The 230686-nt window shown below is 58.1% G+C and carries 184 protein-coding genes, 1 tRNA gene and 1 pseudogene (1 of these 186 cut by a window edge); 74 read left to right on the top strand and 112 right to left on the bottom strand.

All coding sequences use genetic code 11. From position 1 onward, the window contains the following. The 6 genes in view from JK213_RS08525 to JK213_RS08500 are tightly spaced (at most 14 nt apart) and all read right to left on the bottom strand, a layout consistent with a single transcriptional unit that may run on beyond the window. Positions 1 to 470: the 5' portion of a hypothetical protein gene (locus tag JK213_RS08525; protein WP_194262432.1), read on the bottom strand. Its footprint begins 76 nt before the window's first position; the window shows 470 of its 546 coding nt (coding positions 1–470); its start codon is at positions 468 to 470; its stop codon lies beyond the left edge, outside the window. Continuing rightward, a complete protein-coding gene (locus JK213_RS08520; protein WP_228125498.1) occupies positions 446 to 2164 on the bottom strand; it encodes a FliI/YscN family ATPase in 1719 nt (572 codons plus the stop codon). Before JK213_RS08520 ends, JK213_RS08525 begins: the two co-directional genes overlap by 25 nt. Continuing rightward, positions 2157 to 2756 (bottom strand): hypothetical protein, encoded by a 600-nt coding sequence (locus JK213_RS08515; protein WP_194262433.1) that lies wholly within the window; start codon positions 2754 to 2756, stop codon positions 2157 to 2159. Before JK213_RS08515 ends, JK213_RS08520 begins: the two co-directional genes overlap by 8 nt. After that, positions 2749 to 3366, bottom strand: coding sequence for a hypothetical protein (locus JK213_RS08510; RefSeq protein ID WP_194262434.1), 618 nt, complete (start codon positions 3364 to 3366; stop codon positions 2749 to 2751). Before JK213_RS08510 ends, JK213_RS08515 begins: the two co-directional genes overlap by 8 nt. A 14-nt stretch (positions 3367 to 3380) precedes the next feature. Beyond that, positions 3381 to 4139: a type III secretion system inner membrane ring lipoprotein SctJ gene (gene sctJ / locus JK213_RS08505; protein WP_194262435.1), complete on the bottom strand. Its 759-nt coding sequence runs from the start codon at positions 4137 to 4139 to the stop codon at positions 3381 to 3383. Positions 4140 to 4143: 4 nt separating this feature from the next. Beyond that, complete coding sequence (locus JK213_RS08500) at positions 4144 to 4680, bottom strand: hypothetical protein (protein WP_194262436.1); 537 nt, start codon at positions 4678 to 4680, stop codon at positions 4144 to 4146. A 164-nt stretch (positions 4681 to 4844) separates the two neighbouring features. On the opposite strand from JK213_RS08500, the gene JK213_RS08495 reads away from it, so the two are divergent. Further along, positions 4845 to 5468 carry a hypothetical protein gene (locus tag JK213_RS08495; protein WP_194262437.1) on the top strand — a complete coding sequence of 208 codons (624 nt, stop codon included), beginning with the start codon at positions 4845 to 4847 and terminating at the stop codon, positions 5466 to 5468. An 81-nt stretch (positions 5469 to 5549) separates the two neighbouring features. On the opposite strand, the gene JK213_RS08490 is transcribed toward JK213_RS08495, so the two are convergent. Further along, positions 5550 to 6074: a hypothetical protein gene (locus tag JK213_RS08490; RefSeq protein ID WP_194262438.1), complete on the bottom strand. Its 525-nt coding sequence runs from the start codon at positions 6072 to 6074 to the stop codon at positions 5550 to 5552. A 307-nt stretch (positions 6075 to 6381) separates the two neighbouring features. Here JK213_RS08490 and JK213_RS08485 point away from each other — a divergent pair, with 307 nt between their 5' ends. Then, positions 6382 to 7227, top strand: a complete 846-nt coding sequence (locus tag JK213_RS08485) for a lipopolysaccharide assembly protein LapB (RefSeq protein WP_194262439.1) — start codon at positions 6382 to 6384, stop codon at positions 7225 to 7227. Here JK213_RS08485 and JK213_RS08480 read toward each other — a convergent pair. The 10 genes from JK213_RS08480 to JK213_RS08435 form a co-directional block, all read right to left on the bottom strand. Then, the gene (locus JK213_RS08480) at positions 7188 to 7907 is read right to left on the bottom strand and encodes a hypothetical protein (protein WP_194262440.1); all 720 of its coding nucleotides are present in this window, start codon (positions 7905 to 7907) and stop codon (positions 7188 to 7190) included. The genes JK213_RS08485 and JK213_RS08480 overlap by 40 nt on opposite strands. Next, a complete protein-coding gene (locus JK213_RS08475) occupies positions 7904 to 9187 on the bottom strand; it encodes a type II and III secretion system protein family protein (protein ID WP_194262441.1) in 1284 nt (427 codons plus the stop codon). Before JK213_RS08475 ends, JK213_RS08480 begins: the two co-directional genes overlap by 4 nt. 178 nt (positions 9188 to 9365) lie before the next feature. Then, positions 9366 to 10067 carry a response regulator transcription factor gene (locus tag JK213_RS08470; protein ID WP_194262442.1) on the bottom strand — a complete coding sequence of 234 codons (702 nt, stop codon included), beginning with the start codon at positions 10065 to 10067 and terminating at the stop codon, positions 9366 to 9368. Positions 10068 to 10098: 31 nt separating this feature from the next. Further along, positions 10099 to 12240, bottom strand: coding sequence for a type III secretion system export apparatus subunit SctV (gene sctV / locus JK213_RS08465; RefSeq protein ID WP_194262443.1), 2142 nt, complete (start codon positions 12238 to 12240; stop codon positions 10099 to 10101). Then, the gene (locus JK213_RS08460; protein WP_099285615.1) at positions 12237 to 12560 is read right to left on the bottom strand and encodes a type III secretion protein; all 324 of its coding nucleotides are present in this window, start codon (positions 12558 to 12560) and stop codon (positions 12237 to 12239) included. The genes sctV and JK213_RS08460 overlap by 4 nt, the downstream gene beginning before the upstream one ends. A 2-nt stretch (positions 12561 to 12562) precedes the next feature. Further along, positions 12563 to 12943: a hypothetical protein gene (locus JK213_RS08455; protein WP_194262444.1), complete on the bottom strand. Its 381-nt coding sequence runs from the start codon at positions 12941 to 12943 to the stop codon at positions 12563 to 12565. 36 nt (positions 12944 to 12979) lie between these two features. Further along, positions 12980 to 13882 carry an EscD/YscD/HrpQ family type III secretion system periplasmic domain-containing protein gene (locus JK213_RS08450; protein ID WP_194262445.1) on the bottom strand — a complete coding sequence of 301 codons (903 nt, stop codon included), beginning with the start codon at positions 13880 to 13882 and terminating at the stop codon, positions 12980 to 12982. A 108-nt stretch (positions 13883 to 13990) separates the two neighbouring features. Then, positions 13991 to 14179 (bottom strand): hypothetical protein, encoded by a 189-nt coding sequence (locus JK213_RS08445; protein WP_141306867.1) that lies wholly within the window; start codon positions 14177 to 14179, stop codon positions 13991 to 13993. A 166-nt stretch (positions 14180 to 14345) separates the two neighbouring features. Then, positions 14346 to 15026 carry a hypothetical protein gene (locus JK213_RS08440; RefSeq protein WP_194262446.1) on the bottom strand — a complete coding sequence of 227 codons (681 nt, stop codon included), beginning with the start codon at positions 15024 to 15026 and terminating at the stop codon, positions 14346 to 14348. A 261-nt stretch (positions 15027 to 15287) separates the two neighbouring features. Continuing rightward, positions 15288 to 15707, bottom strand: a complete 420-nt coding sequence (locus tag JK213_RS08435; protein ID WP_194262447.1) for a lytic transglycosylase domain-containing protein — start codon at positions 15705 to 15707, stop codon at positions 15288 to 15290. 137 nt (positions 15708 to 15844) lie between these two features. Here JK213_RS08435 and gspG point away from each other — a divergent pair, with 137 nt between their 5' ends. Beyond that, complete coding sequence (gene gspG, locus JK213_RS08430) at positions 15845 to 16288, top strand: type II secretion system major pseudopilin GspG (RefSeq protein ID WP_194262448.1); 444 nt, start codon at positions 15845 to 15847, stop codon at positions 16286 to 16288. Here the strand turns inward: gspG and JK213_RS08425 are convergent. From JK213_RS08425 to JK213_RS08405, 5 genes are all read right to left on the bottom strand, one after another. Next, positions 16265 to 17122 carry a type II secretion system protein GspK gene (locus tag JK213_RS08425; RefSeq protein WP_228125499.1) on the bottom strand — a complete coding sequence of 286 codons (858 nt, stop codon included), beginning with the start codon at positions 17120 to 17122 and terminating at the stop codon, positions 16265 to 16267. The two genes, gspG and JK213_RS08425, sit on opposite strands and share 24 nt — an antisense overlap. 1 nt (position 17123) lies before the next feature. After that, positions 17124 to 19433, bottom strand: a complete 2310-nt coding sequence (gene gspD / locus JK213_RS08420; RefSeq protein ID WP_194262449.1) for a type II secretion system secretin GspD — start codon at positions 19431 to 19433, stop codon at positions 17124 to 17126. A 35-nt stretch (positions 19434 to 19468) separates the two neighbouring features. Next, positions 19469 to 20092: a type II secretion system protein GspM gene (gene gspM, locus JK213_RS08415; RefSeq protein ID WP_194262450.1), complete on the bottom strand. Its 624-nt coding sequence runs from the start codon at positions 20090 to 20092 to the stop codon at positions 19469 to 19471. A gap of 5 nt (positions 20093 to 20097) precedes the next feature. Further along, positions 20098 to 21078: a PilN domain-containing protein gene (locus JK213_RS08410; protein WP_194262451.1), complete on the bottom strand. Its 981-nt coding sequence runs from the start codon at positions 21076 to 21078 to the stop codon at positions 20098 to 20100. A 204-nt stretch (positions 21079 to 21282) separates the two neighbouring features. Further along, on the bottom strand, positions 21283 to 22164 hold the full coding sequence (locus JK213_RS08405) for an A24 family peptidase (RefSeq protein WP_228125500.1): 882 nt from the start codon (positions 22162 to 22164) through the stop codon (positions 21283 to 21285). On the opposite strand from JK213_RS08405, the gene JK213_RS08400 reads away from it, so the two are divergent. The 8 genes from JK213_RS08400 (at position 22163) to JK213_RS08365 (ending at position 30476) form a co-directional block, all read left to right on the top strand. Then, positions 22163 to 23854: a GspE/PulE family protein gene (locus JK213_RS08400; RefSeq protein WP_194262452.1), complete on the top strand. Its 1692-nt coding sequence runs from the start codon at positions 22163 to 22165 to the stop codon at positions 23852 to 23854. The genes JK213_RS08405 and JK213_RS08400 overlap by 2 nt on opposite strands. Next, entirely contained in the window at positions 23851 to 25101 is a 1251-nt protein-coding gene (locus JK213_RS08395; protein WP_194262453.1) for a type II secretion system F family protein, read from the top strand. Before JK213_RS08400 ends, JK213_RS08395 begins: the two co-directional genes overlap by 4 nt. Then, positions 25085 to 25552, top strand: a complete 468-nt coding sequence (locus tag JK213_RS08390) for a Tfp pilus assembly protein FimT/FimU (RefSeq protein ID WP_194262454.1) — start codon at positions 25085 to 25087, stop codon at positions 25550 to 25552. Before JK213_RS08395 ends, JK213_RS08390 begins: the two co-directional genes overlap by 17 nt. Beyond that, positions 25542 to 25955 (top strand): prepilin-type N-terminal cleavage/methylation domain-containing protein, encoded by a 414-nt coding sequence (locus JK213_RS08385; protein WP_194262455.1) that lies wholly within the window; start codon positions 25542 to 25544, stop codon positions 25953 to 25955. Before JK213_RS08390 ends, JK213_RS08385 begins: the two co-directional genes overlap by 11 nt. Further along, positions 25952 to 26551, top strand: a complete 600-nt coding sequence (locus JK213_RS08380; protein ID WP_194262456.1) for a prepilin-type N-terminal cleavage/methylation domain-containing protein — start codon at positions 25952 to 25954, stop codon at positions 26549 to 26551. Before JK213_RS08385 ends, JK213_RS08380 begins: the two co-directional genes overlap by 4 nt. A gap of 46 nt (positions 26552 to 26597) precedes the next feature. Beyond that, positions 26598 to 27110: a hypothetical protein gene (locus JK213_RS08375; protein ID WP_194262457.1), complete on the top strand. Its 513-nt coding sequence runs from the start codon at positions 26598 to 26600 to the stop codon at positions 27108 to 27110. 349 nt (positions 27111 to 27459) lie between these two features. Then, a complete protein-coding gene (locus JK213_RS08370; protein WP_408869897.1) occupies positions 27460 to 29136 on the top strand; it encodes a phospholipase C in 1677 nt (558 codons plus the stop codon). Positions 29137 to 29141: 5 nt separating this feature from the next. Beyond that, a complete protein-coding gene (locus JK213_RS08365; protein WP_228125501.1) occupies positions 29142 to 30476 on the top strand; it encodes a cytochrome-c peroxidase in 1335 nt (444 codons plus the stop codon). A gap of 34 nt (positions 30477 to 30510) precedes the next feature. Here JK213_RS08365 and JK213_RS08360 read toward each other — a convergent pair whose 3' ends face one another. The 6 genes from JK213_RS08360 to JK213_RS08335 form a co-directional block, all read right to left on the bottom strand. After that, a complete protein-coding gene (locus JK213_RS08360; RefSeq protein ID WP_194262458.1) occupies positions 30511 to 31968 on the bottom strand; it encodes a carbohydrate porin in 1458 nt (485 codons plus the stop codon). Next, positions 31965 to 32375, bottom strand: coding sequence for a heme-binding protein (locus JK213_RS08355; protein ID WP_194262459.1), 411 nt, complete (start codon positions 32373 to 32375; stop codon positions 31965 to 31967). Before JK213_RS08355 ends, JK213_RS08360 begins: the two co-directional genes overlap by 4 nt. Before the next feature lie 104 nt (positions 32376 to 32479). Beyond that, the gene (locus JK213_RS08350) at positions 32480 to 34114 is read right to left on the bottom strand and encodes a GMC family oxidoreductase (protein ID WP_194262460.1); all 1635 of its coding nucleotides are present in this window, start codon (positions 34112 to 34114) and stop codon (positions 32480 to 32482) included. 17 nt (positions 34115 to 34131) lie between these two features. Next, the gene (locus tag JK213_RS08345) at positions 34132 to 35595 is read right to left on the bottom strand and encodes a cytochrome c (protein ID WP_194262461.1); all 1464 of its coding nucleotides are present in this window, start codon (positions 35593 to 35595) and stop codon (positions 34132 to 34134) included. A 19-nt stretch (positions 35596 to 35614) separates the two neighbouring features. Continuing rightward, complete coding sequence (locus JK213_RS08340) at positions 35615 to 36166, bottom strand: sorbitol dehydrogenase family protein (protein WP_194262462.1); 552 nt, start codon at positions 36164 to 36166, stop codon at positions 35615 to 35617. A 137-nt stretch (positions 36167 to 36303) separates the two neighbouring features. Beyond that, on the bottom strand, positions 36304 to 37248 hold the full coding sequence (locus JK213_RS08335) for a LysR family transcriptional regulator (protein ID WP_211571351.1): 945 nt from the start codon (positions 37246 to 37248) through the stop codon (positions 36304 to 36306). Positions 37249 to 37398: 150 nt separating this feature from the next. Here JK213_RS08335 and JK213_RS08330 point away from each other — a divergent pair, with 150 nt between their 5' ends. The 7 genes from JK213_RS08330 to JK213_RS08300 all read left to right on the top strand — a co-directional run bounded on the left by JK213_RS08330 (position 37399) and on the right by JK213_RS08300 (position 50719). After that, positions 37399 to 39732: a TonB-dependent receptor gene (locus JK213_RS08330; protein ID WP_211571350.1), complete on the top strand. Its 2334-nt coding sequence runs from the start codon at positions 37399 to 37401 to the stop codon at positions 39730 to 39732. 40 nt (positions 39733 to 39772) lie between these two features. Beyond that, entirely contained in the window at positions 39773 to 41059 is a 1287-nt protein-coding gene (locus tag JK213_RS08325) for an MFS transporter (RefSeq protein ID WP_194262464.1), read from the top strand. Between the two features lie 27 nt (positions 41060 to 41086). Then, on the top strand, positions 41087 to 42223 hold the full coding sequence (locus JK213_RS08320) for a M20 family metallopeptidase (RefSeq protein ID WP_211571349.1): 1137 nt from the start codon (positions 41087 to 41089) through the stop codon (positions 42221 to 42223). A 383-nt stretch (positions 42224 to 42606) separates the two neighbouring features. Further along, on the top strand, positions 42607 to 45384 hold the full coding sequence (locus JK213_RS08315; protein WP_211571348.1) for a TonB-dependent siderophore receptor: 2778 nt from the start codon (positions 42607 to 42609) through the stop codon (positions 45382 to 45384). 36 nt (positions 45385 to 45420) lie between these two features. Further along, positions 45421 to 47925, top strand: coding sequence for a zinc-dependent metalloprotease (locus JK213_RS08310; RefSeq protein ID WP_194262465.1), 2505 nt, complete (start codon positions 45421 to 45423; stop codon positions 47923 to 47925). Between the two features lie 49 nt (positions 47926 to 47974). Further along, entirely contained in the window at positions 47975 to 49741 is a 1767-nt protein-coding gene (locus tag JK213_RS08305) for an amidohydrolase family protein (protein WP_211571347.1), read from the top strand. A 66-nt stretch (positions 49742 to 49807) separates the two neighbouring features. Continuing rightward, a complete protein-coding gene (locus JK213_RS08300) occupies positions 49808 to 50719 on the top strand; it encodes a LysR family transcriptional regulator (protein WP_194262466.1) in 912 nt (303 codons plus the stop codon). Between the two features lie 52 nt (positions 50720 to 50771). On the opposite strand, the gene JK213_RS08295 is transcribed toward JK213_RS08300, so the two are convergent. From JK213_RS08295 to JK213_RS08250, 10 genes are all read right to left on the bottom strand, one after another. Beyond that, positions 50772 to 51800: a methionine synthase gene (locus tag JK213_RS08295; protein ID WP_194262467.1), complete on the bottom strand. Its 1029-nt coding sequence runs from the start codon at positions 51798 to 51800 to the stop codon at positions 50772 to 50774. 30 nt (positions 51801 to 51830) lie between these two features. After that, entirely contained in the window at positions 51831 to 52814 is a 984-nt protein-coding gene (locus tag JK213_RS08290; RefSeq protein WP_194262468.1) for a DUF1852 domain-containing protein, read from the bottom strand. A 226-nt stretch (positions 52815 to 53040) separates the two neighbouring features. Further along, entirely contained in the window at positions 53041 to 55470 is a 2430-nt protein-coding gene (locus JK213_RS08285) for an ABC transporter permease (protein WP_194262469.1), read from the bottom strand. Between the two features lie 11 nt (positions 55471 to 55481). Then, on the bottom strand, positions 55482 to 56894 hold the full coding sequence (locus tag JK213_RS08280) for a TolC family outer membrane protein (RefSeq protein ID WP_194262470.1): 1413 nt from the start codon (positions 56892 to 56894) through the stop codon (positions 55482 to 55484). Between the two features lie 31 nt (positions 56895 to 56925). Continuing rightward, positions 56926 to 59361 carry an ABC transporter permease gene (locus JK213_RS08275; protein WP_194262471.1) on the bottom strand — a complete coding sequence of 812 codons (2436 nt, stop codon included), beginning with the start codon at positions 59359 to 59361 and terminating at the stop codon, positions 56926 to 56928. Positions 59362 to 59366: 5 nt separating this feature from the next. Continuing rightward, positions 59367 to 61823 carry an ABC transporter permease gene (locus tag JK213_RS08270; protein WP_194262472.1) on the bottom strand — a complete coding sequence of 819 codons (2457 nt, stop codon included), beginning with the start codon at positions 61821 to 61823 and terminating at the stop codon, positions 59367 to 59369. A gap of 5 nt (positions 61824 to 61828) precedes the next feature. Next, a complete protein-coding gene (locus tag JK213_RS08265) occupies positions 61829 to 64258 on the bottom strand; it encodes an ABC transporter permease (protein WP_194262473.1) in 2430 nt (809 codons plus the stop codon). Between the two features lie 5 nt (positions 64259 to 64263). Continuing rightward, entirely contained in the window at positions 64264 to 66708 is a 2445-nt protein-coding gene (locus JK213_RS08260; RefSeq protein WP_211571346.1) for an ABC transporter permease, read from the bottom strand. Positions 66709 to 66735: 27 nt separating this feature from the next. Then, complete coding sequence (locus JK213_RS08255) at positions 66736 to 67419, bottom strand: ABC transporter ATP-binding protein (RefSeq protein WP_146859045.1); 684 nt, start codon at positions 67417 to 67419, stop codon at positions 66736 to 66738. A 26-nt stretch (positions 67420 to 67445) separates the two neighbouring features. Further along, on the bottom strand, positions 67446 to 68765 hold the full coding sequence (locus JK213_RS08250; RefSeq protein WP_228125504.1) for an efflux RND transporter periplasmic adaptor subunit: 1320 nt from the start codon (positions 68763 to 68765) through the stop codon (positions 67446 to 67448). A 157-nt stretch (positions 68766 to 68922) separates the two neighbouring features. Between JK213_RS08250 and JK213_RS08245 the strand changes: the two genes are divergently transcribed. Beyond that, complete coding sequence (locus JK213_RS08245; RefSeq protein WP_194262475.1) at positions 68923 to 70131, top strand: sigma-54 dependent transcriptional regulator; 1209 nt, start codon at positions 68923 to 68925, stop codon at positions 70129 to 70131. Further along, complete coding sequence (locus JK213_RS08240) at positions 70132 to 71352, top strand: PAS domain-containing sensor histidine kinase (RefSeq protein ID WP_194262476.1); 1221 nt, start codon at positions 70132 to 70134, stop codon at positions 71350 to 71352. 9 nt (positions 71353 to 71361) lie between these two features. Here JK213_RS08240 and JK213_RS08235 read toward each other — a convergent pair whose 3' ends face one another. Genes JK213_RS08235 through JK213_RS08220 form a run of 4 tightly spaced genes read right to left on the bottom strand, consistent with a single transcriptional unit; the run spans position 71362 to position 75144 of the window. Further along, the gene (locus JK213_RS08235) at positions 71362 to 72426 is read right to left on the bottom strand and encodes a sulfate/molybdate ABC transporter ATP-binding protein (protein WP_194262477.1); all 1065 of its coding nucleotides are present in this window, start codon (positions 72424 to 72426) and stop codon (positions 71362 to 71364) included. After that, positions 72423 to 73241 carry a sulfate ABC transporter permease gene (locus JK213_RS08230; RefSeq protein ID WP_194262478.1) on the bottom strand — a complete coding sequence of 273 codons (819 nt, stop codon included), beginning with the start codon at positions 73239 to 73241 and terminating at the stop codon, positions 72423 to 72425. The genes JK213_RS08235 and JK213_RS08230 overlap by 4 nt, the downstream gene beginning before the upstream one ends. Then, complete coding sequence (gene cysT / locus JK213_RS08225; RefSeq protein ID WP_322783043.1) at positions 73238 to 74092, bottom strand: sulfate ABC transporter permease subunit CysT; 855 nt, start codon at positions 74090 to 74092, stop codon at positions 73238 to 73240. Before cysT ends, JK213_RS08230 begins: the two co-directional genes overlap by 4 nt. Before the next feature lie 17 nt (positions 74093 to 74109). Continuing rightward, a complete protein-coding gene (locus JK213_RS08220) occupies positions 74110 to 75144 on the bottom strand; it encodes a sulfate ABC transporter substrate-binding protein (RefSeq protein WP_211571345.1) in 1035 nt (344 codons plus the stop codon). A gap of 268 nt (positions 75145 to 75412) precedes the next feature. On the opposite strand from JK213_RS08220, the gene JK213_RS08215 reads away from it, so the two are divergent. From JK213_RS08215 to JK213_RS08205, 3 genes are all read left to right on the top strand, one after another. Then, complete coding sequence (locus JK213_RS08215) at positions 75413 to 76417, top strand: formylglycine-generating enzyme family protein (protein WP_194262480.1); 1005 nt, start codon at positions 75413 to 75415, stop codon at positions 76415 to 76417. Between the two features lie 2 nt (positions 76418 to 76419). After that, entirely contained in the window at positions 76420 to 78450 is a 2031-nt protein-coding gene (locus tag JK213_RS08210; protein ID WP_194262481.1) for a sulfatase, read from the top strand. An 86-nt stretch (positions 78451 to 78536) separates the two neighbouring features. Next, positions 78537 to 79934, top strand: coding sequence for a sulfatase (locus tag JK213_RS08205; protein ID WP_194262482.1), 1398 nt, complete (start codon positions 78537 to 78539; stop codon positions 79932 to 79934). 48 nt (positions 79935 to 79982) lie between these two features. On the opposite strand, the gene JK213_RS08200 is transcribed toward JK213_RS08205, so the two are convergent. Then, a complete protein-coding gene (locus JK213_RS08200; RefSeq protein ID WP_194262483.1) occupies positions 79983 to 81347 on the bottom strand; it encodes an aryl-sulfate sulfotransferase in 1365 nt (454 codons plus the stop codon). A 177-nt stretch (positions 81348 to 81524) separates the two neighbouring features. On the opposite strand from JK213_RS08200, the gene JK213_RS08195 reads away from it, so the two are divergent. The 4 genes from JK213_RS08195 to JK213_RS08180 all read left to right on the top strand — a co-directional run bounded on the left by JK213_RS08195 (position 81525) and on the right by JK213_RS08180 (position 89479). Then, positions 81525 to 82967, top strand: a complete 1443-nt coding sequence (locus JK213_RS08195; RefSeq protein ID WP_194262484.1) for a sulfatase — start codon at positions 81525 to 81527, stop codon at positions 82965 to 82967. Between the two features lie 175 nt (positions 82968 to 83142). Continuing rightward, entirely contained in the window at positions 83143 to 85662 is a 2520-nt protein-coding gene (locus tag JK213_RS08190) for a TonB-dependent receptor (protein ID WP_194262485.1), read from the top strand. Between the two features lie 17 nt (positions 85663 to 85679). Beyond that, on the top strand, positions 85680 to 88028 hold the full coding sequence (locus JK213_RS08185; RefSeq protein ID WP_211571344.1) for an arylsulfatase: 2349 nt from the start codon (positions 85680 to 85682) through the stop codon (positions 88026 to 88028). Between the two features lie 29 nt (positions 88029 to 88057). Beyond that, positions 88058 to 89479, top strand: coding sequence for an arylsulfatase (locus tag JK213_RS08180; protein WP_249200473.1), 1422 nt, complete (start codon positions 88058 to 88060; stop codon positions 89477 to 89479). A gap of 66 nt (positions 89480 to 89545) precedes the next feature. On the opposite strand, the gene JK213_RS08175 is transcribed toward JK213_RS08180, so the two are convergent. From JK213_RS08175 to JK213_RS08135, 9 genes are all read right to left on the bottom strand, one after another. Then, positions 89546 to 91303 (bottom strand): dihydroxyacetone kinase family protein, encoded by a 1758-nt coding sequence (locus JK213_RS08175; protein ID WP_194262487.1) that lies wholly within the window; start codon positions 91301 to 91303, stop codon positions 89546 to 89548. Between the two features lie 36 nt (positions 91304 to 91339). Then, entirely contained in the window at positions 91340 to 92359 is a 1020-nt protein-coding gene (locus tag JK213_RS08170) for an ABC transporter permease (protein WP_194262488.1), read from the bottom strand. Then, positions 92349 to 93854 (bottom strand): sugar ABC transporter ATP-binding protein, encoded by a 1506-nt coding sequence (locus tag JK213_RS08165; RefSeq protein WP_194262489.1) that lies wholly within the window; start codon positions 93852 to 93854, stop codon positions 92349 to 92351. Before JK213_RS08165 ends, JK213_RS08170 begins: the two co-directional genes overlap by 11 nt. Before the next feature lie 37 nt (positions 93855 to 93891). Then, on the bottom strand, positions 93892 to 94824 hold the full coding sequence (locus JK213_RS08160) for a substrate-binding domain-containing protein (RefSeq protein ID WP_194262490.1): 933 nt from the start codon (positions 94822 to 94824) through the stop codon (positions 93892 to 93894). 54 nt (positions 94825 to 94878) lie between these two features. Then, positions 94879 to 95367: an RpiB/LacA/LacB family sugar-phosphate isomerase gene (locus JK213_RS08155; RefSeq protein WP_408869896.1), complete on the bottom strand. Its 489-nt coding sequence runs from the start codon at positions 95365 to 95367 to the stop codon at positions 94879 to 94881. Positions 95368 to 95396: 29 nt separating this feature from the next. Then, complete coding sequence (locus tag JK213_RS08150; RefSeq protein WP_211571343.1) at positions 95397 to 96206, bottom strand: triose-phosphate isomerase; 810 nt, start codon at positions 96204 to 96206, stop codon at positions 95397 to 95399. Between the two features lie 184 nt (positions 96207 to 96390). Continuing rightward, on the bottom strand, positions 96391 to 97374 hold the full coding sequence (locus JK213_RS08145) for a hypothetical protein (protein ID WP_194262491.1): 984 nt from the start codon (positions 97372 to 97374) through the stop codon (positions 96391 to 96393). A gap of 3 nt (positions 97375 to 97377) precedes the next feature. Beyond that, the gene (locus JK213_RS08140) at positions 97378 to 99087 is read right to left on the bottom strand and encodes a glycerol-3-phosphate dehydrogenase/oxidase (protein ID WP_194262492.1); all 1710 of its coding nucleotides are present in this window, start codon (positions 99085 to 99087) and stop codon (positions 97378 to 97380) included. Beyond that, positions 99084 to 100703, bottom strand: coding sequence for an FGGY-family carbohydrate kinase (locus JK213_RS08135; RefSeq protein WP_194262493.1), 1620 nt, complete (start codon positions 100701 to 100703; stop codon positions 99084 to 99086). The genes JK213_RS08140 and JK213_RS08135 overlap by 4 nt, the downstream gene beginning before the upstream one ends. Positions 100704 to 101045: 342 nt before the next feature. Here JK213_RS08135 and JK213_RS08130 point away from each other — a divergent pair, with 342 nt between their 5' ends. After that, complete coding sequence (locus JK213_RS08130) at positions 101046 to 102497, top strand: phosphomannomutase (protein ID WP_194262581.1); 1452 nt, start codon at positions 101046 to 101048, stop codon at positions 102495 to 102497. A gap of 49 nt (positions 102498 to 102546) precedes the next feature. Here JK213_RS08130 and JK213_RS08125 read toward each other — a convergent pair whose 3' ends face one another. From JK213_RS08125 to wbaP, 6 genes are all read right to left on the bottom strand, one after another. Continuing rightward, positions 102547 to 103512, bottom strand: a complete 966-nt coding sequence (locus tag JK213_RS08125) for a hypothetical protein (protein WP_194262494.1) — start codon at positions 103510 to 103512, stop codon at positions 102547 to 102549. Positions 103513 to 103548: 36 nt separating this feature from the next. Further along, the gene (locus tag JK213_RS08120) at positions 103549 to 104424 is read right to left on the bottom strand and encodes a glycosyltransferase family 2 protein (RefSeq protein WP_194262495.1); all 876 of its coding nucleotides are present in this window, start codon (positions 104422 to 104424) and stop codon (positions 103549 to 103551) included. Position 104425: 1 nt separating this feature from the next. After that, complete coding sequence (locus tag JK213_RS08115) at positions 104426 to 105376, bottom strand: glycosyltransferase family 2 protein (RefSeq protein WP_194262496.1); 951 nt, start codon at positions 105374 to 105376, stop codon at positions 104426 to 104428. A gap of 443 nt (positions 105377 to 105819) precedes the next feature. Further along, positions 105820 to 106908, bottom strand: coding sequence for a glycosyltransferase family 1 protein (locus tag JK213_RS08110; RefSeq protein WP_228125506.1), 1089 nt, complete (start codon positions 106906 to 106908; stop codon positions 105820 to 105822). Positions 106909 to 106922: 14 nt separating this feature from the next. Next, on the bottom strand, positions 106923 to 109100 hold the full coding sequence (locus JK213_RS08105) for a polysaccharide biosynthesis tyrosine autokinase (RefSeq protein ID WP_194262498.1): 2178 nt from the start codon (positions 109098 to 109100) through the stop codon (positions 106923 to 106925). Between the two features lie 16 nt (positions 109101 to 109116). Then, positions 109117 to 110604, bottom strand: coding sequence for an undecaprenyl-phosphate galactose phosphotransferase WbaP (wbaP, locus tag JK213_RS08100; protein ID WP_228125507.1), 1488 nt, complete (start codon positions 110602 to 110604; stop codon positions 109117 to 109119). Positions 110605 to 110877: 273 nt separating this feature from the next. On the opposite strand from wbaP, the gene JK213_RS08095 reads away from it, so the two are divergent. Beyond that, positions 110878 to 112191, top strand: a complete 1314-nt coding sequence (locus JK213_RS08095) for an outer membrane beta-barrel protein (protein ID WP_194262500.1) — start codon at positions 110878 to 110880, stop codon at positions 112189 to 112191. A gap of 13 nt (positions 112192 to 112204) precedes the next feature. After that, positions 112205 to 112795, top strand: a complete 591-nt coding sequence (locus JK213_RS08090; protein WP_228125508.1) for a polysaccharide biosynthesis/export family protein — start codon at positions 112205 to 112207, stop codon at positions 112793 to 112795. Positions 112796 to 112845: 50 nt separating this feature from the next. Here JK213_RS08090 and JK213_RS08085 read toward each other — a convergent pair whose 3' ends face one another. Beyond that, a complete protein-coding gene (locus JK213_RS08085) occupies positions 112846 to 113025 on the bottom strand; it encodes a hypothetical protein (protein ID WP_194262501.1) in 180 nt (59 codons plus the stop codon). Here JK213_RS08085 and JK213_RS08080 point away from each other — a divergent pair. The 4 genes from JK213_RS08080 (at position 113024) to JK213_RS08065 (ending at position 117295) form a co-directional block, all read left to right on the top strand. After that, positions 113024 to 114172: a glycosyltransferase gene (locus tag JK213_RS08080; RefSeq protein ID WP_194262502.1), complete on the top strand. Its 1149-nt coding sequence runs from the start codon at positions 113024 to 113026 to the stop codon at positions 114170 to 114172. The genes JK213_RS08085 and JK213_RS08080 overlap by 2 nt on opposite strands. An 85-nt stretch (positions 114173 to 114257) precedes the next feature. Beyond that, complete coding sequence (locus JK213_RS08075) at positions 114258 to 115577, top strand: O-antigen ligase family protein (protein ID WP_194262503.1); 1320 nt, start codon at positions 114258 to 114260, stop codon at positions 115575 to 115577. After that, positions 115570 to 116196 (top strand): phosphatase PAP2 family protein, encoded by a 627-nt coding sequence (locus JK213_RS08070; RefSeq protein WP_194262504.1) that lies wholly within the window; start codon positions 115570 to 115572, stop codon positions 116194 to 116196. The genes JK213_RS08075 and JK213_RS08070 overlap by 8 nt, the downstream gene beginning before the upstream one ends. A 31-nt stretch (positions 116197 to 116227) precedes the next feature. Further along, complete coding sequence (locus JK213_RS08065; protein ID WP_194262505.1) at positions 116228 to 117295, top strand: tetratricopeptide repeat protein; 1068 nt, start codon at positions 116228 to 116230, stop codon at positions 117293 to 117295. 46 nt (positions 117296 to 117341) lie between these two features. On the opposite strand, the gene JK213_RS16120 is transcribed toward JK213_RS08065, so the two are convergent. Further along, positions 117342 to 118877 (bottom strand): oligosaccharide flippase family protein, encoded by a 1536-nt coding sequence (locus tag JK213_RS16120; RefSeq protein WP_194262506.1) that lies wholly within the window; start codon positions 118875 to 118877, stop codon positions 117342 to 117344. An 847-nt stretch (positions 118878 to 119724) separates the two neighbouring features. On the opposite strand from JK213_RS16120, the gene JK213_RS08055 reads away from it, so the two are divergent. Then, positions 119725 to 121008 (top strand): hypothetical protein, encoded by a 1284-nt coding sequence (locus tag JK213_RS08055; protein WP_194262507.1) that lies wholly within the window; start codon positions 119725 to 119727, stop codon positions 121006 to 121008. Between the two features lie 118 nt (positions 121009 to 121126). Further along, a complete protein-coding gene (locus tag JK213_RS08050) occupies positions 121127 to 122272 on the top strand; it encodes an acyltransferase (RefSeq protein WP_194262508.1) in 1146 nt (381 codons plus the stop codon). Positions 122273 to 122327: 55 nt separating this feature from the next. Here the strand turns inward: JK213_RS08050 and ppk2 are convergent, their stop codons facing one another. After that, complete coding sequence (ppk2, locus tag JK213_RS08045; RefSeq protein ID WP_099287011.1) at positions 122328 to 123245, bottom strand: polyphosphate kinase 2; 918 nt, start codon at positions 123243 to 123245, stop codon at positions 122328 to 122330. A gap of 101 nt (positions 123246 to 123346) precedes the next feature. Further along, positions 123347 to 124804: a carbohydrate porin gene (locus JK213_RS08040; RefSeq protein ID WP_249200472.1), complete on the bottom strand. Its 1458-nt coding sequence runs from the start codon at positions 124802 to 124804 to the stop codon at positions 123347 to 123349. Between the two features lie 38 nt (positions 124805 to 124842). Here JK213_RS08040 and JK213_RS08035 point away from each other — a divergent pair, with 38 nt between their 5' ends. Further along, complete coding sequence (locus JK213_RS08035) at positions 124843 to 124992, top strand: hypothetical protein (RefSeq protein ID WP_211571341.1); 150 nt, start codon at positions 124843 to 124845, stop codon at positions 124990 to 124992. Positions 124993 to 125014: 22 nt separating this feature from the next. Here JK213_RS08035 and pstS read toward each other — a convergent pair whose 3' ends face one another. Both pstS and JK213_RS08025 read right to left on the bottom strand, forming a co-directional pair. Further along, positions 125015 to 126004, bottom strand: a complete 990-nt coding sequence (gene pstS, locus JK213_RS08030; protein WP_249200485.1) for a phosphate ABC transporter substrate-binding protein PstS — start codon at positions 126002 to 126004, stop codon at positions 125015 to 125017. Between the two features lie 75 nt (positions 126005 to 126079). Beyond that, a complete protein-coding gene (locus JK213_RS08025) occupies positions 126080 to 127009 on the bottom strand; it encodes a Dyp-type peroxidase (RefSeq protein ID WP_211571340.1) in 930 nt (309 codons plus the stop codon). Positions 127010 to 127160: 151 nt separating this feature from the next. Between JK213_RS08025 and JK213_RS08020 the strand changes: the two genes are divergently transcribed. Further along, entirely contained in the window at positions 127161 to 127511 is a 351-nt protein-coding gene (locus tag JK213_RS08020; protein WP_194268180.1) for a zinc ribbon domain-containing protein YjdM, read from the top strand. On the opposite strand, the gene JK213_RS08015 is transcribed toward JK213_RS08020, so the two are convergent. Then, entirely contained in the window at positions 127498 to 129177 is a 1680-nt protein-coding gene (locus JK213_RS08015) for a SulP family inorganic anion transporter (RefSeq protein ID WP_211571339.1), read from the bottom strand. The genes JK213_RS08020 and JK213_RS08015 overlap by 14 nt on opposite strands. Positions 129178 to 129313: 136 nt before the next feature. Between JK213_RS08015 and JK213_RS08010 the strand changes: the two genes are divergently transcribed. Together JK213_RS08010 and JK213_RS08005 are read left to right on the top strand one after the other, a co-directional pair. After that, positions 129314 to 130045, top strand: a complete 732-nt coding sequence (locus JK213_RS08010) for an SDR family NAD(P)-dependent oxidoreductase (RefSeq protein ID WP_211571338.1) — start codon at positions 129314 to 129316, stop codon at positions 130043 to 130045. A gap of 17 nt (positions 130046 to 130062) precedes the next feature. Next, complete coding sequence (locus JK213_RS08005; RefSeq protein ID WP_211571337.1) at positions 130063 to 130437, top strand: ArsC family reductase; 375 nt, start codon at positions 130063 to 130065, stop codon at positions 130435 to 130437. Here the strand turns inward: JK213_RS08005 and JK213_RS08000 are convergent. Further along, positions 130412 to 131317: a helix-turn-helix domain-containing protein gene (locus JK213_RS08000; protein ID WP_194262514.1), complete on the bottom strand. Its 906-nt coding sequence runs from the start codon at positions 131315 to 131317 to the stop codon at positions 130412 to 130414. The two genes, JK213_RS08005 and JK213_RS08000, sit on opposite strands and share 26 nt — an antisense overlap. Positions 131318 to 131746: 429 nt before the next feature. Here JK213_RS08000 and JK213_RS07995 point away from each other — a divergent pair, with 429 nt between their 5' ends. Further along, positions 131747 to 134218 carry a membrane-bound PQQ-dependent dehydrogenase, glucose/quinate/shikimate family gene (locus JK213_RS07995; protein ID WP_194262515.1) on the top strand — a complete coding sequence of 824 codons (2472 nt, stop codon included), beginning with the start codon at positions 131747 to 131749 and terminating at the stop codon, positions 134216 to 134218. 78 nt (positions 134219 to 134296) lie between these two features. After that, positions 134297 to 135187: a transporter gene (locus JK213_RS07990; RefSeq protein ID WP_194262516.1), complete on the top strand. Its 891-nt coding sequence runs from the start codon at positions 134297 to 134299 to the stop codon at positions 135185 to 135187. A gap of 3 nt (positions 135188 to 135190) precedes the next feature. Here the strand turns inward: JK213_RS07990 and JK213_RS07985 are convergent, their stop codons facing one another. Further along, positions 135191 to 136666: an aminotransferase class V-fold PLP-dependent enzyme gene (locus JK213_RS07985; RefSeq protein ID WP_194262517.1), complete on the bottom strand. Its 1476-nt coding sequence runs from the start codon at positions 136664 to 136666 to the stop codon at positions 135191 to 135193. 109 nt (positions 136667 to 136775) lie between these two features. Between JK213_RS07985 and JK213_RS07980 the strand changes: the two genes are divergently transcribed. Next, positions 136776 to 137237 (top strand): Lrp/AsnC family transcriptional regulator, encoded by a 462-nt coding sequence (locus JK213_RS07980; protein WP_062031049.1) that lies wholly within the window; start codon positions 136776 to 136778, stop codon positions 137235 to 137237. Between the two features lie 37 nt (positions 137238 to 137274). Next, on the top strand, positions 137275 to 138573 hold the full coding sequence (locus tag JK213_RS07975; protein WP_194262518.1) for an amino acid permease: 1299 nt from the start codon (positions 137275 to 137277) through the stop codon (positions 138571 to 138573). 4 nt (positions 138574 to 138577) lie between these two features. Here the strand turns inward: JK213_RS07975 and JK213_RS07970 are convergent, their stop codons facing one another. After that, on the bottom strand, positions 138578 to 139681 hold the full coding sequence (locus tag JK213_RS07970; protein WP_228125510.1) for a linear amide C-N hydrolase: 1104 nt from the start codon (positions 139679 to 139681) through the stop codon (positions 138578 to 138580). Positions 139682 to 139819: 138 nt separating this feature from the next. Next, positions 139820 to 140218: a DUF4186 domain-containing protein gene (locus tag JK213_RS07965; RefSeq protein WP_194262519.1), complete on the bottom strand. Its 399-nt coding sequence runs from the start codon at positions 140216 to 140218 to the stop codon at positions 139820 to 139822. 150 nt (positions 140219 to 140368) lie between these two features. On the opposite strand from JK213_RS07965, the gene JK213_RS07960 reads away from it, so the two are divergent. Next, positions 140369 to 141346 (top strand): exodeoxyribonuclease VII large subunit, encoded by a 978-nt coding sequence (locus JK213_RS07960; protein ID WP_228125511.1) that lies wholly within the window; start codon positions 140369 to 140371, stop codon positions 141344 to 141346. 150 nt (positions 141347 to 141496) lie between these two features. Here the strand turns inward: JK213_RS07960 and JK213_RS07955 are convergent, their stop codons facing one another. Beyond that, the gene (locus tag JK213_RS07955; protein WP_228125512.1) at positions 141497 to 142030 is read right to left on the bottom strand and encodes a hypothetical protein; all 534 of its coding nucleotides are present in this window, start codon (positions 142028 to 142030) and stop codon (positions 141497 to 141499) included. Positions 142031 to 142136: 106 nt separating this feature from the next. Here JK213_RS07955 and gap point away from each other — a divergent pair, with 106 nt between their 5' ends. Then, positions 142137 to 143159, top strand: a complete 1023-nt coding sequence (gene gap, locus JK213_RS07950) for a type I glyceraldehyde-3-phosphate dehydrogenase (protein ID WP_194262521.1) — start codon at positions 142137 to 142139, stop codon at positions 143157 to 143159. Between the two features lie 3 nt (positions 143160 to 143162). After that, positions 143163 to 144377, top strand: coding sequence for a phosphoglycerate kinase (locus tag JK213_RS07945; protein ID WP_194262522.1), 1215 nt, complete (start codon positions 143163 to 143165; stop codon positions 144375 to 144377). Positions 144378 to 144701: 324 nt separating this feature from the next. On the opposite strand, the gene rpoH is transcribed toward JK213_RS07945, so the two are convergent. Beyond that, positions 144702 to 145595, bottom strand: a complete 894-nt coding sequence (gene rpoH / locus JK213_RS07940; protein WP_194262523.1) for an RNA polymerase sigma factor RpoH — start codon at positions 145593 to 145595, stop codon at positions 144702 to 144704. A 244-nt stretch (positions 145596 to 145839) separates the two neighbouring features. Beyond that, positions 145840 to 146808 (bottom strand): RluA family pseudouridine synthase, encoded by a 969-nt coding sequence (locus JK213_RS07935; protein ID WP_194262524.1) that lies wholly within the window; start codon positions 146806 to 146808, stop codon positions 145840 to 145842. On the opposite strand from JK213_RS07935, the gene JK213_RS07930 reads away from it, so the two are divergent. Together JK213_RS07930 and JK213_RS07925 are read left to right on the top strand one after the other, a co-directional pair. Next, a complete protein-coding gene (locus JK213_RS07930; protein ID WP_194262525.1) occupies positions 146807 to 147181 on the top strand; it encodes a hypothetical protein in 375 nt (124 codons plus the stop codon). The genes JK213_RS07935 and JK213_RS07930 overlap by 2 nt on opposite strands. 63 nt (positions 147182 to 147244) lie before the next feature. Continuing rightward, entirely contained in the window at positions 147245 to 147721 is a 477-nt protein-coding gene (locus tag JK213_RS07925; RefSeq protein WP_194262526.1) for a TspO/MBR family protein, read from the top strand. A gap of 7 nt (positions 147722 to 147728) precedes the next feature. Here JK213_RS07925 and JK213_RS07920 read toward each other — a convergent pair whose 3' ends face one another. Continuing rightward, positions 147729 to 148028 (bottom strand): helix-turn-helix transcriptional regulator, encoded by a 300-nt coding sequence (locus JK213_RS07920; protein ID WP_194262527.1) that lies wholly within the window; start codon positions 148026 to 148028, stop codon positions 147729 to 147731. Between the two features lie 97 nt (positions 148029 to 148125). On the opposite strand from JK213_RS07920, the gene JK213_RS07915 reads away from it, so the two are divergent. Next, positions 148126 to 149211, top strand: coding sequence for an alkene reductase (locus tag JK213_RS07915; RefSeq protein ID WP_194262528.1), 1086 nt, complete (start codon positions 148126 to 148128; stop codon positions 149209 to 149211). A gap of 45 nt (positions 149212 to 149256) precedes the next feature. Here JK213_RS07915 and rlmB read toward each other — a convergent pair whose 3' ends face one another. Continuing rightward, positions 149257 to 150105 carry a 23S rRNA (guanosine(2251)-2'-O)-methyltransferase RlmB gene (gene rlmB / locus JK213_RS07910; protein ID WP_194262529.1) on the bottom strand — a complete coding sequence of 283 codons (849 nt, stop codon included), beginning with the start codon at positions 150103 to 150105 and terminating at the stop codon, positions 149257 to 149259. A 68-nt stretch (positions 150106 to 150173) separates the two neighbouring features. Here rlmB and JK213_RS07905 point away from each other — a divergent pair. Then, positions 150174 to 150259, top strand: a tRNA-Tyr gene (locus JK213_RS07905). Positions 150260 to 151023: 764 nt separating this feature from the next. Next, complete coding sequence (locus tag JK213_RS07900; protein WP_194262530.1) at positions 151024 to 152226, top strand: hypothetical protein; 1203 nt, start codon at positions 151024 to 151026, stop codon at positions 152224 to 152226. Between the two features lie 206 nt (positions 152227 to 152432). Here the strand turns inward: JK213_RS07900 and JK213_RS07895 are convergent, their stop codons facing one another. The 3 genes from JK213_RS07895 to JK213_RS07885 all read right to left on the bottom strand — a co-directional run bounded on the left by JK213_RS07895 (position 152433) and on the right by JK213_RS07885 (position 155318). Further along, positions 152433 to 153557: an SMP-30/gluconolactonase/LRE family protein gene (locus JK213_RS07895; protein WP_194262531.1), complete on the bottom strand. Its 1125-nt coding sequence runs from the start codon at positions 153555 to 153557 to the stop codon at positions 152433 to 152435. 76 nt (positions 153558 to 153633) lie between these two features. Then, positions 153634 to 154833 carry a DUF2075 domain-containing protein gene (locus JK213_RS07890; protein ID WP_322783044.1) on the bottom strand — a complete coding sequence of 400 codons (1200 nt, stop codon included), beginning with the start codon at positions 154831 to 154833 and terminating at the stop codon, positions 153634 to 153636. Between the two features lie 5 nt (positions 154834 to 154838). Further along, positions 154839 to 155318: a YbaK/EbsC family protein gene (locus JK213_RS07885; protein ID WP_194262532.1), complete on the bottom strand. Its 480-nt coding sequence runs from the start codon at positions 155316 to 155318 to the stop codon at positions 154839 to 154841. A gap of 323 nt (positions 155319 to 155641) precedes the next feature. Between JK213_RS07885 and JK213_RS07880 the strand changes: the two genes are divergently transcribed. Further along, positions 155642 to 156433: a triose-phosphate isomerase gene (locus JK213_RS07880; protein WP_194262588.1), complete on the top strand. Its 792-nt coding sequence runs from the start codon at positions 155642 to 155644 to the stop codon at positions 156431 to 156433. After that, a complete protein-coding gene (locus tag JK213_RS07875) occupies positions 156430 to 157251 on the top strand; it encodes a DeoR/GlpR family DNA-binding transcription regulator (protein ID WP_228125513.1) in 822 nt (273 codons plus the stop codon). Before JK213_RS07880 ends, JK213_RS07875 begins: the two co-directional genes overlap by 4 nt. Here the strand turns inward: JK213_RS07875 and JK213_RS07870 are convergent. After that, positions 157238 to 158272 carry an alpha-E domain-containing protein gene (locus JK213_RS07870; protein WP_228125514.1) on the bottom strand — a complete coding sequence of 345 codons (1035 nt, stop codon included), beginning with the start codon at positions 158270 to 158272 and terminating at the stop codon, positions 157238 to 157240. The two genes, JK213_RS07875 and JK213_RS07870, sit on opposite strands and share 14 nt — an antisense overlap. Next, the gene (locus JK213_RS07865; protein WP_228125527.1) at positions 158269 to 159726 is read right to left on the bottom strand and encodes a circularly permuted type 2 ATP-grasp protein; all 1458 of its coding nucleotides are present in this window, start codon (positions 159724 to 159726) and stop codon (positions 158269 to 158271) included. The genes JK213_RS07870 and JK213_RS07865 overlap by 4 nt, the downstream gene beginning before the upstream one ends. A gap of 354 nt (positions 159727 to 160080) precedes the next feature. Here JK213_RS07865 and JK213_RS07860 point away from each other — a divergent pair, with 354 nt between their 5' ends. Further along, entirely contained in the window at positions 160081 to 160959 is an 879-nt protein-coding gene (locus JK213_RS07860; protein ID WP_194262534.1) for a transglutaminase family protein, read from the top strand. After that, positions 160946 to 162022: a putative zinc-binding metallopeptidase gene (locus tag JK213_RS07855; RefSeq protein ID WP_194262535.1), complete on the top strand. Its 1077-nt coding sequence runs from the start codon at positions 160946 to 160948 to the stop codon at positions 162020 to 162022. The genes JK213_RS07860 and JK213_RS07855 overlap by 14 nt, the downstream gene beginning before the upstream one ends. 64 nt (positions 162023 to 162086) lie before the next feature. On the opposite strand, the gene JK213_RS07850 is transcribed toward JK213_RS07855, so the two are convergent. Then, complete coding sequence (locus JK213_RS07850) at positions 162087 to 163379, bottom strand: NAD(P)/FAD-dependent oxidoreductase (RefSeq protein ID WP_194262536.1); 1293 nt, start codon at positions 163377 to 163379, stop codon at positions 162087 to 162089. A gap of 443 nt (positions 163380 to 163822) precedes the next feature. On the opposite strand from JK213_RS07850, the gene JK213_RS07845 reads away from it, so the two are divergent. After that, a complete protein-coding gene (locus tag JK213_RS07845; RefSeq protein ID WP_194262537.1) occupies positions 163823 to 166702 on the top strand; it encodes an outer membrane beta-barrel protein in 2880 nt (959 codons plus the stop codon). A 50-nt stretch (positions 166703 to 166752) separates the two neighbouring features. On the opposite strand, the gene pgm is transcribed toward JK213_RS07845, so the two are convergent. Continuing rightward, entirely contained in the window at positions 166753 to 168399 is a 1647-nt protein-coding gene (gene pgm / locus JK213_RS07840; protein ID WP_194262538.1) for a phosphoglucomutase (alpha-D-glucose-1,6-bisphosphate-dependent), read from the bottom strand. Between the two features lie 428 nt (positions 168400 to 168827). Between pgm and JK213_RS07835 the strand changes: the two genes are divergently transcribed. From JK213_RS07835 to JK213_RS07825, 3 genes are all read left to right on the top strand, one after another. Beyond that, on the top strand, positions 168828 to 171452 hold the full coding sequence (locus JK213_RS07835) for a plasma-membrane proton-efflux P-type ATPase (protein WP_194262539.1): 2625 nt from the start codon (positions 168828 to 168830) through the stop codon (positions 171450 to 171452). Between the two features lie 28 nt (positions 171453 to 171480). Continuing rightward, entirely contained in the window at positions 171481 to 172317 is an 837-nt protein-coding gene (locus JK213_RS07830) for a polyphosphate kinase 2 family protein (protein ID WP_211571336.1), read from the top strand. Between the two features lie 67 nt (positions 172318 to 172384). Beyond that, positions 172385 to 173638 (top strand): SLC13 family permease, encoded by a 1254-nt coding sequence (locus JK213_RS07825; protein ID WP_211571335.1) that lies wholly within the window; start codon positions 172385 to 172387, stop codon positions 173636 to 173638. 111 nt (positions 173639 to 173749) lie between these two features. Here the strand turns inward: JK213_RS07825 and JK213_RS07820 are convergent, their stop codons facing one another. From JK213_RS07820 to JK213_RS07780, 9 genes are all read right to left on the bottom strand, one after another. Continuing rightward, positions 173750 to 175048 (bottom strand): exo-beta-N-acetylmuramidase NamZ domain-containing protein, encoded by a 1299-nt coding sequence (locus tag JK213_RS07820; RefSeq protein WP_194262542.1) that lies wholly within the window; start codon positions 175046 to 175048, stop codon positions 173750 to 173752. Between the two features lie 24 nt (positions 175049 to 175072). Further along, on the bottom strand, positions 175073 to 176587 hold the full coding sequence (gene dacB, locus JK213_RS07815) for a D-alanyl-D-alanine carboxypeptidase/D-alanyl-D-alanine-endopeptidase (RefSeq protein ID WP_211571334.1): 1515 nt from the start codon (positions 176585 to 176587) through the stop codon (positions 175073 to 175075). Positions 176588 to 176689: 102 nt separating this feature from the next. Then, positions 176690 to 179578 (bottom strand): TonB-dependent siderophore receptor, encoded by a 2889-nt coding sequence (locus tag JK213_RS07810; RefSeq protein WP_194262544.1) that lies wholly within the window; start codon positions 179576 to 179578, stop codon positions 176690 to 176692. A gap of 244 nt (positions 179579 to 179822) precedes the next feature. Next, positions 179823 to 181895: a prolyl oligopeptidase family serine peptidase gene (locus JK213_RS07805; RefSeq protein WP_194262545.1), complete on the bottom strand. Its 2073-nt coding sequence runs from the start codon at positions 181893 to 181895 to the stop codon at positions 179823 to 179825. Next, positions 181892 to 183196, bottom strand: coding sequence for a serine hydrolase (locus JK213_RS07800; RefSeq protein ID WP_194262546.1), 1305 nt, complete (start codon positions 183194 to 183196; stop codon positions 181892 to 181894). The genes JK213_RS07805 and JK213_RS07800 overlap by 4 nt, the downstream gene beginning before the upstream one ends. Continuing rightward, positions 183193 to 185580, bottom strand: a complete 2388-nt coding sequence (locus JK213_RS07795) for a penicillin acylase family protein (protein WP_194262547.1) — start codon at positions 185578 to 185580, stop codon at positions 183193 to 183195. Before JK213_RS07795 ends, JK213_RS07800 begins: the two co-directional genes overlap by 4 nt. 17 nt (positions 185581 to 185597) lie before the next feature. Next, positions 185598 to 186818: an FAD-dependent oxidoreductase gene (locus tag JK213_RS07790; protein WP_194262548.1), complete on the bottom strand. Its 1221-nt coding sequence runs from the start codon at positions 186816 to 186818 to the stop codon at positions 185598 to 185600. 163 nt (positions 186819 to 186981) lie between these two features. Further along, the gene (locus JK213_RS07785; RefSeq protein ID WP_228125515.1) at positions 186982 to 188601 is read right to left on the bottom strand and encodes a serine hydrolase; all 1620 of its coding nucleotides are present in this window, start codon (positions 188599 to 188601) and stop codon (positions 186982 to 186984) included. Between the two features lie 147 nt (positions 188602 to 188748). Beyond that, entirely contained in the window at positions 188749 to 189642 is an 894-nt protein-coding gene (locus tag JK213_RS07780) for a LysR family transcriptional regulator (protein WP_194262549.1), read from the bottom strand. A 259-nt stretch (positions 189643 to 189901) separates the two neighbouring features. On the opposite strand from JK213_RS07780, the gene JK213_RS07775 reads away from it, so the two are divergent. After that, the gene (locus tag JK213_RS07775) at positions 189902 to 191074 is read left to right on the top strand and encodes an FAD-dependent oxidoreductase (protein ID WP_228125516.1); all 1173 of its coding nucleotides are present in this window, start codon (positions 189902 to 189904) and stop codon (positions 191072 to 191074) included. Positions 191075 to 191167: 93 nt separating this feature from the next. On the opposite strand, the gene JK213_RS07770 is transcribed toward JK213_RS07775, so the two are convergent. From JK213_RS07770 to JK213_RS07755, 4 genes are all read right to left on the bottom strand, one after another. Next, a complete protein-coding gene (locus JK213_RS07770; RefSeq protein ID WP_194262550.1) occupies positions 191168 to 192415 on the bottom strand; it encodes a hypothetical protein in 1248 nt (415 codons plus the stop codon). 179 nt (positions 192416 to 192594) lie between these two features. After that, on the bottom strand, positions 192595 to 193413 hold the full coding sequence (phnE, locus tag JK213_RS07765; protein WP_194262551.1) for a phosphonate ABC transporter, permease protein PhnE: 819 nt from the start codon (positions 193411 to 193413) through the stop codon (positions 192595 to 192597). Next, positions 193410 to 194186, bottom strand: a complete 777-nt coding sequence (locus tag JK213_RS07760; RefSeq protein ID WP_194262552.1) for a phosphonate ABC transporter ATP-binding protein — start codon at positions 194184 to 194186, stop codon at positions 193410 to 193412. The genes phnE and JK213_RS07760 overlap by 4 nt, the downstream gene beginning before the upstream one ends. Further along, entirely contained in the window at positions 194186 to 195103 is a 918-nt protein-coding gene (locus JK213_RS07755) for a phosphate/phosphite/phosphonate ABC transporter substrate-binding protein (RefSeq protein ID WP_211571333.1), read from the bottom strand. Before JK213_RS07755 ends, JK213_RS07760 begins: the two co-directional genes overlap by 1 nt. Positions 195104 to 195170: 67 nt before the next feature. Between JK213_RS07755 and phnF the strand changes: the two genes are divergently transcribed. After that, positions 195171 to 195953, top strand: coding sequence for a phosphonate metabolism transcriptional regulator PhnF (gene phnF / locus JK213_RS07750; protein ID WP_194262554.1), 783 nt, complete (start codon positions 195171 to 195173; stop codon positions 195951 to 195953). Here the strand turns inward: phnF and phnN are convergent. Genes phnN through phnG form a run of 9 tightly spaced genes read right to left on the bottom strand, consistent with a single transcriptional unit; the run spans position 195919 to position 202742 of the window. Then, positions 195919 to 196461 (bottom strand): phosphonate metabolism protein/1,5-bisphosphokinase (PRPP-forming) PhnN, encoded by a 543-nt coding sequence (gene phnN / locus JK213_RS07745; protein ID WP_194262555.1) that lies wholly within the window; start codon positions 196459 to 196461, stop codon positions 195919 to 195921. The two genes, phnF and phnN, sit on opposite strands and share 35 nt — an antisense overlap. Further along, positions 196458 to 197144, bottom strand: coding sequence for a DUF1045 domain-containing protein (locus JK213_RS07740; protein ID WP_194262556.1), 687 nt, complete (start codon positions 197142 to 197144; stop codon positions 196458 to 196460). The genes phnN and JK213_RS07740 overlap by 4 nt, the downstream gene beginning before the upstream one ends. Further along, positions 197134 to 198276, bottom strand: coding sequence for an alpha-D-ribose 1-methylphosphonate 5-triphosphate diphosphatase (locus JK213_RS07735; RefSeq protein ID WP_194262557.1), 1143 nt, complete (start codon positions 198274 to 198276; stop codon positions 197134 to 197136). Before JK213_RS07735 ends, JK213_RS07740 begins: the two co-directional genes overlap by 11 nt. Next, complete coding sequence (gene phnL / locus JK213_RS07730; RefSeq protein WP_194262558.1) at positions 198273 to 199001, bottom strand: phosphonate C-P lyase system protein PhnL; 729 nt, start codon at positions 198999 to 199001, stop codon at positions 198273 to 198275. Before phnL ends, JK213_RS07735 begins: the two co-directional genes overlap by 4 nt. After that, positions 198998 to 199765 (bottom strand): phosphonate C-P lyase system protein PhnK, encoded by a 768-nt coding sequence (phnK, locus tag JK213_RS07725; RefSeq protein WP_194262559.1) that lies wholly within the window; start codon positions 199763 to 199765, stop codon positions 198998 to 199000. The genes phnL and phnK overlap by 4 nt, the downstream gene beginning before the upstream one ends. Beyond that, positions 199762 to 200604: an alpha-D-ribose 1-methylphosphonate 5-phosphate C-P-lyase PhnJ gene (locus JK213_RS07720; protein WP_194262560.1), complete on the bottom strand. Its 843-nt coding sequence runs from the start codon at positions 200602 to 200604 to the stop codon at positions 199762 to 199764. The genes phnK and JK213_RS07720 overlap by 4 nt, the downstream gene beginning before the upstream one ends. Beyond that, the gene (locus JK213_RS07715; RefSeq protein ID WP_194262561.1) at positions 200591 to 201712 is read right to left on the bottom strand and encodes a carbon-phosphorus lyase complex subunit PhnI; all 1122 of its coding nucleotides are present in this window, start codon (positions 201710 to 201712) and stop codon (positions 200591 to 200593) included. Before JK213_RS07715 ends, JK213_RS07720 begins: the two co-directional genes overlap by 14 nt. A gap of 2 nt (positions 201713 to 201714) precedes the next feature. Continuing rightward, positions 201715 to 202287, bottom strand: a complete 573-nt coding sequence (phnH, locus tag JK213_RS07710; protein WP_194262562.1) for a phosphonate C-P lyase system protein PhnH — start codon at positions 202285 to 202287, stop codon at positions 201715 to 201717. After that, entirely contained in the window at positions 202284 to 202742 is a 459-nt protein-coding gene (gene phnG / locus JK213_RS07705) for a phosphonate C-P lyase system protein PhnG (protein ID WP_228125518.1), read from the bottom strand. Before phnG ends, phnH begins: the two co-directional genes overlap by 4 nt. Before the next feature lie 284 nt (positions 202743 to 203026). Here phnG and JK213_RS07700 point away from each other — a divergent pair, with 284 nt between their 5' ends. Then, positions 203027 to 205723 (top strand): TonB-dependent siderophore receptor, encoded by a 2697-nt coding sequence (locus JK213_RS07700; RefSeq protein ID WP_228125519.1) that lies wholly within the window; start codon positions 203027 to 203029, stop codon positions 205721 to 205723. A gap of 24 nt (positions 205724 to 205747) precedes the next feature. Then, positions 205748 to 206395, top strand: a complete 648-nt coding sequence (locus JK213_RS07695; protein ID WP_194262563.1) for an acetyltransferase — start codon at positions 205748 to 205750, stop codon at positions 206393 to 206395. A 22-nt stretch (positions 206396 to 206417) separates the two neighbouring features. Here JK213_RS07695 and JK213_RS07690 read toward each other — a convergent pair whose 3' ends face one another. Continuing rightward, positions 206418 to 207899: a PLP-dependent aminotransferase family protein gene (locus tag JK213_RS07690; protein ID WP_194262564.1), complete on the bottom strand. Its 1482-nt coding sequence runs from the start codon at positions 207897 to 207899 to the stop codon at positions 206418 to 206420. Between the two features lie 230 nt (positions 207900 to 208129). Between JK213_RS07690 and JK213_RS07685 the strand changes: the two genes are divergently transcribed. From JK213_RS07685 to JK213_RS07660, 6 genes and pseudogenes are all read left to right on the top strand, one after another. Next, positions 208130 to 210454, top strand: coding sequence for a TonB-dependent receptor (locus JK213_RS07685; protein ID WP_194262565.1), 2325 nt, complete (start codon positions 208130 to 208132; stop codon positions 210452 to 210454). A 14-nt stretch (positions 210455 to 210468) separates the two neighbouring features. After that, positions 210469 to 211545, top strand: a complete 1077-nt coding sequence (locus JK213_RS07680) for an amidohydrolase family protein (protein WP_211571332.1) — start codon at positions 210469 to 210471, stop codon at positions 211543 to 211545. Continuing rightward, positions 211542 to 212561 (top strand): ABC transporter substrate-binding protein, encoded by a 1020-nt coding sequence (locus JK213_RS07675; RefSeq protein WP_194263440.1) that lies wholly within the window; start codon positions 211542 to 211544, stop codon positions 212559 to 212561. The genes JK213_RS07680 and JK213_RS07675 overlap by 4 nt, the downstream gene beginning before the upstream one ends. Positions 212562 to 212566: 5 nt before the next feature. Continuing rightward, positions 212567 to 213847 (top strand): MFS transporter, encoded by a 1281-nt coding sequence (locus JK213_RS07670; RefSeq protein WP_194263441.1) that lies wholly within the window; start codon positions 212567 to 212569, stop codon positions 213845 to 213847. A 28-nt stretch (positions 213848 to 213875) separates the two neighbouring features. After that, complete coding sequence (locus JK213_RS07665; RefSeq protein WP_194263442.1) at positions 213876 to 215144, top strand: acyl-CoA dehydrogenase family protein; 1269 nt, start codon at positions 213876 to 213878, stop codon at positions 215142 to 215144. A gap of 77 nt (positions 215145 to 215221) precedes the next feature. Continuing rightward, positions 215222 to 215859: pseudogene (locus JK213_RS07660) on the top strand (IS5 family transposase). A 23-nt stretch (positions 215860 to 215882) separates the two neighbouring features. On the opposite strand, the gene zigA reads toward JK213_RS07660, so the two are convergent. Next, positions 215883 to 217085, bottom strand: a complete 1203-nt coding sequence (gene zigA / locus JK213_RS07655) for a zinc metallochaperone GTPase ZigA (RefSeq protein ID WP_194263443.1) — start codon at positions 217083 to 217085, stop codon at positions 215883 to 215885. A 93-nt stretch (positions 217086 to 217178) separates the two neighbouring features. On the opposite strand from zigA, the gene JK213_RS07650 reads away from it, so the two are divergent. From JK213_RS07650 to JK213_RS07635, 4 genes are all read left to right on the top strand, one after another. After that, positions 217179 to 217784 carry a DUF1826 domain-containing protein gene (locus JK213_RS07650; RefSeq protein ID WP_194263444.1) on the top strand — a complete coding sequence of 202 codons (606 nt, stop codon included), beginning with the start codon at positions 217179 to 217181 and terminating at the stop codon, positions 217782 to 217784. A 668-nt stretch (positions 217785 to 218452) separates the two neighbouring features. Further along, a complete protein-coding gene (locus JK213_RS07645) occupies positions 218453 to 220843 on the top strand; it encodes a TonB-dependent receptor (RefSeq protein ID WP_194263445.1) in 2391 nt (796 codons plus the stop codon). Positions 220844 to 220872: 29 nt separating this feature from the next. Beyond that, positions 220873 to 222882, top strand: coding sequence for a phosphocholine-specific phospholipase C (locus JK213_RS07640; protein ID WP_194263446.1), 2010 nt, complete (start codon positions 220873 to 220875; stop codon positions 222880 to 222882). Between the two features lie 337 nt (positions 222883 to 223219). Further along, entirely contained in the window at positions 223220 to 223390 is a 171-nt protein-coding gene (locus JK213_RS07635; protein ID WP_194263447.1) for a hypothetical protein, read from the top strand. A gap of 89 nt (positions 223391 to 223479) precedes the next feature. Here the strand turns inward: JK213_RS07635 and JK213_RS07630 are convergent, their stop codons facing one another. The 7 genes from JK213_RS07630 to JK213_RS07600 all read right to left on the bottom strand — a co-directional run bounded on the left by JK213_RS07630 (position 223480) and on the right by JK213_RS07600 (position 230576). Further along, positions 223480 to 224910, bottom strand: coding sequence for an efflux transporter outer membrane subunit (locus JK213_RS07630; RefSeq protein ID WP_194263448.1), 1431 nt, complete (start codon positions 224908 to 224910; stop codon positions 223480 to 223482). Next, the gene (locus JK213_RS07625) at positions 224907 to 226085 is read right to left on the bottom strand and encodes an HlyD family secretion protein (protein WP_194263449.1); all 1179 of its coding nucleotides are present in this window, start codon (positions 226083 to 226085) and stop codon (positions 224907 to 224909) included. The genes JK213_RS07630 and JK213_RS07625 overlap by 4 nt, the downstream gene beginning before the upstream one ends. 51 nt (positions 226086 to 226136) lie before the next feature. Beyond that, positions 226137 to 227690: an MFS transporter gene (locus JK213_RS07620; RefSeq protein WP_194263450.1), complete on the bottom strand. Its 1554-nt coding sequence runs from the start codon at positions 227688 to 227690 to the stop codon at positions 226137 to 226139. Positions 227691 to 227792: 102 nt separating this feature from the next. After that, positions 227793 to 228329, bottom strand: coding sequence for a 2'-5' RNA ligase family protein (locus JK213_RS07615; RefSeq protein WP_194263451.1), 537 nt, complete (start codon positions 228327 to 228329; stop codon positions 227793 to 227795). After that, complete coding sequence (locus JK213_RS07610; RefSeq protein ID WP_194263452.1) at positions 228326 to 229882, bottom strand: cryptochrome/photolyase family protein; 1557 nt, start codon at positions 229880 to 229882, stop codon at positions 228326 to 228328. Before JK213_RS07610 ends, JK213_RS07615 begins: the two co-directional genes overlap by 4 nt. Beyond that, positions 229879 to 230370, bottom strand: a complete 492-nt coding sequence (locus JK213_RS07605; protein ID WP_194263453.1) for a hypothetical protein — start codon at positions 230368 to 230370, stop codon at positions 229879 to 229881. Before JK213_RS07605 ends, JK213_RS07610 begins: the two co-directional genes overlap by 4 nt. Next, complete coding sequence (locus JK213_RS07600; protein ID WP_211571331.1) at positions 230367 to 230576, bottom strand: hypothetical protein; 210 nt, start codon at positions 230574 to 230576, stop codon at positions 230367 to 230369. Before JK213_RS07600 ends, JK213_RS07605 begins: the two co-directional genes overlap by 4 nt. Between the last annotated feature and the right edge of the window lie 110 nt (positions 230577 to 230686).

Below are 230686 nucleotides of genomic sequence, written 5' to 3'. Positions count from 1 at the left end.
TCCGCGATGTCCTGTTCCTCGCGCTGTTCCTGCGCCGTGCGGCGTTCTGTCAGAACGCGCTCCAACAGATCGCGCGCCTGTTTTTCGCGCTGTTCGTACTGCATCAGGAGGCGACGTGTTGCGGCAACGAGCTGCCGGGCTTTTTCGACGTCCCGTTCCGCTTGGGTGATCCCGTCTTTCAGGCGTTTTTCGTGACGGGCGAGCTCTTCAATATGCTCATGATCCCGACGTAGGAGCACGGCGCTGACCGGCGCATTCTGTGCGCGTGCGGCGATCTCCGCCTGAACCCCAAGCTGGTGTGCTTGATGGTCGGACAGGATCTGGCTGGCGTGGTTGAGACGAGCCAGACGCTGATCGGCCTGCGACGTTGCCGCCGATAGAAGCTGACGCGCCTCCGCGGCACGGCGCTGGCGCAGCGTCACAAGCTGTTGCGCTGCCTGCGGACTCAGGCGCAAAGACGGTTCAGCCATTCCAGCATCTCCGCAAAGGATGTCCTCTCGTCGTTGCCCTGACGCAGGAAACCCCGCAGCGCGCCAATTTTGGCAATCGCCTCGTCCGCCAGCGCGTCACCGCCGGGCTTGTATTCGCCGACCTGCAACAGAAACTCGATCTCCTGATATTTCGCCCACAGGCTCCGGATTTTCGTGGCCGCCGCCTGATGACGGGGATCGGTCACGAGAGACATCACGCGCGACCGGCTGGTCAGGACGTCAATCGCCGGATAATGCCCCGCCGCCGCCAGTGCGCGCGACAGAATGACGTGGCCGTCCAGAATGCCGCGTGTTTCTTCAGCAATCGGATCATCCATCCCGTCCTCGACCAGCACGGTATAAAACGCTGTGATCGACCCCCTCACCCCCATGCCCGCGCGTTCCATGAGCTGGGGCAGAGCTGCGAAAACCGAAGGGGGAAAACCGCGCCGCGTGGGCGGCTCCCCGGCAGCCAGTCCGATCTCGCGCAGGGCGCGGGCGTAACGGGTGATATTGTCCACGAACAGCAGGACCTTCAGCCCCTGATCGCGGAAATATTCCGCAACTGTCGTGGCGGCCTGTGCACAGACGACGCGCTCGGCGGCGGGCCGGTCAGAGGTGGCGACAATCAGGACAGCATTTTTCAGTCCGTCCGCCCCCAGATTATGCTCGACGAACTCGCGCACTTCGCGGCCCCGTTCGCCCACCAGCGCCACGACCGCGACATCGGCGGAACTGCCCTTGACGATGGCGGACATCAGCGTGGATTTGCCTGCCCCGGCCTCGCCATACACCCCGAGCCGCTGCCCTTCGCCACAGGTCAGCACCCCGTCCAGAGCACGCAGCCCGACGGGTAGCGGCCGGTCGATTGATTGACGCTCCATGGCGGGAGGGGGTGCAGCATAGACGGAACGTGATGGTCCGGCTGGCAGTGGCCCCAGACCATCAATCGGCGTACCAAGCGCATCGAGCACCCGGCCCAGGAGCCGTTCGCCGACCGGGAAGCTGCGTCGCCCTCCGGTCGTGACGACTTCCGTGTCCACTGAGACGCCTTCGAGGCCGCCCATTGGCGTCATGAGGACTTCGTTTCCGTCCAGCCCCACCACCTCGGCATCCAGAGACCAGTCGCGGTCGCGGTTCTGCAACCGGCACAGATCGCCCACGGCCACATTCGGCAGAATGGCGCGGATAATGGTTCCAGTGGCGCTCACGACGCGCCCCTGCATCGGATGTGTGTCGATCCCCGCCGCCCGTGAGCGCAGCATGGGGAGGAGGGTTTTCATCCGCGCGATGACATGATCGGCCGTCTGCGACGGATCGCGGCTCACCTGCATCCGGGGCAGAGGATCAGCCTGCCGGTCCTGCGTCACGGGCGCGCCGGAAAGACGGGGCATGCCTTCCGGTTCCGGGTTTTCAAAAGCCGGATCGCGTTTGATGAGAGACGCTCCGGACTGATCGGCCCGTGCGTCCTGTGTTTCGGGATCGGGACGGGAAACGGCCTGTTCCGCGTCTTCGAGGGGCAGGTCCTGCTCGGATTGCGTTTTGTCTGTCTGCTGAAACATGTGCAGGCGGACGAAATCCGCTTCCAGCGCACTGGCGAGAGACACAGCCGGATGCGCGGCCTCCATGATCCCGTCCGCGGAAACCGTATCGTCCGGAGCCTGAGAAGACGGCGTGAGCGGGATGTCAGTCATGCTGCATCCATTGTGCGCTGAGATGTTCCCGCAGCACGGCAAGCTGGGCGTCGACGCCCAGTTCCGCCACACCGAGTTCGCTCTCCAGCACACACCGTCCGGGCGACAGCATCGGGTCGATCTCAAGACGCAGGCCGGGATTATGGACCGTCAGGTCTTCCACGACCGGGCGCAGGATGTCAGCACAGTCGGACGCCACCCGTAGCGTGGCGAGCGTACCATGCCTGATTTTCCCTAGTGTATGCCTGATGGCGGCCGGAAGAGCGCTCCCGATATCAAGCCGCCCGAACAGATCCGTCACGACGTCCGTCACAATGGCCGGAAGGCTCGTTTCCAGATCCCGAAGCACTTTTGCGACCGCTTCGTCCGTCACGAGAAGACGACGCGCCATTTCTGCTGAGGCTTTGTCATGGCCGGTCTGATAGCCACGTCGACATTCCGCATTATAGGCGTTCCGTGTGGCGGACAGCAGCATCGTGGCGTTGCGGATGGCGGTGTCATAGGCCAGGGACGCGTCGCACCAGGCGCTCATGTCTTCAGGGCGCAAGACCGTCGTGGAAGGCCGCATCCGCGAAAACATCCGTTCAGACATGCGTGACAATCCCTTCCGCGACTTTCAGGATGATCGGGTCGTACGCGCTGGAGGCTGCGGGCAGACGGGTCCTTGCGGGCAGTTTCAGTGTGGCGAGACGCCCGTAATCTCCGACCAGACTGTCGCGCCAACGGATCAGACAGGACCAGCCGCAGTCGGTGACGGCTCTTGCGAGGCCGGGAAGATCCCTGTCGGGTTCAGTTGGTGTGCCTGCGGACGGGATTGACAGACCGGCCTGCGCCCAGTGAGCCCCGTTACGGATACCAAACAGCCTGACGCCTTCGCCCAATGCGGCATCAAGGGCCGTAATCGCCTGACGGTCCACCTGTTTGGCCAGACTGCGCCAGTGAACGACGGCGCCCATACGACGTCCTGCGCTCTGAAGACGATCCTCTGACTGAAGCGCCAATGCTTCCAGCGGGCCTTGTGGAGCGTGGGCTGGTGGCAGTCCCTCACAATCCAGCAATTCAATCAGACGTTCTGACAGTCTCGAACAGGTCTGGAGTTTCTGGACCGTATCGCGGTGCAGCATCGGCAGGCGCAGTTGCAGATGAGACGGATGAATACTCGCCAGCATCTGACTATAGTCTGACCCGGAAGATGCGCTCATGCTGTGGGCTACGGTCACGCAGCCTCACGCGGCACGATGGCCAGTTCCGTCGTGGTCGGCACCGGTTTCCTGCGAAAGCGTCGCCACAGGAGGCTGGCGCCATATCCGGCAGGGAAGGCGAAAGCGAAAAACCATCCGGTCCAGCCGAGCGGACTCATCCATTCCGTCTGAACCGACGGAAGATGGGGAACCGCGACCGGCAGAAGAATGACGGACACCCGGTCATAGGCCAGATCCTGAACGGCATTTGCGACCATCAGCTTGATCTTGGGCAGCAGCCCCGACACAGCCGTTCCGGAATCGTACCGGATGACGACCGATGCCGTGGCCGGTTTGTCCACACCCGTCACTGGATCGCTTGCGGCAGGTGCGATATGAACACGCGCATCGATCACGCCATCAATATCATTGAGCGTGTGCCCAAGCTCCTGACTGATGCCGTAATACAGCTTGGCGCGCTCGGCCGTGGGGGTGCTGATCATGCCCTGCTGCTGGAAGATCTTGTCCATGCTGTCATATCCGTTGCGGGGATAATGACTGCTGCGCAGGATGGAGACGGCATCCGCCACATGCCGTTCCGACACTTCCACAGTGGAACTGCCGTCCTTGGCGATCAGACGGGTGGCTGAAATCCCGTGCTGCAGAAGGATGGCGATCATCTCCATCGCATCACGTTCCGAAAGCTCAGTGTAGAGCACCGTCTGACACGCAGTGAGGGAGAGGAGAAGGAGCAGGGCGGGAAAGGTGAGAAACAGACGCCGGATACGGAACATGGTCTCAGCCTCCCTGTGTGAGGAGGCTCTTCAGCGTGGAGGTCATGTTCTGTGACGACACGGTGATGATATGGGTTTCGAATTCGGAGTTGGTGAATGCCATCTGTCGCGTCAGGGCCTCGTTATACATCGCAATCCCCTCCTGCTCGACTTTCTCGAACAGACTGTTCAGAGGGGCGGTCTTTCCATCCGCTTTGCCTGCGGAAGCGACATTGGACGCGCCTGAAAGTCCCGCTGTTCCGACGCTGCCCTGTGGGAGAGCCAGATGTTCCGTTCCCGTCGTCGGAATAACAGTCGGCGCCAGCGTATTGAGCGTCGAAAAAGCGCTGCTGATCCGCCCCAGTCCGGACAGGATCTGGTCTCCCAGTGTGTCTGTGGTGGAGAGGGATTGCGTCTCGTATGTCTGGCGGGCAGGTGTGCTCTGCAGGAAGGCAATCTGATCGTCGCCGGGCGCAGGCGCTCCTGCGGTCATGCCGCTCGTCTGGTCGGTGAGGGAGCGCTGGACCAGCGCTGTCGCATCCAATCCCGTAATGCCTGTCATACCTGCGACCCCGAACAATTTCCTGCAACAGGCCCGGACCTATCGGGATCAAGCCTAGGGGCGAAAGCTGATCTGAACCTGACCTTCATACAGGCTGCCCGAAAGTGCCTTCAGACGTTCGGCAAGAATTGTCGGGCCTCTGCGCGCGGTCTATAGAAGAACAGATGAAGCAGAACTCCAATTGCAGTTCAGAAAAGACGGCGATGCTGCACCGGCGATTTCTTTCCGGCGTTCTGCTGGCTTCTGCGGTGCTGGGCTCTGGGGTGCTGGCACTGCCGCACAGCGTCCGGGCCGAGCCGCTCCCGCTGCCCGATCAGGGACGCTATACGGTCATCCATCAGACTTTGCCCGACGTCCTGACCCAGTTCTGTGAAGACGTGAATTTGCGTGTCGTCGTGGACCCATCCATTCAGGGGAATGTGCGCTCCGGTTTTACCGCCGAGACGCCGCTGGCATTCCTGAATGCGCTGTCCGCCGAATATAGGCTGGACTGGTATTATGACGGCAATACGCTGCACGTCACACCATCCTCCGCGACGACGACACAGTCTTTTCCGCTGGGTGGTGTGTCTTATGCGGCATTGATGCGCGCTGTGGACGCGAAGAAAATGCTCGAGCCCCATTATTCGGTCCACACCGATGATCGCGGGCGTTCCGTCAGTGTCTTCGGGCCGCCTGATCTGCGAGATCGCATCAGCCAGACGATCCAGTCCCTCAGCGGACCAAGTGCAGGCCATCGGACTGTCAGAATTTTCCGGGGAAGTGCCGTTCAGGACGTCTCGAAATAGATCGGGACGTTTTTTGACGAACGGATATAAAAACTCTTCCCGGTCAGAAATTATGACCGGGAAGAGAAGTGCGCGCAGGTTTCAGGACGTCTGCTGCGAGGGAATGGGGGCCAGATCCGGCAGTTGTCCGGTCGTGCCGGAGGCATCGGTGCCCGAAGCGTCGCCGCTCGTTCCCGTGTCCTTTGCGCTGGAACTGCTGGAAGAGTCCTTGTTCTTGGCTTCCTGAGCCTGACCGAAAGAAATCAGGCTGGCAATCTGTGCGGTTGAGCCCAGCGTGACGGTGAGAGGCTTCAGGATCTTGTCGAATTTATCACCGAAATCTTTTGCCTGGTCGCTTTTGGACTTGGCAGGCTTTGCTTTCGGTTCTGCGGTGACAGTCTCGGTTTCAGTATGAGGGGTGTGCGTAGTCGGCGCATGTTCAGACGCTATCGACGCAGGATGCATTCCCGAATCCTGCGAATAAACGGAGCTGGTGGGTCTCGGCGCCGTGTTGTGAAGGGTCTCGTTGAAACCCGTAATTTCGCTCTGCGGGGTGGAGGTGCTGCCGCCCGCGTGGGTTACAGGCGTATGCGGCTCAATTTCGCTGGATCCGATTCTACCGGGCATCTCTGGCTCTCTCCATAACTTAATGTTGCGCTCATCACCGAAATGCTGAAAGACCGGGAAAGCGGGGCAAATCGGCGTGCTTTCATTCTGTAAGAGAGCAGTCTGTCTTTATCCTGATCTGGTTTTGACATTTACAAAGCGCTGTTCCGGTTTCACGGAACCATAATAATCTGATGGAAATCAGGCTTTTGGGCCCTGTCAAAAAAATTCCATATTTCAGAAGGCCGCCTGAAATCGTCAGCATCGGATAAGATTGATAGGTTGCGCCCCTCAGATCTGTTCTGCGCTTCGTTACGAAAGTTTTTTCATGCGGATTTCTTTTCCGTCACGTGCTGTGTTCCTTGCTTTCACGCTGGCGGTGCCTCTTGCCGGCTGTGTCTCAAACGCTTCACATAACGCACAGGATGTCGCGCGGGAGCGGCAGGCGGCTCGCAACCCCGGAACCATGATGAAAGTCGGCGACAGCGCACGCGCACGCGGAGACTGGACCACCGCCGCCGCTTTTTATGGCCGAGCCGTTGCACTGCGCCCCGGACAGCCGGATTATGTCGGGCCTTATGCCGAAGCGCTCATGCATCAGGGGCGGACGAACGAGGCGATCGAAGCCATTCATGGTGCAGAGGCCAACGCAACGTCTGCCGAGCGTGTACGTCTTGCACTGCTGCTTGCCCAGTTGCTCAATACCGCACAGCGGTCACAGGAAGCGATCGGGGTTCTCCTCCCCGTGATCCAGCAGAACCCCAATTCCGCTCCTTTGCGTGTGGCGCTGGGAATTTCCTATGAAATTTCCGGAGATGCACAGGGCGCACGCCAGAGTTATCGCGATGCGCTGCGGATCGACCCGAACAATATCGCCGCCGCCAATGATCTTGCCCTTTCGGAAGCCCTTGGAGGGCAGCCTCACCAGGCGCTGACCGAGCTTCTGGCCCTGCGGACGCAGGCCGTGGAGCGCGGGGCTTCAGCAGCGTCGCTCTCCACGATCGATGGAAATCTGGCGATTGTTTACGCTCTTGAGGGCAAATTATCGGACGCGCGGCAATCCGCACGCTCAGCGGCCCTCAGCAGCGAACAGATCCAGCAGAATATGCGGTTCTATACGCTCCTGCACGCCGCTCAGGGCGTGGATGCCGCCTCGTCCGCTGCGGGAGACTGAGACGCATCAGTCTGCGTCGTGGTGTTTGTGGATGTTGCCGGGGTGTCGCTTCCAGTCGTCGCAGACGAACTGGCTCCCCCCGTGCTTCCACCACCGACGGCGGACGGGAAATTCGACGTCGCGGGCGTTCTGTTCTGCGAAGTGCGATCCATCCCCGCTTCCCACAATTCCACAACGCGCCCAAACCGCGCGCCATTGGCCGGTTGCAGATGGGCAGGCTCCAGCAGATCCCCCGGATTGGCAATTTCCGCGGCGAGCGCTGCGGCCTGAAGACACTGTCCAAGGGGATAAAGGCTGTCGGACGTGTCTCCGGTCCAGGATGGGCGGACGGCCTGACGACAATCGGGTTGGGCTACGACATACGCCCTGAGCACGAGCGTGTCCCACGTGTCATGGATCACGCGGATCCGTGCCGGTTCCACACCGGCACGGACGAGTGCGTGCGTCACAAGAGCCGTGATCTGCGGGTCCGCACCGTTGATCGTGGCGTGGACGGCGCGCGGGTCGCCCAGTTTGGTGAGCGCGGCGTCGAGCGCGTTGTCTGCGTTGGCAGCGTCAAGAGGAATGCGATGCTGGTTGACGCCCAGAAGAAGCGGCGGCGGAGGGCCAGACGAACGGGTGCCGCTGAATGTGCATCCGTCCAGCGACAATGCAAGAAGGGCGAGGAGCGCGTGTCTCATTCGTAAAGAAACCCGGCCGCACCCTGAAGATGGGGCATGCGTGTGGGATCGGGCGCATCCGTTGCGGTCGCCGCCGAGCGTCGGAGCAGCAGCGCCTCGATGGCGGATGTCGGGCGGATATAATCGGTCGGTAGCGCCGGAACACGATCGGACGGGTGAACGATATAGGCCGTGACGACGATCAGAAGTTCGCTCTCGTTGCGCTGGAACGACGTGGAGCGAAACAGCGATCCAAGCACCGGAATATCCGCCAGCCCCGGCACCTTGGAGATGGTATTGCTGGCGTCGTTTGAAATCAGGCCGCCGATGGCAAAGCTCTGACCCGATGCAAGTTGAATGGTCGTATCGGCCCGGTTGGTGCGGATTGCGGGAACGACGCTGCTGCCGGAAATGGAATACGCGCCTTCCGACGCTTCGGTAGAAACGGAGCTGACTTCCGGTGCGACATGCATGCTGATGGTCCCATCAGACAGGACCGTTGGCGTGAAATCGACGCTGACACCATAATTTTTGTAGGTAATCCCGACAGTGCCCAGACCCTGCGGGATCGGAACCGGGAACTGCCCGCCGGACAGGAACTTGGCTGTCTCGCCGGACATGGTGGTGAGGTTGGGCTCCGCCAGCATGGTCGCAAGCCCCTCCGTCGCCATGGCGTCCAGTGTGCCCGTCACGGAAGACCCTCCGCTCGTATAGCTTCCCGAAAGCGCATTGGTTGCGCTCGACAGGGCCTTGATCGCGCTGGGGACACCACTCAGTCCGCCCGTTGCAGCACCGATGGCAAAAGAGCCCACACCGTTGAAAACCGTCGTCCAGTTAAAGCCCAGATCCTGCGAGAGCTGACGTTGCACTTCCGCGACGCGCACCACAAGATTGACCTGAACCGGCTCGCCGATAGTCAGACGGTTGATCAGTTTCGCGCCGTTTCCGCCGTATTGCCGGGCAAGAGCCTCCAGATGTGCGGCGGCTTTGGCATCTGGAACCGAGCCGGACAGGACGACGCCTTCAGGCGACATCTGGACCTGAACATTCCGGCCGCCTTCCTTGGCGATCATGGTACGCATCGCGTCCATGTTAAACGTCACCGTCACATCGCCGGAAATCATTTTCTGACCACTCTGGTCCAACACGATGAGTGTCGTATGGCCGGGTTTTTTGCCGAAGATGAACAGGCCGTCATTATCGGTGTATTGCACGTCCATAACCGTCGGATCGGCAATCATGACATTACCAGCCGCGCGGGGAAGCTGGATCAGTTGCGCTCCTCCGACAGATAGCGTCATGGACCCACCGTGGCGGGCGGGCTGCATCTGTGCGGCTGCGTTTTGCGGAATGACTCCGACGCATACGGCACCCATAAGCAGAAAAGATCCCTGCAATGCGCCTGTGCGGGCGGTCTGCCAGAAGCGTATGCGGTGTGTTGAACGGCCTGAAATCATACTGAAAAACTGTCCCCGTCCATCATGCCGTAAGTCCCATGTCCTTATCGAGCCGTGCCGCAAGGCGATAACCCACGCCACGCACGGATTCGATCGTCACGAGAGAGCGTGCCTTTGCAAGTTGCCGTCTGATCCGACTGACACGGACTTCAAGGGAGTTCGGGCAATACTCGGCCTGCGCGCCATAGACGTCGTGCTCAAGCCCGGCGCGGGGCACGACGTGACCACGGCGGCGCATCAGAGATTCCAGAATGAGAGTCTCGCGGCGCTGGAGCGTGAGTTCGAGATTACCGACCCGCACTTCACGTGTAGCGGTGCAGAGGGTGAGGTCACTGAACTGATGCTGCTCTGCCGACCGGATGCGCGGGCGACGCATGATAGTGCGAACACGTGCGACCAGTTCGCGGGGGCTCACATCGCGCGTCACGCTGTCATCCGCGCCCGCTTCAAGGGCCGCGATCCGCTCGTCCTGACAATTGGCGATGAGCACGAGGAATTCGTCGCCGTCATGTCGCCGGCAGCGACAGCGCGCCTGCCACCAGACGCTGTAGACGCCATCGCCACTTGTGGAATCCAGCAGGACAAGACTGTAATTCGAAGCCGTCAGGGCCTCGTTTGCATCGTCGAGCGTCGTGAAAACATCTGCACCGAAACCGGCGCTCTGAAGGGTTTTGGCAAGGCCGTCGGCATACCCGCTATCGGGGGACATGATCATCAGTCTCATGTGCGTTTCTCCTGCAAAATCCGTTGATCCGTCATTGCTGTCTGGCAATGACTGCATCGGCCCCGAACACGTCCGTTCCAATGGACGCGATGGGATGGACCGGGAATTCGTCGGCAAGGTCCTGATACGAAAGAACGGGGTTGTCGAAGCCGTTCCGGATCAGGAATCCCCTGACGAACCGTCGCGTGTCGACCGAACACACGATGATGGGTTTGGTGGTTTCCGCTTCCGCGCCGGATTTTCCGGGCGCGTTGGCCAGACGCTCGCGGACGGCCTCCAGAAGTTTTTGGGACGCATCCACTTCCAGCGCCAGAAACGAGCCGGCAGGCGTCTCGCGGAGGGACTGCCGCAGAAGCTGGTCCGTTGCCTGCGACAGAACGATCGCGGGGATCGCCCTGTGGTTCGTCGCATAACGGTGGCAGATCTGACGGGACAGGGCGTTGCGGACGTGTTCGGCCAGCATCGGCACCTTGTTTTCGGTCTCGCCCCATTCCACGAGCGTTTCCAGAATGAGGCGCATGTTGCGTAGCGACACATCCTCTTCCACGAGACGCCTGAGAACTTCGGCGAGACGCTGGACGGGCACCAGTTTCGTGGCCTCGCGCGTCAGATCGGCATATTGTGCTTCCACGCGCTGGACGATCTGCCGCGTTTCCTGAAGCCCGAGGAAACGCCCGGCATGGCGACGCAACGCAGCACGGAAGCGGAAAGCAATGATCCCGGCATGATCGTGAAACCCGATCCCAGCCGCCCGGAGCCGTCCCTCGCTGACGGAGGGAACCCAGAGGGACGGATCATTGGTCAGCAGAGCAACGCCTTCCTCGCCATCTATTCCGGCAAGGTCCAGATGAACCGGATCGTCATGCAGCAGAAGGAAGTCCTTGCGGAGTTCATGCTCCTCGATGGGAACGTCTTCCAGATCGATCGAAAATCGCAAATCCCCGCTGTCGTCGCGCTGTCGGAGCGTGGGGGGCGGGAACTGGAAGCCTAGATCGTTGCCGATTTCCATGCTGACGCGCGCCAGAAGACGGGTCAGACGTCCCTGATCCAGAGTGGCGTTCAGCTTCTGGCTGAGGGTGATCGCCATCAGGGGGGTGAAATTTTCCTGAAGTGTCGTGCTGGTCTGCCCCGCCGGTGAGGCGGCGGAGAAGACATCGTCCTGCGTGCCGGGATGCGTTTCGGCGGAGCGTCGGAACACGCGGTTCGTCAGGCCCTTCCAATCCGGGTGACTGCCGCAGAAGAAAATTGCCGCCAGAATGAGGAAGACGGGTTTGGGAAAGCCGGGAATAAGTCCCATCGCCAAAAGAACGACCGACGCCACGCGCAGGGCGCTGCTGTTGGCCGTAAGCTGGGTCGCCATATCGCGGCCCAGATCCATGCCATGACCGCCCACGCGCGTGACCACGACGGCCGCCGTGATGGACAGCAGAAGGGCCGGAATCTGTGAGATCAGAGCATCGCCAACCGTCAGCAGCGTGTAGGTCTGCATGGCCTGACCGATCGCCATGCCATGCTGCGCCACACCAATGCCGATCCCGCCCACCAGGTTGACCACAATGATGATCAGCCCGGCAATCGCATCGCCCTTCACGAATTTCAGGGCGCCATCCATGGCACCGTGCAGGGCGCTTTCGCTGGCCAGTTCCGTGCGACGACGTCTGGCCTCGATCGCGTCGATATCGCCCGAGCGCAGATCGCTGTCGATGCTCATCTGCTTGCCGGGCATGGCATCGAGCGTAAAGCGCGCCCCCACTTCAGCAACGCGTTCAGTTCCTTTCGTGACGACAATGAACTGGACCGTGGTGACGATGGCAAAAACGACGAGACCGACGACGATATTTCCGCCAATAACGAATTCGCCGAACGTTTCAACAATCGCCCCGGCATCCGCCGTCGTGAGGATCAGCCGTGTGACCGTGACTTCAAGCGCCAGCCGGAACACGGTCGAGACGAGGATCATGCCGGGAAGCGCTGTCAGATCCAGCGGCGACCGCAGATAGACGGCCACCATCAGAAGCAGAACCGACAGGCTGAGATTGCATCCGATCAGCACATCCGCAAAGGCTGCGGGCAGCGGCATAATGAGCATGCCGATCGTCAGGACCAGCACCAGAACGAGGGCCAGATCCTGTCGCTGGCTCATGACCCGGAAAAAGGGCGTGAGATGCTTCATGCCGCAGCGTGCCGCGTATAGTGCGCAAAACAGGTCCGCGCTTCGTCGAGCCGACCAAGCTGATGCAGCGCTCGCGCTCTCAGAAGCGCGTTGCCCGCATCGGGAGTGGTCTCAAGCCTGTCGAGACAGTCAAGCACGACGAGGGCGAGTTCACTGCGGCGGATGACGGTATAGACATGCGCCAGCATTCGCAGACATTCTCGGTCTCCCGTGCGCTGGGCGAGCACCAGCAGCAGCATGGGCAGAGCCCGCCAGGGCCGTCCGCAGCAGATATAGAGATAGGCCAGAGACAGCAAAAGATCGCGTTGATCGCTCTCCATGCCTAGCCGCCGATCAGACTGTTGGACGCCTTGAGCAACTGCTCCAGAGCCGCAAGCTCATGCCTGAGCGTTTCCAGGCCCCCGGGAACGACAGGAGCCGAGCTTGAGCGTGAGGAGGCCTGTTCTTCCAGACGTCGTAGTAGTTCCTGTCTGCGGGATGGCAGAAGAACCGCCGGGTTGCGGAGATGCGGCATGATATGGGCATACACCGCGCCGATAACGGTGGGTGGGTCGATGGTTTCGGACAGTGCGTTTTCAGGCGCAAGCGTCTGGCGAAGGGCAGCAACTTCAGCGTTCAACAGACTGTCGTCATGCTGAAGCGACAGATCCTGCAGAGCGCGGTCGAGACGAACAGTGCCTTCAGACCAGACTCTCTGAACCATCTGTACTGTCTCCGGCTGATCTACCGGTGAGGCAAATCAGTACTGAAAGTTAACAGGCCGTAAACCCTTATGCATTATTACGGTATGTTTCCGTATTTCTGAAAGAGACAATCCTGTGACAATTTCAGTGCCGACCCGGTAGCGCTGCGAATGCACGACAATATTGGGATTTTTTCCTGTCCAGACGGCCTGAATGGGCACATCAACCGGGGGTGCCACTGGCGCAAGTGAGACATTCGAAACCCAGACAGCCTGCGTTCCGAAGGACGCATCGAACCATTTTTCCACGTCCCGGAATGTTTTCATCTCCTGAGCCGAGAGGCTTCCATCGATGATGATGACGCCGGAAGATGCACTGACCTTCAGTTCGGGAAGATTGTTTTTCGTTAGTTGCTGCACGACGAGGCGGCCAAGTTCGGCATCGCTGACCGGCTGCTGAAGTGAAGCTGTTTCCACATCGGGCGCGCGGGAAGGGGAGGCGCCGGCTGTTTTGTGCGCGGGTGTCGCGGAGTGTGACAATGCCTGTATTACGACGAGCATTAGAACTGTTGCCATTCCCCCGACGATCATGAGCGTGGGATTGGTTTTTCGTTTTGTATCGACAATATTTTTGGGTGGAGAGGTCAACTGTTCCGGCGAAGCCGCAATGGTGCCATCAGAACCCAGATGAAGGGAGACGGGACCAAGCCGGAGTGTTGCAGGACCTGTGACGGTCGTGCTCTCACCAGGCGGAAGCGCCACCGTATTCACCACGACATCCGGTGCGAGGGCATGCAGCAGATAGATACTGTCAGACTGTTGCCTGATCGAAAGATGTTGTACCGCAATGCCGTCATCGAGCAGCGCCATGCTCGCATCCGGGCCTGAGCCGATAATGACAGGCTCTGTGCCGAACGTCATGACGGCATCGCTGTGCAATCCGTTCTGAACAACCAGCATGATGCGTCCCGGCTTGGGAGGACAGGTCCTCCAGATGATAAAAACGGAAAATGGCCCGCACGACGGGGTCTGTCCCCGGCATGCAGGCCATGTCCGACGATGCGGAAATCAGTCCTTCGTGAAGGCAGACTTCGCGTTGCTTTCCATCGTCTGGGCAAAGTCGTTTGCAAATGTCTGGGCGTTGGAGATTTCAGACATCTGTTCCTGCTTCTGCAGGTTCTGGTCTTCCATGGCTTCGGACTCCTGCATGATCTGCTGCATGGTTGAGTCGCTGCTGGCAGAGATGGAACCGCTCATTTTGTTCTCCATGACATTGTTAGTGACTAAAAACAGCGCCGTTTTCTCTCAGCGCCATTCGGAAGTTCACATGAACTCCCGAAAACCGTGACGTTCGTAGCGAACGCCTGTACACGCTCTGCATTCTCCCGCCGCCCCGAAGAAGCGTCGGGCAGAATGCCGGGCGTCAACCCAGTGCAGACTTCAGTTCGGATGCAGCAGCGTTGCTGTTGAACGTGCCGGACTGAATTTCGCTGGCGAGCATCTTCGCAACATCGGCAAGGTTGTTGTTGCCAGCGTTCGAGGCTTCGCGAGCCAGAGCATTAAGGTTGTTAAACTCATCCGAGCCGGACTTGCCGGACTGCAGGGCATCCGCAATCGTGTCGACGTTGTTGCTCAGCGCATCGACGCTGTTGCCCTGAAGGGCCTGCTTGATGGCATTGCTGCTGCCGCCCTGATCGTAGGTACCATCCGACAGGCTGCGACCGATATTGCCCGCAACGGAAGAGTCGAGGCCGTTACCCTGCTGGCTGGCTTCCGACGAAACAGCCTGGGCGTACTGCTGCAGGGTGTTGCCGTTCGTGCCATTCATGTCGACGAGCGTCTTCAGCGTTTTCATGTCGTCGCTGAGATTGCCGGTCAGGGACAGGCCCGTGTTTCCGACGGGTGTGGGCGTCGAAGACCCTGTGTCGGACGAACCCGTGCCCGAGGCGTTGCCGCTGGCTTCCATTTCCTGCAGGAGCTGGATCAGGGCCTGCTCCATTTCTTGTGCCGTTTCCGTGCTCAGGGTCTGGCCGGTCGCTGAAGTGTTGAGGTCGCCCGTGCTCGTCGGGCTATATGTTTTGTCGTAACTGTCAATCGTGGACATACTGCTCTCCACATCAGGAAATCTGCGATCAGAGAGCAAGGTATGACTTACCCTCTTGCCCGAACTTCCCACCGGCTGCGGTTGCAGTTCTCATGGTCGTTTCGGTCTGAAGAAAGAGATATTTGAGCAGTCTGACCGGAACCTGACGTAAAATCTGCCAACACTCATTTCCGGTTAAAACGCGTCAATATTCACTGAATTGCAATCAAAGAGACAGGAACGGGGCGTCGCGGTTCCCACGCCTGAATGTTCACGGAGAGATCATTCCTGAAGGCTGTTTCCAGCCGCAAACAGGCGTCTGGCCTGCTGGAGAACCCGCTTCTGATACGCCGAATTCAGCTCGGGTGTATGAGAATGATAGTCTCCCACGGCCTGAAGAAGGTCTCCGTGCGTCTCGTTGAGGTAGCTCCGCAGGATAAGAGCCGAAGCGGCGATATTGAAACATCCGTCCGACACAAGGCGTGCAGCCGTCTGTGTGGCTGGCATGCGAGTGATCTGGGAGAGAAGGCCGACCCACTGTGTGTTGATCTGCATCAGCCCCAGATCGTCGGAGCCGTTCGTATTGTGATGCACGAGGCCAATGGCACCGCGTTCGACTTCCCAGATGGCAGGCAGGACCCGTGGAGGGAGATCGTACCGGATGGCGGCTGCGAGCATGCAGGCCAGAAGGGGAGCGGGCATGGCAGACCTGTCGGGATGCTTTGTCCCGAATGAAGAAATTATGAAGACAGCATTGTGAGCCTCGTCATGCGCTGGGCAGAGAAGGTTCGAAGCTTTAGTACCGTTTGACGAACGGTTAAAAAAGGTACGTCATCAAAATGTCATGTCCCAGACAGGTTTCCCGCGCCGAGCATCGCGATGATGCCGGTTTTACCCTTCTGGAAATTCTTGTGGTTCTGGCCATTCTGGGCCTGCTGGTCGGGCTTGTGGCACCGGCTGCCCTGCGCCAGTTGGGGGGCGCCCGCCAGTCCGTCGTCAAGCAGTCGATCGCACGGATCGGTACAGTTCTGGACATGTATAAGCTTGATACGGGTGATTATCCCTCCACGGAGGAAGGTCTGGATGCGCTTGTCCATCGCCCGTCATCGGTGGAGAACTGGAACGGCCCTTATCTGAAGGGCGGCGCTGTTCCTGCCGATCCGTGGAACCATGCCTATGTCTACCACGCCCCTTCGGAGCGGGAGGGGCATGACTATGACCTCTGTTCTCATGGACCGAACGGCCGGGGCGAGGCGGGATCAGGAATGATCTGCAATCCCTGAAGGACTGCTGTCTGGCGTCATGGTTTCCAGACGGATCAGACGCCAGGGAATGGGGCGTTCATCAGGAAGCATGATGGCCTCGGCATGACGCCACATCCTGAAAGCACCGTGAAAGACGATGGCGTCCACGGAAACAAGAACGACGCCGTTTCCTTCGCTGTTCGGATCCGTCTGATCCGCCCCACTTGAAATTCCGGATTTCAGCAGAGCCTGCCGGACGGATGGATCGCCGGTGTGGAGATCGGGCAGTTCCTGCTGGGCAAAAGACAGATGCGGCTCCAGCCCCTCAAGCAGCAAAGGCGTCATGCCGGGAACGGCCGAAAGATCATCCAGATCATGAAACGGCAGGCCCTGTGACACACAGGCCGACGCCTTGTCCGCCACATGAAATCCCTCACTGCGCCACGCCAGAAGCGTGGCTGCCAGAGAGGCGGCCTGATCGGACGGAAAACCCTGCGTCATTAGGAGCGCCGCCATCAGCGGCTGACTGGCAATGTTGGGATTGATCCTGTCACGTCGGATCTGACTGCGCGTCCTGACCTGAAACTCCGTGGCTTCAGGGCTGGAAGACCATTGACCCGTCGGGCGTGTGCGTCCCGTGGCGATGGCGTAGAGTTCCGTCGTGATGGCGGCGTCTGCCGTTGTCTGGAGGCGCGCTTTCCAGAGCGCCGTGCTTTCGAGGTTCAGAGACGCCCGGCCCAGCATCAGGGCCTGTGTGCCGATCAGGGCCAGAAAAGCGAGCGTCCAGAGCACCAGCAGCAGCGCAAACCCTGCCTCCCGGCCGCGCAGCGGACCATTTGGACGGGAAGGGAGCGATGGGGTGCCGCTTGGCATGTCAGTCGTGCAGTCCGACTGCTTTGAGAATGCGGTGCTGCGGATCTGCCGAGCCGGTCGGGGACATTCCGTTCATTTCGCTGGGCAGGAGCGCTGCGTGAAGAAGCTGTTCGCGCAGATCCTCCGTCAGGGCGTAGGCTTCGCTCTGGCTGTGGATGATATGGGGCGTGATGAGGATTAGGAGTTCCGTGCGGTTTCTTGTGTTGGTCTGGTTTGCCCCCAGCATCCCAAGGAGCGGAATGTCTTTCAGCCAAGGCATTCCGCTGTTGTTGCGGTTGGACGTGTCCGAGATCAGCCCGGCCAGTCCGACCGTCTGACCGTCCGCGATGACGACGCGCGACGTAACCTGACGCTGAGAGAAGGTCGGGCTGTTGATGGACCCGCTGCCGGTTGTCGTCGTGCTGGAAGCCACGGAACTGACCTGCTGGGAAATGTCGAGCGTGACCGTTCCGCCATTGCTGACATGGGGGGTGACCTGAAGGATCACGCCCGTGGGCTGATAGTTGATCGAATTCGTAATGGTGGAATTCGACGTCAGAACCCCGGTGGTCGAGCCGGTCAGATACGGCACCATGTCGCCCACCATGAGGGAAGCGGGCTGGTTGTCCACGACCATCAGTTCAGGCGAGGACAGGACGCGTACTTTCGTGACGGCCTGGAGCGCGTTGATGACGAAGGGCGCACCGCCCTGTCCGGAACCACCCAGAACGAAACCGGGGAACGAACTGGAGAGCTGCGACGACACCAGATTGGCGCTTCCGAGAGACTGGGACGCATTGCTGAGAATGCCGTTTATTCCGCCTGACTTGAAAAAGAACTGTGTGCCGTAATTGAGCGAGTCATTCAGCGTCACTTCGGCGACCGTGGCATCCACCCGGACCTGAAGAGGCATGATGTCCACCTTGCGGAGCATGGAGGCCACGGTCTCCATCTCATTGGCCGTGCCATAGACCAGAACGGCATTGTTCTGGGTGTCGGGAATGATGCGGATTTCCGACGTTTCGGAACTGTTGCCCGAACTGCCCAGACCCAGCCCCCCGAGCAGCGGATTATTCGAAATTCCGTCCTGTGCGGTCTGCGTCTGGCCGGACTGGCCGTCCGAAGAGGAACCGTTCTGACCGGAGCCCGAGAGCTGGTTGCCCTGCTGGGACGTTCCGCTGCTGGAAGACCCGAAGCCCATCCCGCTGCCGAAGCTTCCCGAACTCCCCGAACCGGACGAGGAACTCTGGAAGCCTGAAGAGGAGGTCTGGGCTTTTGCCGTGGGAACGGCCGTGACATGGCCGGGGGTGAAGGCCTGTTGCAGAACATAGGCCACGTCGTTCGCCCGGCTGTTCTGGATGTAGAACACATTCCATTTCCGCACGGTTCTGCGACGCTGCGCCTCGATGACGGAAAAGGCACGACGGGCCTGATCCAGAAGGGCGGGGGTTGCGGCAATGACCATCACCGCTTCGATATGCGGCATGGGAACGACCTGCATCCGGCCAGCGAGCGCCTGTTCTTTTTTGCTTCCTAAAGCAGCCTGAAGAGCCTGCGAGACTTCGCTGGCATTGCCGCTGGTTGCGGGGAACAGGGCATAGGACTGCCCGGCCAGCACATCGGAATCGAACGTCCGGACCAGTTCTTCCAGAGAGGCCCGCGTGGCGGGATCGCCCGAAATCACGACGGCATTTCCCGCCGGGGCCGCAACGATATGGTCCCCGCCCTTGAGGATGGGTTGCAGCGCCTTCACCAGACTTTCAGCCGAGGTGTAGCGCAGCGGAACGACCGTGTTGCCTGCCGTTCCGCCGCCGGTTCCCGCCGTGCCCGCAAGGGTGGTCACGCGATAAATGCCGTTCTCCTCGACCAGCGCCGCACCGGCGCCCGCGAGTGCGGTCCGGAAAACGGGCAGAAGCTGGTCCTGACGAAGCGGATGCGGCGTACGCAGGGTGATGGTGCCGTGGACGTTTGAATCAACGAGATAGTTGGCCTGAAGCAGCCGCCCGAGAATTTCGTCCGTGACCGACTGGATATCGGCATCCACGAAGTTGAGGGTCAGGGTTCCATTTTCGGAGGCGCCACCGCCCGTCTGGCGAGTGCCGGAGGCCCGGCCATAACTCAGCATGCCACCCCGGGCGGATTCCATGCTCCCGACCGGACCGTCAATGCGGGGCGTGGCCGTCTGGCCGTACAGATGTTTCGAGATCGGCAGGGGTGTCAGGTGCGGTGGCGTGGAAGAACAGCCTGCCAGCAGGGCCAGCGGCGGAAGTGCTGCCATGAGGAGGAAACGGCGGGACATCCCGGAGATGGCAAAGGACAGGGAAGCAGGCACGTTGTCTCTCAGTCTGTTCTGTCGGCGGAAAGGAATCATGGCCGGGGAGCGGTGGAGGCTGCGATGGAACGGGGGTCGCGCAACGCGAGGATGGTGAAGGACGCATCCAGGGCGCGCCCTTCAGCCGTTTCGTCAATCGCCTGCGGGTTGCCGGACACGTCGATCCGGAGATCATCGACCAGCAGGCGCGGAGCGGTGCTGTGGTCCAGAGCGTCCAGAAGACGGACCAGCACGCCATAAGATGTAGTGAGGGAAACCCTCACGCCGAGCCGCTCGAACGCTCCGGCGCGGGAGACGGGGAGCGGTTCCATGCTTGTTGGCAGGGCCTGACCCTCAAGGGCTGTGTCGTGCACGATCTGCTGGAGGCGGGCAAGGGCTGTTTCCTGTGAGGTTTCACTGATCAGGAGCGTGCTGCCACGGGCCTGAAGCGATGCCGTTTGGGCCCGTTTTTCAAGATCGGGCAGGGTGTCCACGAGGATCTGCGTATGGGCAAGGATGTCCTGCTGTTCGGCCAGATCGGCCTGTCCCTCGGTATATTGGTTCAGTAGGAGGGAGGCGGCAGAGGCGACCAGCACAAGCAGGGTAACCGTCATGCCAAGTGCGAGGAGACGTCCTTTTCGTCCGTCGGGAAGGCCGGAAATGGTGGGTGAAGCGGACATCAGGATCAGCCCGGAGCGTCAGCATGAAGGGTGAAAAGATCCTGCCGACGGTCTTCGGAGCGTGTGATCGGCCCCGAGAAAGCCGCGTTCGAAAATGCGGCGCGATGCTCCAGAATGCCGATCAGTTGCGTGGCCTGTGCGGACTGCCCTTCCAGCGAAACATGGCGCTCATGGAGATGCAGTTCCGTCAGGAACGTCTCTTCCGGCAAGGCCTGCGTGAGCGTCTGCAACACGAGGAGGGACGATCCCAACCTGTGTTCTTCCCGGCGGATGGCGGCTGGCCCCTGTGTGAAACCGGCGATGTCTCGTCGCAGCGCCTCAGCTTGCTGCTTTTCTGCGGACAGCGCGGAGAGGGCGTGATCGAGCCGCAGTCGCGAGATTTCCTGACGGATGAAGGGGGCTGCGATCAGGGCAAGACCCAGCAGGACGAGCAGGGACGGCCGGATCTTTCTGGTTTTCGAGGGCGCGCCGAGTGGCAGGGCGCCCTCCAGACCTTCGCACCGCAGATGCGTCGGGATGACGGCATGCTGCACCAGTTCCTGCATCGCCGCTTCAAAGGCACGACGCGGTGCCACGAGAAGGCGGAAGCCCACCTGACCGTTGCGCAGGGGAAAGGATTTCCCCGTTGGCGTGACAGTCCAGACGACGTCTTCGGGGCGGAACGGGGTCAGTCTGTCCAGATCGTAGCCGATGGTCTGCACTGCATGGGGGGCGGCTGCGCGGGGTAAAGTGAGTTCACGCGAAAGGATGGCACCGGCAGGCAGGACAAGGCAGACCGGCGCGGGACGGGCTGAAAGAAGGCTCTTCTTGCGGTAGGCCGGGCGCGGAAGGCGGGACAGGCTGCCGGCTTCGAGGGTTCCGTCCCGCCGGACCGGGAGGCGCAGATCCTGCCGCTGGTCCCGCCTTAGGGCGGCAGGCAGAAGCTCCGCCATACGGCTCACCCACCAGCGGAAAACAGCCTCAGGCCCCGGTATCGACAGGATCATGCGTTAAGACAGAACATGGGAAAAGCGGGGAGGGGCCACCTGATGAAACGGTCCACATGAAAGGCAATGAAAAGCTTCGCGAGGCAATATCATTGCACCCCTGCCCGATGACAGGGCTGGAATATTATAAATTCATGACAGTTCGAAAACCTCTCTGCCCCTGCATCAGGGCATCGGGTAAGTCATCGCAGGATCATGTCAGGATCACGAACGGCATAGCATGAGACGCGCCAGCCAGATCGCTGCGGCAAGGCACGGGCCAAAGGGAACAAGGATCGTCATGTTGAAGCGCCCCGAGCGCATGGCCGTTGCCAGAGCCAGCACGATACCCAAGGCCGAACCCGCACCGATGACGACAGGCAGAGCGCCCAGCCCGACCCAGGCTCCGCCCATGGCCAGAAGCTTGACGTCCCCACCTCCGAGACCCTGCCTGTGACGGATCATCCGGTATCCGGCGGCAATGAGCGCGAAGATCAGCCACCCGGCCGCACTCCCGAGCGCACGGTCGAGCACGCCTTCCGTTCCGGCTGTGGCATATCCTTCCACAAGCCCCACCAGAAGCAGCGGCAGCGTCAGCATGTCGGGAAGCCGCAGGCAGGTGAGGTCGATCACGGAGAGGGCCAGCAACCCCCAGCCGAGGATGCAGTCTCCCATAAGGGACAACGCGTCCCAGTTGGCCAGCCGGAAGGGGAGGTCCTGAAAATGAGCGGCTATCACGCGGGCCAGAAGGGCCATGGCGGGCACGGTGAGCGCTGCAAGTTCGATCCAGAGATGGTCCGGGGTAATCCGGCTCTTGCAGTGACGGCATCGCCCCTTCTGCGCCGCATAGGACAGGATCGGGATCAGGTCGCGGGCAGACAGCGGAACATGGCAGCTTTCACAATGCGAGCGGCCGGAGACCACGGTTTCCCCCCTCGGGATCCGGCGTATGAGCACGCCCAGGAAACTCCCCGCAACCGGGGCCAGAAGGAAAACGGCAACAAGCAGGGAAACGGTCATGGCGATGGGACACTGGCGGATTTGCAATCGCACGACAAGCGCGTGAGAAGTGTGCGTCTGCCCGGCCCGGCAAGCGGAATTCGCCATGTTCCCGGCTGACACGCGCCTTGAGGCCGCGCTGAGCGAGCGTGGCGTCTGCGAAGGTCGCGCGCTGGAACGGGCCCGCAATGTCGCGACCGAGACCGGACAGTCTCTGGCGCTTGTTCTGCTCCAGCTCGGTCTGGTCAGCGAGGGCGATCTGGCCGCAACCTATGCGGCCATGCTGGACGTAACGGTTCTGACGCCGGAGGATCTGGCCGCCGTTCAGGAACCGGTCCTGCCTGACGATCTGGGGTCACGGTTCCTACATCAGGCACGGGCCGTTCCGCTGGACCATGCGCAGGGTACGCTGCGTCTGGCCATGGCGGATCCGCTGGATGATTATACTTCGGCCGCTGTTCAGCTTGCTACGGGCTGTGAGGTCCGGCGTGAGGTGGGGCGGCCGTCGGATATTTCAGCGATTTTGAACCGGCTTTATCCTGAGGACGGCGCGGACGGCTCCGGAGGGCAGGGTGCTTTCGACGCGGAAGGGTCTGCCGCGGAGGACGATACGGACCGGCTGAAGGATCTCGCCAGCGAAGCACCGATTATCCGGCTGGTGAACCAGTTGATTTTCCAGGCTGTGGAAACGCGGGCGTCGGATATTCATATCGAACCCTTCGAGGACCGGCTTGTGGTCCGGTATCGTTATGACGGCGTGCTGCATGAAGTGGACAGCCAGAGCCCGCGTCTGGCGGCTGCGATCGTGTCGCGCATCAAGATCATGGCCAAGCTGGATATTGCGGAGCGCCGGTTGCCGCAGGACGGGCGCATCAAGCTGGCCGTGCGCGGGCATGAGGTGGATTTCCGGGTTTCGACCGTTCCGTCGCTGCATGGGGAGACGGTTGTCCTGCGTGTTCTGGACCGGACGACCGTCAGTTTCGACTACAGCCGTCTGGGCCTTGCGCCCTCCGTCATCGCGGCGTTCCGCTCTGCGCTGGAGATGCCCAACGGGATCGTTCTGGTAACGGGGCCGACGGGTTCGGGGAAGACAACAACGCTTTACACCGGGCTGGCTGGGCTCAATGCGACCGAGCGCAATGTCATGACGGTCGAGGACCCGGTGGAGTACCAGCTTTCGGGGATCAACCAGCTTCAGATCAGACCGGCCATCGGGCTGACATTTGCCAGTCTGCTCCGCGCCATTCTGCGTCAGGATCCGGATGTCATCATGGTTGGTGAGATCCGCGATATCGAGACCGTCCAGATCGCCGTTCAGGCGGCTTTGACCGGGCATCTCGTGCTGTCCACGCTGCATACGAATTCGGCTGCGGCGGCGGTGACGCGACTGCGGGACATGGGGCTGGAAGACTATCTCATGACGGCCGTTCTGCGCGGTATTCTGGCGCAGAGGCTTGTGCGGCGGCTGTGTGGACACTGTCGCCGTCCCGAAGCTGTCGATCCGGCACTGGCGCAGCGTCTGGGTCTTGATCCGGGGGCGTCGCACACGCTGTGGCATCCGGTGGGCTGTGCGGAGTGTCGTCAGACCGGCTATAGCGGCCGCAGTGCCGTGGCGGAATTCCTGCCGACATCGCGGGAGATTTCCCGTCTCATCATGGCAGGGGCGGACCATTCCGAGATCGAACAGGCAGCCGTTGCGGCAGGAATGGAAACGCTGTTTCAGGCGGGTCTGAGGCTGGCGCTTCAGGGAGAGACGTCCCTTGAAGAGGTTTCGCGCATCATCGGGCATGACGGATGAGTGCGGCGTCGGGGCCTTCCGAGACGTGGCACTACAGTGCGGTTGGTCCGGACGGGCGGCTGGTGCATGGCGACATGCTTGCCAGCACTGAACAGCAGGTGATGCAGCGGCTGCAACGGCAGAAACTGATGGTCGTGCAGGTTGCGCCCGCAACGCGCCGTGGCGTAGTGCAGGGCGGCGTACGGATGCTGCTTGGACGGCGTCATGCACTTCGGCTGCGGCCTGCGGAGGTTGCGGATTTTACCCGCAAACTGGCAACCATGCTGACCGCCGGGCTCGATCTGGACCGTGCCCTCAGGTTTCTGGGGGAAACGGCCGTGGGGCCGCGCAATGGTCGGGTCATCGGGGCGTTGCGGGACCGCGTGCGGGATGGTGAGGCCTTTGCCGAGGCCCTTGAGACCATGCCCTCCGTCTTTCCAAAACTCTATGTGGGTATGGTCCGGGCCGGGGAAGCGGGGGGCGCGCTGGGAGAGGCTTTGCTGCATCTTTCGGAACTGCTCGAACGGGAGAGAAAGCTGCGGGCGACCATCCAGTCCGCGATGATCTATCCGGCGGTTCTGGTCGTGGCGTCCGTGTTCTCGATCGTGCTTCTGCTGACGCAGGTGCTGCCGCAGTTCGTGCCTCTGTTTGAGGAAAATGGCGCCACCCTGCCGCTTGCAACGCGGATCGTGATTGCGACGGGCAGTTTCCTGACGCATTGGGGGCTGGTGCTGCTGGCCGCTTTCGGAATTGCGGGCGTTAGTATTAACGCCATACTTCGGAAGCCTGAGCGGCGGCTTGTCTTTGACCGTTTTCTGCTGCGGGTTCCGATCCTTGGATCGCTGCTGCTGGAAATCATGGCCGCCCAGTTTACCCGCACGCTCGGCACGCTGATGCAGAACGGTGTGCCTATCGTGGGGGCTCTGAGAATCACGGAAGGGGTGATTGGCAATACGGCGGGCGCGGCGTGTGTGAGCGAGGCCACGCGGGACATGCGCGAGGGGCGGGGCCTGGCCTATTCTCTGGAGCGGACGAAGGTTTTTCCCGAAGCCATGATCCATTTTCTGCGTGTGGGTGAAGAAACGGCACAGCTTTCGGCCATCGCCCTGCGGTCTGCGGATATTCACGAGGATGCAAGCCGCGTCATCATCCAGCGTCTTCTGGCCATTCTCGTCCCGGCGATTACCATCATCATGGGCGTTCTGGTCGCCGGGATCGTCTCCGCGCTGCTTCTGGCGATGCTGAGCCTCAATGATCTTGCACATTGACGCGCAGGGCCGGGGGGAGGCCGGTTTTACCCTTCTGGAAATCATGGTGGTGCTGGCCATTGCCGGAATCCTGCTGGGTGTTGCGCTGGAGCGGGGACCGCTGCGGAGTGAGGCCCTGTCCTTTTCCGTGGCGCGGCGACAGGTTGTGGATCTTCTGCATCAGGCTCAGGATCTGTCTGAAACCCGTGGTGAAACCGTGACGGTTCTGCTGGACAGCGCGGAGGGGACGTTCCTGACGGTTGAGGGGCGCACGCTCCGGACGACGCGCATTCACAAGCCTGCGCGGGTGTTTGTTCCGACGGTCTCGGGCGGGATGATGGCGCGGGCGTCTTACCGGTTCATGGCGGATGGGCGTGTGACGGGCGCGCCGCTGATGGTTGTTCTGGGCCATCATGCCGCTCTTGTCAGCTTCAGTGACGTGACGGGACGGATCCAGATCGATGAGCGCTGAACAACCGGTCCGCACTTTGCGCCCGGATCAGGGCTTCACGCTGCTGGAAGTCATCGTGGCCCTGATGATTGCGGGTTTTGCTCTGGCGGCCATGCTGGGCTCGATCGAAGCCGGACTGGCGGGTGGGGGACGGGCCGATCATGGTCTGCGCCTGCTCTCTGTGGCCCGGTCGCAGCTGGATGGTGCGCTGGCCATGCCGTCTTTCCGACCGGGGTCGCAGACCTATGACGTCCCGCCGCATTATCATTCCAGCGTGGATATCCGACAGGTTGCGGCGGCTCCGGCACAGGGGGAGCGGGCGTCACTGGGGCTGTTTTCGGTCGAGGTGCGGGTGTGGGAAGACGGCTCGGCGCAGTCTGTGTCTCTGTCGGGGAGGGCAGTCGGGGCTGCGGCGCAGGAATGAATCCAGATTCGGGAGAAGACGGCTTCACGCTGCTGGAAATTCTGGTCGTGACGGTCGTGTTCGGGCTGCTGTCCGTCGCCCTTTGGCAGGGTGTGGGCGTGGGAACGCGGGGCTGGTCGCAGGCGGAGCGACGTTATGGAGACGAAGCGACGTTTCAGGGGGCGGAAGACTCTTTGCGTCGTCTGATCGAGCGCGCAGAGACGCCCGATATCCGGGGAGGCTCCGTTTTTTCCGGTGATGCGGAGCGGCTCGGTTTCGTGTCGTGGCTTCCGGAGCAGGGCGGTTACGGCAAGCAGGTTCAGGTGGCGTTTGGCGTGGATGCGGGCAAACGGCTGGTTCTGCGCTGGCGGCGGTTCCGCCGGGCGGACTGCGCCCTGCAACCTGAAGTTCCGCATGAAGAAACGCTGGTCCGCGACGTGGGGCGCGTTGAATTTTCTTATTACGGCGTCGTTGAGGGACATTATGTCTGGCAGAAAACATGGGAAAGCCGGGTGCTTCCCCTGCTTGTCCGCATCCGGATGGAGCGCGTCGACGGGCGGGAACTCTGGCCCGCCATTCTGGTGCGTCCGTTGCTCGCCGCTCCGGCTGGGGAGTGAGGGCATGAGGGCAGAAAATGCGCTCAGTTCAGGGAAGAGACGTTCCATGATGATGTTGGTACGACGGTTTCAGGTTGGTCTGTTCGGGAGTTTCCTGCTGATGGGGCAGGCCTGTGCCCAACCGTCAAAGGAGCCGCAGAAGGTTGATGTCGATTCCATTCTGGCGCGCCCCCTGTTCGAGCCTGACCGCCAGCCAAAGGGACGAGGCACTGTGCAGGCGGGTGAGCCGCAGGTTGTGGGGATTGCCGGTCGACCGGGAGGATGGCGGGCGATCGTCCGGACCGGCGCTTCTGGCAGTCGCGGCAAAGTCGTGGCTGTCGGAGACAAAGTGGGCGACTGGAGCATCGCAGAGATCAGTGGGACCGGGGTGATTCTCAGGCGCGGGCAAAGTGTGCGGCGTCTTGCCCCGCTTTTTACGAAACATCCTGTTCAGACTGTGCCCCAGCCGCAGGGGACAACGGCGCCGGTTACGCCACCGGCCGCTCCGCCGACTCCCCCCATTCCGGGGCAGCCAAAACCGACGTTTCATTTCGATCCGGCGTCGGGAGAGGCTCCGTGACAGTGATGTGTCAAACGATATCGCTTTTCACGAAACCATAACACTTCTTTCAAAGGCTTTCATTTAGTTAACGCACTGTCTCATCCACTGTGTTGGCGTGGGCCGGTAAAGATGGTGTTCGCCCGAACCTCTGGCACCTTGTTCCGGTCATGCCGTGCATCATGAAAGATTCCGCGACGTGTCTGCGAAGCGCACCAAAATTGCACTGTCCGTACTTCTCTCCCTGTCCGTTGCCGCTCCTGCCCTCAGCCAGGCCCGTGGCTGGAATCCCTGGAACGATCAGGGACAGAACCAGAATCAGGGTTCATTCCAGCATGGGTCCGAAACAAAGACGCCCATTCGTCATCTCGTGGTGATCTATCAGGAGAACGTCTCCTTCGATCATTACTTCGCCACCTATCCGAAGGCTGCGAACCCCACGGGAGAGCCGGGCTTCAGAGCGCGCCCCGGTACGCCGACAGTCAACAACCTGCTTTCGCAGGGACTGCTGGAGCAGAACCCCAACACCAATACGGCCAACGGATCTGACGCAGCGCTTCCGTTCCGTCTGGATCGTACGCAGGCCAGCACGGCTGACCAGAACCACGCCTATACGGCCGAACAGATGGCCTATGACAACGGCAAGGCGGACCTGTTCCCGCTCTACACGGGTAAGGGCACATCCGGCGGCGTTGGTGCTTTCGGCACCAAGGGGCAGGTTCTCGGCTATTACGATGGCAACACGGTCACGGCGTACTGGCGTTATGCACAGCGCTTTGCCATGAGCGACAATTCCTACACCGACACCTATGGCCCTTCGACGCCGGGTGCGCTTGAAGTCGTTTCCGGTCAGACGAATGGTCTGAAGCTGCTGGCGACCACGCAGAAGCCGTCCACCGTTGCCAAGTCGTCCGCGTATGTGGCTGACGGACAGGGTGGCTGGACGATGGTCAACGACATCGACCCCGGCTACGACGCCTGCTCCTCCACGACCAATCAGGGCATGATGACAGGTCGTAATATCGGCGATCTGCTGAACGAGCGTGGCATTACCTGGGGCGGCTTCATGGGAGGCTTTGACCTCACCGCTTCCAATACGGACGGGTCAAAGGGTTGCTCGCGCACGACATATTCCAGCATCGTGTCCGAAAATGTTGCGGACTACATCCCTCATCACAACTGGTTCCAGTATTACCTCAGCACGTCCAATCCGACCCATGCACGCCCGGCATCGGTCAGCTCCATCGGATACAGCTACGTTCCGGGGACCGCGAAAAAGGAACCGGCAAATCATGAATATGATCTGAAGGATTTCTACGCCGCCGTGAAAGCCGGCAACCTGCCTGCCGTGTCTTTCGTGAAGCTCCCGGCCTATCAGGACGGTCATGCCGGCTATTCCGACCCGCTGGACGAGCAGGTTGGTGTGGTTGATGTGGTCAATGCCGTTCAGAAGCTGCCGGAATGGCAGGATACGGCGATCCTGATCGCTTATGATGACTCCGACGGCTGGTATGACCATGCTTATGTCGCGCCGACACATGGCTCTTTCGATGCTGCTGCGGACCAGCTGGGTGGCGCGGGCATCTGCGGTACCGGTACGGCTCCGACAGGTGTTGGCGGAAAGCCGGTCAATGGTCGTTGCGGACCCGGCACGCGTATCCCGCTGATCGTGATTTCGCCCTGGGCCAAGCAGAACTTCGTCAGCCATACCCTGACGACCCAGGCGTCCATCGCGCGCTTCATTGAAGACAACTGGCTCGGCGGCAAGCGTCTGGGACAGGGGTCCTTTGACGCCACGGCTGGCAAGATCGACGATCTGTTCGACTTCCGTCACGACCCCAACACGGAAACGCTTGAACTCGACGATAACACGGGCGATATCGTTGCCACCCGTCACCCGCATCATGGCGGTGGCCATCATTCTTTCGGGCATGATGACTCACCGTTCGGCCATCACTCGGGTGACACGGCGTCCAACGATAACGCGCAGGGTTATTTCTCCTCCCTGCTGTCCTCGATCTTCTCCATGTTCTCACGCTACCTCTGATCTTTATGCCCGATTTTCACCATCGGATGCGGCCCGTTCTGGGTCGCATCACCCTTCTGGCGCTTCTCTGGACGGGAAGTGCTCTGGCGCAGCAGACTGGCTCCTGCCTTCCCGCAGAGGATGGCAGCAATCCCTGTCCTGTGTCGTTGCGGAGACCGGATGTTCATCCGCTCTCCCAGATGGCGGAAATCGGGAAACAGATCTTTCACGATCCTCTGATTTCCGGGTCTGGCCGACTGTCCTGCGCGTCGTGTCATGAACCCGGAAATCATTACGCATCCTCGGCTGCAACACCTGTTTTTCTGGGTGGTGCGCATCTGGATCTTCAGGGACGGCGCTCCATTCCGACCCTGACCTATGCCGAGCGGAACCCCAATTTCAGCATCGGCCCTGACAATCCGACCAGCGAAGCCGCGCCCGCCATCGTGGCCAATGCGGCGGCTACGCAGCGCGGTGGAAAAAATGCAGCCAATCCGGGCGCTGCATCAGCAAATATGGTGCCGCAGGGTGGCCTGTTCTGGGATGGCCGTGCCGACACCTTGCAGGAGCAGGCCCTCGGCCCGCTTTACGATCCCGCCGAAATGGCATCGACGCCTGAAAAGGTGACGGAGCGCGTCATTCATGCGCCCTATTCGGACACACTGAAACAGCTTGCGGGTGCCAGTGCCAACGCCTCCTCTTCGCTCCTGCTGGCCGAGGCGATTTTTGCCATGGCCCGGTATCAGATCGAAGACCCGACCTTTCATCGCTACAACAGTAAATTCGATGGATGGCTCGAAGGGCATGAAAAATTCTCCCCTCTGGAACGGGAGGGATATCTGGCGTTCAATGATCCCGCAAAAGGCAATTGCGCGGCATGTCATGTCGATACGGTTGCCAGCACGCGCCTGCCGCCACTGTTCACGGATCACCAGTACGAAGCTTTGGGAGCGCCGCGTAACATGGCGCTCAAGGCCAACCACAATCCGTCTTCCTATGATCTCGGGGTCTGTGATCGTCAGCCTGACGGACGAACGGCTCTGAGCCTTTATTGCGGTATGTTCACCACGCCGACGCTGCGCAACGTGGCTACCCGCAAGGTCTTTTTCCATAACGGGGTTTTTCGTTCGCTGGAGGACGTACTTGATTTCTACGCCCTGCGCGACCTTGAACCCAAACGCTTCTATCCGGTTTCAAAGACCGGGCATGTCGAGGCGTACAACGATCTCCCGGTCCAGTATCGCGCCAATCTGGACACGACTGACGCTCCATTCGATCGCAGACCCGGCGAGCAGCCCGCCATGACCCCGCATGATCGCGAGGCCATTATTGCGTTTCTCAAAACTCTGACGGACCGCTGAGGGAATTCTGTAGATCCTCTTTTGCAGGAGGATCTCAGAAATTCGACGTTAACTGCCCGCCGATGACGGCGGCGTCTTTGAACGTCGTTGTTGCTCCCGGGCGCTGAAGGTACTGGAAATCAGCCTGCAGGGTTGTGCCGCGCATGATGTGGGTGCTGTAAAACGCCTCATAGACATTTTCCCAGTGCTGCACTCCGTAAACAGGCCCCCACTGATTGGCCAGATAGGGCAGTCCGAGCGCCAGTGACGATTCCTGCTGAAGGGTCACGGTATGGCTCATGTCCATGTGCTGGAACATGATACCGGCCTGATCGCCGCTTCGATGCCATGGAGTTCCGCTCTCAACGAAACCAATCCATTCGTGGTCGCGCATGGCAACAAGATTGCCCTGCGCATATCCGACGCCCCCAATCACGATCAGTCCGTCTGTCACGCCTGGTCCGTTGCGGACCAGCATCTGGTCGAACATGAACCAGGCTGATGTCATCCCGGCTTCATAGCGGCGTTCCAGACCTGTGGCCTGAAAGGAGTTGCCGTGGATGTCTTCGTAGAGGTTCGGATAGCGCGAGTTGTCGTACCAGGCTCCCAGCTTGTAATTGCCCCGCAATTTGTCTTTGCCAAAAGAGGGCATCCAGCCGATTTCGATCTGTGACGAAACTTTCCCCAGGCCGCTCTGGGCCAGGGCCCAGCCTGAAATACCGCCGTTATAACTGTGTGGAGACACCGCGAAAACGCCTGCCATGATATAGGTCTGCTCTGTCGGTCGCAGGCGCAACACGCCACCCAGATTTCCTGACGGCCAGTCACGTCCGCCGGGAACATATTTACCGGGAGCAAAGTTACTGCACACCGAAACGTTCATGAAGGAACAGGCAACGTAATCAAAAGCGAAGAAACTTCCCGTCGGAATGTCGCCAAGAGACAGGATGATACGGTCGTTCAGGAAGGATTTATCCGCATACATGGAGACAAGATGCGCGATGACGTTACCGCGTGCGCCATAAATCTGTTCTGGATTTGTAACAGAATCGCCGAGAGTGTGGCTGAAGCTGCGTCCATGTCCGTTAATCACGAGAAGATGCGTCCAGAGCCCTTTGACGCCTGCAAGTTGCTGCCAGTCCACATCCAGTTCGGCCGCTACCTGACCGGCCAGCACGTTATCTCGCGTCCGGCCGCCGGTAACATTGCCCATGTATTCTTCATTGAGCGCGACATTGAGATACATGCCGTGCTTTGTCAGCCATGTCTGGGCTCCGCCCCAGTCTCCGAACAGATGAGGGTTGCCGTACAGCGATGGCACGAGTGGGCCAACCGTGAATGTGCCCACGCCTTCCATGGCAAAAGCGCGGGACTTGTAAGAGTCAGGTGTTGCAAGGTTCTGGGAGGTCTCGCTCTGTGCGAGTGCCTGACGGCCGGGGCCAATGATCCCCAGAACCGCGCACAGGAAAAACCCGGCCAGCTTTTTCCTGTGCAGGAGACGTCGGGTTTTCATTCAGTGCTCTTTGCCTTTGAAGCCTGCAGGAACGTGGTGACTGTGGACTGGGCGAGATGGGCGTCGGTTTCGCCCTCGCCACCGCTCAGACCAAGGGCGCCTACGAGTTCGTTGTTCACCACGATCGGATAACCGCCGCCTGCGGGAAGCGCGTTGGGCAGCGTGCTGATCATGTAGTTGCCGCTATTGAGGGCATGTTCCATGTCGGCGGTCGGTCGGGCGAAAGACAGGGCTGTCTTGGCTTTACGGATAGCCAGTTCGATGCTGCCGAGCTGCGTACCATCCATTTTCTGGAAGGCCACCAGATTTCCGCCTGCATCGACAATCGCTATGGCCACGCGGTTATGACTGGCCGTAGCCAGCTTTTGGGCCTGATCGATCAGAGTATTGGAAGTTGTCAGATTCACTGTCAGATCCTTCGCTGATGCAAACCCTGCAAGGCCTGTTGTTGCGATGAGAAGACTGAGGACGAGGCCCGTGGTCCTGCGTTGGAACATTGTTTTCAAAAGACCTATCCCTGTTTCAGATCATTGAGAATGGCGTCTGCGGCGCGCAGTGAAAGAGCGGCCATTGTCAGAGTGGAATTCACCGTTCCCGAGGCCGCCATCGTTGCGCCTGTTGCTAGAAACAGATTGGCGTGGTCGTGGGTTCTGAGCCACTTGTCCACGACGGAATCGCGCGGGTCGTGGCCCATGATGGTGCCACCGGTAATATGGTTGTTGGGCGTGAAATACGGGCTCATCTCAATTTCCGTTCCGCCAAGGGCCTTGGCAATGTCCATGAGACGCTGCCGGGAAATAACAGCCGATTTACGCACATATTCGCCCACATCATAAGTCACTTCGGGGTGTGGAATGCCCAGAGCGTCCTTATGGTCCTTCGAAAGAACGAGGCGGTTGTTCGGGTCGGGCAGGACTTCATGGTTGGCATAGATGTCCACACCATGCGCCGTACGACGGCGGATTTCCTCATCCAGCTTCTTGCCGACCAGCCCCATGGACAGGGCTTTCATGCCTGCGCGCGAGTTCTGGGCCGTATTGTTGTAACCAATCTGTGTTGCCGCATACTCCGAACGGAAGTCGCCGTCCCGGAAGTTGGTGATGGAACTCATCTGGACCGATCCGCCACCCGCCCAGATAGGCTCTGCGGACTGGAAGCTCATGCCGATGCCTGGATGGTCCATCATGTTCCGCCCGACGAGATCGGACGAGTTGGCAATGCCGTTGGGATTGCGGTCGTTTGCGGCGAGAAGCAGCAATTTCGGGGTTTCGATTCCATTGGCCGCTATGACGAATGTTTTGGCAACGACCCGATGGGACTGTTTTTCGGGATCGTAGAAGCGGATGGCAGTAATCTTGTTTTTCGCGTCCGTTTCCATCGCATAAACGACGGCGTTTGGGATAATTTTTGCGCCGAGCTTTTCGGCCTTCAGCGCGGCATAGACGCCATTATACATCGCGCCAATCGGGCAGATCGGCATGCAGTTGTTGTTGCCGCAGCACTGGGGGCGCCCGTCATAGGGGCGGCTGTTACGGGCCTGTGGAACGGGCGTGTTTGAAAAGCCGAGCTTGTTGACCACCTCGGTAAAAGTGCGGTCTCCATAGCCATAAGGCATGGAGGTCATGGGCCAGGGATTTTTGCGGGGCGCTGAGGGGATGATTTCTTCATCATTCGGCCCCATGACGCCCATTTCGCACTCGGCCTCATAATAATAGGGTTCGAGTTCGTCATAGCTCATGGCGTAGTCGCGTCCGACGCCATAGGTGGAATGCAGTTTGAAATCATTGGGCAGGTAGCGCCAGCTTGACGCGGCCCAGTGCCATGTCGTGCCGCCAACGCCCTTAATGATGCCCTGCTTGTAGGCCGTCTGGTCCGGTCCTTTGACGATCAGGTAATTGTTGTCCGGAAAATAGTTGGTATGCGGAGCCCACGGAACGCTGGGATAAGGCGTTGCGTAATCGTACTGGGATTTATTGTCGGGCGGCATGTTCCGCCAGTTCTCTACAATCTGCGAGCGGTCGCGGCGCGGACCGGCATCCAGCAGCAGAACGGAAAGCCCGTTACGGACGAGTTTATGGGCAAGCAGGGAGCCGCAGATTCCTGCTCCAATGATGACGACATCAGCCGAAAGCGTTTCACCAGACATGATATGATCCTTGAATTCTATTGAGCGACACGCTGTTTGCGACGGCTGACCAGCCACCAGATGCCACCCACCACGACGATGACCCCAAGGACACCACCGGCCCCGAGCAGGAGCATCACGCCCGGATTTGCGAGTTGGGCGAGCGGAACCTGCTTGCCGCCCATGCGGACCTGTTTGACAGCCTCTGCGGAAACGGTGGCCTGTGCGTTACCAAAATGGCTCAGAACGTAATCTGCGATCGTTGCGATCTGTTCATCCGTCAGCGGCTGAACCAGAGAGTCTGGGCCGAAAGCAGGCATCAGGATTTCGTGCTTTTCTGTCGTACGGTCCACGCCATACAGAATGCTGGCAATCAGGTCGTTCGGATTGCGCTGACCCGTCGTCGTGTTTCCCACGAGGGAGGGATAATATCCGTCAGGCGATCCTTTGCCGTTGGATTGATGGCAACTCGCACAAACGGCTTCATAAAGTGCAGCGCCGTCTGTGGTCTGGGCCAGAGTGCTGTTGTTTCGGCGCGCATTGGCGTCTGCCACGCTGTAGCTGGATGGACGGCCGGAATGTGCGAAATTGGCGACGGTCTCTCCGGCTTCGGTCTTGGGCGGAACGGAACGGAGATAGGTCACGATTGCCGAAATGTCCGAATCCGGCAGATATTGAAGGCTGTGCTCGACCGCCTCAGCCATTGGACCAGCCGCACGGGCATGCGCTGTCTGGCCGGTTTTCAGATACTGAGAGAGATCCTGATCCGACCAGCCGCCAATGCCGCTTTGGGGATCGTTGGTGATATTGGGTGCGCGCCAGGAGCCTATGTCTGCACCGGCGAGATAGGCGGACTGGTCCGGGGCGAGGAGGAAGTTGCGAGGTGTATGGCATTCGCCGCAATGGGCCAGTTCATCGACCAGATAACGGCCGCGGTTCCAATCGTCGTTATGGGTATGGTCGAAAACATAAGGCTTGCCTTCGATCCGTGCAGCAATTTTCCAGATGCCCAGAGAGGCGCGGATGGAAAACGGGAAGGGAAGCTGCGTTTTAGGCGAAGGAGCGTCTACAGGCTTCACCTCATTCATGATGTAGGCGTAGAGCGATTTGACGTCTTCATCCGTCAGACGGTTATAGGCGTCATATGGCATGGCCGGATAAAGCTGTGCTCCATCGGCGCGAATACCGTGCCGCAACGCCTGCGAGAACTGCTCGAGCGTGTAATTTCCGATGCCATATTTTTTCGATGGCGTAATGTTTGTGGAATAAATATTCCCCATCGGAGAGGAAATGGCATACCCGCCAGCCAGAAACTGGCCATCGCGTCCGTTGGTATGACAGGCCGCGCAGTCCGCTGCGATCGCGAGATAGTGACCGCGACTGATGGAGGGACGATGGGCTGAGGCGGGTGTCGGCTCCGTCGGTTGCGCCAAAGCGGACGTTCCGGCGAGGAGCAGGACAGTCGTCAGGGCCGTGCCGGACAGGGGACGAAAATATCGCATGATCACTGAGATAATTCCCTTAGAATTCCGGCATGACAGCAACGGAAGCGGGCTCTGCAACCCAGTAATTCGGCCCGTTATGAGCATAGGTCGGGATGACGACGACATCGCGGGATGTCTGATACATCAGCGCTTTTTCGAAAGCGTAAACCTTGGCATTCGTTCCGCTTTCAATGACGCCCGAGTACCAGCCGCGAATAATCTGGAGGAGCGTGGCGTGCAGAGGATCACCGGTGAGGGCCGCCTCCAGCGCTTCGACATCCGGATATCCGTTTTTCGCAATACGCTCACGAAGGGCTGCGACCTGCGTGGGAAAATTCGGTTTCTGAGCCTCAAAAGCCAGGAAAAGTGCCGATCCAACACCGAGATCCAGGTTTTTATGGCCGGTTGCAAAGGTGGAAAGCTGCATGAAGTCGGAAATGCCATCACGATTTGAGGACACTATTTCTTGAGCGGAACTTTTTTTGGCCGATCCTACGGCTACCGCTGTCAGACAGGCACCGGAAAGGGCCAGAAGCCGCCTGCGAGAGAGCGTGGCCGAAACCGGATTGGGATCAGAGAATGTGTCCAATGGCGCTCTCCTCAAGGAATAGCGTGATGTGTGATGCGCTTTCTTCCTGAGTTTTCGTCAATAATGGAAATGACTATTTCTTGTTCGCTCTGACAAAATGGTGATGCCAAATGTTTTTAAGAGGCAACGATTGCGAGTCAGGCAGGAGTCTGGAACACTCCTGAATTGGCAGTCAGAATATCCCGCCACAGGTCGAATGCCGCTGGCATCAGACGTCGGCCGGCGCGCACGGCGGCATAACGTTCAAAGGATTTCGCAATAGGATGGTCCAGAGGAACGGCGCAGACGCGATTGAGATCAATATAATCCTGCGCGGCACCTTTTGTCATGAAGGCAATACCCAGATTATGCGCGACAAGGGACAAAGCTGTTCCGAACAGGTCGCACCGGTAAGCCGGGAAACAGTTAAGCTGCCGGTCTTCCAGAATGGCATCCACATAGGTCTGAGCGGCAAAATGGGACTGAAAGAAGATCAGCGGACTATCCACGATATCTTCCATGGTCACGGTGTCTCTTGTAGCCAGTGGGTGTGCGGCTGGCAGGATCGCGCATAACGGCTCGGTCTGGAACGGGCGGGCGTTCAGGATGGGGTCGCGCGCTGTGCCAGCGTAAATACAAACATCGACTTCGTCATCGCGTACCATCTGGACAAGCTGGGGGAGGGGGGCGGTGCGGATTTCAATGGTGATGCCGGGATGACTGGCGACGAACCGGTGCAGAACGGCCTTGATCAGAACGCTGACAATGCCTTCGCCACTTCCGATCGTGACATGCCCACGTTCCAGCGTGCGGTATTCCTGAAGGCTGTTCTGGAAACGCCGCGTCAGACGTGCGCGCTCGCGTCCATAATTACAGACGACTTCCCCCATTTCCGTCAGGGCCGTAACGCGACCGCGTTTCATCAGAAGGCTGAGAGCCAGCTGCTCTTCGAGAGCCGCAATCTGACGGCTGATCGTGGACGCATTGACACCGATGGCCGTGGCTGCGGAGCGGATGCTGCCAAAACGGGCGACTGCGTCCAGATATTGCAGGGTTCGTTCGCTTAATTCATGCCCCCCAAACATTTCGTTACTCCGTTGCATTGAACGCAACATTCTTGTCGATGTTACGGCATGGATTCAATCGCTTTTTTAATATTTCATTTAAGAAACGAGAAGGGCTTTCCGGCTGTCGTCCGGGGTGTCCTGCAATCTGCCCTTGCGTATAGACAGGCCTCTATAAGGAAGCTTTTCATGGTGCTGCGCGTTCTTTCCCGAAGCTGTAAACTCACAACAGCGCTGGCATTCGGTACGGTTGGGGCAACTCTTTATTCCGCCGAAGCTGCGCCAACGCACCCAGCGCATTCCATTAAACATGCGGCACCTTTGGGGAGCGCTTCGGTGCGTCACAGGAATGCAGGCCATGCAACATCCCGAACGGCTACGGATGCCGAAACCATCAAAGTGACGACGCGTAAGCTGCCGACGCGCTTTAATACAGAGCAGCATGTGGGGTCCTCGACCACAATGATCAGTTCGGAAACGCTTCAGCAACGCGCGGTTATCACCACGACGGATATTCAGAAACTGGCGCCAAACCTGCAGATTGAAACTCAGTATGGTTCGAGTGCGCTAAATTTCCATCTTCGCGGTGTCGGTTTCAATGATTTGACCATGAACAATACGCCTTCGGTCATGCCCTATATTGATGGTGTGGCGTATCCGATTTCGTCCATGACATCAGGGCCTCTGTTCGATATCGAAAGTATTGGGGTTGATCCCGGACCGTCCGGCTTTACGCATGGCCAGACCACGACGGGCGGTGAAGTCCGGATTACGACCAAGGCGCCGGAAAAACAGTTCCATGCCGGGATCGCTGAAGACTTCGCGTCTTACAACAGGAGCAAGACCGATGCATTCGTCACCGGCTCCATCACGCATAATCTTCAGTATCGTCTGGCGGCCGAACTTCTTGAGGGGGGCGGGTACTACACCAACCGTGATACAGGGCAGTCTCTCGGGGACCAGCATACCGGAGCGATCCGCGGTAAGCTGGCCTGGCAGCCGGATGAACAGACGGATGTCAATCTAACCGGATACTGGTCTCTGAACCGCTCGGAAGCTCCGGGTTTCAGGATCAATAACAACCTCTCGGCTTTTGCGGGACAGTATGGGCGCGATCTTGGCTATTACCAGACGGGCTGGGACATCAAGCCGGCGTTTGCGAAGCTGATCGGCTATCATGACACCAAACCCCAGTTCAATGATCTGAACTGGGGCTTTCATCTGGCCATGGCGCATCGCTTCCGATTTGGAGAGCTTGATGTTTCAAGCGCTTATGACGCCGTTCAGCTTCATGAATACCAAGACCAGGATGGTATGCCGTATGCCACGGCAGATGATTATCGCACTCAGGTTGCGAATTCTTTCACGCAGGAAGTTAGTTTTCACAACCTGAAAGACAGTGCGAGCCGATTCAGCTGGGATGCCGGTCTTTATTACAACCGGATCATGCAGAAGCAGAATAACTATTATGATTTCTCGGATTATGCCCTGCGTGGGTACATGTCTGAAACGAGGTTCAGTTCGCCGCAGGAGACGTTCAACCAGTATGTCACGCTGGGGTACAAGGTTCTGAAAAACCTGCGTTTTGTTGGCAGTATCTCGCATGAATCGGACTCCAGGCAGTTTGTCGATCTCACGACAATTCACTTTGGGCATAACGACCTCAATTTCGGAACGCATGGTGCGCTCGCCAACCAGTTTACCGGGAAGGTCGGGATTGAATATCAGGCAACGCCGACTAGTCTGTTTTACGCGGATATTCGCAAAGGCATGAAGCCCGGAGGGTTTATGGCCAATAATACGGTCGTGGCGCAGCAGGCACAGCCCATCAAGCCGGAAACAATTCTGGCCTATGAGATCGGGACGAAGAACGATTTCTTCTCTCACCGTCTGCGCCTGAATGCCGCGGCTTTCTATTATGATTATCGTGACCAGCAGGTGCTCGGAAACATTGTTGTCCCCAGCTATGGGTCCGTGGGGTCTTATGTCAGCGTGCCGCGCTCGACCATCTGGGGCGTTGAAGGCTCCATGGAGGCGCATCCCACGCGGGATCTGATCCTCACGCAGGTTGTGGGATATCAACGGGGCGTCTATGACCAGTTCCATTCGATCAATGCGGCACAGGTGAATGCCTATTACGCCAAGACGGGTATCTGGCAGGCGTTTTACAGCAACTATCATGGTGTTGACAGCGGCATTCCCAAGATTTCAATGAACGGATCTGCTGTTTATACCATTCATGTGCTTCCGCATTATCATGTTCTCTTCGATGTTGATTATTCCTATCGTGGGGCAGAAGGTCTGATTCCCGGCAACCCGCCTTACCGAACTGTCCCTGCCTATTTCCTTCTGAACTCGTTCCTGACGTTTGAGCCCAATTCGAGAAAATGGTCCGCTACGGTTTATGCGACCAATCTGGCCGACCGGAAATATGATCTGACGCGCTCTCAGGCCACGAATGTGCAGACAGCGATTTCAGGGCCGCCCCGTTTTGTCGGTGGCCGTTTGAATTATAATTTCTGATGATGCCGAACGTCGTTACAGCCCAGAAGGGACAGCATGTATGACAGGCAGAAAAACCGCCCGAACGATCGCCGCCGCGACTGTCGGCAATGCGCTGGAGTTCTTCGACTTTACGGTCTTTACGGCTTATGCGGCCTATATCGGGGATTATTTCTTCGGCAGTACGGATGATTACGTCCGCGTTTTGCAGGCGGTTTCCGTGTTCGGTCTTGGTTTCGTCGCGCGGCCTCTGGGGGCTCTGATGATCGGCTATTATGCCGATACGCGCGGGCGGAAAGCCGCCATGACCCTGACGCTGCTTTCGATGTGCGTCGGGTCTCTGCTGATTGCCATTCTGCCGGGCTACAAAGCGATCGGGATTGCCGCGCCGGCTCTGCTTCTTGTGGCGCGACTGCTTCAAGGGTTTTCGGTTGGAGGGGAGATGGGGCCTGCCACGGCGTTTCTGGTGGAGTCCGCACCCGATACGAAAACCTCGCGGCGGGCGGCGTCCTGGCAGCTTGCGAGTCAGTCCTTTGCCACCATCGCTTCCGGACTTCTGGGAGCCTTGCTGAGCCTTGTGCTGACCCATCATGAGCTTGCCAGTTGGGGGTGGCGCATTCCGTTTGCCATCGGGGCCATGATCGGGCCGATCGGGCTCTGGCTGCGGGGTGCGCTGGAGGAAACCCTTGTTCCCGAACTGGGGCAGCAGAAGCCGCCTCATATTCTGTCCGTTTTCACCAGAATGCCTGTTGAGGTTCTGTCGGGCATGCTGATCACGGCGGGCGGAACCGTGCTTCAGTATTTCTTTCTCTACTGTGCGTTGTTTGCCGGGAAAAACCTGCATTTCCATGCGCTTCCGGCCCTATCAGTGAATATTGCGATCGGTGCCGGTACGGCATTCGGAGCGATTGCCAGTGGGTATCTGGTTTCAGCTTTCGGGCAGACGGCGATCGTCGTGACCTGCCGTGTCATTCTGGCCTGTACGATTGTTCCGGTTTTCATGCTGTTTTCTCATGGCGCAGGGTTTCCGGTCGTTTTTTCGCTTCTGGGATTTCTGGCCATTTTCCATGGCGCGGCCTCGGGAACGGGTACCGGTATTCTCACGCGGCTGTTTCCGATGCCTGTCAGAACAGTGGGTGTGGGCTGCGCCTATTCTCTGGCCGTGACTGTGTTTGGCGGTTCGGCCCAGCCCATTTTCACCGTGATTATCAACCGGACAGGCAGTTCTGTCTCATGGTGTTTTTATGTGGTGGTCATGGCCCTGCTGTCCACGGTTCCGTTCCTGTGGATGAGAAAGCGCCTGCGCGATACGCCTGCCTCTTTGGCTACCGGCTTTCATACGCCTTGATTTTCCAGTTCTCTGAAAGTTTTCTTTATGAAGATGTCATCTGAAGACCTGTCGTCGTTTCTTGCGGAACTTAAAGAATGGGTCAGTATCGAGACGCCGACCACTAGTCCTGACAAGGTGAACGAACTGGGGCGACTGATCATGTCCAGCGCCAAAGATGCCGGGTTGGCGGTTGAAATTCACAGCGGCAATATGGACACACGTGGTGTTCCGCTAGGGGATCATTTCGTTCTTTTCGATCCCGAACGGATGTCGAATGAAAAAGGTATTCTGCTGCTCAGTCATATCGATACCGTCCATCCCATCGGTACTCTTGCCCATAATCTGCCTTGGAAACAGGAAAGGGACAGGCTGTACGGGCCGGGTATTGCTGACATGAAAGCGGGCGTTCTTCTGGCGTTCCGGGCGCTGGCCAGACTGTCACGGCAGTCGCCTTTGCCCATACGAATGTTGGTTGTGTCGGATGAGGAAATTGGCAGCCCGTCATCGCGTCAATTGATCGAAGAGGAAGCCTCCAAAGCCAGATATGTGCTCGTAACGGAACCTGGACGTCCTGGAAATGGCATCGTGAGCGGCCGAAAAGGCGTTGGGCGGTACTTCCTGTCATGTCATGGCCGCCCCGCTCATTCCGGTCGGGCGCATGCTGAAGGCCGCAGTGCAATCCGTGAACTGGCTCATCAGATTCTGGCGCTTGAAGCCATGACGGATGAAAGCCGGGGCATCACTGTCAATGTTGGTCTCATTTCCGGAGGCACAGGCGCCAATGTTGTGGCGGAACATGCGTCTGCGGTCGTTGATCTGCGTGTTCCGGATGCCGCGACCGGCATAGAAATGAATGAGCGTATTCTGGGCCTCAAAGCGGTCGATCCGGATGTTAGTTTCGTTGTCGAAGGCGAGATCAACCGCCCTGGATATGTGAAAAGCGCTGGAATCGCCGCGCTGGTTGAAAAAGCGCAAGCCATTTCCATTGCGGACGGTCAGACACTCTTTGACCTGTCTACGGGTGGCGGCTCAGACGGAAATTTTTCGGCCGCAATGGGAATTCCGACCCTTGATGCGCTCGGCATCGTAGGAGACGGGGCACACACCCTTCAGGAATATATAGAAATCTCCAGTATCCCTGTGAGATGGAACCTGCTGACCGAGTTGCTCCTACAGCTTTAAGGTTTTTAGGCATCTGCCAGAATGTCTGGGAAACCTGCAGTCTGTGGGGAAAGACGTTCTGGTAGTGTTCTAAATAATACAAAGCGCGAATATCTGATAAATTTCTTGTTTCAATCAGGCAACTTTCGTAAAAGTTTTTTTCATAATACCACACAGGATGTCTTAGAATGGCACAAACAGAGTTTCCGCTGGGTCGCTTTTCCCGCTCTCTTCTGTCGACGTCGATCCTGTGTGTTTTTCCGATGACGGCTGTGTGTGCGGCTGATGTGAAAGATGCTGCAACGCCTTCAGCAGAAGTCAAAAAAAATTCCTCAGAACGTTCCGGTGTCGAACATAGATTATCTTCTGGAACCAGCGTAAAGGCTTCTGTAAAAAAGAAGGAATTGCAGAAAGTCACGTCTGTCAAAGGCAGCGCGGCGGAACAGGTGACGGTTACGGGGAGCCATATTGTCCGTAACGGCTTCAGTTCTCCCACGCCGGTGACAGTATTGGGACATGAGGATATCGCTGCCCAGGTTCCGGCAAATATCTCCGATCTGGTGAACCAGCTTCCTGCGGTGACGCAGGGGAGCACATCTGCGACCAGTTCGGGCTTTCTGTCTTCGGGACTGGCCGGAATCAACTCCGTCAATCTTCGCGGTCTGGGGGCCAACCGGACGCTGATCCTGATTGATGGTCAGCGGTCTGTACCATCGTCCATCACGGGGCTGGTGGACGTCAACACCATTCCGCAGAACCTTGTTGAGCGTGTGGAAGTTGTGACGGGGGGCGCTTCCGCGCAGTATGGTTCCGATGCGGTGGGCGGTGTCGTCAATTTTGTTCTGAACAAGAAGTTTTCGGGCGTGAAGCTCTCGGCCAATACCGGTTTTACGACTTATGCGGACGATCCGAATTACACGCTCAACGCAACAATGGGAAAGACTTTCCTGAACGGGAAGCTCCATGTGCTGCTGGATGCGCAGTATTACCAGCAGTTCGGCGTGGATACGATTGATCGGTCCTGGAACGACAGCGGATATTTCCAGATCAACAACCCGGCCTATACGGCAACCAATGGTCAGCCACAGCGGCTTGTGGGGTCAGGATTTGGTCCCTCGACCTATACGTCGGGTGGTCTGATCAGTTCGGGGCCGCTTGCAGGAACATATTTTGGAGCACCGGGGCAGACCGGGCAGCTCAAATATGGTGTGAGAAGTGCGGCTTCGAGCCCTTACATGATTGGTGGGGATACGGAGGAGACGCTGAAAGGGCATGTGGGGACCAACTCGCTGACCCCGAGCGAGGAGCGTATCAGTGTCTTTAACCGCACGTCCTACGACATCAGCGAGCATACCGAGATCTTCGGCCAGTTTTCCTGGAACAAGTATATCGGGAGCAGCTATTACCAGCAGACGCCCAGTACCGGGGTTACGATCAACCGCGACAATGCCTATCTGAACCGCGATTACTCACAGGTTGCCAGCCAGATGGCTGCGGCCGGTCTGAATTCGTTCAATATGGGAACGAGCAATGCGGGCTTTCCGGTGCCGGGAAGCGATGTGAGCCGTCAGGTGTTTCGTTATGTCGGCGGGATGAACGGGCAGTTCAAGTTCGCGGGAAATAACTGGCACTGGGACTGGTATTACCAGTATGGCCGGACTCTTGATGATATTCGCCTGAAGAATACCTGGAATGTGTCGCGGATGGCTCTGGCTCAGGATGCCGTTATGCATAACGGCCAGATCATGTGCCGTTCGACGATCAGTAATCCCGGCAATGGTTGTGTGCCGATTGACCGTCTTGGCACGAGCGGGCCGTCTGCCGCCGCGCTGAATTACATTTATGGTGGTCAGACGGGACAGCCAGCGCGTGAGCAGGTGCTTCAGCAGCATGTCGCCTCCTTCGATATCGGGGGGGACATGTTCCATCTGCCGGGCGGAAATGCAGCCATTGCCATGGGGGGCGACTGGCGGCGTGAGTCGGTGTCGGGTTATGTGAACTCCGCCTATCAGTCAGGCTGGCAGTACGGGAACTTCCTGGCCAACAAAGGCTCCTATAACGTCAAGGAAGGCTATGTTGAACTTGATCTGCCGGTTCTGAAGGGCGTCGATATCAATGGTGCCGGGCGTTATACGGATTATTCCACATCCGGAAGTGTCGAGACCTGGAAGACGGGTGCGACTTATGCGCCTATTCAGGACATCAAGTTTCGTGGGACGTACAGCCATGATATCCGCGCGCCCAATCTGAACGAGCTTTATGCTGCGGGAACATCGCTGAACAATACCGTGGTTCTGCCGGCCAATTCCCCTGTTCCGGGTTCACAGCCGTTCACGCAGATCCGGACTGGCAATACCAGCCTTTCACCGGAAACCTCGAACACCTGGACCGTGGGAACAGTTCTCAGTCCGCGTTTCCTGCCCGGGTTCATGGCGTCGGTTGATTATTACAGCATCAATATCAGCAATGCGATCGGGACCGTCACCGGACAGAACGCTGTTGATTTCTGCTATTCCGGCGGAACGGCTTGGTGCAACAACATCCATTATTCGAATGGCGTGTTGCAGAGCATCCTGTTGCAGCCGTTCAACTTCGCCAGCCAGAAGGAGCGGGGGCTGGATATCGAGGCGAGCTACCGGTTCCGCCTTGCGAAAATCTGGAAGAAGCTGCCGGGGACGTTCTCGGTCCATGGCGAAATCACGCACTACATCTCCAATACGGTTGATAACAACGTCTATCCGATCAACTATGCCGGGGTGAATGGCGGTAGTCTGTCGGGCGATTACAGCGCGCCGAAATGGAATTACCGGATCAGCTCTTTCTACAAGGTGGATAACTACACGTTCAATCTTGTGGCGCGTGGTTTCAGCTCAGGTGTCTATGGCAACGACTATGTTCAGTGCACCACGAACTGCCCGGTTTCGACGCCGCAGCACCGGACAATCAACAACAACCACATCAAGGGTGCCGTCTATTTCGATACGTCCATCGCCTATGATTTCACGGCGTATAACCACCCTGTCAGAGCGACGTTCGTCATGAACAATATGCTCAATTCGAAACCGGTTCTGATCGGAAGCGGTCCTGACGGAAACAACGTGCCTGCTTTTGCCCAGACCAATGAGTCCCTCTACAATTATCTGGGAAGGGTTTTCCGCGTCGCCGTTACTGCGAATTTCTGAAAATAATCCCCTCTCTGGAGAATGCAGGAAGCCTTCATGTTTTCTTTGAAATGTCTTCGACAGTCACGAAATCTCCGTTTCCTGCTTCTCGTTAGTACCATTGCAACTGCAAGTTCTGGCGTTGGATCTCGGGCATATGCTCAGGATGCGAAAGAGGCGCCACTGCTGGCGGTCCGTGTCGATGCCCATAACGGAAAAACGCTGGTTTCGCTTCCCGCGCCGGACAGTGATGGGCTGTATGGACGCTATCTTTATGCCAGTGCGCTGCGGACAGGGATCGGGTCGGCCAATATCCGGCTGGATCACGGGATGCTCGGGCCGACGCATATTCTGGCTTTTCGCCGGATCGGCTCGCGGGTTGCGGTGATTTTTGAAAATCCGAAATTCATGTCCCAAGGGGATGCGGAGGTTCGGGAAGGGGTCAAGCGGAGCTTTCCGTTCAGCGTGATTGCGATGCTGGATATCGTTTCGGTCGATCAGGCCGGGCATACGGTGGTCGATCTCACGCCTTTTTATACCCATGACACGATGGCCATTGCCGAAACGCTGAATGGCGGCGGGATGAAGCTGCCGGATACGGTCGAGGCCGGGGGGAAGGGATTTCACCAGCTTGCCGCCCTCAGTCAGGTGGACTCAGCGAGCGTCAAGACTTTTCCCGACAATATCGAGGCGGAAGCCGTTCTGACGTTCGCGTCCGACAGTCCGGGAAAGGAAGTCAGCCAGCTTTCCCCTGATCCGCATCAGATCAGCTTCATTGTCCATCATTCGCTCGTGCGTCTTCCGGGGGCGGGATATGTGCCGCGCAAGCTGGATATCCGCTCGGGCAGTCATGGGACGGCGGTTTATGATTTCGGGGCACCGTTGGGGCAGAATGTTCTGATCGAGTATGCCAACCGTTTCCGGCTGGTCAAAACCGATCCGTCCGCAGCGCGCTCGCGGGTTGTAAAACCGATCGTTTATTATATCGACAATGCCGCGCCCGAGCCTGTGCGGACTGCTCTGGCCGAGGGGGTCGCCTGGTGGAACAAGGCATTTGATGCGGCCGGGTATATTGACGCGTTCCAGGTGAAGATCCTGCCGCCGGGCGTCGATCCGCAGGATATCCGCTATAACATCGTCAACTGGAATGAACGTCAGACCCGCAGTTATTCTTACGGGATCAGTGTGATTGATCCGCGGACGGGCGAAGTGCTGCGCGGAAACGTGGTGCTGGAAGGGCTTCGGCTCCGGCAGGATCTCATCATTTTCGAGGCGCTGGCGGGGACTGAGGACGAGAATACCGGCCGTGCCAATGACCCTGTCCGGATTTCGCTGGACCGGCTGCGGCAGCTTGGCGTTCACGAGGTGGGTCATACGCTTGGCCTTGTGCATAATTTTTATGCCAGCACGCAGGACCGTGCCTCCGTCATGGATTATCCCGGCCCCCGGATCGGGATAACGGGCGATAAGCTCGATTTTTCCGATGCCTATGCGAAGGGTGTCGGCTCCTGGGACCGCTATGCCATCGACTGGTTGTACGGTCAGCCGAAGCCTGGCGAGGATCCGGAGAAGGCCGCGGCCCTCAAGGCCAAAGCGATCGAGGCGCAGGGCATACGTTTCGGCACCGATATCGACGGCCGGGACAGCGATTCCGCACTCGCGGGCAACAATATGTGGACGGATGGCGGGGACACGACGGACGATCTGCGGCAGATGCTGAAGGTGCGTGAGATCGCGCTGTCGCATTTTGGGCCTCATGTCCTGCATCCGGGAGAGCGGCTGTCTGACCTGCGTCGTAAATTCGTTCCGCTCTGGCTCGTGCATCGTTATGACGTCGAGGCTGTCGGCAAGCTGATCGGCGGGCTGGATTACCGCTATGCCGTTGTTGACGGGCAGAGTCCGCTGCCGGTCTCGGTTGATGCGAAGCGGCAGCATGCGGCGATGGATGCCCTGCTGGAGACACTGTCTCCGAAAGTGTTGAGCGTCTCGCCAGCGCTGACGCTCATGTTGTCGTCTGGCGTGAATGGCAATTCTGATCCGCAATACGATACCGAAGTCTTCCGGATGGCCGGATCTTCGACGTTTGATCCGCTCAATGCGGCGGAGACGGCGGCCGAGATCACGCTGCATTCCCTGCTCGGGCCGGGCCGTCTGGAGCGGATGGTTCTGCAACATGCCCGCGATCCTGCGCTGCCCGGTCTTGGAGATCTGCTGAACAGGCTGACGGCTGATGTCGCGTCCCGGCATCAGACGGCTCTGGAGCGGCGGATTGCCTATCGGACCATTCTCAGCATGGCCCAGACGCGCGACGATCCGCATACCTCGCCGGATGTTGCGCTGGCTCTTTCCGGGGCTATCCGGCAGGCGGCCGGGAATTTCGCGGCGTTTAAAGGGCAGGGGGATGAAGCGGTCTGGTGTCAGGAAATGAGTGTCCTGCTGCATGATCAGGCGCGTCTGGGGCGCGAGGCGTTAAAAACAACGCGGCCAGCCGCCAATATTCCGCCCGGAACACCCATCGGCGGGGGCGAAGGGGGGTGGCTTTCGGAAGATGCCCCAATCTGAAACCGGTCATTTCCGAGCCAGACTGAACGCCAAGGACTGAGAAACGCAGATGATGAAACGAACCCTGATGACCGCGAGCCTTGGAGCGGCGTTTCTGTGCGCTACTGTTCCGGCGGCGATGGCGGAGACGACTGCAATCGTAGGAGGCGTCGTTTTTGACGGCACGGGCGCTCCGGCGGCGCGGAAGACCATTGTGATCCGTGATGGCAGGATTGCGGATGTCGGAAAGGATATCGCCGTTCCTTCCAATGCGCATGTCATTGATGTGCACGGCATGGCTGTCACACCGGGACTTTTCGATCTTCACACGCACTGGACCGTGGCGGGAGACCCCACTGATTTTCCGTCCATCGCCGCCGCCTATCTGCGTTCGGGTGTGACGACGGTCAGCGATTTTAACGAAGCGCCGGAAGCCTATGCGCCCTTGCGGGCTTGGCTGACGAAGCTCTATGCGCCGCATGTCAATTTTGCGGCCCGGATCAGCACGCCGGGCGGCCATGGTGCGGACTGGGCGGACCAGAACACGACACGCTGGATCAGTTCTCCGGACAGCGCGAAAGCCGCGATTGACGCAGTGGTGGCGTATCATCCGGATCTGATCAAGATTTTCTCGGATGGCTGGCGCTATAACCGCATGCCTGACAATACCAGCATGAACGAGGCGACGCTGGCGGCGGCCGTGGCGGAGGCTCACGTCAAGGGTCTCAAAGTCATGACCCATACCCTGACCGTCGAACGGGGGCTGATTGCGGCGCGGGCAAAGGTTGATTCGCTGGCGCATGGTCTTCAGGACCGGGTGCTGACCGAGGACGAAGTCGGCGTTATCCGGGAGAGCGGGATGGGTGAGATCCCGACACTTTCGGTTTTCGATCCGGACAAATGGGTTCATTCTTCCGACCATAAGGTCGTTGCGAACAGCGTCCTGTTCGACAATGCACTGCGCAATGTCCGCAAGCTCTTCCGCGCGGGCGTCATCATCGGTGTGGGCACGGATGCCGGAATGCCCGCAACGCCGCATGGTCTTTCAACGCTTCATGAACTTGAACTTCTGGTCCGTGCCGGTCTGACGCCGGCGCAGGCCTTGATGGCTGCGACGCATTCCAGTGCGGTCCTGATCGGACAGGACAAGGACCGCGGTGTTATCGCACCGGGTCTGCGGGCGGATATTACGGTTTTTGATGGACGGCCCTGGGAGACGATTTCCGACATTCATCATGTGGCAATGACCATGGTGGATGGAAAGCCGCTCTACGGGCTTGAAGCTCCGCCTGCCGACGGGCGGCCCGGATGGCCTGCGCCGATGCCTGCTGCGAAACTTGTGGATGATTTTGAGCGGACGGATGGGCGGTCCTCGCTCGATACGCTGCGGACCGACACGATGGATCGCGGACCGGACCGCACGGTCGAGGTCTCCGGAGTCATGCCGCGCGAGGCGGGCAAAGGGCATGTGTTGTTCATGACGGCGACCATGGCACAGCAGAAGACGCCTTACGCGGGTGTTTCCGTGCCGCTTTCGACCGGCGCGATCCTGCCCGTGGATGTCTCGGCCTATCATGGAATTTCCGTTGAAGTGCGGGGATCGTCCTGCGATGCGCGCATGACGGCCAATGGGACGGTCGGGGCATCCTGGAGCGCATCTCTGCCGCTGTCTGCGCACTGGCAGACGATCCGGGTTCCCTTCACCAGTCTGGCCAGCGTGGATAATCCACATCACAGGGTCTGGACGGGCCGGGACATCACCGATCTGGAGATCGGTCTTTCCTGTGCTCCGGGAACGACCGCGTGGCTTCAGGCCGACACGCTCAAATTCTACTAGGCGCAGGGCTTCATGAAGAACATTTCCCTGTCGGCATATGAGTTTTGTGCATATGACTGACAGGGTATGGCCATTCTCGAACGTAATCATCTGACCATCATTCAGGAAGTCGCCCGGGAGGGGTCGCTGACGGCGGCTGCGGCGCGACTGAACCTGACGCAGCCTGCCCTGAGCCATGCGGTCCGCAAGATCGAAATCCAGCTTGGCGTGAAGATCTGGCGTCGGGAGGGGCGGTCGCTGGTTCTGACGCAGGCGGGGCAGTGGCTGCTTTCGCTTGCGAACCGGCTCCTGCCACAGTTTTCTTTGGCTGAAGAGCGGCTGGAGCAGTTTGCCAATGGAGAGCGCGGTACGCTGAGGATCGGGATGGAATGCCATCCGTGTTATCAATGGCTACTCAACGTCGTCTCGCCCTATCTCGAACGCTGGCCGCAAGTGGATGTGGACGTCAGGCAGAAATTCCAGTTCGGGGGGATTGGGGCGCTGTTGGGTAACGAGATTGATATCCTCGTAACGCCGGATCCGCTCTACAAGCCGGAGCTGAAGTTTACCCCCGTCTTTGACTATGAACTCGTGCTTGTTGTCGGAAGCGGCCACAGGCTGCGCGATGTTCAATGTGTCACACCTGAGCAACTGGCGGATGAGATCCTCATCACTTACCCGGTGCCGACGGAACGACTGGATATTTACACGCAGTTTCTACAGCCCGCCGGGATTGCGCCGCGTCAGCAGAAGCAGATCGAAACGACGGATATCATGCTGGTCATGGTAGCGCATGGCCGGGGCGTGGCCGTTCTTCCCCGATGGCTGGTGGAGGAATACGCCGCGCGCTTTGATCTCCATGCCATCAGGATTGGCAAACATGGCATTGCAAAGCAGATTTTTCTGGGACGGCGCGAAACGGATGAGGACGTCCAGTATCTCACCAATTTCATAAAATTTGCGGCCAGTCCCGGGGATCAGGACGTTCTGATCCCGTAAAACAGGACGTGGAGTGGAGGCCGCTATGCCGACCTCCACTCCGTCAGACAGGTCAGCCCAGAAGTTCTTTCCGGACGATTGCGGCACCTGCGCTCAGGGCGTTCAGCTTGCCCGTTGCGACCTGGCGGGACAGCGGGGTCATTCCGCAGTTGGTCGACGGATACAGCTTGTCCGCATCGACGAACTGAAGGGCCTTTCGCAGCGTGTTGGCGACGTCTTCTGGTGTTTCAACGGTGCTGGTGGCTACGTCGATGGCGCCGACCATCACCTTCTTGCCGCGGATGAGTTCGATGAGATCCATCGGAACGCGCGAATTCTGGCATTCCAGCGAGATCAGATCGATGTTCGACCGCTGCAGCTTGGGGAAAATCTCCTCGTACTGTCTCCACTCCGAGCCCAGAGTGTTCTTCCAGTCGATATTCGCCTTGATGCCGTAGCCGTAGCAGATATGGACGGCGGTTTCGCATTTCAGGCCTTCAATGGCCTTTTCCAGCGTTGCAATGCCCCAGTCATTCACTTCGTCGAAGAAAACGTTGAAGGCAGGTTCATCGAACTGGATGATGTCCACGCCAGCGGCTTCAAGTTCACGAGCTTCCTGATTCAGGATGCGGGCGAACTCCCAAGCCAGCTTTTCACGGCTCTTGTAATGCGCGTCATGCAGCGTATCGATCATGGTCATGGGGCCGGGGAGGGCCCATTTGATCGGCTTGTCCGTGAGCTTGCGCAGGAACTTGGCGTCTTCGACGAAGACGGGCTTTTCGCGCGACACGGCGCCCACGACGGACGGCACGCTTGCGTCGTAACGGTTGCGGATCTTGACCGTCTGGCGGTTTTCGAAATCGACGCCGCTCAGATGCTCGATGAATGTCGTAACGAAATGCTGGCGCGTCTGTTCGCCGTCGCTGACAATATCGATGCCGGCACGGTTCTGGTTATCCAGCGTCAGGCGCAGGGCGTCCTGCTTACCTTCGACCAGCTCTTCACCCTGAAGTTTCCAGGGGGACCAGAGGGTTTCCGGCTTCGCGAGCCATGACGGTTTCGGCAGGCTGCCAGCGGTCGAGGTCGGGAGAAGTGTTTTCATGATGATTGCGGCCTTGCTGTTTTTGATGGATCAGGCAGGAAAGCTGGCAGACCACTGTCCCAGAATGTCCTGATACGGTTTGATGAAGCGTTCTTCCGTGAACACGCCCTGTTCAACGGCCAGCCTGCTGCGCTCCTCACGATCGTAAACGATGCGGGTCAGCGAATAGTCCTGATGCTTCAGGGTGGGCTGATAGCAGTCGGATGCCGGGGAATTGGCATTGTAGATTTCCGGCCGGTAGATTTTCTGGAAGGATTCCATCGTGCTGATCGTGCTGATCAGTTCCAGATCGGAATAGTCTGACAGAAGATCGCCGATGAAATAGAACGCCAGCGGCGCGGTGGCAAAAGCGGGCATGAAATACCGGACTTTCATGCCCATTTTCCCGAAATACTGATCGGTCAGGGAAAATTCGCGCTGTTCGTATTCGGTCCCCAGAACCGGGTGATGGTTTTCGGTTCGGTGATAGGTTCTGTTGCTGGAAACGCTCAGGCAGATGACGGGTGCCTTGCCAAACAGGGCCTTATAGTCAGCCGAATGGATCGCTGCCTTGAACAGATTGCCATGCAGATCGCCGTACTGATCGGGAACCTGAAACTCTGAACGGCCCTGATTGTGGTTCAAAAGCAGGACGCTGAAATCATAATCGCGAACATAGGACGAAAAACTGTTTCCCGAGAGGCCCGGGATCCGCTCGTTTTTAACCTTGTCGACAATGGTCGTGTTGAGAATTTCAATGAGCTGAAAGACGTCACGCTTTGCAGCGACGTTGATGTTCATTTCGATGGAAATGATTTCAAGCTCGATGGAATAGCGATCTGCCTTGGGGTTGTCCCAGTGCGCGAGGGAATTGAAGCGGTTATCGATCATCTGCAGAACTCTCTGCAGGTTTTCCCGCCGGTGTTCACCTCTGGCCAGATTGGCGAAATTGGTTGTCAGGCGTGTGTCGTCCGAAGGCGTGTAGTCTTCATCAAACCGGGTTTTTTTGATAGAGAATGTAAATTCGGCAGACATTCCTGTTTCACCTTGCTCGGGCAGAAATTCTCCAGACCATGATGGGGATCTGTAGAGAATTTTACGTGTGTGCAGCTTCCAATCGGCAGTTTTCAGGCCGGTTATGTTGAGACGCGTTGGATGCTGTTATGCCCGAGAGGTTCAGTGAGCAAAAATGATTTTATTTCATTGTTCTATGAATTTAATTCATGGTTGGGTTTCGTGAGGGAGCTGTCTGTGCGGCCTGTTATCCGTTTTGGCGCAGGGCAGTGGCGGGGGGCAGGGTTGCGATGCGCCGGGTCTGGGTGATGATCGTCAGGACGGCGATGAAGATGGCGGCGGCCGTAACGGCGAGGAAGGGCAGGGGAGTCAGACTGATCCGGTCATCGAATGTGGACAGCCAGATCCGCATGAGGCCCCAGGCAGCGGGCCATGCGATCAGGCTGGCGAAAGCGACCGGACGGAGAAACTGTGTGAGGAGAAGCCACAGCACATCCCGCGTTCCCGCACCGAGGACCTTGCGGATGCCGATTTCCTGACGTCGTCTTGAGACATTGAACGCCGAGAGGCCGTAAAGGCCCAGACAGGCAATTGCGATAGCGATCGTCGAGCCGATACCGAAGAGTGCGCCGTGGCTTCCATCTGCACGATAGTCCTCGGCGAAAATGTCTGACGCTGTCCGGGCAGAGAAAGCAACGTCCGGTGCGACTTCGGCCCAGGCTTTTGCCAAGCGCTCCATTTCGATCTGCGCGGACGCGCCGTTATAGCGGATCAGGCCGCCGATATAAGGGAACGAGCCAGAGGCCCCTGTGAACAGCAGCGGTTTCATGGGGGCATTTGCCGAATGGATCCGGATATCGTCGATGACGCCGATGACATGATAGGTCTGAGGCGCGCCTGATTCCTGAATATCTTTTCCGATGGCAGTCTGCGGAGACGCAAACCCGAAGCGTTCGGCGGCGAGGCGCGTCAGGATGACGCTCGTGCCGTTGCCTGCGGTGAACGGGTTGGCGGGATAATCCTGCCCATGATGGGGATCGAAAAACCGCCCCGCGAGAAGATGCGCGCCGATCGCGTCGAAATACCCCTCCGTTGCGCGTCCCCAGTTCATCGAGTGTTTTTCGGGATGGCCGACGAGCAGCCAGTCTTCGTTGTTGACGGCGTTATAGGGATAAATGTCTGACCGCGTTGCGATCCGCACACCCGGCACCTGGGCCAGACGCGCCATGATGTCGCGCTGGCGATTGAGGAGGGAGGAATCGTCGAGCGCAGGGATGACGATCAGCCCGTCCTGCGTCATGCCACGATCCAGTGTCCGGACATGACGCGCCTGAAGACTCATGACGAGGCTGCAGATTGCGAGTGTCATGGCGAAGCTGAACTGCAGCACGACCAGAAGGGAGCGCAGTCCGCTCTCGATCCGCCCGCCCGCGGGGGTTTTGCTGGCGGCGAGAACCGCAGCCGGACGAAAGCCAGAAATGACCAGAGCGGGATAGAAGCCTGCCAGTGTTCCGGCACCCAGCACGACCAGCCCATCAACCGACAGGACAAATCCCCAGTCCATCGACAGGCTCCAGCCGCCCCACAGATTGACCCAGTGCAGGGCGAGCTCTGTCAGAGCCGTGCCCAGAGCGGCGGCGATCACGACCATCAGATAGGCTTCGCTCATGAACTGCGCGATCAGGCGCGGACGTGTCGCGCCCAGCACTTTGCGCACTGCGACCTCACGCGCACGCAAGGCCGAGCGTGCCGTGGCCAGATTGACATAGTTGATAATGGCCGTGGCCAGACCAGCTAGTCCGATCAGACCCAGAATGCGGATGAGAGCCCGGCTGTTGCCGCCTTCCCCGATGGCTGCGGCATGAAAATGAAAATCTTTCAGCGACAGCAGGTTCAGTCCGCCGGTCCCGAACATTTCTTCAAGCAGAGCCTTCGTCCAGTTTCCGGGATGAGTGTAGGGATAGTGCGCGAGACCGGCGCGGACGCGCGGGATGGCGCGCGGGTCATCAATACGGAGCCAGATCGTGCCCCAGAGTGACCCCCAGTTCGTAAAGGCGTAGCGGGAGAGCCAGTTCGTCGGAATAACTTCGATCAGATCGAATTTCATCGTCTGGTTCGGTGGCTGGGGGGCGAGAATACCAGTCACGATCGCGTCCGTCTGGCCATTATCGATGCGCAGCCGCTTGCCCAGCGCCTGTTCGGTTCCAAAGTATTTTCGCGCCATATCGGCTGAAATCACGACCTTCCCAGGGCCATCCAGTGCGGTGGCGCGGTCTCCGGCGAGCAGGGGCAGTGCGAAGACGGAAAAGAACTCCGGGTCTGTCATCGTCACCTTTTCCTGCGCGAGGATCGTCCCACCCCGCACCACGAGCGTTTCTTGTAGAACCCTTATGGCGCTGCTGATTTCGGGAAAATCCTGCTTCAGGAACGGGAAAGGCACGAAGCTGATGAAATCGCTGTCGGCCGGTGCGTGTCCGGCCGGGCGGAAGGCTTCGTCCACGGCATAGAGATGCGAGACGTTGGGAACGCTGGAATCATAACTGGTTTCGTACTGCACGATCAGCGCCATCGTGAGGAAAACGGCGATGCCGAGCGCCAGACCCGCCAGATTGAGAAGCGTATAGCGTTTCTGGGCGGTAAGGGTGCGCCAGGTTGCTCTGAAGGTCTCTGCGAACATCGTTTTTTTCCTTACCAGCCGGCCTTGTCGATGGCGGAGATCGGCGCCTGAAGGGGCTCCCAGCCGCGCGTGCGGGCGCGCTGGAGCTTCGCTGCGGCGTCATAATGCGGAAGGTTGGGCAACAGGTCTTCGGCCTGCAGACGGCCCATCGAGGCGAGGAGGGTGGCTTCGGCGACGATGGTGTCATGGCGGCTGCCGGCGAGTTCCACCTGTGCCGAGCGCAAATTCTGATCGGCATAGAGCACGTCGGTCGTGCTGCGCAGGCCGTAGCCATATTCGATCTGATAACCCTTGAGTGAGGTCTCGCCGGAGCGGACTTCCGCCGTCCCGGCGCGGATGGCCTGTAACCCGTTTTCGACCGCGTGCCAGTTGGTCGCCACGTCCTGCAAGGCGGTGCGCCGGGCGAGTTCGACGCTCTCGCGGGCCTGTTCGTCCTTGTTGCGGGCCTGACGGATCTGGGAGTTGTACAGGTCGCCATTATAGATCGGCTGCACGAGTTGGACGAGGCCCGTCACCTGCTCGCCATACTGGTCGCCGTGGAACGGGGAGGCCGGGCCGATCGTTCCGAACGTCCCCTGCACCTGAATCTGAGGGCCCCATTGCGAGCGCGCAGTGTCGATATCGGCGGCGGTGGCTTTCTTGGTTTCCTGCATCTGGATCAGCTGCGGATTGAGCGCCAGCGCGGTTTTCAGCGCCTGATCCAGTGTGGCGGGCAGGCCGGGCAGGCCGTCCGGCATCGTCAGTGTGTCCGGCTCCGTCCCGATGACCGCGCGGAACTGCGCGACCGAGGCCGCGAGCATGGCCTGAGCCTGCGTGACGGCGACTTCCGCCGAGCGACGCCGGGTTTCCGCCTGTTCGACATCCGTGCGCGTCACCTGTTCGGAGGGTTGGCCGCCGAGAGTGTAGCGGGAGGTTGTGAGCTGTACCTGACGGGTGAGCATATCCAGATCGGCCCGCCGCACGTCGAGAATGTTCCGGTCTCGCAACACGTTCATATAGGCCGTTACCACACCGGTGAAGACCTGTGCCTCGGTCAGTCGCAACTGGTGCAGCTCCGCTCGCGAGCGCGCATCCGCCGCGCGCACCTGATTGGCAACATGTCCGAACGAATAGAGCGTCTGTTTCGCCGAAACATATCCTTCAGCGGAATTGGACGTATAGGACCCTAGCGCGAAGGCACTGGTATAAGGTCCCTGCTGGTAGGAAGCATCCATGTTGACCTGAACGGTCGGTCGCCAGCCGGAACGGGCTTGTGCGGAGTTTTCGGTAACGGCGCGCTGGTTGGCCTGTTCCCCTCGCAATGTCGGATTGCTGCGATAGGCCAGCGCCAGCGCCTCCTGAAGGGTCAGGGCGTCCGCCGGAGCGGGCAGAAGAGCGGGGACCGAGGCCAGCAGGGCGAGGATGAGGGCTTTACGGTAAGTCATGGGCGTATCGGGTCCGGAAGAAGCGGGAGGCTTACTGGGAGCTGAGAGCGATGGCGGGCGCGCTTCGAGCGCCGCGGCGGATCTGGAGCAGGGTGGTGAGTGTGGCGAGCGCCAGCACGATCAGCGCGGTCAGGGCGAAATAGAGCGGGGAGAGGCTGATGCGTCGGTCAAACCCGGACAGCCAGCCCCGCATCACCCACCAGGCGACCGGCCAGGCGATGAGGTTTGCGATCAGGACGGGGCGCAGGAATTGCAGCACTAAAAGCCGCGTGACCTGTTGCGCCGTCGCGCCCAGCACCTTGCGGACGCCGATCTCGAACAGGCGGCGGCGCACGTTGAACACGGCGATGCCGTACAGACCGATGCAGGAAATCGACAGTGTCACGAAGGACGCGACGATCATCAGCGTTCCGCGCTGTTTTTCTGGCCGGGTATCGTTGTCGATGATGTCGCCGACACTGCGCAGGTTCAGTGCGCTTTCGGGATAGACCTGCTTCCAGACCGTGGCGATCGCAGTCCGGACAGCGTTTTCGGGGGCGTGGTCAAATCGGACGGAGAGCACGCCGTAACCGATCGGGCCGGACACGGCGTAATACAGTGCGGGCGTGACACTGGCGCGGCTGTTTTTGAACCGCATGTCGGCGACGACGCCGATGATCGTCTGGATGTCCTTGCCGTGCAGTGTGATGGGTGCGCCAATGGCGCTGGCAGCGTCCGCAAAGCCGAGCGCGCGGATGGCGGCCTCGTTGAGGACGACGTTGTGGGCGCCGAATGTCCAGCTCTGTCCGGCCAGAAAGCTGTCGAATGGTGCGACCGGCATGGCGCGGCTGTCATAGTCGTGGGTCGTGTCGAACAGGCGCCCGGCGAGGAGATGCGCGCCCCAGACAGGCAGCGTGGAGGGCTGCATCGCGACTACGGCCAGCAGAGGCGGCGGGTCTGAACGTCCCGGACGGGTCGTATCGAATGTTATGACCGCTCTTCCGCCGCCGGGTGCGTCGTCCGCAACCGTGACGCCGGTGACGCCGGGCAGGCCACGGACGAGATCGCTCAGGCGTTGCTGGCGCAGGCGCTCGGCCTGTTCGTTCGGCAGATAGGCCATCAGGAGGCCGGACTGCTGAAAACCGCGATCCATCGTCTGGAGCAGATGGGTCTGGCGCCAGATGACCAGTGTGCAGATCGTCAGCGTCACGGCGAAGGCGAATTGAGCGACGGTCAGCCCCTCCCGCAGACGGCTGCCAAGACGCCCGCTTCCCGGCATCCGCGCGGAGGCGAGAACAGCCGCCGGGCGGAAGCGTGAGAGCATCCAGGACGGATAGGCCCCCGCGCAGGCCCCGCCGATGATGGCGGAAGCCAGCAGCAGGGGCAGCGCGAAACCGAAATCGAGGCCGACCGGCCAGCCGCTCAGCGTGCTGATCCAGGGGAGTGTCAGTTCGGTCAGGACGAGCGCGATGACGGCCGCGATCAGGGCCAGACCGATGGCCTCCGCCGTGAAAGACAGTCCGAGTGTCAGGACTGTGGCGCCCAGCACCTTGCGCATCGCGACTTCCCGCGAGCGGGTTGCGGCTAGAGCTGTGGAAAGCGTGACGAAATTGACCAGTCCCGCCCCGAGTGCGAGCAGCCCGACGACACCGAGAATGATCGGCAGGCGTTCATCCGCCCCGCCCCAGCCAATGGTCGCGTCGAAGAAATGGAGTGTCGTGAGGGGCCGTGTACGAATTTTGAATGCCTTGGCATCTTCCGCCGACAGTCCGGCGGCGTGACGCTGTACGATACCACTGAGAAGATCGGGCAGTCGGGATGCGACGGCTGGTGAAACCCGCACCCAGGTCTCGGCTGCGCTCATTTCCCACGACGATCCGGCCTGCATTTCGGAGGCGGAGGTTGGGACGAGAAGATCGAATTGTGGCGTGGTGTTCGGCGGCAGGTCCTTCAGGACGCCGGTGACATGGAGCCGTTCGGTCCGGCCTTTCTGCGTGATGTCCAGCGTCTTCCCCAGAACATTATGATCCTGCCCGAAGAAGCGCCGCGCCTGCGTCCGTGTCAGCACCACGCCTTTGGGAACAAGGGCCGTGCGCGGATCGCCTTCCGCCAGCGAGAGCGCGAAGACGTCGAACAGATGGGCATCGGTCCGGGCGATGAAAACGTCCCAAGCGTTGTCATTGATGCGGACGGTTGCTCCGGAGAAGCCGCGCAGGATCGCGGTTGCGTTCCAGTCTGGATGCTCCGCGCGGAGTGCGTCGATCAGCCGGATGCTGGACACTGTGGTTTCCTCGTCGGAGAAGGCATCCAGCCGGTAGATGTGCTCCGCATCGGGGATCCAGCGATCGAAGGTGAATTCGTAACGCACGATCAGCGCAAGCGTCAGGAACGTCGCCATGCCGAGCGCCATGCCCAGCACGTTCAGGGTCGTGAACAGGCGGCGCTGGAGAATGCCGCGCCAGAAAACGAGGGCGATATGGGAAAGCATGGCGTTTACTCCGCTCTGAGCGCGCGGGCCGGTTCGGCACGGGCGAGGCGCAGGGTCTGTCCGAGGACGGTGAGGGCGGCAATGAGGAGCGTCACGAGGACGACGGGTGCGAAATCAAGCCAGGAAAGCGCGATGCGCTGGTGGAAGCCGGACAGCCAGGAGCGCATCACGAACAGCGCCGGAAAAGCCGCCATGACACAGGCCAGCAGGACAGGGCGCAGGAAATCGCCGAGCATGAGGGTCAGCACGTTGTGCGTCGTGGCCCCGAGCGCTTTGCGGATTCCGACTTCATGGGTCCGCCGCAGGGCCGTGAAGGAGGCCAGACCGTACAGGCCCAGACAGGCGATGAAGATCGCGATGCCGGACGCGATGGAGAACAGCCATCCCCGGCGCTGCTCCGTGATGTAGAACGTGGACATACGGTCCTGCACCGTGCGGAAACTGGTCGGATCATCAGGGAAAACCGGGTCCCAGGCCGATTTGAGGCGCGTTTTCATGATGTTTTCGGGCACGCCCGAGAAACGGACTGATGCGTGGGGATAATCGAGGGCGGCGGTTGAATTGAACGTAATCTGCGGCGAGACGTCATCGCGGGCGGAGACGAAGCGCATGTCTTCCATGACGCCGATGACCCGCAGCATGACGGGACCGCTTTTGAGGGGCGTGCCTATGGCGCTTTCCGGTGAGGCAAAGCCCAGCCGGGACACGGCCGTGCGGTTGAGGACGACGTTCCATGTTTTTCCGGACGACTTGTGGAACGCTTCGTCGCCGGGGCTGTCGTCTTCGCCATGGCTGCTGTCGAACCAGCGACCCGCGAGCATGCGGGGCCGATAGGTCGTGGCGTAGTCTCCGACGACCGTATCGCCAAGGACATGAATGTCTTCGCGCTGGGGGCCGACCGGCGTCACGTTGAAGCGGTGGCGGTTGTCGATATGCGGGGTCAGCTCTGACAGCGATGCGGAGACGACACCCGGCGTATGGCGCAGGGCCTCAAGGATTGCCCGTTGCTTTGCGATATCGCTCGTCATGATGTCGGAGCTGATCAGGATGCCGTCACGGGCGAACCCCAGATCCTGTGACTGCATGAAATGGGCCTGCCGGTTCACCACCAGTGTGCAGATGGCGAAGGCCACTGCGAAGGCGAACTGCACGATGACGAGACCGTTCCGCAGACGCGTTGCCCCGCGTCCGCCAGACGGCATGCGCGTGGCCGCCAGAACATGCGCGGGCTGGTAGGAAGACAGGACGAGCGCGGGGTAGATCCCGCAGGCAAGCCCCGTCAGCAGCACGACACAGAGGAGGAAGGGCAGCGTGAAGCCGTAATCCATGTGCAGGGTCGTGCCCGTCAGGGCAGCCGTGAAGGGCAGGGCGATCTCGCACAGGGCGAGCGCGAGTGCGCCGCCAATGGCGGTACTGGCGATCGCTTCGCCGACGAACTGGACGAACAGTGCCTTTCGCGTGGCGCCGAGCGTCTTGCGGATGGCGACTTCCCGCGCGCGCAGACCGGAGCGGGCCGTGGCGAGATTGATGGCGTTGAGCACGGCAAGAAGAAGCGCGAGGGCGCCGATCAGTGCGAGAATATTCACCACCGAGCGATCGGTCGCGTCATCGCCGCCGACGACATGCAGGTCATTGAAATGCGTCTCGCGCAGACTGACGAGGGACAGGGCGAAGCGCCGTTCGGGGTGGACGCCCTCGCTGCTGTCATCATTCGCCGTACCGGACGCATGGTCGATCACGAAGCGGGTCAGGTTTCTTGCGATGGCGGTACGGTCGGCTTCGCTCCGCACGTGCAGGAAGATATTGCCCGAGCTTGAACCCCAGCGTGTGAACTGTGGTTTCTGCATTTCATCGGACGGGAAAGGCGTGAGGGCGTCCGGGGCGATCGTGACCGGACCGGACGCGCGCGCCAGTACGCCTGTGACCGTCTGACTGCTGCGGTGCCCTTCATGATCGGTTGTGAGCGTGCGTCCCAGCACGTCGGTCGTGCCAAACAGCGCCTGTGCCGTATCGGCGGACAGGACGATGGCGTCGGGCCTGCTCAGGGCTGAACGCGGGTCGCCGTGTTCAAGCGGGAGGGCGATGACGTTGAAAAAGGACGGGTCCACCATGGCGGCATCGGCGGAGATGCTTCTGTCGCCGTTATGGAGCTGGTAGTCTTCCGTTTCGTAGCGCGTCGTATCGACGATCTGCGGGAAATCGGTGCGCAGGAACGGAAAGGCGATGAACGGGACATCGGCATATTCCTGCGGTGCGCTGCCCGGGAACATGAGATGGGAGTCCAGCCGAAGGACATGCGCCGCGTCGGGAATGGTCGCGTTGAAGCTGTATTCGTAACGGACCTGAAGGGTCAGCACGAGGCAGACCGCCATGCCGAGCCCCAGCCCGAGGACGTTGAGCGCCAGATAGAGCGGCTGACGCCGGGCCTGACGGAGGATGCTGCGCAGGATGGTGAAGAGCATGACGGTTACTCCGCGCGCAGGGCGCGTGCAGGCTCGGCCCGGGCGACGCGCAAGGTCTGGAACAAGACGGTCAGGGCGGCCACAAACAGCGCCGCCACGAAAACCGAGGCGAAATAAATCGGAGAGAGCGCAATCCGTGCGTCGAAGCCCGACAGCCAGTTCCGCATCATCATCCAGGCCAGGGCACAGCCGATCAGCCCGGCTCCCACAACCGGCTTGAGAAACTGTCCCATCAGCAGGCCCAGAACGCGGCCGGTCGTTGCGCCCAGTGTCTTGCGAATTCCGACCTCAAGCATCCGGCGGGCGACGGTGAAGGAGGCGAGAGCGTACATGCCCATCACCGCGATGAAGATGGCAATGCCCGCGCCGATGGCCAGAAGCTCGCCGCGCCGTTCGTCGTCGCGATAGTCACCGGACAGCAGATCGGTGGCCAGAACGGCGTTAAATGCGAGACTAGGTGCTCTTTGCCGCCAGATCGCCTGAAGAGCGGTTTTGACGTCCTGTTTCGAACGGTTTTCAAAGCGGATGCCGGCGCTTGTGAAACGGTACGGGGAGGACGTGTAGAAATAAACATGGGGAACGCTCTGTTCGCGTGCCGATTTCAGGCGGATATCATTCACCACGCCGATGATGCGCCATGACGCACGATCAGTATTCTTGCGGATCGTCTGGCCCAACGCGGCTTCTGGCGTTGTGTAGCCCAGTGCGCGTGCGGAACTGACGTCAATGATGGCTGAATGGATGCCGCTTCCTTTCTGCTGGTCGTCTTCGCCATGAGCGTCGTCGAACAGACGCCCCGCTATCAGGTGCATTCCGAAGAGCTGAAAGTAGTCGCGTCCGATATCCTGCCATTCGAGCCGCGGGCGGTGATCCGGCATGGTCGCGGGCGAAAAATAATCACCTGCGAAGAAGCCGTAATTACCCGGCATCGTGTAGAAATAGGACACCGTCGTCACACCCGGAATGCTGCGGAAAGCATCCATGAGCGACAGTTGTGTGGCCGAGGGGCCGACATTGTCGATGAACGGAATGAAGGCCAGCCCGCTGCTTTCGAACCCGCGATTCATGTCCCGCACGAAAACTGACTGGCGCAGGATCACCACGCTTGAGGCACTCAGCCCGATCGCAAAGCCGAACTGCACGACCACAAGTCCGAGACGGACGATGGCGCCAAGGCGGCCCATCGTCGCCATGCGCGAGGCGGCAAGCACTCTTGCGGGCTGGTAGGACGAAAGCCACAGCGCCGGATAGGCGCCGGCCAGCAGGCCCACGACGACCGTCAGCGCCAGGAGTGCCGGCAGCACAAGGCCATAAGGAATGACGATATCCCATCCGCCCAGCGCGTTGACTGTCGGGATGGCGATTTCAATCAGGGCCAGGGCCGGGATGGCTGCGCACAGGACAAGCAGCATCGCCTCGCCCATGAACTGGACGATCAGATCGCGTCGTGTGGCACCCAGCGTCTTGCGCATCGCCACTTCGCGGGCGCGGAGCAGACCACGGGCGGTAGACAGGTTGATTGTGTTGATGAGGGCGGAGAGGATCGCCAGAACGCCGATGAGCCCCAGCATGATGACGCCGGTGCGGCTGGCGTCCGACGCGCCCAGCGTTCCGTCAAGAAAATGCAGGGACGGCAGTTCGCGGACCCGCCAGTCCCGTAATTCCCCGTTCTGCCGCACCTGCGTGGGCACATGGTCGGTGGAAAACTGCGCCATCGCATTCTGCATGTGTCTGGCGTCGGAGGGACTGCGGAGACGAAAGAAGAGATATCCGCCCTCGATCCCCCACTGCCTGAAGGCCGGGGAGGCCAGCATCGCACTGTCGATCGGGATCAGCATGTCGGGCCTGAGTGTCGTATTGCCCGGGACCGGGCCGAGAACGCCGGTTACGGTGAGGTCGGCCTTGCGCCCGTCGTGATCGACCGTCAGTCTGCGCCCGATCACGTCGATCGTATGAAAATAGGCCAGCGCCCGTTCCTGCGAAAGGACGATGCTGTTTGGTGCCAACAGCGCGGAAGCCGCATTGCCGCGGATGAGGGGGTAGGGCAGCGTCGCGAAGAAATCGTGATCGACATAGAGCGCGTTGGACGCGTGGATATCGTCCGGTGTGATGATGGAAATACCGTCGGGGCGGATGCGCGTGGCATGTGTGATTTCCGGGAAAGCTGTCCGGAGCGCGTCGTAAACCCGGAACGGGGCATCCGCGACTTCCGCCGGTTTCCCGCCGGATGCATTGACGGCGTCTAGCCGGTAAATGTCGCCTGCGCTTGTCAGCCACCGGTCGAACGTGAATTCGTAGCGGACGATCAGCCCAAAGGTGAGGCAGGTCGCAAGCCCAAGGGCCAGTCCTGCGATGTTGATGGCCGTATAGAGCCGATGATGGCGCATCTGGCGAAAGAACGCCGTGAAAACAGGAGAGACGTATCGGGAGAGCATGGCGATCACTCCGCGCGAAGGGCGCGGGCGGGTTCGGCCCGGGCGAGGCCGAAGGTCCGGCCGAAGATTGTCAGCGCACACAGCAAAGCGGCGAGCAGCGTGGTAAGCACGAAATACAGAGGCGTGAGTGCGACCGGGTTGTCGAAGCCCGTGAGCCAGTTCCGCATGAAGAGCCAGGCCACAGGCCAGGCGATCAGGCTCGCGTACAGGACGGGGCGCAGGAACTGTCCCAGCAGCAGGCGCATGATCTGCGCGGTCGTGGCGCCCAGCGTCTTGCGGATGCCGACTTCATGCATTCGGCGTTCGGCATTGAAAGCCGCCAGCCCGTACAGACCGAGGCAGGCAATGGCGATGGCGACGGCCGCGCCAATGCTGAACAGACGGCCGCGTGCGATATCGCCCCGGGTGGAGTCCGCGATGATTTCGGTCATGGTCTGGGGCTCGAACGGAACGCCGGGCGCCAGTGTCGGCCATGCCCTGCGTAATGTGCTCAGAACACGGGGCATCGCACCCGGTGCGGTCCGGAACGCAATGATCCCCTGCTCGATCGGGCCTGTTTCCAGTTCGTAGATCGGGGGAGGCAAGGTGTCCTGCCCGGAATTGAGAATGACGTCCTCGACGACACCGACAATCGTGCGCTTCTCGGCGGCCTGGTTGTCGCCAAACATGAAGGTCTGTCCCAGAGCGGCCTGCGGCGAGGAAAAACCGAGCTTGCGCGTTGCTTCCCGGCTGAGGACGAAGTTCTGCGCCAGCACGTCCGGAGCCCCGTTTTTCGTGTGGGTGACATCTGTCGCGCGGGCGGATGTCGTCAGGCGTCCCGCGAGCAGGCGCAGCCGGAACGTCCTGAAGAACGCTTCGTCATGGGCGACGGTCTGTGCCATGAAGGCTTTCTGACCGGGTGTGCGGTGGACGCCCCCGACGTCGTAGCGCCCGAGTGCCCCTCCCGCCGAGACGGACAGGTCGGTGACGTCAGGCATGGCGCGCAGGAGGTTCACGATGGCGGTCTGCTGCCTGTCCAGCACGTTGAGATTTTCCGTGGCGATAATGGCGAGGCCGGGGATCGTCATGCCCCGGTCCAGATGACGCAGATGCAGCGCCTGCGCGTTGACGACGAGGGTGCAGATCCCGAGCGTCACGGCGAATGCGAACTGGAGCCCCACCAGAAAGAGCCGGATCCGTGCACCGAAGCGCCCCTGTGCCGGAAGGCGGGCGGAGGCGAGGACCGGTGCGGGTGAAAACGAGGACAGCATGAAGGCGGGGTAAAAGCCGGCTCCCAGCGTGAGGACGACAATGACGCCGCCCAGAAGCGGGAGCGCCCAGCCGTAATCCAGCGTCACGGCCCAGCCCGAGAGGCTGGCGACCATCGGGAGCGCGATTTCCGTCAGGATCAGCCCCAGCATGGTCGCCAGCGTCGTCAGCACGAGGGTTTCCCCCAGAAAGCGGATCATCAGCCGGGTGTGGGAGGCGCCGAGAACCTTGCGGATGGCCACTTCCCGCGCCCGACCCAGAGACTGCGCGGTGGCGAGATTGACGTAATTCATCGCCCCCGCGAGCAGGGAGAGGGTGCCGATCGCGGCGAGTGCGAACAGCACGCTGCGCGATGCCCCGTCCTCAGCCACGCCATCGGAGCCGAAATGAACGAGCGGGAGAGGAACAGCCTTGAAGGTCATTTTTTCACCCCCCGGATCTGTCTGCTTAAGGGCGCGAGACATTGGGGAGGCCATCAGGACGTCATGGGCGTTTTGAAGAAAGGACCGGCGCAATGCGGCTGTGGGCAGCACCGCGTAGGTTTGCGCGCACATCGTGTCCCAGCCGTCGCACGGGCGGTCCGCAGCAGTTTTCGGGATAGCGGCAATCAGATCGGTCGGGATCATGGTGTTGGACGGATGGTCGCGAAGCACTCCTGCGACACGATAGACGGAGGTTTTCCCATGACGCGTGACCTCCAGTGTCTGGCCGAGCGCGGGTTTCGTTCCGAACAGCTGCCGCGCCATGGTCGCCGACAGGATGATGTTTTCGGGCGAGGAAAGAACGGCTGGGGAACCGGCTGTGAATTTCAGGTCGAAAAGGTCGAAGAAATTCGGATCGACGAAGCTGACCGTCTGGTCGTAATGCACCGTTCTGCTGATGTCCGAAGGCGCCACCAGATCTGCGGAGATCTGTTCAAGGCGCGTGCCTTGCAGACCGGGCATACGGGTCTGGACTGCCGGAAGCACCGGGTCATGAAGCGCGGCCATATGAAATGTGCCGCTGCCGATCATGAAATCAGCCTGAAGTTCGTAGATCGACGCCGACTGCCGGTAAAAGCCGTCCCAGCCCAGTTCGTAACGCGCCACCAGCGCCAGTGTGAGAAACGTGGCCACGCCCAACCCAAGACCGATCACGTTCAGGGCGGTGTAGAGCCTGTAGCGCACGGCCAGCCGCCAGAAATCCGATATTATCGTCCTCATGGCCCTCGTTCCTCCCTTGCTGTCGCTTCAGATCGCGTTGCGGACGGAGACGACGACCTGCCCGTCGAGCATGTCGATGCGGCGGCGGGCGAGGTCGGCGTGGCTGGGGGAGTGCGTGACCATGATGATGGTGGCGCCCTCGTCGTTCAGGCGCTGGAGGATGTCCATCACCTGTGCGCCGTTTTCGGTGTCGAGATTGCCGGTCGGTTCGTCGGCGAGGATCAGGCTCGGTTCGCCCACGATGGCGCGCGCGATGGCCGCGCGCTGCTGCTGACCGCCGGAAAGCTGGGACGGGTAATGCCGTGCACGATGGGCGATGCCGACATGATCCATGGCATGGGACACACGGCTCTGGCGTTCGGCCTTGGGCATGTTGCGATAGATCAGGGCGAGTTCGATGTTCTCCTCAATCGTCAGTTCGTCGATCAGGTTGAAGCTCTGGAACACATAGCCCAGATGTTCGCGGCGGAATTTCGCCAGTTCTGCCTCGTTCATCGCCGTCAGTTCATGCTCGCCGAAGCGGTATGAGCCGCCGGTCGGACGGTCGATCGTGCCGAGGATGTTCAGCAGCGTGGACTTGCCGCAACCCGACGGCCCCATGATCGCGACGAATTCGCCTTTTTCGATCTGGAGTTCGATGTCGTGCAGAGCGGTCGTCTCCACTTCGTCGGAGCGGTAGAGGCGCTGGATGTGCGAGAGTTCGATCAGCATGGTGTCCGGTCCTGCAATGCGTTGCGTCAGTGAATCGCGAGATGGCTGAAATTCTTGTAGGAATTGTAGGAAGAGACGATCACCCGATCGCCGTCATGCAGGCCGCCGGTGATCTCGACCTGTTCGGGATTGCGGCGGCCGGATGTGATCGACACGCGGTCCGCACTATGCTCGCCCGAGGCCATAACGAAGGCCGAAGAGCCGCCGCTGGCCTCCAGCCATGCTCCGTTGGGCAGGACGAGCGCACGATGGGTTTCTCCCAGCGTGATGCGCAGATCGATGCTTTCTCCGCGCCGCAATCCGGCCGGCGGGGGGCTGTCGAATGTGAGTTCCGCCCGGAACTGACCGTTCGTGACCTGCGGGTGAACCCTTGAGACGGTCATGGGCAGTTTCGTGTCGCCCAGATCGGCTTCGGCCCGCTCGCCGACCGCGACGCGGCCCAGATAGAACTCATCAATATCCGCATCGAGCCTGTACTGGCCTTCGCTGTCGATCTGGCCGATCTTGTCTCCGGCCTTGAGAGACTGGCCGGGCTGGAGATCGAAATTGGTCAGGCGTCCATCCAGCGGCGCACGGAGATCAAGCGCTCCAAGACTGGCCTCCACCACCTCCAGATTGGAGCGCAGACGCTGGGCTTCTTCGTCAATTTCGCCCCCCTGCCGGTCCGCGACTTTCAGGTCCTGCGTCAGGGCGCTTTCAAGGCGTTTCAGGCGCTGCGCGTAATAATCCGCTTCGTCGCGATAGGACTGGACGTTGGCGTCGGATTCAAAACCCTGATCGTGAAGCTGCTGGCGGATGGAGAGTTCGCGCTGGGCCTTGAGCAGATTGTAGCGGGCCTCTGCGCGCTGCGTTTCTTCGGTCGTGCGCGTCTGTTGCAGGGTCAGGCGCTGGGCGCTGACGGCCCCAAGCTGGCTTGCGATCTGGGCTTCGCGGGAGGTGACGTCGAGCTGGAGCTGGGGGTTGTTCAGATGCGCCAGAACGTCTCCCTTTTTCACGAGCGCGCCGTCCTTCGCCACGACTTCGGACACTTCGCCGCCCTGAATGGCATCAATGAAGGTCACGTTGAGTGGGGCTACGGTGGCGCGGACGGGAAGGTAGTCGAGAAAGGGCGCGGATCGGACGGTTGCCACTGTCAACTGGTCTTGGGAGACAGAAAGCGTTCCCGATGCCGGGACGAGGCGCCACCCGGCCCAGATCAGGCCCGCAACCGCGACGGGGGCACCATAACGCAACGCCCGCCGGGTCAGGATTCTGCTCCGCGACGGGGCGACTGCCCGGTCCATGACGGCACCGGATGCAGGGCGGAGTGCGGCGTTCGGCGGGGCTTTGGAAACGGGTTGATCCATGCACTATTTCTCCTGTTGGCAAACAGTGTATCATGGTGGAAATGGAATTTAACTTATTGATAAATAACGATAAAATTGATTCTGATTTTACGGGTATGTCCGGTTTCGAACAGGGTGTCCGGAACCGGACACCCCTGAAAGGTCTGTCAAGATCACAATGAATGCAATCCGAAACGAATCGGGGGAATCCGCTCTTCCGGCACCGCGTCTTCTCTTCGTTGATGACGATCGCGATGTGCAGGTTGCGGCCCGTCTGCTGTTCCGTCGCAGCGGGCTGGACATTCTTTCCGCGCATGGGGCGGATGAGGCGTTGACGCAGCTGGCGTCGTTTCCTGTCGATCTCGTGCTGCTCGATCTCAATTATACGAAAGGAATGACTGCTGGTGCCGAAGGGCTGGCCCTGCTCAGGGACATGCTGGTCCTGCGTCCGGACCTGCCGGTGATTGTCGTGACCGGCCATAGTGGTGTGACGATTGCTGTTGCGGCGATGCGCGCCGGGGCTGTCGATTTCGTCATGAAGCCCTGGAATAACGAGCGTCTTCTGGCTTTGGTCGAAGGGACGCTGAAGAAATGCCGGGCCCGTCAGGCGACTGAGGCAGAACCCGCTCTGATTGTAGCGTCTGATGATCTGAGGCGGACCATTGCCGAAGCGGACCGTTTGGCTGTGACCCGCGCGTCACTGATCATCACGGGTGCGCCGGGTGTCGGGAAGATGCTGCTGGCGCGGCGCATTCATGCTCTTTCTTATGAAGACGATCCTGCGGTGATGCTCCGTGCGGAGGATTGCGAGGCTTTGCCGGAAGGGCGGGGAACGTGGATCTTTCGCAATATCGAGGCGCTGTCTGCGCCCATGCAGCGCCGTCTGGCGGACAGGCTGGACGCACGCGTGGCTCCACGGGTGATTGCTCTGTCCTCGCGCGATCATGCGGCTCTGGAGGATATGCTTGATCCGCGTCTGATGCTGCATCTGGGAATGGTCGGACTGACCCTCTCTCCTTTGCAGAGGCGAGCGGACGATATCGTTGCTCTGAGCGCGCATTTTCTGCGGTATTTCGCAGCCCGGCATGGACTTGCCGAACCCGGAATGGACGAGGGCCGCCTTCGGTTGCTGTGTGAGGAAGAGTGGCCTCAGAATGTGCGCGGTCTGCGTGCGGTGGTTGAGCGGGCTGTACTCACTGGGACATGGGAAACGGCTTCCGAAGAGGCCGAAGCGGTCCCGAACGCAGCGCTGACGCTGCGCGATACCGAGCGATCCCTGATCGAGACGGCGTTGCGCAAGCATGGATTCAATGTGACGCAGGCTGCGCGGGAACTGGGTCTGACCAGACCGGCGCTGTATCGTCGTATGGCACGGTACGGGCTTTAGATGCGGGTCGTAGCTGAGACGTTCCTGCGGCTTTTTGGCATCGTGGCGGCCTGTCTGCTGACCGTTCCTGCCTGGCAGCGGGGGTTTTATGCGACGGCCCTTCTGTGCATGTGCGTCGGGCTAATCTGTGCAGGGTCTGTCGTTGCGGCGCAGATCCGGGTGACGCGGCGTCTGAAACGGCACGAGCCTTCCGTCGTGCGTCCCGTGGATCGGGAAAAGCTGCGGAACCGGGCGCTGCTCGATCATGCGCCTGTGCCGCTTCTGGTCCAGTATGTGGATGGGACCCTGCATGCCGCCAATCGTGCGGCGCGGCGTCTGTTCATGACGGAAGGGGTCCTGCGTGAGCCACCCGAAGCTCTCATCGCGGCTTTGGAGAAGGAGGCGTCGGGGCCGGAAAAACGCCTGATCCGTCTGGCATCGGCAGGGAGTGCGCCGCGGGTCTATGCGCTGTCGGTCGGCAAAGGCGCCGGGGCAGGAGGGATCGTTGCGTATCTGGCGCTGACGGACATCGAGGCCGGGTTGAACGCTGCGGAAGCTCAGGCGCTGCGTGGTCTTCTTCAGGTTCTCAGCCACGAGATCATGAATTCCCTCACACCCATCGTTTCCCTGTCCGCCACGGCCGAAGAGCTGTTTTCCGAATGTCGGGGACCGGCAAACAGCAGCCATAAGACAGGGTCATTGATTGCGGAGGCGCTTGGGACGATCCGGCGTCGTGCAGAGGGGCTGGATCGTTTCGTGCGCGGCTATCGCGATCTGGCGCGTCTGCCCAGACCGGATCTGAAGCCCGCAGACCTTGGCGCGCTGGTGCGTGAAATCGCCACGCTTTTTATGGCGCGATGGGGTGCGCGCGTGGTGCTGGACGTGGTGGTGCCTGCGGGGCGGCTCATGGTCCGGCTTGATGCCGCGCAGATGGAGCAGGCGCTTATGAATCTTCTGAACAACGGGGCCGAGGCTGCTCTGGGACAGTCTGCACCCCGAGTGCAACTGGCTGTTGAAATGGCCGATCATGCCGTTCTGATCAGAATCCGCGATAATGGTTCAGGGATTGATGCAGCGCTGCGGGAACAGGTTTTCGAGCCGTTTGTCTCGTTCAAGGCGGGCGGCAACGGAATCGGACTGCCTCTGGCGCGCCAGATTGTCAGGGGACATGGCGGGACGCTGGTCCTGAGCCAGGCTGGCGAGCGGTCGGAATGGACGACGACCTTTGACGTGCAGATATGAATGGCCCGCTCAGGCTGGCTTCGGAGGGTCTTCTGACGCAGCAGCGGGATAGAAAATTTTTCCGCGGCTGATGTCGACGCGGACATTCTGCATCTCCTGTGGGGAGAGGTCTGTGGGTGTAATCATTTCAAATGCGGCCTCGGCGGTAACGATCTGATAGCGGAAAAGCCCGTTGGAAAAATGGGGGCGTTTTTCCACGGAAGCCTGTCCAGCCCCGGGCAGGAGGAAGACGTCATGTGGGCGGATAAAAGCGGTCGCGTCTCCGTCTGGCCCCTCGAACGGGAAAGGGGCGATGTCGGTATTGTCCGGAACGAACTGACCAGCCCGGACGATACCCGGAAATTTGAGGGTTTCGCCCAGAAACTCCATGACAAAGGGCGTTTGGGGGGCACCATTCAGGGTGGAGGCGTCCGCGGCCTGAACGATGCGGCCCTCCTGCATGACGACGAGCGTGTCTGCGACGTCCATGGCTTCTTCGTGGTCATGGGTGACGAGAATGGTCGTCAGGTTCATCCGGTCGTGCAGGTCCCGGAGCCAGCGGCGGATGTCACGGCGGACCAGAGGGTCCAGGGCGCCGAAGGGTTCATCGAGCAGGAGAAGTCTGGGGCCTGTTGCCAGTGCGCGGGCAAGGGCCACGCGCTGTCTCTGGCCGCCGGAAAGCTGGTCCGGGTAGGCTTTTGCGAGATGGGGAAGCTGGATGAGGTCCAGAAGTTCAGTGACGCGGCGCTGGATGGCGGCGCGATCGGGGCGCCGTGCGCGGGGCAGGACGTCGAGGCCAAAGGCGATGTTCCGGGCCACGGTCATGTGTCGGAACAGGGCATAGTTCTGGAAGACAAATCCGATGCCCCGGTCCTGTACGGGGCGGTCGTGGATGGGGAGGCCGTCGATCAGCAGCGTGCCTTCGGAATGGGAGTAAAGGCCTGCAATGGCTCTGAGCAGGGTGGTTTTTCCGGCTCCGGACGGTCCGACAAGCGCGACGAACGCGCGGTCTTCGACGGTTAGCGCGATGTTATCGAGCAGTTTGCGCGAAGAGCGGGGGGCGTATTGCGTGAAGGCTTCGAGAGTGATGCTCATGGATGCTGTTTTCTGAAAGAACGCTCGAGAAACATGCGGATCAGGACCGTTGTCATTGCGACAAGGACGAGAAGGGCCGCCATCGCGAAGGCTGCTACGGACTGGTAGCCGTTATAGAGGGTCTCGATATGGAGCGGCATGGTTTCTGTGACGCCGGGGATGTGGCCTGAAATAACGGCGACTGCGCCGAATTCCCCCATGGCGCGGGCTGTCGTGAGAAGAATTCCCGAAAGAAGCGCCCAGCCTGCGTCTGGGAGTGTGACGTGGATCAGGGTTTTCCAGAAGCCCGCGCCGAGCAGGAAAGCGGCTTCTTCGGCGGCACGGCCCTGCTGTTCCATATAGGGCATGAGGGTGCGTGCGACGTAGGGGAAGGTCACGAAGAGCGCTGCAAGAATGATGCCGGGGACGGCGAAGGCGATGTGCAGACCGTGATGGCCGAGCCAGTTTCCCCACCATCCCTGCCGGCCGAAAAGCAGCAGCCAGACCAGCCCCGCAATCACGGGAGAAACGCTGATGGGGAGTTCGATCAGGCTCACCAGAAGGCGGGCACCTCGGAAGTCGTATTTCGTCAATGTCCAGGCCGCAGCGATGCCGCCTGCCGTGTTGATGACCGTCACGATGGCGGTGACGCAGGCTGTCAGGCGGATGGCGGATCGGGCTTCCGGGTCTTTGAGGGTTTCAAGAGCCGTATGCAGACCCTGACGCAGGGCTTCGTGCAGGATCAGGGCCACAGGCAGGACGATGAGAAGGCCGATGATGGTGTAGCTGAGCAGGGTCAGGACAACGGGGGTTATCCGGGAAGACTGACGGGTCATGCGCCGTCCTCACGGACCAGTCCGGAAGAGACCGAACGACGCAGATGGCTGACGGCAATGAGGCAGAGCAGGGCCGTGACGAGCAGGATCAGCGCGATGGAGGTTGCGCCATCATAGTTGAATTCCTGAAGCCGCATGACGATCAGTAGCGGTGCGACCTCGCTGTGGAAAGGCTGGTTGCCCGCAATGAAGATGACGGAGCCGTATTCCCCAATGCTCCGTGCAAAGGCGAGCCCTGCACCGCTCAGAAGCGGGGGCGCGAGAGCGGGCAGGAGAATACGGCAGAAACGCTGCCATCCCGATGCGCCCAGAAGGAAAGCGGCTTCCTCGACATCTTTGGGAAAGCTGCGAAGCACGGGTTCGACGGAACGGACGATGAAAGGCAGTCCGATGAAGGTCAGCGCGATGACAATTCCGGCGGGAGAAAAGGCGAGTTTCAGTCCCAGTTTTCCTGCAGGGGCGCCGATCCATCCGCCGGGGCCGTAAAGGGTGGCCAGAGCGATGCCGGTCACGGCTGTGGGAATGGCGAAGGGGAGGTCGATCAGGGCGTCTACGGCGCGATGGCCGGGCGGTCGGTAGCGGACGAGGGTCCAGGCCAGCAGCAGGCCGATCGGCAGGTCAATGAGGACCGCCAGGAAGGCGCAGATAAAACTGACCCGCAGGGCGGCATACATGCGTGCGTCATGCAGCGCATGGATCATCGGGCTGAGGCCGTGCTGCCAGGGCCGGAGCAGCAGCGCCGTCAGGGGGAGAACGACGAGCAGCCCGGTCCAGAGCAGGGTCAGGCCCAGCGACAGTGAAAAGCCGGGTAATGTCTGGCGTCGGCGCGGGAAAGAACCCAGGCCCGTCACGGTCAGGAGTTTCACATTCAGTGGCTGTAGATCTGGTCGAACACGCCGCCGTCCGAGAAATGGGCTTTCTGCAGACGGGTCCAGCCGCCCAGGCTGGCGACGTCGAAGGTTGTGGTGTGTGGGAAGACTGCGGCTGTTTCGGCCTGAATCGCAGGGTCCACGGGGCGGAAATAATGTCTGGCGCCGATCCGCTGACCTTCTGGGGAGAACAGGAAGTCCAGATAGGCGCGGGAGACGGCTTCGGTTCCGTGTTCCTGCACGTTGCGGTCCACGGTGGCGACGGGAGGTTCAGCGAGAATGGTGAGGGGGGGCACGACAATATCGAATTTGTCCGGCCCCAGATCGCGCGAGGCCAGCAGGGCTTCGTCTTCCCATGCGATCAGAACATCGCCCAGGCCGCGCTGGACGAAGCTGTTGGTAGCGCCACGCGCGCCCGTATCAAGAACGGGGACATGCGCAAAGAGCGCTTTAAGGTACGCTGTTGCGGACTGTTCCGTCCCGCCGGGCTGATGGAGTGCCCAGCCCCATGCGGCCAGATAGTTCCATCGTGCGCCCCCGGATGTCTTGGGATTTGGGGTGACGACCTGAATGCCGTCGCGGATCAGATCGGGCCAGTCGTGGATGTTCTTTGGATTGCCTTTACGCACGAGGAACACGATCGTGCTGGTATAGGGCGTTGAATTGTGCGGCAGGCGTTTCTGCCAGTCTGTAGCCAGAAGGCCGTTCTGGGCCAGAATATCAATATCGTATGCGAGGCCCAGCGTGACGATATCCGCGGGTGCGCCTTCCAGAACCGAGCGCGCTTGCGCGCCGGAGCCGCCATGCGATGACGTTACGACAACGCTATCTCCGCTATTGGTCTTGGACCAGAAGGCCGGGAAGGCATGGTTGATGTCGCTGTAAAGCTCGCGCGTCGGGTCATAGGACACATTCAGAAGGTGGTAATCCGCAGCATGTGCGGCGGACAGGCACGGACCTGCGATGAGGGCTGCGGCGAGAACCAGTGTTCCTTTGAGGGTGTAACGGCGGGACGACAGGTTTTTCATGGCCATGAGCCTTCGGGAGCAGGGGAATGTCGGATCGATCTATATAACAAAAACAAAACGTCATTAATTAAAACAACGATATCATTTTGATTATAGATCTGCCTATTGCCGTCAAGCGTGTCCCGGATCGATTCTTGAAAATCGGCTGAAAAACAAAGATTTCAGAAGAAAACAGAACGATTCTGTAACGCGGGATTGAAAACGCCGAAGGGTTTGTGTTTTCAATAACTATGAAATAGAGTTTTTAAATAATAGAACTATCAGGATCAGTTTAATGACCCTCAGCTCCGCTTCTGCTCACCCGAAAAAAGCGTGCTGCGTTCCGCAGGCGGCACGGGCGTCTTCGCGCACGCCGTCTGTTCCGGTGTTTCAGGATCGTCAGCTCTGCCATGCATCGGGCTATGAGGACATGGTGCTGATCGGGGAGGGGACACACCAGATTGGCGCTGATGATTCCGAAACCCATGTCGCGGATGGCGAGGGGCCGGTCCGGTTCGTGGAGGTCGATGCTTTCTGGATCGACCGATATGCCGTCAGCAACCGGCAGTTTGCGGCCTTTGTCGCAGCTACGGGGTATGTGACGGAAGCTGAAGCGGAGGGGTGGTCGTTCGTTTTCGAAGGGGTGGCGACGGCGACGGCGAAGAAGCGCCGTCTGCGCGGTTCTGTTCCGCAGACGCCGTGGTGGCTGCCGGTCCGTGGCGCGCAGTGGCGTCATCCTGAAGGGCCGGGGTCGCATATTTCTGCCCGTCAGGATCATCCGGTCGTGCATGTGTCGTGGAATGATGCGGCCGCCTATGCGGTCTGGGCAGGCAAGCGTTTGCCGACGGAAGCGGAATGGGAAATTGCCGCGCGGGGCCGGATGCAGAATTTCCGTTACCCCTGGGGAAATGAACTGCGTCCTGATGGGGGGGCGCAGTGCAACATCTGGCAGGGACGTTTCCCTGATGAGAACACCCGGCAGGACGGGTATGTGACGACCGTGCCCGTTACCGCATTTCCGCCGAATGGATACGGCCTTTACAACATGGTGGGCAATACGTGGGAATGGTGCTCCGATTTCTGGAGCCCGGTCTGGCATCAGGCTGAAAATGCCCTGACGCGCTGCAATCCTTCAGGACCACCCGAGGGGACGGACAGGGTGATCCGGGGGGGATCGCATATGTGCCATCACTCATATTGCAACCGGTATCGCAATTCGGCACGGACCCATACGACGCCTGACAGCTCTCTCGGTCATATCGGTTTCAGATGCGCATCATCGGCCGTGGTGGATCTGTGAGCATGGATCGACCCTCCAGAGCGGTGAGCCGCCGTCATCTTCTGGCGACGACGGCCGGGGCCGGTGTGGCGTTTTCGGCCGGTGCTGCTGCCCGTGCAGGTGCGAAGACCGTCTCTGCCGCGTCAGAAGCCCCGGCAGACCGGAAGCCGAACATCATCTGGATCGTTTGCCATGATATCCATGCGCCTCTTCTGGGATGTTACGGCAACCCTCTGGCGGTGACGCCGACGATTGACGCACTGGCCCGCGAGGGAAACCGCTTTGAAAGCGCCTATGCCACTGCCCCGGTCTGCTCTCCGTCGCGTTTCTCGCTGGTCACGGGACTGTATCCGCAAAGTTGTGGGCCAGCGGAAAACATGCGCGCTGTGGCCCGCATTGCAGGACAGTTCGAGAGCCTTCCGGAACTGATGCGTGGGGCGGGGTATTACTGCACCAATAACGTCTTTACCGACTACAACTGTGACCTTGATCCTGCGACGATCTGGGATGAGTGTTCGGTGACGGCGCACTGGCGGAACCGCCCGGCGGGGAAACCCTTTTTCGCGGTCTACAATTATCTCATCACGCATGAATCCCATCTGTTTGAGACGGGCGCGACCGTCACTGATCCTGCGCGGGTCCATATTCCGCCCTATCTGCCGGACACGCCCGATATCCGGGATTCTATTGCGCGCAACATCGACATGGTGAACCGGCAGGACAGGGCTGTGACCCACATTCTGGGCGAGCTTGAACAGGATGGTCTGGCGCAGGACACGATCGTCATGTTTTTCGCTGATCATGGCGGCGTGCAGCCCAGAACGAAGCGCTATTGTTATGAAGGGGGGCTGCACGTGCCCCTGATTGTGCGGTTTCCAAAGAAATTCCAGCATTTTGCGCAACGTGCGGCCGGGCAGGTCAGTCCGGATCTTGTGAGTCTGGTGGATATGGCACCGACGACACTGACGCTGGCAGGGGCGGCAATTCCCCGGCATATGCAGGGACAGCCATTTCTCGGGCAGCACGTTCCCGCGCCACGCGATCATGTGTTCAGTGGTCGTAACCGGATGGATGAACGGCTGGATCTGATGCGGACGGTCCGGAGTGGGCGTTACCGCTATATCCGCAACTACATGCCGCATCGCATTTACGGACAGCATAATGCGTATGAGTCGAAAGGTCGCGGTTACCAGTCGTGGGAAGAGGAGTGGCTGGCGGGGCGTCTGAACGCTGTTCAGGCAGCCTTCTGGCAGGCCAAGCCGGGTGAGGAGCTTTACGATCTTGCGGCTGACCCGCATCAGATCAGCAACCTGATCGACGATCCGGCGCATCAGGCTGCACTGCAACATCTGCGGGATGTGCTTGATGCGCAGATGACTGCGATCAACGATAATGCGTTCCTTGCGGAAGGACTGCGACATCAGGGATATCAGGCAAGCCGCGAGTCTGGAGCCTATCCGTTGCCCGAACTGATGGCGCTGGGGGCGAAGGTGACCCAGCGTAGCGCAGACCATCTTCCGGCGTTCAGGGCCTCTCTTGGAAATGATAGCGAAGCCGTGCGGTACTGGGCGGCTACGGGTATTCTTGCGGTGCAGACGCCGTTGGATGCCCGGACCACTCATGATGTGGCATTGGCATTTGGAAAAGAGCCGTCTGTGGTGATCAGGGCTGTGCTGGGTGAAATTCTGCTGAATGGCCCCGATGCTGCTCAGGCCATCGACTGGGTTGCGGGAAAGATCGCGCAAACGGGTGATCCGGAGGGGGCGCTGGCTGCGGTTCTGGCGGCGACTTATGGGCGGAACGTGCGCTCTCCCGCCGTAACGCCAGCTGTTCAGGCGGCCCTGACGACGCGTGTTTTGCCGCCTGATGTGCAGGGTGTTCTGGGGCTTTTCGCGGTACGGGCCGCCGCGCGGTATCTCAGCGAAAAACGCGCCGGAACCTATACGCCGCGTCTGAAACAGCCGTCCGATTTTGATGCAGCCGCCATGCAGAGTCCGGCAGGAAAGAAGCTGGTGGCGGCCATGGGAGGCAGGATCAGTGATCCGCAGATCTAGAGGCTGCGGGAAGAAACTCTCAATTCTCTCATACTCTCCGCAAAGCTTTTGGCTCTGCGCGGGGGCAGAATATCCGCAGGAACATCATGGTACAGGTCAGACGTCGCACCCTTCTTGCCTCAGGCGGAGGCGCCTTCGTGGCAAAAGGATATGGGCAGTCCCTTCCGAAAGGCAGGTGGACGAATATTCTCTATCTTCATTCCCACGACAGTGGACGGTCGCTCGAGCCTTATGACAGCGCGGTCTCTACTCCGGAAATAGCCTCTCTGGCGCGTGAGGGCGTGACGTTCCGGCAGGCGTTCAGTGCGGCACCGGTCTGCTCTCCCAGTCGTGCGGCTCTGCTGACCGGTCAGTCTCCCCATCGTTCCGGAATGATTGGGCTGGCGCATCGGGGTTTCAGGCTGAACGATCCGCGGCAGCTCCTTTTCCGGGACCTGCAGAAATTCGGATATCAGGCCGTGCTGACAGGGATGCAGCATGTTGCCGCTGATCCGGACACGCTGGGGTATGACAGGAATCTTGCCTATCGCGACGAGAGCGGGAAATGGCGTGCGGAAGCTTCTGTGGTGGCACCCATAGCCGAGCGGTTTCTGGACAGCCGGCCCAAGCAGCCGTTTTTTCTGGATGTCGGATTTTTCGAGACGCATCGGGAGTATCCGGACCCGACACCCGCGGATCTGGAGCGTGTGCGAAGCGTTCCGCGTCCATTACCCGATACGCCGGAAATCCGCCACGATTTCGCGGCGTTCGGGGCAAGCGCGCGTCAGTTGGATGCGGGTGTCGGGCGGGTTTTGCAGGCTTTGTCCAGAAATGGTTATGACCGCAATACGCTGGTTATTTTCGTCACGGATCATGGCATCGCTTTTCCGGGCATGAAATGCAACCTGACGGATGACGGGATCGGAACGGCACTGATCATGCGAGGGCCGGGTCTGGCCGTGGGGCATCAGTCAGACGTGATGGTTTCGCAGATTGATGTTTTTCCGACAGTTTATGATTATCTGGGCATCCCGCGTCCTTCCTGGCTTGTGGGGCAATCTTTTCTTCCGGTCTTGCGGGGCAGTCAGGCGGAAATCCGGGATGCCGTCTATGCTGAGATGACGTATCACGCGTCATATGAACCGATGCGGGCCGTCCGGACGCAGCGATGGAAATATATTCGCAGATTTGGAAGTCGCAGGCAGCCCGTGCTGCCGAACTGCGATGACAGTCCCAGCAAGTCCGTCTGGGTCGGGGCCGGATGGCCGGATCATCATCTGCCTGAAGAGGCTCTTTATGATCTGACGTTCGATCCTGCGGAAACCGGTAACCTGTGTCACGATCCGCAGTATGGAGACGTTCTGCGGGAAATGAGAAAGCGCCTGCGGCGCTGGATGCAGGAGACGCAGGACCCGCTTCTCAAAGGGCCTGTGGCGGCTCCGGTGGGGGCGGTTGTCAATCCGCCCGATGGTCAGTCCCCTTCGGAACCGACGGTGCCTGCCTGAGAAGGGAGGGCTGGCGTCATGACTTTGGCCGCCAGCCCTGCGATTGTATTATTTTTCCGGATCTGAAGCCGGAACCACGACTGTTTCGGTATGGGAGACGGTCGAGGGCACCCATCCATATGGCACGGGCTGGATACGATAGACCCAGTTGGAGCGCGTTGTTTTTCCTGAAGAGCTGCCGGGCGTTTCACCTGAATAGGGCGAAACATATTCCCACACGATTTCACCCGTGGGCGTGACCTGGAAGAAGCGTCCGTTCATGCCTTCGTCGATCAGGGTATTGCCATTGGGCAGCCGGTCCACGGAGCTGATGAAGCTGCTGTAGAAGGACCATGGCGGGCCGCCGGAATTCTCGCCTGTGTACTGCCAGACGACCTGCGCCGTTACGGGATTGATTTCCAGAATTCGCGAACCGTTGGCGACCTGCAACGGACGGGCGGGATAGCCTGCTTCTCCCTGATTGTCGAAAACGATCAGGTTGCCTGCCCCCGGTAGGCCTTCGGGAATAAGATGCGCGTCATGCTGTCCGACGAACTGGTCGACGGCGAAAGGAACAGCCGGTTCGCTGCGGCGCCGCTGCGGGAGGTTGGGGCCCAGACGCCAGACGACCTTGCCGGAATGGCGGTCCAGGATTGCGATGAAGTTGGCCTCCCGTGAATCGATCAGGATGTTGTCCGGTGCGAAACGTTTGTCTCCCGCACGATACCAGTGGTTATCGCCTACAAGCTGCATGTTGTTGATATGAAGGTAATCCGGATTTTCAGCATGCGTTACCAGTTGAAGCTGGCTGTCGGTAAAGCCGAATTCCCGAAGATGGTCTCCGGCCTTCCAGGTCCAGCGGATGTTGCCGTCCGGGGCGATCTCATAAATCACGTCATCCAGTACCGGCTTGGCCCCGCCGGGGATGGAGCGGTTCTGGTTGGCCAGAAGAAGCGTGCCGCCATCGGGCAGGCGGGCCCAGTCATGATGCTGACGGGCATTGCCTTCAGGCGACTGAAGCCCCCATTCCCAGAGCGTTTTGTCAGACCAGTCCACATAACCGAACGTCCGGTTACGGAAACCGGCTGTGGCTCCGGGGATCTTGTGGGTGCCGTCCCCGCGGATTTCTGAAAGCTGAAGCCCGATAATGCCCTTCTGTCCCTGAACCAGAGCGGGATCAATGTATTTGGCGGGGAATCCGGCCTGTGCCCATTGCCGGACTTCGTGACCGTTCATGTCGATGAGATGGGTGTGATTGTCGCTTCCGGAAAACAGGATGAAGCTGTTGTAAGCCTTTTCGGGGTTGTAACGTGTGACGCCGGTCGGCACCACGCTGGGGACGGCTTTTGCTGCGTCGGGGATGGCCATGAGGGCAGTGCACAAGGCCATCGTGCCCATAGCGCTGGTGGAGAGCCTGAGTGGGAACGAAGCCATATCACTTACCCTGTTATCTGGAATCATGGTCTCCCGGAGGAGTTTGCCAACTGAAACCGCTTTTCGAGGTTCTTTCAACCATCAATATTGGTTTTTATGAATTTACATCCTATTTTTTGGTTGTTAATATTTTTAACCATAATTGATAGTTTAATAATCCAGACTGAAAGCCCGCAGATGACCCGATTTGTCCAGAGGCGTCGCGCCTTCCTTTCCACTGTCGCAGGGATCGGCCTTGGCGCAATGACGGGGCCGGGAGCGCGGGCGATCGCCCAGCCGGGGATTTCGGGCCGTTCCGGCGAAAGAGCAAAGGCACCGAACATCATTTTCATTCTTGCGGATGATCTTGGATACGCGGATGTGAGCTGCTTCGGCACGCCGGGTTTTACAACGCCTTCCATCGACCGTATCGCGCATGAAGGCATCAAGCTGACGCGCGCCTATGCGAACTCCGCCGTCTGTTCCGCGACGCGGACGGCCCTGATTACCGGGCGTTATCAGGACCGGATTGCCTGTGGTCTTGAAGAACCGATTGCCTCCTCCAGCGGGAAAATCGGGCTTCCGCCGGGATTGCCGACCTTGCCGGGACAACTTCACAGGGCCGGGTACAGGACGGCTCTGGTGGGGAAGTGGCACCTTGGGAGCCCTCCGGAGTTCGGGCCGCTCAAGAGTGGCTATGACCATTTTTACGGTATTTCCGGTGGCGCTGCCGACTATTTCACCCATCAGGGAAAACCCGGTGAGAACCAGTTTTATCGGGACGACCATCTGATCCACGATCATGGTTATCTGACGGGGCTTCTTGGGGATGAAGCCGTTCGGCTGGTCGACACTTTCGCACAGGACGCGTCGCCATTTTTCCTCAGTCTGCATTTCAATGCGCCGCACTGGCCTTGGGAAGGTCCGGAGGACGAGGCCGAGTCAAAGCGCCTGAAAGGTAAAATCTTCGACTACGATGGCGGAACGCAGAAGACCTATGGCCGGATGGTCAGAGCCATGGATGACCAGATCGGCCGGGTTCTTGCAACACTTGACCGCCATCAACTGACGGAAAATACGATCGTCGTGTTTACCAGCGATAACGGCGGCGAGCGTTTCTCCGAGATCTGGCCTTTTACGGGCATGAAGGGGGAGCTTCTGGAAGGTGGGCTCAGGGTGCCGGCGGTTCTGAGGTGGCCCGCACGGGTGAGGGCAGGATCCGAAAGCGACCAGACCCTCATTACGATGGACTGGCTTCCCAGTTTTCTGGCTGCTGCGGGTGTGACGCCGGACGCAACTTTCCCGTCCGACGGCACAAATCTTCTGCCATTCCTGGGTGATCCGGAGAAACGCCAGTCGCGCTCACTGTTCTGGCGTTACAAGATCCATGACCAGCACGCTCATCTCGATGGCGATTACAAATATCTGAAAATCGGGGAGAACGAATTTCTCTTCGACGTTGTCAGCGATCCGCGCGAGAGAGCCAATCTGAAAGATCGCAAACCCGAGCTTTTTGCCCGTCTGAAAAAGGAATGGGCAGCTTGGAATGCAACGATGCTGCCTTTCCCGCAGGGCAGCTACAGTTGGGGAGCGGATGCCCAGGATTTTGCGGATCATTATGATGCGTCCCGGTCTGACTGATGTGGGGTTCACCAAAGCAGACCAGAACATAGGAAATATAACATTATAAAATAGTGTAAATAAATACATCCCGAATCCGATTCGTTCGTATGGACCGAATCAAAACGACGATATATCGTTCTTATGTAAAAACAACGATATATAAATGTTAATGCGGTTCGGGAATATTCTGGTCATGAAGAAAAAATACGTCCTGCTTACCGCCATCGCTGCCGTGGTTGATGTGACGGGGTGGGACAGTGCGCAGGCACAGAGCGCCGTCCCCAAAGAAGGAATCGCGGCCACGCATACCGCGCACAGGCACCATACGGCAAAATCGGTTCCGGCAGCTCGGCCCACTCTCAAAGCGGTCAGGGCGCCGGTCTCCGATCCGGAACGGATCCATGTGGTCGCATCTCCGGTGCAGGCAGCAGCGCACACGATTGACCAGGAAACGCATGCGCTTCAGAACGTTCCGCAGGCTGCGACACGGATCGGTGCACAGGAACTGAAGGCCGAACATATCACGGCCCTGCCTCAGGCCGCGCGTCTCCTGCCGACCGTTCAACTCAATATTTCTAATCCGCGCAACACCACAATCAATATCCGTGGTCTCGGAGCCGCCGGAACGGCAGCGACGGATGGGATCGAAGGGGGCGTGGCGGTGTATGTCGATGGTGTTTATCGTTCACGCCCTGCAACAGCGCTGAGCGATCTGGTCGATCTGAACGGGATCACCGTCCTGCGTGGTCCGGCGGGAACGGAAGGGGGCATGACGGCCACGGCAGGCGCCATCGAACTCACAACGGCCGCGCCGGATCTGCATACCCGACATGTCTATGGTGAAGCGGGGGTTGGAAATTATGATTATAACCGCTGGAGCCTTGGGGTGACGACGCCGCTCATCAAGGACAAGCTTGCGGTCCGGCTGAGTGCGTTGGGATATGGCAACAGCGGCTGGGTCAAAAACCTTGCGGGCGGGGGCGATATTAATGGCCAGACAAGCCGCTCTTTCCGCGCACAGGTTCTGTATCACCCCACGGATGAGCTGAGTGTCCGGCTGACGGGAGATTATGCCCATCTTCGTGAAAACTGCTGCTCTGGGGGGCTCTACAAGATCGTTGCAACCAAGACGGATGGCAGCGCCGTAGCGGGAACGCTGCCGCAGCGTTTGGGTTGGGCGGGATATGGTGGCACGGCCCCCTCCAATGCGCCTTATACCATCAACCGAAGCTCTCTTTCTGACGCAGAGCAGGAAGACATGGGGCTTTCGGGCCATGTGGACTGGCACCATGCCAATTTTACGCTGTCCTCCATCACGGCTTTCCGGTGGTGGGACTGGGCACCGCATAATGACGGTGATCTGGGGCCGGCCAATGCCATTCTCAACAGCAATGCCAAGGTCGATCAAAGGCAGTTCACGCAGGAACTCCGTTTTTCCAGTTCTCTAGGGCGTCTGCTCGATTATCGGGTTGGAGCGTTTTACATGTGGCAGGAAAACCGTGTTTACGGCGATACCCGCTACGGGCCGGATGCCGGAGCGTGGTATGGATATGGAACCGGAAGCTCACCCGTCAGCGGTATTTCTGCCGAACAGGCCTCGAATGTCCTGAACAATTATGACGTGCGCAGCTATGGACAGCCCACCACCAATTATTATGGGCTTTACGCGAACGGGACCTGGCACATCACCCGCAAACTGGATTTCGTGACGGGCGTACGATATAATTACAGTGCCAAAACGGGAAGTTTTTCCCAGTGGCAGGTCACACCCGAAAGCTACAATTCAGCCGTTACATCAGTGGCTACGGCAGAGAAAATCTGGGGCCTGTATGGTAGCAATACGGGATATGGCGCGCATGTCGATAATGGTTTCGTAACTGGACAGTTCGTTGCGAAATACCATGTGGCGGATAATGCCATTGTTTACGGCCGCTATGGCCGTGGCGGAAAATCCGGTGGCCTCAATCTGGTCTCTTTTTCTGCAAGCCAGCTTTCTCAGGGCGCAGTTTCGCCGAATGTCGGAAAGGAGACGGATGACTCTTTTGAGGTCGGGGCGAAGGCGCAGTTTCTTCAGAACCGTCTTCTGGTCAGCGGTGCGCTGTATCAGACGAACGACCACAACTATCAGGTCACGGCAGTTCATGAATATCAGGGCGCGCTGGTTTCCTATCTGAGCAGTGCTCCGAAAGTGCGGGTCCGTGGTGCGGAGATGGACATTCATTACAGCCCGCTTGCCAATCTCGTGACGTCTTTGTCTGCGTCTTACAATGACGCCCAGTTCCTCCAGTATTCCACAAGTGCGCCGCCGGAGCTGGCGTGGAAAGGCGCTTACAGTCTCGCCCATACGCAGATTCCATTCGTGCCGAGATGGGCGCTGTCGGCTGCGGTGCAGTATTCGCACGGGATCGGAAAGGTTTTTTCCCGCCCGCTCGATGCCTATGCAGGCGGAAGCTACAATTACAACACCCGCATGAACACCTCCAGCAACAACTCCGTTTATGGCTGGGTCCCAGCTTATGGCACGCTGAACCTGAATTTCGGGTTCCGCGATCATCAGGGGCGTTGGGAGCTTGCGGGCTTCATCAATAATGCAACGGACGAGCGGCGTGTCACGCAGATTTCCCAGGGAAGCGCCGCTTCGGGAAATGGCAGTTGGTACGCCTATGTCACGCAGCCCCGCAATTTCGGCTTTATTGCCCGCGTGAACTACTGAACCGGCGAGGAATGGTCATGAAAAGACAGATGTCTCTGGGCCTTCTTCTGGGCAGTACGCTTTTATGGGGCAGTGTTGTGCAGCATGTCCGTGCCGCAGAGCCGTCCCAGGCGACGCAGGGCTGGCCGCAATCGCCACAGGCGCCTAGGGGGGCGCCGAATATTGTCGTGATTCTGATTGATGATGTCGGATTTGGTGCGACGAATGTTTTTGGTGGCCCGATTTCGACACCGGATTTCACGCGTCTGGCGGATGCCGGGCTGCGATATAACAATTTTCACGTCAATGCTTTGTGCTCCCCGTCGCGGGCGTCATTGCTGACAGGATATAATGACCGACAGGTGGGGTTTGGAAATATCGAGGAAGCGGCTTCGAAGCATCCGGGATATAATACCGTTCTGCCTGCGAACGTGACACCGGTTGCCGAAGTTCTCAAGGAGCACGGATATAATACGGCGGCGTTCGGGAAATGGCACAATACGCCTTACTGGCAGATCAGCGCGGCGGGGCCGTTTGATCTGTGGCCGACAGGGCGGTGGGGGTTCGAACATTTTTATGGGTTTCTCGCCGCAGCGGACAACCAGTATTATCCGCGTCTTTACCGTGACCAGACCCCTGTTGAGCCGTCTTCCACGCCGGAACAGGGCTATTATTTCACGACCGACATCACCAACGAAGCCGTCCGCTGGCTGCATCAGCATGACGCCGTGGCGCACGATAAACCGTTCTTCCTTTATTATGCGACGGGTGCGACGCACGAGCCGCATCATGTGCCCAAGGCATGGATTGCGAAATATAAAGGGAAGTTCGATCAGGGCTGGGATGTTATCCGGCAGCAGAGCTTTGAGCGTCAGAAGGCGCTTGGCGTCATCCCGGCGAATGCGGAACTGACACCGCGCCCCTCCACCCTGCCTGCATGGGACAGTCTGTCTGCGGATGAAAAGAAGCTGCTCGCGCATCAGGCCGAGGTTTATGCCGCTTTTGCCGAAGAAACCGATCATGAAGTCGGACGGCTTCTGGCGACTCTGCGGGAGGAAGGCATTGCGGACAACACGCTTGTCTTGGAAGTGTTCGGGGATAATGGCGGGAGTGCCGAAGGCGGGTTTCTGGGGAGGGATGCGAAGACTGCGGAGGGCGGAACGCCGGATGTCAGGACGCGTCTGGCCGACAGTGATGCGCTGGGAAGCGAGTTGTATCTCAACCATTATGCCGCCGCATGGGTATGGGCGCTGACGTCTCCGTTTCAGGGCACGAAACAGGATGCCGCCCATCTGGGTGGGACGACGGACCCGCTGGTCATCTCCTGGCCCGCACGCATCCACGACACTCATGGAATACGGGGTCAATTCGGGCATCTGAACGATATTGCGCCAACGCTTTATGAAGCCGCCGGGATTACACCGCCGTCCCACACGGCGGGCGTTGAGCAACTCCCGATTGAAGGCCGGAGCCTGCTTTATACGTTCGATCATTCCGACGCCCCGTCGCGGCACAAAGTGCAGTATTTCACCACGAGCGGAAATCTTGGCATTTATTCCGATGGATGGTGGGCCGGACAGCTTGCTCAGGAAACGTGGGAGGTGGGTGACAACCGCGTGTATCTTACGCGTGGGACACAGCCACGGACGCATCCGTGGGAACTCTACAGGCTGAGCGATGACTACAGTCAGGCTCATGATCTGGCTGCGAAATATCCCGAAAAACTCAAAGAGCTTCAGGCACTTTTCCAGCACGAGGCCAGCCGTAATCATGCAGATCCGCTCCGGCCCGGAGTTGACGCATATCCGCTTGGTACGGCGACAGGTCAGACGGTCTTTACATACCGCTCTGGCGTGGATCGCGTAGGGCCGCGTTTTGCACCGGATTTGGGGCATGATCCGTATACGCTGAGTGCTGATGTCGATGTTCCTGCGGGCGGGGCGCAGGGGGTGATTTTCGCCGAGGGCGGGCGATATGGGGGTGTCACCCTTTATGTTTCGAAGGGGCGCCTTGTTTATGAAGCCAATGCAAATGGTGTGCGGACAGGACAGATCGTAACGTCTGCTCCTTTGGCGGCAGGACGGCGGCATATTGTCGTGACGGTCACACCGGAGCAGGAGCGGACAGCGGGGACAAGCGATGCGGCAGCGGAGATGATCCGGCGCTGGGTGGGCGGGAAACCGGTTCCCGCGACGGTAGGGCTTTCCGTGGACGGAGCTCCGGCCCGGCAGGCGCGTTTCAGCAACATCGCCCTGTCATCGCGCGAGACTCTCGATATCGGTCGTGATCTGGGGTCTGCCGTGAGCCCGGCCTATACGGTGCCCGCAGCATTTACGGGCCGTATCGACACGGTCACCCTCACGACTGCGCAGTCCTCCGGCCAATGAATCCCGTTCCATCAAAGGAGGCGCAGGCCTTGATCCGTTCAATCCGTATGAACCGCCGGACACTCCTCGCCGGAACCGCAGCGCTCGGCACGGTGACTTTGGGGCTGTCGGAGGGGGCTGCACAGGCAGCTTCCAGGACAGTCTCGCGTGAGCCCAACATCATTTACATCATCGCGGATGACCTGGGTGTGTATGATCTGGGCTGTTACGGCCAGACCAGAATCCGCACACCGCATATCGACCGGATGGCGGCTCAGGGCATGAAGTTCACGCAGGCTTATGGTGGCGCGCCCATCTGCTCGCCTTCCCGCTGTGCGCTCATGACGGGGCGTCATATGGGACATGCGTCCATCCGAGACAATTTTGCGCTCGCCGGAGGCGTGGTCGGATACAAGGGGAAGGAGCAGATCCGCAGGGCCAATCTGTTCGATAAGGAACCGACGGTCGCGTCCGTTCTGAAAGAGCAGGGATATGTGACGGGGCTGGTGGGGAAGTGGCATCTCGATGGTTACGATCCTGATGCCATCCCGACGCGGCACGGGTTTGATGAATTCCACGGATGGTTGACGCAGACGGAAAAGACGCAGGGCTATTTTCCGGAGAAATGGTACGACGGCACGACGTTGCAGGATGTCGCGGGAAATGCCGGCGGGGGGCGGGCTGTCTACGAAACCGACATCGTGACGGATCAGAGCTGCGACTTCATCAGGCGTCATCGCCAGAAGCCTTTTTTCCTGACGGTCGCCTATAACGCGCCGCATAGCCCGCATATTACGCCAGCCGAGGGGGATTATGCAGGAGAGCCCTGGGGCGCCCGGGAAAAGGCCTATGCGGCTATGATCGAATTTCTGGACGCTGGCGTCGGCAGTATTCTGCAAACGCTTGAAGCGTCGGGGCTGGACAACGATACGATCGTGTTTGTGTCGTCCGATCATGGGCCGAGATCCGAACCCACGGCGGAGCAGACGGAGGTTGTGACCTTCTTCAACTCTCATGGTCCGTTGCGAGGCTATAAACGCGAGCTTTACGAGGGCGGAATCCGTGTTCCGCTGATTGCGCGCTGGCCTTCACGGATCGCCGCGGGCACGACGAACGGGACACCCGTTTATCATCCAGATTTGCTGCCGACGGTTCTCGGGCTGGCAGGGCGCAGTGTTCCTGTGGTGACGGATGGTCGCGATCTGACACCCGTTCTGCTGGGGCAGGGGGAGCTGCCGGAGCGACTGCTCTACTGGGAGACGTATGAGCCGTCTTTCTGGCAGGCGGCGCGTCTGGGGCGATGGAAAATCGTGCGGCCTGTCGGGTCGTCCCGGCTGGAACTTTATGATCTGACGGCAGATCCGGGCGAAAAGCGTGATGTGGCCACCAGATATCCCGAGATTGTCCGCGAGCTCTCAGGACGACTTGTGTCGGAACACAGGCCGTCGCGTGAATATCCGATCGCCCTTTAACCAACGAAAGGGGACACCGATCATCGTCCGCCCAAGCAAAAGAGACGATGATCGGTGACTTTGCTGTCAGGCCCTGAGGTCGTGCAGCAGATCGTGTGCGTGCTGGGCAGCCATTCCGGCTTTCAGGTCCCTACCAACGCTACGTACGCAGAGGGCGAGGGACAGGGCACCGGCATCGGGATGGCCCTTGCTCCGTTCGCCGTGCATTTTCGCCCGTCCCATCCGGGGCAACAGGTTGCGTGTGTCCTGCGCGGCCTGATAGGCGGCCTCTGCGCCTTCCATCCAGGCTTTGACAAGCTCATGGCCCGCGGCCAGTTCCCGCTCCAGCGTTTCCACAAACGGGACCAAGGCATCCACGAGAGTCTTGTCGCCGGGCCTGGCCCTGCCGAGCAGCATGATGCGCTCCATACTGTTGCGGGCGCCCTGCGAAAGCTGTTCGGCACTCGGCAGACGGCCATCATCTAGCGCCGTGCTGAAGGCCCGCAGACCTTCTCCCCAGAGCGCACCCGATGTGCCCCCGGCACGGTCGGCCCAGGCATCGGCTGCCGTGGCCAGAACCGTAGCCGGGCCGGCACCGGCATTGGCTGCGTTACGGGCGGCGCGGGCTGATGCTGCGGACCCGCGCGCCATGCCCTGTCCATGGTCGCCATCGCCAGCAAGGGCGTCGATATGCCCCAAGCTGGATTCCTCGGCGGCCAGCATCTTCGCCAGATTTTCCATGACATCCGCAACACACGCCCCGCCCTGACGGCCCGCTGCGGTAGCGGAGCGCATATAGACGATCGTCGCCTCATCTTCGACGGCAAGGTCAGCCACGCCGTCCCCGACTAACTTGTCATGGCGCAGGGCCGCGGAATCCACTGGCGCGCGCCAGTACTCCTCAAGATCCTCGTCGAGCCATGTCAGAGTCAGGGAACAGCCCGCCATGTCCAGACTGGTGACATATTCGCCCACCAGTGGGGCCACGAGGGTTAGCCCGGCGTTTTCGAACATTGGCGCCAGCGCGTTCCACAGCACGAAAAGCTCTTCCTGCTTGGTGCTGCCCAGACCGTTCAGTAGCACAGCGACACGTCGCGGCGCTTCGTGGGGAATTTCGGCCAGCAGACGGTCGAACAGGATTTTTGCCAGCGCTTCCGGGCTGGGGACGTCCTGTTCATCAATTCCCGGCTCACCGTGAACACCCAAACCTAGGGCCATGCGGTTCTTGGGAACTTCAAACAGTTTTTCAGTCTCGCCGGGCAGGGTGCAGCCGTCGAAAGCCACGCCGAAGGTGCAGGTCTGACGGTTCACGCGATGCGCGACTTCCTCGACCTCATCAAGCGTCAGTCCGGCTTCGGCAGCGGCCCCGACGATCTTGAAAATCGGTAGGTCTCCCGCAATGCCCCGGCGGCGTTCGCGGGTGGAGGCGTCCGAACTGGCCACGTCATCGGCGGTTGCCAGAACGCGGACGTCATAGCCCTCTTCACGCAGACGGTCGGCAGCAATGCCGAAATTGAGTACATCGCCCGCGTAGTTGCCGTAGCCGAGGATGATCCCTCCGCCGAGATCGGCCTGTCGGGCGATGCTCTTGATGGCCTGCGTAGAGGGGGATGCGAAAATGTCGCCTGCCACGGCAGCATCGCCGAAGCCCTTGCCGACATAGCCCGCAAAGGCGGGATAGTGGCCCGAACCGCCTCCCAGCACGACGGCGACCTTGCCTTTGGGGCCGGGTTTTGCCCGCAGAACGCCGCCACGGACGAGGCGCACAAGGTCATGATGGATCAGGCTGAACCCACGAAGGGCTGACATTGCGAAATTGGATGCGTCGCCGCAGATCTTGGTCATGTGTTTTTCCTCCAGTCGTGTCCCGCAGCGGGACCGTCAGGCTGCATCACGGTTGAGGTAACGACGGGCCAGTGCGTCGAAGGAGATGGCGAGGACAACGATCCCGCCGCTGACGACCGACTGCCAGTAGGGCGAAATTCCGAACAGGACGATGATGTCTTCGATCATGCCGATGATGACTGCACCCAGAACCGCTCCGACCGGACTGCCGATGCCGCCGGTGGTTGCGACACCGCCAATGACGGCTGCGGCGATGGGTGCGAGAACCCATGTGTCACCGATGGAAGGCTGGGCCGTTCCCAGACGGGCGACCATCAGGATTCCGGCAAGGGCGGACAGGAACCCGGCGAGGGCAAAAGCGCCCATGCGGATGGCGTTGACGCGGATGCCCAGCATCCGGGCGGCGTCCGGGTTGCTGCCGATGGCGTAGATGTAGCGGCCGACGGGCGTGCGGAACATGACGAACGCCACAACCGCCAGACACACCAGAAGCACGACGAACGGCACGGGAACACCCATGACGAGCCCACGCCCGAGAAAGGAGATGTCACGGGGAATGCCCGTAATGGCCACGCCTTTGGTCGCAACGAGGTTGGCGCCGCCATAAACGCCAGCCATACCGATCGTCAGCACCAGCGAGTGCAGGCGGAGTTGCGTAATGAGCGCTCCGTTCAGCAATCCGCACCCGGCTCCCATCAGCAGGCACAGCCCGAGCGAAAGCCAGGGGTTCAGCCCAAGCTGCACCATTAAAATGCCGCCGACCACACCCGCCAGGCCACCAATGGCACCAACGGACAGGTCAAGCTCGCCCAGAATCATGAGGACGGACTGCCCGATCGTGACCAGCCCGACAAAGGCCAGCGCACGCGCGATGATCATCATGTTGAAGGACGTCAGGAAGTGCGGCGACAGCGCACAGGACGCCCCGAAAATGATGACGAGCGCGGCGATGACGCCGCCCAGTGGATTGCCCACCAGACGTGACACCAGAGCCTTCATGGGCGGCAGTTTCGGCGGCTTCGACGGCGCGGCGGGGAGGGTGGTTTCAAGCGACATGACGGGTCTCCGGGGCGCCGATGATCGCGCCGACAAGCGTGTTGACGTCGGTGGTGGCCTGATCGAACGAACCCGTGATCCGGCCGGAATACATGGTGATGATCCGCGAGGCGCAGCGCTGAAGCTCGGTCATTTCGGACGAAACGAGGATGATCCCCACGCCTTCTTCGGCAAGCTGCTGCATGATGCGGTAAATCTGGAACTTGGTTCCGATATCGATCCCTTTGGTGGGCTCGTCGAAAATCAGGACGCGCGGCCTGCGGGCCATCGCGCGTCCGATGATCGCCTTCTGCTGGTTGCCGCCTGACAGATGAACGATTTTTTTGGACGCGGAGGACGTCCGGACGTCGAACTGCTGGATCGTCTCCGCCACGACGTCATTTTCACGCCGGGAGGAAATGATGCCGCCGCGCTTCATGCGATCCAGAACCGAAAGGCTGATGTTTTCCCGCACGCTGAGCAGCGGGAAAATGCCGTGATGTTTGCGTTCTTCGGAGAGGTAAACCATCCCCATCGCTACGGCACGGTCCGTGCGGCCACGGGGGATTTCTTCTCCGTCGAGGAAGCAGTGGCCGGATGTCGCCCGATGATAGCCGAAAATCGTCTGCATCAGTTCGGAGCGGCCCGCGCCGACAAGCCCCGCAAATCCAAGGATCTCGCCCCGGCGCAGGGTGAAGGACGCGTCCGTAAACCCCGGTCCCGAAATTTGTTTAGCGCTCAAGATCGCGTCGTTTTCGCTAACGGCGAAACGCGGCTGGAACTTCTCTTCCAGTGAGACAGAACTGCCGGACATGAGCTGGATCAGGTGTCCTTCCGTCATGCCCTGCATGGGGTAGGTGCCGACGCTGCGTCCATTGCGCAGAACCGTTACTGTGTCGCCCAACTCAAAGATCTCTTCCATCTTGTGGGAGACAAACACGATCGCGCAGCCGTCATCGCGCAACCTGCGGATGATCCCGAACAGATGCTCGGTTTCGTTCGCCGTCAGTGAGGAAGTCGGTTCATCAAGGATGAGAACCCTGAATTCCTCACGGCAGGCTGCGCGCGCGATCTGCAGAAGCTGCTGGTCCGGCACGCTGATACGGTTCACCAGATGACCTGGTTTTGCATGAATTCCGAAGCGCTGGATGAGGGCTGCCGCAGCCTTTTCCATGGCACGGCGTGAGACCGTCAGATGGCCGAACCCGGAGCGGTCGAACGGCATGAACATGTTCTCGGCCACCGTCATGGAACCAAAAAGGCTCAGCTCCTGCGGGACATAGGCGACTTTCGTAAACAGGGTGCGGTCCGCCAGCGCGTCTCCGCCTTCGATCAGGACGCGGCCCTCATCAGGGGCGACGAGGCCGGTCAGGACCTTGATCAGGGTGGATTTTCCAGCACCGTTTTCGCCAGCGAGAATATGGATTTTCCCCGGCTCCAGCGTCAGATCCACATGATCGAGCGCGACCACGCCGGGATAGGTCTTCCGTACGGCTTCGATCTGAAGAATTGTCATGGTCGTGTTTCCCTTGTCCTGATCGTACGGCAAGATGTCAGAGGGTCTTGCTGGTCAGAATATCAATTCCGGTATCGATATATTTGGGTGTCTTCTGTCCCATGGCTTTCTGCCAGGCGGAGATGACGGCCCAGTAACCCTGCATTTCGGGGCGGCTGGAGGCGGAAGATTCCGCTACGCCGTCCTTAATGAGCTGGATCATGTCATTGAGGTTGTCGAGGCCGACTTCCTTGACTTTCCCGGTCTTGCCGCCCTCACGGATGGCCTGTCCGATGCCCACCGGTCCGGAGGCATCGCAGGCGACCCAGCCCACCAGATCCGGATGGGCCTGCATGATGGCGGAGGCCTGTTTCTGTGCGGTTTCGATGCTGTCATTGTCGATCCCCGTCGCGACGACTTTCATGTCGGGGTATTTTGCAAAGACCTTCTTTTCACACTCGGCCCGAAGCGTATGGTTTGGCGCTGTGGGCACACCCATCATGATGGCAACCTCACCCTTCTTGCCAACGAGGTTCGCCAGCCGCTCCGCGGCCATAGTGCCCTGTTCGCAGAAATCCGCGCCGACGGCCGTGATGTCCATGCCTTCGGGAGGCAGGGAGTCGAACACCGTCATCGGGATTTTCTGGTCCGCTGCTTCGTCCATGGCGGCGCGATTGCCCTTCTCATCCAGCAGATCGAGGATCAAGCCATCAGGATGGGTCGCGACAGCGCGTTCGATAATGTCGTTCTGCGAAGACACATCGGCTGTCTGCGGCGCGCGGTATTCAATCTCGACCGGGCGGCCCGTTGCTTTGGTGATCATGTCACCAGCGGCCTTCGCCCCTGTCATGGCTTTGTCAAACCATGGATGGACCGTCTTGGGGATCAGAACGAAATGCAGGGGCGCGCCACTCTCCGCCGCACAGGCGACGCCAGAGGACAGAACTGGCGTAGCCGCCAGCATTGCGGCAAAAGCGAATGCCGTTTTCATAACTCTGTTCTTTCGAAAATCAGCCAGAACCTGTTCGGGCTGAAGGTTTTTATTTCAGCAGCTCATGTCCGCGGAGACGGGTTGCCGGTATTTCCTGCCGAGTGCATCAATTCCGGCAATATTGCGCGCCGATGCACTTTTGGGATCGAAGGTGCAAGCCAGCCAAGCTTCCACGATCGACTTCGCCACTTCCGGCCCGATCACCCGCGCGCCCATGGTGATGATATGCGCGTTGTTCGACAGGGCCGCGCGTTCGGCGGAATAGGTGTCATGGGTCAGCGCCGCCCGGATGCCGGGAATTTTGTTGGCGGAAATGCACACGCCAATTCCGGTTCCACAGCACAGAATGCCCCGGTCGAATTCACCGTTCAGAACCGCCAGCGATACGCGCTCGCTCAGTTCAGAATACAGTTCGGCCCGTTCATCTTCGGGATGGGACATGTCGACGACGACATGGCGTCCAAGCGTCGAGAGATGCTGGGTCAGAAGTCTCGCCAGACCTTCGCCGGCGCTGTCTCCACCAATGGCAATACGCATGGTCATTTTTCCTGTTCCTGCGTTCAGGCGACCGTTCAGGCCGCTATTTTGTCCGAAACCAGATCACGCACACTGTCGATGAGGGCCATGAAGTCCGTCGCTTTCCAGGCCGCCCGTCCGATGAACACACCATCCACATCCGCAAGCCCGACATAGCTGCGGATGTTGTCCCGCGAGACACTGCCGCCATAAAGCAGCGGGATGCGCGCGCCCTCTGCACCGGCGAGGTCCTGCACGACGCGCCGGAGCCGGGTGTGAACATCCGAGACGAAGTCTGCGTCCGCCGGGCGGCCGGAAGCTCCGATGGCCCAGACCGGCTCATAGGCAATCAGGACATGCGCCAGATCTTTCCGCGCCACACCATGCAGTGCGATTTTGGTCTGCCGGGCGAGCGTTTCGTGCGAGACGCCAAACTCGTACTCGTCCAGCGTATCGCCGATGCAGATGAGCGGGCGTAACCCGTGGCGGAGGGCTGCATGAACCTTCAGGTTCACAGTCCAGTCCGTCTCGCCGAAATGCTGGCGACGTTCGGAGTGGCCGATTTCCACCATCGAAGCGCCGCAGCCCCGGATCATTTCCGGTGAAACTTCGCCCGTCCAAGAACCGCTGTCTTCCCAGTGCATGTTCTGCGCGCCCACCATCAGGGCGTTGTCTTCCAGCACTGTGCAGACATCCTTCAGGGACGTGAATGGCGGGATGACGAAAGGCTGGATTCCCTGCGGCGGAACAAATCCTTCAAGGGCCTGCGCTGAAGCGATGGCTTCGGCCGGTCCCTTGTTCATCTTCCAGCTCGTTCCGATCCAGACCTGATCCATTTCCGACCTTCCGAGAGGCTGAATGTTCATCCCGATTCTCCGTGTTGCAGACCGGTATATGTTAGCTTGAGCGTTAAAGCATAACATAAAAGAGTTACCAATACCAAAAATAACGATACAAAATTTCGGAAGTTCAGAAGAAAAATCCTCTTTGAGAACGATTTTCTTCTGAATTCTTGGGAAATCCGCTCTGCTTTATAATCACATAAAAATGTTACGCTGCGCGCTCCAGCAGGACCGCTTCGGTCACCACGCTATCCAGATCCGCCTCCCTGAGGGGCGGTACGCCCTGAGCGCCCAGTTTTTCATGATAGAGATGTGTTGCTTCTTTCGCCGACAGGGCTCCGTCTGTCACGCTGCGCATGGCCTCGATCAGTAAAAGCGGGTCATCTGCATCCACGATCTTGCGGCCAAAAAGCGCTGCGCGCGCACCACAGCACTGCGCCTGATGGATCAGTTCCAGGCAGTCGCGCGTTGTTCCGCTGCTGCCTCCCATGATGCCCACGATCACGGAAGGATCGAACGCACAGAGTTCGCTCAGGGCGTCCGCGCCATTGAAGGGCACCTTGAGGAAAACGGGGCGTTCTTCACGCCGCAAACCTGCCAGACAGCGGACGATCATGTCGTTCAGATAAAAGCCGCGATCCGGCTGTGCGATCCGGCCTTCATTGGGATTGAAGACCTCAAGGAAATACGAAAAGCGGCTTTCTTCGGCTTCTTCCCGAAAGCGGGCGAATTCTTCCAGCGCAAAGCTGTCCTGTTCGGCGTCACCATTGAAAGTCATGGAATACAGGCCAAGGCTGGTCTGCGCTTTTTTCAGCGATGCCGAGCGAAACGGAACGGATTTCTGGGACTGGTAGGAACCACCCCGTCCGCGCCACAGATCCGTCGTGTCATTGGCCCGGATCGCGGACTGGATCCGGGTTCCGGCAAAACCGTCTTCCGCGATCAGGGTCTCCAGAATGGAGGCCGACGTCAGCATGATGTCCACGATGTCCTGCTGGAGGATGCCGTGGATCACGTCGACATATTCGCGCCGCGTCCGGAAACGGGAATGACCCTGTCTGGGGTCGCGACGCAGACCTGTGGCGCTGATGCCCGCAGCCATGTCGGAATCCTTGGCATCTGCGAGAATGAAATCCGTACGGTCGTCCTGACCGGCCAGCATGCGCGCGATTTTTTCTTCATAACGGTTCATGGTTCAGGCTCTCAGGGCTGTCTGTGAGGGGGAGGTGTCGGGGAGGTCGCCCTTCAGGTTGTGGCGCTCCTGCGCTTCTTTCCAGGCGGCGCGGCACTGCCGGTCCGTTTCCTGCGCGCTCCATCCCAGAGCTGTGCCCACGACACCGCCCACTTCGAGAACGACGTCGGGTGTGAGGAGGCCGCTCAGGGCAACGGGCGTCCGGCGAAAGAGAACATCGGAAAGGGTGCGGACCAGTTCTTCCGAAGCGATGAAGGCCAGTTCGCGACGTGTGTAGGTCGGGAGCGTCCGCAGTGGCGCGTCGGCTTCCTTCTGGCAGAACACCGCAAAAGCGCGCGCGCGCGATCCGTACCGCTCCAGCAGAATTCCGGCCCTCTGGCGCGGCATGCCATAGGTCACGAAAAACTCATCCAGATACGCGGAATAGCGCTCCGGCGCCGGATAATCGCGGCCGCCGCCAATCGGGAAAGTCTTAGTAGAGAGGTGTCGTGCAGCGCCCAGCGTTTCGAGCAGCCGGTCTGCAACCTCTTCGGCCAGCCCACGGAATGTCGTCCATTTCCCGCCAACCAAGGATAGCAGCGGCGTGTCTCCAAGCCGGTTTTCATGCACGATATGATCGCGGCTGATGGCTCCGGGATCGGATGCATCGGTCGCGGGGAGGGGGCGGACGCCACTGTAGCGGTAAACTACATCATCAGAACTGAAGCTGAAGCCGGGGAACAGGTCCGCGACCATTCGCAGCATATACTCCTGTTCGTCATCGGTGCAGATGGCGGTATCGGGATCTTCGATCCGGATATCCGTCGAGCCGACCAGAACATGACCGTAAAACGGATAGGCCAGACAGATCCGTCCGTCCGGCGTTCCGAAATACATCATGCGTCCTTTGAGTTCGCGCAGAAGCCCATCATGCCGCAAAAGCAGATGCGAGCCTTTCGTGCCGCCGATATACCGCGTCGTCTCGCCGAGGACGGCATTGATGCGATCGATCCACGCGCCTCCAGCATTCACAAGCGCCCGTGTGCGGACATTGCGTGTCTCTCCGGTCATGCTGTCCCTGAGGCGCAGAATGCCGTCGGCAAATGAAACCGGAACGGTATAGGTCGCAATCCCGCAGCCGGTCCCAACATTCAGCCCGTCCTGCACACATTCATAACCAAGCCGCTCGGGCTGGGTGATGGCCGCGTCATAATATTGTGCGGTGGCGAGAACGTCCGTCGCCATATGCGGCCATTCTTCCCGCGTTCTGCGATTGAGGAACAGGCTGTGTCGAGGCATGACACGTGCGCGCCGTCCCAGAAAATCATAGATCTGAAGTCCGGCTTCCAGCACCAGAGCCCCCCGGTCCGTCATTTTTCCGCCCAGACGCAGGAATTTCCTTAAAGACGGGACGATGCCGCCGAACCAGGAGCGGATTGGCAGAACCGTTGGCAAGGGTTTGACCACATGCGGCGCATTTCGCAGCAGAAGATTGCGCTCCAGAGTGGACTGCGCGACCAGGCGGAATTCACCCGTTTCGAGATATTTGATTCCGCCATGGATCAGCCGCGAGGGCGCGCAGGAAGCGCCGGAACAGATGTCGCTCCGATCAACGAGCAGGACACGCAGATCCTGTAGGGCCAGTTCGCGAAACAGCCCGGCTCCGTTGATGCCGGCGCCTATGATGACGACATCGAACTCCGCATTATCGCGGATATCTTTCAGTCCGCTCATGGCCGTGCTCCCTGTGTCATGGTGCCGGCCATCGCGTAGTTCAGAACCGGTCCGGCCTCCACGAGATCGTTTTCGCGGGAACGCTCTGTTGTGGCAGGCTTCAGCGAGGACGTTCCGCCATCATAAAGATCTGACCAGAACGGCCTCATGGCCTGCGTCAGTGCGACATAGCGGCGATAAATTCCCTCATAAACGCGTTCGCGGTCCGGCTGCGGCCTGTAGGTGTGCATTGGCACGTCCTGCGCGGCCACAGCATCTTCAAGGTTTGCGTATAATCCTACGGCAACGCTCGCAGTCAGGGCCGCACCGAGTGCCCCGGCCTCGCGGACTTCGGGGATGCGGACAGGCATACCCAGAATATCCGCGAACATCTGGGCGATGGCAGGCTGTCCGCTTCCGCCTCCCGAAATTCCGATCCTGCGGACGGGTCCGGTCTGTTTGAGGGCATCGACATGTTCGCGATGATTGAAGACTGTTCCTTCCACCATTGCCTGAAACAGATCCGCCCGGTCATGCCAGGACTGCACACCGAACAGGGACGCGCTGGCGGGGGCGTCATAGGGCGAGCCGAACAGGAACGGGTGATACAGCGGAACCGCAGGACGGGTTCCCGGCTGGGACAAGCGCGCTTCTATTTCCGCAGAAAGAACACGGGCAGCGTCCTGATCGCCGGGCATGAGGATTTTTGCCAGCCATTCGAGATTGCTCGAAGACGCCGGAGAAATCGCCATGCAGTTCCACAGGCCGCGACGATATCCTGCCCGACAGGCCCAGCCTTCCCCGACGACAGGCCGGTCGCGGAAAACCTCGTTGATCGAAAAGGTCCCAGCCGTGATCGACAGATCGCCCGCTCTGGTATGGCCCAGACCGACGGCTGCGGCCGTCACATCATGCAACCCGACCGAAACGGGCGTGCCGGCCACAAGCCCCGTCAGCGCTGCGGCTTCGGCGGTCACAACGCCACCCTGTTCACAGGAGAGGCGCATTTCCGGCAGCGCGTTTCGAATGTCCGCAAGGCCGAGAACATCCAGCAGGTCGTCGCTGTAATCCTGAGTGTACAAATCGGTGAAAGACGTGCTGGCCTCGGTCAGATCCGTCGCGATTTCACCCGTCAGACAATAACGGATCCAGTCCTTGGCAAAAATCACGGACCCGATCGCCTGATACCGTTCCGGTTCGTTGTCCCGGATCCAGGCGAGCAGGGTATTCGCCGAATAGACATACGGGCGCTGACCCGCGATCGGGAGTGTCAGATCGGAAATGCCGTCATGCTTCCAGCGTTCGTGAATGGCAGTCGCCCGGCTATCGAGCGACATGATGCCCCGACCAAGTGGACTTCTTGAGCGATCAAGTAGAAAAACACCATCCCCGTGCGCGGTGACACCGACAGAGGCAATGGCATTTCCGTCCAGCCCCGCGGTGCTCAGCGCATCGCGAATGGACCCAATAACGGCCTGCCACGCTTCGTGCATATCGCGCTCGACGTGATGCGGGCGTTCCATGTGCTGTGCGACACGGCGTCGCCCTGTTCCGACGATGGCCCCTGTGGACGAAAACACAACGGCTTTGGTCGTGGTGGAACCGCTATCGATTCCGATGATGAAATCCCGGCGCATTTCTGGCCCTCCAGACGGCTTCAGTGTCAGGGACACGCAAATTCGAAGGACAGCCATATCACCGATTACGAGATATAGAACACATATATCTGTGATATTTTAAGATTTAGTGTGACTTATCACGCTGATGTCCCGATGACGGGCCAGAAATCTGATCTGGTTCGGATAACCTGCACGGTTGTCATCACAGCAACCGTCAGCCATAAAAACAGGAAATGCTTCTTCTTGAGTGGATGCAAAAAGAAGCGCGTCTTACTGCCCGCAATCAGGCACTGACATGTCCATCCATCGCCTGTTTTTCTAACTGTTTGGGACTGATTACATATGAAAATAGCTGACTGGATGGTGGAATCAGGCGTTGCGTTTGGAACGAGCGGCGCGCGTGGGCTTGTGACGTCCATGACGGATGCTGTCTGTTTTGCGTATACCGTCGGCTATCTCAAACATTTACAGACGCTGAACGAGTTTGCTCCGGGTACATCTGTTGCCATCGCCGGAGACCTGCGGCCGAGTACGCCGCGTATTCTGCGTGCCTGTGCGGCTGCCATTCTCTGGATGGAAGGCCAGCCGGTAAACTGCGGCTTTGTGCCGACGCCTGCGTTGAGCCTCTATGCGTTTGGCAGGGGCATTCCGTCCCTCATGGTGACGGGAAGCCATATTCCGGACGACCGGAACGGCATCAAGTTCAACCGCGCGCACGGCGAATTTCTCAAAAGCGACGAAGCTGCCATGCGGCATGAGGACGTCACACTTCCGGATGGCTGGTTCGATGAGCACGGCGCGCTAAAAATTGACGTCGCAGTTCCGCCTCTGACTGATGTGCTGCCGGAATATGTCGCCAGATATGTCGATTTCTTCGGCCCGACAGCGCTCTCGGGTCTGAAACTCGGGATCTATCAGCATTCCGCTGTAGGCCGGGACGTTCTGGTGTCCGTCGTCGAAGCCCTCGGGGGGGAAGCGCATCCTTTGGGGCGCTCGGACGTGTTCGTTTCGGTCGATACGGAAGCCGTGCGCCCGGAAGACGTTGTTCTCGCACGGGACTGGACGCAGACTGGACAGTTCGATGCGATCCTCACGACGGATGGCGATTCCGATCGACCGCTGTTGGCGGATCAGAACGGTCGCTGGCTCCGGGGGGATGTACTAGGCATTCTCGCGGCCCGCAAACTTGGCGCCGTTTCCGTCACAACGCCCGTCAGCAGCAATACGGCGCTGGAAGCGTCAGGCGTTGCGCCCTTCGTTCAAAGAACGCGCATTGGCTCGCCGTTTGTCGTGTCAGGCATGACGGATGCTGTGGAGAAGGGAAATGTTCCGTCCGTTGGTTATGAGGCCAATGGGGGCTTTCTGCTCGCCAGCGATATCGAGCATGACGGCCGACGTCTCGTGGCTTTGCCGACGCGCGATGCCGTCCTGCCGATGCTCTGTGCGCTGGTTTCGGCCCGAAGCGGGCAGAGTGGGCTTGCGGAGCTGCTTGAAACACTTCCGCCCCGCTTCACGGTGAGCGACCGTCTAAAAGATGTCCCGACAGAGCAAAGCAAGGCCCGTCTGGCCCTTCTGCGCGAGGATGTTCCAGCGGTGAGTGAAGCCCTGGGCTTCGCGGAAGCCTGCGGGCCAGTCGCTGCTGTTGACGAAACGGACGGTATCCGGATGACGTTCGAACGTGGCGACATCATTCATCTGCGGCCATCCGGGAATGCGCCGGAATTGCGGGTATATGTTGAGTCGGCGACGTCCGAGCGGGCCGAACAACTTCTGACACTGGCTCTTGAATCTGTCAGACGCTGGATGGCGTAGGCGACAGGCCCCTGATCAGGCTTTGCACCTCATCAGGGGCTTTGTCTGATCAGTGAGGATTGAACGCCGGAAAGGCGGGACCATAAACGGCGGCGGGGCCATTCATGATGCCGATCTTTCCGCGGACACCATAAGTCTGGGCTGGAAACTGGATGGTGCTGTAGGGACTGTCGCTTTGGACCCAGTAATCACTGCTGGCCTTGCCGCCAGACTGGTTGACAAGAATGATCGATCCGGTGGTCATGTAAAGAGAACCTGCTGGTTTTCCGACCAAGGCGTGCAACCGGATCGGAGGCGTCTGCGGAGGAGCAAGTTCGATATGCCCGTCAAACGTCCACGGACCGGAAATGAAGGCGGTTGTCGCGTTATAATCGAGACGTGATGCGAGCCAGTCCAACTCCATGCCGCCTTCATCATCGACGCCGAGTGTGTTGTTGAAAACATTGACGTCTTCCAACGCAATCCGTTCACCGGCATCCGAGGGGTTGGGAATGGTATAGATCCCCGTCGCGTTATTATGGATCTGAACATGCGAGAGACCGAAAACATAGGCATGGTTTCCGAAAGTCAGTCCCCGCCGAAAGCCTGAAATGGAGACGTTTTCCAGCGTAATTGCAGCGGCACGAATGTTATCATCATCTTTGTTGTCCAGAACGATTCCGTCTGCTTTGGACTGACCGGTCAGAACAAGATGATCAATGCTGTTAGAGGCAGTATCGTAACTTTCCGGCTGCCCTTTACCATCTGATGAGACAAGGATTGCAGGCTGCCCATCGGGAAGGCTGGAGGCGTCCAATACGCCATTGGTCAGAGTTGTCGTAAGCGGATTGAGGTGCAGGGTGTTCTGAAGTCTGTAAACCCGCCCATTCAGATCGACCCGACAATGGGCTGGCCATGCGGGACAGGCTGCGATCATCGCGGCAGGATCATTCGGACGGGCAATGACAGGTGAAGTGGAAATCGACACTGCCACCAGGCTGGCGATCGCGAGGATCTTCAGTGAGTGAACTTGCATGGCGGTATGTCTTTCCCACTTGTAAAAAAACGTCTGTCAGGAAAGAATTTTTCCTGCACTATGCCGGGCTGCGTCACTGGCCGCCTGGCAGAAATATCCAGACAATCGCCCCTGAAGCATCTTGAAATAATAGGCTGTCATTTCAGATCGCCTGCGGATGATGCTGAGACAGATCCCTCCGAAGGGGCGGATAAAGAATGTCATGACTGTTTTCAGGGCTGCACGGTTCTTGCGAAGGACATACCCCATCCCAATGCCATAGTCATAGGCGCGTTCACGGTTGAGAGTGGGCGGTTTGTCCATATGGCGGACCAGAAGGGCGCGATCGTGATACCCTTTCGATCCTACCGCCATCAGGCGGAGGGCAAGGTCAGGGCCCTCTGCAGACCCAAATGGGGCTCCAATCCCCAGATCTTCATCGAACCCATTGATTTTTTCAAACGTGTTGCGCGGCATGAAAAAATTGAACTCGATTAGCCCGGTCCAGATGTTATGCTTATTCAGGTTCTGGCTTTTTCTTAGCCAGCGCCCCATGGCTGTGGGGGCGCCGTCCAGATTGAGCACGGCACCAGTAATGAAGCCTGTATCATCTGTTTTGCGGAAATAGGCGTTCACCCGTTCCAGCGTGTCGGGCTCGTAAATGCAATCGTCGTCCGGAAAGGCTATGAGGTCGCCCACTGCGAGGTTTGCGCCAAAATTGCGAGCATAACGCAGTCCGTTGATCTCGGGGCGAAGGTGTTTCAAAGGCCATTTGGCGCTGTATCGAGCGACAAGATCTTCGTAGATGTCCGATTGACTCTGATCGACCAGAATGACTTCGAAATCTTTGAACGTCTGCTTCTCTAACCCCTGCATGAAGGCCTCGACTTCGGCAGGGCGGGCCAGAGTCGAGACAACCAAGGAGAATCGCATCTCAGGAAGCCTTTTTATTTGAATGAAGTTTTGCAGCTCGTTCTGGCGTAATGCGGTTCCTCAGCAGGTCGCCAAGTCCGATCAGATTGCCTAGCAAACGGCCTTTGCGGTCGATGTAATATTCTGGTCTGAATGATTTCAGGGTGTTAATAACGAGATGCCGCCCTGCGCTTTTCAGGGCGTTGGACCAAGGATACGTTCCTTTCTGAGCCAGATAAATGCAATTGATGATCTGGGAGTAACCTAGCCGCAGTTCGGAGCCTTTCCCGGTCTTGTTTCCAAGATGCACACCTTGTGCGCTGTTGACCTTGACGACCCGGCCATGAGGCAGAAGAGAGCGGGAAAAATCTATGTCTTCATACCAGGAATAGAGAGGGAGTCTTTCATCGAAGCGCGCGCAAAGACGTTTTATGGCGGCACAACGAAACGCCATGTTGCAGCCATAAGTGTTGAAAGCATCTTCGATTTTAGAAACTGCCGCTGTGTCAGCCTGGGCATTCAGACGGTTTGCATCTTCAATCAGCAGACCGGGCCCTTGTGCGCCATCCGCCAGAACGTGTCCTGTTGCGCCCAGAATATTGGGATTGTCACGAAATGCTTCGATGATACGGGCGATATATGTTGGGTGGGGAAAAAAGTCGTCATCGAAAAACAGGACGATATCTTCGTCTTTAAGGCGGTCAAGGATGACATTGCGCTGAACGGCAGCTCCCTGATGCCCGGTGACGAATTCGACTGAAGCCATGTCCCGAAGTGTTTGGGGAATAGCGGAAATATCGTCCGGTTTGGCGTAACTGATGATGATTCTGTGTGGTTTGACCGTTTGATGAGCCAGTTGACGCACGAGTTCGGCCAGAATTGTTGGACGGCTACTGGTGGCGATACCCACGACGACCTGCATTTTTTCTGTAAAAAGCACAGTCTCTTCAGTGTTCGTGGGTGTCGGCTGCATCTGTCGGTTGTCCTCATGAGAACCGTGAGGGCAGAGGAGGTCTGCCGAGGGCATCTGGGTTGTATCGGGGGGCATGAATTAATTCGATCCGACGTTTACAATACGGTTGCCACGCTGTTGCGCTAGGGAGACGAGCACGTCGCGGGCTTTTGTAGCGTGTGTCATATCGAGGTAAACGGAACATGAATGATCGTTGTTACGGATCGTCAGATTGTAGCGACTATTGACGATTGTTATAAAACGACTGTTGGCATTCCATAGAGCCATATGGCTAAGTGCGGATGTAGGAACCGGATCAGACGCGAAAAGGCGTTTCGAGGCTCCATCCATGACTGTGCACCATAAGACCATCTTTCTTGGGGAAAGGCCTGCGCTCTCGTCCTGTGCATAGGCAGGTACGATGGCAGCGATGCCAATCATTATCGCCAATAGGCGGGAAGCTGTCAGCATTTGGCAGATTCCTCGCGCATGATGTCTAGAAGCTGTCTTGCGGCGATCGTCCAGCGGTATTTCTGAACCTGTTCGTATCCCGCGCGGCGAAGGTCATTGGCGCGTTCGTGATTGTCGAGCAATTCAATGACACGCGCCGTCAGATCGGCGGGGGCTCGACCGAACAGGGCGGCTTGACCGCATACTTCGCGCAGGACGGGAATATCGCGGGCAACAACCGGGCAACCGGCTGCCATAGCTTCTACGGGCGGGAGGCCGAAACCTTCATAGATGGACGGAAAGACAAAACACTCGGCTTCGCTGTAGAGCGCGTGCAGTTCCGCATCCGTAACCCTGCCGACATAGGTTGCATGTTGCAGATCAGGAGCGCCTGCGCTGAAAACCCGTCCGTTCATTCCACCGCTGATGACGAGTTTGATCCCGCGCTGACCCAGCGTTGCTGCCAGATGATCAAGGGCTGCAAAATCTTTGTGAGGTGCTTTGTTGCCAACTGCCAGAACGTATTTTCCGCTTTCCAGACCATGGGTCTCTAAAACGGATCTGTCCGCCGCAATGCGGGTGGCATGATCCGCACCCTCGGTGATGACGCTGATACGTGCAGGATCGATCTTTAAATGACGTGCGATGTCATTTCTGGAAAACTCTGAGACCGTAACGATGCGCGTTTTGCCCAGCGCCAGAAGGCGATGCAAAATCTTATAATAGGCGCGAAACTGACGCGAGTAAGACTGTGGCGTTGAAAAGACACCGGCATCATGAATGACAACCAGTTGTCGACTATGCCGCGATGACAGACGAAGAGGGGCCGTATTGCCCAGATTCACGAGTAATCCTGATGCCGCGGCCTTTGGTAGATCAATCTGTTCCCAGATCTGCCCTTGGAACCGGCCACAGGAACGCGCAGGAAAACCAAGATCGACAGACACTGAAGTCCCGGGATTTGTCCGGGGTGTCAGGAGTTCTGGGCGTGGCAGATCCGCAGGCCAGATTTCCGAAAGGGCACGCGTAATTTCCGTCGCAAAACGCTGAACGCCACTAAGCGACTGGACGGAAAAGCGTCCGTTAAGGAAAAATTTGTTCATAGGAGGAACGGCCATTACGAAGAAGAAACAAGCTTGCGGTAGTGTGAATAATCACCCATACGAAGGCTTTCTTCCGGTCGCAGGTTTTCGATATCGACAAAGGTCAGGACCGCGCCCAGACAGTTTGCGTGATGTGTCCGCAAAATTCTCTGCGTTTCGATCACGGCACTTGCGGATGTCTGATGCCATTTGACGGCGATGATGACACCTTCGGCAAAGGACGCCAGAACGCCCGCTTCGGGAAAGCTCAGAATGGGTGGCGTGTCGATAATGATCTGATCGTATTCGCCGCGATGTTTCTCCAGAAATTCTCCGAGGGCGCCGAAATTCAGGACGCCGGGTTCGCCTGTCTGGCTAGCGACGAAAATATCCAGCCCCGGGAGGGCATCATGGATGAAACCTTCTTCGTGTGCTCTGAGGTCGAGCGCGCGCAGGACGCTGGGCCGGTGGGCATCACAGTCGATCAGAAGAGCGCGTTTGCCGAGCGCCCCGATGCTGGCAGCCAGCGAAATGGCGAGCGTGGTCTTTCCTTCGCCGCTCTCCGCAGAGGTGATGACCGTGATCTTCGTACGGATCGAGGGATTGCCGAAGGTCAGGATGGCCCGCATGGAGTTGAGCATCCGGCCATACAGGGAGTCCCCGGATGTCAGTTGTTCACGAAGCGAGCCTCTGAAACGCGGGAGTGCGCCGAGCCCGAACAGCCGTGTCTGCTGCTCCAGTTCGGCGAGCGTCCGCAGACTGCTGCGGGAGCGGTCACGCAGAAGGGCCGCACCAGCGCCCAGCCCCAGAGAAACCAGGAACAACAATATGCCATACTGCTTCTTAGGCGGCCCCGCCGGCCCCAGAGGCTGGTTTGCCGGTGTAATCAGGCGCGCCTCTGCCTGCTGAATGGTGGTTTCTGCGGACACCTGACCAAGGCGTGAGAGGTAGTCACGATACAGGGTTTGTGCCGCAGTTGCTTCCCCCACAAGCTGGCGAAGCCGGATGTCTGCGTGTTCTTCCTCCGTGACATTCGCCTGCAGGGCGTTAGTGCGCTCTTTTAAAGCATTGACCCGCTGCTGGGCAGCGTCCGCTTCGTAACGCAAATTCTGAAGAAGTTTCTGGCTCTCTGCCGCAATCTGGGCATCGATGCGTGCGGCCTGGGCGCGCGCTGCGACCAGCTCCGGGTTCTGTTCCAGTGCCGTGGATGCGAGTGTCGAAATACGGGCGTTGATCTGGGTCTGCTGAAGTCTGAGGCCTTGAATCAGGGGGGAGGCGGTGATGGCAGTAATGGTTCCAACGTTACCGCTAGAAGCAGCCTCGTGATAAATAGCCTGTTTGCTCGCCAGATCTGCTTCTGCTTCGCCGAGTTCATGATTCATCTGTGTCAGATGAAGGTCATTGGGTGTGGCAGGCAGTGCAATACGGGCCGTCCGACCAGAATCGCCGCCCGAATCATCGCCCAACAGGTAGAGATTATGCTCCTGCCTGTACCGCGAGAGTTCCTGTTCGGCTTGGATTGATCTTTGGCGCAGGGGAGCGATCTGTTCCTCCAGAAGGAGGCTCGCGTTCCGTGCGGCCTGAATCTTGGCCTGTTGCTCGAAATCGAGATAGGCTTTGACGTAGCCGTTAGCGATGGCGGGCGCCAAATCAGGACCTGCAGATCGTGCAGTAATTCCTATGATCGCGGAGCGCCCATCATTGCTAATGTGAACTTTCCCCATGAGCAGACCGGAAACCACCTCGTTACGTTGCTGCGGCGTCAGAGGAGGGGAGGCTTTTTGAAGGCCAAGTTTTTTCTTGAGTTGTGACACAAAAGAAGGATTCAAAGCCTTGACGTATTCAGGAGTGTCCGCGAGGTGCAAACGCTGCGTCACCATTAGGGCAATGGTTGGGCTTTTGAGGATATCAATCTGGGTATTAAGAGCGACCAGATCCAGCGCACGGTCTGCATAAGGACTGAGTTCCGATGGGGAAATCATGCCCCGTGCACCGATCGCAATTTCGGCGACAGATTCGTAATAGGGCTTCAGTGTCGCAATGGCGGCTGCTCCCAGAAGGAAAGTGCCGCCCGCAACGGAACACATCAGAAGTTTGTGTTGGCGAAGGATGGAGAAAATTCTACCGAAACCGGCGAATTCCTGCTCGGGGGCAGGACCAATGTCCATCGGGGAATACTGTTGTGGGGGCATTGCACCGGAAATCTGGCTCATGAGTGATGTGTCCTGCTCACCGTGCGCCGCGTCTCAGGAAAACGGCGGGTAGGGTTTTCGCAAGAATTGCGATATCGTGCCACAAAGTCCAGTTACGCACATACCATCGATCCAGCTGGACGCGTTCAGCATAGCCGGTATCGCTTCTGCCACTGACCTGCCACAGCCCGGTAATTCCAGGACGGATGGCTTGGTAATAATCGAAATTCTCGCCGTAATGACGGACTTCTGCCTGAACGATGGGTCGTGGCCCGACCAGGCTCATATCGCCGCGTAATACGTTGAGGAGCTGCGGCAGTTCATCAAGGCTCGTTTTCCGGATGAAGTGACCAACACGGGTGATTCTGGGATCATTGCGAAGTTTCTGGGTTTCCTGCCATTCGGCCGCGGCAAGAGGATCGGTCTCCAGAAGCTGCTTCAGCAGTTCATCGGAATTCTTCGCCATTGAGCGGAATTTCAGACATTTGAACTCACGCCCGTTCTGGCCAATCCGTCGATGACCATAGATTGGCTGACCACCGTCCAGAGCAATCAGGACATAGAGGATCACATAAACGGGCAGGACCAGAATGAAGAGAAGCAGGGCGGCGAGGAAATCAAAGGTGAATTTGAGCCTGCGCTGAAGCGGATTTTCCAGATTGCTCTTGTAGGACAGAATAATGGTGTCGTGGCTGAAATAGGACGATTGTGTCAGGCCGTGCGTGGGCATCCCGGAAATCTGCGGGATCAGCGCAAAAGGAACGCGCCGACGCGTCAGCCACTCGATGATATCGCGTGAATACGTGTCGGTCGGGTCGAGGCAGAGGAGAAACTGAAATCTTGAAGATGCATTCGCATTTTCAGAAGCCAGCAGAGACCCTATTGCGGCTTCGGGGCTCAGGGATCCGATGATTTCGTAGCTGGAGAGCGTTTCGCTGGCCAGAACATGACGTACCTGAGCAGTTTCGGTCTCGTTTCCGATCAGAACCGTAGGAATTTGCCATAAACGCAGTGTGTGGAGAATGCGCCTGGCGCACTGCCGCATGAATTCGCCAAAGAAGGGAAAGATAATCCAGGGCAGCAGAAGCGCAGAGCGCGGCCCGGAAATCTGAAAGGCGAAGGCCCAGAAACCTGTCGCCAGCAAGGCACAGAAAGCGGCTGTGATCAGGCGCCCGAACTCACTCCAGAACGGAAACCGGATGCGGTATTCTCCGCTCGCAAACATATAGAGGAGAACGCCGAGGCAGATGGGCATAAGAGAGCCCATCGTGTGCACCGCGTTGATACGGGCATCCAGAAAAGCTGGGTCTCCAGAGGACATGTTGTGCAGGACTGAGGCGACCCAGCTGCCAAACAGTACCGAAAAGCATAAAGCGATCACGTCACTTACAAGAAAGACGAAAAAAATCCTTGATGAGCGATCAGATGTTAATCGGGAGCGCACGCCGTCGGGCGCAGTTAAGGCTTCCCTGTCTGGAAAAATTTCGAGAGCGTCTTGGGGGAAAGAAGAAGGAAATAGGCTCATCGGCTCTCTGCATTTCAAAGATGCTACCGGATGCGATAGCAGCGTTGTTCCCCAATTAGTCTCCGGGCGAACGGGTACAAAAATAACGATCTCTCGGTAATTAAGGCTTTTTATAGACACAAAAACATATGTACGTCTACAATATTGACAATTAATAAATCGTCATAGCGTATATGTCTCATATCTGTCGCTATTGCTGCAATCGAAGCATTTCTGGGTGGATCTTTTTCTGTTAGAAGAGGTCCTATGTTCGTGTGTCGTGAAAAAACTGGTTTGCGTCTGTTTTTTGCGCTTGAGATCGGGATCGCCTCGCAGCTCTCCCTGTTTCTGAGCGGGGCGGCGCATGCGCAGGTCGTGACACAGAATCTCTCTGCGCTGGGAAGCGCCGAAGACGGCCTTTCTGTCGATGCGTTTCAGTCTGATACGGATCGTCGCTATGGATCACAGGGTTTGCAATATGGGCCTTGGGCGATCAGTGGGGGGGCGTCCGAAGGATGGGGCTATACCAATAATGCCGACCAGATGATGGGCGGGGTTCCAAGTGTGGCCAGTGTAACCAATGCCAATCTTGAAGGACTGCTGACCCAAAATCGAAGACTGCTTGATATCGGGGCTACCGTTAGCCAGCAGTATTATCCGGAGCGGAAATTACAGAACCAGACGAACTGGACGGCCTTTCTGCGCGGATATGAAAAGATCGGCCGCCATCGCCTCTCTTATCGGTTTGATCATGAGAAGATGACCCAGATGCCATCTGATCTGGGGGCTGCTGAGGTCAATCAGCCCATTCCTTATTTTACGGAAGATCTCAGTCTGGATGATAGGATCGAGACGCGCGGAAGATTGTCGATCATTCCGAACTTCGATCTGAAGCGTTTCCTTTTCACAGACCTTCCAGGCGATAACATCTATCTGCATCAGTCCTATCGTGATCGGCTCCTTTTCTCTGAAGGGGTTGGGGTGCGCTACAGCCTTGCGGAAGGCAGCGATCTGCTACTGATCGGGCAGGGTGTTGAGATCCGGTACTCCAATAACCGGTTTCATCTTCCTTCACGAGATTCCAACGGCTTTTCGGCTCTGCTCGGCTATGATTATGAAATACCGGGTCCTTTCAGTATTCGTGTTTTGGGGGGGTATCAGAATCGATTCTATAATGTCTCAGCCTATAAAACCCTCAATACGTTTTATGCAGAGCTGCGTGGGACATGGACCCCTACACGCATGACGCGAGTGTCTCTGACCGTATCACGCGGGATTTCTGATAGTGCTTTTGAAAGCGTGATCGGTTTTGTTTATACGACCGCTGCTCTTGATATCCGTCAGGTCTATTCCCGTAATGTCGTCCTGCACGCCGGCTTCCAGATTCAACAGGGCGGAGCTGGACAGAGCCCGGCTATCTTCAACAATACCCCGTTATATCAGACGATGACGTCCCAGTTGAATGCCAACTTCAGCGTTGGCGTGGATTGGGCATTGGACCAGCATTTTTCTCTTGAGGCTTCTAACGTCTATCGAAATACGAATGCTTCGGGGAGCAGCCGATACAGCATCGATATGGCTATGATAAGTGTGAAATATCAATTATGATAAAGTTCTCATCATGACAGAAATCTCCCGAATGTCGCTGTTACAGAGTGTGCGGAAATATGTCCTTTTTCCCATATCGGGCATTGCTCTGGCGGCCTGTAGCCCGGGTGCCGGTCTTTCGCCGGTTCCTGTCTACGACCCAGTGCAGTATCGCCTTGGAACCGATGACGAGGTGCGTCTGATAACCTACGGGCAGGATCAGCTGACTTCTGATTTTCGAATCGACAGTGCAGGCGACATTGATATCCCGTTACTCGGGAACGTTCACGCGTCGGGTCTGACGACGGAACAGCTTGGTCAACAGGTTACAGCGGCTCTGCGACAGAAAGCCATTCTCCGGGATGCGAAGATTGCGGTTCAGGTTACGGCCTACCGTTTAATTTCAATAATCGGCGAAGTCGAACATCCGGGGCAATATGCGTATCAGCCGGGCATGACGATGCTTTCCGCTGTCGCTGCGGCTGGTGGGTTCACTTACCGGTCGTGGGAGCGATATGCCTACACAATCCGCCAAGAGGGAAATTATACGGTCGCCGGACTGCTTTATCCCCAGAATTTCGTAAAGCCGGGGGATGTCATCAAGGTATACGAACGGCATTTCTGATGCCGGGCGTCTAGGCTCTTACTGGGTTGTTACTCTCAAGTGGCAACAGCTCAGGAAAAGAGCCAGTAACCGCCAGCGATCCAGATGAATGTTCCCAGAAACGCCGCAAGTCCAATTCCGCTGCCAGCGATGGGCGATGTATCTTCCACCGACGCGGGTTTCGTTGAACGAGTGCAGGCACCTGTCATTGACTGGCGTTCGATGGCAGCAGAATGAGAAAAAAGAGACATGGAATCCATCCGAGTTGCGATCGTACATGAATGGCTTGAAAACTGGGCCGGCTCCGAGCTTGTCATCGAGCAATTAATTAAGTGTTACCCGGATGCAAAAATCTTTGCCGTGGTGGATTTTTTGTCTCCAAAAGACCGGGCGCGGCTCGGTGGCCGTAAAATCCAGACGTCATTCATTCAGAAACTGCCCTTCGCACGTCGCTTTTTCAGGCATTATCTTGGTCTGATGCCGCTTGCTGTGGAGCAGTGGGATCTCAGTGGATTCGATATCGTCATCTCCAGTCATCACGCAGTGGCAAAGGGCGTCATTACAGGCCCTGATCAGTTGCATGTGTCTTATGTGCATTCGCCGATGCGGTATGCGTGGGATTTCCAGAACACCTATCTTCGCCAGAGCGGGTTGAATCGTGGCTTGCGGGGCTTCTATATCCGCTGGCTTTTCCATCGCCTGAGGAACTGGGACGTTCGTGCCGCGGCCGGAGTGGATGCTTTTATCGCCAATTCCAATTATATCGCCCGGCGGATACGAAAGACATGGCGGCGTGAGGCTGCGGTTATTCCGCCTCCCGTTAATCTGGAGCGTTTTTCGGTCGCACAGGTGAAAAAGGACTACTACGTCGTGGTGTCGCGGCTGGTGCCTTACAAGCGGATTGATCTGGTGGTCGAAGCCTTCAGGAACATGCCTGATAAGACACTGATCGTTATTGGCGGTGGTACAGATCTGGAACTTGTTCGGGAAAAGGCCGGAGACGCTCCGAATATCTCGATCAAGGGGCATGTGTCCGATGCCGAACTCCAGTCGACGCTGGGTGGCGCCAAGGCTTTCGTCTATGCGGGCGAAGAAGATTTCGGTATTTCGTTGGTTGAGGCACAGGCAGCAGGAACGCCGGTGATTGCTTATGGCCGCGGGGGAGCCTGCGATATCGTCCAGTCAGGCGTGACAGGTCTTCTTTTTGACACCCAGAGCGCGGAAAGCATCGTCGCAGCTGTTCAGGAGTTCGAAGAGCATGAACAGGATATGACCCCGGAACTGTGTCATCAGAACGCTCTCCGTTTTTCGGAAGAGCTGTTCCGCTCACGCTTCACATCCTTTGTCGAACAGCAATGGCGAGACTTCATGCCATCCCGGCCGAACGACAGGGTCTGATATGCCTCTGACCGCGATGGGGCTAATTTTCTGGCCCCTCAGCTTCATTTTCTTCTTTAGGAAAGATCCGCAGCGTCTGTTGGAATTGACTCTCATAGGAGGCATTTTTCAGGCGGCAGCGGTTCTGGTCATGGGGGGGCTTGGCCTGCAGCCGACAATGGCTCCGGGCATGCTCTTCATTGCGTTCATGGGTCTTCAGTTCATGCTGGGGGTCAAGTTCCCCGCGGTTGGACCGACCCTCAAATTTTGCGTGCCGCTTTTTATCTCGTTTTTCTGGGCGCTCCTTGGTTCCATTCTGCTGCCCCGTCTGTTTGAAGGGGTTGTGCTGGTCTGGCCCCAGAAAATGGACGACGTAGCCGCCCGTGTTCCGCTTGCGCCCACGCGTGGGAACATGACCCAGGATTGTTATCTGGTTTTAGATCTTGTCATGTTTGTCATGACTGTTTTTTTTCTGACCCGGCGTGAGGCTGACCCACGTCGGCTTTACAATGCCTATCTTCTGGGAGCCGCTCTGGCATGTGGGATCGGTTTCTGGGAGATGGCGCACCGTCTGGTCGGAAGCATTCCGTTTCCGAAAGAGCTTTTCTATTCCAATCCAGGCTGGGCCGTGCTCGATGGGCAGATGAGCGGCCCAGTGCCCCGCATCAATGCAACCTTCACCGAACCTTCATCCTGTGCGACATTTCTCACAGGGACGCTTTATTCAACCGTATGGTCCACTCTGAGAGGGTATGGAAACTGGGCGACACGGTTAATGATTTTCATGAGTACCCTGTGTCTGCTGATGACGACGTCGACGACGGGATATGTCGCCATGCTGGCTGGACTGGTCCTGTTGATCGTTTACGCCGTATTAAGTCGTGAGAGGAGATTGTTCCGACGTCTGATGATGTTCATTGCAGGCGGAATAGTGTGCATGGGGGTGACGACATTGGCTCTGACGGCTTTTGCGCCTGATGTCGTAAAAGCGGCATCGGTAGTCATGCTGGAAACCCAGGACAAGAAACAGTCGGCTTCTTATGAGGAGCGGACCGAGAAGGACGCTGATTCGTACCAACTTGCATTTGACACCTATGGCCTTGGGACCGGTTGGGGAAGTGACCGTTCCTCCAGTCTTCTTCCGGGCTTTCTGGCTACGATAGGCGTTGTAGGTGTTCTGATTCTGGTGATCTGGAATGGAAGCCTGTTTCTGAAAATCTATCGCACGATCAAGGCAGCAGCGGGTGAACGATCGCTTGATGCATGGATGATCGAGGCAACATTTACTGCATTGCTCGGGCGAACGGTTGCGACCCTGATTTCAGGCCCCGTTCTGGGGACGATGGATTTTTATGTGATGCTGGCCATGTTGGTGTCATCGTTGATTCGCCTTCAGACCAAAGCGGGAAAGCGGGTGCGTGCCTGACGGTCTCATAAGTCTTATCGGGTTTTTTAGCGACTTCGGAGACGAAAATATCCTGTGGCCGGTGATGGCCCTGACTGGTCTTCTGTTGATCGTGCAGGCGCGGCGGAAAATATTTTTCCAATGGCTGGCTCTGGTGATCGTGGTGTTTGGCGGAATGCTGGTGCTCAAACTAGAGTTTGAAGCATGCGGCCGGCTTCCGGGCCAGAATCTTTACAGCCCGAGCGGGCATACAGCAGGTACGACGTTTGTTTATGGCAGCATGATTGTGCTGTTTGGCAGGCTGTCGATCGCAGGTTTTATGGGGGCTCTGGCGATTGCACTGCTCGCTGGCGCTGCACGTGTCTGGTTGCATGTCCATTCCGTTGCCGAGGTGTGTGTGGGGGGCGCTTTGGGAATGGTGGGCGTTCTGTTGCTGACGTTTGCACGCTATCGGGAAATACAGACATCCTCGAAACAAAAGCAGCCTGATTGGTCTGTTGTAGTGCTTCTTGTGGGCGTTCTGATCGTAGCCTTGTCACTGCATGGTCTGAGGTCTCCAGCGGAAGTATGGCTTGAATATTTTTCTCACCGGTTTGTTGCGCCATTCAGGCACTGTCCTGTAACACTCTCCACAACCTGACCTTATATTTCTTCAAGTCTGGAAAAGTCCCATGAGTAAACTCGGATTCCCGTTATTTCTCCGGCCCGAGGCAAAGCTGCAAAATGCGAAGAGACTGCTGGAGCATGGAAAGGCCAGGCAGGGACTCAGACAGCTTCATACTTTGGCGACGTCAGGAAATGAGGAGGCTCAGTTTGTTCTGGGAGAGCTTTATCTGGCGGATAAAGACGTCCCTATAAACCCCGGAGAAGCCCTGCGCTGGTTTCAGAAAGCCGCAGAACATGGTCACGCCCAAGCGTGCCATAAACTGGCACAGTTGTGTTACATGGGACTGGGCCCAGCATCCGTAGATCGCGCGACAGTTTTTGAAAGAATTCCCGAACAGGGAGCGCCTGACTATGAAGGCGCCTTGCACTGGGCGGAGAAAGCCGTTGACGGCGGAGATCCCGACGGTATGGCGATGATGGCTCATCTCCTGATGCAAGGGCCTGACACTCTGCGCGATCCTGAAAGAGGGCGGGAGCTTTATCGCAGGGCTGCTGAGGCTGGCAATGTGCAGGGTCTTTATGGCTATGGTCTTGATCTGCTTGGAGCCGCGCAAAATGCCGCGGAGCGCGAGCAGGGTCTATCCTGTATCCGCAAGGCAGCGCAGGCTGGTCTTGCGGATGCTGAACTGACTCTCGGAACCGTTTTGGAATATGAGGGCGGAAAAGACGCGCAGGCCTTCGAGCATTTCATGAAAGCTGCTGAAGATGATCGGCCTGCGGCACAGATGAAGGTTGGAATCGCCTATTATCAGGGGCGTGGCGTGGAGCGGGATGTTTCCAAAGCCGAGACGTGGTTGCGCAAAGCCGCACAGGGTGGAGAAGTTGAAGCGATTGCGTTGGTCGGAGATATCAATCTTCAGGGCGATGGTGTGAGTCCCAATTTTCCTGAGGCCCATTCATGGTATCGCAGGGCCGCAGAATCCGGACACGCGGGCGCTGCGGTAACACTGGCCCAGCTGGTCTATAATGGAATGGGATGTGCTGCTGATCCCGCAGAGGCGAAAAGGCTTCTGCATTTCGCAGCATCGCGAGGAAACGCTGCTGCGAAAGAATTGCTGCAACGTTTCGGGTAGGAAAAACTGACAAGGAGGGATGCCTGTCTGGCAGACAGTGTGCCTGTCAAAGCGCGACGCGGTTTTTCCTGAGCTTTGACATGCATAGTCCAACGACCCTGGCTTCTACCGATCCAGGTTTTTTTCCGGTCATAGACCAGAGTGCGAGCAGCGCAAGAACATAAGCCATGAGTCCAGCGCTGCCGAGAATGAAGAGTTTTATAATGCCAGGCCATGAAGCCGGGAGAAGATACCATTTGATACTTTCTATACTGAGCCACGACACGATGCCGGCCAGGCAGGTCCGCCAGTTCTGAAAGAAGACTTCGCCATAAGAGACTTTGATCAGGGTTTTGGTGGTCGAGAGATAGATAAGCATCATGATGAATGCGACGCAGATGCGTCCCCAGCATGCCCCCAGCGCTCCGAAGAAATAGGACGCCCCTGTGACGATAGGGATTTTGAAGGCAAATTCCAGAGAATTAAGGCGCATATAAAGGTGGTTTTTTTTGAAAGCCATGACCAGTGCTGAAATGCCTTCTGCCAATCCTGCAAGGATCGGTGGAATGGCGAGCAGGGAAATATAGGTTATGGATTTTTCCCACTTTGCCCCCAGAATCGTATGGACGATCTCCCCTGAAAGCGCAGACATTTCAATAAAAATAGGGAGAATGATCATGAACACACTGGCGTTCGACAACTGGTAGAGATTTCTGAAGTGATCCATGTTGTCCCGCCGCGCCACAAGGGCAGAAAGCAGGGGACGACTGAGGGGCGCGATAATGGCCTGTGACGGAATCCCCACCAGATCGCTCGCGATCGAAAAGGCTCCCAAGGTTTGCGGAGGAACCATGCGTCCCAGAATAAGGCGGTCATATTGCCAGTTGATGGCGCTGATGATCTGGCCTCCACTGCTCCAGCCAAGAAAATTTCTGAAATCGCTCCATCGCGATAGCGTAAAGCGTGGTCTGTATGGAGAGATCACATAAGAAACGATCATCCCAAAAGCAGTATTTGTAATCGTTGCGGCTGCAACAGCCCAGTAGGAGCGCGTTGTCACGGCCACAATAACCGCAACGGTCATAGAACCAAATTTTCCGAGAAAATCGATGATACATTCGCGCGTAAAATCGAGACGCTTTGTGTAAAGCGTCAGGGTCGGACTCCACATTCCGCGCAGGGCAGGAGCCAGACTAAGCGCCATGAGCAGCGGAAACAGCCGGGAGTCGTGGTATATAATGGAAAATGGGAGGGAAATGACGAAGATAATAATACAAATAATGGTGCCGCGCAGGAAGCTGAGCGTGAATGATGTGTCGAGATGATCTTTGTCTATGGTCTCCAGAACAACGAGCGCCTGAGATAAGGGAAGTTCGAAAATGGCTTCCGTAAGATAAATGACGGACATGGCCAGAGACACGACGCCAAAATCGGCCGGCAGCAGAAGGTGGGTCAGAACAACAAGCGATACAAAATCCAGGAGACGACCTGACAGCTTGGCCCCGAGCAGAAGTGCCGCACCGCGTGCGGCTTTTGCGCCGACGTTCGTAAATGTTTCCTGCTCCGGGATCGGGGCATTTTCCGGTTCGAGGCTATTAGTCACGAGAGTGCGTCAACCCTTCAGCGCTATCATTCTGGTTATGGATGCCTCCAGTCCAGGAGATGTTCAAGTTCTAAGATTATTTCTTTTGAGACGTTTGTTCCATGCCGTGAAAATAAAATTATCATCATTCGTCTTTGCGTTTTGCCGAATTATTTTGGTTTGTCACCCGCCTTTCATGCTGTTGCCTACAAAAACCCTCTCCTAAAATGTTTTGATGTTATTTCGGGAGGGCAGCGCCATGACCTCAAAATCGCCGACGAGGGTGGAAAGACCTGCGCGCGGATGCAGATTACCCAATACAGTCAGACTGGATGGTGGAAGATCAAAGTTCCGATCTGCTCATTCTTTCCAGTGCAGGGCATAGTGCTAGCATATTTGCCTACCAACCCGATTCCCGGTCCATATTAATGGTTTGTTCGGAGCCAAGGCCATCGGCGGCATGGGCGTCTCGTTGAGAGAATGACAATGCTCCGTTGATTTTCCGTATATTTTTCATTGATGCTTAAAAATTAAGCATTTGTTCGAATAGGACAAAATTAATCACATTTTAACTATTGGGAATATCTGCCGAAGATATTTGGCTTTTTTGACGAAAAGTCTGGATTGGATTTTTTTTGTTGAGCCCTTTCTGCTGAAAAAGCCCTCTTAGTTGCGCATATTTCGGCCTTGAGGGCGGTGTTGATAACAAAAAAACTCATTAACGTCTTATTAATGAGAAAAGATTTTTCGGATGTGCGAGTAAGTGCACATTATTCGATCCAAAAGTGCGCTAACTCAATAATTGAGCGCCTTGGGATTGATTGTAATATTTTCGGGACTGCTCCCGATAGTACAGGATAACTGCGACATGGCTTCGACTTATTGGACCGGCGGCACTAGCGGCGATTTTTATAATGTCACGAACTGGTCGACGGGTGAGTCTCCGACCACGTATCATGACGTTTCCATTTTCGGTACGAGCGCTACTGTCACGGCAGAAGCTGTCGCGAGCACGGTCAGTGCAACGCCGGTTCCCAGCCTGACAATCGGTGGATACGGCACACTCGACATCACGGCAACGTCCTGCCAGTCCAGCGAAAGCTCTCCTGTCTTCTCGACCAGTGCTTTCCAGGTGTTCCAGTACGGCACGATCGTGATCGATACGCCGTCTGCAGTTCAGCTTGGCGACATCAACGTCATGAACGGCACCCTTACCATCGAAAACAACCGTAGCAACGTTTTCATGGGCGCGGGTTCTCGTCTGAATGGCGGCGGCACGCTGAATCTGGTTGATTCCACGTTTGGTAGCCAGACAGCCAGCATCAACGTCGAAAATTCGATGCACATTACGCTCTCTGGCAACAGCACGATGTACACGGGTTTTCTGACGACGGGTGTCTCTGTTGCATTCGACTCCAAGTCGAGCGAGCAGTTTTTCCTCAATGGTTCGGACGGAACGGTCGACACCAAGTTCTCGGGTGTTTCTTCCAAAACCCAGTTCGGAATCACAGCCAATACGGGCGAGACCCCGCTTTCGGCATCGTATGTCAAGAATACGGACGGTAGCTACAGCCTCGTTGTGCAGGAAAGCGATAACCACACGCTGACCCTGAACAGTGTCACGATGGCTTCCGGATATACTCCGGGTACCCTCGCGATTACTCAGGATAAGAGCGGTAATTATCTTATTTCTGATACGTCCGCAAACAGTGGCAACTCGGGCAACCATTGTGGTGGGCACGGTGGCCACTGGGGTCATCATGATGGAAACTCGAGCGGTCATTCCGGTTGGAACGGCCACGACGGTCACTCGGGATCGAACGGTCATAATGGCTCCAGCACGGGTTGTGGCGGCCATGGCGCGAGCTGGGGCTGGGGCTGGGGATCGGGTGGCTGTGACTACTCCTCTTCCATCAAGCAGATCATTGCGTCCTGGAGCAATGCTTTCTCGTCCTGCAAGGGTTGGCAGTCGAGCAGCTGTGGCAGCAGCAACTGGTTTGGTGGCAACTCCGCCCAGTCCGGTAGCGGCTGGAGCTCTTCTTTCAACTGGGGCCAGCAGAGCGGTTCACACGGCTGCTTCTCGTCATCGGGACAGTCTTCGTCGCATTCCCAGGCATCTGTGATCCACAACACGTCTCACTGGGGCTGCTAATCGCTCTGGCGATTAGTCTGTTCCGGGATTGAAAAAGAAGCACCTGGAAACGGGTGCTTCTTTTTTTGTTTCCAGTATGAATGTTGGATAATAAACCGTTTCAGGAACAACAAACAGAATGTCTGACAGGACGCACGAGCCCACCGGTTTGAGTAGCTCTTCAGGGGATCATATCCCGTCTCTGCAATCACTGCGGGGAATTGCGTCCATAACCGTATTGTTGCGTCATTATGTGCGTTGCTTTCCTGGAGGCGAAACTTTCTGGCTGGCATACCAGAATATCTTTCTGAATTCGCAAGCGGCTGTTGTCGTATTTTTTGTTCTAAGCGGCTTCGTCCTGTCTCCGTCTCTTTTCAGAAAGTCCATAAGCGTGAGTGGGCTTGCTGGATTTTACGTCCGGCGCTTTTTCCGCATTGTTCCGCTGCTTGCAGTCGTAACGGCTTTATCGCTTATTTATGTAAAATCGTCTTTTTCGACCTGGGACGTGCCATTTACCAATTCCTGGTTTGCCGGGTTGCTTCCGCATGGTGTGCCGTTATCGGCCTCGATCTTGGCCAGATGTTTTGTTGGCATGAACAGTGCTCTTGTTCCCCAGAACTGGACGATCGCCTGCGAATTACTGGTGGCATTGATATTGCCATTCTTGGTCAAAGCCTGCACAGGACGTTTCTGGCTTGCTGCACTGACGTTTGTCACTGCGGCGGTATTATCGTTTATTGCTGCCGATGGTGGCGGGAAAAGTCTTCCTGTAGTTTACGCGGTCGATTTTGTTGTCGGAATTCTGACTTTCAGGATTTTACAGGCTCATGAGAAACGATATTCCGACCTGTTTTTCTATGTGGCGGTGATCGGACTTGTTGGGGCCTGGAAGATAGTGGAGGTGGTGACAGGCCAGGTTGATCCGGCATTCAACGATCCGTTCCGCAGTCTTGTCGAAGCCATTTTTGCTGCTGTCATCATTTATGGCCTTGCGACAAAGAGCCATATGTCCCGGCTTCTTTCGGTGCGGTGGCTGGTTTGGCTTGGAGATATTTCCTTTGGAATATATCTCGTTCATTTCCTAGTTATCGTCATTGTTGCGCGGCTGATGACGTCTTTCCTGCTTCCGTACTCGCTTCCTGTACAGGCCTCCCTGATGCTTGTTCCGGTTCTCGCAATATCCTTGGCAGCGTCGTATTTTGCCTTTCGTTTCATTGAAATCCCATTCAATGACTTTGGAAAAAGCCTTCAACGTCGCGTCAGGACCGCTCTTTCCCGGGGATGACTGATTGAAATCAGGCATCTTCTCCTCCCGTCAGAGGGAGGAGAAGACGTGGTTTTCAGTAGCGTTCGGGAACGAGCATGGTCTCGGGTGTGGGTTCGCGCTCATAATCCGGATGGAATACTCGCTCCGGCAGCACAACTTCTGTGCGGCTGACGGGTTCGTAGGGCACGAGTGACAGGAAATGGGCGATGCAGTTCAGGCGCGCGCGTTTCTTGTCAACGGCGGGAACGACCCACCATGGGGCTTCGGGGATGCTGGAACGTTCCAGCATGACTTCCTTGGCCAGAGTGTAATTTTCCCAACGGCGACGGCTTTCAAGATCCATCGGGCTGAGCTTCCACTGCTTCAGTGGGTCTTCGATCCGGGCGCGGAAGCGTGATTCCTGCTCTTCATCCGTGATCGAAAACCAGAACTTGATGACCCGGATTCCGCTGCGGACCAGCATGCGTTCAAATTCGGGAACGGAGCGGAAGAATTCTTCATAGTCTTCGTCCGTGCAGAACCCCATGACACGCTCAACGCCGGCACGGTTGTACCAACTGCGATCAAAGAGAACGATTTCACCTGCGGCCGGAAGATGGGCCACATAGCGCTGGAAATACCACTGCGTGCGTTCGCGGTCATTTGGCGCCGGAAGGGCGGCGACGCGGCAGATCCGGGGATTCAGACGCTGGGTGATGCGCTTGATTGCGCCCCCTTTGCCCGCAGCGTCCCGGCCTTCAAAGAGGACCACAATCCGCTCGCCACTGGCTTTGACCCAGTCTTGCAGTTTGATAAGTTCGCCCTGAAGGCGAATCAGTTCGCGGAAATAAGTGCGGCGGAATTCACGGTCCGCAGGATCGAGACCTTCACCTTCATTTTCTTCCAGAGAAAGCTCGAATTCTTCATCCAGGTCATCGATGATTTCGTAGCGCATGCGCGCCCGAGCCTGTTCGTCTGGCGAGAGACCGCCGAAATCGTTGTCCTGCGTCATGAATAGATTCCTTTGTCACCGGCTTTACAGGCCGTGAACAGAACCTTACCGGGCAAAGCGGAACCGAAGTTTGAAACTTAATTGAAATCATAAAACCGGTTTTAGAAGGACGTGGTCATGTTCAGACCCAGAACGGCTCCTTGCGATGCGGATGCGGCGCCTTTTACCGGTTCCTGACCGCCCAGATTCCAGAAATACTGAAAATCCGGCTGGAGGGTGACGTAATCGCGGACCGGAACCTGCCATGTCAGCTCGATATGGTTTTCCGGCACCAGAAGTCTGGCCGTGCTATCTGAAAGACGGATGACATCCCGTGCGTTTTCCTTGGCGCGATGGCTGAAAAATCCTGTTCCCCAGCCGATTCCGATCACGTCATTGGGGCGGGAAGGGACAAAGCCCTGAAAGGTCAGTCCGGCCTCCACCTCGGCGGTAAGACGGTTTCGGGTGCCACTGGCCATGGTGGCGCGTACGAAAGTGTTGATGGCCTTGACCGGATCGCCCATTGTTCGCCAGAGCGCCTGATCAAACACGACATAACCCAGCCAGGTTCCGGAATGGTAAAAGGGTGTGCCATTGCTCTCCGGACTCCCCAGAAGGCCACCCTGATTGTCGAAACGCGGGTCCGGAAAGCGGCCTGTATCGTACAGTCCGCCAATTTTCCATGTTCCCGGAAGGGCAGGGGCATCCTTTCCCGAAAGGCTTTGTGCTGCATCGACCCAGAGCTGAGCCTCTCCCATAAAAAGAGTGCCGCCCTTGGTGGAAAAGGTCGTTCCTGACGGGTCGATCCGTGTGGGGCTGAGGGTGCTATAGAAGGGACCTCGGGTTGGATTGTCGTCCGTGATGGCGAGCATGAGGACGAGCGGGTAGGCGGGGGACCATTTGATCCGTGTTCCGACGGCGGAAAACGGCCATGAGGGGCCACCGGAATAGAGATTGCTGGACGTGGAGAGCGGCCAGCCGAAACTGGCATTCAGGAACAGGGACGCGTTCTGGCTGACCAGAAACTCGGTGTCCAGATCGATCGTTCCGACGCGGATATCCAGCCGGTTTCCGAAAAACCCCTGCCCATACCAGAGTTCGAACAGACGCGTCGTCCGGCCTGCGTCATAACCACTGACCGGATTGAGGGAGCCAAGGCGTTCTCCGGCCAGAGACCGTCCCCGGACCTGAATGGCGCTGATATTGAACAGCCCGTCATGCCATCCGAAGGCCCGGCGTGTTTCCAGAAGAAGCGTTGCGGCCGTCATGCCGTCATAGGTCGGACCGGGATGCAGGCCGCCGGAAGCGAGGCCCCAGACTTCCTCGACATCCTGAAGATTGAACCGGATTCCTTTCCGGCCCAGCCATGATCGTGCGCCGCCGACATCTCCAAGGAGTTCGGTGCCCGTATCTTCAGGAGGCAAAACAAAACCCGGTGCCGGAGAGGGCAGGGGAACACCTGATGGTAGCACATCGGTGACGAGCGGCGCTGTTGCCGCCCGTGCGGTTCCGATCAGGAAAAGCAGAGCAAAATATCGGCCCGTCAGCCGCAGAAGCGAAGGAGAATGTCCTTCGGACATGCCGGTATCCCGTCAGATGGAGGCGGACAGGAACAGCGGTGGGAAAACCGGATCTAGTGCTCCCGCAGGGCTGGAGACGTGTGGAGATCGGCAATGACCCGGAACACGGTCTGGCAAGACGGCTCCCCTTCCCTGAGGGCGTGGACTGTCCGGACCATTCACAGGACGGGGCGGGGGAAGTGAAGTGAAGTTATTATGACGTGCCAGAGTTCAGGGCCAGCCGGACAGGACCCTGTCTTTCACGTTCGTGGGCAACGGTACGTAATCCAGAGCCCGCGTTACGTCATCGCCCTGTTTCAGGCCATATCTGAAAAATGTTTTTGTGGCGGCGGCTGCCGTTTTGTCTGTCGGATGGGCAGGCACGAGAACGAAGGTTGCGCTCATGATCGGCCAGGCCTGCGGCGCCGGGGCCTGAAGAAGATTCACGGCGTAATGGTCAGCGTGCGCCCAGTCCGCGCTGGTGGCAGCACTGGTGAACGACGCTTTTTCCGGCGTGACGAACTGTCCGGCATAGTTTTTCAGCCGGACGGTATTGAGCCTGTTCTGACGCGCGAACGCATATTCCACAAAGCCGATGCCTCCGATGGACTGACGCACGCTGGCCGCAACCCCGTCATTGCCCCGCGCTTCCGGGCCATCACCCCACATCCCGGCTTTCCAGTCGGACGCGACGTTATGCAGATAATCCGCGAAAACATGGCTGGTGCCCGAGGCTTCCTCGCGGTGGATGGGAAGCACATCCAGATCCGGCAGGCGCAGGCCGGGGTTCAGGGCCCGGAGACGTGGATCGGCCCATGTTGTGATCGTGCCGTCAAACAGCGCGGCAAGTGTTGGTCCGTCCAGTTTCATCTGGTTCGAAGCAATGCCGGGGACATTGATAATCACCACAATCGCGCCCAGTGCGGTCGGGAACTGATAGAGGCTGTTTGAGTCCAGCAAGGTGGCCGAGAGTGGGAGATCCGAGGCTCCGAAATCCGCACCAGAAGTCATGACGAGCTTTTGTCCCGCACCGGAGCCAACGCTCTGATAGGTCAGAGACAGGCCGGTCTGGCGATGAAAACCTTCGCCCCATCCCCGGTAAAGCGGGGCGGCAAAGCTGGAGCCGCCACCGGTGAGGTCAGCGGAATAGGCCGTCGTGCAGAAAAGGACTCCAAGAACGCCCATCACGCAGCGCGCGGCCCGCTTGCCCCAGTGATACATGCTCAATCACGCTCCGCTTTATGGCCCGGTTTGTCTATCATTACGGACAAGCGCGTGACCATGCCCTTCGCACGATCAGGCGTCGATATCGTCCAGATAATCGGCAGACGGAACAAAGAACAGCGAGCCCGTGACGGGGCGGCTGTAGTCCAGCAGACGGTCGTAATTTCCTGCCGGTTTGCCGACGAACATGTTGTGCAGCATTTCCTCCGTGACGGACGGGGAGCGGGCATAGCCGATGAAATAGGTGCCGAACTCGCCCTTGCCCGCCTCGCCGAACGGCATGTTGTCGCGCAGGATATCGACCTGTTTTCCATTGCGCGTCACAACGTTCAGGGCGTTATGGGCGTAGGCGGGCTTTGTTTTGTCATCGAGTTCGACATTGGACAGCTTTTTGCGGCCGATGATTTTTTCCTGCATCTCGACGGGCAGGGTGTTCCAGGCGTCGAGATCGTGGAAATATTTCTGCGTGATGACGTAGCTTCCGCCCTTGAAAGCCGCGTCTTCGTCGCCGATGATGGCGGCCTCGCAGGCTGCGGAATTTTCAGGGTTTTCCGTGCCGTCCACGAAGCCAATCAGGTCCCGGTCGTCGAAATATTTGAAGCCGTGAACCTCATCCACAACCGTGCAGACGGCACGCAGGCGCTCCATGACCAGCTTGGCCATTTCGAAGCACATGTCCATGCGGGTGGCGCGGATATGGAACAGCATGTCACCGGGTGTGGAGACGGCGTGATGGACGCCTTTGATTTCCTGAAACGGATGCAGTTCCTGTGGACGCGGGCCGGGAAAGAGTCGGTCCCACGCCGTTGATCCGAACCCCAGAACGCAGGAAAGCTGCCCGTTCAGATCCCGGAAGCCGACTGTGCGGCGCAGGCCGGAAAGATCCGCGCAGAGGCTGCGGATGGTCTTTTCCGCATCCGTGCCGGGATTGATGTTCAGGACAAGGAAAATGGCGGCGCGCGTCAGGGGGGCGGCAACGGGCTGGGGCGTAGCGTCGGACATCGGAACAGTCTTTCCATCAGCGTGGCAATCTATGTCTGGCTGTTGATAGCGCGCGTCCTGTCAAACGAACAGGTTATGAAAACGGCCGATCCCCGTTTTGAAATACGGACTGCGTGCAGTAGTGTCTGGCCACAAACGAAAAAAGGTCATCATGGACAGCAATCTGAAATGCCCGGTCTGCGGGTGCGAACATGTTTATCCGGACGGCGCGTTGTGGATGTGCCCGGAATGTGCGCATGAGTGGAACCCGGCCGAGACGGGAGCGGAAAATGACGCGGCGTCCGGCGAGATCCGTGACGCCAACGGCAATGTTCTGGCGGATGGCGATACGGTTACGGTCATCAAGGATCTGAAGATCAAAGGCTCGTCCATGGTCGTCAAGGGCGGGACCAAGGTGAAGAACATCCGCCTGTCAGACGGCGGAGACGGGCACGATATTGCGTGCAAGATCGCCGGGATCGGGGCGATGAACCTGAAATCCGAGTTCGTCAGGAAGGCCTGACGGACAGCGCCGGGCCGTCCAGAATATCGTGGGCGGCTTTCAGCGCCGTATGCAGTTCCGGGTAGATATTCCCTGCCCCGAGGGCAGGTGTGATGTGATGGCGGTCCATGTCTGAGCGCAGATAGACGCTCACCCGCCCGAAAAGCAGTGTAATTCCGCGCTCCTGGAGTTGCGCGATCAGGTCCCGCAGGTCGGCAGCGGCGGAATAGTCGATATCCGTGACGGGGCTTGCATCAAGGACAACACAGCGAACCGGGTGTGGCGCGTGGTCCACCAGAGCCAGAAGGTCCTGCCGAAAGCGCGTCGAGTTGGCGTAGAACAGATCCGCGCAGAACCTGAAGACGATGAGGCCCGGAACCGTTTCCAGCCCGTTCTTCGCGGGCAGGGCTTCCAGAATTCCTGTGCCTGCGGCCTGTTGCAGGACCACCGTATGCGGCTCGTAGCTGTGCCGGACATGGCGAAACAGCGAGAGCGCGATGGCGAGGAAAATGCCTTCCTCAACACCAACTCCTACGACAACGGCAGCGGTCGTCATGGCCAGCCAGAACTCGCCCGGACTTTCCTGCCGGATCGCGCGCAGGCTTTTCAGGTCGATCATCCCGATGGCGACGGTAAAAACGATCCCGGCCAGAACGCAGCGGGGCAGGGCCTCCAGCAGGCGTGTCAGGAACAGCAGGACTATGAGCGTCACGCAGGCAAACGTCACCTGTGCGATCTGACTGCGTGCACCGGAACGCACGGCCATCGCGGTCTGGGTGGGGCTGCCATTGACGGTGAAGGTGCCGCTCAGACCGGCGGCAATATTTGCGGCGGACAGCCCCAGAAGGTCGCGGTTCTCATCGACGGTTTCATGAAACCGCTCCCCGAAGACCCGGGACGTGGCAGCACTCTGCGTGATGATGACGAACACGCAGGACGCCGCCACGGGCAGGAGGGCCAAAAGTTCGTTCCATGAGACATCCGGCAGACCGAAATGCGGCAACCCGCCTGCGACACGGCTAAGGATGGGAACGCCATGATGCGGAAGGTTCAGCCCCATGCTCAGGGCGATGCTGCCGATAACGACACAAAGCCCGGCTGGCAGATGCGGGGCGAGGCGCTGTCCGGTCATGAGAACCCCGACCGTAAAAGCGGAAAGCCCGGCGACCATAAGGCTGGCCTGCGGGATCTGCCGAAGCGTGTCATACGCCTGAAGCAGCGGGTTATGCGCGCTGACAGACACGCCGAGCATGTCGTGTAGCATCGCGATGCAGACCTGCACGCCCACACCCGCCAGAAACCCGGTGAGAACGGTGCGGGACAGGAAATCTGCCAGAAATCCCAGCCGAAAGACCCGCGCCACAAGCAGGAGAGCCGCGCAGAGCAGCGCTGTCATGCTGACGAGCGTCATGTAATGCGGACTTCCCGTCGGCGCCATTTTGCCGATGGCACTTGAGAAAATAGCCGCCGTTGCGGAATCGGCCGCCACGACCAAATGCCGGGAGGACCCAAAGGCTGCGAACGCTACAAGCGGCAGCAGAACCGTATAAAGCCCTGTAACGGCGGGCATGGCCGCGATGCGCGTATAGCCTAGCACCTGCGGAATATTCACCGACGCCAGCGAGAGCCCCGCGATAATATCCGTCCATTTCCGGCGGGAGGCTGTGGGTTGGGGCTGTGCTGACATGAGACGTGTTTTAGGCCTGTGGTCCGGATCTGTCTCCACAATGTTCCGGGGGAGGTTGGGTCCGGCTCGAAAATGGCTCATGATCTGCCAGATCAAAGATGGATCTTTCGTCCATGCAGCCAGAAGGAACAGGATCATGACCCAGAGAGTAGCGCTCGTGACAGGTGGATCACGCGGCATCGGTGCGGCCATCGCGCTGAAGCTGGCGCAGGATGGCTTCGATATCGCCATTACTTACGCCCGCAATGAAAAGGCCGCGCAGAAAGTCGTTTCCGAAGTCGAAGCCCTCGGGCGTCGTGCTGTTGCGGTGCAGGCTGATGGTGGCAGCGCGGACGGCAATATTGCAGCGATTACGAAGACGCATGAGGCGTTCGGGCGTCTGGACACGCTGGTGTGCAATGCAGGCATCTATCCCTACGGCCCGATTGCCCAGATGAGCGTGACGCAGATCGAGGATGTCCTGAACCTCAACCTACGCGCGGCGATGATCGAGACGGTTGAAGCCCTCAAATACATGACGACGGGTGGTCGCCTGATCTATATCGGCTCGGCTTTTGGCGAGCGCGCACCATTTCAGGGGATTTCGCTTTACGCCGCGACGAAGGCTGGTCTGATCGGTTTTGCAAAGGGCGTGGCGCGGGATCTCGGACCGCAGGGCATTACGGCGAATGTCGTCGAGCCCGGCCCGATCGCAACCGATCTCAACCCCGAAGACGGTCAGGGTGCCGCTGTCATCCGCAGCTTCACGGCCACGGAATCCTACGGCAAGGTTAACGACATTGCCCGCACGGTGTCCTTCCTCGCCAGCCCCGATGCCTCTTACATCACTGGTGCATCCATTCTGGTGGATGGCGGCCTCGTCGCCTGAGACCGGAGACAGATTCCATGTCCGTCACGATCTACGGAATCCCCAACTGCGATACGATGCGCAAGGCTCGCGCATGGCTGGCCGAGCACGGTGTTGCGGCTACCTTCCATGATTATCGCAAAGACGGAGTTCCGCAGGCGCGGCTGGAAGGCTGGGTTGCGAAACTGGGTTGGGAAAAGCTCCTGAACCGCTCGGGAACGACGTTTCGCAAACTGCCGCCCGAGCTTCGGGAGGCTCTGGATACGGACCGGGCGCTGGCGCTCATGCTGGAACATCCCGCCATGATCCGGCGTCCTGTGCTGGAGGGGCCGGATGTGCTGCTGGTCGGGTTCCGACCCGATGACTACGCAAAGGCTTTGTCCGGTCCTAGTGATCCAGACCAAGCGCCTTGATTTTGCGGTGCAGTGTGGCGCGGCTCACGCCTAAAAGACGTGCGGCCGCGCTCACATTTCCACGGACCGTCCCAAGGGCGGAGCGGATCACCTGTGCCTCCGCCCGCCGGAAATTCGGCTCTTCCTGACTGTCGAGCAGAGGCAGGAGCGCCGGAAGGCCAGACAGTTCGCCTTTCGGCCAGTTCATATGCTGGCGGCTGGCATGGGTGGCCCCACGGATATGCCCGTCCCGATCCAGGGCCACCAGCATGGCTGAAGATGATGTCGACGGCCCGAGAGTCAGGATCATGTCCTCCCGGAAACGGTCGTGAAACAGTTTCTCTTCTACGCGCCGGGCCGTTGTCTGGAGCGCATCCATCAGAAGCGGTGCAGCAGGCAGCACGTTCTCGGCCACAAAAGAACTGATGTCGATGGCCCCGGCGAGATCCCCAATAGAATTATAGACCGGCACGGCCATCCCGGTCAGCTTGCGGAAACACAGGCGCCAGTGCTGGTCGTGAACGACCATGACCGGGCGTTCCTCGCGCAGGCAGGTCCCGATCGCGTTGGTCCCGGCATTGGCTTCATCCCAGACCGCACCTGCCTGAAAACGCCACCGTCGGCAGCCGCTCAGATTGCTGCGCTGCGTGTGACGGGAGAGGACGATGCCGGTAGGGTCGGCCAGCATGACCGTAAAGTCCAGCGGATCCACGAGCGTATGCAGCCGTTGCATTTCCGGAAGAGCGCTCTGGATCAGCCGCTGCGTACGGCCGCTGACAAAGCGCAGTTCGGGCTGGCTGAGCACCTGTGTTTCCCAGCGTTCGGACGGGTCAAGATTGTAGTTCGTGGAGCATCTCGCCCAGGAATCCGACAGGCATGTCCGGGCAGCGGCAGCGGTCATCGCGCACCCCTCAGGGCAGGATAAGGCACCCGGTGCCGAAAACCTGTCGCAGTTCTGCGACAGGTGCGGCGCAGACAGTCACAATCGGGTGAGGGTGGAACCATACGGGATAGCCTGCGGCGGAGACATTCAGGAATGACGGGTTCTGGAAAAGGCGAAGCGTTGCGTATCGGGTGTGTTTCTTCGCAGGCCATCGGTAACGCAATACTCCTTTCTTTTCCGGTTCAGTGCTGTGGGTCGGAAGGGACACAGGCATGAAAGCCGGAGCTTTTGCAAGCGCCGGTCATTGCCGCTCCTGACGTACGAACAGAGCTGTCCCGTCCGTCACAGCCATGACGGAACGCCAACGGTAACGCGTTCCGCCGATGATCAGGAAAGACAAATCATTTCAGAGAGAATGGTTTTCGTTTTTCGCAAGAACGAGGTGTCATGTCTGCTTCACTCCAGAGGGTAATGTCTCCATTAACCTCTATCCTGCTCGCAGTTGTCGGGCTTTTCCTGCTGGGAGGGGGAGGATATCTCCTCGTTCTCGGTGGTTCGTGGTTCTACGCCCTGATGGGCCTTGTGATGCTTGCCGCCGCTGGTGTCAGCTTCCGCAATCCGCTGCTGGGTGCGCGTCTGTATGCTGCACTCCTGCTGGTGGCGACCATCTGGTCCGTGTTCGAAGTCGGGTTCGACATCTGGGGTCTGGAAGTCCGTCTCTTCACGCTCGTGGGTATCGCAGCCTGGATGCTGCTGCCATGGGTGTGGCGGACTGGTCAGACCTGGGTTTCGGACAAACGCGAGCTGCTCGGTTCGGCCGTGATCGCAATGATTGCGATTATCGCAAGCTGCTTCACGTCCTACTCCATCAACGGCACGCTCCCGGCTGACCGTATGGCCGCGACCAATCAGTCCGACCTGACGGCCAAGGATACGCCCGACGCCGACTGGCCGGCCTATGGCCGTACGGTGGGTGGAGACCGCTACAGCCCGCTGGCCCAGATCACGCCTGCGAATGTCAGCAACCTCAAGCGCGCCTGGGTGACCCGTACGGGTGACGTTCAGAAGGCCGACGAAGGCGTTGTTGCAGGGCCCGATCAGGGCCACGAGTTCAACCTTGAAGTCACCCCCATCAAGGTCGATGACACGCTCTATCTCTGCACGCCACATAACTGGGTCATGGCGCTCGATGCAAAGACCGGCAAGGTGAAGTGGAAGTTCGATCCCAAGCCTGCTGCAGAGGATCTGGCTGCGAACGTTTATCTGGCCTGCCGTGGCGTATCTTACTACAAGGCGCCGGACGACTATACGGCTCCTGACGGCTCCAAGGCCTGCCAGAAGCGCATTTTCTCCCCGGTTGGCGACGTGCGCCTGCTGGCTGTAGATGCTGAAACCGGCAAGCCCTGCGAAGATTTCGGTGAACACGGCTTCATTTCCCTGCGCCAGTATCTCGGTCATGTGCCGCATGGCTTCCACTTCGTGACGTCTCCGCCGCTGGTGGTGAAGGATCGCGTGGTTCTGGGCGGCTGGATTTTCGACAATCAGGCGAATTTCGAGCCCTCCGGCGCAATCCGTGCGTTCAACCCGATCAACGGCGAGATCGAATGGGCGTGGGATGCCGGTCATAACCCGGAAAACTGGAAACCCGGCCCGAACGACGAGCTGACGCGTGACACCCCGAACGCATGGGGCGTTTACACAGCCGATCCGGAACTGGGTCTTCTGTACCTGCCGATGGGCAACTCGCCGCCGGACAACTGGGGTGGCTCGCGCCGTCCGTTCGACGACGCGACCTCCAGCGCCACGATTGCCCTCGATATCGAGACGGGTGAACGCCGGTGGACCTTCCAGACCGTGCATCACGATCTGTGGGACATGGATCTGGCCATCGGACCGTCTATGGTCGATCTGCCCGGCCCGAATGGTGAAAACATTCCTGCTCTGATCCAGAGCACGAAGCGCGGTGAGTTCTTCGTTCTGGACCGTCGCACCGGCAAGCCGGTTCCGGGCTATCCGGTCGAGGAACGTCCGGTTCCGACAACAGGTGTCGCATCGGACGATCACGTGACGCCGACGCAGCCTTTCGCTGTCGGTCTGCCGTCCCTGACGCCGCCGGACCTGAAGGAAAGCGACATGTGGGGCGCGACGCTGCTGGATCAGATGATCTGCCGCATCCAGTTCCGCCAGTCCGCTTACGAAGGTCAGTTCACGCCGCCGCATGTCGGCAAGACGACGATCGTCTATCCGGCATTCTATGGCGTGGTGGACTGGCAGGGCGCATCCATCGATCCGCAGCGTAAACTGCTGATCGCCAATGCGAGCTATCTGCCGTTCCGGATCCGTCTGGAAAAGCGTCAGAAGGCCGAAAACGCCGGTATTCTGCCGAAGTGGAATGGTCAGGGCGACAAACCGGAAGCCAAGGGCGATGCGCTGAGCGTTTCTCCCGACTACGGCACGCCCTACATCGCTTATACCAGCCCGTGGCTGAACCCGCTTCAGATCCCCTGCAAGGGACCGGTCTGGGGTACGATCACCGCCATCGATCTGGTGACGAAGAAAATCGTCTGGCAGCATCCCGTTGGCACCACGCGCGACACGGGTCCTTTCCGGACGCATAACAACCTTCCGCTTCCGACCGGCATGTACAACATCGGCGGCAGCGTCCTGACCAAGGGCGGCGTGTCCTTCATGGGAGCGACGGCCGACGATTACCTGCGAGGTTTCGACATGTCGAACGGCAAGGTCATCTGGCAGGACCGTCTGCCTGCTGGTGGACAGGCAACACCGATGTCCTATCAAATTGATGGGAAGCAGTATGTTGTGATCGCCGCAGGTGGTCATGGGGGCCTTGGCACCCGCAGCGGTGATTATATCATCGCCTATAGCCTGAATGGAGACCAGAGCGCCGCCGCGCACTGAGCCTCCGCTTACGGACGGAGCGTGTCCCCCTGAGGACACGCTCCACACTCCCGCTCAATCTCTATGGAAATTCACGTCATGCGTCGCAAATTCACGCTCGGAGTGCGTCTTGGTGCCCTGACCGCCTGGTTGCCTGCTGTTGCTCTTGTTCCGGGTTTTGCCGCTCATGGCGCGGATATTCCCTTGGCCATCATCGGCCCGCACGAATACGACCTGCCGGTGGATTTCAAGCCATTCAACGTCGTCGTGCAGTACGGCGACGGAAATGCTGCCGGTTCAGTTTATGACAGCGGCGGCCAGCGCCGGGCGCATGGCGGCAGCCATACCTGGAGCGGTATGACGAAATATGTGCATTTCCGCAGTTTCGACGCGATCCCGCATGTCAGCTTTGCCTTCGAGCTGATCCAGTCCGAGGCCTATACTTTGGCCAACGGGCAGAACTGGGGAGGTCTGGGGACGACGATCGTTGGCCCTGCAGCATGGTTCAAGCCCAATAAACACAGTACGCTCGGCATCCAGACCTTTATGGAAACCCCGTCAGGGACGCGGGATTCCATGGCGATGCATTACTGGGCGAACCTGTCGAGCATCATCTTCGACTACGAATGGAAGCATTTCAGCTTCGATGGCGATCTGGGCAGCGTCGTGAGTTCGACCAAACACCGTAACGGCGAGCACAGCTATTCGCCCGGCAACGTGTTTTACACAAACCTGCGTTTCAGCTGGAAAGCCACGTCACGTTTCGAGCCGTTCTTTTCGCTCGACTGGCAGAACAGCGGCGGCATGCACGACAACACATCCAATCTCTGGGTCGCCAATTCGAGCAGCCGCGAAACGGCGCTGGGCGTCGGTGCGATGTTTTACATCACCAAACGCCTGTCGTTCACGCCCCGTTACTCCCATTCGGTAGAGGGTCGGAACGTGCCGGAAACGAACGCCTATTACATGAAGATCGCCTATCTTTTCTGACCGTCAGGCCGCCGCCTTCGGCCGGAAACGTGCCGTGGTGATGTCACAGTCATACTGTGCGGCGGTTTCGCAGGGATTGCTGGCGAGTTCGTTGACGGCCTCCAGAATACGTTCAACCTTGGCGTCATCCATCAGCACGCTGAAATTCAGACGTGTCCAGCCCGGCTTCTCGATTTCCTGACCAGACAGGATGGCGCCACGGATCTGACCGGACTCAGCCTCGTCGATCCCCAGCAGACGATGCGCATACGGCCCCGCGCACGCACAGCCGCCACGAACCTGAATGCCATAACGGTCCGACAGCATGCGCGTGAAAAGCTGTTGGTGGATGAACACATTGTTCTTCACATCGCGGATCCGGAATGAAAAGATCGGAAGCGCAGGAGCGGCCGGGTGGCCCAGAATTTCGATGGCGGGATTGCTGCTCCAGGCTTTCACAGCCCGGGCGCGCAGTTCCGCATTGCGCTGCGCCATATAGGCGTCTCCGATGACATCCTTGACGATGAAGGCCAGCGCGGCGCGGATATCCCCGATCACGTTCGGCGTTCCGCTTTCCTCGCGGGACGCAAGATTGGCGGAATAGTCGTGGTTCCACGGCGAGACGAACCGCACGGTGCCTCCACCCGGAAGAACGGGCAATGTGCGCGAGACTGCGGCGTTGCGCACAATCAGAATGCCCGAAGCCGCAGGGCCACCGATAAATTTGTGGCAGGAAACGACAACTGCATCTTTCTCGAATGGCGTTCCGGGCTGCATGTCGATCGGGCAGTACGGTCCGGCTCCGGCATAATCCCAGATCGACAGGGCACCATTTTTCTTGAGCAGGGCGGTGACGGCGTTCACATCCGTCAGAATGCCCGTGACGTTGGAGGCGGCCGAGAACGAGCCGATTTTCAGACGGTCCGCCGGGCAGGATTTCAAGGCCTCTTCCAGAATAGACAGGTCGGGCCCGCCTTCGGCTGCCTCAGGAATTTCGACGATCTCCGCCCCGCTCTCGCGCCAGGGCAGGATGTTGGAATGGTGCTCGTAAGGGCCGATAAAGACGATCGGCCGCTTTCCTGCATCACACAGAGCCGGAATCTCCAGCAGATGCACCAGACGGTTTAGCCCTGCCGTCGCGCCACTCCCCATAAAAATGGTCGTAAAATTGGAGGAGGGAGCGTGGCAGAGCTGCGAGATGGTTGCGCGGGCGCTATTGCGCAGCCGCGTCATGTAGGCGCCGCAGAAGGAAGCTTCGGTGTGGCTGTTGGCATAGAACGGCAGGATTTCGTCCATAATGAACGTCTCGATCTGCTTCAGCGCACGTCCGGAGGCAACATAATCGGCGTAAAGCAGAGACTGTGTGCCGAACGGCGTCGAGAATTTCGCACCATCACCGATCACGCCCTTGGCGAGCGCTGCCAGCCCGTTGCTGCGTAATGTCTGCTCGAACTGTTCAAGAATGGCGGTGCTGTTGTCGAGATTGCCGATCGTTTCCATGGCGCGATGTTTTCCCCTGCGTGATGGAGAAACGATAGACCGATAGAACGTGCGAAAACCGCTTCTTTTTTGAGGATGAAAAATCCTTTTTGTGGTCATATGATGCGATATGGCCAGAAAACTCGATCAGACAGACAGGGCGATCCTGAGAATCTTGCAAAAGCAGGGTACGCCCTCGCAACGTGAACTCGCTGAGAAGGTCGGGCTGTCCCAGAATGCCTGCTGGCGGCGGCTGAACGCCCTGCGCGAGGATGGCGTGATCGCTCACGATACGGTCCGCCTCAATGCAACTGCGCTGGGCCTGACGCTAACGGTGTTCGTGCTGATGCGAACGCGTCACCACTCACGCGAATGGTTCGAGACATTCCGCAAGGTTGTCGGTTCGATCCCGAACATAGTTGATTTTTATCGGATCGCGGGCGAATACGATTATCTTCTGAAGGTGGTGGCCTGCGACATGAACGATTTCGATCGTGTGTATCAGCAGATCATCAGCAAGGTGGAACTCGATGCCATCACGTCCTACATGACCATGGAAACCCTGGCGGACAACAGGGATCTTCCGGTCTGAAACGCCTATCCCGTCCACAGCAGGAAGTCTTTTGTCCATGAGTCAGCCCGACCAGCTTGCCCACAGTCTGCGTACGCGCCATGTCGTCATGATCGCCCTCGGCGGCGTGATTGGCGCAGGATATTTCATCGGGGCGTCCGCGGCACTCTCGCTGGGTGGCCCTGCGGTCCTGCTCTCTTATGCGCTGGCCGGAACGCTGGTGTTTCTGGTTAATCTGATGATGCGCGATCTGGCGTTGAAAGTGCCGGGACGGGCCTCATTTTTGGGGCAGATCCAGTATGCGCTTGGGGAGCGGGCAGCCTTTGTCGCGGGCTGGGCGTACTGGCTGACATGGATCATTGCGATTGCCGTGGAAGTCATCGCGGTCGCGACAATGCTCGCTCCCTATATTCCGCTGCCTTATGCCGTTATCGAGGTGCTTATCATGGCCCTGATGACGGGCGTGAACCTCATGTCCGTCAAAGGGTACGGGGAATTCGAATACTGGTTCTCGGCCATCAAGGTTCTGGCGATTGTCTGTTTCATCGGGATCGGTGTTTGGGCGCTGCTGAGCCGCCCCATTCCGGTGCATGAAAACCTGTTCGCACATGGCGGTCTTTTGCCGCATGGCTGGCTGGCACTGCTGGCAGTCATTCCGACCATCCTGTTCTCCATGGGCGGCAGCGAGATTTCCACCGTCGCAGCCGTTGAATCCGACAATACGGAGCAGAATATCGTCCGCGCCACGCGCTCCATCGCGCTGCGGATCGGCGGGTTCTATATCGTCTCGATCGCGCTGGTCCTCTGTCTGGTGCCGTGGAGCGATGTGGTGTCAGGCTATTCGCCGTTCCTGCTGGTGCTGCACCGCCTGCACGTGCCATTCGCGGACGTGGCCCTTGCGCTTGTGGTGATGACGGCGGCGCTGTCCAGCCTCAATTCCGGGATCTACGTGACATCGCGTATTTTGTACGAACTGGCAGAATCCGGGTCTGCGCCCAAGCTGTTCCTGACGGTCGATACTTCCACGAAACTTCCCCGTCGGGCCATTCTGGTGAGTGCGCTGGCCTCCATTCTCGTCGCAGCGGTGGCCGTGCTGTCGCCAACGCTGATCTTCGGATTGCTCGTCAGTCTGACAGGCGGTTTCATGGTGTTCAACAACACCATGATCGTGGCTGGACGTCTGAAACTCGTGCGGGAGTCTGCGTGGAGGGCCTATGCAGCGCTGGCGCTGATTGCCTGCACGCTGGTCGCCATGCTGATTCAGCCCGAAACGCGCTCACAGATTATTCTCGGGGCAGGCGCGCTCCTGCTGATCTTCGCCGCAGAACGGTTCGTTCCACGGCGTCAGCCAGACTGATGACTTAGTAAGGCACCGCCAGATCCCGGTTGTTGATTTTTTCAAAGACCGCTGTTGGCGTGTCATGAAACGTCTGGAGTGAGAATTTCCGGTAACTGATATCCTTATATCCCCGGACGAACATCACTCCATCGCTCAGGTCGGAGAGGGCTGTCCAGACGGTGTATTCAGAGACCGTTTTTCCGGATTCCTTCTGTGTCTCGCCGCCAAGCGTATCAGTGGTAATGTTTTTCATGCGATCGAACCGGTTCATGATATGCGCCAGAATATTGACCGCATCCCCCGATGACTGGGCCACGGGTGCATAGCTGGTGTAGTAAACGCCGCGAATGAAACGCCCGACAGAGGTGTCTGAGGATGGCAGATCCGAGGCCGCAATCCCGCTATCTGGCTGGACGACCTTGATGCCTCCCAAAGTGGCCGCAGATCTGTCCTGATTGGTCAGCTGCGTATAATTATTCAGGTTCTGAAGATGCCACGGAAAATCCGGCCCGTTTGTCATGACCTTTGTCGGGTTGTCATAGACATGAAATTTTCCATTGAGTGTCTCAACGACGATGCTTCCGCCGTTTTTATCGTAAAACGCAAAATGAAAAGGCGATTTCACACCGCCAAGTCTGGCTAGAACAGGAGACCAGAAATGCCCATTGTCAACGGCTTTCCGGACATCCTCCACGGTGGCGAAATTAGCCAGTGCCCATTCCCCAAGCGATGTTACGGGGACGGACTCTAGATAGTCTGATTCCGCAAGTGGAGTGAGGGTGGCGTCCGGCACCATATTGGCGCTGAAAGACAGACCCGCCCCATTCATACCCTCAAGCATGTTGTGGTCGTCACCGTCATCATAAACGGGCGTGGTAATCGCCAGAATGGGATAGAGAGACTTGTAATGCGCTCCGGCACTGCCGTTCGGCGCTTTTTTCTGGAAGGCCGTTTGTGCTGGATAGAAAGTCACCCATGACGGCAGATCTTCAGGAAGCTCCAATGTGCGTCCATGAAAAACATGGCCTTTGTTATCCGTAATCGCCAGGCTTGAGCAGGCCTGTCCGATTGCAGGAAACAAAAGGACAGAGGACAGCATCATACTGGAAAGAGACGTTATTTTCATTGGGCTGGTCCTGAAAATCGTATTGATAATTTTTGCGTGGATAATTCAGAATTTTCTATCTTCACTAAAGACGAAATATTTATCAGGAAGTTTCTTAACTTGGAGTAAAGTCACATTATGAGCCATGGGATGGGACTGCTAGAATAACGCTCCCTGTGCCGGGCTTCCGGGGATGCTCGCCCCAAAATCCCGCTCGATCCAGCATTTGAGCACAAGCAGGATCTGTTTCTGCTGTTCTGATGTCAGGGGCTTGCCCGGCCCCATGCCGTGCCATTTCGACAGACAACTGCGGCAACAGGCTCCCGTCGCATGCTGGGCGATGAAGACCGGATGACCGCGCATGGGGGTTTGTTTTCCGTCGCGCGGTGGATGTGCCGGAGCGAGGCGTTCGGCGATGAACGTTGCCCCATGCTCCATGACAGCATCAAGGCCCCGGCTTTCCAAATAGAGTCGGGCCTGATCGTCCAGATGAAAGCGTGAGCGGAAACGGGATCGGGCGAGGCGTTCGAAGAGATCTTCGGGGTCAAAACGGCTCACTGATCCACAACCTTCTGAAAAACAGGCAAAAAATCGCGTGAGAGGACGCAAGCCCCCTGTAAGAACATTTGTTCTTTCTCCATATGGTGATGAATGGACGCTTTTCCGAGACGCTCCCGCTCATCTTCCGGGGCAGGAGACACCACAACATTGACGGTTCTTTCTCCGCTACAGGTGCAGGACCTGTTCTCTGCGCGGCTGGAAGAAATCTGTGCGGCTTTCGACGACTGGGGTTTCCCGCTGATTGTGGCGGGGCAGCTTGGCGATGCCGCGCCTAATGCCTACCCCAAATATTACCAGCTTCCGCTGACCGATCCGCAGTTCGGCACCATCCTGTCGCTGGAAGTGCAGAAATCCGTTCTGGCGCGGGCGGATGTCGGGCCTGGCGATTATGTCCATGTGACTGGCATGCTGCGGGCCCGCCAATATCGGGGGCAGATTGTGCTGCGTTTTGAAGCAGTTGCCGTTGAACTTCACGACCCTGCGCGGCAGAAAGTCGAGCGTGTCGAACGTTCTGTACTCGACGTTCTGCGCGGACTGCCCTGCACCTATCACCCTTATCCAACCCGGCCCGAGGCACGCCTGTTGCTGATCCACTCGGCAGCGTCAAGTGCACTGGTAGCGGAAGACTTTCTTCAGGCGCTTGGCGGCGCGTGGCGTCCGGAACGTGTCAGAAGCCTGCCCACGGCCATGAACGATCCCGGCCGTCTGGCGGAAGCGATTGGCACCTGTCGCGAAGAGATCGTTGTCCTGATCCGCGGTGGCGGGGATGCCTCGGATTTCGTGGTGTTTGAAAGCCCACAGGTGATGGAAGCACTGGCGGTCTGTCCGGCGCATCGCGTTCTGGGTGTGGGACATACGGCCAACCGGACGCTCGCCGAGCGTGTTGTGGATCATGCTGCCACGACACCTGCCGATGCTGGGCACTATATCCGGCGTATGAGTGGCCGGATCTGGCAGGAGCAGGAAGAAGCCCGCGCGCAACAGGAAGAAATGGCCGCACTTCGAGACAGCGTGGCGCTGAATATTGCGCCGGAACGAGCACCGATCGGAACTCGTCTGCGGAATGGGTTGCTTCTGCTTGCGATCGGTCTGGTGCTGGGGCTGCTGCTGACGCGGCTACTCTGACCTGTCAGGCTGTCGTGAGTTTTGTTCTGACCAATCAGACCATACCCGATGTGTCCGCGGAATAATTATTCTTGGCGCCGCACCTGAAAAAGTACGGCGCTGAGACACTGCATTTCGGCAATTCGTGGTGTGTTCTGTCGTTTGTGGCCTTCAGCGAACATCCACACGGACGAACGGTTTTGTGGCCGACGGATCAGTCATCGCGTGCATTTCGATCTGGATGGACTGGGCACCGGCTTTTTCAATATGGGCTGCCACACCCGCTGCCAGATGATCGGTCACGTCCGTCAGAGCCTGTGCCTGCGCGTCCGGATTGGGCTGGGGTGGTGCGAAAGCCTGCACGATGAACAGGACATTTGCCTTGCGTGACAGGGCAGTTTTCGCGGCCCGTTCGACGATGGGGCCGTATTCGGATTCCGGCGTGCCGTCTGGAATCGACAGGAACGCAGCATGCGGCGGGGGAGCCGGAGGTGCGGGCGGAATATAGGGGTGCGGAGGTTTGCCCGCGTTCGGATTGAACGTGCGCTGGTCCAGCAGCTTGCACCCCGACAGCAGGGGTGCGGCCAGAAGCAGCCCTCCCATCAGGAGTGCAGAGTGCGGAACAAAGCCCCGCTGCGAACGGAAATGTCGGACGAATGGTGCCATATCGCGCGGAACCGTCGCAGGAACGGAGGGTTTGAGCAAGATTATAGAGTCAACTTCATGAAAAACTGTTGATGCCCCCTGTCGCTCTGCTGTGGCGGTGCTATGGAGGATGCCCGAGTTTTCAAAAAACGGAGTAGGGCAGGTCATGGCTGTAAAAATCGCGATCAACGGTTTCGGACGGATCGGACGGCTGGTGCTGCGTGGCATCATCGAGAGCGGTCGTACGGATGTCGAGGTTGTCGCCATCAACGATCTGGGTTCCGTCGAGGCCAACGCGCATCTTCTGGCTTATGACAGCACGCATGGCCGCCTTCCGGGTACGGTCCGTGCCGAGGGTAACAGCCTGATCATCGAAGCGAATGGCCGCACCTACGGTCCGATCAAGGTCTCGGCCGAGCGTAACCCGGCACAGGTTCCGTTCCAGGGCGTTGACGTGGCGATGGAATGTACGGGTCTGTTCACGTCCCGCGAAAAGGCCGCTGACCTGCTTGAAGCCGGTGCAAAGCGCGTCGTCATTTCCGCTCCCGCGACCGACGTCGATGCGACGATCGTGTTCGGTGTGAACAACGAGGTTCTGACGCCGGACATGAAGATCATCTCCAACGCGTCCTGCACCACGAACTGCCTTGCACCCGTGGCCTCCGTTCTAGACAAAGCCTTCGGGATCGAATGTGGCTACATGGTCACGATCCATTCCTACACGGGTGACCAGCGCACGGTTGATACCCTGCACAAGGACCCGCGTCGCGCCCGCGCCGCAGCCCTGAACATGATCCCGACCTCCACGGGTGCTGCCAAGGCCGTTGGTCTGGTTCTGCCGCATCTGAAGGGCAAGCTGGACGGAACTTCCATCCGCGTTCCGACGCCGAATGTCTCGGTCGTCTCGCTGGATTTTGTCCCGACGCGTGCTCCAGCTTCTGCCGAGGCCGTCAACGAAGCCATTCGTGCCGCTTCGCTCGAAGGCTCCCTGAAGGGTATCCTCGAATACAACACAGCGCCGCTCGTCAGCTCGGACTTCAACCATGACAAGGCATCGTCGATCTTCGATGCGACGCAGACGGTTCTTGTCGATGGTGGCAAGCTGGTGCGCGTCTGCTCTTGGTACGATAACGAGTGGGGCTTCTCCAACCGTATGGCCGACACGGCTGCCCTGTTCGGGAGCCTGTGAGTGATGGCCTTCCGCACCCTTGATGGTGTGGACGCACGCGGCAAGCGCGTGCTGGTCCGCGCCGACCTCAACGTCCCGATGCATGATGGCGTCATCACCGATGACACCCGTCTGCAACGGGTTGCGCCCACGATCCGCGAACTGGCCGACAAGGGTGCGCGCGTCGTGGTGTTCAGCCATTTCGACCGCCCCAAGGGTCAGGTCGTCCCGGCTCTGTCGCTGCGTCCGATCGCGCTGAAGCTCGGCCAGATCCTCGGACAGCCGGTTGGCTTTGTCGCCGAATGCGTCGGTCCGACCGTGGAAGCCGCAGTCGGCGGGATGGCGGACGGGGACATCATCGTCCTCGAAAACACGCGCTTTCATGCGGGTGAAGAGGCCAATGATCCGGCCTTTGCCAAGGCTCTGGCACAGAATGGCGACATCTTCGTCAATGACGCGTTTTCGGCTGCACACCGTGCCCATGCTTCGACCGAAGGTGTGGCGCGGGATCTGCCGTCCTTCGCCGGGCGTTTGATGCAGGCCGAACTGAGCGCGCTGTCGGCGGCTCTGGAGAACCCGGAACGGCCGGTCGGTGCGATCATCGGTGGTTCCAAGATATCGACGAAGCTCGATCTGATCGGGAATGTCATCGAGAAGGTGGACACGCTGTTCATCACAGGGGCGATGGCCAACACGTTCCTCGCGGCTGAAGGCATGAATGTGGGCAAGTCCCTGCAGGAAGCCGACATGCACGAGACAGCGCGGAAAATCGCCCATCTCGCGCAGGAAAAGGGCTGCGAGATCATCCTGCCCATCGATGCGGTCGTGGCGCGCGAGTTCAAGGCCAATGTCCCGACCGAGACCTGCCTGATTGGTGAAGTCCCGGACGATGCCATGATCCTTGATGCCGGTCCGCGTACGGTTGAGTTGATCCGTGAGCGTCTGGACACGCTCAAAACGCTGGTCTGGAATGGCCCGCTCGGTGCATTCGAGATCGCGCCTTTCGACAAGGCGACCGTCGATGTCGCGCAGTATGCCGCGCAACTGACGGAAGAGGGTAAGCTCAAGACGATCGCCGGCGGCGGAGATACGGTCTCGGCCCTGCGTCATGCAGGTGTCGTGAGCCAGATGACCTATGTCTCTACGGCTGGGGGGGCTTTTCTCGAGTGGCTGGAAGGTAAAATCCTGCCGGGGATCGAGGTTCTGCGTTCTGCGGGCCACGATCTGGGGCTCACCTGAACGAAAGCCGGGGAGGGCAACCTTCTCGGCTTTTTTTTATGGAGAAGTGGCGATTTGGAGAAGAGTGCTGTCCGCCTGTCTTCTATTATGCGGTCTCGCGGGCTGTCAGGCTTACGATCAGCCGCCGACAGCACCTGCACCGCCGTCTACGGGAGAACCCATCCACAGTGGGCGCCCAACGGGTATGCTTCTCTCCCCCTCAAAGCCTGACCAGACGCCCTATTTCTGAAATTTTGGACTGGTGCCGGATAGGCGCGGGTCAATCAGCCATCATAAAAAAGCCCGTCGGGATATCCCAACGGGCTTTTTTCGTGATGTGTCGCTTCAGGCCTGAAGGCCGTTTTCGCGGCGGCGTAATTCTACTTCCGCGGCCATGGCTTTCTGGAGTTTTTCCATGGCGCGGGCTTCGATCTGGCGGATACGCTCGCGCGAGACGTTGTAGTGATGGGAGAGATCTTCCAGCGTGGAAGGCTCTTCCTTCAGGCGACGCTCGCTCAGGATATGGCGCTCACGCTCGTTCAGCGTCATCATGGCCTGATCCAGAAGCGCCTTGCGTCCCGTGAACTCTTCAGAAGCAGCATAGGTCTGCTCCTGATTGTCGTGGTCGTCCACGAGCCAGTCCTGCCATTCGCCTTCGCCATCAATGCGCAGCGGTGCGTTCAGACTGTGATCCGGTGCGGCCAGACGCTGGTTCATGGACATGACGTCCTGTTCCGGCACACCAAGAGTGGTCGCGATGGAGTTGACCTGCTCCGGCTTCAGATCACCGTCGTCAATCGCCTGCATCTGTCCTTTCAGACGACGCAGGTTGAAGAACAGCTTCTTCTGTGAGGCGGTCGTACCGATTTTCACCAGAGACCAGCTATGCAGGATGTATTCCTGCATGGCGGCACGGATCCACCACATGGCATAGGTGGCAAGGCGGAAACCACGCTCCGGGTCGAACCGGCGCACGGCCTGCATCATGCCGATATTGCCCTCGCTGATGAGTTCGTTCACCGGCAGGCCATAGCCACGATAACCCATGGCGATTTTGGCAACGAGGCGCAGATGGGACGTAACGAGGCGGTGTGCCGCGCTCGTATCCTCGTTCTTGCGCCACTGGCGGGAGAGATCGAGTTCTTCCTGCGGGGTCAGCAGGGGGAACTTGCGGATTTCCTGAAGATAGCGGGTGAGGTTGTTCTCTGGACCCACTGAAATGACGGCTGGGGATGCCATGGTCTTCGACTCCTTTCGCCCGGGGCTTAACCCGCATCCGGATGAGATGGAGACTCATACGGACCGGCGACGGGATAGTTCCGTCTGACCCAGGTGACGCATTGGGAAGGACTTTCACGTCCCCGACCGTTAGCCCCCGGACTGGGCGACCTCTGGCGGTACGATCCGTTCCGGCGGCGCGTCAGCTCGTCGGATAAGTTGTTTATGACAGGCTCAGCCAAAAAAGTCAATGGCCTTTTAAGGTTTAGCCGATCAGTCTCTTTTTCAAGGTCTGAAAATCTTCGGGAGGGGCAGTTTCGAACGAAAGCTGCTTTTTCGTCCGCGGATGGATAAATCCGAGTCGGGTTGCATGAAGCGCCTGACGGGGAAAATCGAGTGCCGCTTCCTTCGCATCCTGCGACAGACCACGCGCCGCTGCGGGAATCCGCCGCAGGTAGACCGGATCGCCGAGCAGGGGGTGGCCTGCATTTGAAAGGTGAACACGGATCTGATGGGTGCGTCCAGTGGCAAGACGACATTCGATCAGGGAGACGGCGGCCTGATAGGGTTCGATCAGCTTAAAGCGTGTCAGGGCAACCTTGCCGCCGCTTCCGACAACAGCCATGCGTTTACGATCCCGCTTGTCCCGGCCGATATTACCGTCGAATTCGCCTTCCAGCGGCAGGAGCCCCCAAGCGAGGGCCAGATAGGCCCGGTCGATGTCGCGGGCGGCGAAGGCTTCTGACAGGGCATTATGAACCATGGCCGTCTTGGCCACGACCATCAGGCCGGACGTGTCCTTGTCCAGACGATGCACGATACCGGGGCGCTTCTCCCCGCCGATTCCTTCGAAACCTGCTCCACAATGGCCGAGCAGGGCGTTGACCAGCGTGCCCGTCTCGTTTCCGGGAGCGGGATGCGTGACAAGCCCGGCCTGCTTGTCGAGCACGATCAGGTCGTCGTCCTCATACAGGATGTTCAGCGGGATCTGCTCAGCGATCGGACGGGCAGGGAGGGGCTCGGGGAATGTCAGCAGCAGTTCCATGCCGTCACGCAGCGTTTCCGCCGGTTCGCAGACCGTCTTTCCGTTGACGGAAAAGCTGCCGCCTTCAATCAGGGCCTTGACCCGGGAGCGTGAAACCGTGCCGATGGCGTCCGCCAGCGCGCGGTCGGCCCTCTGGCCAGCCGTGGACGCATCGACAACAAGACGGAATGGGGAAGCAGGATCAGACATGACACAGGGTGTAGCCGAGGAAATGGCGAACAGCGAGTCGCAGACACCAAAAGCGCTTCTGGCCGCTGTAATTTTGATGGGCGTGCTGATTATTGCGGCCGTTTTCGGATTGATCGGGGTGATTGCCTACCGCTTCCTGCATCCCCGGCCGAGCGTTACGGCAACCGTGCCGCTGGCCGAGGGAGGCTTCTCGCGTCTCGCTCTTCCGCTCGGTGCGGGCGAGCATATTACGGCGCTTACGGCGCGCCCTGACGGTCTGATGGCGGTGACACTGAGTGGCACCGGAGGTGATAGGGTGCTGTTGTGGAATCCCGAGGCCGGAAAAATCGCCGCCGAACTAGATTTTGGAACCCCCGCGCCGTCTGCACCCTGATCGGTCTGAACCTGCCGCCGTGTTTTCGCGTTAGGGCGGCAGGTTCAGAAAGGATCACGGATAATGGGACGTCTGATTGATGCGGCCTTGGCCGTCGGTACGGTTTTTGGGGTGCAGTATGCCTCGCGTGAAATCAGCCCGGCGGACGATCCGTCTACCCGCCGGTGGTACGACCGGCTGAACAAGCCGCATTTCAATCCGCCAGGTCCGGTTTATGGCATCGTCTGGACGATTCTGGACGGGCTTCTGGCTTGGTCGGGCTACCGGCTTCTGCGTGCTGAAAAATCCTGTTGCCGGACGGCGGCGCTGATCCTCTGGGCGCTGTGCGTTGCCGGTGTGGCAGGCTTTCCGTTCTTCGTGTTCCGCAAACGGCAGCTTGGAACAGGTCTGGCCATCTGTGTCGGCCTGATCATGACGTCTGGAGCCTCGATCTGTGCAGCGCACAAGGTGGACTGCAAGGCAGCTTCAATGCAGGTTCCGTTTTTTGCATGGCTGATCTTCGCCACCTGCATTCACGAAGAAATCTGGCGTACGAACTAAAGACGCCTCAGGCGGCGTTCAGAATGGCCGCCATAAGCCCGGGAAACCGGGCGTCGAGTTCCTCGATCCGTAGGGAATTACGGTGCTGAACGCCTTCGATCCGGGTTCTCAGGACGCCGCTCTCACGCAGGACCTGAAAATGGTGCGACATGCTGGATTTGGGCCGCGTTCCGATCAGTGTGGCGCAGTTGGCTTCCCCAACGCGCCCCAGATGTCGCACGATCTCCAGACGCGCAGGATCAGCCAGCGCACGCAGCACCGGAATCAGTTCGAATGTCGCGGAGTCAGGATGGTCGTAGGCAGCCATAAAGATCTTATCCCTTTCCTGAAGTTTTATCGCAACACTTGCTTTGTTCGAGTTTTATCGAACAATATGGTGATCAGTCCATTGAAGGAGAAGCAGGATGCCAACGCTGTTCGATTCGATTGATTTCGGTCCCATTCACGCGAAGAACAGGATTCTGATGTCCCCTCTGACGCGTGCGCGCGCCGACAGGAACGCTGTTCCGACTCCGATCATGGCGGAATACTACGCCCAGCGCAGCAGCGCCGGATTGATTATCAGTGAAGCCACAGGCATTTCCCGCGAAGGTTTGGGCTGGCCGTTTGCTCCCGGCATCTGGTCAGATGAACAGGTGGAAGCCTGGAAGCCGATTGTCGCCGCGGTTCATGCCAAGGGCGGCAAGATTGTCTGCCAGCTCTGGCACATGGGACGGATGGTCCATTCTTCCGTCACGGGCACGCAGCCCGTTTCGTCTTCGGCCACGACAGCTCCGAACGAAGTTCATACCTATGAAGGCAAAAAGCCTTACGAACAGGCGCGTGCAATCAACGCCGCTGACATCAGCCGTATCCTGAACGATTACGAGAACGCGGCGCGCAACGCCATCCGTGCGGGTTTTGACGGTGTGCAGATCCACGCGGCCAATGGATATCTTATCGATGAATTTCTGCGGGATGGGACGAATCTTCGCACCGATGAGTATGGCGGTTCGCCGGAAAACCGTATCCGCTTCCTGCGTGAAGTGACCGAGCGCGTAATTGGCGCGATCGGTGCGGAACGGACAGGCGTCCGCCTGTCCCCGAATGGTGATACACAAGGCTGCATCGATAGCGCGCCGGAAACGGTTTTCGTGCCGGCCGCCAAACTGCTTCAGGATCTGGGCGTGGCTTGGCTCGAACTGCGCGAACCCGGTCCGGACGGCACTTTCGGCAAGACCGATCAGCCCAAACTGTCCCCGCAGATCCGTAAGGTCTTTACCCGGCCGCTGGTTCTCAATCAGGATTATACCTTTGAGATGGCGCAGGAAGCACTGGCAGAAGGGCACGCCGATGCGATTGCCTTTGGCCGGAAGTTCATCTCGAACCCCGACCTGCCGGAGCGTTTCGAGCGCGGCATCGCCCTTGAGCCTGACAATATGAAGACTTGGTACAGTCAGGGGCCGGAGGGATATATCGACTACCCGTCCGCGACCTCAGGTCCCAACTGAGCTTTGAGGCAGTCCGGGAGCTGTTGGTTGCTCCCGGATTTCCAGTCAGACGGGCCGGACGAGTTCGTACAGCGCGACCGCCGCAGCATTGGAAACGTTCAGGCTCTCCATGTCGCCGGGCATGTAAACACTGGCGATTTCGTCGCAGGTCTCACGCGTCAGGCGGCGCAATCCAGCCCCTTCGGCCCCCAGAACCAGCGCCACACGACGCCCGACAAACCCTTTTCCATCCAGTCGTGTGCCACCGGCATCCAGACCGACAACCCAGAAATTTTCGGCCTGAAGCGCCTGAAGGGCGCGGGAGAGATTGACCTCACGCAGAATGGGAACGAGGTCGAGCGCGCCTGAAGCTGCCTTCGCCATGGCGCCGCTTTCCTGCGGGGCATTGCGATCCTGCACCAGAAGCGCTGCCGCTCCGAACGCCGCAGCCGATCTGAGAATGGCGCCGATATTGCGCGGGTCCGTCACCTGATCAAGCACCAGAACCGGGCCGGTACGCTCGACGATATCGAGAATGGCGAGTGTTTCCAGAGGCTCAACCCGCAGGCAAACACCCTGATGCACGGCATCGCGCTCACAGAGTTTGTCGAGGCGCTCACGGTCCACAATCTGCGGCTTGTGCGATGCGCCTTCGAAAGACGCCGCAGCTTCGCGCGTCGCCAGAAAATCATGGATCACACGCTCAGGATTGGCGAGAGCCGCTTGCACGGCATGGTGCCCATAAATCCAGTAGCCGGAACCGGAGTTGCCAGCATGACCGCGACCGGAACGGCCACTACGTCCGCCAGAGCGCTCACCGGAGGGGCGGGACGGCTGGTCAGCGCGTGCGGATGGAGGGGAGGCGCGATCCGTAGAACGGTCGGGAGCGGAGCGGGAGGGAGATCTTCTGGCCATAAAAATCATATAATCGACAACAGGCGATTGACATAGCCGCCAATCCGCCATATCTCAACCGCCGACCCGGAGAGGTGCCCGAGTGGCTAAAGGGGGCGGACTGTAAATCCGCTGGCGTACGCCTACGTTGGTTCGAATCCAACTCTCTCCACCAGGTCACCAAAATCTAATAAATCAAATAATAATAACTTCGTGCCGGTAGCAGTCAGCTGCCAGTTCGTTGTTCTCTTGTCAGCGGTTCTCCCATCATAACGATGTGCATCGTGTGGCGCGCACAAGAGAAGTGATTTGAGCGGCAAAGATTTCCTCTTCCCAGAAATGTCGAGCGGGAGTTGCAAGAGGCCACAAACCGTTGCTTGGGAGCATAGTATCTTGGTTTCGAGAGGTATTTTGCTCAGCGTATGAACCAGTAGCAAGGATATTGCTCCTGGACTTTCATCAAACGGACGGATCGTTTTAGCGTCAGCGCCGGGTCTGACTGGGCTGGACTACTTCAGATCACTATTTTTTCAATCCGAACCGGAGGTAAGGAATCATATACTATACCTAGAATCGGAAGATTTCCCCAAGAATTCGCATTGTATATAAGGCAGATTCAGCTAGAACAGGCGCGGAAATTGTAGAAATTATATAGTATATATTTATGATATTAAGGTAAATATTTTCATTATATTCGATGCTATGGCAATTAATATCAGTATTATATAATATAATACTAATATTAATTCTATATTTACATAGTGGTATTTTTTTTATTTTGAATTTACGAAATAGATTGTGAGATTGATTTTTGAGGAACTCAAATCCCTCAGCGTCGTTCACAACGGTATAGTATTATACAAAAAAAACAAAATAAAAAAATATAAGTAATTACATTTTTCGGAGAATGCTATGGTCTTCTGTAATGAATTTATTTCGATGAATTTCTCAAAGGCGCAGGAAATTCCAACAAAAAAAAATATAAAAAACACAATTATTGTAACTATAAGTGGTATTGGGCATGAAGATGAATCAGAAAAATATATCTTGCTAGAAGATAGTTTTTTAGATTTTAACGTTTTAGGAATAACAAATAAAAAAAGAGATTTCTTCATAAATGATTCTACTGAAAATGCTCTTGATTTTCTAAGAAATTTTCTAAAAGATTTTTCTAAAGTAGTAATAATAAGCCATTCTATGGGAGGATTTTTTGCATTTTATATATCTAGCTACATAAAGGTAGATTTATGTATTGTTTGTAGTCCATATTTATCTCTTTCAGAAAAGGAAATGAATTTAAATGATAGTGAAGAGTTTATTTTATTTGATAAAATAAATAAAAGCTACATAGAAAATTACTGCCTTAATAATATTAAGGTATCATCCCTTTCACCAAAAGATCAGGATAAATTTATAGTTATACTTGATTTATCAATAAAAGATGATAATAAGACATTTTACTTAATTAACAAATTTCTTAATAAAATTAATGTTGTTGTTCTTCCGGGTTTGGGGCATTTATCATTATATTGCCTTGAAAAAAGAAAAATTCTTAGTTCTGTGATTAGAAATAAATTAAATGAATCCTATTCATTGCCGACTAAAAATATATTAGAACACATTCTTAATTCTTATCTCCAATTTCCTCTTTCCCGAGAGGAAAAGATTTGCGTTAAAAATCAAATATATTTTAATAACCCAGATCAATATGGAGGATACTACTATTTCGTTTATGATTATCTTCCAAATGAAGAAAGCTCGGAGTTATTTATTATTATTAACAAACACGGTTATATAATGAGTTTTTATTCGTCGATAGCGGGCTCCTTTTGGTCAGAGTTTCCATTCGAAGATAATAGATTTTCTCCTATTATCGTAGATGGCCAAAAAAAAACATGTTTTTGCTTCTATAATTCCAGTCTTATTGAAATGGATTATAATAAAATTAGTATAGAGACAAATAAAATTGATAAATTTTATCGAAAAATCCCCTTTTCAAGAGATTTTTTTGAAATATATTTTAATAATTTCAAGTTTGATGATAAAATTGAAATTTATTCTGCAATAGATATAAATAAAAAAAAGAAAAAAAATAAATTCGCCTTTGTTTTAAATAAAATAACGCGATTTTTCAGAAGTTAATAATAAATATTTACTATAAATTTCTATTATTGTAGATGTATCGTATATCATAAAAAAGATAGAGTATATTATTCAGGTTTTCGAGATGGTTTGAACACAGGAAACGGTAAATGCCGGAGCGAGAAGTGTCTGTCCCGGGATTCCCGTATTAATATGATCAGGAAATGCGCCGGAGAGTTGAAGAGTGATCTCCGGCGGGACTGTCTTCAGTCCAGCGGCGCGATTTTCACGACAATATACGGCATGACTTCGAGGTCTTTGCCGTTATGAAAAACCGGCAGGCGTGCCCATTGCCCGACCGTGCCGTACAGAGCGCCATTGGCGTAGGTCAGACCATCGGGTTCGGTCAGACGCGGATCATGTGCCACTACGGAAACCTGACCATCCGGCCGGTGGCGCAGGATCGCATGGCGCTCATCATCCGTGATGTAGAGCGAACCGTCCGGGCCAGTTGCCATACCATCGCCCACTCCGGTTTCGCCTTCATCCTTCACAGCCTTTTCCAGATTGGCTTCGCTGGTGTTCGGATCAGACAGAACAGCGGTTGGCGCAGAATAGAGGCGGCGGCTGCTCTGCGGCTGCCAGTAGAGCGTCTGTTGGTCTGGGCTGAGGGTAACCCCGTTTACACCCCCTTGAGGGATCGTGGCGTGCGCCGGATTATAGCGTCCTGCCACGCCGTCCATTACGGCAACAAAGCCGGGAACCGGCATGACGGAGACCGTGTCCGCCAGAATGCGACGCTGATGTCCCGTGGCCAGATCAACGACGATCAGTGCGGGATGCACATCGACGGACGTGTCGGTAATGAAAGCGGTTCCCGCCTTGCCATGAGTCAGGTCGATGCGGACGTCATTGACGTGGCTGTCCGGCAGAAGGGCTGGGGCGCTGAGGGGAATGACCTGCGCGATTTTTCCGCTCACAGGATCAATTCGGAAGAGCTTCTGCGCGCCTGCTACCGTTCCTGTGCCAGCGACCATGCCTTCATCCAGAACCCAGAGCTGCCCGTTGGCATCAACGGTCATACCCAGAGGCGAGACGAACTGTTCCTGTGAGGCGGCATCGGGGAAGGGCATCAGCTTACCTTTTACATATAGCCCCAGCCTCGGGCCGGAATGTTCGTGAGCGCTGCGTGGGAAGCCGAGTATCATGCGTCCATCAGGCAGAACGGCAATGCCGGAAGGTTGAGCGTTGGAAAAGCGTCCGATGATCTGCACATTGCCGGACGGAAGTGTGCCTTTGTCGACGGTTTCGGCGGCGAGGAGGGGAGAGGCGGTAGTAAGTGCTGCAATGCCGACGCTGAAAACGAAGGTTAGAAATGTCTGACGAGCCATGGCTGAGATCTCCTTTACCGATAAAGGAACAGAATGGCTCAGGCCTGACAACCCACGCCCACGTGAGTGCAGAAGATCAGCGTTTCAGCAGGCGCGCGCGCAGGGCAGGGTCGTGGGCATACAGGAACAGCCCATGAATCCCACGCGTGAGGATGACGTTCAGGGCATTGAGAATAACGCGCTTTTTTGCCTCTTCGGGTGCAGCGATTCCATCCCGCCCCTGAAAGGCCGCGCTATCTTCGTACCTTTCCGGCCTTACGCCGATCCGGTCATGTTCCGCATCATAAAACAGGGACGGTCCGAGAATGACTCCGGCATAATTCAGGTCGAACCCCTGGATCGTATAGACGGACCCGACCTCGTCGATCGTATCCGGGCGCTCGGCCCAGGGGAGTTTTTCGCTTGGCAGGGAACGATCCCATCGTAAATGGAAGTCGCCCTCGGTGATGAAATGGTCTTCACCATTGAGCGTATAGGGATAATCATAGGTCGAAAGCAGACGGCAAAGGCCGTATTTCGCATTGCAAGCACGCAGATCCGCATAGAGTCTTGCGCAGTCGTCATAGACCCGCAGATCGAAGCGCGGATCTTTGGGCCGGGACAGGATCTTACCCTGCCCTAAAGCGTCGATCCACGAACATGTGGCGGCACTGGCCGCGACACGGAACTGGGTTTTGAGATGGAAAGTCTCTGAAGGGCGATCTTTGCGGAAGCTCTCGAGAAGATCACTGGACCAGTGGCTCTTGAACTTCAGAACCTGCAACGGATCAAACACGATCACCACGATCCGCGCCCAGCGGAGGATTTCTTCCAGATGGTTCTGCTGGGAGAAATGATTGTACCGGTCTGGACGGGTCAGCAGCAGATGCGCCTCGTCCACCAGCACGATATCCGCGCGTTGTCCGGTCTTTGCGGATTTATTGATGAAGGTCGTGGGGCGTTCGTAGTCGCTCTTGCGCAGGTTGGGCATGGTGGCCGCGATGTTGCGATAGAGCTTGAGCATCTCCGGGTGATTGACGATCAGCATGTTCCGCAGACCCTTCAGCGGGTCGGCGGGTGAACCATTTCGTGCCCGGGTCTGGAGCGTGTTGAAGATTGCGTTCAGGACGACGCTTTTTCCTGTGCCTGCCGCGCCTTCAATAATGAAAAGGGCGCTGTCGTCCTGTCGGTGGCATTCGCAGAAGGAAACCACGCGCTGCAACAGATCCATCTGCGGCCCGGATAGTGCGCGCTCCGGGGAGAGCTTGCCTGTGGCGGCATTCCCGGAAACGCTCACGACATTCAGTCCGCCGCGATATCGGCGACTTTGGCATCCGTGGCCCGCTGGGCATCGGCGGGTGTCATCCGCACGACCAGCCCCTGACCACCCGCATTGATATAGACATGTGCGCGCGGCATCGCGTCCTGCGACAGGACAACTGGGATTGGGGTTTTCGATCCGAACGGGCTTGTGCCGCCAGACTCGAAGCCTGTTAGTTCATGGGCCTTTTCAGGGCTCATCATGCGGGCATTCCGCCCGTCGAACAAAGCTGCCACCTTCTTCAGATTCATGCGCTGATGCGCAGGGGCGATGACACAGACAGCCTGTTTCTTGTCCACTTCGACAACCAGCGTCTTGAGCACGTCTTCCGGCGCTACGCCGATGGCTTCTGCTGCCTGCATTCCGATCAGACCGCCATTGGGGGCATAGTCATAATCATGAACGCTGAAAGGAATGTTCTGGGCCGTCAGAAAGGCGGTTGCGGCTGTTTCTCGGGTCATGTGCGTGCTCCGTCTCCAGAAGCAGGCCATTATACGCCGAACGGCTGAAATCCAGCGAAAATCAGCGGGGATCGCCCCGGCCAGGACCTGCAATATCGTGTTGTCTGTATGGGCGTGCAGGGGCCGGTTGGCAACATAGGAGACGTCGGAAAGAGGCTGATCGCTTTATTCCGAACTGTCGCTGAGTTGCGTGATGTATCGTTATTCATGAGACGCATGACATTTTCTCTGTTACTGTTTAACGCTAAAGAAAATTCTGGCTGGTCTGGGGTCAGGAGAATCGTCGTGACGATCCAGCGGGTCGGAAAGCTGTCGGGAGAGGCATCGTGAATCAGAAAAGCATCTGGGTCGGGACGAACTGGAAAATGAACAAGGGGCCGGCCGAAGCCATCGCGGATGCCCGCGCCCTGGCGTTTTTTCGTCCCCCGGAGGGCGTCCAGTGTTTTCTGGCCCCACCCGCCACGTCGCTGCGGGATGTGGGAGCGGTTCTTCAGGACAGCCCCCTGATGGTCGGCGCGCAGAATATGTACTGGGAGGACAATGGGGCGTGGACGGGTGAAATTTCCGCTCCCATGATCGCCGAATGCGGCGCGTCCATTGTCGTGCTGGGGCATTCGGAGCCTCGGCAGCATTTCGGGGAAACGGACTGGACGGTCAATTTGAAGGTCCGCGCAGCGCTTCGGCATGGCCTGCGCCCTCTGATCTGTATTGGGGATACGCTCGACGAATATGAGTTCGGTGTTTCACAGGAGACTCTGGCGCGGCAGACAAAAATTGCGCTGCATGGGGTTTCTCAGGAAGACCTTGAACGTGTTCTGGTAGTTTATGAGCCCGTCTGGGCCATAGGGGCGGCGGGTCGTCCGGCCGAACCGGCTTTCGTCTCCCAGATCCATACGACGCTGCGTGGTGTTGTGCAGGGGATTGCGGGGCAGGGCAGTTCCGTTCGGATTCCGTTGCTTTATGGCGGTAGCGTTTCGCGGGGCAATATCCGCGACTATGTGGCCCTGCCGGACGTGGACGGCGTGCTGATCGGCCGGGCAGGCTGGAATCCAGCGGATTTCATGGATCTGGTCGAGAGCGTGCGTGATGTGGTCTCTCCGAAGGTTCCTGCATGATGAGTGCCCTGCTTACGGAAGGGCAGGCACTGTCTGGCCGCCGGCGCGGGATTCTTGATTATGTCACCGAACATGGCGTGGTGCCGGTCGCGGACCTGCTGAAGCGCTTTTCGCTCAGTCGGGCTTCGATCAACCGGGATCTTCTGGTGCTCTGTGCGCAGGGTCTGGTCCGGCGGATCGGAACGGACATCACGACGCTTCCGAACATCGGCGCATCGGCAAGCGTGGTGTATCGCAGGGCGCAAGCCGTTGCTGAAAAGCAGGCGATTGCGGCCCTAGCCGCTTCTATGGTTGGTCAGGGCGACACTGTGGCGCTGGATGATTCCACAACCGCAGGGGCGATGGCCGACAGGGTGTGCGAAATCGCCCAGTTGACGGTCGTGACGAACAATCTGGGAATCGTCAGTCGTCTGGGGCCTTGCGAAACGGTCGGGCTGATCGGTCTGGGAGGGCGTTATAGCCCGACGTTCGATGCTTTTGTGGGAAGGATCTGCGAGCAGGCTGTGATGTCCATGCGGATCAACATGGCATTCGTGTCGGCGGCCGCAATATCCGGCGTGACGGCCTATCATCAGGTTGAGGACATCATTCAGGCCAAGCGGGCCCTGATGGATGTGGCGGATTGCCGCGTTCTTCTGGCAGACAGCCGGAAGTTCGACACTGTGGCCATGAACCGGTTGGCGCTCCTGTCTGAATTCGACGTCGTGATTACGGATGATGGGATCGATCCCGCCTGCGCCGAACTGCTGCGGGACGCGGGCATATCGCTGAGGATTGCCAATGTCCCGCGCCCCGCTCCCGGACTTACTGCGAACTGACAGCCGTCTGTCGCGTCATGACCGGAGCAATTGGCCAGAACGTGACGGAAACTTCCGCCTGCAAGGCTCCGAGTTCGTCCTGAATATAAGTCATGTATTCGTGCAATCCGCGGGAAATGATCTCTTCGGCGGTCTGGTCTTCGAGCGTGGCCCTCAGATTGATGATGCGTTCCTGTAAAGGCCCGCACTGGTGGCGGAGATTGTAGTGTGTGGACAAGGCATTAAGCGTGCTCTCCACCTGCCGCAGATTAAGCATCAGGGAGCGCGGAAATCCTTCGTTTTTCAGCAGAAACCCCACGACATTGGCCGGTGTGGTCGTCACGGGTTGAAGTCGGCGGAAGGCATGATAGGCCGCAGCTGAACGCAGGACGGACCCCCATTGCGTCAGGTCCATCTGAGAGCCTGAAATTTCGCCACCCGGCAGCAGTGTGTGGTAGCGGATATCGATCAGACGGGTGATCTGGTCGGAACGCTCCAGATATTTCCCGAGCAGATAGAACAGCCACGCCTGATCGCGATACAGCGTGCCTTCGGTAACGCCGAAATGCGTTTGGCAGTCCTGTTTGATACGGTTGCACAGCCCGGACAGACCATTGCGGCGGATGTCGGGCGTGGACAGTTCCATCATGCTTTGGGTGAAAATATTGAGCTGCATCCACATTTCGGTGGAGATCAGCGGACGGGCCGAACGGGCGTTTTCCCGAACCATATGCGCCATGGCGCGAATGGATGTTGGGTTCGAGCTTTCCGTGATGTAGAAGGCGAGGATATTTTCTTCCGTCGCGGGCAACGCATAAAGGGCGGCGTAGCGCTCTTCATCAGAATTGATCTGAAGAATGGAATCCCATCCCGGACTACCATCGGGATTGCGGACGAAGGCTTCCGTTACTTCCAGAATACGGGCGAGATTTTCGATCCGCTCCATATAACGGGCGAGCCACATCATGCTCTCGCCATAGCGCGACAGCAGCGTGTTGAGATTGGCGAGCATGGCGGGAAAGCGTGTGCCGGTCTGTGTCATCGGGCCATCACCCAGGTGTCTTTCGAGCCGCCGCCCTGTGAGGAATTGACGACCAGCGAGCCTTTGCGAAGGGCCACGCGGGACAGGCCACCGGGGAGGACCCATGTATTTTTTCCGGTCAGGGCGAAAGGTCGCAGGTCCACATGCCGGGCCTCCACACCGCTGGGACAAAGCGTGGGAGAGACCGAGAGGTCGATGACCGGTTGGCTGATGTAATTGGACGGATCTTCGAGCAGCTTTGCGCGGAATTCGTCCAGTTCAGTCTGGGTGGCCTGCGAGCCTATCAACAGGCCGTAGCCACCGGACTCGCCGACGGGTTTGACGACCAGCTTGTCCATATTGGCCAGCGTATAGGCCAGCCCCTCCGGCTCGGCGCAGATATGGGTCTGGACGCTGTCGAGGATCGGGTCTTCACCCAGATAATAGCGGATGAGGCGGGGCATGTAGGCATAAACGGCCTTGTCGTCCGCAACGCCCGTTCCCAGAGCGTTCGCCAGCGTGACGTTACCCCGGCGATAGGCTTCCACGAGGCCGGGTACGCCGAGCATGCTGTCCGGATTGAAAGCCAGAGGGTCCAGATATTCGTCGTTGAGGCGGCGATAGATCGCATGAACGGGCCGCAGCCCTGCGACGGTCCGCATATAGACGCGATGGTTCTCGACGATCAGATCCCGGCCTTCGACAAGGGGCACGCCCATCTCGCGGGCCAGAAAGACATGTTCGAAATAGGCGGAATTGTAGATGCCGGGCGAGAACAGCACGACCTGCGGATCGGTCACACCCTCGGGCGCGACCTCGCAGAGGGTCTGGTGCAGCTTGAGCCCATATTCCTCAACTGAGCGCAGAGGCATGCCCGAGGCAAGATCCGGCATCAGGCGCAGCATCATGTGGCGGTTTTCGATGACGTAAGAGACGCCCGACGGCGTGCGCGCATTGTCTTCTAGGACCATGAAACGGCCGCTGCTGTCGCGGATCAGGTCGGTCCCGTTGATATGGACATAGACGTCACCGGGGACGCGGACGCCGACCATGGCTTCGCAGTAATTGGGGTTGCCGAGGACCAAACTGGCGGGGATGATGCCATCTCGCAGAACATGACGCTCATGATAGATGTCCCGCAGGAACAGGTTTAGCGTTTTGACGCGCTGCTGCACGCCGCGGTCGATATGATCCCATTCCGGGGCAGTGAGAACGCGCGGGATCATGTCGAAGGGGAGGATGCGGTCGATCGCTTCGCGGTCGGAATAGACGGTGAATGTGATGCCCAATCGATAGAGCTGCGTCTCGGCCGTGCTGGTGCGATGACGCAGTTCCGAAAGATCAAAACCGGCCAGACGGTCTCGCACGGTCCTGAGTGCGGGGGGGATGTCATCCGTCCGGCGCATGAGTTCGCAGAAAAAATCCGGTGTGTCATAGGCGGCGAAAATACCTGCCGCGGCCTTTGTCGGAGCCATTACGGAAAGGCTGGTCGCGGAGGGATCGGGAGACTGCAAAACCGGCTTGTTCATTCTCTGCCTCACACCCTGTTTTTTCCCGACCCCGTGTGCTGAAGGAAAGCCCGATCAGCCGTGCCGGTTCGTTACGATATTTTATTAACGGAGCAAGATTTCGACGCTTTGCCAAGCGTGAAATTTGGCGTTTGGACAGATCGTGGGAAGTGTGGCGGAAATTGTTGCGGTTCCCGACAAGACTGATAGGGTAATGGTTTGAATGGCCATCAGACCCGGTGGTTGCTGGAGCAGGATGGCCCGAAAATCCTGTGTCTGGAATGTATTTCTGAAACTGATTGTCCTCAGGGCCTGCCGAGCATGAATTCCCGCGTCGTACTGCGTCACCATACCCGATACCAGTATGACCGACCTGTCTTTCTGGGCCGTCAGACCGTGCGTCTGTGTCCGGTGCCGCGTGTGGCCTCTGTCATCCGGAATTATGCGCTCGACATATCGCCGGATACTGCGGATGTGCTTTGGCGGCACGATGCGTACGGCAACCGTGTGGCGGAAGTCGGGGTTCAGGAGCGCGTTACGGCGTTTGATGTTTCGGTCAGTATGGAGGTGGATCTGGGTAGCCAGCCGGGTGAGGCAGGAGAAGCAGAAACACCGGTCTGTGCCGCCTACAGGGATGTCGATACGGCTGGGGCGCAGGTGTCCCGCTTTGTCGAAGCCTGGCGGGTTGCGGGGGAACAGAAGGTTCCGTCCGTGGTGGCGGATCTCAACCGGGCTGTGGCGGAGCGTCTGACCTATCAGCGCAGATTTGAACCGGGCGTGTGGACGCCTGAAGAGACGTTGCAACGAGAAAGCGGCTCATGTCGTGACAGCGCCTGGCTTCTGGTAACGATCCTGCGGCATCTTGGGTTTTCGGCACGGTTTGTATCCGGCTACCTGATCCAGCCGGATGACGTCACTGGCCTGAGCTGTGACCTGCATGCCTGGGCTGAAGCGTGGATTCCGGAAGGTGGTTGGGTTGGTTTTGATACGACGTCCGGTCTGATGGTGGCGCAGCATCACATTCCGCTGGCGGTCGCCGGGCGTCCCGAGGAAACCGCGCCCATTTCAGGACTGCTGGACCGGTGCAAGGCCACGTTTGAAGTCACGATGCGTGCGACACCGCTTCCCGTCGGGAACATTGCTCCGGAACTGGCCATGATCGGGGAAGGCGGTGTAATGCATTCCCATGAAGCTCTTTGAGTGCCAGTCCTGCGGACAGATTCTCTTTTTTGAAAACACGGTTTGCGAGCACTGCCGCCACCCCGTCGGGTACCTGCCGGAACAGTCTCTGCTGACTGCGCTGGACCCGGCTGGGGAGCGGCTGTGGCACCCGCTTGAGCCCTCGGCCCGGCACGAGAGTCTGCGCTACTGCTCCAATCATGATCATGACGTCTGCAACTGGCTGACCGAACCTGACCCGCAGAGTGACAGATCGTTCTGCTTTGCCTGTCGCTTCAACCGTACGATTCCGAGCCTTGATATCCCCGGAAATCTGGAGCGCTGGCGCAAGATCGAGGTGGCCAAGCATCGCCTGTTCTACACGCTTCTGCGACTCAGACTGCCCATCCGGGATCGACGTCAGGACCCGGAGAACGGGCTGGTGTTCGACTTCCTCGACGATGCGCCGGACGGATCGGCGCCCGTCATGACGGGGCATTCCAACGGCGTCATTACCATCGCCATGCGCGAAGCCGACGATGCAACACGGGAGCGGATGCGTGTTGAGATGGGAGAATATTACCGCACGCTTCTCGGGCATTTCCGGCACGAAATCGGGCATTACTACTGGAATCTGCTTGTGCGCGACGCTGGGCGCCTGGAGGAGTGCCGCGCTGTTTTCGGTGATGATCGCGCGGATTATCAGCAGGCACTTCAGGTCTATTATGACAGCCCCCCGCCGCCCCAATGGCAGGACAATCATGTCAGCGTCTATGCGACATCCCATCCTTGGGAGGATTTTGCAGAAACCTGGGCGCACTATCTGCACATCGTCTCAACGCTCGAAACCGCTTGTGCTTTCGGTGTAAGCGTCCATCCGCGTCTTGAGGGGATCGGCCATGCTTCCGGGCGAACACTCGAAGATCCGTATACGCAGGCATCTTTCGAAGACATCATGCAGGCTTGGTTGCCCCTGACCTACGCCGTGAACAGTCTGAACCGCTCCATGGGGCTGGCGGATTTCTATCCGTTTGTGCTGACGGCAGGTGTCATGCACAAACTCGCTTTCATTCATCGCCTGATCCGCGAAAGTCAGAGCGCCTGAATTCAGGGAAAACTCTACGGAACGTTTGCATACGTCATGATGTAACGAGGCTTGCGACGCCCTGTCAGTCCAGTCGGACGGAAGGACGCACAAAGGTTTCCACCCAGTCCGAGTAACAGGACATCAGACCGCGATAATAGCCAAAGAGTTCCATCTGATGCTGGCGATACAGCATCAGATGCGCCAGCCGCGCCGAAAAACCATGCGAGATTCCTCCGCCCCAGACGGTGCCCCCCGGGAGGGCGGCCCAGCCATTGTATTTTCCGAGCGCCACAATCGCGCCTTTGTTATGGAAGACGCAGCCCGGGACTTTCCGGCCATGTTCGATCCATGCGGGAAGATATCGGGCCAGATGTTTGGCCTGTTGCCCCGCGACCTGAGCCGTGGCGGGCAGGGGATCGTCCTGAATGAAAGAGCAGTCCCCCAGCGCGAAAATACGTTCATCGTCAATGGAAGAGAGGTTCGGATTGACGAGAATCTGGCCTGTCCGGTTGATCGTCAGTCCGCCATAGGCAGTAGTGACTTCGGGGGCTTTGACACCTGCCGCCCAGACACGCAGCTTGGCGGGAACGTAAGATCCATCTTTCAGAATGAAGCCATGGGCGTCCGCTCCCGCAACGCGGGCATTGGTCTGAACGGTCACGCCGATATGTTCGAGTTCCTTTTGGGCAGCCGCAGAAACGGATTCCGGAAAGGCGGGGAGGATACGCGGGCCTGACTGAAGAAGCGTGACATGCAGCTTGGGCGGTGCCTTACCGAAAGCGTGCAGATTATACGGGCCTACGATTTCCAGCGCCTTGTGCAGCTCTGCGGCAAGTTGAACACCCGTCGCACCGCCGCCGACAATCGCGATGTCCAGTTCGGACGTGTTGGCGAATGCGCGAAGCAGTTCCATACGGAATTTCTCGTTGAAAGCATTAGCCTCCACGAGGTTGTCGATGGACATGCAATATTCTTTAACGCCGGGTGTGCCGAAATCATTGGCGCAACTGCCGATCGCAATGACGATCGTGTCGTATTTCATACGGCGGCTTTCCAGAACGACGGTGCCGTCTGCTTCCAGAAGCGGGCTGAGGATCACTTCCCGGTTTTCGCGGTCAATGGACGCAACTTCGCCCGGCCAGAATTCGAAATGATGACCGCTGGCCTGTGAGATGAAATTTACTTTATCATTCTCGTTGCTGAGCGTGCCCGAGGCAAAGCAGTGCAACATTGGCTTCCAAACATGGGAAAAGCTCTTGTCGATCAGCGTGATGCGCGCTTTTCCGGGCTTCCCCATTGATTTTCCGAGACGCGTTGCGAGAGACAGGCCGGCGACACCACCTCCGACAATCAGGATTTCAGGTCGAGACAGCATCGGTTTTCAGGCCTCCGTTGAGGGGATGGGCATCAGAAAAAGATACACGGGAGAAAGCTGTTTGCGCCTCGCTACGGCAGTAAACAGTGAGGTTCGGAAGAGACTATTATGAGCATTCCGGATATGACGAAAATCATATTCAGGTGACTGTAATAAAGTTCGGTGAGTTCTTTCCTATTTCGTAAAAACTCAAATAAGCGTGATAAATTTTTACAAAATATACTGAAAAGATTTTTTTAGATGTTGCGTCCCTCCGATAAAAAAAGAGGTGTTTTCAGTAGTCTAAAACCAGAAAATATCGTGATCTGAGTTAAAATTGATAGAAAATGTCATTATAAAACGTTAAATGAAACAAAACATTAACAAGAGAAATAATCAGAAACCAGTAAATGTCCCGCGCAGCGAGAGCAGATCTCTGTCTTTTCCAGTCCAGGGTTTTACGAATGTCTTTCTCAAGTCGGTCTTTCGCGTTGGCGCTTTCAGCGTCCGTTCCATGTCTTGTGCCTGTTTTTGCTTTTGCCCAAGATTCCCAGAACGTTTTTTCTCTTTCTGCGCAGTCTCTCACATCTGCTTTGACGGCTTTCAGTCGACAGACCGGGGTTCATGTCGCGTTTGATGCCAATGCGGCAAACAGTCTGCGTTCTGCTCCCCTTTATGGGAAAATGGATAATCTGAAGGCACTTCGCAGGCTTCTTGGTAAGAATGCCTTCAAAATTGACGCATCAAATCCCAAAAACATTACGCTGCATGCGAGACCTGCCAGAAAATCCACCGGCACTGAAGCTGATATGGTGGACAACCTGACGGTGAGGGGAAGCCGCCACGAATTACGGACCAAGCGTAATTTTGCGGGTGTCGTTGATTCGATCACTTATGATGACACGTCCAATCTGGGTGGAGCGACGTCCATGGCCCAGCTGCTGACGCAGCTTCCGGGTGTCACGGGGATTCGTAATGGCGACGAACCCCGTTATATCAGCGTGCGTGGCGTGTCGTCGGATCTTAACCAGACGACACTGGACGGTATGACGCTCGCAAGTATCAGTGACGGCGGTAGCATCCGCCGACGCGTCAATATGCAGAACATACCGGCCGAAATGACGGGCGAAGACGATATTTACAAGACTTTTACAGCCGAACAGGATGGGGGTGCTATCGGTGCGGTCATTAACATGAACCCTCGCAGCGCCTTCGACCATGACGGGCTCTACAAATACATCAATGCTTACGGCATTTACGGCACCGAAAAAGGATCGGCAGGCGCCAACAGGATCCCCGGTATGTCGCCACATCTGGGACAGGGTGCCAAGGCTGTTTTCTCTGACCGGTTCGGTGCACACAAGGAATTCGGCATCATGACCTCGTTCCGGTACCAGAGGCGGACCCGGAACACGACCAAGAAATGGCAGGAAGACAGCTACAATTATTATAATGCCAAGGGTAAAATTCTAAGTCCGAATGATCCCAGTACGCCGGGGTGGAATGGCATGACCGCTCCTCGCTATGTCGATGGCGGGAGCTATTCCAACGATCTGAACTCTCTGGGTGGTGCCGCGCGTCTTGAATGGCATCCCGAAAATAGCGGATTTAATGCATCCGTTATGGGATATTCCTACGAAAGATGGGAAAATTCCTTCATGGAGCACAACGAATACCTGCTCGACGATACAGCGATCTGGAACCAGACCCCCACGTCCGGCCGTGAATACATCTATCGCGCCCGGACGATCGGCCGGAAAGATAACTGGCGGATGAACACCAATGGTGTGCTGGGGAATTTGAGCTGGCACGACAATATTTCGACGCTGAAATTGCGCGCTGGTTATACATGGGAAGACTATTACAATCACGAGCCCTATGTGACTGCGAGAGTCTACCCTAAAGAAAATGCAAAAGGCGCTGTTTACGCCGATTATACTATAAATAAAGATAATGTCGCCAATCTTGTCGATATTATCGATATGAACAAACTCCTCAACAGCGGTTATGCTTTCCAGACAGTTCAGCAGGAATACGACCGTGACCATGAAGGGGTTACGAATGTTCGCTTGGATTACACGCGTAATTTGAATCCGGATTTTCACGGATTTGGATTTGCAAGCGGTTTTGAATGGCGCAGTCTGAACGCCACCAATTCGTCAGATCAGCTTTGGTACAAGCCGGGCGGAAATGCGGCATCCAGCATGTTCATCCCGAATATGCAGAACCCGAACGGGCCATTCTTCGATCTGACGAATTTCCCGTGGGACAAGCAGACCCCTGATCCCGCCAAATCCAAAAATTACACGGAACTGGCGTATTTCCGTTATCAGGAACAACTCTTTGATGGGTATGTTTCGCTGCATTATAAGTGGCGGAAGTCACAGATTATCGCCGGTGTCCGTGCTGACTCGGTGAACTTCAATGCGTTTATTCCAGGCACCGACAGTTCATCGAATCCGACAGGGAAAATCGAGAAAAACCGGGGCGGTTATATCAACCCCCTTCCTTCCGTGACATTCGTTCATGAATTTCCCAAAAATCTGATACTGCATGCCGTCTATAGCCAGTCGGTAGGCCGCCCTCAGCCGACGGACCTCGCGCAGGCTGCACAATATAGCTGTGGTGACTCCCAGAATACGCTGCCCGGAGACATTAACTGTTCGCTGTCACGAGGTAATCCTAATCTGATGCCACGTAAGGCTCAGAATTTCGATATTTCTCTTGATAAATTCTTCAATCGCGGAAAAGGCGTCTTTAGCGTAGCTTATTTCGATAAGATGATCAAACATGATATCTATACCACTCGATCAACCGAATTGATCAATGATGAACTGACCTATGTCACGCAGCCGCGCAATGCCAATAACTCATCACTGATGGGGGTAGAGGTTTCTGTTGTTGATCGCAGCATTCAGGGCCCATGGAGGCAATCCTTCGACATCAATGCCAGTGGAACCTGGATGCGCGGTCGGATGACCTATCAAGGTGTCAACGTCTCATACAAGCTGAAGCAACTGACCGAGCAGCCCTCCTATGTCTTTAACGGGAGCGTGACATGGCACATCCCGCAGATCCGTGGTGCAGTCAAAGCAGCCTTTTCATATTCTGCGAAATATCTTGAAGGTCTCAATGACGACCCGACCCAGATGTATGGTTACGGCTCCCAACCCAGTCTGGATCTTGGCGCCTGGAACGATATTACCGATAATCTTCGCCTGAAATACGAAGTCTATAATCTGGCGGGTTCGCATACGCGGATGTATTACGGAGAGCACCTCAATCGGCTGGAAGCGAAAGAAGATTACGGCCGCAGTATTTATTTTGAACTGGTTTATAACTGACGTTCTAGTTTTCCGATTGCCCCCGGAGTACGCTCCGGGGGCAATACGGTTCAGGCAGCGAAGACTTTTGAAATGGCGTCCTGTGCTTCCTGCTGAATGGCGCGCAGGTGTTCCGGGCTGACAAAGCTTTCCGCGTAGATCTTGTAAACATCCTCCGTGCCGGACGGGCGTGCGGCGAACCAGCCGTTTTCGGTAACAACTTTCAGTCCGCCGATCGGTGCGTCATTACCCGGTGCGCGGGTTAGTTTGCTGATGATTTTGTCACCGGCCAGCGTCTCCAGTGGGAACTGTTCAGGCGTGAGTTTGCTGAGCTTTGCTTTCTGTTCCGGGTTTGCCGCTGCGTCAATGCGCTCGTAATAGGGTGTGCCAAGACGGGCGATGATTTCATGATAATGGGCGCTGGGGTTCTTGCCGGTCTTGGCTGTAATTTCAGCCGCCAGAAGGCCCAGAATGAGACCGTCTTTGTCCGTGGTCCAGACGGAGCCGTCGCGCCGCAGGAACGTGGCGCCTGCGCTTTCTTCACCGCCAAAACCCAGCGATCCATCCATCAGACCGGGCACAAACCACTTCAGGCCGACCGGCACTTCCACCAGTTTGCGTCCCATTTCGGCTGCCACGCGGTCGATCAAGCCACTGCTGACGAGCGTCTTGCCCACGCCAAGTTCCGGGCTCCAGTCCGGGCGGTTCTGGAACAGATAGGAAATCGCCACGGCAAGATAATGATTGGGGTTCATCAGGCCATCGGGCATGGCGACGATGCCGTGGCGGTCGGCATCGGTGTCATTGGCGAAAGCAACGTCGAAGCGGTCTCCCATTTCGATCAGACGTGCCATGGCATAGGGGGAGGAGCAGTCCATACGGATCTGCCCGTCCCAGTCGGCAGTCATGAAAGAGAAGGTCGGGTCCACCACGTCGCTGACGACGGTGGCGTCGAGGCCGTAGCGGTCGATGATGGGCTTCCAGTACGCGACGGCTGCGCCGCCCAGCGGGTCAATGCCGATTTTCACGCCAGCGTCCCGAATGGCCTTCATGTCGATGACGGAATCCAGATCGTTCACATAAGGCGTGATGAAATCGTAGCCCTTGATGCAGGCTTCCTGCCGTGCCTGTTCATAGGGCAGGCGTTTGACGTCTTTCAGGCCGTTGGCGAGAAAGTCATTGGCCATGTCCTGAATGGCTTTGGTGATGGCGGTATCTGCGGGGCCGCCATTGGTCGGGTTATACTTGAAGCCACCATCGGCCGGAGGATTATGCGACGGCGTGATGACCACGCCATCGGCAAGGCCCGTGGTGCGGCCCTTGTTGTAGGTCAGGATGGCATGGGAAATGACAGGCGTCGGCGTATAGCCGTCATGTTCGTCGATCCGCACGTCAATGCCATGAGCTGCAAATACCTCAATGGCGGATTTCTGTGCCGGACCAGAGAGCGCGTGGCTGTCCATGCCAATAAAGAGCGGCCCATCAATTCCTTCGGCCTTGCGATGGCGACAGATGGCCTCGCAGATGGCGAGGATATGGTTTTCGTTGAAACTGGTATGGAGCGAGGAACCGCGATGGCCCGATGTTCCGAAAGACACCCGCTGCGTGGAGACCGCAGGATCGGGTTTGCGATCATAATAGGCTGCGATCAGGGCGGGAATGTCGGTGAGCTGGGAAGAGGAAAGTGTTTTTCCGGCCAGGGGACTGAGATGGGCCATTGCTTCAGAGTTCCTTGCATCCACGTTGAGATATTACCGTCTGTTGACGGCCATAACGCATGAACGCCCTATGCGGGCGCGTCGTTCAGGCAGGAGAACGTGTATCTGGATCGATGTCCAGAGAGATGCGTCAGTTCTATGAAGATTGAACGTCAATGGCTTATGGAAGCCCAAGTGCGGAAATGTCCTCATCTCAGTTCAGAGAAAATCTAAAAATTTATCATTTCTTAAGTAATTCAAATAAATCTTCGTCAGAAATATCGACATGGTTGGTTTTAGAAATACTTATAAAATAAAAGTTCCATAGCGATAAAAATTTATTTTTATCATTGCAATAAATTTTCCTGCATTTTAACGAATGATTCTCCTTCATTAAAATATGTTTTGATTATTTCAGAGTAAATTCATTTATATTTTTGGAGTTTGTTATGTCATCTCCTCCTTTGGAAACTGCAGATTCTTCTCCCTCTACAAAGCCCCCTCAGGCACAAATTAAAAATCAGACTGGCAGTTCAACGACCCTGGATGCGGCAGCAATTGCAGCGAAACTCTCAGAGCTGAAAACATCTTCTAAAGGCCTGACATCATTAGAAGCTAAAGACCGTCTCGCCAAAGATGGCCCAAATGCCATTCAGGCGCATGAAGAAAGTCGCTGGAAAAAGCTATTGGGCTATTTCTGGGGACCAATTCCCTGGATGATCGAGATTGCAGCAGTTATTTCGTTTCTGCGTGCAGATTGGCCAGATTTTTTTGTTATCGCGGGCTTGCTCCTTTATAACGCAGCCATCGGCTTCTGGCAGGATAATAAAGCAGCCAATGCGCTGGCCGCCCTCAAAAAAGGCCTGGCTCTCAAGGCCTCTGTATGTCGCGACGGTGTGTGGGCCTCCATCGATGCAACTGAGCTTGTGCCGGGAGATGTTGTAACGGTTGCTGCGGGAGAAATCGTTCCTGCCGACCTGCTGCTCATTGATGGAAAATATCTGTCTGTTGATCAGGCTGCTTTGACGGGCGAGTCTTTGCCGGTTTCAAAGAAAATTGGTGATGGAGCCTATTCCGGGTCGATTGCGCGCCAGGGCTCCATGATCGGTGTGGCTGTTGCAACAGGGAATAATACTTTTTTTGGCCGTACCGCAAAGCTGGTCGCGTCCGCTGGAAGCAAGTCACATGCAGAGCAGGCTGTTCTGCGGATTGGAGACTTTCTGATCATTCTTGCGGCAGCGCTCGCCGTCGTGTTGGTCGGAGCGCAACTCTGGCACGATCTGGCTTATCATGGTGTCTGGCATTGGAGCGAAGCCGGCGGGATCGCACAGTTTGTGCTGGTTCTTCTTGTCGCCTCTGTACCAGTGGCCATGCCGGCGGTGATGTCTGTAACGATGGCGCTCGGAGCACTGGCACTTTCGCGACAGAAAGCCATCGTGTCACGTCTGTCAGCCATTGAAGAACTGGCAGGTGTTGACGTGCTGTGCTCGGACAAGACCGGAACACTCACTCAAAACAAGCTGACACTGCAAGCTCCGATCCCATTTGGAACCGCCAAAGCAGACGATCTCGTTATTGCCGCCGCTTTGGCGACCCAGAAAGAAAGCACGGACGCCATTGATCTTGCTGTTCTCAAGGCGCTTCCTGACAATAATCCGCTGGGCTCTTACAAGCCTGTGGATTTTATTCCGTTCGATCCTGTCAATAAGAAGACCGTCGGCATTGTGCAGGACGCTGCCGGGCATAAAATCCGATATGCCAAGGGCGCCCCACAGGTTATCGCGACGCTGTGCGGAATGAAAGAAGAGCCGACTGGCGCGAATGATAACACTCCGACGGCCGAATATTTCGGTAAAGTTTCCGAACTGGCCAGTCATGGCACCAGATCTCTGGGTGTGGCGGTTTCTCAGGATGATGGGGCGACCTGGACCTTGCTGGGGCTTCTGCCCATGCTGGATCCGCCGCGCCCGGATGCGGCAGCAACGATCGCACAGGCGAAAAAGCTTGGGTTGTCCGTAAAAATGGTGACAGGCGACGACGTCGCGATCGGCTCTGAAATCGCCCATCAGTTGGGACTGGGCGAGCATCTGCTCAAGGCGAGCGACATCTTCTCAGCAGATATGAATCCAAACAAAATTCCGGTTGATGCGGCACGCGCCGTTGAAGTCGCGGATGGATTTGGGCGCGTCTTTCCCGAGCATAAGTTTGAAATTGTCAAAGCCTTACAGGAACTGGGCCATATCGTCGCCATGACAGGTGACGGCGTTAACGACGCTCCTGCTCTCAAACAGGCTGATTGCGGGGTCGCTGTCAGCGGGGCAACAGATGCAGCCCGTTCTGCAGCGGCCTTGGTCCTGACGGCTCCGGGACTATCAACAATCGTGAATGCGATCGTGGAAGCGCGAGCGATCTTCGAGCGTATCACGTCATATATTTATTATCGTATCGCAATGACGATCGATATCATGTTCCTTGTCGTCGCCGCATATCTCGTTTTCGGTTTCCAGCCTCTGACCGCGATCATGATCGTCGTTCTGGCGCTGCTGGACGATATTCCGATCATGACAATCGCTTACGACAACGTCGTGACGTCGCCCGAACCGGTGCGGTGGAACATGCACCGTATTATTTCGTTCTCTTCCATCATGGGTATTGCGTCTCTGGCCGAAAGTTTTGGACTTCTTCTTCTCGGCGTCGGCTGGATGCATACGCCCTGGCTGATGGACATTGTTCCGCTTACAACCGCTCATCTTCAGACAATGATTTTCCTGCAACTTGCTGCTGGCGGCCACCTGCTTCTATTCGTTGTGCGCACCCGCAATACGATCTTTCGGCGTCCTTATCCCAGCCGTCCGCTCTTTCTTGCGGTTGTTGGAACGCAGATCGTGGCTGTGCTGCTGTGCGTCTTCGGCATTCTCGTTCCTGCACTACCCTGGATCATGATTGGTGTTGTTTGGGCCTATGCCTTGATCTGGATGGTCATTATCGATGCCGTCAAGATTATTTCCAATTCTCAAATAAAGCGTCGTGAAAAGAATAGCCTGAAACTGGTTCAGCCGATTGCTCACAGCTAATTTTTGATTTCGAATAAGGATTATTGCTATGGATTTACGTCGTAAATTGACCGTTAAGCCGAAAACTGAAGTTCGTCTTAAGGATGTCAACGCATCATATCACGCGCATTACAAAACAGAGCATGACGCCGATAAGGATATTGAAGAACATCAGGCACTTGTCAGTGCGTATCAGCAAAAATTATACGCTGAAAAGAAACATGCTCTTTTGATTGTTCTTCAGGGCATTGATGCTGCCGGAAAAGACGGAACCTGCTGGCACGTCATGAAAGCGATGAACCCTCAGGGAACATCCGTGCATGGTTTTAAACAGCCAACGGAAGAAGAAAAGCTTCACGACTTTCTATGGCGCGTTCATCCCCATACACCTGCTCGCGGACAGGTCAGTGTCTTTAACAGATCGCATTACGAAGATGTTCTTGTGACGAGAGTACATGATCTGGTTCCCAAAAAAATCTGGTCAAATCGATACGATCTTATCAATGACTTTGAAAAAATGCTGGTTGCGAACAATGTGACCATTCTGAAGTTCTTCTTGTATATTACGCCGGAAGAGCAGCTGGAACGCTTTCGTCAACGTCTGGACGACCCGGCCCGGCAGTGGAAAATCAGCGATGCTGATTATAAGGAACGGGAATATTGGGATAAGTATACTGCCGCCTATCAGGACATGATGGAAAAATGTTCTACAAAACATGCACCTTGGTACATTATTCCGTCGAATAACAAATGGTTCAGGAACCTCGCCGTGTCCAATATCATCTGGAAAACTCTTCAGGATATGGACCTGCGTTTTCCTGAACCGACCGTTGATATTGAGGAAATCAGAAAAGAATATCATCAGGCAAAAAAAGAAAACATTTAATCGGCTGCTCAGGAGTGGTCTTCAAAATTGAGTTTTGATGTTTCCGATGTCTGGGCTGGTATAGTTTATGAATATAACACTTTTTATTTTTCTGATGGTTTATCTGGCGATGGGGCTGGGCAAGTTGCCCGGCTTCAAAGTCGATCGCACCGGCGCGGCCATGATTGGTGCCATGGCGATGATGGCCGTTGGCAGCATCGGGGCCAAGGCTGCATGGGTAGCAGTCGACTATCGAACGATCGGAATGCTGTTCGGCCTGATGGTCGTTTCGGGCGCATTTGCTGAATCAGGCTTTTATGAATGGGCGGCACGCAAAGTTGCAACGCTTTCTGTTGGGCCAGTAACGCTTCTAGCCGTTTTCGTTGCTGTGTCTGGCTGTCTTTCTGCCCTGCTGACGAATGACGTCGTGGTCGTCGCCATGACCCCTCTTCTGGTATCCGTTACCCTGGCGCGTGGTCTTAATCCGGTTCCGTTTCTGCTGGCTTTCTGCTTTGCAGCCAACACCGGATCAGCCGGGACTTTAATTGGAAGTCCCCAGAATATGATTGCGGCCCAGGAATTGGGGATTTCATTTACAGGCTTCTTATCCGTAACTGGAATACCGGCCTTGTTATCCCTTCCAATTGTATGGGGCATTGTGGCCTGGATGTATCGTGGCAAATGGACTTTAGAGCATGCAAGGGTTTGGGGAGGGGAAGATACGGACAAAACAACCCCAAATTCCTTGAATATTCCTGAAACCTGTAAGGCAATTTTTATCACCATTGCTGTCATTATTGCATTTGTTCTGGATGTCTGGCCAAAAGAACTGGTGGCACTGACAGCCGCCGCAATTCTATTGTTAAATCGAAAAATATCATCAAGCGATGTTTTGCGGCGAGTGGATGCAAATCTTTTGTTGCTGATATCCGGCCTATTCATCGTGAATGCGGCCCTGTCGAAGACAGGTTTGCCTCAAAATATTTTGCATGATCTTCATAGGTATGGAATTGATTTAAACAATCCTTTGTCCCTGTTCTTAACAAGCGCAACCTTGAGCAACATTATCGGGAATAATCCGACTGTTATGTTGCTGGTCCCATTTTTAAGTCCGGGTACAAATGTCAATGCTATAGGGGCAGCCCTGGCGCTGGGAACAGGGTTCTTTAGTAACCTGATAATTTTCGGTAGTCTTGCTGGTATTATCGTTGTCGAACAGGCAGCTCGTTGCGGTGTAAAAATTTCTTTTGCAACTTTTTCGCGTGTCGGAGCACCCATCTCTGTGGCCTGTATGCTCATGGCGGCCGGTTGGATTTTATTTCTTACAAATCATTGGACATAGGTGACTATCGATCGCGTGTGATGAGCAGTTTAAGGTCTTTTCCAAGACTGAAGCAGATTTTTACCTCAGATCAACACTGCCTGAATCTGAAAAATGAGAAACCCTATAGTTTTAGTAGAGCAGGAAAGGGCGGCGTTTCTGAGTGAAGGCCGCTTCCTCAGGTTTCCAGCCTGCCATGATTTCGGTGACTGACAGGTTTTGGGAAAGCTGCTGGCGGAGGGTGCTGCTGCCGGCGAGAATGTCAAAGGTTGCGCCGAATTTTCTCCAGATCGGGCGGTCGGATATTTTGAGGGCGCTCTGAAGCAGGGTTACGCCTGTCAGCAATGGATCGAAGGATCTGCGCTCCGTGATGGCGAGCTGAAGCCCGTGGCATAGCTGCTCTTTCGCGACGTCTGCGGTGGGTGTGAACCAGTCTTCGCGGAACAGGCATCCCGGCAGGGCGGCGTCGTTGAGGCTGTCCACCCAACGGGTCGCGTCCAGATCGGGCGCGCCGAGTGTGAGGAAGGGCGATGCCGTCCCGCGGCCGACAGAGAGGGTTGTGCCTTCGAACAGGCAGGTCCCCGGATAGGCGAGGGCTGTGGTGATGTCGGGCATGTTGGGGCTTGGAGGCACCCAGACGAGGTCGGTTTCGTCCAGATACAGATCCCGCCGCCAGCCGGTCATGGGGATGACGCTGAGTTGGGCGGGGCGCCCTGCCTGTTGGGGCACGAACTGGCTGTTAAAGAGTCGTGCGAGTTCGCCCACGGTCATGCCGTGTCGCAGAAGAAGCGGAACCCTGCCCACGAATGAAGAAAAGGCCGGGTCGAGGGTGGGGCCGCTAGGGTGCACGCCCGTGATGGGGTTGGGTCTGTCCAGCACCATGAACGCGATGCCGCAGCGGGCGCAGGCGGCGAGGGCGTCGAACATGGACCAGATATAGGTGTAGAACCGGGCGCCGATATCCTGAATGTCGAAGACGAGAAGGTCGATATCCGCCGATTTCAGGAGCGCATCCAGCTTCGGGCCGGAGAGCGTGTACATGTCATAGACGGGGATGCCCGTGCGGGGGTCGATGCTTTTTGTTTCGGCATGACCCGCCTGCGCCGATCCGCGAAATCCGTGTTCCGGTCCGAAAATGGCTTTCAGGTTGACGCCCGGGGCGGCGTGCAGACGGTCCGCGATATGGCGCAGATGGCGGTCCACGCTTGTGGGGTTGGCGATCAGGCCCAGTTTTCGGCCTTTGAGGGCCTGATAGTGGTCGGCTTCGAGAACGTCGTAGCCGGTTCGGACTTTGGCAGGGGAGAGGCATCCGGCGGCCAGCCCCGAAGCGGTTGCCCATGATGTGGCCGCAGTTCCCGCGCACAGGCCCATGAAGGTGCGGCGGCTGAGGGGCGTTTTTGGTGTGGCTGTTGCGGAAGCAGGGTGAGGCATGTGAGACGGGCTCCGGGTCTTCCGCTATTCGGCTTTGGCGACGGCGGTGACGAGATCATCCATGATTTTGGTCGGATGTGGCAGGTCGTCCGGGATATCGTTTGCGAAAATGGCGATCAGGAGTGTCTGGCCGTGCGTGGTCCGAAGATAGCCGGAGAGCGAATGCGTGGCGGCAAGTGTGCCGGTTTTTGCATGCAGGTGGTCCGCGACGGGGGTGCCGATGAAGCGGTGTGCCAGCGTTCCGTCCTGCGCTGCAAGAGGAAGGTCGTCGCGCCAGTCTGCGCCCCAGGGCTGAAGCTCCGCGAGACGCAGGAGTTGAATGACACTCTGGGGTGTGACGCGGTTGTAGGGGGACATTCCCGAGCCGTCATAAAGCGCGACGCCTGCGGCATACAGGCCCAGCGCGGCCAGCACCCGGCTGCGTTCTGCGAGGCCGTCCGCGACCGAACCGTTTCCATGCACGAGCGCCAGACGGCGCAGCAGAAGCTCGGCATGGAGGTTCTGGCTGACTTTGAGCAGGTGACGGATGTCGTCTTTCAGATCCGGGGCGGGCAGGGTGGCGAGGATGCTTGCGTCTGGGGTGGGCGTATCAGGGGTGGTTTTCGTCAGACGGTGTCGGACCTGCATCGTCTGCACCCGGATGCCTGCGTCATGCAGCAGGGATTTGAAGTGACGGGCGGTTGAGAGGGTCGGGTCGTCCAGACCGATTTTCAGCGTCTGGGCGGGAGCAGTGAGCGGGAGCGTGCCGGTCAGGACGACACGGTTTTCGCCGGGCCTCTTCTCAAAACTCAGCTCAGGTTTGCCGTCCGGAACAGTTAGTGCCTGATTGAGCAGGAACAGGCCTTCGTCGGGTGTCGACCAGTGAGCAGTCGGGCGGTCGCCGGGGCGGGATCCGGGCTGGACAGTCAGTTCAGCGGTGTTGTCGTTCAGCGTCAGGGCCGAGACAGCGGTGCCCCACTGGGTTGGGAGGTTGTTCCAGCTCCATCCGTCGCCCCAGCGTTCGTCCGTAAAAAGCCGATCATCCGCGATGATGGCGTGGATATGTCTGAGGCCCTTCGCGGAGACGGTATCCGCCAGTGTCTTCAGGCAGTCGGTTTTGCAGGCCGCGTCATCAGACATGACGGCATCGCCCGAGCCGCGCAGGATGAGGTCCGGTGCTCCGTGTTGGCGGCGGCCGAGCAGGAGCGTCGTGGGGTGTGCGGCTGCCGCATGGTCCAGTTCTGCAAGCTCGGCCATGGCGGCGGCTGTGGTGAACAGTTTGGTGTTCGAGGCCGGGATGAAGCGTCCGCTGGGGTTGCGGGAGAACAGGATTTTTCCGTCCTGGGTGGCAATGACGATGCCCCATCGGACGCCCTGATCCTGCGAGGATTGCAGGATGGGAGCGAGTCGCTTCGCAAGGGCGTGCGGTCCGAGAGGGGGCTGAGTGCTCTGGACGGCGCAGGCACTCAGGAGGACAGGCAGTCCGGCAGTGGCGCGGGAGAACAGCTTGTGAAAGAGCCGGGGCAAACGGTGCGGAGCGTGGTTGGAAATCTGATGCATGAAGGCCCTGACTGAAGATGGATTGAAGGCTGAAAAGACAGAGGCTGCCCCCGCAGGTCGGGCAGGCAGCCTCGTGGGTAGATCAGGTCTGGAGAGCCCGGCTCAGAACTCCATGCGGATACCGCCGCGATAGGCTCGGCCCAGCAGGTTGCTGTAGGTTTCGTCGGCTTCGAGCCCGCCTTCCGGCAGCAGGATCGGGGACGTGTTGGCGAGGTTGGTGACGGTCAGGAAGATCTGCATCTTGCCGATTTTCTCGACCGGCAGATTGTAGGTCGCGTTCATGTCGAAGTAGAAAATGCCCGTAACGCGGTTGTTGTTGATCGTGGGGTAGTTGGCGTTATACGCAGGGCATGTTCCGGAGCACTGGATGTAGCTGTTGGAATAATTGCCTGCGCTGATGCCGTGCGCGATGGCCGTGAGGCTGTAGCGGTCTGTGCTGTAGGTGGCTGAGAAACGATAGATCCAGCGCGGCGGGCCGGACGAGATGTCGCCGGATGTGTCGACCGTGTAGCCCACGCCGGAGTCCGAGACATATTTCAGGTAGTTCGTGGCCTGACCGTGGATGGTGATCTTGCCATCGGCGTCGCGAAGCAGGCGGCGGAGCGGGAAGGTGTAGGACGCGTCGATGTCGATGCCGCTGGTTTCGAGTTTGGCGAAGTTGAAGGGTGAGGCGTTGATCAGGAGATCGCGCGTGCCTGTCGGGTCGGGGCGGATGGCCGAGCAGAACGTGGTGTAGCCCGAATAACATTCGTTAATGATGGACTGCGGATAGAACTGCTGGATCGCGTTCTTGATCTTGGTGTGGAACCAGTCGACCGAGATGGCCATACCGGGCACGTATCGCGGTGTGATGACAGCGCCGACGACGGTCGTATTGGCCGTCTCGGGGCGCAGTCTCGTGTTGCCGGTCGTGGTGGCGAGAACGGTGTTCGTCAGGCCCGTTTCCGGATTGAGCACGGTCGTCGTCTGAGATGTTCCGGCATTGTAGAGTTCGTTGATGTTGGGCGCGCGGATGTCGTGGGATTGCGTGGCGCGGAACAGGACGTCTCTGATGGGCTGCCAGGTGCCGCCGATCTTCCATGTCGTGACATAGCCGGAGGTCGAATAGTCCGTGCCGCGGACGGCGCCGTTGAAGGACAGGCCTTTCGCGAGTGGAACGGCGGTTTCGAGATAGGCTTCCTTTACGCTGTAATGGCCGAATGTCGGGCGGTAATTCCCGACGGACCAGCCGGACTGGTATTCGGTCGGCACATATCCCGAAGAGCGTTCGTCACGATATTCGCCGCCGACGGCCACGTTCACGTCGCCCGCCCATGTTGCGAACGGGATCGTGGAGAGGTTCACGCCCGAAACGATTTCCTGAAACCGCTGGTTCCGCCATGGGGCGTCAAGGACGTAACCGATGGATGCGGGAGACATGACGCCCGTTCCCAGCCAGTCGATGGGGGAGCAGCCATTGCCCGGATTGGTCAGGGACGAGCGGCAGACAATCTGTCCGGCGGAGTTGCGCACGGCATCGGTCGCATTGGCGATTTTCGCCGTGTTCATGACGTTATAGATCTGCTCGTGCGTATGGGTGACGCCATACTGTCCGTAAGCGCTCCACGACGCGCGTTTGCCGAACATCTCGAAATTGCCTTCGCCGCCGAAGGTGTAGCGCTGGACGTTGCGTGTGTTATCGGTCCGGCGATACGGCATGTCGAGCGCGGTCGTGCCGACGGTGACGTTCGAGACGTTCTGCAATGCTGCCGCGCCGAGCGCATCGACAAGATAGGGGTTGGTCCCTTTCAGGGACACCGAACTGATATACTGGGGTCCGGAATTGTAGACGTATTCGCTCTCATTATAGGCGCCTTCCGCATACAGGGTCATCCAGGGCGCGACGTCATAGCTCAGACGTCCGAAGAGGTTTTTGCGGTCGCTCTGGGGCTCCAGGCCGATGTTCTTGTTGTTGTTGGCAAGGTTCTGGTCGCCGCCGACCGAGACGCTGGACGTTGAGAACGAGCCGTAGTTGTAGTGATTGACGCTGCCACCGGGGCCGAAATAGATCCCGCGCAGGGAGTTGGCCACGCCGCCCGTGGAGGCGTTGATGATGCCGCCGGGCATGACGTTGTTGGTGCCTGCATTACCGACGCGGAGGTAATAGGGTTGGCCGTTTCCTGCGACATAGTCGGGGTTGGCGACGATGCGGCTGCCGTTCACGTTCCAACTGCGGGATACGTGGAAAATGCCGTCCTGATGGGCGATGTCGCCGCTGAGCAGGACGTGGCCCTTGCCATGCGCGAAGCCGAAGCCACCGGCAATGGCAGCGTGTTCGTTCTCACCGTCGCCATAATCTGAAATGCCGGAATCCGCGCTGACTTTCAGGCCCGTATAGGTTTTGTCGAGTACGAAGTTTGTGACACCTGCAACGGCATCGGAGCCGTACTGCGCGGACGCACCCCCCGTCACGACGTCCACGCGTTTGACCAGCTGCTGGGGGATTGTGTTGATGTCGACGATGCCGGTGATGGCGGAAGGCGTGATCCGTCGGCCGTCCATCAGCACGAGGGAGCGGACGGGGCCGAGGTTGCGCAGGTTGAGCGCGTTGATGCCGGCTGTGCCGTCACTGAGGGAGTAGGCAGAGTTCTGGGGCGTCTGGCTGCCTGCGAACTGCGGCATCTGGTTGATCAGATCGGCGAGGTTGTTGCTCGGCGCCTGGTTCAGGATTTCCTGCTGGTTGAGGGAGCTTATGGGGGTCGGGGATTTGATGTGCGAGTTCGCGATGTGACTGCCCGTAACAGTAATGACTTCCCGGTTGGAGTCAGTCTGTTTTTGTGTCTTTTTGTGATTTGCGGTGGGTTTCGAAGGCTGCAAAGATGCGTGCTTGGTATCCGCAGGCTTGGAGACTGTTGCGGCAGCGTAAGCCTGCTGCTGCATGAGGAATGTTGCGCCCGATGACAGGGCCGCAAAAGACAGGAAATAAGACTTCAGGGACAGTCTGGCGGTCATACCCTCGTTCCTTCGATAAGCGCCAGTGGGCGGTGATGTTTCGGTTTCGAATTAATATGCCTGCCGGTCACGCAGGCGTCGATGTCGAAACTGCGCGCGCCATATAACCCGAAGTTATGTACGCGCCATCCCCTGACGTTTCATGAAGGCAATATTTGGAGGGCGACAGGGGAAATGATGGCCCGTTTTCCGGGAGGATCTGCCATTTCAGGATATTTTTTCCGTTGGCAGATCCGATAGAAGATCAATGAGACTGTATGGTTGGAAGCTTTGTATCAAAGAAATGCAGCGTCCACAGATAGGCCTGCAGCCAGTCCTGTGTCCGCAGGAAAGCATGGCGTTCGCCGGGGAAGACGTGATCTTCGAACGGAATGTTCCGCTCTACGAGCATGCGCGCCAGCAGGACGGATTGTTCGAATTCGACGTTGAAGTCGTCATCCCCGTGGATCAGCAGAACGGGCGAGCGCCAATGGGCGATGTCGGCGATCGGGGAGGAGCGCCATTCGCTGTTCTTTTCCCGCTGTTTTTCTTCGGGGGAGAGACCGGAATGATCTGGCTCCGTCATGTCATGGACGCCGTGAAAATCGGCTCCGGCGACGAACAGGTCGCTGTTGCGGGCCAGAGCCAGAGCGGTCAGATAACCACCCCAGCTTCCGCCCCAAATGCCGATTTTGCCCGGGGCCACATCTGAGCGGCTGCGCAGGAACAGTCCGGCTGCGCGAACGTCTTTGTATTCGCTCGCACCGGCACGGCCGATTCCGGGGGCGGTCCGGAAGTCTACGCCGTAGCCAGTGCCGCTGCGGTAATTAACGGCCAGCACGACATACCCGCGCGATGCCAGAAACTGGTTCATGGCGTAGGCATTGGAATAATAGCCCATCGGATTGAAGGCCGGGAGCATCTGGCGGTGGGGGCCGCCATGCACGAAGACCAGCGCCGTATGCGGGCCGGGTGTTCCGGCGGGCGGCAGGAACAGTTGTCCGTGAATGTCGCGGCCGTCCTCGCTGCGGAAATGGACGATTTGGGGCGTTGTGAATGTGAAGCCGTCTGGGACGGCGGGCGTCACGGGAACGTGTCGGACGTTGCCCTTAAGCACAACCGGGTGGGCGGTCTGGTCTGCGCTGGTGGCCATCATGGCGATGGCCGGTCCCGCCAGTGTGAGATCCATGACCTGTTCGCCCGGTGCGCTGAGGGCTACGGGCTGGGTGTTATCGAGGGGCTGGGACCAGGCGCGCCAGTGATCCGGATCGCCGATATTGGCCGTGTAGAGCAGGCGGGTTCCATCCGCTGATAGACGGTATGACGCGATTTCGGCCTGATCCGGCGTCAGGCAGTGTGGTGTTGAGGCCGGTGCAGTGACGTTGAGAGCGCAGAGGCGGAGCCAGCCGCTGCCTTCCCACGGGAACAGGAGCTGTCCGTTGCGGGTCCATGTCAGGTCCATGCCTTCGGGCGCCCAGAAGCGGTTCCCGGTGCCTTCCGGTGCGGTCCAGAGTGTATGCTCTGCGTCGGAGGCGGTGTCATAGACCTGAAGGGACCAGAAATGTCCCTTGCCGCGTTCGGCCGTCAGAAGCGGCTGATAGGCCCGGACGAAGGCGATAGCGCGTCCGTCTGGCGAGAAGGTCGCGTCCTGATCGTGGCCCAGTGCGGCGGGCAGGAACACGGGTGCGGCGCTGCTGTTTCTGGCGTCCCAGAGCGCGATCAGGCTGTGGGAGCCCCGGTCGATTTCGAGCGCGAGGCGGCGGCTGTCCGGGGACCAGCGCAGGGCGGTGATGTCGCCCGGCGTGGTCATGACCACACGCGGCGTCTGGCCCGGCTGTCCGACCAGAAGGGCACCGCCGCGCCTGAAGGCAAGCAGGCGTCCGTCCGGGGAAAAGACGGGGCTGTGTCCTTCTCCGGCGGTGATGGTCCGGCCATCGGGCAGGAGGACGCGCACGGTTTCCTTGCCCGGGACAGCGGCGTTGCCGGCATTGGGGGCGTGGTCGTTGGGATATTCCGCATCGCCGCCTTCGACGAAGGCCAGTGTCCGTCCGTCCGGGCTGAGAGCGAGGCCCCACAGATCGGTCCCGTCATCCTGCGTGTAGGCCGTGATCTTGCGGGGGGCAGCGCCTCCGTCCGAAACCAGAATATTGCGGACGCCGTCCCGACGTTCGACCCAGGCCAGACGCGCCGATTTCGCAGCCCCGGTCAGGCCGTTGGCATAGGGCATGGCCAGAAGGGCACCCAGTTGGGTTTTGTCCTGCGTGGGAGCGGCGTTTGCGCCAGAGACTGTGGCGGCGAGGAGCGCCGAGGCGGCGAATAGGGACAGGCGAAGGGTCATGGAATGTCTTTCCCGGCTCCGGCGAGGGCGGTGAAGATCTCTTCCTCGACACGGGTGAATGATGAATAGGTGCCCGGACGTTCCTGCCCGGCGTCGGGGAAGCCATCTGCGGCGAACAGGAAGCCATCGCCGGTTGCGGGGTCGTACCAGAAGCCTGAATGCAGCGAATAGGCATCCCCGAGATGGCCGGCCAGATCGCCGGAATAGCCTTTATAGGGTCGGGTTTCGCGGCCCGAAGAATCCCGTGCTCCCGTCAGGCGCGCCATGCTCAGGCCGTAGCTGGTGATCGGGTAGGGGCAGTCGCCGTTCTGTCCGTCATACTGCCATGTCGGTGTCTGCATCAGGGCGACGCTGTGGGCCGAAAGCAGCGTCCTGCCGTCCAGCGTGCCGTGGCCGAGCATGAAGCGGGCCAGCCGGGTCAGCCCCTCCATGGAAATCCGCAGGCCGCCCTGAGGGGCAAACAGCGTGCCATTGGTTCCGGGCTTGTATTGGGCGAGTGCGACAGGATCCCAAACCTGCACCAGCGGCAGGGTGTCTGTCTCGGCATTCCATCCTGTGGGCTGGTGGCTGTAGAGCGTGGCCAGACGTTCGGGATGGGTGAGGGTGGCGCGGTTATAGCCGCCATCAATCCCGAGCGGATCAAGCACATGCGCCTGTTGGTAACGGTCAAAGCGCTCGCCGCTGACACGCTCCATGATCGTGCCGACAAGGCCATAGCAGAGATTGCAGTATGCAAACCATGTGCCAGGCGCGTGTCCGTCGCCATGGGCGAAATGATAGCTGGCATCGCCGGGTTTGTGGGCTGCGTCGAAAACTTCGCTGATGCGGTGCCCGGGAGGGAGTGTGTAGCTGTCACCGTCGCGAATGCTGGACGTGTGGTTGAGCAGCATCCGCACTGTGATCGGTGTCTGGGGGAAATCCGGATTGCGAAGCCGGAAGCCCAGATAGTCGGAGGCATCATGATCGAGGTTGATCTTGCCCTGTTCGACCAGTTCCATCAGCCCGATCGTCGTGACGACCTTTGAAATCGAAGCGATGCGAAAGAGTGTCTGTGGCCCGACGGGCACCGTTCCGTCCGGGCTCTGTCGCGCAAAGCCGCCATAATAGCTGTAAGCAACCTGACCATGGCGCAGACGGACGGCGGCGATGGCGGCCAGCGAACGGACTTCACCCTGCGTCAGAACATGATCCAGCGCATGGGTGGTCTCGGTGGGCGTCTGGACACGTGTCTGCGCCTGTGCGGCTGAAGACAGGGCCGCGAGGGCGATCAGTGCGAGGTTGCGAATATGCCAGTTGCTCATGGCCGATCCTCCGGTCGAAGTGTCATACGTCGGACAGTGGCCGCATCGACATTGCGGGTGCTGAAAGACAGCGGCTGCATGGCCCCACGCAGCCAGACAGGCAGGAAATCGGCGTAATGCGGCGATTTCGGATCGGCGGACTGACCAGGGAAGTTGAGATAGAGCGAGCGGTCCCAGTCGCCGACGTCACACACCATCAGATAGCTGGCGCCTCCGGTCGTGGCATAGGCGTCGGTCCCGCCGGTCTGGGGGCTGTACCAGCGGGCCATGACGGTATAGGGGTCCCCGCCACTCCGGGCGGAAGGACCGCCGACCGTGGGGAAAGCTGCGGCGATGGCCGGGACGGACGCGAGCGGGTGACGCAGCGTGATGGTATGAAGCGCGCCCCAACGCCATGCGGCGGGAAGCGGGCCGAGGCGCTTCCGCAACTCCTGAACGGCTTCCCGGAACTGTTCGACGAGCATCCTGTTCCGTGCGCTCACCGGATCTGCGCCAAAGCGGGCGTCGGGGGACTGGAACAGGGAGAGTTGAACCGTGGCGTTCACCGGCCCCGGCAGCAGGTCGTGCAGGGCGGCCGGGATGATGAGCGCGTGCAGGGCACGTTCGAGCCGGGTCCACCAGACTTCATACAGCGCGGCGGCTGCACTCGACGCATCCACACGACCGTTCCATGCTTTGAGCACTGCGGCCTCTGCGGCAAGGTCGGGCGGGACGTCGGGTAGGAGCCGGACCATTTGCAGCGCCAGCACAGAGAACGTGTCGTGTTGCAGGGCTACGCTGTCGGCAAGGGTCGCACGCGGCGTGGCATCCAGCACCTGAGCCACGCGTTCGTGGCGGAAGCCGTCGCGCCATTCGAAACTGACGCGCCGTTCCTCGACCGGATAGTCGGTGGGCAGGTTCATCTCATTGGATGTTCCGAACCAGCCGCGGGCGGGATTGAAGCTGCTGGGCAGGGCTTCGAGCGGCTGAAGACCCTGCCAGTCGTATCGCCCGTCTCCCGGTGCGGGCATCAGCCCGTCATGTCCCGGCGCGCGACGGGGCAGACCGCCTGCGGCCTGCCAGCCTATATTGCCGCTGGTGTCGGCATAGGTGAAATTGGTCGGGCTGGTATGGACGCGCAGGGCTTGTCGGAAGCTGGGCCAGTCATGGGCCAGATTGATCCCGATATTGGCCAGAAGCCCGTTCGCGCCGGGGGCAAGCCATGTGGCGGAGACTGAGGTGGCGCGGTTACGTGCCGGATCGCGTGAGACGATCGGCCCGTGCACCGAATAGAACAGGCTCACCACACGCTCGGCCTCGCCACGGACTGCTATCCGCGTCTCGACCTGTTCCATGCGTTTCCAGCCGCCCTGATGGGCATAAAGCAGCGGGTCGGCGGCCTTGGTGCGCAGGATGAACAGGTCTTCCTGATCGATATGGAAATTCGTCCGGCCGAAGGCGATCGTCGCGTTATGGCCCTGCATGACGCCGGGCATGCCCGCGCCACCGCCGCCGATCACATCCAGCCCCGGTGCCGTCAGATGAATGACGTGGCGCGGGCCGGGCACGCCGAAGGAGAGATGCGGGTCGTTGGCCAGAATGGGACGGCCGGTTGCGGTGCGAGAGGGGGCGATGACCCAGGCATTGCTGCCCTCATTCCGTCGTCGCGTGCCGTCATCGGCTGCGGCACGGATGTCGTGCCGGGGCAGGGGGGCCTGAAGCACGCCGAACAGTCCGAGATCGGCTTCGCTGATGGCGGCTGTGTCCAGACCGTCCGGCACCCGCAGGTCATGGACGGGTTCCAGCGGCGTGATGAGGGCGTCGTAAGCCAGTGCTCCACGAGCGGCCAGTCGGGCGCGGCGGATTTCGGTGCGGGTGTTGCCGGTAACTTCGGCGCGGATGCGGATCAGGTCCAACACATTCCAGTGCAGGGGGGTGGCGGCGAAAATGCCGAATTCCGGGGGCTGGAGAGCGGGTGTTGCGATGACTTCCGCGATGCGCGCATTGATCCCGGCGACATAGGCGCGGGCGCAGTCCTGGGTCAGCTGGGGAAAGGCCGCGAGTTCGCGCTCGGCATCACCGCGAAACAGCACCAGCCGGTTGGCCGTGTCGGAGGGGACGAAGGTCGGGCCGAACACTTCCGCCAGACGCCCCAGAGACTGGCGATGGCCGAAATCCAGCTCCCACAGCCTGTCGCGGGCGATCAGATAGCCGTCTGCGAAAAAGGCGTCGGGGATGCTTTGCGCGCGGACATGAGGGACGCCCCAGTGGTCTTCCAGAATTTCGACCGGCTGGCCGAGGCCTTTTAGCCCCTGAAGGGGGGCTGCGGCGCGGGCCCTGAATCCCGGAGCGGACAGGGTGGCAGCGACGCCGCCAAGAAGAACCGTACGGCGGGTGGCCTGCATAAAAGCCTGTTCCTTTTTCAACTGATGGCGCGGGAATCGCACCCGGCCACGATCTCTTTCAGTCTCAGGGCCGAGCCGACCGAAAGCGTGAAGCCAAGGGCGCCCTGTCCGACATTGAGCAGAAGATTGTCATACCGGGTGCGGTCGATGATCGGGACGCCCGTGGGGGTAGCGGGGCGCAGCCCTGCCCAAGGCATATCGTCGCCCTCACTCAGCGCGCCCGGAAGCGTTTCGTTCACGAGCGCGCGGAGTTCGCCGAGGCGTTTGGGGTTTAGGCGTGTGTCCTGCGCGCCGATATCGACCATCGCGGCAACCCGCAGGCGGTCGCCCAGCCCGGCATAGACCACGCGGTTATCATAATCCGTTACGCTGACCGAAGGGACGAGGCCGGGGCGCGGGCCTGTAGTCAGACTATAGCCTTTCAGGCCGTAAAGAGGCAGATCGACCCCTAAGGGGCGGGCCAGTTTGCGGGAGGCGATGCCGGCTGCGAGAACGACGAGATCGGTCTCGAACGGCTTGCCATCAAGCAGGACGGTGCAGCGGTTTTTGGGAGCAGCCGTGAGGGTGGCGTTGCCATGGATGAGCCGAAAATTCGGCGCCGATGCGAGGGCATCGCGCAGGGCTTCGCAGAACAGGAAGCAGTCTGCGACTTCGTCTTCGGGCGAGAAAATACCGCCCGCGATCTTGTCACGCAGACCTGCGAAGGCGGGTTCGATCTCCGCGCATTCGGACGGGGAGAGCGCATGTTGGCGCTGCGGGTCGCTGACGGATTTCGCAGCTTTGTGGAAAGTGGTGGCGTTGCGGTACAGGACGAGCTTTCCCGGACGCCGCCACAGGAAGTCCCGTAAGCCTTCCTCGCGATAGGTCTGAAGTTCCGCCTGCCCACTGAGTGCCAGATCGAGCAGGACGCCAGCATTGCGGCGGTTTGTCTGCCGGTTACAGGCGAGCAGGAACGCGAGCAGCCAGCGCCACTGGGACGGATCGGCCTTCAGGCGAAGGGAGATCGGGGAATTGGGGCGAAACAGCCAGCCCAGGGCGTCCCGCGCGATCCCGGCATCGGCCAGCGGGCTGACATAGCGGTAGCTGAGTTGGCCGCCATTCGCGAAGCTGGCTTCCTGCCCAACGTCTTCGCGGCGTTCGATCAGGGTGACGTCATGCCCTTCCCGGACGAGGGCGTAGGCGGCTGTCAGACCGATCACGCCTCCGCCGATGATGGTGATGGTCCGTTTGCCAGCCATAAAAGTCCCGAACGTCCAGAGGCCGGGCGCGGGGAGATGTTATAACCCCCTGCGCCATTATCATGATCAAAACCTACATTTCCCAAACCGCTCGAGCCAATGCAAAGAGGCCATCTTCCCATAACCTGGGGTTAAGGTGTTGTTTTGTAATGAAAACAATAAATCAGGGAGTCAGTGCCTCTGGAGAAGAACTGATTTTCTTCGGATGCAGATCCTGTGCATCGAAGCTGAAATCCGAACCGATAACCTGCATTTTCAGGCCGGTCACCTGACCGGACGTGTCGCGCTCGAACTGGACATAGGAATCGTCGTCAGCGTCCTGCCCGCGGTCATCCCAGCGAACAACGAACAGATCATGCGGCAGGGCGGAGAGGGTCCCGGTCAGGCCGTCAGCATGGCTGAAAGACATCCGCAGATCCTTTCCCCGGCCACTGACCGAAATCGGGCCGCGCCAGTCATCGCGATAGGTTCCGATATAGTCCTTTTGCGCTGCATCCGGGAGCGTGATGAAAGGTCGGGCGGCCGAGCCGGGGCCGGTTTCGGCGGCTTTTTTCCTGTTCGCCGCCTCTTTGGCATTCTGCTCGTTCAGGAAATACGTAACCCAGTCCGCACTTTTGCCGTTCGCGACATAGGCGCTGAGTTCCGTCGCGATGGCGAAAGGAGCCGCGTGACTGTAATGGTTGGTCAGAACGATAATGGCTGATTTCCGCTCTGGCAGGAACGTCACATAGCTGACCATTCCGCTGATGGTCCCCGTGTGCCAGACGCGCTTGAGACCAAAGAAATCCTCCATGAACCAGCCATAACCATAGGCGCGGAAATGGGTCTTTGTGGCCTCGGCCGTGTCAGGCAGGGGCAGAATTCCGTGTGGTGCCCAGAGCGTGTCGCGGCTGGCCTGACTGAAGATTTGTCGGCCGTTCGGGGAGCGGCCGCCATTGAGATAGGTCTGGGCCCAGCGTGCTACGCCATCGGCGCTGCACCAGATGCCGCCTGCGGGTGCGACGGCTGGCAGGCGCAGGGCACTGCGGTCTGGCAGGACGGTGCTCTCGCCTTCGCCGATGGCCACGTCTGTCTGGCCTTTGACCGGCGGTGTGCTCTGACAGGCGGGAAGGCCTGCGGCGTCGATCAGGTGTTTCTGGACGACGTCTTCCCATCTTTGGCCCGTCATGCGCTCCACCAGAGCGCCCGCCACGACATACAGAAGATTGTTATAGGCGTAATCGCTGCGGAAGGGGGCCGTAAAGGGCATGAACGGCAGAGCCGCCAGAATCTCCGGGCGCGTGAAGGTGCTGTGCGAAAACAGCATCAGGTCTCCTGCGCCCTGTCCCATGCCGCTGTGATGTGTCAGCAGATCCGAGACGCGGAAGTCCCGCGTGATGGACGGATCGGCGACGCGGAATTCCGGCATGTGGTCGATGATACGGTCGTTCCATCCCAGTTTGCCCTGATCCACCAGTTGCGCCAGTGCCGTTGCGGTGAATTCCTTGGTGTTGGAGCCGATGGCGAACATCGTGCGGGCGTCGACGGGCGCGCTCGCGCTGTCCTGTGTGCGTCGTCCGTAGCCGCGGCTGAACACGATCTCGCCGTCCTGCACCACGGCCACCGCAATTCCCGGCACGTCAAAGGCCGAGCGGGCATGTTCCACCGTTGTGGTAATAACCTGCTCGGTCAGGCCCTCGGGCAGTCCTGCGGGCAGCGTTGCGGCGTGTGTGGCGCATGTCGTGGAAAGAAGGAGCGCTGCCGAGATGGCGCGCATGAGGGACTGTCGGGCAGGCTGGATCATGGGCGGCTCTGAATACGATTTTCCGGCCCCGGATTCATCGGGACCCTGCGAAAAGAAGCATCATTCAGAGCACGAAACGGTCTGACTGTCCTGTCCTAAGATGCAGTGCGCTCTTAACCTCGGGTTAAGAGCTGCCTGTCATTTTTGTCAGGATTTTTTCAGGGCGCGCAGATCGACATCCAGTTCGCTTCGGAGCAGGGCGAGGATATCCTGCGAAATATGCGAGAGAGCATGGTCGGCCCGGAACAGGACGGTACAACTGACGCTCAGAGGCGGAGAAAGGGGGCGGGGCGGTGACAGTCCCGGATGATGCAGGGCCGTTACGGCATCCACGATGGCGCATCCTCCTCCGAGGCGCACGAGTTCGGCGGCCATGAAATGGGTTCGAACCCGCACATGGGTCTTGGCTGGAACGCCAGCCTCTTCCAGCAGCATATCGAGCATGCGGGCTGTGGGATCGTTTTCGCTCAACCCGATATAGCGTTCGGGATCAATGTCGGTGACGCTGACCGGACCTTCACCGCCTTCTTCGTCGATCATCATCAGCGGGATATCCGCAAGATGCAGGGCCGTCATGCCTTCGAATGTGTAGTCGCCGAAGACGATTCCGAGATCGAGGTCATGGTTCATGATGCGCGAGACGATTTCGGTGCCGTGCATGGCATCGATCGTCAGTTCCATGCCCGGATGATCCTTGCGGTAACGCTGCACCACGCGTGGCACCAGTCCCAGACCCAGACTCGGTACGCATCCGATACTGATCGAGTGCCCATCGCGCGCGTAACGCAGATTGTTGGTCAGGCGCTTGAGGTCGGACAGTTTTTCGAAAATGGCGTTGACGTGTGGCAGCATGATGAGGGCTTCCCGCGTTGGAACGAGCCGTCCTCCCGCCCGCTCGAACAGCGCAAATCCCAAAGACTGTTCAGCGTAGCGCAGAACCTTGCTGGCGGCTGGTTGCGAGACATGAAGCAGCTCCGCGGCGCGTCGTAGCGAACCCGTCGTCATGATCGCATAGAAAACTTCGATCTGGCGCAGGCGCATTGGCGGTCCTTGTTCTGAAGGCGGGTTGCTGAATGTTTCGCGAAAGGAGCGGATGCGGGCTCCGGTACCTTCCGCAATGAATGAAACTCTTTTTACGTTTCTTTTGCAAAAGGAGATGTGGCGGAACGTCTCCGAGGCTGCTTTTCAGGGCGGCCATAACCTGAGGCTATGCTTTGCAGGCTTTTTGAGAATTCCCTTCCTGCCCGACTTGCCTGATGCTCGTTTTCCATCGAATGCACTGTCCCAGCCGGAAGGTTTTATGATGCCTCTTCTTTCCCGTCGGCATGTCATGGCAGGCGGGGCGTCCGTTGTCGGTCTTTCCGGCCTTTCCGCCTGCGCGACCCGGCCGCTTTTCAGTCCCGATCTGGATGCTGACGTCCGTTCTATTCCGGTCATTCGGGCGCGGACGGACAGGATTGACCGCATTACGGTCTGCCTGCGTCCTTTCAGGGCTGCCGGGCCGCGTCTGGATGTTGTTCAGGTCGGGCACAAGACGGTTGTCCATAATTATGGACATGGTGGTAGCGGTTGGTCGCTGTCATGGGGGAGCGCGAAGCTGGCTGTGGAGCGGGCATTGCCTGTCAGTCGAAATATCGGGGTGATCGGGTGTGGTGCGATTGGTCTGACAACCGCCATCGTCGCCCAGCAGGCTGGCGCGCAGGTGACGATCTATACCGAGGCTCTGCCGCCGTTCGTCCGCTCGTCACGGGCGTCCGGAAGCTGGACGCCATCGTCCCGCATTGCGCGCGCAGACGCCGTTACACCGGAATTTGCCGCACGGTGGGAGAGCATGGCCCGGTATTCGTTCTCCTGTTACCAGAGCCTTCAGGGGCTGCCGGGAAATCCGGTGGAATGGGACACGTTTTATGGCCTGCATTCCCGTGAACCCTCCGCCCCTCATGCCGATCCTATCGGTTATGCCAGACTGGACGAGCGCATCCGGGACATCGAGCCGCAGGGGAACCTGATCCGGGTGGATGACAGCCGGCTTCCTTATTCGGAAGTGCACAAGAAGCCCAATCTGATTTTCAATGTTGCCAGCTATTCGGACTATCTGATGCGGCAGTTTCTGGAGCTGGGCGGAAAGATCAAGATCCTGACCCTGCATCATCCGTCTGAACTGACAGATCTTCCAGAACCGGTTTTTATCAACTGTACCGGATATGGCGCCCGGGCGCTGTGGAATGACAACAGCATCATTCCTGTACGTGGACAGATCGCGTGGCTCATTCCCCAGCCGGAAGCGCTGTGCAGTATGAGTTTTGGAAACGTCTATGTTGTGTCCAGAAGAGACGGGATCGTGGTTCAGTGGCTGGGCGATGATATGGGGTTTGGTTACGACAATACGGATGAAACGCCTGATCTGGCCGAGGCGAGACGCAGTGTTTCGGTGATTAATGGGCTGTATCGGAGAATGGGATACAGTCTTTAATCTGCTTTTTGGTCTGAAAAAAGTGTTCTCCAGATATAAAAACCGCCCGGAGGCGGTCGGGTTGATTGGAAACAGCGAGCGTGCCGGGAGGATTCAGTTGCCGACGAAAACCGAAGCGGCGGTATAGGCAACGCCATGTGCCGTCCCTGCTGTGTCTGCTGCAAATTTTCCGACTGTGTTTCCGGTCGTTTTCGCGGTTACGCCATAGATCCGGATGACGCCCTGATGAATGGCATGATAGCCATAGCCCGCATTATTCTGCGAGACCGAAGATCCCGCCAGAAAAGCGCCCCCGTCAGAGACAACTCCATCGGAAGACGCTCCTTTGAATGTGCAATAATTACAGGTAATGACGCCGAGATCCTGCGCTTCTGCGCCGATGTAACCCCCTGAAAAGGTTGAGTTCTGGCTTTCGATGACGCCACCGGTCAAGGCGTATGCGCCCTTCGCAAGAGTTGTGTTCAGCGGATTGGAAACGGTTACGCCGTGCGCCCACATTTTCCCGTTGGTTAGCGCGTAAAGTCCTCCCGATCCGAACTGTGAGCATGTCGAACCGTCGATATAAAGCGCACCTCCGCGTTCGGCATCGTAGCAATAGCCCAGTTTTGCTGTGTCCGGATTGGTGAGGTCGCTGACCCGAACGGCCGTACAGGGTGTGCAGACGATGACGCCATTTCCCCTTGCCATAAATGCAACATCGCCGGCATCTCCGGCTTTCACACCCCCCGAACGGGCATTCACAACACCGCCATCGTCTGCTTCGACGCCGTAGTAGAAATGTTCGATATCCATGTGCGCGCCGAGATTGATGACCGATCCTCCCTGCGCCATGATCCCCGCGCCGTAAGACTGGTTCTTCCATGTCGTCCGGGTGTTTGTATGGGACGCCTGTGCGCCAACGCCATTGATGGTCATGCCGTCAATCAGGCCAATCTGGCCGCCGCCGATTGCGATGAATCCGCTCTGGTTCGTACCAGAGATATGGGTGAAATTGACTTGCACTTTTGTCAGGTCGTGGGTGTTTCCGATAACCTGAACCGCAGAGGACGCCGGATCGTTCGTGAAGGCCTGTGCGGTCTCGGTATAGGCGCCGTCAGCAACGGAGACGACGATGATGCCGTGAGTGGCAAGTTTGTGCGCTTGACCGACCGCAGCAGTAAATGCCGCTACAACGCTGGAATAATCACATCCTGACGCACAGACAGAAATTGTTTTCTGATAAGTCGTCTGAAAGCCGAGATTGTTGACAGCCCGCTCAACCGGAAAATTCTGAGCGAACGCCTCAGATGCCGTTAACAGGAGGGATAAACAGGATATGACGGCGATGGTGAGACGTCTCATATTTCGCTTTCAGAAAAGGGTTATGCACCATAGTTACCTGAAACGAAGGCGATAGGGGTGTCGTTTACCGCTTTGGCTCTGCTTCTGGTATTGTCATAAGCCTTTCAAGACGCACAGAGCGCGGTATCTTCTGGGTATCAAGCTGCTTCAGTGTATCCCAGAAAATTTGCGGAGATTGATCACATCAGTCGTTTTCTTATTGCTGAAGACGATGTTTCCACGATGAGAACAATTGCCAGAATCATCAGAAGCAAAAGCGACGCAGTTCTATACTGAAAAAGACTGATGGCTGTGAAGAGCTGAAAGCCTAGGCCGCCCGCGCCGACAAACCCCAGCACCAGAGAACAGCGCAGGTTTTCATCAAGTCTGTAAAGGATCAGACCAAACATTGAAGGCATAAGAGTTGGGAGGATGCCGTGTATGAAAATCTGTAGTCGATTGGCGCCTGCCAGTTCCATCGCTTCCAAGGGCATCACATCCATGTCTTCAATCATTTCCGCACCTAGTCTGCCAAGCATGCCAGCGGTATGCAGAATTAAGGACAGGACACCGGGAAATGGACCCAGACCAACGGCTGTTACGAAAATCAGTGCCCAGACGAGGTCGGGAACAGCCCGAAGCAAGGCGACGATGCTCCGGGCCAGCATGCGGATGACCGGATTGGGAACAAGCGTACGTGCCGAGAGAAGGGCCAGCGGACAGGCCAGTATGGCCCCCAGCGCCGTCCCGATCAGGGCGATGTCGATCGTCTCGCGGGTTGGTCCCCATTCGGATGGAAGCTGACTCCAGTCTGGGGGAACCGCGCGTCCGACGATATCTACAATCCGCCCGGCACCCGTAATGAGATTGGTGGGGCTGACCTGTGTGTTATGAGCGGCCTGCGCCAGAATGAACAGCAGGATAGCTGCTCCGCCCCAGCCCAGAAACGTGCCCGACGAAAATCGGGAGACCATGATGTTGCCGCTGTCGGGAGCGGGCCGGATATCCGTTCTGGTCATGAGGCGTCTCTTGTATAGAGGGTCGAGATCATGGTGTCGGTCACTTTGGAAGCGGGCAGATCAAAGGCGATATGACCTTTTTTCAGCCCAACGAGACGTGTTGCATGACGGCGCGCCAGATCGATCTGATGGAGAACACAGAGAACAGCCAGTCGCTCGTTCCGGGCCACTGTCGTCAGCAGGGTCATGACTTCTTCTGCGGATTCAGGATCCAGACTGGCCACCGGTTCGTCAGCCAGAATGACGGATGGCTTCTGGGCCAGGGCGCGGGCGACAGAAACACGCTGCGCCTGTCCCCCTGACAGCGTGGAAGCCCGCTGACCCGCCAGAGCGCCCAAGCCTACACGTTCCAGACACGCCATGGCGAGGGGACGTTCGGACTGAGGCAGAAATCCAAGCGCCGTGGCGATGTTCTGATGACGTCCAAGGGTGCCGCACAGGACATTGGACAGGACGCTTCGGCGCCTGATGAGGCGGGCGTCCTGAAACACCATGCCCAGTTTCATGCGGGACTGTCGTCGGGTTTCTCCATGCATTTGGGTGATATCGGTCCTGCCGATCCGGACTTCCCCAGCGGTAGGCGCAATCATGCCTGATGCGATCTTGAGCGTCGTGGACTTGCCGCTTCCATTTGCACCGAGCAGCACGACCAGTTCTCCGGGGCCGATATGCAGATCGATGCCCTCAAGAACGGTTTTCGAACCGCCTGCACCTGTTTCAAAAGATTTGGTGATCCCACGCAGCAGCAGGGAGCGGTCCGTCGTCTCGCTCATCACGGCCCCCGATGCGTATCGACGCCAATGATGGGCGTGAGGTTGCGGATTCCGTCATAGGCGGCATCTGTTTGCGGTGTCAGACGGGAGGCGGCAACCGTATCTTTTCCGTTATCATTGAGGCGGATTTTGCTGACATCCACACTCATAAGCGCGGTCAGGAGCTTCTGGCGAAAAGCCGGGGAGAGGCCGGCTGCAACCGCAATCGGGCCTTGCGGGATGGGTTCGGACTGCCAGAGAACCACATAATCCTTCGGGTCGTACTCGCCAACCGCGCGCGCATCGGCGATTGTTTCGCTGTTGAGTTCGGCGGCATCGACCTGACCGTTGCGAATGGCTTCGAAAGCGGCGGTATGCGTGCCGGCATAACGAACGGCAAGGTCATGGTCCGGGTCCAGTCCCGCGTTGCGCAGGGCCGCTGCCGGCAGCAGATGGCCCGAAGTGGAGGCCGGATCGGAGTAGGCGAAGCTGCGCCCCCTTAGCCCGGCCAGATCATGGATTCCGGTCGACGGGCGCGTGACGATGCTGGCGGTATAGAGGCCTGCCTGCCCGGTGGGTGTGGAGAGGACCGCGATGGCATCGACGCCCGCCATCTTGTGAGCCATCACATATCCCAGCGGACCAAACAGTCCGAGGTCCGTATGGCCGGAACGCATGGCCTCGATCTCGGCGCTGTAGGACACCGTAATCATGACATGGACCGGGCAGTGCAGACGTTCTGAGAGCTGTTCTCCGATGGCGCGGAAGACGGGCTCAAGCGTATTGATGGGCTCATAGGGCTCGATGGCGAATGTGATGCCGTCGGGATGAGGGCACGGCACCTCATCTTCCGCAGAGGCTGTAATGGGGACGCACAAGATGGATAGCCCCATGCAGAACGCGGCCAGCGATGAAACTTTCATGATATGTCTAGACATGTTGAGTGCCTTTCTGGAATGTCCACGAGCGCATGATTTTCGCGCGGTGATCGCGAAGAGGTGGCAGATGACGGAAAGACTTCCCCGGTGGCGGGACGTGGCCAATTCCCTTTCTGAAGGTATTCGCAACGGTATTTACGAACCGGGAAAAAAGCTGCCGACCGAAAATGATCTGGCGCGGCATTTCCAGCTCAATCGCCATACGATCCGCAGGGCGCTGGAAGAGCTTGCCAGTATCGGCATGATCCGGACGGAGCAGGGCCGGGGCAGTTTCGTGTGTGACGATCCGGTCGAATACCGCATTCATGCCCGTCCGCGGTTCAGCGAACTGATGAAGGACAGCAACCGGCCGACCACACGACGCAAACTGTCCCTGCGTCGTATGGCTCTGGTGGACGCGCCGGATCGTGCTCTGGCCAGGGATCTGCTGGGAGGTGTGCCGGACGTGATCGTGCTGGAGCGGATCGGCTATTCCGCCGACCGTCCGGTGTCCTACTCGCGGCATATTTTCGATGCCGGATTGCATGAAGGGCTGATGGCGGCTCTGGAGGCGCATGATTCAATTACCGAGGCGCTGAGGAAACTGGGTCTTGAGAGTGTCCGACGCAGGACGCAGGTGAGTACGCGCTGTCCGGATTCCCATGAGGCATCCCTGCTGCGGATCGAGTTGAATGATCCCATCCTGCGGACCGTCGGCTATAACGTGACCCCCGCCGGACGTCCGATCGAGATTTCGATCGGCCATTATCCGGGGCGTCGCATGCAACTGGCGTTCGAAAACTTCCAGACAGCGGATCAGGCAGGCGTGGTAGGTGTCAGTCATGATCCGGTGCCCCGATCAGATGCATGAGTGCTTCGCCTGCCTCGGCCAGAGAGCCTTCGTTGCGGATGATGGCATCGGCATGAAAGTCAGTCGGGATGCGGCGTTGGAGACGGGCTTCGAGTGCGGCCGGTGCTTCGCGTCCCCGTGACGCAATCCGGTCGCGACGGAGTTGTTCGTCTGCGTCAACCACGACCACGCAACAGGGGAAACGTTTCCGCAGCTCGGGGATGACGCGCCGTGAGACATTGACCACGACCTGCTTTCCTCCGGCCACATCTTCGGCAAGGGAGAGGGGCAGGGCGTAAGCCAGGTCATGAGCGCGCCAGGACGTCAGGAAAAGACCCGCACGTTCGTCCTGTTCAAACTGCGCCAGATCCATCGTATCCGGCGTTTCGGTCGCATCCGCCGGACGGGTGACGATCCGGCGTCCGAAGACGACGTTCTGTTGTGCCATATGTTGGCGCGCATATCCGATCACGGAATCCTTGCCCGCCCCGGAGGGGCCGACGACGAGGATCAGACGCCCGACTGTCATGGCTGCACCACGAGGGGAAAACGGGCCAGCATGGTGAAGGGCGCGCCCGGAGACTGTTCCTGAAAGACGCAGAGCGACGTGACCCTGCGATCCATCGCCAGGGCGGGGGTGAACCGTGTTTCGACTTCCGCGCGCAGAGGAGACGGCAGAATGTCATCGGCAAGCGTCATGTGAAACCGCCACTCCTCACAGACATAGGGATATCCCCAGCGGGCCAGAAGAGCTTTCTGCCGTTCGGTACAGTGACGGGCCCGCACCGCAGCACGCGCGGCGTTTTCGGGGCGGCGGTGCCGGTCCAGCACGCGGACGCAGGTTTCTCCGGCCGCCAGCAGGACGCCATTGAGAACGACCGGACGGAGCGCAGTGAAGCCGTCTTCTTCCGAAATTCTCAGCCGCGGCAGGGTGAATGGCTTCACGGTTGCCGCCAGTGCCGCTACATCCGCCAGAAAGTCCTCGACACTACCGGATAGGGCGATCGGTGCCTTGATGGTGGCGTGAAAACCATAGCGTCTGGCCGAGGTCGTCAGCTTCACGCGGTCTGCGTCTGCCTGTGAGAGCAGATCCGGTTCCGGATCGCCCGTCACGGGAGAGCGCCCAAGCCACTCACAGCCCACCCGCCACAGCGGATCGGACTGTTCGGGCGCGTAATACAGGGCGTAGCGATAGGCGGGATCAGACGACACGACGCCCTCCCACCCACACGCGGCGCACGATGGGCAGGCCGTCATGGACATGCACCTGAACGAGATCCGCGCGATGACCGGCTTCAATCCGTCCCCGGTCAGTCAGGCCTGCGATCCGGGCTGGTCCGTCCGTGATCAGGCGGATGGCGTCGGGAAGGGGAAGGGCTTTCTGGTTTACACAGCAGAAAGCGGCTTCCAGCATGGCGGATGGCACATAGTCGGAGGCGAGGGCCGTCACCAGCCCCGCGCGGATCAGATCCATCGCATTCACGTTTCCGGAATGCGACCCCCCACGCACGATATTGGGGGCTCCGGCAATGACATCCATGTTCAGGGCGTGGGCACAGCGTGCCGCCGTCATGGAAACGGGAAATTCCGCGATGGAAATTCCATCCGCGTGATTCCGGTTCACTTCCTCTTCGAGACGATCGTCATGGGACGCCAGAGCGACATGATTTTCGCGGCAGAACGACTGCACATAGGCCCTGTTCTTTTCCAGATGCTCGATCCGGTTGGCGCGGATTTCCTCAAGGGAGACATCGATCTCGATTTCGGTCAGGCCGTCGCCCAGTCGTCCTTTCCGCCAGCGGGCGATATCGGCGTACTGGCCCACGCCCGGAGAGTGATCCATGAGGCTGACCAGACGCAGGATCGGCTTGAGACGCTCGTCATCCCGGACCATCTCGAACAGTTCCTGCATTTCCGGTGCGATCAGTTCGCAGCGCAGATGCAGGAGATGTTCCGCCCGCAGGACACCGGCAGCAGACAGTTCCGCCAGATCGTCGATGCCGTCCTCGAAGGTCTGGATCCGGTCGCGGCCATTGATGTCGCCCAGGCTGAGGGAGTCGAAAACGGTTGTAACCCCTGCGACGGCGCATTGGGCATCATGGGCAATGAAGGCCGAGCGCGACGGCCAGCGCGCGTTGACGCGCGGCAGGACCTGACGTTCGAGATTGTCGGTGTGCAGGTCGATGATGCCGGGGATGATGAAGTCACCGTCGCAGTCCAGCACATCCCCGGCAGGGTCTGATGTGGTCGCTTCCGGAGCAATAATGCCCGTATCATCAAACGTCAGGTCGCCGTCGAGGATGGCGTGTGGAAGGACGAGACGTGCATTGATCAGTCGGGTCATGCAGGGATTTCCTCAAGGGTGGCACCGTTTTCGAGCCGCACGCTGCGGTCGGCGATACGGTCGCGGAGTGCGGGATCGTGAACGATGGCGACAATGGCTGACCCGCGGTTGCAGGCTTCGGCGATCAGGTCACAGACCGTATCGCGGCTTGTGGGGTCGAGGGAGGCCGTGGGCTCATCGAGCAGGAGGGTCGGCCAGTCGCAGATGAAACTGCGGGCCAGATTGACGCGCTGCTGTTCTCCGCCCGAAAAGGTAATGGGCGGCAAGGTATGCAGAGCGGCGGGAATGCGCAGGCGTTCCAGCATTGCTCCGGCTTGACGCCGTGCCTCGTTTTCGTCGATACCACGCGCAATGGCGGAACTGGCAACGACATCCAGGGCGCTGAGGCGTGGAATGGCCCGCAGAAACTGCGAGACATACCCCAAAGAGCGCTGACGGACCGCGAGGATTTCAGCCGGTGAGGCGGATGCGATATCGACCATCCCCCCGTCATGGGCAATCCGGATGGAGCCGGAATCGATCCTGTAATTGCCATACAGGGCGCGCATCAGACTGGATTTCCCGGCGCCGGACGGCCCCACAAGGGCAATGCACGCGCCGGGCTGCACCTTCAGATTGGCTCCGCGCAATACGTCGAGTTCCAGTCCGCCCTGAAGATGGAGAACGAAACGTTTGTGCAGGTCGGCGGCATTAATGGCCAGCGGCCCGGAATGAGAAGTCGTCATGAGGGTAGCACCGAGGATACGAGAAGCTGGGTGTAGGGATGTTGCGGATCGTCCAGAACCTGATCGGTCAGACCATGTTCGACGATTGCGCCCCCCTGCATAACGACCGTACGGTCCGCCAGAAGACGCGCCACGCCAAGGTCGTGGGTGACAATGATCGTCGCGACATCGAGTTTGTGGACGAGGTTGCGGATCAGATCGAGCACACGGGCCTGGACCGAAACATCGAGTCCGGTCGTCGGCTCGTCCATGAAAACGAGTTCGGGGCTGGTGACGAGCGTGGCAGCGATCTGAAGGCGCTGGAGCATGCCGCCGGAAAAGTTCAGGGGCATCTCATCGATGCGCTCGCGGCCGATTTCGACCTCATCCAGCCAGCGGGCGGCGGTCTCGCGGATATCGCCGTAATTGCGGGCGCCATTCATCATGAGCCGTTCACCGATATTGCCTCCGGCGCTGACATCCAGCCGCAGGGCCGCGCGGGCATTCTGGTGAATGAAACCCCACTGCGTGCGTTGCAGGCGGCGAAGCTGCATCTCGTCCATATCGCCGATATCCCGAGGCCGGTCCCCACCATAATAGGTGATGCGTCCGGAATCTGCGGTCTGAAGCCCCGCAAGCGTGGCTAAAAGCGTGGATTTCCCGGACCCGCTTTCGCCAACAACAGCAAGGATTTCGCGACGGCTGACGGTGAGGGACACATCGTCGAGGGCATCGATACTCTGAAAACGTTTGTTCAGCCCTGTGGCTTGAAGAAGGATGCTCATGGCGTGACCTCTTTCGCGTCCTGCCTTTCAGAGCAGTAATCCGTATCCGAGCAGACGAAACGGCGCGTTCCCTGATCATCCATGATGATTTCGTCCAGATAGCTGGTTGTGCTGCCACAGAGTGTGCATGTGCCGTCCGCGCGTCCCGGGTGAAACGGATGGTCGCTGAAATCCAGCGATCGTACGGATGTGTAGGGCGGCACGGCATACAGGCGCCGCTCGCGCCCGGCGCCAAAGAGCTGAAGCGCGGGCATGCGGTCCATTTTCGGGTTGTCAAAAGCCGGAATGGGGCTTGGGGACATCAGCACCCGGTCTCCGACCATGACGGGATGTTCGTAGGCGCTGGCGACGCGGCCGAAACGGGTGATATCTTCATAGAGCTTGACGTACATCGTGCCGTAATCCCCGAGCGCATGGGCGCGCATGGCGACGGGCCGCTCAGGAATGAGGCGCCAGAGGGGTTCGGGCTGCGGGACCTGATAGACGATGATCTGGTTTTCCGTCAGCGGATGTTCGGGAATGCGGTGCCGGGTCTGGATAATCGTGGCATCAGCGGTGCGCGTCGTGATGTCCACTCCCGTCATCCGTCTGAAGAAAGATGCGATCGCCACTGCATTTGTCGTATCATCCGCACCCTGATCGATGACCTTCAGTCGATCCGTCTCACCGATGACAGACGCCGTGACCTGAATTCCGCCTGTTCCCCAGCCATAAGGCAGAGGCATTTCACGGCTGCCGAAAGGGATCTGCCAGCCGGGAACGGCGACGGCCTTGAGCAGGGCGCGACGGATGCTGCGTTTGGTCTGTTCGTCGAGATAGGCGAAATTATACGAGATCATCGTCGCCCTCCTGTCTGTGCTGTGTCGGCCTGTGCTGTGTGGGCATGGTCGCTTCAGCGCGAATGGCGCGGACGATTTCCAGTTCGCTCTGGAAATCCACATAATGGGGCAGTTTGAGATGCTCCACGAAGCCCGTCGCCTGAATGCTGTCGCAGTGTGACAGCACGAATTCCGGATCCTGCGCGGGATTGCCCGTGCTTTCCCCAAGTTCTTCCGCACGCAGGGCACGCTCCACAAGCGCCATGGACATGGCGCGTCGGTCCGCATGTCCGATACTCAGGCCATAGCCGCGCGTGAACTGCGGTGGCGCGACCTTGGAGCCATTGAACTGGTTGACCATCTGGCATTCGGTGACGACGATGCTGCCGATATCGATTTCAAAACCCAGTTCCGGCGGGGCAATCGTGACGGGCACTTCCCCCATCCGTAGTTCCCCGACGAAAGGATGCGTATTTCCGTATCCGCGCTGCGTCGAATAGGCGAGGGAGAGCAGAAACCCCTCGTCGCCGCGTGCCAGCGCCTGAAGGCGAACCCGGCGTTCCGCCGGGAAACGGAGCGGTGTGGTTGAGAGATCGGGCGGTAGATCTGCATCATGCGGCAGGGGAACGCCCTCAAGCAGGGCTTCTTCGCCCAGAATTCTGATGGCACCCGGTATTCTGCACGGTGTTTCGGCAGGTGGATCGGTCAGGGTTGGTTCGAACCGCTGGTCGCCGCCGTCGGTTTCGAACAGGCGATGCGAATAATCCGTTGTCGGACCGAGGCGCTGGCCGCCCGGGAGATCCTTGAAAATCGCCGAGACGCGACGCTGGACCCGCATGTTTCCCGTCTCGACAGGCAGACTGTCGACCAGACGGGGACGTGTGGCGCGGAAAGAGCGCAGGAGGAACGCCGCTTCCACCAGATCCCCTTCGGCCTGAAGCAGGGCACGGGCCGCAAGGTCCGGATCATAGAGCGCGCCTTCGGCCATCACGCGGTCAATGGCGCGCCCGAAACTCGTGGTGGCCTGTTTGAGCGTGCAGCCTTGACCATCGCCATGCCGCCGATCGGCACGCCAGGCATGGGCTGCTGCAATCGCCTCTTCGCCGCCTTTGGTTGCAACAAATGCCATGGTCAGGCCTCCCGGATGGCTGTGCTGCGCGGCAGGCCGATCACATCGGTGCCGCACAGAAGGAAGATGTCCACGCCGCGCGGAAAAAGGCCGGACTGGCGCTGCCATTCGGAAAGCAGACCGCAATCCAGAACAGGTCTGATGATCTCGCGGGCCTGAATTCCCGGGCCGGTCAGTTCCAGCGCATTGCCGGCGGAGAACGATGGAATTTCCAGCATCAGCGTGGCGCTTGTTTCCGGCGCATCCAGAGCGCCCTGCCGCAAAGATGCCAGAGGAGGGCGGTCATAACCCTGTGGGACATAAATGAAATCGGCGCGCTGTATCGGGGCGACAGACGTTCCGGTATGAAAAACCAGCCATTGCTCCAGATCGGCGAGCACGGTGGGAAAGCCCACAGTGACGGTCGCGTCGAGCAGGGATAGGAGCCCGATTATGGAAGCTGGATATCCTTCCGGCATTCTTTCGGGCCGGGGAAGGGTCTGCGGGCGACCAGGATGGGCGAGGGCATTGAGCAGCGCGCGGAAAGTGCGCTGGGCCTCGTGGCTGTCGCGGAGGCCAGGGAACATGACGGTCATAGACGCCCCGTTGCCATGGTGAAAAAGCGGACTTCAGTCTCTGCCGCGCGGGCCTCGATGGCCGCATGACGGGCGGTTTCAAGGGCCTGAAGAGGCTCGATCACCGCCGTCATCAACCCCTCCCGCAGTGTCGGGTTCTGAAGGGCGGCATCCAGCCGTGCCGCAACGACGGCATGCTCTTCGTTGCGGCCGAGAATATAGCTGTGCCCGGTATAGCCATTCTGGTCGGTCACACTGGCGCGTGTCAGCGTCGCTTCAATGAAATTAAAGGCTTCCCCATCCGCTCCAACGCGTCCTCGCACCATGCTCAGACCGGTTTCCGGACGACGCAGGACTGTAAAGGATGGCAAGGATTCAACCTGTTGGAGATGCTGCGTCAGAACGTCGTGTTCGGTACGTGCGAGAATGCCCATCCAGAATTGCCGCTCAGGGACAGGAGAGAAATCAACGGTCATCGCGACCTCATGCAGACAAAAAGATGTTGGGCGAACCAACATGAAAAGAACGGACTTATTCTGCATTGAAGAAGAAGATTGTGAAGAAAATATTTATTAAAGAAATATGAAACCAAAATAAATATACAACATCTATTTGTTGTAATGGATAGACAACAAGCTATTGTTGTCTAGTTTATGGATTCATTCATAATTTATTCATACACAATACCAAGAGAATCCGTCTTTATGCGGTTCGAACATTCATCGTTTCGCTTTTGAGCGATTTCTTTTGGAGAATTACGATGCGTAGAGCCATGTTTCTGCTCGTCGCGACGTCGGCCTGCACCTCGCCGTTTTTCATGGCGCAGACAGCTTCTGCCGCGTCTTCAGGGAACCTGCCGATGACACAGGTGCCTGTCAGCAAAAAACGACATGTCGCTACTGAAGGGCGGACGCGTCAGGTTCAGCCAGCAGCTGTCGCGCAGGCTGGTAAAAAGCGCCGGGCTGCTGCGATGGTCTTGTCGAGGCAGGCGAATATTGCCGAAAATCAGCCGCTCCCGAAAGACGAACAGGTTATCGTGACGGGAACGCGTTCGACGAATGTGCGTGCTCGACAGAGCATGAGCCCGGTCGTTGTAGTTTCGGGTGCAAAGCTGGCTCAATCCGGTTCCATGAATACTTCGGATGCTCTTGCGCGGCTCTACCCTTCACTGGAAGTAACGCCGCGTGGGCATAATACGAACGCCCTGACGTCGTTCATCGAAATGCGGGGTCTGGATCCGAACGAGGTTCTGGTTCTGGTAAACGGCAAGCGCCGTCATTCGACAGCCAATATCGTGCAGAAATCAGGACCGGAATTCGCTTCATCTTCTGTGGATCTGAACATGATCCCATCGAACATGATCGATCATATCGAAATCCTTGAGGATGGCGCAGCGGCCATGTACGGATCGGATGCGATTGCAGGTGTGGTCAACGTCATAACGAAAAAGCAGGATCATGGACTGAACCTGAGCGGCCAGACAGGCGCCAATGCCTATAACGGCGATGGCTGGCAGTACCAGTTCAATGCCGATGGCGGGCTGAAGCTGGGCAATGACGGATATATGCATATCAGTGGTCAGGTTTATCACACAGACCATATGGTAGCGTATTCCCAGGATCACGGCATGCTCGGATACTGGCCGGCTGGAGCTGATACATCAGGTTATTATGCGGGTGTTGTTCCAGGCGCGAAGGCCAATACAGGCAAGGTTAATAACTATACCAATACTCCGGAAGAAACCCGCGAAAATCTCGGGATCGATTTCGGGAAGTCTGTCACGGACAATATCGATTTCTACGGTCAGGTCATTTACGCCCATCGCCATGCCGAAATTCTGGAAGGGTATGAATATCCTGATCTGGACTGGCCTTCGGGCGCGACAACCATGTATCCGAATGGTGTTGAACCCATCACCCAGATTGATGAAAACGACTATTCCGCCACGCTCGGTCTGAAGGGGCGGCATTTCCTCGGATTTGACTGGGATCTGTCCACGACATGGGGGGCGGACTCTGACCGTATTTCGGAGAAAGACTCCATCAATCTCGGGATGCTCGCTTCGAACTGTAATGCCGTGGATACGACGTCCTCCCGATATTCACAGAACGGCTGCGGATATTCTCCAACCAAGTTCTGGGATTACACCGAGAAAAATGCCCAGTGGACCAATAATCTTGATTTCCGCCGACAGTTCATGATCGGGCATGCTTTTCCCATTGGCCTTTCTTTCGGCGCCGAACAGCGCATGGACGAATACCAGCTCGTTTCTGGCAATCCGGACTCCTATCAGACGGGCGGTGCGGAAGGACATGCCGGCATCCCGCCGCAAAGTGCCGGGAAATGGTCGCGTGACGTCTGGGCGGGGTATGTGGACGTCAACCTGCATCCGATCAAACATCTCCAGATCGATCTGGCAGGTCGATATGAATATTATACGGACACACAGGATACCGAGACCGGCAAGATTTCCGCCCGGTATGATTTTTCACGCCGGATCGCAGTGCGTGGAACGATCAGTAACGGCTTTCGGGCACCGACGCTTCAGGAAGAGCATTTCAGCCGGATGAATGTCTATACGGACAGTGTGCGCGGCCTGCTGCCCGTCAGTTCCGAAGCGGCAAAGATCCTGGGAGCATCCCCACTCAAGCCTGAAAGATCCACCAACGCCAGCGGCGGTGTTGTCCTTGAACCGGTAAACGGCTTCCATGTCGAGGCGGATGTTTATCAGATCAATCTTCGGGACCGGATTGTGCAGGGCGGAACCGTTTCTGGAGAAGAAGCTCTTGAAGCGATCAATAATTTCGGTTTTGCCATTCCCGCGGCAGCAACCAAGGTTTCCGACTTCAACGCCTATTACCTGTCCAATGGCGCCAGCACGCGGACGCAGGGTCTTGATATCAAGGCTGACTATACATTCCGCTTCCGTCCCGATTACGGCACGCTGAACCTGAGTATGGCGCTGAACCTGAACCGTACGCGCCTTCATCACAACGGAACGTCCCTGCTCGGAAAGCCGCTGCTGAATGCCCAGACCATTGGCTATCTCACGACCGCTTATCCGCGGAGCAAGATCATTCTGAGCGCGCTGTGGAAAGTTGGAAACTGGGATATCAATGTGCGTCAGACACGCTATGGCGAGACTACGGAAATGCTTGAATATCAGGACTGGACGCCGGCATCGGCAACCTGTCCATCGGGTGGGGCCCTGCGGTATTCCAGCAGCTGCTTTTCCCAGTTCAGGAATACGCCGCGCTGGCTGACCGATCTTCAGATCGGCTACCGGATCAATAAAAACCTGCATGTCGCGGTGGGGGCGAACAATATTTTCAACGTGCGTCCGCGTGAAGTTTCGCAGCAGCTCAAGGTGGCGGAAGGAAGCCAGTACGATCAGGATTCCGTGCAGGTGCCGATCAATGGCGGCTATTACTTCGGGCGAATTGACGCAAATTTCTGAAAACAACCTGTGGAATATGTGACGATGTCTCAGGAAAAATCTGCCGGGCCGAAAATTGCGCGGACCGTCGTTCATCCCAGTGTGCGCCTGCGGGAGGCGCAGATCGGGACGCAGTGCGAAGTGTTGGAAGACTGTGTTCTGGAATATTGCGAGCTGGGCGATTTTTCCTATATCGGCGAGCGGACGATGGTTGCGGATGCAACGATTGGGAAATTCTGTGCGATTGCGGCGCATGTCCGGATCGGGGCGCCCAATCATCCGATCAACAGGCCGTCCATGCACCGGTTTACGTATTGTCCTGAATATTATTCAGACGATGTGCAACGGGATCAGGCGTTCTTTCAGAACCGGCGCGCAAGACGGGTCCAGATCGGAAATGATGTCTGGATCGGGCACGGAGTTGTGGTGCTGTCCGGAGTGACTGTGGGGGACGGCGCCATTCTGGCGGCGGGGGCCATCGTCAGTCGGGATGTGCCGCCTTACACTATTGCAGGGGGCGTGCCGGCCCGGGTTATTCGGGAACGGTTCACTCGTGATGTTGCAAAGAGGCTTGAAGACATTGCTTGGTGGGACTGGCCTTTGCCCCTGATTATGGAACGTCTTGGCTGTTTTCAGGAGGAAAATATCGGGGAATTCTGCAGAAAATGGGGAAGATCTTCTGAGGTGAGCTAAAACAGGAGCCGCTTTACCCAGATCAAATATTGGACTGTGTCATGCGTTGCACAGCCTTTTCGATATCATTCTCCGCCAGTTCGCCATACCCATGAGAAATGAGCCGATCAAGATTGGGGATGCTTGTGGGGGAATTGGAGTGGAAAGGATAATCTCCAGGAATATGGAGATTTAGTTTCCGGGCATTATTTATGTATGTCGCGCTGTCGAAAACGGGGCCAGGAAGAAACCAGCTCATTCTTGGTGCCTGACTGGCGTTGAAAATAGAAAAATTACCCCATTGATGCGTCATGGCGCTGACAAGATGCTCCTGACGCCTCATCAGGGACATCCGTCGGCGTTTGAGAAAATCATCCAGATCACCGGAATCAATAAACCGTGCCAGAGCTTCCTGCTCAAGCCACGGCAATCCATTATCCAGGATCAATTTGGCGTCGAGTATGGAAGGTAAGAGGGGCCATGGAACAACCATGTATCCGAGCATCATGCCGCCCCCCAGCGCCGGGGCGAAGAGGCCGGCATGTATGACATTCTGCCCGCCAGAAAGGGACAGAAGGGAGGGGGTGGATTTTCCCTCCAACATCAGCAGATCGAACATTGATTCTTCAAAAATTGGCGTCTGGGTTTGAGCGGCCAGCATCACCAGTTTGCGTCTGCGGGGGAGAGACAAAGATGCATTTGTCGGCACCTGACAACCCGGATTAACGCAGATGAGCCGCACATCATCGAACGTCACGCCAGAAAGTTTGGCGCCTTTTTCGTCCACCGGAAGGTTCAGGATATGAAGGCCAAGTTTCTCATACAGAAGCCTCTTCCCGATATAGCATGGGTCTTCCAGGGCCACGTTCATGCCAGGGGCAAGCAGGGCCTGAGCGACCAGAGAATGAGCCTGCTGAAGACCGGCAACGATAATGACCTGCCTCTCATCTACCGAGACGCCGTGGCGGGCCGTCAGCCATCGGGCAAGGGTTGCGCGAAGAAACGGTAGGCCGGCATTGGACTGATACTGGCCACCACGTTTCCAGTTCTCATAATGGAACAGTTTTTGCAGGGTCCGTTTCCATTCGAGCGATCGGTAGACGGGCTGATCGTTTCCGAACCCGAGGCTGATTGTCGTGGGGGAATCAATCAACGCATTATTTTTGTTGTTTTGACTTGCGAAGGCCCGATTGTGCAGAGGCTCGACTTTAAGATGGGCAGCCTCGCCGACCTCGGTAACACCAATCATGTTCGTGACTGCGTCTGCATCCCGCGGTGGTGTGCGATGGACATAAGTCCCCTGTGAAGGGCGCTTTTCCACATAGCCTTCAGCCTCCAGATGCTCCAGCGCGTGCATGACGGTGTTGCGTGAGACCCCCCAGTTCGTGGCGCATTCCCGTATTCCTGCAAGAGCTTCCCCTGGCCGTAATGTGCCATTTGTGATGGCGCTCACCATCTGTCGGACGATCTGTTTCTGAAGGCTTTCGTCCGATTGGCGGTCCAGAAATGGCAAGAACATCACCATGGGATTTTCTCCAGAGCCTAAATATAACTATATAATTAAGTTATATCTGTACCCATAAAAACAATATGATCTGTACCTATCGTGATATATTGATTTCACCCTATCACTTCGTTTTGTCGTATAGCAAGAAAGCTCACGTTGTGGTTGGTCTCGTCCGTTACGCTACAGTTCGTACCGTGTCCTCCCTGTTTTCAGGCGCGCAGAGCTGCGCGTGCCGAGGCAAATGGAGCATGGCATCGGCACTTTGCGGGCAGACGCTGGCCTTCGTAACTGTTGCCATAGGCGTGTCCACGGTATCGGGCCATGCCAGTGATTTACCTCACAAGGACAAAGCTGTCGGATACACACACGCCAGGAAGCAGGTTGCTTCGGTAAGGCGGCCGGCGGGGCTGGAGACAATTATCGTTACAGCAAACCGTCGTTCGCAGGATATTCAGAAAGTCCCTGCGACCATTACGGCGATCAGTGCAGAAACGATTGCGCGCCAGCATCTGGACAGTGCAGCGGACGTCGCTGCTTTTGCCCCGAATGCACTGGGGTATAATTTCGATGGTCGTTTGCGTCCCCGGTATTACATCCGAGGCGTTGGCAACGGGAATGTCGCCAATAATGCAGTGGGCGCCGTCGCGCTCTATGCTGATGATGTTTACCTGAACAGCCTCGCTTTTCAGGGATTTCCATTGTTTGATCAGGCGCAGGTGGCCGTTCTGAACGGGCCGCAGGGCACGCTCTGGGGGAAAAACGCTACGGCAGGTGCAATTCAGTTTACCTCTCTGCGCCCGACATTCCGCAATGACGGGCATGCACAGGTCGATTTCGGGAATTATGGACAAAAGCGTGGCGAACTGGTTCTGAACACGCCGATTATCAAGCACGAACTCGCAACGCGTCTGTCCGTACGCTACGAAAACTCCGATGGCTGGGCTCATAACCAGCAGACTGACAAGCGCGTTGGAAATTTTGGCGATTTCGCAACCCGTTTCCAAACGCTCTGGCGTCCGAGCGAGAGGCTGGAGTTCCTGCTCAACCTGCATGTGCGGGACATGCAAGGCACGAATGTTCCATATTACAGCGCGCCCGGGACTTCGGTTTATTCCCCTCTGAAAACCGGCAGCCGTGACCTGACGAACACCAATGTCAACGGCCGGCAGGCGCTTGTTTCAGAGGGGGCCTCACTGCACACCACATGGCGTCCGGGGGCAGGGCTCGCACTGACGTCGATAACGGCGTTCGAAAATGCCCAGCGTCGCCTTTCGGGGGACGGGGATTACACACCTCAGGAGTTCAGCCGGTCCTATGACAAACTGCACCCGACACAGGTCAGTCAGGAGTTTCGGCTGGCATCCGATGCACACAAACGTATTTCCTGGATTGCCGGGGCTTATTACTTTCATGAAAATCTGAATGATGCGAATGCAAGCGTAACGCTTCCACCGGGGGCGGTGACGACACCGGCGATTATTGGTCAACCGGGATATTCAGGAACAAACTACACGCAGACAACCGATAGCGTTGCGATTTTTGGCAACACGACGATCCACGTCAATAAATGGTTCCAGATCGCAGGCGGTGTCCGCTGGACGCATGATTATCTTCATCTGGATCTGGAGAGCAGGCAGGGGCTGTCACCAGTTTCGTTCTCGTCCAACCCTGCAAACTGGTGGAATGCGGGAAGCGTCGTCTCCCCGCTTGCCGGGATTGACAGCTACCATGGTGGGCGGAGCTGGTCGAATGTCAGCTACGAAGTCGAGCCGCAGGTTCTGCTCGGAAAAAACCAGATGCTTTATGTCCGGATTGCCGATGGTTATCGCTCCGGGCTGTTCAACACGCAGATTACCCCCAATCCGGTCAATCGCGGGGGAGCGCCGCTCCAGAAGGCCGCGCCTGTCAATCCGGAAACCCTGTCGTCCTATGAAGGCGGCTATAAGGGAAGCTGGTTTAACAAACGCCTGACCCTGAGCGCAGATGGTTTTTATTCCAAGTATGACAACATCCAGGTTTCCTGGACGGCTACTGACGCTGCAACGAAATCGACCATCATTTCATTGACGAATGCAGCATCGGGTATTTCCTACGGTGGAGAGTTCGCGTTTCAGGCCCGTCCTCTGAACGATCTGACCGTATCCGGAAATGTCGGTATCCTGCGCACGAAGTTTACGAACTTTACGGCCCCGACAGGCGCAACGGATCTGACAGGCAATGAATTTGCCCGTGCTCCGCACCAGACGGCCAATATCTCCGTCGATTACAGCTACCATACCCGCATTGGTGATGGCTCGGTCGGAACACGCTGGAACTACACGGGGCACTATTTTTACCTCGTTTCAAATGAAAAAGCCTCCGCTTTGCAGCAATCGGCCGTCTGGCTCGGAGATGTGCATGCGTCCTTTCGACCATGGAACAGTCGTTGGGAGCTAAGTGGGATTGTCTCGAACATTACCGGTAACCGGTACGTCGTTCAGGTTCTTCCGTACTCCGCAACAAGCCAGACTTTCACATATCAATACAGCGCTCCGCGGATGTTCCTACTGTCCGCGCGCGTAGATTTCTTTTGAGAAGGGGAATCTTCATGGTTCAGTCTTTTCCGGTCATTGATCTTCATGCCCATTGGTTTGCCCCTTCGACCCTCGATATTCTGGGCAAGCGTAAGGAAGCGCCACGCATCGGACAGCAGGGGGAGGGGCTTGCCATCTGGCGGACCGGGGCTGGAGCGGGGAAAGGCGGCGCATTTCCCCTTGGCCCACAATGGACAGACGTCAAAAAGCGCCTTGCCCATCTGGATGAGGCAGGCATAGCGCACCAGCTTCTGTCCTGGCCGACCACTCTTGGCGTTGATGCTGCTCTGCCGGCCTCGGAAACGCTCAATCTCTGGACTGCATGGAATGACGAGACATCGTCTCTAGTTCGGCTGCATCCCGATCGTTTCAGCGCAGTCGCCGCACTGAGCACCAGCGATCTTGCATGGTCTGCCCGCGAACTGGCGAGAGCCCATGAGAAACTTGGTCTGATTGGCGGTGTATTGCCGGTGAATGGTTTTTTTTCCCGTGCGTCCGCAGAGCAGTTCAGGCCGTTGTTCGAGGTGGCTCAGGCCCATCGCAGCCATATCTATCTGCATACAGGGTTCGCCAATCCCGTCATCGCAGGGCAGCCGCCCAATATCCTCTATGAGGATAACGAAGCGATCCGCTGGGTCATCGACAACGGCTTTCACTTTGCTTCGGCCATAGCAACTCTGGCGTTCACGGATTTTCTGGATCCGTTTCCTGACGTCACGCTTCAGATTGCGATGCTTGGAGGCAGTGGGCTGGGAGCATTGGCCGCAGAACAGGCGGAAGTGTCTCCCCGCATTCAGGTCGGCTCATTACGCCATCACTTTCGTCAGATCTGGTTGGACACCGGTGCGGCGGGGAGTGGAAGTGCTGCGGTGGCTGCAGCGATCCGTGTTCTGGGTTCGGAACGGGTCGTCTTTGGCTCCGATTACGCACCCCTGCCAGACGTCAGACCCACCCTTGAGCGTGTCCGTGCCGCTACCTCCACCGATCCGGACAGTCAGCGCGCCGTGCTCTCTTCCAACGCCCTCTCGCTTCTCTCCCGCCATGGCAGCCTTCCCGCACATCTGACGGCTTTCAAGGATACTGCACCATGACGCGCCCTGTTGTTCACTATACCCGTTGCCCCTCCGTTCCGACCATCACGGCGCTTGCACAGGCACAGGGGCTTTTGCAGGAAGAGTTTCGCGATGAGCCCGATGTGGATTTCGAATTCACGTCTGTCGGGTTTTCACCCAAACTGAAATATGAGGCCGCAGACCGCCTGTGGCTGCGCAATGCCGGTCATGCACCAGCGTTGTGGAAGCGTAGTCTGGGGGTTGCCTGCAAGGTCGTGGGCCTTGCTTTCCTTGAAGGCCGTTATCCTGTCCTGTCTCTTCATAGCAAGGGGATCGCCAGCCCTGCGTCCCTGAAAGGACGTCGCGTTGCGGTCTTCCATAATCCGGACAGCCCGTTCGATCTGATGGTCGCCCAACAGCTCAAAATCTATCAGACGGCCCTGCAATCAGTCGGGTTATCTCTTGATGATGTGGAGCGTGTTTACCTCCCGCGTTTTTATCCCGGCGCCGTAAAGGGCAGCTTTCTGCTCTCGCTCTTTCACAAGGGATTGGAAGCACTTGAGAGCGGAGAAGTAGATGCAGTCGCGTCCTCTATCCCCCCTGACGGCGGCTTTTATCCGCAGCTTAACGTGGTTTATGACACACGCCTTGCGCCAGACAGGGTCTCGCGTGTGCATCCGTCCGTCCTGCGAGGTCTGGTTGTCAGTCAGCCGCTTCTTGAGGAACGCCGTGATTTTGTGGTCCGGATTGTTGAGCGTCTGATTGAAGCGTCGGAACGGGCCGCGCAGGCTCCGTTGGAAGCTATCCGGACCTTGGCCGGTGATCTGGGGCAGGCCCCTGAAGGTCTGGCGGCAGTCTATGAAAATATTCCTCAAGGTGTCCGTCTTGAGCTGAACGATGACTACGTCGCGTCTCTGGCGGCCCAGAAGGAATTCCTCCTGCGACACCGCCTGATCGAACATGATTTCGATCTGGAAAGCTGGATTGACCGTTCCATTCTTGTCGATGCCACGGCGCTTCATCGTCAGCGGCAGGCCCGGACCGTGAAGGTCTAACCGCCATGTCCGACGCATCATTGATCCTCTCCGCCGAGACTGGAGCCGCCATGTCGACAGCTGGCCCTTCTGCCCGCGCATCGCGCGGATGGGCACTTGCCCTCCTGCTGGCGACGGGAACAACCTGCGCCATGGATGGCATGATCCTTGCCGGGCTTCTGACCCCGATAAAAGCGGATCTTCATCTGTCAGATGCGGCTTTTGGAAGCGTTGCGTCCGTCTCGACGGTTGCGGGCGTCGTCGGGGCGCCGTTATTTGCTGCACTGGCATCACGGTTCAGCCGAAAGAGCGTTCTGGTTGGATCAATTATTCTTTGGAGCCTTGCCTCTGCGGGGAGTGCCTTGGCGTCTGGCCTGGCAACACTGGTGTTGTGGCGCACGCTGACAAATTTCGGCATCGCTGCCTATCAGGGAATTGCCCCCGGATGGCTGGCAGATCTCTACGACCGGCGTGAGCGGAACTTTGTCTTCTCCCTGTTCATGCTGCGAAACAAACTGGGGTCCGCTCTGGCCTTCGGGGTTGGAGGCTGGATCGCAGCCCACGCAAACTGGCATGAGGCCTTTTTGCTGACGGGGCTTTCGGGGCTTGCTCTGGCCTTTCTACTCCTGCTGGTGTCTGAGCCGACGCCCGGCCATGCCGATGGGCATATCGTGACTGGAAAAGTCCCAGCGGGGTGGAAGCATCAGCTTTCCGTCCTGAAAATTGGTCCATATGTGACGCATCTGGCGGCGTTATGCCTGTTTTTCTCGGGTATGATGACGGCACAGATGTGGTTGCCGGCCTTTCTGCACCGGGCGCATGGGCTGGATAACCTTCAGGCCACGCGTTTTGCATTTCTGGTTCTCATCGCCACTTTGCCAGCAGGGCCTCTCGGGGGATGGTTGACCGGACGTTTTCTGGCTGATCGGGTCTGGGGAATTGCCGCTTCCCTTGCCGTCAGTGCGTTGATGGCTGCGTCCCTGTTCCTCGTTGCCTTCACGACCTCCAGTTTGCCGTTGTGCGAAGTCTTCTGCCTGCTTGCGATTACGACGTTCGGGGCAACGGCTGGCAGCCTGACGACATTGCTGATCGAGACCGTGCCGGTATCGCTTCGAACGATTTCGGGGTCGTTCGGCGCAATGGTTGCCGGGGGAATCTCCGGATTGATCGCTCCATGGCTCCTCGGATTGCTGTCGGACCGTTTCGGGCTGGCCAACGCCATTCTGGTCGGTCCGGCTTTCTATGCTCTGGCAGCAATCTTCTGGATTGGCCTGACCCTGCACACCTTCCGTACCCGCGCATCCTGATCCTTCATATCATCAAGGCTTGGACACCATGAACACCATCAATACTCTGTTTCCGGTTGCTGCGGCGCGGAATGCCCTTGTTGCTGCGACACGTCCCAAAATAGTCGAAACCTATCCTGAAGATTGGGTTGCACGCGCCCGTGGACTTGCTGCGGAGTTTCAGGCGGGTGCCATTGACCGGGATCATGACGGGCAGCGACCTGTCGACCAGATCCGCCGCCTGCGTGAGAGCGGGTTGGTAAGTCTGCTCTATCCAAAAGCGCTTGGTGGCGGCGGCGGGACATTGCAGGACGCGGCTCAGAGCGTGCTGGAAATTGCCAAAGTTGACGGCTCCACAGCAGCGCTTCTTGGATTTCACTTCTATAATTCACTCGTGCCGTTACTTGCCGACTATACGGATAAAAATGCTGATTTCGTAAAACGCTCAACGCAGTCACGCTGGCTTTGGGGGAATGTGACGCAATATGTGAACAAGGACTTCGTGGCCCAACATCATCCTGAAGGCGGCTTCACAATCAGCGGCATCAAGAAATGGAATACAGGTGCTCCGCTGGCAGAAATCACGACTGTTCTTGCCATTCATCCTGATCGCGACCGCTATATCTATTCAGTCATTCCGACCAATCGTGAGGGTCTGACGTTTCACGATGACTGGAATCCTATTGGTTTGCGCGGGGCTGATTCCGGAACGATTGAATTCGATAATGTTAGAATTCTACCCGAAGAAGTTCTCCACTGGTCCCATGGCTCTGGTCAGACTGGGCCTCTGCCGCTTTGGGCAAGTTTTGGAGCCATCTTTTATTCGGCTGTTTTTATCGGACGAACGCTGGGAGCACTGGAGCGCGTGCGGAAGTATACTTTGAGCGGTCGACGTCAGGGCACGTTTGCCGGTGCCACGGTATCCGCAGACGATCCGTTCATACAGGCAGAATTCGGTCAGTATTGGGTAGAAGCCCGGGCTGCGCGCGCCTATTTCGACACCACCATCCAGACAGTTCAGGCCGGGTGGGAGCGTCGCCGTGAACTGACGGACGATGAACGTAGCAAAATCGCCCTTGAGACACTCTCGCTCCGGACTTTTGCATCCCGGACTGCTCTTGAGATCACGCCGCGTATTTTTGAACTCGCAGGAGGTCGGGGAACGGCATGGGCAGCCGATTTCGATCAGTACTGGCGCGATGTTCGCACTCTGTCGTCGCATGATCCGGAAGTTCTGGCCCGTCGCGTTATCGGGCAGCACACATTGCATGGAACATCGCTGGTTTTCCCAACGCATTTTAGGCCCAGGACGCATTGATCTGGACGGCAGGATGTAATTCAGGCTCCCTGAGGAGACTGAAGAGGAGTGATCTGTATTGGCTGCCGGACGAGCAGATGGATCGTCTGCGGCCCTTTTCCCGAAGAGCCATGGCAAACCTCTCGTTGATGACCGTCGTGTGTTGAGCGGGATCATTTTTGTGAACCGAAATGGTCTGTGCTGACCTGATGCACCCCGGGAGTACGGTCCACACAAGACGCTCTACAACCGCTGGAAGCGCTGGAGTGCTATGGGGACATTCATTCGCATGATCGACGGATTGGCCACTGACAAGGCGGAGCCTCAGACGATCATGATTGATGCGACCTATCTCAAGGCACATCGCACAGCTTCGAGCCTGCGGTTAATCAAGGGGGTTCAGGCCGTCTGAGCGGGCGGACTAAAGGCGGGATGAATACGAGGTTGCATGCCGTCACCGAACGGGCGTCCACTGAACTTCTTCATGACCGCAGGTCAGATCAGTGATTATACCGGTGCCGCTGCCCTTCTGGACAGTCTCCTAACAGCCGAATGGATGCTGGTAGATCGGGGCTATGACGCTGACTGGTCCAGGGAGGCCCTGGAGGAGAAAGGTATCAAGATCATGTTCGGCAGGTTCAAAGACTGGAGACGGGTCGCAACACGCTATGACAGATGCCCGACCGTCTCCCTCTCAGCCATCTGCCTCGCTGCAACCGTCATGTTCTGGCTATGAGTCCTGAACCTAGAAACTTTTATTTATTCCCAGTGTGGAAAAGGATCCGCGAGATGATCGTAATGCCAGGGCATGAACACCTCGTCCTGTGAGGGCGGGACAAGGCAATCGTCCAGAGCTGCGCGGATGGCCGCTTCGTCCATTCCTGCGCCTATGAAGACGAGTTCCTGACGGCGGTCTCCGTAAACGTCGTCCCAGTAGCCTGCGAGTGTGGTGCGCCATGCCGCGTCGTCCGGCCAGTTCTGGTGGGGAACGCTGGCCCACCAGCGTCCCGCAGCCTGATGGCGGGCCAGAGCACCTGCGATGCTCAGGTCGCCAACCCAGTCCGGTCGAGTTGCGAGCCAGAAATAGCCTTTGACCCGGACGACACCCTCCCATGACTGTTCGATGAACGCGGCGAAAGCTTTCGGATTGAAGGGGCGTTTGGCCCGGTAGACGAAGCTGGTAATGCCATATTCCTCAGTCTCGGGGCGATGTTCGGCATGACCGTGCAGTTCCCGGAACCAGGTCGGGTGTTGGTGTGCTCTGTCGAAGTCGAAAAGACCCGCATTCAGGATCTGGCCCGGCGCAACCTGGCTCTGGCGTGTTTCGATGAGCTTTGCATCGGCGTTCAGGGAGCGGATGATCAGTCGGGCCGCCTCGGCCTGTTCAGGCGAGGCCGTATCCATCTTGTTGAGGATGATGACATCCGCAAACTCGATCTGATCGACGAAAAGATCCACGAGCGCGCGTTCGTCGTCCTCTCCCGCGACTTCACCCCTGTCCCGCAGAAAATCGGTCGAGCCATAGTCCCGGAGAAGGTTCACCGCATCCACGACCGTCACCATCGTATCGAGGCGCGCGATATCGCTCAGGCTGCGCCCGTCCTCATCGCGGAATTCAAAGGTTGCGGCCACAGGGAGAGGCTCGGCAATGCCGGTGGACTCGATCAGGAGATAATCAAACCGCTTTTCCTGCGCCAGCCGGTCCACTTCTGTCAGAAGGTCGTCGCGCAAAGTGCAGCAGATGCATCCGTTGGTCATTTCGACCAGTTTTTCGTCTGTTCGCGAGAGGTTGCTGCCCCCGTTGCGAACGAGATCCGCATCAATATTCACATCGCTCATGTCATTGACGATGACGGCAACTTTCAGCCCTGCACGGTTATTGAGGACATGATTGAGAAGCGTTGTCTTGCCGGCCCCCAGAAAACCGGAAAGGACAGTCACGGGCAATCGGGTATCCGACATGTGGAGGAGATCCTTGGGACGTTGCAGCGGGTTGATCCGCCTTCATTATTTGATATGATATAACATATCAAATAATAAGGGATATTGTCTGCGATGTCTGTCTGTCCGACACGCCGCCGTCTGGAGCGCCAGTTGCCGTTCAGTGGCATCCTGTCTGCGCATCGCAGCCTTGAGATGCACCCGATGGTCGTGTCACCAGCTCTGACGGCGGCAGCGTCAGCCTATCTTGTGACGGGGCCGCGTCTGCTCATGGCAAAGGGGGCTCTGTCGGAAATGGCCGCGCAGCTTGCTCCGCATTGTCCGGAGTCTGCGCGGCTTCTGATTCCGGACATGCTTGAGCTTGCGGAAGTTTACAGTGCGGTGTCCGGACACCGGAACCTGCGTGTCCGGCTGGAGAAAATCACCACGGACAGTTGCCGGAAATTCCACGTGGACTGTGTGGATCTGCGGCTGCTTCGGGCTTATGTCGGGCCGGGCGTTCAGTGGACTGCTGATGAGGGACAGACTGTGCAGGAGGCTCCGACAGGGGCAGTCGTTTTCCTCAAGGGGAAGCATTTTCCAGGCTGGGACGAGGCGGAGAAAATTCTCCATCGCTCACCCCCTCTTTCATTCCGCCCGGTGTCGGAGCGTGTCCGGCTGCTTCTGACAATCGACGAAGCGAATGCCTGTGGGGACGCCGCGTTCGATATGGTCGCCTGACTGGTACTGACGATAGAAAGCTGGTCGGGCCTACATGATCGGCCAACTGCTTCACGATCATTCTTGCCTTCTTGTGATGAACTCGAATGTCCGTGCGTCGAAAAGCTCGTGTCCAAAGCAGGATCCTGACTTTTCAACTGTTGGAATAGAACCTGCCGGACGCCGCCTTGTGCCTAACAGAGGAGAGTTGAGCTGTCGCCTACCAAGGAGCGAGTTCAGAGGATTGGATCGTCATTTCGTCCCGGTTTTGGTGGCGCGAGAAAATCGCTGATATGGTCTGTTGCAGAGTCCGAGACGGGATTTTGCTGTCCGGATGAACTGCCTCACATGGAGGTTCACAGACCGATCATGCATCATCAGAAAATACAGACAGCATCATATTACTTACAAAAAACTCTACACTTCTCTGCGCCATTCAACACCTCACAGGCTCTGAGAGATGCCTCGTACTGGGCCGAGCCGCTAACTATGAGAAGAAAAATCTCCAATAAAGCAGAATTATAAATTAAAATCTTATGGTATTTCATAATTATAAATTTATAAATGTGCAATATTTATGAAACATATCTTTCATGAAACTATTACACGACATCACAGATACGCGAACATAATGTTCGCCGCGTTATCACTGCCCAGATTTTATTTTCTTGATGCCGGGAAAACGCGAAATGAAAAAGAATGGTGTCCTGCTCACCACCTGTCTGAGTTCGTTGGTCTTCTACAGTGCCCATGCAACTCCGGTCCCTGCAAAAACATCCCCCCACGGAGACACATCCCAGCACAGGACACCCCGGACGGCCCCTCAGAAGCCTGCCGCTAAAAAAAGCGCCGCGCCTGAAGCCACCGTTTCCAACAAATCAGAATCCATTGTCGTTCTCGGCTCGGGTGCTTCGCGTGAAACCCAGACGCTTTCTCGTCTGGCGCTACAGGAAGTCGCCCCCGGGACCAGCCCTCTGAAGACGCTCTCGAAACTTCCCGGCGTCATGTTCACGTCTTCAGACCCGTTGGGTGCTTACGAATGGTCGCAGCAGATCATCATCCGTGGCTTCGACCAGAGCCGTCTGGGCTTCACGATGGATGGAATTCCGCTCGGCAATCTCGCCTATGGCAACGATAACGGCCTGTCGATCGGCCGCGCCCTGCAAACCGAAAACAACGGCCCCGCAACGCTCGCCCAGGGGGCAGGATCAGTTGGCGTTGCCGCTTCGAACGATCTTGGTGGCGCACTTGAATTCACGTCCATTGATCCCACCACGAAATATGGTGTGGACGTTGCCGGAACGGTCGGGTCCTACGGCACTTGGCGCACATTCGCCCGCGTCAATTCCGGCACGCTGCCGGGCGGCGGACGGCTTTACGTCTCTTATGATTATCAGGATGCCAACAAGTGGAAAGGCGACGGCATCCAGCAGCAGCAGCAGGCAAACGCCAAGTTCATCCAGCCGCTGGGTGAGAAGGTCAAGCTGACCCTGTTCGGCGATTACAGCCAGCGCGCGGAAAATGATTATCAGGATCTGTCCCTGCAACTGATCCATACCCGCGGCTACAACGTCGATAACATTACCAACGACTACGGACTGGCCAAGCAGATCGCCCGGGCCTACCAGAACGGCACGGCTTTCCCGCAGGGGATCACCAATCAGGACCAGTCCTATTACAACTCCGCTGGTCTGCGTCAGGACGCGCTGGGTTATGGACGGCTGGACTTCGGCATTACCAGCCGCCTCAAGGGCTATGCCACGGTTTACGGTCATACCAATACCGGCGAAGGCATTTACGCAACGCCCTACGAACCCACGCCTGACTCACTCGGCGGCTCGCCCATTTCCGTTCGCACAACCGAATATGACATCCACCGCGAAGGCTTTATCGGCGGCCTGACTTACAAGATCGCCAACCACACAATTGATGGCGGTTTTTGGTTCGAAAACAACGACTTCGAGCAGGCTCGCCGTTTTTATCCGCTGAGCGAAAGCGGCTATACTGGCAGTTCAGTCCACTGGTTCCGCAACAATCCGTTCGCAACACAGTGGCAGAGCGCGTTCAATACCAAGACATACCAGTTCCACCTTCAGGACACTTGGCAGATCACTCCGGCCTTCAAGCTGAATTACGGCTTTAAATCGCTGGTCGTTGACAATCATGCCCGCCAGCTTGAAGGCAACTATATGGGCACCCCGGTCGCCAACACCTATGCCGGAGGGTCCATTACGTCAGCCAACGGCTTCCTGCCGCAGCTTGGCGGCAATTACCGCATCAACCGTCATAACGAAATTTTCGCCGATTTCGCCCGGAACATGGCGGCCTTCGACAACTCCACGACTGGCGCCACCAGTCCGTTTGCAATGACGACCGCAGCGTATGCAGCAGCCAAGAATTCGCTGCATCCTGAAATGTCCTACAGCGAAGAAATCGGCTACCGCTACCACGACCACCGCATTCAGGCGTCTCTGACCGGTTATTACATCGAGTTCGAAAACCGCCTGGCTTCCATCTCGCCCGTGTCCAGCGGAACGAACGTTCAGGGCTATGCCAGCATCCTGAGCAATGTTGGCGGTGTCACGGCACGCGGCATCGACGCTGCCTTCAACTACCATTTCACCGATAACTGGTCGATTTACGCCTCCTACGCCTACAACCAGTCCACCTATGACGATAACCTGACGACCGGCGGTGTGACATACGCGACCAAGGGCAAAAGCGTTGTCGCCATGCCGCGCAATCTGGCCAACGTACAGCTCAGCTACGACGACGGCTCGATCTGGGGCAATGTCGGCATGCAGTATCAGGGCCGCAGAACCTACACCTATACGAACGACCAGTGGATCAAGCCGAACGACATTTTCAACCTGAATGTCGGCTATCGCTTCCACAGCCATAACTGGGTGCTGCATGGTCTGGACGCCCAGATCAACGTCACCAACCTGTTCGACAAACGCTATGTCGCCACCGTCGGCAGCACGGGCTTTGCCGTCAGCGACCCGACCGGCAGCCTCCAGACCCTTCAGGCCGGTGCCCCCCGCATGGTGTTCTTCACCCTGCGCAAGCACTTCTTCTGATCGCTGACCTCTTTACGGATGACGCCCTGATGCCACGTTCCCCCAGCCGTCGACAGTTTCTCCGGTTCGGTTCCGCCACTGCGGCGGCGGCCCTCCTGCCGGAGAACCTGAAGCGTGCCCTCGCCATCGCGCCGCATACCGTTACAGGCACGATTCAGGACGTGGAACATATCGTCATCCTGATGCAGGAAAACCGGTCTTTCGATCACTATTTCGGCTGTCTTCAGGGAGTTCGCGGCTACGCAGACCCCCGCGCCGAACGCCTGCCGGACGGCAGCAGCGTCTTTGCCCAGCCGGACGGAACGGGAGGCACTGTCCTCCCGTTCCTGTTCAACACGGCCCATACGTCCAGCGCCTGTCTCGCCAGTCTCGATCACAGCTGGAAAGGCACCCAAGCCGCATGGAACGACTGGAACACATGGATCTCCCACAAGGGGCCCATGACCATGGGTCATTTCACACGCGCTGAAATCCCGTATTATTACGCCCTCGCTGACGCCTTCACGATCTGCGACGCCTATCACGCCTCCATTTTCGGCCCGACAAATCCCAATCGTCTCTTCCTGTTTTCCGGAACGAGCGGTCTGGCCGTTGGCCATTCTGGCAAGCAGGCCGTTGAGAATGTGGATGACGGGAACTGGTCGGCCGATATGGCCCATGACCACCCCGATTTCACGCCCTTTCGCTGGGACACCTATCCAGAAAAACTTCAGGACGCCGGTGTGTCCTGGCGCGTTTATCAGGAATACGACAATTTCGGCGACAACCCGCTGGCGTCCTTCGCGCAGTTTCGCAACCTCGACCCGGCATCCTGGCAGTATCGCCGCGCACGACAGATCGTTCCCGGCTCCACCGAAGCCGATATGCACACGACCGAAGGCCGTTATCTCGTCGCCGAATTCGAACGCGACATCTCGGAAGGACGCCTGCCGCAGGTCTCATGGATCGTCCCGCCCACAGCATTGAGCGAACACCCCAACGCCCCACCCGGCTACGGCGAACATCTCATTTCCCAGCTCATGGACGTCTTCGTCCGCCATCCCGACGTCTGGTCACGCACTGTCTTCATTCTCAATTATGATGAAAATGACGGGTTCTTCGACCATGTTCCTGCTCCGGTCCCTGCACTGACGCCGGAGCAGGGCGGCGGGACCGTCTCAACGCAGGGAGAGTCCTATCACGATGTTCCGGTCGGACTGGGCCCACGCGTCCCCGCCATCATCGTTTCGCCCTGGACAAAAGGCGGCTGGGTCAATTCGCAGGTGTTCGATCACACCTCCGTTCTGCGCTTTCTTGAAGCACGTTTTGGCGTTAAATGCCCGAACATTACACCGTGGCGTCGCAGCGTCTGCGGCGACCTGACATCCGTGTTCGACTTCGCGCAGACAGACCGGACATGGACCGCAAGCCTCCCGAACACGGACGACTATCTCCCCGAAACGCGACGCTCCTGCGTGCTTCCCCATCCGGTCGTCCCGACAGTCCAGAAACTGCCCCGACAGGAGGCAGGCCAACGTCCGGCCCGTGCATTACCTTATGATTTGCACGCTGATTTTCTGATGCCAGATACCCTTAAACTGACAAATACTGGTTCCCAGGGCGCCGTTTTTCGGGTTCGTACCAACGGTACCGCCCGACATTATACCGTCGATGCCCGAACAAGCCTCCTTGTTCCTGTAAAACCTTCCGATATGGAAGCGATCACAGTTCACGGTCCCAATGGCTTCTATCGTTACTTGAGAGGGAAAGAATTTCCTGAGACGACGCTTCAATATGATCATAAATTAGGCGCAATACTTTTATGTCTTCGTAATACAACGTCCAAGGCCCAGACTTTTCATATTAACGAAAAACATGCTGCCAGCCTCCGCACGGTTTCTCTGACCCCTGCAGAAATCAAAACAATCCAATGGGATATTGTCCCAGCTTCATACTGGTACGATCTGGAGATTCTATCGACTCAACGGACCAACATAGTGCTGCAACTGTCAGGACATATCGAAACCGGCCGACCGGGTCTGACTGAGCCCCATTTATAATAATAACGTAACAAAATTTGGATAAATCTTATCCAATCCAAAAAAATATCCTAACGATACGTACTATCTGAAGCTGCCATTACTTTTCTTTCTGTGGGAGTTTATTTTTAAGAGGCAGAACTATCTTGTTCTGGGTCACATACCCAAAGCTGATCACAGTTTGCTAACAGACTATTGGATTACGTTAACAAAAGGTCTATACGACCAGTCTGAGTTCTGACTTGGTGCCAGATTCAACGCAGACGGTACGCTGAAGCGAGCATGCGACGAAGCAATCTGACGGCTTAGGAATGGGCGATGATCGGTTCACTTCTGCTGCCAGAGCGCACTACGGTAAATGAAATTCGGTTTCCGTCAGGATCTGCTGATTCACCGGATCCTGAGGGTCATTCCATCAGGCAAAGGTCACAGGGCTTTAAAGAAAACAGAATGGCGGCGTTACAGAGACCACAACCGCATCAAGCGGATGATCAACCATCTCAAGCAGACGCGCCACATCACGATCTGATACGACAAAATCGCCCTGTCCTTCATGCGTTTCCTCAATATCGCCGCCGCAAGGTGCTGGCTCAGTCCTTTTGTCAACGTGATCTAGGTTTATTCGGCATACTGCCAACCTCCACCCAGTGCGCGGTAGAGGGCAACAAGTGCGGTCTCAGTTCGGGTCTGGCTAATGGAAAGAGCAGACTGGCTGGAAAGCAGAGCTGCCTGTGTTGCCACGACGTTTAGATAATCCGTTGCGCCTTGCTGGTAACGCTCTTGTGCGGCGTGGAAGGCAGTCTTGTTCTGAAGAAGTGCTTGTTGCGTCAGATTATAAGTCGACTGTGCTTTCGCATAGGCCGTCATGGCATCGTCGACTTCGCGCCAGGCATTCAAAACCGTGTTGTGCCAGCTCAGGATGGCTTCACGTTGCGCGGACTTGCGGAATTGAAGCGTTGAGATCAGCCGTCCACCTTCGAAAACAGGAATATTGAGGGTAGGACCAACGCTGAACTGCTTTGCTGGCAGTGAAAAGAAATCGGCAGCGGAAAAGGACTCCGTTCCCATATTCCCGGCGAGCGTGATGTCCGGATAAAAGGCCGCCGTCGCCACACCGACTTCTGCGGTCGCAGCATGGAGACGCGCTTCCGCCTCAAGGATGTCCGGACGGCGACGTGTCAGATCTGATGGAAAACCCACGGGAACGCGGGCCGGGAGGGGCGGCTGGACAGAGGATGGCCTCAGTTCGGCCTCAAGGGCGCGGGGGGGCTCTGCCAGAAGCAGGCCAATAGCATTGATGAGAGCTGCTTCGGAGTTTTCAAGTCCCGGTAAATCAGCGTTCATGCTGGCAAGCTGTGCAGAGGCCTGTGAGACGTCCAGAGTCGTGGCAACGCCATTGGCGAAACGATCTTTCACCAGATTCAGGCTGCGTCGGGCCAGTGCGATATTTGATTGGAGAATGGCTTGCTGCTGTTGCACGCCACGCAGTTGCATGTAGCTTGTCGCCAGGTCGCTCACCGCAGCGAGCGCTGTAGCGCGGCGGGCCGCGAGCATAGCTGTTTCATTTGCACGTTGCGCTTCGACACTACGGCGAATGGTACCGAACAGATCCAGATCCCAACTGGTGCTCAGAACGTTTTCGTAAAGATTGAAATTCATGCTCGAACCGGGGCGTGGTTCCGCGAGCGAAAAAATACCTTCAGAACTAAGCTGGCGATAGGCGTAGGAGCCGGACCAGTTGGCCTGTGGTAGGCCCGCGGATGCGGCAGCTTTCATCTGCGATCGGGCTTCGCTGATGCGCTCTGCGGCGATCTGCAGACTGAGGTTCTGTTTTCCGAGCCGGCTGGTGAGGCTGGTCAGTTCGGGATCATGGAAATTTTGCCACCAGTGCGTGTCGACAGCACCCGCATAGGTCTGACTGGCACTCTGGGGTTCAGGCCCCCAACTGGCGGGAGTATTCATGGTCGGGCGATGAAAGTCCGGCCCCATGGTGCAGGCCGAAAGCACAAGGCTTCCGGTCAGCAATGCGGAAATGGAACGGCGCTTCATGGCGCCGCAGCAAATGTTGGAGAGGATAGGGAAGTCGTAACGCTTTTCGGGCTTTGAAGCTGTTCGACGGTGACATTGTCGAGGTTGGTATCCACCGTGGTCTCTACGGAAAAGCCAAGACGCAGCAGACGGGCCAGCGGCTGGTTCGGCGCAAGGATAATCTTGACCGGCAGGCGCTGGACGATCTTGGTGAAGTTTCCGGTCGCGTTTTCCGGCGCAATGGGGGCGAAGACAGCGCCCGAGGCAGGGGGAATGCTGTCCACAATCCCGTCCAGAGTCATGTCATAGGCATCGACATGGATTTTAACAGGTTGACCCGGACGCATGTGACGGAGCGCGAGCTCACGGTAGTTGGCGCGGATCCAGATCTGGTCGAGCGGGACGAGCGCCATAAGAGCGGCACCTGGAGCAACATAATTTCCGGTCTGGACGCTGCGTTCGCCGATCATACCGTCTTCCAGCGCGCGGACTTTGGTATAGGACAGGTTCAGCTCGGCCTGACGGACATGGGCACGGTCCATCTCCACGGTCGCCAGTGCAGATTTGTGTCGGGCCTGAAGGACAGGGATTTGGGCGCGTGCGGCGGCAATGCGTGCTTCAAGGGACTGGAGTGTTGCCTCCATTTCGCGCAGGCTCGCTGCGGACTGCTGATGTTCCTGCGTCGAACCGGCACCCGTACGGGCCAGGTTGGTATATCGCTGGTCATTCTGACGGGCAAAAACGAGCTGGGCACGGATGCGGGCGGCTTCCCCGACATTTTCATCGATAATGGAGGGCTGGCGTGACACGCTGGCTGCGGCGTCCTGCACGAGTGCTTCGTCCCGGGCAAGCGTCGCACGGCTCTGGTCCAGCGTGGTCTGGTAATCGTGGGGGTCCAGTTCGACAAGAACCTGTCCGGCTTTCACGGGCTGGTTGTCTGTGACATCGACAGCGATTACCTGTCCGGCGATCCGGGGGGCGACGACGGTATAATGGGCTGTCACATAGGCATCGTCGGTCCAGACATGGCGGTTGGGTACAAAAATAATGGCCAGAACGACAGCGATGAAGATGAGGATGACAAGGCCCCCACCAATAAACAGCCAGCGGGTAATGATTTGGTGTTTGCGATCCTGCTTTTTTTTCTGTTCCTCTTCGCGAGGATCCTGGGAAGACTTGTCATGCTGGTCTGCCATCCTGCGGCAATTCCTTTCGTGTCCTGCCGTATGGCAGGATGGCTTCGGGAGTTATTTCGACTGAAACACGATACGGGGGGGATAGGTTCGAACGGGAAGGACGCAAACCCAGATCATCAGGAAAACCACGAGACCGGCGAGCACGACCCAGTCATCGCTGAACGTCAGCGTTGCGGTCTGTCGGGCCATCTGGGCATGCAAGGCGGCCATACTGCCGGGAGAGGCAGCCTGGCCGGAGGGCGTGAGAGGAGCAGGCCGTTGCAGAACAGGGTTTGTGCCCTGCACGAGGCTGTAACGAACCTGCCCGAGGTGGTCAGCAATCCGATCAGAGTGAAGCGAGCCTCGTTCGCGGTGCATGAGTTGAAGCAACCAGATGCCTACGGCTTCTGCAACCGCCCGCGGTGTGTTGACCATGGCAGAGGCAAATGGTCCCTCCGAAGGATCGAGTGTGTTGGTGGACATCATCAGCAGAGGCATGACAATCATCGCGTTGCCAATGCCCTGTAACGCCTGCCAAAGATAGAACTGGTCACGGTTCCAGTTCGAGGTGAGGAAGAAATCGCCGATGCAGGCCGTCAGAATGCAGGCCATGCCGATAAAGCTGACAATGCGGGAATCTACCCAGGTTTTGTTCAGAACGACCGCCATCAGAGGAAGCATGACGAGTTGTATGGCCGCGATTTCCAGTGTGACAGGATAGATCTGTTCCGGACGATAACCAGCGGCGGATTGCAAAAAGGATGCTGGCAACGTGGATGAGGAAAGAGAAATGACTACAAAGGTCAGTAGGGTGGTGGCGCCGTAGGCGAAGTTGCGGCGACCAAGCAGCTGGAACCTGAACAGTGGAAGTGGGTGAAACCACTCGTTCAGAACGAAAAGCGGAATACAGACGAGGCTTGTCAGCCCGAGCACGCAGATAAAAGGACTGTTGAACCAGTCCATCCAGTCGCCCATCTGGAGCATGATCGAGAAAGAGCCCATTCCAAAGACGATCAGAAGGAAACCTTTCCAGTCGAACTTCCAAAACCGCTCATGTTTTGGCGGATCGACCGGCATGCCGTACCACAGCAGCAGGAAAGACAGGGTGCAGAGCGGAATCGACTGCCAGAAGACGAAACGCCAGTCCACGAGATCCGTCCATAATCCGGCGAATGCCATGCTGAGATTGGGAAAGAACGTTGCGGTCAGGGCATATGCGGCCAGACCGTAAAGCCGTATGGGCGGCGCGAGAACCCGCAAGGCGATGGTCATGAGAAGAGGAACAGTGAATCCTCCTGCCAGCCCCTGAAAAACACGCAGGATGTAGAGTAGGGACAGGGTGGAGGTGAACGGAATAAGGCTGGACGACAGGACAGCGAGAAGCGCTACAAAAAACGAAAACCGTCGCAAAGTCAGTGTTACGGCAAGCCAGGGTGAGACCGACATCCCGATGATTTCGGCGGTAATGTACAAGCTCGAGAACCAGCGCTGGGAGTCCAGACTCAACCCCAGAGCACCCGCGATATCGGGAAGCGCCTGAGCTGAGACCTGTTCGTTCAGTTCTGTAGCGAAAGAGAGGGCGATGATGCCGGCAAGCCCGAACAATGACCTTTGCTGTGGCGTCATGCAGATGATCGGGCAGGAAAAAAGTGCATCATTCCTCGGGTCATGCAAGCACAGTCAAAGCATTTTAGACCAGATTCAGCAATTCCCGGCATAAGGAAAAATTTAAGAATGGCTGCGTGGTGTAAAAGGTGTTCGGACGAGAAGTTCCCAAGGTCCGCCAAGATATCGCCACAGGCGAAGGGCCGCTCCATAGGTTCTGACAGGCCTGTATGCCGGTAAGAGATTTTCCAGAAGCTCTCGGGCTTTCTGGGGAGTAACCTTGTTCTGGATGGTCAGATGGGGGTGCCATCGCGCGCGATCCTGTGCCGTACGGCGTTCTGGCGGAACAAGGTCGGCAATTTCTTCCCGGACGGCTTTGATCTCAGGGGACAGGATACGATAAGCCACACCCCGTCCCAGCAGAAATGGCGCCTCGATTGTGACGCAGGGCGCCCGTTGATATCCGGTCAAATGCGTCAGGAGGGTGTCTGCATAGTCTGCAGGCAGGGCGTGGAAAAGCGTGATATGCGCAGGGACGATATTGCGGTCTTGGGGAAAATGGCGGTCCCGCATGGACTGCGCCCAGTCCTGCATGGACTGTTCCAACTCAAGGGTCAGGATCAGGGGCGCGTCCTGTTTTTCGGACAGAGATTGACTCACGCTTTACGCGCCCAGCCCGGTGCCGCCGGAGTCAGGGTTTCGAGAAAAGCAGATGCACTCGAGCGATACTCCTGCTGTCTTTCCCTGCTGAAACGGTGCCACGTTGCGTACATGTTTTTCATGCGCATGTTGTGAGAAAACCCTGTTTCGTGCCGTGCCAGAAAGTCCCAGTAAAGAGCGTTGAAGGGGCACGCCTCGGAGCCTGTTTTGCGCCCGACATTAAACCGGCATTTCCCGCAGTAATCCGACATGCGGTTGATATAGGCGCCTGAACCTACATACGGTTTGGACGCGATCTTCCCGCCATCCGCAAACTGGCTCATGCCAATGACATTGGGGAGTTCAACCCATTCGAAGGCATCGAAATACACAACGAGAAACCAGTCCGAGACTTCTTGCGGATTTAGACCAGCCAGAAGGGCAAAATTGCCCAGAACCATCAGGCGCTGGATATGGTGGGCGTATGCTTCTCGTTTTGTCTGGTCGATACTCTGGGCCAGACCGTTCATGTCTGTCTGGCCCGTCCAGAAAAACCCAGGCAGAGGTCTGCGAGCGGCCAGTTCATTCCGGGATGCAAACCGGGGTATGTCGCGCCAGTACATTCCGCGCATATATTCTCGCCAGCCAATGATCTGGCGAATGAAACCTTCGACCGAATTGATGGGGGCGTCGCCCTGCTTGTAAGCCTCGGCTGCTGCTGTGCAGACCTCGAGCGGAGTCAGTAGCCCCGTATTGAGACAAAGGGAGAGACTGCTGTGATAAAGATAGTCCTGCCCCGTCATCATGGCGTCCTGATAGCGCCCGAAGTCGGGAAGGGAGGTGCTTACAAATGCTTCAAGTGCCTTCAGGGCCTGATGCCGTGTGACAGGAAGCGCGAAAGGCTGCAGCTCTCCGAAATGGTCACCGAAGCGATGCTGCACGAGTTTCAGGACATCTGTGGTCGTGTCATCAAGATTGAAACGCTCTGGAGAAGGATAATTCAGGCGGCCGGCAGGTTTTTCGCGGTTGTCATGATCGAAATTCCACTGACCGCCCGCCGGTGTGCCGTCAGCATTCATCAACAGACCCGTTTTCAGGCGCATTTCGCGGTAGAAATACTCCATGCGCAGCGTTCTGCGGTCTTTGGCCCAATGCTCGAATTCGTCCCGCGAGCAGATGAACCGGTCATCCTCAAGAATGTCGCAGGGAATGCCAGCTTTTTTACCCCATTCCTGCTGGAGCTGACAGACACGATATTCGGAGCCTGTGACTGTCCGGATACGCGTGGCGCGGTGCCTTTTCGCTGCACGCACAACCTCGCCTGTGAAACCGTGCGTATTTTCCGGCGCGTCGAGTGTGACATAATCGACCGTCCAGCCCTTCGCTCGCAGATCATCGGCAAAGTGACGCATGGCAGAAAATATGAATGCTATCTTCTTCTTATGGTGCCGGACATAGGTCGCTTCGTCCCAGACCTCCATGAGAAGCACCACGGACGTCTTTCGGTCCACGTTCTGCAGACTGGCAAGAGAGGGCGAAAGCTGGTCTCCGAGAACAGGGATCAGCAATGTCACCCCCGGGCCTCGACGTTATTGCGTGCTGCCGAGCCAAGAAGAGCAATCAGTGCTGTCGCGACCAGAAGCTGGAACGGCCGCAGGCGTAGAAAGAAACGGGGAAGCCGGTCCTGACGGGCCAGAAAAACGTCTCCACCGAGCGTCAGAAGCATTCCGGCTGGCGCAATCCGCCATGCCGTGCGCGAGGGCAGAAGCGCTAACCCCAGCCCTCCGAAATGCATGCTCAGGAAAATCAGCGGGTCAGACAGACGCGGCCCTTCAGGGTTGTAAAAACTTGCCCCACGATGGACGCCAGCAAAAAAACAGAACAGACCTGCAATCCAGATCCGTGCCAGATGGAAAACGAAAGACCGGATTTTCCCGGAGGTGAGGCGAGTACAGAGCAGGAGGACGGCCAGCATCAGAATGGCAAGCCATCCCAGCAGACCTCCTTCAAGAGGTGTACGTTCCGCCTGAGCTTCCTCGCCATGATAGATCCGAGGTGTCATGCTCCTTTGCCTTCGGTCTTCCTGTAAGACGATGATTTTCCGAGACTACCGCCGAACATGCCGATGACCATCGAGAGGTAGATGAGCGCCATATCCGAACGGGAGAAGACGAGTTCCCAGCCTGGAGTGAAACGTTTGGGAGTGGCTTTGTAGTCCACCACACAGGATACAGGGCCAAGAGCCGCCGTTACGAGCATTGTGCGCATCACCGTCGGATTGCGACCTAGGCTCAGGACTCATTCTTTGAGGTAGAAGATGACGCTTGCTGCGATGTGGATTGCGGACATGAATGTATGAGCGCAGCGGTCATATCGGG

Origin of the sequence: Gluconobacter sp. Dm-44 (assembly GCF_018256175.1) — a bacterium.
Classification (GTDB): Bacteria; Pseudomonadota; Alphaproteobacteria; order Acetobacterales; family Acetobacteraceae; genus Gluconobacter; species Gluconobacter cadivus.
The sequence above is the reverse complement of the archived record's forward strand: the minus strand, read 5'-3'. Positions and strand labels throughout refer to the sequence as shown.

Coding starts and splice junctions, on each gene's coding strand:
- JK213_RS08475 (WP_194262441.1), bottom strand. CDS start 9,187: ATGACGCTATCTGTCGGAGGAGCGCAACTGATCCAGCTTCCCCGCGCG.
- JK213_RS08170 (WP_194262488.1), bottom strand. CDS start 92,359: ATGTCGCTTGAAACCACCCTCCCCGCCGCGCCGTCGAAGCCGCCGAAA.
- JK213_RS08335 (WP_211571351.1), bottom strand. CDS start 37,248: ATGCAACGGAGTAACGAAATGTTTGGGGGGCATGAATTAAGCGAACGA.
- JK213_RS08455 (WP_194262444.1), bottom strand. CDS start 12,943: ATGGTTCAGAGAGTCTGGTCTGAAGGCACTGTTCGTCTCGACCGCGCT.
- JK213_RS07755 (WP_211571333.1), bottom strand. CDS start 195,103: ATGTCTAGACATATCATGAAAGTTTCATCGCTGGCCGCGTTCTGCATG.
- JK213_RS07665 (WP_194263442.1), top strand. CDS start 213,876: ATGAACACCATCAATACTCTGTTTCCGGTTGCTGCGGCGCGGAATGCC.
- JK213_RS08390 (WP_194262454.1), top strand. CDS start 25,085: ATGATCTTGCACATTGACGCGCAGGGCCGGGGGGAGGCCGGTTTTACC.
- pstS (WP_249200485.1), bottom strand. CDS start 126,004: ATGTATCACTGGGGCAAGCGGGCCGCGCGCTGCGTGATGGGCGTTCTT.
- JK213_RS08460 (WP_099285615.1), bottom strand. CDS start 12,560: ATGGAGAGCGATCAACGCGATCTTTTGCTGTCTCTGGCCTATCTCTAT.
- JK213_RS08285 (WP_194262469.1), bottom strand. CDS start 55,470: ATGTTCGCAGAGACCTTCAGAGCAACCTGGCGCACCCTTACCGCCCAG.
- JK213_RS08205 (WP_194262482.1), top strand. CDS start 78,537: ATGGTACAGGTCAGACGTCGCACCCTTCTTGCCTCAGGCGGAGGCGCC.
- JK213_RS08210 (WP_194262481.1), top strand. CDS start 76,420: ATGGATCGACCCTCCAGAGCGGTGAGCCGCCGTCATCTTCTGGCGACG.
- JK213_RS07920 (WP_194262527.1), bottom strand. CDS start 148,028: ATGGCTGCCTACGACCATCCTGACTCCGCGACATTCGAACTGATTCCG.
- JK213_RS08320 (WP_211571349.1), top strand. CDS start 41,087: ATGAAGATGTCATCTGAAGACCTGTCGTCGTTTCTTGCGGAACTTAAA.
- JK213_RS07980 (WP_062031049.1), top strand. CDS start 136,776: ATGGCCAGAAAACTCGATCAGACAGACAGGGCGATCCTGAGAATCTTG.
- JK213_RS08310 (WP_194262465.1), top strand. CDS start 45,421: ATGTTTTCTTTGAAATGTCTTCGACAGTCACGAAATCTCCGTTTCCTG.
- gap (WP_194262521.1), top strand. CDS start 142,137: ATGGCTGTAAAAATCGCGATCAACGGTTTCGGACGGATCGGACGGCTG.
- JK213_RS08450 (WP_194262445.1), bottom strand. CDS start 13,882: ATGCTGGTTGTTCAGAACGGATTGCACAGCGATGCCGTCATGACGTTC.
- JK213_RS07930 (WP_194262525.1), top strand. CDS start 146,807: ATGACACAGGGTGTAGCCGAGGAAATGGCGAACAGCGAGTCGCAGACA.
- JK213_RS08025 (WP_211571340.1), bottom strand. CDS start 127,009: ATGTCCGACGCTACGCCCCAGCCCGTTGCCGCCCCCCTGACGCGCGCC.
- JK213_RS07945 (WP_194262522.1), top strand. CDS start 143,163: ATGGCCTTCCGCACCCTTGATGGTGTGGACGCACGCGGCAAGCGCGTG.
- JK213_RS08220 (WP_211571345.1), bottom strand. CDS start 75,144: ATGGCCATGAAAAACCTGTCGTCCCGCCGTTACACCCTCAAAGGAACA.
- JK213_RS07780 (WP_194262549.1), bottom strand. CDS start 189,642: ATGCGCCTGCGCCAGATCGAAGTTTTCTATGCGATCATGACGACGGGT.
- JK213_RS07850 (WP_194262536.1), bottom strand. CDS start 163,379: ATGCTGTCTCGACCTGAAATCCTGATTGTCGGAGGTGGTGTCGCCGGC.
- JK213_RS08280 (WP_194262470.1), bottom strand. CDS start 56,894: ATGACTTACCGTAAAGCCCTCATCCTCGCCCTGCTGGCCTCGGTCCCC.
- JK213_RS07820 (WP_194262542.1), bottom strand. CDS start 175,048: ATGCCTCACCCTGCTTCCGCAACAGCCACACCAAAAACGCCCCTCAGC.
- gspG (WP_194262448.1), top strand. CDS start 15,845: ATGTCATGTCCCAGACAGGTTTCCCGCGCCGAGCATCGCGATGATGCC.
- JK213_RS08190 (WP_194262485.1), top strand. CDS start 83,143: ATGAAGAAAAAATACGTCCTGCTTACCGCCATCGCTGCCGTGGTTGAT.
- JK213_RS08250 (WP_228125504.1), bottom strand. CDS start 68,765: ATGGATCAACCCGTTTCCAAAGCCCCGCCGAACGCCGCACTCCGCCCT.
- JK213_RS07825 (WP_211571335.1), top strand. CDS start 172,385: ATGAATATAACACTTTTTATTTTTCTGATGGTTTATCTGGCGATGGGG.
- JK213_RS07735 (WP_194262557.1), bottom strand. CDS start 198,276: ATGACCCGACTGATCAATGCACGTCTCGTCCTTCCACACGCCATCCTC.
- JK213_RS08400 (WP_194262452.1), top strand. CDS start 22,163: ATGTTCCCGGCTGACACGCGCCTTGAGGCCGCGCTGAGCGAGCGTGGC.
- JK213_RS07830 (WP_211571336.1), top strand. CDS start 171,481: ATGGATTTACGTCGTAAATTGACCGTTAAGCCGAAAACTGAAGTTCGT.
- JK213_RS08140 (WP_194262492.1), bottom strand. CDS start 99,087: ATGAGCGGACTGAAAGATATCCGCGATAATGCGGAGTTCGATGTCGTC.
- JK213_RS07670 (WP_194263441.1), top strand. CDS start 212,567: ATGTCCGACGCATCATTGATCCTCTCCGCCGAGACTGGAGCCGCCATG.
- JK213_RS08345 (WP_194262461.1), bottom strand. CDS start 35,595: ATGCGATATTTTCGTCCCCTGTCCGGCACGGCCCTGACGACTGTCCTG.
- JK213_RS08425 (WP_228125499.1), bottom strand. CDS start 17,122: ATGCCAAGCGGCACCCCATCGCTCCCTTCCCGTCCAAATGGTCCGCTG.
- JK213_RS08480 (WP_194262440.1), bottom strand. CDS start 7,907: ATGAGACACGCGCTCCTCGCCCTTCTTGCATTGTCGCTGGACGGATGC.
- JK213_RS07925 (WP_194262526.1), top strand. CDS start 147,245: ATGGGACGTCTGATTGATGCGGCCTTGGCCGTCGGTACGGTTTTTGGG.
- JK213_RS08165 (WP_194262489.1), bottom strand. CDS start 93,854: ATGACAATTCTTCAGATCGAAGCCGTACGGAAGACCTATCCCGGCGTG.
- JK213_RS08350 (WP_194262460.1), bottom strand. CDS start 34,114: ATGTCTGGTGAAACGCTTTCGGCTGATGTCGTCATCATTGGAGCAGGA.
- JK213_RS07680 (WP_211571332.1), top strand. CDS start 210,469: ATGGTTCAGTCTTTTCCGGTCATTGATCTTCATGCCCATTGGTTTGCC.
- JK213_RS08105 (WP_194262498.1), bottom strand. CDS start 109,100: ATGAGCCAGATTTCCGGTGCAATGCCCCCACAACAGTATTCCCCGATG.
- JK213_RS08145 (WP_194262491.1), bottom strand. CDS start 97,374: ATGAACCGTTATGAAGAAAAAATCGCGCGCATGCTGGCCGGTCAGGAC.
- gspM (WP_194262450.1), bottom strand. CDS start 20,092: ATGTCCGCTTCACCCACCATTTCCGGCCTTCCCGACGGACGAAAAGGA.
- JK213_RS08405 (WP_228125500.1), bottom strand. CDS start 22,164: ATGGCGAATTCCGCTTGCCGGGCCGGGCAGACGCACACTTCTCACGCG.
- JK213_RS07935 (WP_194262524.1), bottom strand. CDS start 146,808: ATGTCTGATCCTGCTTCCCCATTCCGTCTTGTTGTCGATGCGTCCACG.
- JK213_RS08215 (WP_194262480.1), top strand. CDS start 75,413: ATGACCCTCAGCTCCGCTTCTGCTCACCCGAAAAAAGCGTGCTGCGTT.
- JK213_RS07810 (WP_194262544.1), bottom strand. CDS start 179,578: ATGACCGCCAGACTGTCCCTGAAGTCTTATTTCCTGTCTTTTGCGGCC.
- JK213_RS08010 (WP_211571338.1), top strand. CDS start 129,314: ATGACCCAGAGAGTAGCGCTCGTGACAGGTGGATCACGCGGCATCGGT.
- JK213_RS07760 (WP_194262552.1), bottom strand. CDS start 194,186: ATGAGCGAGACGACGGACCGCTCCCTGCTGCTGCGTGGGATCACCAAA.
- sctV (WP_194262443.1), bottom strand. CDS start 12,240: ATGAAGCATCTCACGCCCTTTTTCCGGGTCATGAGCCAGCGACAGGAT.
- JK213_RS07855 (WP_194262535.1), top strand. CDS start 160,946: ATGAAGCTCTTTGAGTGCCAGTCCTGCGGACAGATTCTCTTTTTTGAA.
- JK213_RS08005 (WP_211571337.1), top strand. CDS start 130,063: ATGTCCGTCACGATCTACGGAATCCCCAACTGCGATACGATGCGCAAG.
- JK213_RS08130 (WP_194262581.1), top strand. CDS start 101,046: ATGGTGGAATCAGGCGTTGCGTTTGGAACGAGCGGCGCGCGTGGGCTT.
- JK213_RS08200 (WP_194262483.1), bottom strand. CDS start 81,347: ATGGCTTCGTTCCCACTCAGGCTCTCCACCAGCGCTATGGGCACGATG.
- JK213_RS08120 (WP_194262495.1), bottom strand. CDS start 104,424: ATGCGATTCTCCTTGGTTGTCTCGACTCTGGCCCGCCCTGCCGAAGTC.
- JK213_RS07675 (WP_194263440.1), top strand. CDS start 211,542: ATGACGCGCCCTGTTGTTCACTATACCCGTTGCCCCTCCGTTCCGACC.
- JK213_RS07795 (WP_194262547.1), bottom strand. CDS start 185,580: ATGCAGGCCACCCGCCGTACGGTTCTTCTTGGCGGCGTCGCTGCCACC.
- JK213_RS08275 (WP_194262471.1), bottom strand. CDS start 59,361: ATGCTTTCCCATATCGCCCTCGTTTTCTGGCGCGGCATTCTCCAGCGC.
- JK213_RS08445 (WP_141306867.1), bottom strand. CDS start 14,179: ATGAGCGGTTCCATCTCTGCCAGCAGCGACTCAACCATGCAGCAGATC.
- rpoH (WP_194262523.1), bottom strand. CDS start 145,595: ATGGCATCCCCAGCCGTCATTTCAGTGGGTCCAGAGAACAACCTCACC.
- JK213_RS08080 (WP_194262502.1), top strand. CDS start 113,024: ATGGAATCCATCCGAGTTGCGATCGTACATGAATGGCTTGAAAACTGG.
- wbaP (WP_228125507.1), bottom strand. CDS start 110,604: ATGAGCCTATTTCCTTCTTCTTTCCCCCAAGACGCTCTCGAAATTTTT.
- dacB (WP_211571334.1), bottom strand. CDS start 176,587: ATGCATCAGATTTCCAACCACGCTCCGCACCGTTTGCCCCGGCTCTTT.
- JK213_RS08290 (WP_194262468.1), bottom strand. CDS start 52,814: ATGTCTGCCGAATTTACATTCTCTATCAAAAAAACCCGGTTTGATGAA.
- JK213_RS07695 (WP_194262563.1), top strand. CDS start 205,748: ATGTCTCAGGAAAAATCTGCCGGGCCGAAAATTGCGCGGACCGTCGTT.
- JK213_RS08295 (WP_194262467.1), bottom strand. CDS start 51,800: ATGAAAACACTTCTCCCGACCTCGACCGCTGGCAGCCTGCCGAAACCG.
- JK213_RS08115 (WP_194262496.1), bottom strand. CDS start 105,376: ATGCAGCCGACACCCACGAACACTGAAGAGACTGTGCTTTTTACAGAA.
- JK213_RS08110 (WP_228125506.1), bottom strand. CDS start 106,908: ATGAACAAATTTTTCCTTAACGGACGCTTTTCCGTCCAGTCGCTTAGT.
- phnE (WP_194262551.1), bottom strand. CDS start 193,413: ATGACCAGAACGGATATCCGGCCCGCTCCCGACAGCGGCAACATCATG.
- JK213_RS07900 (WP_194262530.1), top strand. CDS start 151,024: ATGAATTTCTCAAAGGCGCAGGAAATTCCAACAAAAAAAAATATAAAA.
- zigA (WP_194263443.1), bottom strand. CDS start 217,085: ATGTCGGATACCCGATTGCCCGTGACTGTCCTTTCCGGTTTTCTGGGG.
- JK213_RS07720 (WP_194262560.1), bottom strand. CDS start 200,604: ATGATCTCGTATAATTTCGCCTATCTCGACGAACAGACCAAACGCAGC.
- phnF (WP_194262554.1), top strand. CDS start 195,171: ATGACGGAAAGACTTCCCCGGTGGCGGGACGTGGCCAATTCCCTTTCT.
- JK213_RS08055 (WP_194262507.1), top strand. CDS start 119,725: ATGGCTTCGACTTATTGGACCGGCGGCACTAGCGGCGATTTTTATAAT.
- phnH (WP_194262562.1), bottom strand. CDS start 202,287: ATGACCGTCATGTTCCCTGGCCTCCGCGACAGCCACGAGGCCCAGCGC.
- JK213_RS08245 (WP_194262475.1), top strand. CDS start 68,923: ATGAATGCAATCCGAAACGAATCGGGGGAATCCGCTCTTCCGGCACCG.
- JK213_RS07600 (WP_211571331.1), bottom strand. CDS start 230,576: ATGCGCACAATGCTCGTAACGGCGGCTCTTGGCCCTGTATCCTGTGTG.
- JK213_RS07640 (WP_194263446.1), top strand. CDS start 220,873: ATGCCACGTTCCCCCAGCCGTCGACAGTTTCTCCGGTTCGGTTCCGCC.
- JK213_RS08135 (WP_194262493.1), bottom strand. CDS start 100,703: ATGCGCCGGGATTTCATCATCGGAATCGATAGCGGTTCCACCACGACC.
- JK213_RS08435 (WP_194262447.1), bottom strand. CDS start 15,707: ATGCCCGCTCCCCTTCTGGCCTGCATGCTCGCAGCCGCCATCCGGTAC.
- JK213_RS08230 (WP_194262478.1), bottom strand. CDS start 73,241: ATGACCCGTCAGTCTTCCCGGATAACCCCCGTTGTCCTGACCCTGCTC.
- JK213_RS08260 (WP_211571346.1), bottom strand. CDS start 66,708: ATGAGGACGATAATATCGGATTTCTGGCGGCTGGCCGTGCGCTACAGG.
- JK213_RS08085 (WP_194262501.1), bottom strand. CDS start 113,025: ATGTCTCTTTTTTCTCATTCTGCTGCCATCGAACGCCAGTCAATGACA.
- JK213_RS08065 (WP_194262505.1), top strand. CDS start 116,228: ATGAGTAAACTCGGATTCCCGTTATTTCTCCGGCCCGAGGCAAAGCTG.
- JK213_RS07685 (WP_194262565.1), top strand. CDS start 208,130: ATGGCATCGGCACTTTGCGGGCAGACGCTGGCCTTCGTAACTGTTGCC.
- phnL (WP_194262558.1), bottom strand. CDS start 199,001: ATGACGACTTCTCATTCCGGGCCGCTGGCCATTAATGCCGCCGACCTG.
- JK213_RS07690 (WP_194262564.1), bottom strand. CDS start 207,899: ATGGTGATGTTCTTGCCATTTCTGGACCGCCAATCGGACGAAAGCCTT.
- JK213_RS08175 (WP_194262487.1), bottom strand. CDS start 91,303: ATGACCAAGATCTGCGGCGACGCATCCAATTTCGCAATGTCAGCCCTT.
- JK213_RS07700 (WP_228125519.1), top strand. CDS start 203,027: ATGCGTAGAGCCATGTTTCTGCTCGTCGCGACGTCGGCCTGCACCTCG.
- JK213_RS08510 (WP_194262434.1), bottom strand. CDS start 3,366: ATGAGCGCATCTTCCGGGTCAGACTATAGTCAGATGCTGGCGAGTATT.
- JK213_RS08330 (WP_211571350.1), top strand. CDS start 37,399: ATGGTGCTGCGCGTTCTTTCCCGAAGCTGTAAACTCACAACAGCGCTG.
- JK213_RS08195 (WP_194262484.1), top strand. CDS start 81,525: ATGACCCGATTTGTCCAGAGGCGTCGCGCCTTCCTTTCCACTGTCGCA.
- JK213_RS08300 (WP_194262466.1), top strand. CDS start 49,808: ATGGCCATTCTCGAACGTAATCATCTGACCATCATTCAGGAAGTCGCC.
- JK213_RS07635 (WP_194263447.1), top strand. CDS start 223,220: ATGAAATTCGGTTTCCGTCAGGATCTGCTGATTCACCGGATCCTGAGG.
- JK213_RS08500 (WP_194262436.1), bottom strand. CDS start 4,680: ATGACAGGCATTACGGGATTGGATGCGACAGCGCTGGTCCAGCGCTCC.
- phnK (WP_194262559.1), bottom strand. CDS start 199,765: ATGAGCATCCTTCTTCAAGCCACAGGGCTGAACAAACGTTTTCAGAGT.
- JK213_RS07625 (WP_194263449.1), bottom strand. CDS start 226,085: ATGGCAGACCAGCATGACAAGTCTTCCCAGGATCCTCGCGAAGAGGAA.
- JK213_RS07770 (WP_194262550.1), bottom strand. CDS start 192,415: ATGAGACGTCTCACCATCGCCGTCATATCCTGTTTATCCCTCCTGTTA.
- JK213_RS07860 (WP_194262534.1), top strand. CDS start 160,081: ATGAATTCCCGCGTCGTACTGCGTCACCATACCCGATACCAGTATGAC.
- JK213_RS08020 (WP_194268180.1), top strand. CDS start 127,161: ATGGACAGCAATCTGAAATGCCCGGTCTGCGGGTGCGAACATGTTTAT.
- JK213_RS08015 (WP_211571339.1), bottom strand. CDS start 129,177: ATGTCAGCACAGCCCCAACCCACAGCCTCCCGCCGGAAATGGACGGAT.
- JK213_RS08090 (WP_228125508.1), top strand. CDS start 112,205: ATGACAGAAATCTCCCGAATGTCGCTGTTACAGAGTGTGCGGAAATAT.
- JK213_RS08040 (WP_249200472.1), bottom strand. CDS start 124,804: ATGTCCGAAGGACATTCTCCTTCGCTTCTGCGGCTGACGGGCCGATAT.
- JK213_RS08385 (WP_194262455.1), top strand. CDS start 25,542: ATGAGCGCTGAACAACCGGTCCGCACTTTGCGCCCGGATCAGGGCTTC.
- JK213_RS08255 (WP_146859045.1), bottom strand. CDS start 67,419: ATGCTGATCGAACTCTCGCACATCCAGCGCCTCTACCGCTCCGACGAA.
- phnG (WP_228125518.1), bottom strand. CDS start 202,742: ATGACCGTTGATTTCTCTCCTGTCCCTGAGCGGCAATTCTGGATGGGC.
- JK213_RS07975 (WP_194262518.1), top strand. CDS start 137,275: ATGAGTCAGCCCGACCAGCTTGCCCACAGTCTGCGTACGCGCCATGTC.
- JK213_RS07790 (WP_194262548.1), bottom strand. CDS start 186,818: ATGGCTGGCAAACGGACCATCACCATCATCGGCGGAGGCGTGATCGGT.
- JK213_RS07865 (WP_228125527.1), bottom strand. CDS start 159,726: ATGGCTCCGACAAAGGCCGCGGCAGGTATTTTCGCCGCCTATGACACA.
- JK213_RS08515 (WP_194262433.1), bottom strand. CDS start 2,756: ATGTCTGAACGGATGTTTTCGCGGATGCGGCCTTCCACGACGGTCTTG.
- JK213_RS08235 (WP_194262477.1), bottom strand. CDS start 72,426: ATGAGCATCACTCTCGAAGCCTTCACGCAATACGCCCCCCGCTCTTCG.
- JK213_RS08485 (WP_194262439.1), top strand. CDS start 6,382: ATGCGGATTTCTTTTCCGTCACGTGCTGTGTTCCTTGCTTTCACGCTG.
- JK213_RS07605 (WP_194263453.1), bottom strand. CDS start 230,370: ATGACACCTCGGATCTATCATGGCGAGGAAGCTCAGGCGGAACGTACA.
- JK213_RS08375 (WP_194262457.1), top strand. CDS start 26,598: ATGATGATGTTGGTACGACGGTTTCAGGTTGGTCTGTTCGGGAGTTTC.
- pgm (WP_194262538.1), bottom strand. CDS start 168,399: ATGGCCCATCTCAGTCCCCTGGCCGGAAAAACACTTTCCTCTTCCCAG.
- JK213_RS07775 (WP_228125516.1), top strand. CDS start 189,902: ATGATGCCTCTTCTTTCCCGTCGGCATGTCATGGCAGGCGGGGCGTCC.
- JK213_RS08305 (WP_211571347.1), top strand. CDS start 47,975: ATGATGAAACGAACCCTGATGACCGCGAGCCTTGGAGCGGCGTTTCTG.
- JK213_RS07985 (WP_194262517.1), bottom strand. CDS start 136,666: ATGGAAACGATCGGCAATCTCGACAACAGCACCGCCATTCTTGAACAG.
- JK213_RS08000 (WP_194262514.1), bottom strand. CDS start 131,317: ATGACCGCTGCCGCTGCCCGGACATGCCTGTCGGATTCCTGGGCGAGA.
- JK213_RS08440 (WP_194262446.1), bottom strand. CDS start 15,026: ATGTCCACGATTGACAGTTACGACAAAACATATAGCCCGACGAGCACG.
- JK213_RS07885 (WP_194262532.1), bottom strand. CDS start 155,318: ATGACCCGAGAAACAGCCGCAACCGCCTTTCTGACGGCCCAGAACATT.
- JK213_RS08520 (WP_228125498.1), bottom strand. CDS start 2,164: ATGACTGACATCCCGCTCACGCCGTCTTCTCAGGCTCCGGACGATACG.
- JK213_RS07805 (WP_194262545.1), bottom strand. CDS start 181,895: ATGACCCTTCGCCTGTCCCTATTCGCCGCCTCGGCGCTCCTCGCCGCC.
- ppk2 (WP_099287011.1), bottom strand. CDS start 123,245: ATGACGCAGGACAACGATTTCGGCGGTCTCTCGCCAGACGAACAGGCT.
- JK213_RS07895 (WP_194262531.1), bottom strand. CDS start 153,557: ATGGCTCGTCAGACATTTCTAACCTTCGTTTTCAGCGTCGGCATTGCA.
- JK213_RS08495 (WP_194262437.1), top strand. CDS start 4,845: ATGAAGCAGAACTCCAATTGCAGTTCAGAAAAGACGGCGATGCTGCAC.
- rlmB (WP_194262529.1), bottom strand. CDS start 150,105: ATGGCCAGAAGATCTCCCTCCCGCTCCGCTCCCGACCGTTCTACGGAT.
- JK213_RS08325 (WP_194262464.1), top strand. CDS start 39,773: ATGACAGGCAGAAAAACCGCCCGAACGATCGCCGCCGCGACTGTCGGC.
- JK213_RS08470 (WP_194262442.1), bottom strand. CDS start 10,067: ATGAGACTGATGATCATGTCCCCCGATAGCGGGTATGCCGACGGCCTT.
- JK213_RS08265 (WP_194262473.1), bottom strand. CDS start 64,258: ATGCTCTCCCGATACGTCTCTCCTGTTTTCACGGCGTTCTTTCGCCAG.
- JK213_RS07650 (WP_194263444.1), top strand. CDS start 217,179: ATGTCTGTCTGTCCGACACGCCGCCGTCTGGAGCGCCAGTTGCCGTTC.
- JK213_RS08240 (WP_194262476.1), top strand. CDS start 70,132: ATGCGGGTCGTAGCTGAGACGTTCCTGCGGCTTTTTGGCATCGTGGCG.
- JK213_RS07800 (WP_194262546.1), bottom strand. CDS start 183,196: ATGAGCAACTGGCATATTCGCAACCTCGCACTGATCGCCCTCGCGGCC.
- JK213_RS08490 (WP_194262438.1), bottom strand. CDS start 6,074: ATGCCCGGTAGAATCGGATCCAGCGAAATTGAGCCGCATACGCCTGTA.
- JK213_RS07870 (WP_228125514.1), bottom strand. CDS start 158,272: ATGACACAGACCGGCACACGCTTTCCCGCCATGCTCGCCAATCTCAAC.
- JK213_RS07620 (WP_194263450.1), bottom strand. CDS start 227,690: ATGACGCCACAGCAAAGGTCATTGTTCGGGCTTGCCGGCATCATCGCC.
- JK213_RS08270 (WP_194262472.1), bottom strand. CDS start 61,823: ATGCTCTTCACCATCCTGCGCAGCATCCTCCGTCAGGCCCGGCGTCAG.
- JK213_RS08185 (WP_211571344.1), top strand. CDS start 85,680: ATGAAAAGACAGATGTCTCTGGGCCTTCTTCTGGGCAGTACGCTTTTA.
- JK213_RS08360 (WP_194262458.1), bottom strand. CDS start 31,968: ATGAAAACCCGACGTCTCCTGCACAGGAAAAAGCTGGCCGGGTTTTTC.
- JK213_RS08395 (WP_194262453.1), top strand. CDS start 23,851: ATGAGTGCGGCGTCGGGGCCTTCCGAGACGTGGCACTACAGTGCGGTT.
- JK213_RS07970 (WP_228125510.1), bottom strand. CDS start 139,681: ATGAAAATAACGTCTCTTTCCAGTATGATGCTGTCCTCTGTCCTTTTG.
- JK213_RS08050 (WP_194262508.1), top strand. CDS start 121,127: ATGTCTGACAGGACGCACGAGCCCACCGGTTTGAGTAGCTCTTCAGGG.
- phnN (WP_194262555.1), bottom strand. CDS start 196,461: ATGACAGTCGGGCGTCTGATCCTCGTCGTCGGCCCCTCCGGGGCGGGC.
- sctJ (WP_194262435.1), bottom strand. CDS start 4,139: ATGTTCCGTATCCGGCGTCTGTTTCTCACCTTTCCCGCCCTGCTCCTT.
- JK213_RS07630 (WP_194263448.1), bottom strand. CDS start 224,910: ATGAAGCGCCGTTCCATTTCCGCATTGCTGACCGGAAGCCTTGTGCTT.
- JK213_RS08410 (WP_194262451.1), bottom strand. CDS start 21,078: ATGATCCTGTCGATACCGGGGCCTGAGGCTGTTTTCCGCTGGTGGGTG.
- JK213_RS07915 (WP_194262528.1), top strand. CDS start 148,126: ATGCCAACGCTGTTCGATTCGATTGATTTCGGTCCCATTCACGCGAAG.
- JK213_RS07835 (WP_194262539.1), top strand. CDS start 168,828: ATGTCATCTCCTCCTTTGGAAACTGCAGATTCTTCTCCCTCTACAAAG.
- JK213_RS07845 (WP_194262537.1), top strand. CDS start 163,823: ATGTCTTTCTCAAGTCGGTCTTTCGCGTTGGCGCTTTCAGCGTCCGTT.
- JK213_RS07875 (WP_228125513.1), top strand. CDS start 156,430: ATGATGAGTGCCCTGCTTACGGAAGGGCAGGCACTGTCTGGCCGCCGG.
- JK213_RS08380 (WP_194262456.1), top strand. CDS start 25,952: ATGAATCCAGATTCGGGAGAAGACGGCTTCACGCTGCTGGAAATTCTG.
- JK213_RS08155 (WP_408869896.1), bottom strand. CDS start 95,367: ATGACCATGCGTATTGCCATTGGTGGAGACAGCGCCGGCGAAGGTCTG.
- JK213_RS07990 (WP_194262516.1), top strand. CDS start 134,297: ATGCGTCGCAAATTCACGCTCGGAGTGCGTCTTGGTGCCCTGACCGCC.
- JK213_RS07785 (WP_228125515.1), bottom strand. CDS start 188,601: ATGATCCAGCCTGCCCGACAGTCCCTCATGCGCGCCATCTCGGCAGCG.
- JK213_RS07715 (WP_194262561.1), bottom strand. CDS start 201,712: ATGGCATTTGTTGCAACCAAAGGCGGCGAAGAGGCGATTGCAGCAGCC.
- JK213_RS08150 (WP_211571343.1), bottom strand. CDS start 96,206: ATGAACATTCAGCCTCTCGGAAGGTCGGAAATGGATCAGGTCTGGATC.
- JK213_RS08125 (WP_194262494.1), bottom strand. CDS start 103,512: ATGCAAGTTCACTCACTGAAGATCCTCGCGATCGCCAGCCTGGTGGCA.
- JK213_RS07645 (WP_194263445.1), top strand. CDS start 218,453: ATGAAAAAGAATGGTGTCCTGCTCACCACCTGTCTGAGTTCGTTGGTC.
- JK213_RS07995 (WP_194262515.1), top strand. CDS start 131,747: ATGTCTGCTTCACTCCAGAGGGTAATGTCTCCATTAACCTCTATCCTG.
- JK213_RS08160 (WP_194262490.1), bottom strand. CDS start 94,824: ATGAAAACGGCATTCGCTTTTGCCGCAATGCTGGCGGCTACGCCAGTT.
- JK213_RS08365 (WP_228125501.1), top strand. CDS start 29,142: ATGCCCGATTTTCACCATCGGATGCGGCCCGTTCTGGGTCGCATCACC.